The organism is Ectopseudomonas toyotomiensis (genome assembly GCF_017167985.1).
Lineage (GTDB): Bacteria > Pseudomonadota > Gammaproteobacteria > Pseudomonadales > Pseudomonadaceae > Aquipseudomonas > Aquipseudomonas toyotomiensis.
On record NZ_CP070505.1, the window covers coordinates 1,918,776 to 2,148,017 of the forward strand.

Sequence of the window (229,242 nt, forward strand, 5' to 3'; positions counted from 1 at the left end):
AGCGCCCCGCCATCGCCAGTGGCGAGCAAGGCCAGGCTCTGCCATTGCGCCCGATACTGGCGCAGCGGGCGCCCCTGCAGCGCGGCCTGCAGATTGGCGCTGAGTACCGGCGCCTGACGCACTGCGAAACGCCCGCTGCGGCGCATGCCGTCGAGGCTGGCGCTGTCGCCGACAGCGAAGATCTGCGCATGGGACTCGCACTGCAGGGTCGGACGAATGGCGATGAATCCGGCTGCGTCGCTGGCCAGTTGGCTCGCCGTCAGCCACGGCCAGGGCCGTGCACCGCTGGCCAGCAGCAGGCGCCGTCCGCGCCATACCGGTTCGTCACCACTGAGCAGCCAGTCATCCTCGATACGGCCGATCGGGCAATGCTCACGCACCTGCACGCCGCGCTGACGCAGATGCCCCAGTGCGCGCAGCCGCAGCCCCGGCCCCAGTCCGTCGAGCAGGGTTCCGCCGCAGAACAGCGCCAGCGCCGGTACCTTGCCGGCCAGCGCCAGGGCCAGTTCCACACCACCGGCCCCACCACCGAGAATCGCCATGCGCCGTGGCTCGGCCTGCCATTGCTGCCAGCCTTCGAGCATCCGTTCGATGGGCCTGGCAGCCAGCACCTGCATGCCATCGCCCTGCTGCGGTGGAATGGCCATGCCGGCACCGACGTTGAGCGACAGCCACTCACTCTGCAGGCTACGGCCATCCGCAAGTTGCATGATGCGGGCATCGGCATCGAGCGACGCGATCTCGCCCTCGATCAGCTCGACCTTGGCCGCTCGGCATAGCGGCTGCAACTCCACACGGCAGTCTGCCGGGCTGAAACGGCCGCTGATCAGCCCCGGTAGCATGCCGGCGTACCAGGCTTCCGGGCCAGGGCTGAGCAAGCCGATGCGGCCTGGCGGACGCTCCACCAGCGCCCAGCGGCGCAACACGCCAAGGTGGGCATGGCCGGCCCCGGCCAGAATCAGATCGTACTGGGTCATGCGTTGTTGAATCCGTCGCGGTATTGGCTCGGCGTCTGGCCGGTCCAGCGTTTGAAGGCTCGGCCAAAGCTGCTGCTGTCGCTGAAGCCGAGCAGATAGGCAATTTCGCTGATCGAACAGCGCGGGTCGCGCATATGCCGCAACGCCAGGGCGTGGCGCGTCTCGCCGAGCAGCGCCTCGTAGCTGGTGCCCTCCTCGGCCAGGTGGCGCTGCAGGCTGCGCAGGCTCAGGTGCAGAGCCTGGGCGATACGCTCGGCGGAGGGCTCGCCATCAGGCAGTTGAGCCTCCAGGCAACTGCGCACCCGCTCGCTGCAACTGGCTGCCTGAAGTTGCTCCAGGCTGCGTCTGAGCACCGTCTCGTTGTGTTCGGCCAGCTCCGGATTGCCGTCGTCCAGCCGTTGTTCGAACGCGGCGCGGGGAAAGCGCAGCAGGCTTTCCTCGGCATCGAACTGCAGTGGTGCGCGAAATACCGCCTGCCAGGGGGCCGGGTCGGTTGGCTGCGGGCGCTGCAATTGCACCAGCAGCGGCGAGAACTCCCGGTTCAGGCGATTGCGACAGCTGCGCACGTAGATCGCGGCAAAGGCGTCCAGCGCCTCGGGCGCGGGCGCTGGGCTGCCTGGCGGTACGCGAAAACGAAATTCGTAGACGTCTTCCAGCTCGCGCAACTCCAGCTGCAGCGCATCGCTGACCACCCGGTGGTAACGCACGATGCGCTCGAACATCTCACGCAGGCTGCTGCTGGCGATCAGCGCATAGCCCAGGGCATGGAAGGTGGTCGGGCTGACGAACTGCGAAGTCTTCAGGCCCAGCGCCGGGTCACCACTGGCGGCCACCGCCAACTGCCACAGGCGCGTGGTAACCGACAGCGGGCAGCGCGCGTTGGGGTCGTCGAACACTGCCGGGTCGAGCCCCGCCTCACGGCACAGCGCAGCGCTGTCCAGGCCGAGGGCATCGAGCTGCTTGCGCAGGGCGCGGGTCCAGCTGGCCAGGGTGGTGGGTTCGGCGGTCATGCAGATTGGCGTATCCGGTAGGCAGGTTGGCGTGCACGGTCGTGCGCTCTGACGACCGTCACGGCACAGTGAAGTCACAACCCCATAACAAGAGGATGTCGGCATGTCGCCCTCTCCCGCAAGCCTTAATGACCAGCAACGCGCCGCTTATATCCGTGAACAGGTGATGGCCCACGGCAACGCCCTGCGCCAACGCTACCCGATCCTGCGACATCAGGACGCGCTCGGCGCCGGTATTCTCGCTTTCGCACTGCTCGGCATGCTCGGCTCGGCGGTGTTGTACATCGGCGGCTACCTGGCCTGGTGGGCGTGCCTGCTGCTCAATGCCTTCTTCGCCTCGCTGACTCACGAGCTGGAGCACGACCTGATCCACTCGATGTACTTCCGCAAGTGGCCGCTGCCGCACAACCTGATGCTGGCGCTGGTCTGGCTGGCACGACCGAGCACCATCAACCCCTGGGTACGCCGCCATCTGCATCTCAATCATCACAAGGTGTCCGGTAGCGAAGCCGACATGGAAGAGCGCGCCATCACCAACGGCGAGCCCTGGGGCATCGCGCGCCTGCTGATGGTCGGCGACAACATGATGAGTTCGTTGATTCGCTGGCTGCGGGCGAAGAACCCAGAACACCGCCGGCTGATCCTTACCCGCACGCTGAAGGTCTACGCGCCGCTGGGGCTGCTCAACTGGGCGACCTGGTACCTGTTCCTCGGTTTCCATCTGCTGGATTGGGCCAGTGCTGCGCTCGGTGCTCCGATCGCCTGGTCGGCCGGCACCCTGAACGTGATGGAGGTGGTGAACGTCGCCGTGGTGGTGCTGGTCGGGCCCAACGTGCTGCGTACCTTCTGTCTGCACTTCGTCAGCTCCAACATGCACTACTACGGTGATGTCGAACCAGGCAACGTGATCCAGCAGACCCAGGTGCTCAACCCCTGGTGGCTGTGGCCGCTGCAGGCGTTCTGCTTCAACTTCGGCAGCAGTCATGCGATCCACCATTTCGTGGTCAAGGAGCCGTTCTATATCCGCCAACTGACCGTGCCTTTCGCCCACCGGGTGATGCGCGAGATGGGCGTTCGCTTCAACGACTTCGGTACCTTCGCCCGGGCAAATCGTTGGACGCGCCGTCATAAGACGGGCGAGGAGCGCGCGCAGACTGCCTGAGCATGGCTGAAGGGGCCGCAGCCATTCGTCGTCGCGCGACCCGACGGATGAGACTCGCAGCGCAATCATCGCGCCAGTAGTCGGCTAGAATTGCCCTGCGCCCGACCGCTCCTCAGACCCGACAGCGTCCATCGGACTTCGGCGCCCTCGTAGTTGCCATGAGGCGCCCAGGATGCTTCGACCGCTTCGCTCACTGATATTGCTGCTTTGCCTGGCCTGCGTCGTGCCGGCCTGGGCGGCCAGTGCGCTGCCGTTACTCAAGCTCAGCGCTGCCGATCTGGCCGCGCCGGTGAGCATCGAGCACAGCCTGCTGTTGGAAGATCCGAGCGGCCAACTGAGCGCCAGCGAGGTACTGCAGCGCATCACGCAAGAGGGCCGCCAGGTTCAGGGGACCGCCCGCATCGGCTATACACGCAGCGCCTGGTGGCTCGCCGTGCAATTGCAGACACCGCCAGCCGAACGCCTGCAACTGATCATCGGCCAGACCTTCCTCGATGATCTGGAGGTCTGGCTGTTCGATGGCGAGCAGTCGCTCGGCCCACTGTACAGCGGCGCAAAACGTCCATTCGCCGAACGTGGCGAGCCCTATCCACAGTTTCTGCTCAACCTGCCACGCCTGGACGATGGCCCGCACAGCCTGCTGCTGCGCGTGCAGAGTCATTCGGCGATCAACCTGCCGCTGCAGGTGGTCGGCGCCGAACAGGGCCAACAACTGATCGCCTACAGCTGGCTACAGAGCGGCCTGCTGATCGGCGCCCTACTCGCCCTGGCACTGTTCTATCTGGTCAAGTTCAGCACCCTGCGCGAAGCGCAACTGGCCTACTTCAGCCTCACCTCGTTGTGCGTGGCGCTGTATAACACCAGCCTGTACAACATTGCCGGCCTGCTCTGGCCGCAGTGGACCCTGCTGCCCAAATTGCTGATCAATCTACCCACCGCCGGGATGATGATCTTCAGCTCGCTGTTCATCGCCAGCGCCCTGGGCCTGAAACTTGGACGTCTGCGCTGGCTGCGCGATACCCTGTTCGCGGCCACCCTGCTGGTCAGCATCGGCGGCGTCTTCGTCGACCATCCCCACGCCTACCAGACCCTCAACCTGCTGACGCTGGCCACCGGGCTGTATCAGTTGCTGCTGATGATCCTCGGTGTCTACCAGCGCCGCCCCTACGCCCCCGGATACATGCTGTGCTGGAGCGCCGCACTGGTGCTGATGTTGCTGGTGCCGCTGAGCCGCGCCGGACTGATTCCGCTGCCCGCCGGTTTCTATGCGCTTTACGCCTACCTGCCGGCACTGAGCATGCTGCTGTTCGGCGCCCTGCTCGACAAGCAGCTGGAGCGTGTGCGCCGCGTGCTGCTGAGCAGCCAGGCGCAGGCCATCGACAACCTGGAGCAGTACCAGGCGCTGTTTCGCCACAGCGGCGAGGGTATCTTCCGCTGTGACCACGACGGCAGGCTGCTGGAAGCCAACCCAAGCCTGGCACGCCTGCTCGGCAGCGATACACCGGCCGTGCAGTTGGTCGGATTGCCGCTACAGCGACTGCTCGGTGAAACCCAGTGGCGCGAGCTGCTGCAGCAACTCGACACCGAGGCCGGCACGGTCGCCTGCGAATGCCAGTTGTACGACCTGAAACAGCGTCCACTGTGGGTCTACCTGTCGTTGCATCTGCGCCCTCAGCGAGACCGCATCGAAGGCATAGTGGTCGATCTCAGCGAACGCCGCGCGCTCGAGGAGCGCCTGCAACAGCTGGCCGCGCATGACGCGCTGACCGGTCTGCTCAACCGCCGCGAACTGGAAAGGCTGCTCTCGGAAACCCTGGGCGGCAACACCAAGCGCCGCTTCAGCCATCTGCTGCACCTGAGCCTGGACCGCTTCAAGCAGGTCAACGACCTCTGTGGCCACTCCGCCGGTGACCAGTTGCTCAGGCAACTGGCAACCCAGCTCGCGCACCAGTTGCCGCGCCATGCCGAGCTGGCCCGCGTCGGCGGTGACGAGTTCGCCGTGCTGCTGCGCGAAGTCGATGACGAGGCCGCCCTCAAGCAGGCCGAGGCCTTGCGCCGGGCGGTCGAACAGTTCGTCTTCACCTGGCAGGGGCGCCCCTTCCGTCTCCACACCAGCATCGGCCTGCTCGCCCTCGGCTCTGGCGTGCGCGACTGGGAGACCGCACTGACCTGGGCCAGCAGCGCCAGCCAGTTAGCCAAGCACCAGGGCCGCAACCGCGTGTGTCAGTTCAACCCGGAAGATGGCGCGCTGCTCGAACATCAACGCCAGTTGCAGTGGATCACCCGCCTGCGTGAAGCCTGCGAACGCGGTCATTTCGAGCTGTTCTACCAACCGGTACAAGCGCTGCAGAGTGCCACTGCCGGCCTGCACTACGAAGTCCTGCTGCGCTACCGCGATCCGCAGAGTGGCGAGTGGATCAGCCCGGCGCAATTTCTCGATGCAGCGGCGCGTTATGACTTTCTCGGCGCCATCGACCGCTGGGTCGTCCAGCACCTGTGTGCCTGGCTGGCGGCCAACCCAAGGCACCTGGCACAACTGGCTCAGGTCAACGTCAACCTCAGCGCCAGCTCCCTGCTCGATTGCGATTTCCACCGCTTGCTGCAGGACGAACTGCAGCGCCACGACCTGCCGCCCGGGAAATTCTGCATCGAAGTGACGGAAATGGTCGCGCTGGGCGAGCTGGGTGTCTCCGCCCAGTGGATCGAGGAGTTGCGCAGCAAGGGACTGAAAGTCGCCCTGGATGATTTCGGCAGCGGCTTCGCCTCCTACGCTTATCTGCGTCACCTGCCGCTGGACATCCTCAAGATCGACGGCAGCTTTATCAGCGGCATCGAGAACGACCCGATCAACCAGGCCATGGTCGGCTCGATGCGCCAGATCGCCGGGCAACTGGGCCTGCTCACCGTCGCCGAATTCGTCGAGACCCAGGCCAGCCTGGACTGCCTGCGCCGCCTGGGCATCGACTATGCCCAGGGCTACTTCGTTGGCCGCCCGCAGCCCTTGCGGCAACTGGCCGACGACGCGCGTCGCCACGACACTCAGGAAGCCTGATAGAGCGCCACCGGTACGCGCTCGAGCAGCGCCGGGTCCAGGCGCAACATGCGCACGCAGCGCGCTTCGACCAGGCTGGCTGGCAGCTCGTTGTTCGGCAGGGCCAGCAACAGACCGGTGAGGTTGAGCACCAGCGCCTCACGCGAGAACACGCCGCTGCCCAGGCCATAGAGCGCTGCGATCAGCTCTCGCAGGCCGAACGGCAATCGCCAGCGGATACGCAGGGCCGAACCGAAGCTCGCCGAGCGGCGCAGCATCGCATCGTCGATCTGCTCATTGCTCAGTTCACCACCCGCTTCCTGCCAGTCCTGCAGGCTGCGCAGCAGGGCCAGTTCACCCAGATTGTGCAGCAACCCGGCGGTATAGCAGAGCTCGGCGTCCAGCTTCAGCTCGAGCGCCAGCCAGCGCGCCAGCTCGGCGCTGCGCCGCGCCTGCTGCCAGGCTCGCGTGGCCAGCTCGGCCAGACGCGGGTCGCGCAACTGGGCATTGCGCTGCAGGGCCAGGCCCAGCACCAGATTCAGCGTACGCGCCACACCCAGGCGATGCAGCGCCTGCGTCAGAGTATGACAAGGCACGCCCTGATGCTGCGCAGCGGTACTGGCGGCGGCAATCAGCAGCGCGGTGATCTGCGGATCGCTACCGAACACCGCCTCCAGCTCGCCCAGGTCCTGCTCGCCGGCCTGCAGCCCCTGAGTCACGGCATTACGTACATCGCTGAGCAGCGGCGCGCCCTGCCCCTCTTCGCGCACCGTATCGAGATAGTCACGCAGCTCACTGAGCAACAGCGGCTGACGCACCGCCACCGCGGCCGCAGGCGCGGGCAACAATGTGCGCAGACGCTGACGCAGACTCTCGGCATTGAAGGGCTTGGCCAGATAGGCACTGGGCGCCAGCGGCCGCGCGGCGCGCACGCTGCTGGCATCCAGGCGACCGCTGATGAGCACGAACGGCAGCGCCGGTGTACGCGGGTGACGGCGCAACTGGCGCAGCAGCTCCAGGCCGTCGAGCCCCGGCAGCTCGCCATCGGCGATCACCAGATCGGGCAAGCGCCGCTTGCAGCGCGCCAGAGCCGCCTGACCATCGCTGACCTGCAGCACACGGGCATCGCCACACACGTCGAGCACCAGTTGCTGCAACAGGTTGGACGTCCAGGGATCCGCCTCGGCAATCAGGACTTCCACACAATGAGCTGAAGCGGTCATGCGAGCCTCTGGGCGAATGACGAACGGAGGATGCCCGAACCCCATGTACCCACATCCACCAAAAAGCTGATGGATGAGTCAGTTCCACGGCAACGGCGCAGTCTAAACCGAGGTGTTGTGTGACGTAAGTCGCAGGTGAGCGAGTTGCGCAAAAAAATGCGCGACCAATAGCCGCGCCAACCGACCCGTGCAAATGAGCTGCGCAGGCGCGAGTCCGAGGGGAAAACACGGGCAAAAAAAAGCCCGCCGATTAGGGCGGGCTTCTTTGCCAGGCAGCCGATCAATTACTTGATCTTGGCTTCCTTGTACATCACGTGCTTGCGTACGACCGGATCGAATTTCTTGATTTCGATCTTGTCGGGGGTGGTGCGCTTGTTCTTGTCGGTGGTGTAGAAATGGCCGGTACCGGCGCTGGACACCAAACGGATCAGTTCACGCATGACTCTCTCCTTAAACCTTTTCGCCGCGAGCGCGCAGCTCAGCCAGCACTACGTCGATGCCACGCTTGTCGATGACGCGCATGCCTTTGGCAGATACGCGCAGACGCACGAAGCGCTTCTCGGACTCGACCCAGAAGCGATGGTGCTGCAGGTTCGGCAGGAAACGACGACGGGTTTTGTTGTTTGCGTGGGAAATGTTGTTCCCGGTTACCGGACCCTTACCGGTAACTTGACAGACTCTCGACATGCCTCAGCCCTCTAAAACCACATGCCCAACCCGGCATGGGTTGGCCGCTTAAACTCAATGTCTTGGCGCTCGGCGCCGCGTTTCTCGAGGGTCTTACCGGGCGCACTGGATAGCGCAAGAACCGGGCCCCTAGAAAAGAGCGCTGCTTTATACCAGAAAGCCCTGAGGGCAACAAGGAAAACCGCAGGATAAAACCCAACCCCGAGCCAGCAGACCCGCCGGGGGCCGGCCCGTTGGGGCCTGATCAAGATTTGACCGCTCGTCGCCTCGGTCGGGTATTCAGTGCATGGCAAATCGACTAGGGTTGCAAGCTTGCCGTTCACGCCAGGAATGAGGACTTCACCATGCGCCTGTTGCTCGCTGCTCTACTGTGCACCCCGATCCTGGCCCAGGCCGCCACCCTCAGCGTGTGCACCGAAGCCAGCCCGGAGGGTTTCGACGTGGTGCAGTACAACTCGCTGACCACCACCAATGCCTCGGCCGACATGCTGATGAACCGCCTGGTGGAGTTCGACGCCGAGCAGGGCAAACTGCTGCCGAGCCTGGCGCGCAACTGGTCGATCTCCGCCGATGGCCTGGTCTACGACTTCACCCTGCGCGACGACGTGCAATTTCACCACAGCGCCGACTTCACGCCCAGCCGCACTCTCGATGCCCAGGACGTGCTCTTCAGTTTCCAGCGCATGCTCGACGAGCAGCACCCCTGGCACAAGGTTGCCGCCAGTGGTTACCCACACGCCCAGTCGATGCAGTGGCCAAGCCTGATCGCCAAGATCGAGGCGCCGGATGCGCATAGCGTACGCATCACCCTGAACCGCCGTGATGCGACCTTCCTCGCCACCCTGAGCATGGGCTTCGCCTCGATCTATTCCGCCGAATACGCCGACCAGCTGATGGCTGCCGGCAACCCGCAGAAGCTCAACAGCGCGCCCATCGGCAGCGGCCCGTTCGTCTTCGAGCGTTTCCAGAAGGATGCCGCCGTGCGCTACCGCGCCAACCCGGAGTATTTCGCCGGCAAGCCGGGCGTGGACCGGGTGATCTTCGCCATCACCCCAGACAGCAACGTGCGCCTGCAGAAGCTGCGCCGCGGCGAATGCCAGATCGCCCTGTCGCCGAAACCGCAGGACGTACAGGCCATCGCCGGCGACACCAAGCTGAAAAGCGCACAGACCGCCGCCTTCATGACCGCCTTCGTCGGCATCAACAGCCAGCATCCACCACTGGACAAACCGCAAGTGCGCCAGGCGATCAACCTGGCCTTCGACAAGGCCAGCTACGTCAAGGCCGTGTTCGAGGGCAGCGCCGAGCCGGCCAATGGCCCGTACCCGCCGAACACCTGGAGCTACGCCAGCGAACTGCCCGGCTATGCGCATGATCCGGCCAAGGCCCGCGCCCTGCTGACCGAGGCTGGTCTGGCAGGGGGTTTCAAGACCACCATCTGGACCCGCCCCAGCGGCAGCCTGCTCAATCCCAACCCCAGCCTCGGCGCGCAGCTGCTGCAGGCGGATCTGGCCAAGGTGGGCATCGACGCCGAAATTCGCGTGATCGAATGGGGCGAGCTGATCCGCCGCGCCAAAGCCGGCGAGCACGACCTGCTGTTCATGGGCTGGGCTGGCGACAACGGCGACCCGGATAACTTCCTCACCCCGCAATTCGCCTGCGCCTCGGTGCAGTCAGGGCTGAACTTCGCCCGCTACTGCGACGAAACGCTGGACAAGCTGATCGCGGACGGCAAGGCCAGCAGCGACCAGAATCAGCGCAGCCGCCTTTATCACCAGGCGCAGCAGATCATTCAGGAGCAGGCGCTGTGGCTGCCGCTGGCCCACCCGACCGCCTTCGCGTTGCTCAGCAGCAAGGTCGAGGGTTATAAGGTCAGTCCGTTCGGTCGGCAGAATTTTGCCTCGGTGCAGATCGCACCATAAGGCGCCATCGTGGTGGGCTGAAGCCCACCCTACACCCGAACCAGCTACATCCAGCCCAGCTCGGCCATCGACAGCGGTTCACCATCGCCAACGATGAAATGGTCGAGCACGCGCACCTCGACCAGCGCCAGAGCATCCTTGAGCCGCTGGGTCAGTACGCGGTCGGCCTGGCTGGGTTCCGACACGCCTGATGGGTGGTTATGGGTAAGGATGACGGCGGCGGCATTGTTGGCCAGCGCTCGCTTGACCACCTGCCGCGGATAGACGCTGGCGCTGTCGATGCTGCCGCGAAACAGCACCTCGAAGGCCAGCACACGGTGCTTGGCATCGAGAAACAGGCAGCCGAACACCTCATGCGGTTCGTGGCGCAGCTGCGCCTTGAGGTAATCGCGCACCGCCTGCGGGCTTTCCAGCGCCGAATCGCGGCGCAGCCGCTCGGCCAGATGCCGTCTGGCCATCTCCAGCACGGCCTGCAGCTGTGCGTACTTGGCCGGGCCCAGGCCCAGGTGCTGGCTGAAGTCGGGCAGATCAGCCTCCAGCAGCGCACGCAGGCTGCCGAACTCGGCGAGCAGCCGGCGCGCCAGATCTACCGCACTGCAACCGGCCACGCCGGTGCGCAGGAAGATTGCCAGTAATTCGGCGTCGGTCAGCGCGGCAGCGCCTTGCGCCAGGAGTTTTTCCCGCGGACGCTCCGCCGCGGGCCAGTCGCGAATGCTCATAGGGCACCTCCATGTCGAGCCAGGCGCCCGCTGTTCCGCTGCGGACGCTGTGCTATCGTAGCCCATCTTTTTACACGCGGCCGGCCTGGGGAGGCGTTGGTCACGTGGCGCACATCCACCGGTTTATAAAAGGCAGGCCTATGCAGCGGCTGTATCGCAAACGCATCATCGTCGGCGTGGGGGGCGGTATTGCTGCCTACAAGAGCGCCGAACTGGTTCGCCGACTCAAGGATCAAGGCGCCGAAGTCCGCGTGGTAATGACCCAGGGCGGACGCGAGTTCATCACCCCGCTGACCCTGCAGGCCCTCTCCGGCCACCCCGTGCATCTCGACCTGCTCGACCCGGCCGCCGAAGCGGCGATGGGCCATATCGAGCTGGCGCGCTGGGCCGACCTGATCCTGATCGCCCCGGCCACAGCCGACCTGATCGCGCGACTGGCCCAGGGCGTGGCCAACGACCTGCTGACCACTCTGGTCCTGGCTACCGATGCGCCGATTGCTCTGGCTCCGGCGATGAACCAGGCCATGTGGCGCGACGCAGCCACCCAGGCCAACCTCGAATTGCTGCAAAATCGCGGCATGCGCCTGTTCGGCCCGGCATCCGGCAGCCAGGCCTGTGGCGATGTCGGCCTCGGTCGCATGCTCGAACCCAATGATCTGGCCCAGCTGGCCGCCGACTGCTTCCAGCGCCAGGCGCTCGATGGCCTGCATATCCTGATCACCGCTGGCCCGACTCAGGAAAACATCGACCCGGTGCGCTACATCACCAACCACAGCTCCGGCAAGATGGGCTTCGCCCTGGCCGAGGCCGCCGCCGAAGCCGGCGCGCGCGTGACCCTGGTCAGCGGCCCGGTGCATCTGCCGACGCCGGACCGGGTCAGCCGCATCGACGTGGTCAGCGCCCGCGACATGCTTGCCGCTTGCGAAGCGGCGATGCCCTGCGACGTGCTGATCGCCGCCGCCGCGGTGGCTGACTACCGCCCGGAAGTGGTAGCCCAGCACAAATTGAAGAAAGACCCCAGCAGTGGCGAAGGGATGCTCCTGCAAATGGTGCGCAACCCGGATATCCTCGCCACCATCGCCGGCCGCGAGGATCGCCCGTTCAGCGTGGGCTTCGCCGCCGAGACCGAGAACCTGCTCGAATACGCCTCGCGCAAGCTGCGCGACAAGAATCTCGACCTGATCGTCGCCAATGATGTGGCCAACCCCAGCATCGGCTTCAATAGTGAAGAGAACGCCATCACCGTGATCGACCGTGGACTGCAGCAAACCAGTTTCGCCCAGACCAGCAAGGGCAAGATCGCCCGCCAGTTGATCACCCTTATCGCCGAACGACTGAACAAGAACTGACCATGCACGCTCTGCAAGCCAAGATCCTCGATCCCCGCCTCGGCCAGGAATTCCCGCTGCCGCAATACGCCACACCCGGTTCCGCCGGCCTCGACCTGCGCGCCATGCTCAAGGAGCAGATCGTCCTCGAGCCAGGCCAGACCGTGCTGATCCCCACCGGCCTGTCGATCTACATTGGCGACCCTGGCCTGGCCGCGATGATCCTGCCGCGCTCGGGCCTGGGCCACAAACACGGCATCGTCCTCGGCAACCTGGTCGGCCTGATCGACTCGGACTACCAGGGCGAACTGATGGTGTCGTGCTGGAACCGTGGTCAGACGCCTTTCACCATCGCCATCGGCGAGCGTATCGCGCAGTTGGTGCTGGTGCCTGTGGTGCAGGCCCACTTCGAGCTGGTCGAGCAGTTCGACGAGACCCAACGTGGCGCCGGCGGCTTCGGCCACTCCGGTAGCCACTGATTCATACCCCACAGGACGACCCGCCGAGGAGCACCTACGTGAAACTCTTCAAGCGTACCGCCAAGGAAGCCGACACGGCTGCCAGCCTGGTGCCGAGCAAGCCCAAGAGCAAGACGGCGAACCCCTCACTGGGCCCCCTGCTACCCGGTCTGCTGGCCGCCGTGATCGGCGGGGCCGCAGGCGCCGCGCTGCTGTGGTTTGCCGACAACAGCAGCAGCCAGGCACGCCAGGCAGAGCTGGTACAGGCCATTGGCAGCAACCAGGCCGCTGCCGTGCAACAGGCGCTCAAGCAATTGCAGGCCGACAGCCTCGCCGCGGCGCGCAACCCGGAGTTATTGCAAGCACTGCAAAGCGGCGACAACCTGCGGGTCAGCGAAGTCGAACGGCGCCTGGGCTACTGGGATGGCGTCATCGATGCCCATCTCAACCGCCGCGGCGAAGCGGTACAGAACACCTCTCGCGCCGCACCGATGAACTTCGCCGGCCTGGATATGCTGCGCCGTACTGAAAGCGGCCAGCAACCCGCTACCGAAGCCTATCGCGTGGGTGAGCGCTGGCTGGCCTATAGCGCCGTGGCCCTGCGCCTGAGTGAGAATCAGCCGGCCCAGGGTACGCTGCTGCTGGCCTTCGACCTGCAGCGGCTACTCGCAGCTATGCCGGCGCTCCCGCCCGAGTATGGGCAGGTGCAGCTGGTGCAGCAGTTCGCCAACACACCAGCGCAGGTGCTGCTACAGCGCGGCCAGGCAGGCGACGCAGCCGCCGCGCAGACCTTCGCCACCGGCAATCCGTACTGGAAGATCAGCTTCACCCCCGGCCCCGGCCTGGCTCAAGGCAGCATTTCTCCAGCGATGCTCGGTCTCGCGTTCCTGCTTGCACTGGGCGGTGCCCTGATCGGCATGGTTCTGGTGCAGGGCGCGCTGCAGCGGCGCGTCAATCTCGACGCCCAGCAACTCGGGCAAATGCTCAAAGAACTCTCCGCCGGTAAGAACGTCAAAGCCTTCAGCCTCAGCCTGCCGGTGCTCGATGCGCTGGCCCAGAGCCTGGCACGATTGCCGCGCCGCAGTAGCGCTGAAGGCAGCAGTACCCCCGTTAAAGGAACAGCCGCGGCACCTGCCGCTCAGCCGGCAGCCAAGCCAGCCGAGCTGGTCGACCCGCTGTTTCAGGACACCGATATCCTCGATATCGACATTCTCGATGAAGACCAGGATCTCCTGGGACTGGAGCAGAGCCCCGCAATGAGCACTAGCCAAAGCGCCCCGAAACTTCCCGCCGACATTTTCCGCGCCTACGACATCCGTGGCGTGGTGGGCGATACCCTGACCGCCGAATATGCCTACTGGATTGGCCGCGCCATCGGCTCGCAGAGCCTGGCCCAGGGCGAGCCCAAGGTCATCGTTGGCCGCGACGGCCGCCTCTCCGGCCCGGAACTGCTGCAGCAACTGGTACAGGGCCTGCTCGACTGCGGCTGCGAAGTGACCGATATCGGCATGGTGCCGACCCCGGTGGTGTACTTCGCTGCCAACGTGCTGGAAGGCCGCTCGGCCGTGATGCTCACCGGCAGCCACAATCCGCCGGACTACAACGGCTTCAAGATCATCATCGCCGGCGACACCCTGGCCAACGAACAGATCCTCGCGCTGAAGACGCGCCTGGACAACAACGACCTGGCCATAGGCGTCGGCAGCGTGCAGCAGGTCGACGTGCTGCAGCGCTACTTCAAGACCATTCGTGACGACATCGCCCTGGCCAAGCCACTGCGCGTGGTGGTCGACTGCGGCAATGGCGCCGCTGGCGTGATCGCCCCGCAACTGATCGAAGCTCTGGGCTGCAGCGTGATTCCGCTGTTCTGCGAAGTGGACGGCACCTTCCCCAACCACCACCCGGATCCGGGCAAACCGGAGAACCTGGTCGACCTGATCGCCCGCGTCAAAGCGGAAAACGCCGACCTGGGCCTGGCCTTCGATGGCGACGGTGACCGCGTCGGCGTGGTGACCAACACCGGCAACATCGTCTACCCCGACCGCCTACTGATGCTGTTCGCCAAGGACGTGGTCTCGCGCAACCCCGGCGCCGACATCATCTTCGACGTCAAATGCACCCGTCGCCTGACCCCGCTGATCAGCGGCTACGGCGGTCGCCCGGTGATGTGGAAGACCGGCCATTCGCTGATCAAGAAGAAAATGAAGGAAACCGGTGCCCTGCTGGCCGGCGAGATGAGCGGTCATATCTTCTTCAAGGAGCGCTGGTACGGTTTCGACGACGGCATCTACAGCGCTGCCCGTCTGCTGGAAATCCTCAGCCTGGAAAAACGCAACGCCGAGCAGGTGTTCAGCGCCTTCCCCAGCGACATTTCCACGCCGGAAATCAACATCAAGGTCACCGAGCAGACCAAGTTCGGCATGATCGAACGCCTGCAGCGTGAAGGCCAGTGGGGCGAGGCGAACATCACCAGCATCGACGGTGTACGCGTCGATTATCCCAAGGGCTGGGGCCTGATCCGTGCGTCCAACACCACACCGGTGCTGGTACTGCGCTTCGAGGCCGACACCCAGGAAGAGCTGGAGCGTATCCAGGATGTGTTCCGCGCCCAACTGCTCAAGGTCGCCCCCGACCTGCAACTGCCCTTTTGACCGATTTGTTCCAGGAGCCCCTGCATGACCCTCGAGCGTGACGCCGCTGCCCAGGTTGCCAAGGTACTGTCCGAAGCCCTGCCCTACATTCGCCGCTTCGTCGGCAAGACCCTGGTGATCAAGTACGGCGGCAACGCCATGGAAAGCGAGGAGCTCAAGCAGGGCTTCGCCCGCGACATCGTGCTGATGAAGGCGGTCGGCATCAACCCGGTGGTGGTGCACGGCGGCGGCCCGCAGATCGGTGATTTGCTCAAGCGCCTGTCCATCGAGAGCCACTTCATCGACGGTATGCGTGTCACTGACACCGCCACCATGGACGTGGTGGAAATGGTGCTCGGTGGCCAGGTCAACAAGAGCATCGTCAACCTGATCAACCAGCATGGCGGCAGCGCCATCGGCCTGACCGGTAAAGATGCCGGCCTGATCCGCGCCAGGAAGCTCACGGTCAGCCGCCAGACCCCTGAGATGACCCAGCCGGAAATCATCGACATCGGTCATGTCGGCGAGGTCACCGGGGTCAACACCGACCTGCTCAACATGCTGGTCAAGGGCGACTTCATCCCGGTCATCGCGCCCATCGGCGTCGGTCCGGGCGGCGAGTCCTACAACATCAACGCCGACCTGGTCGCTGGCAAGGTGGCTGAGGCGCTGAAGGCCGAGAAACTGATGCTGCTGACCAACATCGCCGGCCTGATGAACAAGCAGGGTGAGGTGCTCACCGGCCTCACTACCGAGCAGGTCAACGATCTTATTGCCGACGGCACCATCTACGGCGGCATGCTGCCGAAGATCAAATGCGCCCTGGAAGCGGTGCAGGGTGGCGTGACCAGTTCGCACATCATCGATGGCCGTGTACCCAATGCTGTGCTGTTGGAGATCTTCACCGATATCGGCAACGGCACCATGATCAGCAACCGCAAACGCCCTTAGACAGCGGCCGCCACGCGGCCTTCTGATGACCCTCTCCCGCTTGCGGGGCGATGAGGCGCGCTTTTGGAAGCACTGCTTCCTGCGCCGATGAGCGCCTGATCGCTGGCGATCAGGCCGGGGCGCGGAGCGGGGTGCCCGCAGGGCGGGAGAGGGCAAGATTCCACACGCCCTCTTCAGATAAACGAGTACAAACCAAAGCCTGGTGCCCCTAGGGTAGGCCCGGCAAGCGCAGGGCAATCCGTAGTTGGTACGTACCCCGGTACCGACCATCGAGTAACCTTATCGCAAGCCATCCGCACACCGACTCGAACTTGCCGCAACCCTCCTCAACATGCACGCTCACCAGCCCCCCTGATCAGGAACGCCCATGAGCAGCCTTCCCGAACTCAGCCAGTTCAGTTTCTTCCATGCGTTGCGCGTGCGCTGGGCCGAAGTCGATCCGCAAAGCATCGTCTTCAATGGCCACTACCTGACCTACGCCGACGTTGCCATCACCGAATACTTTCGCGCGCTGGGCGTCGCCTATCCGGGTGACTTGGCACAGGACGGTGGCGACTTTTTCGCCATCCGCACCTTGCTCGAATACCGCGCCCCGGCGCGCTTCGACGATCAACTGCAGATTGGCGTGCGCAGCGCGCGTCTGGGCCGATCCAGCCTGACCTTTGCGCTCGGCATCTGGCGCGACGGCGAGCTACTGACCAGCGGCGAAATCGTCTATGTTCACGCCGACGGTGCGACACGCAGCAGCGCCCCGCTGCCGCAGTGGCTCAGGGAAAAGATCGAGAGTTTCGAGAACACTCAGCCGCAAGGCTGAATGACTGAGCCCTAAGGCTTTTTCTGCGGCTCGCCGAACAGCTCGGCCAGGCGCGCGCGATCAGCGGCAAAACCGGCCTCGGCCTGAGTGCGGGCTTCCTTGTAACGCGCGATATCACGCTGCAGGCGCTGCTGCTCTTCCTTGAGGTTGTTGATCTGCGCCAGCAAATGTTCCGGCACCTGGCGCCCGGCACGCTCATGGTCGGCGGCCTGGCTCTGCAGGTTGGCCTGCTGAGTACGCACCGACTGCAGATTGCCACGCGCGACGCTGGTGACGCTGTCGAGCTCGGCCAGCTTGCGCTCACGGGCACGGTCGACATCGTCAAGATTGGTGTACAGACGCAGCAACTGGGCATCGCTGCTGGCACGCGCCTTGTCCGCCTGCATACGGGCAAACTCTTCGGGCGTAGGGGCTGGCGGGATCACCCGTAGCACGCGCCCCTGATCATTGAGCACCTCGTACCCCTTGCCGATGAACTCGGGCGGCACGCCCTGGCGGCTGAGCACTGTCACGCCCTTGTCGTCGACATAACGATAGAGCTCGGCAGCCACCCCCGACAACGGCAGTAGCAGGCTACAAAGCAGCGTACAGCGGGTCAGGAGCGGTGCAGGCATAGGACGACCTTGTGCTAGGGCTAGATTCCGTACTCGGCGCGATAGGCCTCGACAGCCGGCAGATATTGCTTCAGTTCAGCATCCCCTGCCAGATATTCCAGTACCTGTTCGAGTGACACGATGCTCACTACGGGCATGCCGAAGTCGCGCTCGACTTCCTGAATGGCGGAAAGCTCGCCTTGACCACGCTCCTGACGGTTCAGCGCGATCAAGGTGCCGGCAGCCTGAGCGCCCTGGCCCTGGATGATCTGCATGACCTCGCGGATTGCGGTGCCGGCAGTGATCACGTCATCGACGATCAGCACACGGCCCTTGAGCGGCGCGCCGACCAGGGTGCCGCCCTCGCCATGGTCCTTGGCTTCCTTGCGGTTGAAGCACCAGGGCAGATCGCGCTGATGATGCTCGGCCAGCGCCACGGCAGTGGTCGCAGCCAACGGAATGCCCTTGTAGGCCGGGCCGAACAGCACGTCGAAGTCGATCCCGCTATCGACGATGGCCGCCGCGTAGAAACGCCCCAGTTGAGCCAGCGCCAGACCACTGTCGAACAGGCCGGCATTGAAGAAATAAGGGCTGGTACGCCCGGACTTGAGGGTGAACTGACCGAAACGCAGAACACCGCGTTCGATGGCAAAGCGAATGAAATCGCGCTGGTACGCTTGCATGAAAAGTCCCGGACGGCACGGATTTAGCTAAATGAGGTGAGCTCGGGTATCATACACGCACGTGTTTTTGGGGGCCATTTATGCGGATCATCAGTGTGAACGTGAATGGTATTCAGGCTGCGGCCGAGCGAGGTCTGCTCAGCTGGCTGCAAGCCCAGAATGCCGACGTGATCTGCCTGCAAGACACCCGTGCCTCCGCCTTTGAAATGGACGACCAAGCCTTCCAACTGGATGGTTATTTCCTCTATGCATGCGACGGTGAAGTGCCCAGCCAAGGTGGCGTGGCGCTCTACTCGCGATTGCAACCCAAGGCGGTGATCAGCGGCCTCGGCTTCGAGATGGCCGATCGCTACGGGCGCTACCTGCAGGCCGATTTCGACAAGGTAAGTATCGCCACCCTGCTGCTGCCAAGCGGGCGGGACGGTGACGAGAGCTTGAATCAGAAATTCAAGTTCATGGACGACTTCACCCATTATCTGGACAAGCAACGCCGCAAGCGTCGCGAGTACATCTACTGCGGCTCGCTGCATGTAGCGCACCAGAAGCTGGACGTGAAGAACTGGCGTGACTGCCAGCAATCACCAGGTTTCCTGGCGCCCGAGCGCGCCTGGATGGACGAGGTGGTTGGCAATATGGGTTATGTCGATGCCCTGCGCGAAGTCAGCCGCGAAGGTGACCAGTTCAGTTGGTGGCCGGATAACGAGCAAGCGGAAATGCTCAACCTGGGCTACCGCTTCGACTACCAGCTGCTCACTCCGGGCATGCGCCGTAGTGTGCGCAGCGCACGCCTGCCACGTCAGCCGCGCTTCTCCCAGCATGCGCCGCTGATCGTCGATTACGACTGGATTCTCAGCATCTGATCGACAGGCAACAGGTATGAAAAAGCCGGCTGATCGCCGGCTTTTTGTTGCATGCAGGTTTACTTCACCAAACGCCAACTGAAGGGGTAACGATAGGGTTGCCCTTCGTTGGCCTTGATACCCGCGATGATGGTCAACACCAGCGCCGCCAGGCCCAACAGCATCAGCAGCGGGAAGCCGATCACCACCACCATCAGAATGAAACAGACCACTGCGGCCAATGCCACGCTGATCTGGAAGTTCAGCGCTTCCTTGCCCTGCGCATCGACGAAGGGGTCGAGGTCTTTCTTGATCTGCCAGATGATCAGCGGGCCAAGCAGATTGCCGAAGGGGAACACCAGGCCGAGAAACGCGGCGAAGTGACAGAACATGGCCCACTGACGCGCCTCCTGACTGGGCGTCGGAAGCGGGTTTTGCATATCGTCATTCATCCTGGTGCTCCTTGCTCGTTACGGGTTTCAGTCGACCAGAGCGGCCTTCTGCAGTTCAAAGATCTCGTTCATGCCTTTCTGCGCCAGTGCCAGCATGGCGTTGAACTCATCGGGCTGGAACGGCGCGCCCTCGGCCGTACCCTGCACTTCGATGAAGCCACCGGCATTGGTCATCACCACGTTGAGGTCGGTCTCGGCGGCGGAGTCTTCCAGGTAGTCCAGATCCAGCACCGGCTCGCCTTGGTAGATGCCGACCGACACCGCTGCGATCATCTGCTTGAGCGGCTCGCCCTTGAGCGAACCACGCTTCTTCAGCACTTTCAGGGCATCGATCAGCGCCACCATGGCGCCAGTGATGGAGGCGGTGCGGGTGCCACCGTCAGCCTGGATCACGTCGCAATCGACGTACAGGGTGTTCTCGCCCAGCTTGGTCATGTCCAGTGCTGCACGCAGCGAACGGCCGATCAGGCGCTGGATTTCCAGGGTACGCCCGCCCTGCTTGCCGCGGCTGGCCTCACGCTGGTTACGCTCGCCGGTGGCGCGCGGCAGCATGCCGTATTCGGCAGTCAGCCAGCCCTGGCCCTGCCCCTTGAGGAAGCGCGGCACGCCGGATTCGACGCTGACGGTGCAAATCACCTTGGTATCGCCGAACTCCACGAGCACCGAGCCCTCGGCGTGCTTGGTGTAGTTGCGGGTGATGCGAATCGAGCGCAACTGATCGGCGGCGCGGCCACTGGGACGTTTCATCGAGCGATACCTACTTCATTAAGTGAAAACAGTGCGCATTATAGGGGCGCCCGAGCAAGGCGACACGCCGAATTGGCGCCAGCAGATGGCAGGCCTGATCGCCTGCACATGAAATGGGTAGGCGCCGTGAGCTACAATCCTGCGTTTTTCGAGCCGACTTCCACGAGGTATCCCATGGTTCACAGCATGACGGCCTTTGCCCGCAACGAGCAGGCAACCGCTCACGGCACACTGAGCTGGGAGCTGCGCTCGGTCAACCACCGCTATCTCGAGCCGCACCTGCGCCTGCCGGAAGCCTTCCGCGACCTCGAAGGCGCGGTACGCGAAGCGCTGCGCCAGGGGCTGTCACGCGGCAAGGTGGAGTGCACCCTGCGCTTCGCCGAAGAAAGTGCCGGCAAGCCGCTGCAGGTCGACGCCGACCGCGCCCGCCAACTGATTGCCGCTGCCGAACAGGTCGCCGCACTGATCCAGCAACCGGCCCCGCTCAACCCGCTGGAAGTGCTGGCCTGGCCCGGCGTGCTGGTGGCCGACTCGGCCGATCCGCAAGCGCTCAACGCCGCCGCGCTGAAGCTGTTCGACCAGGCACTGGGTGAACTCAAGGCCGGCCGTGCCCGCGAAGGCGCCGAGCTGGCCAAGCTGCTCAACGAGCGCCTCGACAGCATCCTCGACGAAGTCGCCGCCCTGCGCGAGCTGGTGCCGCAGATGCTCGCCGGGCAGCGCGCCAAGATCGAAACCCGCTTCGCCGAGATGCAGGCCGAGCTCGACCCGCAACGCCTGGAGCAGGAGCTGGTACTGCTGGCGCAGAAGAGCGACGTGGCCGAGGAGCTGGATCGCCTCAGTACCCATGTCAGCGAAGTGCGTCGCGTGCTCAAGGCCGGCGGCGCTGCCGGGCGGCGTCTGGATTTTTTGATGCAGGAGCTCAACCGCGAGGCCAATACCCTCGGCTCCAAGGCCTTCGATCCGCGCAGCACGCAGGCTGCGGTCAATCTGAAGGTGCTCATCGAACAGATGCGCGAGCAAGTGCAGAACATCGAGTAAAAACTACTGCGCTAGGCTATGCCGCGTTGAAATCAGGTTCGAAATGCTCATTTACAGTCGTAAACTCCGCTTTCTCACCTGATTTCGCCTTGCCTAGCCGTCGCTCGCTACGCTTTTAAAATTCCGCAAGATTTCTCAGGACGTTTTTCATGGCCACCACGACCGGCACCCTCTACATCGTTTCCGCACCCTCCGGCGCCGGCAAGACCAGCCTGGTCAAGGCCCTGATCGACAGCGAGGCGCAGATTCGCGTCTCGGTCTCGCATACCACCCGCGCCATGCGTCCAGGTGAGGTGGACGGGGTCAACTACCACTTCGTCGACCATGCGCACTTCAACGCCATGCTCGAACGCAGTGAGTTCCTCGAACATGCCCAGGTCTTCGACAATCTCTACGGCACCTCGCAGAAGTGGGTCGAGCAGACCCTGGCCGAAGGCTTCGACCTGATTCTGGAGATCGACTGGCAGGGTGCACAGCAGGTGCGCAAGTTGATGCCGCAGGCCAAATCCATCTTCATCCTGCCGCCGACTCAGGAAGCTTTGCGTCACCGCCTGACCAACCGCGGCCAGGACAGCGGCGAGATCATCGAACGGCGCATGCGCGAGGCCGTCAGCGAGATGAGCCACTACGTCGAATACGACTACCTGGTGATCAACGACGACTTCAACCACGCCCTGAGCGACCTGAAAGCCATCTTCCGCAGCAACCAGCTGTCGCAAACACAACAGCAGCAGCGCCATGCCGGGCTGCTCAGCGAACTGCTGGCGTAAAACAGCGCTTCCATTGTCGCTGGTGATTTTTTAGACTATTCAGTCCGCTCGCCCGCTCGGGCCAAGCTTATCCGCACAAGTTACGAGGAACACCATGGCTCGCGTTACCGTCGAAGATTGCCTGGACAACGTTGATAACCGCTTCGAACTGGTCATGCTCGCGACCAAGCGTTCGCGCCAGCTGGCCACCGGCGGCAAAGAGCCGAAAGTGGCTTGGGAAAACGACAAGCCCACCGTAGTGGCCCTGCGCGAAATCGCTGCCGGCCTGGTGGACTACGAAGTGATCGCCCAGGAAGACATCGTCGAAGAAGAACCACTGTTCGCTGCCTTCGAGGAAGAGGCAAACGAGCCTCTGTAAGTCGATGATGCCGGGTCGAAGTCGCGCGGCGTGTAGCCAAGCCAGCCCTGAGGGGAATACCCCATGGCTGGCATAGACGCTCTCGCCGACCGACTTTCGGCCTATCTCGGCCATGACCAGGTCAACCTGGTGCGCCGAGCCTACTTCTACGCCGAACAGGCGCACGATGGCCAACGCCGCCGCAGTGGCGAAGCCTACGTGACCCATCCGCTGGCCGTGGCCAGCATCCTCGCCGATATGCACATGGATCATCAGAGCCTGATGGCCGCCATGCTGCACGACGTGATCGAAGACACCGGCATCGCCAAGGAAGCGCTCAACGCGCAGTTCGGCGAAACCGTGGCCGAACTGGTCGACGGGGTCAGCAAGCTGACCCAGATGAACTTCGAGACCAAGGCCGAGGCGCAGGCCGAGAACTTCCAGAAGATGGCCATGGCCATGGCCCGCGACATCCGCGTGATTCTGGTCAAGCTCGCCGACCGCCTGCACAACATGCGCACCCTCGATGCCATGCCGCACGAGAAGAGCCGGCGCATCGCCAAGGAAACCCTGGAAATCTACGCACCCATCGCCAACCGGCTGGGCATGCACAACATGCGCGTGGAGTTCGAAGACCTGGGCTTCAAGGCCATGCATCCGATGCGCTCCGAGCGCATCCGCGCCGCCGTGCGCCGCGCTCGGGGCAACCGCAAGGAAATCGTCGCCAAGATCGAGGAATCGATCCAGATGTGCCTGCAGCGCGAAGGCATGGAAGGCGAGGTGATCGGCCGCGAGAAGCACCTCTACAGCATCTACCAGAAGATGCGCGGCAAGCGTAAGGCGTTCAACGAGATCATGGACGTCTACGCCTTCCGCATCATCGTCGACAAGGTCGACACCTGCTACCGCGTGCTCGGCGCCGTGCATAACCTGTACAAGCCGCTGCCCGGCCGCTTCAAGGATTACATCGCGATCCCCAAGGCCAACGGCTACCAGTCGCTGCACACCACGCTGTTCGGCATGCACGGCGTGCCCATCGAGATCCAGATCCGCACCCGCGAAATGGAAGAGATGGCCAACAACGGCATCGCCGCGCACTGGCTGTACAAGTCCAACGAAGACGAAGCGCCCAAGGGCAACCACGCTCGCGCGCGTCAGTGGGTCAAGGGTGTACTGGAACTGCAGCAACGCGCCGGCAACTCGCTGGAATTCATCGAGAGCGTGAAGATCGACCTGTTCCCCGACGAGGTCTACGTGTTCACGCCCAAGGGCCGCATCATGGAGCTGCCGAAGGGCTCCACCGCGGTCGACTTCGCCTACGCGGTACACACCGACGTCGGCAACACCTGCATCGCCTGCCGCATCAATCGGCGCCTGGCGCCGCTGTCGCAGGCACTGGAAAGTGGCTCGACGGTAGAAATCGTCACCGCGCCGGGCGCCCGGCCGAATCCGGCCTGGCTCAACTTCGTGGTCACCGGCAAGGCGCGCACGCATATCCGCCACGCCCTCAAGCAGCAGCGCCGCTCGGAATCCATCAGCCTCGGCGAACGCCTGCTGAACAAGGTGCTGGCCAGCTTCGATACGCACCTGGAAAAGATCGCACCCGAGCGCGTACAGGCGGTACTCGGCGAATACCGCCAGGAAGTCATCGAGGACCTGCTCGAAGACATCGGCCTGGGCAACCGCATGGCTTACGTCGTGGCCCGCCGCCTGCTGGCCGAGAGTGGCGACGAAACCCTGCCGAGCAGCGAAGGGCCGCTGGCGATCCGCGGCACTGAGGGCCTGGTGATGAGCTACGCCAAGTGCTGCACGCCGATCCCGGGCGATCCCATCGTCGGCTATCTGTCCGCTGGCAAGGGCATGGTGGTGCACATGGAAAGCTGCCGGAACATCGTCGACATCCGCCACAATCCGGAAAAATGCATCCAGCTCAACTGGGCCAAGGATGTCACCGGCGAATTCAACGTCGAACTGCGCGTCGAGCTGGAACACCAGCGCGGCCTGATCGCTCTGCTGGCCAGCAGCGTCAATGCCGCCGATGGAAACATCGAGAAGATCAGCATGGACGAACGCGACGGCCGTATCAGCGTGGTGCAGTTGGTGGTCAGCGTGCATGACCGCGTGCACCTGGCCCGCGTGATCAAGAAACTGCGCGCGCTCAAGGGCGTGATGCGTATCACCCGAGTACGCGCCTGACACAATTCCCCTGTTTCCAGTCTGTAGGCTGGGTGCCTCGACCCAGCCAGTTCTCACAAGGAGCGATTCATGAGCAAGACCGTCATCACCAGCGACAAGGCCCCCGCCGCCATCGGCACCTACTCCCAGGCGATCAAGGCGGGCAACACCGTCTACATGTCCGGCCAGATTCCGCTGGACCCGGTGAGCATGGAGCTGGTCGAGGGCTTCGAAGCACAGACCGTGCAGGTCTTCGAGAACCTCAAGGCCGTCGCCGAAGCCGCCGGCGGCTCGTTCAAGGACATCGTCAAGCTGAACATCTTCCTCACCGACCTGTCGCACTTCGCCAAGGTCAACGAGGTCATGGGCCGCTACTTCGAGCAGCCCTACCCGGCGCGCGCTGCCATCGGCGTCGCTGCCCTGCCGCGCGGCGCGCAGGTGGAAATGGACGCTATTCTGGTCATCGAGTAAGTCGTTCGAGCGGGGCAGCAGGCCCCGCTCGCCCTTCCCCGGCATGGAGATCGCCATGCGTCTGCTTCCTCTGCTGTTACTGGCTGCCCTACTCGGCGGCTGCGCCAGCACACCGAACAACGACCCGAGCGGTACCTGGATCAACCAGGCAGCCATCGATGCCGCCCGCGAGAGCGGTCGCCTGCGCGAAGCCCTGCTCGCCTATGGGCCCAACCTCGAATGGCATATCGATCCTGAACGTCAGCAGGCCAGCTACAGCAACGGCTTCGAACTGGCCGAAGGCAGGCTGCAGGGTGCTGGAGAGGGGCGTTGGCAGGTCACCTTCTACGGTGATTACAACGAGCAGCTCGCCATACAGAACGGCGAACTGCTGCAGATCGCCAGCGAATACTGGCCCGAGCAGCACTTCGCCCGCGTCAACAGCTCCAGCGAACCCAAGCCACTGGGCAGCAGCTTCGAGCAGGCGCTATATCGCGACTACCTGGGCGGCGACTGGCTGATCGAGGAAGGTCTGGGCCAGGGCGGCCTGGTGCGCTTCAACAGCGACGGGCAGGTACAAGGCCTGCCCGGCGCCGAACGCTTCGCCCTGTGCCTGGCAGGCGACTGCGCGGCCATGAGCGGCGAACATGACAGTCTCTGGCTGCAAGCCGGTGATCAGGGTAGCCCCTGGTTGTTCGTGCATGAAGGCAATCAGTTGCGCATCTTCGAAGCGCAGAACCGCGCCCAGTTCGACGAGATGCCCGAGTACCAGCCCGGCCCGCAGCGCTGGCTGCTCAAGCGCCGCTGATCAGCAGGCGCCGCCTCCGGGCAGGAGCGGCGCCACGCTATAGAGCCCCCAGCAACAGCCAGCCTCCCAGCGCCAGCAACAGGCCACCGCAACCGCGATCCAGCCAGCGCACGCGCCGCGGCAACCAACTGCGCCAACGCGCCTGATCGAGCAGGCGCACCAGCGCCAGATCCCAAAACAGCACCACCAGGGTCATCCATAGCATCGCCAGGCCCAGCCCCCATGCCGGCATTGCCGACTCGCGCAAGACCCCGAATAGCCCGGCATAGAACAGCGGTAATTTGGGGTTGAGGCTGCTGGCCAGAAGGCCCTGACGCATGCCCTTCCACACCCCGCCGAGCCTCAGCTGATCACCCTGCGGCAGGACCAGATCTCGCCGCGAGGCCAGCGCCTGCAGGCCGATCCAGGCGAAATACAGCCCGCCGACGACCTGCAAGCAGCGCCACAGCCAACTGCCCTCGGCGGGTAACAACGCCATGGCAAAGAGCACCAGCAGCATGCTCAGCAGGTTGGCCAGCGCAATGCCGCAGGCGCAACCGTCGGCCTGGCGCCGGCCCTTGGCCAGAGCGGTGCGAATCAACAGAAAGAAGTCCGGCCCAGGCGACAGCAAGGCCGCGAAATGAGTACCGGCCACCAGTAGAAACAACGCGAACATGGAACCTCCGTTTGGCGGAGGCAGTGTCGGCAACTGGCGGTGTCGATGTATTGGAAAAAACTCAGAGGAGCCCAGCGTATGCCATGTCACCCACCTTTCCATGTCCTAACCGGCGGCCCCGGTAGCGGCAAAAGTAGTTTGCTGGCAGCCCTGGCCCAGAAGGGCCAAAACGTCGTCGAGGAAGCCGGTCGGGAGATCATTCGTGATCAGCAAGCCATCGCCGGCCTGGGCCTGCCCTGGCACAACCCGAGGCTGTTCGCCGAACTGATGCTGGCGTGGGAGCTCAGGGCTCACCGCCAGGCGCTGACGAGGAAAGGGCCGGTGTTCTTTGACCGCAGCCTGGTCGATATCATCGGCTACCTGCGCCTGAACGACCTGCCGGTCGGCGAGCATCTGCTACAGGCGGTGCGCCAATTGCGTTACCAGAGGCAGGTCTTCCTGCTGCCGCACTGGCCGCAGATCTACCGCAACGACCACGAGCGCCGCCAGGATGCGGCCGAGGCCGAACGGACCTGCGCGGTGATGCGCGAAGTCTATGTAGAAGCCGGTTATCGACTGATCGAGGTACCGCGAATGAGCCTGGCGCAGCGCCGCGACTTCGTGCTGCAGTGCAGTGGCCTCAACCCGTCGCCAGCGTACGAAAACGCCCCGGAGTGACCCCGGTGAAACGGCGAAACACCCCATTGAAATGCGCCTGGTCATAAAAGCCCAGGTCCAGTGCGACATCGGCCAGGGCCTGGCCTTGCAACAACCTACGCTTGGCCTCACGCACTCGGCGCTGCAGCAGATAGGTATGCGGCGGCACGCCATAGGCACGGCGGAAGGCTTCGATCAGGTGGCGTGGGTGACGCTGCACCAGTGCGGCCAGCTGCTCCAGACTGACGGCCTCGGCGTAGTGCGCTTCCAGGTAATCACGCAGGTACGCCGTCACCCCGCTGTCACGAAATGCCGGTCGCGCCTCGCGCAAGCCGCCGTGGCGGACAAAGACCAGCTCCAACAGCGCCAGCAGTTCGCTCTCCAGCACCAGCGCATCGCCCCGCTCGAACTCGCCGGCCAGCCGTGCCAGGCCTGTCGAGACCTGGCCGTCGTCATCCGGGTTGAGCGTGCCGAAGCCATTGGGCAGGCGCTTGCGCCCGAGCAGCGCCGGCAGCCGCGACTCCTCGACATAGAGCATGCGATAAACCACACGCGCCGATTCGGCGTGCCCGGTATGCGGCTCTTCGGGGTTCATCAGCGACAGGGTGCCGGCAGGCAGCGCATAGCGCTGACCTCGGCACTGGTAGCCTCCGACACCCTGCACGATAGCGCCGATGGCAAAGGCATCGTGACTGTGACGGCCAAAGGCCTGTCCGGAGAAGTCGGCGTGAAACAGCTCGACGCCCGGCAGCCAGGGCTTGGCCAGCAAGCTGTTGGCGTCCATTTCAGCGCTCGGCGAGGATCGCCGCATAGCCCTCGCGGTAGCTCGGATACTGCGGCGCCCAACCCAGCGCACGAGCGCGGGCATTGCGGCAACGCTTGCTGCCGGCTCGGCGCACGCGCTGCTCGTCGCTCCAATGGCTGACGCCTAGTTGCTCACGCAGCCAACCCACTACTTCGTGCAGCGGCGCCGGCTCGTCGTCGACACCCAGGTAGCAATCGGCCAAGGGCACACCGGCGGCATCCGCCTGCAACAGCGTGGCGAACAGGCCGGCTGCATCCTCGACATGAATGCGATTGCCATACAACGGCGGCGTTTCGCTGACCCGATAGCCGCCGCGCACCTGGCTCAGCAACCATTCGCGACCAGGGCCGTAAAGGCCTGTCAGACGCACCGTGGTCGCCGGCAACCCGCTGTCGAGCGCGACACGTTCGGCCTCGCGCATGATCACCGCAGAAAAACTCTGGGCCTCAGCCACAGAGTCCTCGTCGATCCACTCGCCTTCCTGCTGCCCGTACACGCCGCTGCTGGAGGCGAACAGGATACGTCGAGGTCGCTGACCATGTTGCGCCAGCCAGTCCAGCACGCGGCGCAGCCCCTCGATATAGGCGGCGCGATAGCCGGCCTCGTCATGCTCGGTAGCTGCTGCGCAGTACACCAGGTAATCCAGTTGCCCCTGCGGCCAATCCGCCGGACAGGCATCGGCATGCAGATCGCCGGCCAGCGGCTCGATCGCGGCAGGCAGTGCAGCCACGTTGCGGCGCATGCCGATCACGCGCCAGCCTTGTGCGGCCATCCGCAGGCCAAGGCGGGTACCGACGTCTCCACACCCGGCAATCAGCAGGCTGTTGCATTCGGACATGCTTTTCTCCATGACATTTATGCAAAGGCGCAGTTTAGCCCGGTTGGTTCATCTGTTTGCAAAGGCTATGCTTGTCGGCAATTTAATGGATAAACACTATGACCCTCACCGAACTGCGGTACATCGTCACCCTCGCCCAGGAACAACACTTCGGCCGCGCCGCCGAGCGTTGCCACGTCAGCCAGCCGACCCTGTCGGTGGGCGTGAAGAAGTTGGAGGACGAGCTCGGCGTACTGATCTTCGAGCGCAGCAAGAGCGCCGTGCGCCTGACCCCGGTCGGTGAGGGCATCGTCACCCAGGCACAGAAGGTGCTGGAGCAGGCCCAGGGCATTCGCGAACTGGCCCAGGCCGGCAAGAACCAGCTGACCGCCCCACTGAAGATTGGCGCCATCTACACCGTCGGCCCCTATCTGTTCCCGCACCTGATTCCGCAGTTGCACCGGGTCGCCCCGGACATGCCGCTGTACATCGAGGAAAACTTCACCCATATCCTGCGCGACAAGCTGCGCACCGGCGAGCTGGACGCCATCATCATCGCCCTGCCGTTCCAGGAGGCCGATGTGCTGACCAAGCCGCTTTACGACGAGCCGTTCTACGCCCTGCTGCCGGCCGGCCACCCTTGGGCGGCGCTGGACACCATCGACACCAAACTGCTCAACGACAAGAGCCTGCTGCTGCTCGGCGAGGGCCATTGTTTCCGTGATCAGGTGCTGGAAGCCTGCCCGACCCTGCGCAAGGGCGGTGACGATCACGGCAAGCACACCACGGTGGAATCCAGCTCGCTGGAAACCATCCGCCATATGGTCGCCTCCGGCCTCGGCGTGTCGATCCTGCCGTTCTCGGCAGTGGACAGCCACCACTATGCGCCCGGCGTGATCGAAGTGCGTCCGCTCAGCGCGCCGGTGCCGTTCCGTACCGTGGCCATCGCCTGGCGCGCCAGCTTCCCGCGGCCCAACGCCATCGAAGTGCTGGCCGACTCGATCCGCCTCTGCTCGGTCGCCCGCAGCCCGCAGACCAAGGCAGTCTGAGGCCAGAGGTGAGCGAGCTGGCAGCGGTTTCCGTCACTGCGCTCAAAGGCGTAGGCGCCGCCCTGGCCGAGAAACTGGCCAAGGTCGGCCTGGAAAACCTGCAGGACGTGCTGTTCCACCTGCCGCTGCGCTACCAGGATCGCACCCGCATCACCCCAATTGGCGCGCTGCGCCCAGGGCAGGATGCGGTGGTCGAGGGCATCGTCGCCGGTGCCGACGTGGTCATGGGCCGGCGGCGCAGCCTGCTGGTACGCCTGCAGGACGGCAGCGGCACGCTGAGCCTGCGCTTCTTCCACTTCAGCCAGGCGCAGAAGGAAGGGCTCAAACGCGGCACCGCTCTGCGCTGCTACGGTGAAGTACGCCCCGGCGCCACCGGCCTGGAGATCTACCATCCGGAATACCGCGCGCAGAGCGGCGACGAGCCGGCCCCGGTGGAGCAGAGCCTGACACCCATCTACCCGACCACCGAAGGCCTCACCCAGCAGCGCCTGCGCCAGCTCAGCCAGCAGGCCCTGGCGCGCCTGGGCCCACGCAGTCTGCCGGACTGGCTGCCCGATGAGCTGGCCCGCGACTATCGCCTGGCGCCGCTGGACGAGGCCATCCGTTACCTGCATCGGCCGCCGCCGGACGCCGATGTCGAAGAGCTCGCCGAGGGCCGCCACTGGGCTCAGCATCGCCTGGCCTTCGAGGAACTGCTGACTCATCAGCTATCTCTGCAGCGCCTGCGCGAACAGGTGCGTGCGCAACAGGCGCCAGCCCTGCCGCCTGCGCAGAAGCTGCCGCAACAGTACCTCGCCAACCTCGGCTTTGCCCCAACCGGCGCGCAGCAGCGCGTCGGTGCCGAGATCGCCTACGACCTGGCGCAGAGCGAGCCCATGCTGCGCCTGGTGCAGGGTGATGTCGGCGCCGGCAAGACGGTGGTCGCCGCGCTGGCCGCCCTGCAGGCACTGGAGGCCGGTTATCAGGTGGCACTGATGGCGCCGACCGAGATCCTCGCCGAGCAGCACTTTCTCAACTTCAGCAAATGGCTGGCACCGCTTGGTCTGGACGTCGCCTGGCTGGCCGGCAAGCTCAAGGGCAAGGCCCGCGCAGCAGCCCTGGAACAGATCGCCGACGGCTGCCCGATGGTGGTCGGCACCCACGCCCTGTTCCAGGACGAAGTGAAGTTCAAGCGCCTGGCCCTGGTGATCATCGACGAACAGCACCGCTTCGGCGTGCAGCAGCGCCTGGCCCTGCGCCAGAAGGGCATCGACGGGCGCCTCTGTCCGCATCAGTTGATCATGACCGCTACCCCTATCCCGCGCACCCTGGCGATGAGTGCCTATGCCGATCTGGACACCTCGATCCTCGACGAACTGCCGCCAGGGCGCACGCCGGTCAACACCCTGGTGATCGCCGACAGCCGCCGCGATGAGGTGGTCGAACGCGTACGCAATGCCTGCCAGCAGGGGCGCCAGGCCTACTGGGTGTGCACCCTGATCGAAGAATCCGAAGAGCTCACCTGCCAGGCCGCGGAAACCAGCTTCGAGGAGCTGTCTGCGGCCCTCGGCGAGCTGCGCGTCGGGCTGATCCACGGGCGCATGAAACCGGCCGAAAAAGCCGCGGTGATGGATGAGTTCAAGCAAGGCAAGCTGCAGCTGCTGGTGGCCACCACGGTAATCGAGGTCGGCGTCGACGTACCCAATGCCAGCCTGATGATCATTGAAAATCCCGAACGCCTGGGCCTGGCCCAGCTACACCAGCTGCGCGGCCGGGTCGGCCGTGGCAGCGCCGCCAGTCATTGCGTGCTGCTCTACCATGCGCCATTGTCGCAACTCGGGCGCGAGCGCCTGGCAATCATGCGCGAGACCACCGACGGTTTCGTCATCGCCGAGAAGGACCTCGAACTCAGGGGGCCGGGGGAAATGCTCGGCACCCGGCAGACCGGTCTGCTGCAATTCAAGGTCGCCGACCTGATGCGCGATGCCGACCTCCTGCCCGCCGTGCGCGACGCGGCGCAGGCACTATTGGAACATTGGCCACAACATGTGGCTCCATTGTTGGAACGCTGGTTGCGTCACGGCCAGCAATACGGTCAAGTGTGAACCTGTTCACAGGACAGCCGTCGCCACGAACCTTTGCGCAAATCCTCGCTGGTTATACTCCGGGGCACATGCGCCAACGCTGGATATCGATATGACTGAAGCAGCCCTCGCCGCCAACGCCACTGCACAAGCGCCCGCCGTGATCGTGCAACTGCTGGAGAAACTCGCCGTGCCCTATCAGGTACGCGCGGAGCGCCCGGGTCAGCCAAGCGAGGCGCGCCTGCAGGCCGTGCTGGTGGACGATGCCATCGGCGCCCTGCTGGTACTCTATCCGCGTAGCCACATGCTCGATCTGTCGCGCCTGGCCGAACTGACTGGGCGCCAGCTCACCGCGGTCAAGCCGGAACGCCTGGAGCGCATGCTCGGCAAGCACAATCTGGCCGCACTGCCCGGTTTGCCGCCGCTGACCAGTTCGCCCTGCCTCTACGAAGAACGCCTGCTGCAGGTGCCCAGTCTGCTGATCGAGTCCGGCCAGCCTGGTGTGTTGCTGGAGATCCCCACCGAAGCCTTCAAGGCGCTGCTGAGCAAGGCCAGCGCGGCGCGTTTCGGTGAGCCGGTCAGCGCGATCAAACCGAACCTCGATCGCCCCCATGACGACCGCGCGGAAATCACCCAAGCCGTGCAGGCCTTTACCGCACGCCGCATCCAGCAGCGTCTGGAAGAAACCATCGAGATTCCGCCGCTGCCGGAAACCGCACAGAAGATCATCAAGCTGCGCGTTGACCCTAATGCCACGGTGGACGACATCACCGGCGTGGTCGAAACCGATCCCGCGCTGGCGGCCCAGGTAGTCAGCTGGGCCGCCTCGCCCTACTACGCCGCGCCCGGCAAGATCCGCTCGGTGGAAGATGCCATCGTCCGCGTGCTGGGCTTCGACCTGGTGATCAACCTGGCTCTCGGCCTGGCGCTGGGCAAGACTCTGAGCCTGCCCAAGGATCAGCCGCAGCACGCCACCCCTTACTGGCAGCAAGCGATCTATACCGCTGCAGTGATCGAGGGCCTGACCCGCGCCATGCCGCGCGCACAGCGCCCGGAAGCCGGCCTGACCTACCTGGCCGGCCTGCTGCACAACTTCGGTTATCTGGTCCTGGCGCACGTGTTCCCACCGCACTTCTCGTTGATCTGCCGTCACCTGGAGGTCAACCCGCACCTGCCTGCCGGGCATATCGAGCAGCACCTGCTGGGCATTACCCGCGAGCAGATCGGTGCCTGGCTGATGCGCCACTGGGATATGCCGGAAGAGCTGTCCAGCGCTCTGCGCTTTCAGCACGATCCGTCCTACGCCGGCGACAGCGCGGCCTTCCCCAATCTGGTGTGCCTGGCGGTCAGCCTGCTGCGCAACCGGGGTATCGGTGCCGGGCCGCAGAACGAGATTCCTGATGAGCTGTTCGACGCCCTGGGGCTGACCCGGGAAAAAGCCGAGGACGCAGTGAACAAGGTGCTCAGCGCCGAAGTGGCTTTACGCGAACTGGCGGCGCAGTTCCAGCAGCCGCACTGACAGACACCCCCGATGCCCATGCAGCCAGGCATCGGGCGTAGGGCGTAGGGCGTACTCGGCTTTGGCTGCTCGCTTCGCCTCGAGTGAGCGGCGCTCCGGGCCACCCTACGGCTTGCGCAGTTGCTCGCGACGTTCAGAGAATAGCTGCGGCACCACTTCCAGGCTGATGGCAAGCAGCTGGCTGACGCTGGGATGCTCGTAGAGTGCCGCATACTCGGCGAGCTGATCGCTGGGCATCTGCCGGTAGGCATAGAACATGAAGCTTTCCACTGCCAGCTCGCTGGATTGGCGAATGGCGTTCGCTTGCGTCTGCGTCTGCGCCTGCAGTTCGGCTTCGCTGAGGTTCTCGCCCCGCGCCCTTAGCGCCAGCAATGCCTGGGTCTTGCCGACTTCGTAACGTAGCAGGCTGGCCAGTTCAGTGGTACGCGCGGCAGCGTCGAGACGCTTGACCAACTCCAGACGCGCGCCTCGTGGCGGCTGCTCCTGCAGGCGCTGGCGGTATTCAGCCAAGCCTTCGGGTTGCTCACCGACGGCGCGCTCGGCAGCGGTGAAACGCTGCGCCAACGGGCTGTCGAGACGCTCACGGGCCTGCTCGCCCTGCGCCGCATCGAAGCGGGCAGCGACGCGCTGGGCCAGGTCCAGACAAAAGGCCTCGCCAGCGAAGAGCTGAGCGAGGCGCTTCTGTTCGGTTTCATCCTGGCCACGCTGCACCAACGGCGCACTCTGTTCGCACAGCAGATGGATACCGGCGAGCTCGAACAACGGTAACAAGGCCTTGGCAGACGCTGGCTCGGCCCGTGCGGTGGTGGCGGCCAGCAATAGCAGGGGTAACAGGAAAAGACGCATGGTCGGGCTTTCCACAGGGACGTGCCTGGCAGCCTAACCAAAGCGCGGCGTCGCGGCCAGCCGCGACACGCATCGGTGCCGATTAGGCGGCCTTTTTCGGCGCCTCGGTCTTCTTCTTCGGCATCAGGTACTTGGTCAGGCCCTGAAACCACATGACAAGCGCCGGGTTGCCCTGGATCTGGATGTCCTTGTTCTGGATGCCCTGCATGAAGGCCAGCTGCTTGTTCTTCGCGGTCATGGTTTCAAAGCCGTAGGCGGCATCCTTGAAGCCAATGGCGAAGGCCGGATCCGTGGCGGTGCCGCGCTTGCTGGTCACGCGCTGACCGGCCACCGTGAAGTGGCGTGCGACCTTGCCGTCCAGCGTGTGCAGTTGGAAGACCATATCGCGACCTTCGAGCTGCTGGCGGAACGCCGGGTTTTCACGACTGGCCTTGGCCATCAGGCGGCCCAGCATCCACAGGAGAAAACGGAATTTCATGCACAAGGCCTCGTGATCGAAGATGATGGCCGCGCATTGTAGTGGTTTTCTTGCAGGACTACAGCCTGTCTAAAGCATGGCTGTATCAGCGAATGTCGCAGCATGGCTGCGCAGGGGGAACCCGGAGCCGAACGGCTCCGGGTAACGGGCTCAGTTGACCGCGTCTTTCAGGGACTTGCCCGGTTTGAAGGCGACGGTGTTGCTGGCCTTGATCTTCACCGGCTGACCGGTTTGCGGATTCTTACCAGTACGGGCGCCACGGTGGCGTTGGACGAAAGTACCGAAGCCAACCAGGGTCACACTGTCCTTGCGGTTCAGTGCACCGGTGATTTCTTCCAGTACGGCGTTGAGTACACGATTGGCCTGATCCTTGGTCAGATCAGCCTTTTCGGCGATGGCGGCGGCGAGTTCCGGTTTACGCATAAATGCCTCTTTGACGGTTTTTTGTTGTTGTGTCCGTGCTGTCCTTCCAGAACAGCGCCCAAGGCGCCGCAACAGCTCTGCGCTGCGGCAGACCTTTGGGAGAATGGCATGCCGCATCGCGCTGCGCCAGTCTCGCCCGCCACTTTAACCAGGCAATTTCGTGGCGTATCCGACAGAACGGCAGGCAATCACGCCAGCAGCGCCGGTAGCTCCTTGTTCAGTGCCAGTTTCTCCTGCACGGCGGCGCCGGTCAGCACATAACCGAGCAGTGCTCCGGAAGCATCGCGGCAGAGCGCCTTGATGTCGCTGCCGCTGCCTTCGACCGTCCATTCGCCCTGGCTGCCACGCGGTGGCGGCGAGACCACCAGCGGGCATACAGGCGTCTTTACGGTCACCGGCATCGGCCCATAGCTGACCGCCGTCGGCTCACCAGCCAGGGTCTTGGCCAGCGCCCGGGCACAGGCCATCAGCGGCATGACGTAGAGCAGGTTGAGGCCGTCGACCTCGGCGCAGTCGCCCAGGGCGTAGATATTGGCGTGCGAGGTGCGCAACTGGCGGTCGACCATCACCCCACGGTTGATGTCGAGACCGGCTGCCGCAGCGAGCGCGGTGCGCGGACGCAGGCCGACTGCGGAGACCACCGCGTCGCACGCAATCAGGCGGCCATCGGACAGCGTCGCCTGCAGCGCATCGCCTTGGCGGTCGAGACTGGCCAGCACCGGGCCGAGATGAAAACGTACACCCAGACCTTCCAGGCCGGCTTGTACGGCAGAGGCCGCTGCCGGATGCAGCAGGCCCGGCATCACCTGCTCACAGGGCGCCAGCAGTTCTACCTCATAGCCGCCAGCACTGAGGTCGTTGGCAAACTCGCAACCAATCAGCCCGGCGCCGAGGATCAATACCCGACGCTTGCCAGCCACGGCGCTGCGAAAACGCGCGTAGTCTTCCAGGTCATTGATCGGGAACACCGCGTCCTGGGCATCGCCTTCCACCGGCACACGAATCGGCTCGGCGCCCCAGGCCAGCACCAGGTCGCGGTATGGCACGGCTTCCTCACCGATCCACAAGCGTTTGTGGCCGGGGTCGATTCCGGTGATACGGGTATGGGTGCGAATTTCCGCGTTGAGCTGCTCGGCCATGGCGCCGGCTTCGGCCATGGCCAGGCCGTCGGCATCCTTGTTCTTGCCAAAGCCAGTGGACAGCATCGGCTTGGAATAGGAGCGCCCGTCGTCAGCAGTGATCAGCAGCAGAGGCGTCTGGGTGTCGAGCTTGCGCCACTCCTTGGCCAGGTTGTAGCCGGCCAGGCCGGTGCCGACGATGACGACTGGTGCACTCATGCGCTCTTTCCTCACAATAAAAACGACGCGACGACCCACCGGCCGCCTCCCGAGATAGCGGGATCACACCCTACTGGATCGGGCAAGCGCTGGCCAGATGAGGTTCAGTCATCCATTCGCTGGTTGGGGAAAGAGGCAACGCGCGAATCAAAGCAGACCGCCTGGCATGCAGGCGGCCTGGGAGGCGCTTAGAACGCCAGGCCTACGCGCAGGCCGACTTGCTCCTGCTTTAGCTTGCTGCGCTCGGCGATGGCGCTGTTGCTGTCGAGCTCATAGCGGGTCTGGGTGTAGTACAGGCTGGTGCTGATCGGCAGGTTGTTGATGCCCTTGTTCCATAGCATGGTCAGCTCGCCGTACGGATTGACCTTGTCCTTGAGGTCCACGGAGTCGCTATCGCCATCGACCTTCAGGCGCGCTTCGGAATTGATGGAATAGCGCGCACCCACTTCCAGGCGCAGGGTGTAGTCCGGCGTCAGGTAGTTGTAGCCGAGGCCGGCCTTGGCGAAGGGCGACTTGCTGGTCAGCTTGACGTTGCTGTCGAGCGGGCCGACGTCGTCCTGTTCGATGCGACCCCAGTCGTAACCACCACCGACGATCACGTCGACATAGTTGTTGGTGCTCAACGCGGCGCGCAGGCCGAGGTCGATATCGGCACGCGCGGACTTGTATTCCACATCGTCCTTGTCACGGTATTGGCCTTCGATCCCCGCTTGGTAGATGAAGCCTTCCTGCCCGGTCAGCTTGTTACCGAAGTGGTAGAACAGGCCGCCTTGGTTGAGGCGCTCCTTGTCGCTTTCATCGTCCACGGTGAGCTTGTACTGGTTGTGCGAAGCGATGACACCGAAGGTCGAGATGGGGTCGGTGACCGAGTCTGCATAGGCCTGCGAGGCGCCCGCCAGGCACAGGGCGAGTGTTGCTTTGGGGGTTATGCTGGACAGCTGCATGACGATTTCCTTGGCAATGAGTGGATAACGCCGCTCACCGGGAGGTGGGACGCAAGTACCTAGACTGTCGATGCAGGGAGTGATTCGGCAAACCTGATGAACGGTCGCGAAACTGAACAGGCCCTGAACGGGCCTGGATTTGGCGAGAAAAACCTGACCGAATGGACAGTCTGTATTGGCTGTTTTTGCAGAAAGGGGCGCCCAGTGAATTCAGTCCAGCTTGACCACTTTGGCCAGGACCACCTTGGGCCCCTTCATCTTCTTGACGATGATGCGCAGGCCATCGGTTTCCAGCACCTCCTCTTCGTCAGGCATGCGCTTGAGGGTCTCGTAGATCAACCCGGCCAACGTTTCGGCCTCGATATGGTCGAGGTCGACACCGAGCAGGCGCTCGACCTTGGCCAGCGGCGTGTCGCCGCGCACCAGCAGCTTGCCCGGCTGGTAGGCGAGGATGCCGCGCTCGGCCTTGCGGTGTTCGTCCTGAATATCGCCGACCAGTGCTTCGAGCACGTCCTCCATGGTCAGGTAGCCGATCACCTTGCCGTCGGCCTCTTCGACCAAGGCGAAGTGCGCGCCGCCCTGACGGAACTGCTCGAGCAGCTGCGACAGCGGCATGTGCCGGCTGACGCGCTCCAGCGGGTGCATCAGATCCGCCAACTTGAGCGCTGACGGCAGCATCTCCAGCAGCGACAGGTGCAGCAGCAGGTCCTTGATGTGCAGCACGCCGACGAACTCGCCCTTGCTCTCGTCGAAGATTGGGTAGCGGCTGTACTTGTGCCGGCGGAAGGTGGTGAACACCTGATCCAGGCTGGCGTTGAGCTCCAGGAAAACCAGGTCCTCGCGAGAGTTGGCCCAGTCCACCACCTCCAGCTCACCCAGCTCGACAGCCGAAGCCAGCACCCGCAGGTCCTGGTCGTTGTCGCTGGTGGCACGGCTGGAATGCAGGATCAGCTTGAGCTCTTCGCGGCTGTAGTGATGCTCGTGGTGCGGCCCCGGCTCGCCCTGTCCGGCGATGCGCAGGATGGCGTTGGCACTGGCGTTGAGCACGAAGATCGCCGGGTACATCAGCCAGTAGAAGGCGTACAGCGGCGCTGCCGTCCACAGTGACAACAGTTCCGGCTTACGAATCGCCCAGGACTTGGGCGCCAGCTCGCCGATGACGATGTGCAGGTAGGAAATGATCGAGAACGCAGTGAAGAAGGCGATACCGTGAATCAGCTTGGGTGACTCCACACCAACCGCCACCAGCAGCGGCGTCAGCAGCTCGGCGAAGGCCGGCTCACCGACCCAGCCAAGCCCCAGCGAGGCCAGGGTGATGCCCAGTTGGCAGGCCGAGAGGTAGGCGTCCATCTGGTTGTGTACGGTGCGCAGGATGTGCCCGCGCCAGCCGTGGGCCTCGGCCAGGGCATCGACCTTGGTCGCGCGCAGACGCACGATGGCGAACTCCGCGGCGACGAAGAAGCCGTTGAGCAGAACCAGGAACAGGGCGAACAGCATGAGGCCGAAATCGGCAAAGTAGGCAGAAGCGGGGAGACTCGTGGAGGGGTCCATGAAGGTTCGGATTGGCCAAAGATCGCTAGAGGTTGGAGCTTCATCGCGGCGAATGCAAGCACTCAGCGCGCGCGCTGCACCACCTGTGCCGGGGCGAAATGGCAGGTGAAGGTGCTGCCCTTGCCAGGAACGCTGCTGATCTCCAGATTGCCACGGTGACGCAGCAGCACATGCTTGACGATAGCCAGTCCCAACCCGGTGCCACCGGTATTGCTGGCACGGCTCGAATCGACCCGGTAGAAGCGCTCGGTCAGGCGCGGCAAGTGCTTGGCCTCGATGCCCATACCGGTATCGCTAACCGACAGGTGTGCGCCCTTCTCGTCAGACCACCAACGAATACGGATGTCGCCTCCGGCCGGGGTGTACTTCACGGCGTTGAACACCAGGTTGGAGAAAGCGCTGCGCAGCTCGGCCTCACTGCCCTTGAGCTTCAGATGCGGATCGGCCTCCAGGCTGATGCGATGCTGTTGCTCACCAGACAATGCCTGGGCATCGTTCTTGATCGACAGCAGCATCAGGTCGGCCGCCACGGGCTGATTGTCCGACGGGTAATCGGTGGCTTCCAGCTTGGCCAACAGGAGCAGATCGTTGAGCAGGGTCTGCATGCGCGCCCCCTGTTGCTGCATCTGCTGCAATGCGCGCAGCCAGCGCGGATTGACCGCCTCGACGTTGTCCAGAAGCGTCTCCAGATAGCCAGCGATCACCGTCAACGGCGTACGCAGCTCGTGGGAGACGTTGGCGACGAAATCCTTGCGCATCTGCTCCAGCTGATACAGACGGGTAACGTCACGTACCAGCAACAGGTGCTCGCGATTGCCGTAGCGGGTGATATGGAACTGCAAGCGGCGGCGATCATTGATCGGCGAAGGAATCTCCAGGGCATCGGCATAGTTGCCACGCTCGAAGTAGTCCTTGAAACGCGGGTCGCGCACCAGGTTGGCCAATTGCTGGCCGCTGTCCTGCGGCGTCTTCAGGCCCAGCAGGGTCTCGGCTGCGCGGTTCCACCATTCCAGATTACCCTGGCTGTCGAGCATCACCACGGCATCCTTGAGGGCGGCAGTGGACTCCTGCACACGGTCGATCACCGCCTGCAAGCGGCCACGCGCCTTCTGGTTGCGGCGTTGCAAGTGGTAGATGCTGTCGAACACCTCGCCCCACAGGCCGTAGCCATCCGGCGGTGGCTCGTCGGGTTTGTGCTCGCGCAGCCATTTGTGCAGGCGCAGCAGCTGGCTGAGGGTCCAGCCCAGATGAATGGCCAGCCCCACGGCCAGCACCCAGGCATATTCACCGGTGATGAAACCGAGCAGCAGGCAGGCGCCAACCAGCAGCAACAGGCGGCGCACCACGGCGCCACGCCAGTCTTGATTCACGATGGAGCGCATCCTTGTCAGAAGAACGTGGGCGCAGAAACACCGCGCTAGCGATCAACCCTTGGTGGAGAAACGATACCCAGTCCCGCGCACGGTTTGTACCAGGTTTTCGTAAACATCACCGAGCGCCTTGCGCAGACGGCGGATGTGCACGTCGACGGTACGCTCCTCGACGTAGACGTTGCCGCCCCAGACCTGGTCGAGCAGTTGGCCGCGGGTGTAGGCACGCTCCTGGTGAGTCATGAAGAACTGCAGCAGGCGATATTCGGTCGGGCCCATCTCGGCCGGCTTGCCATCGATGGTCACACGATGACTGATGGGATCGAGCAACAGCCCGCCGACCTCGATCGGCGCCTCGCTGTCGCTGGGCCCGGCACGACGCAGCACGGCCTTGAGGCGGGCCACCAGCTCACGCGGCGAGAAGGGCTTGGTGATGTAGTCGTCGGCGCCGACTTCCAGGCCCTGGATCTTGTTGTCCTCTTCACCCTTGGCGGTGAGCATGATGATCGGGATATCGCTGGTCAGCTCGTCGCGCTTGAGGCGCCGGGCCAGTTCGATGCCGCTGGTGCCGGGCAGCATCCAGTCGAGCAGGATCAGATCGGGTTTGCGGTCGACGATCACGGCGTGGGCCTGCTGGGTGTTTTCCGCCTCCAGGCACTCGTAACCGGCCATCTCCAGGGCCACCGCAATCATCTCGCGGATCGGTGCTTCGTCATCGACGATCAGGATGTTCTTGCCAACCATGGTCCTGCCTCGGTTCGTTCAACTGTCTGCGCGCATTAGATAACGGAATTATTGCAGCGATATGACAGATGCGCGGCAGCACTTAACCTAAGGCGTAATCCAGCACGATCCCGACGAAGATTGCCAACCCCGCCCAGTGGTTGTGCAGGAAGGCGTTGAAGCACACCAATGGCTCGCGACGACGGGTAACGTGGAACTCCCAGGCGAAGCAGGCGGCGGCCACCAGCAGACCGAGGTGGAAGCACAGGCCCAGCTCGAAACGTGCGCCAGCCAGCAGCAGACAGAGCAGTGCCAGCCCCTGCAGGATGGCAATGATCAGCCGGTCGGCATCGCCGAACAGAATGGCGGTGGACCTGACTCCGATCTTCAGATCGTCCTCACGGTCAGCCATGGCGTAGTAGGTGTCGTAGGCCACGGTCCACAGCAGGTTGGCGATGTACAGCAGCCAGGCCTCAGGCGGCAGGCTGCCGGTCTCGGCGGTGAAGGCCATCGGCATGCCCCAGGAGAAGGCCGCGCCGAGCACCACCTGCGGGTAGAAGGTGTAGCGCTTCATGAAGGGGTAGCAGGCAGCCAGGGCCAGGCCACCGAACGACAACCAGATGGTGGTGGCATTGGTGAACAGCACCAGCACGAAACTCAGCGCCACCAGCACGGCGAACAGCACCAGCGCCTCGCGCGGCTTGATCTTGCCGCTGGCCAGCGGACGCGCCCTGGTGCGGCTGACGTGACCGTCGAAGTTGCGGTCGGCGTAGTCGTTGATCACGCAACCGGCGGCGCGCATCAGGATCACGCCAGCGACGAAGATGAACAGGTTCTTCGCGCTCGGCACGCCTTCGGCTGCCACCCACAGCGCCCACAAGGTCGGCCACAACAGCAGATAGATGCCGATGGGCTTGTCCAGGCGCATCAGCTGAATGAAGTCCCAGGCGCGCGAGTGCAGGCGGGTGGTCGATTGCAGCAGGCGGGTGTACATCAAAGCGTCTCCGTGCAGGTTGCGCGGATTATACGAGGGTTGGTGGCGTAGGGTGGATCGGGGCGCGTAGTCGACGCTTTTTTCATCCACCGCCACAGACGCGCGGATCGCTGATGGTGCCTACGCCTCGACACCTGCCGCTTGCCAGAACGCCGGCAGAAACACCTCGGCGACCAATACACCCAGCGCTCCACGGCTGAAGCACGAGCGCCGCGCCCACAGGCGCTCTTCGCGCACCTCTTGCGGCAGCCAGGCCGCCGGATAGCGGCAGGCCTGCAACTCGCCGCGATCGAAGGCCCGGTCACTGAACAGCAGCTCACCCAGCGAGCGACTGCCCAGCTCGGCCAGATTCAGCCCCGAGCCCTCCAGCGCACTGCGCGCAGCAACGCTACGGGCGAATACCCAGGGTTGACCGTGCCCCCGCAGGTACACCTCACGCACCCAACCCTGGCTGCCGTCGGCCACGCCAAGCAGCGCACACTCGTCAACGCGCAGGCGCTGCCAGCCTTCCTGCAACGGCATTACCGAGAAACCGTCAGCGGACAACGCAGTCAAGCGCCGGGTCAGCGAATCCTCGTTGAACAGCCAGTCGCGCACACCGGCAGAAGGCTGCGGATGCAGCTGGGCATTGGTCAGCCAGCGCGGCGGATGGGCGAGAGCGGCGTGAGGCACGGAAGGAAATCACCACGGATCGAAAGCGCGCGAGTCTAGCACGGCGTGGCAGGCGCTTTGAGACCGGGACATGAGCTGCAGGGACGTAGGGTGGGCCGGGCGGCGGTCCGCTTCAGCCCACCAACAACAACCAGCGCAGGCGAAGTCACTCAATACGGCTGCGGCGCGTACAACTGCGCCGAGCCCGGCTCGCCGAGCAGCTGTTCGAGAATCTCGTGGTGCATGGCCAGCAGCTTGCCGTTGCGCTCGTTGAGGCGCTTGCACTGGCCGGCCAGTTGGCCGAGCTGCTCCCAGGTGTGGACGAGGTGATTGCGCTGGGCCTGCGGATAACGCGCCAGCAGCTTCTGCATCGCGCTATGACCGCTGCCCAGCGCAAAGGCCGCCAGTACCTTGCTGCGGCGTTCGGCTCGGGCCTTGGCCTGATCGACCAGCGGCAGGATCTGCTCGTTGAGCAGATCGATCTGCTGACTGTCGCGCTTGAGCAACTGCTGATACAGCTCCTGCATCAGCCCGCGCAGGACCAGATAGTCGGCGCAGTCCTGCTCCAGATCCTGCTCGACGACCAGCAGCAGCTGTTGCTCACGCGCGGTGGTCACGCATCGCTACCGCTGTGATAGGTCAGCATGCTGCCGGCCAGCGCGGCCGGATCGCTGCTCAGTTCGCCGCGGGCCAGTGCCGCCTTGAGCTGGGCAACCTTGTCCAGGTCGACTTCGGGGAGGCTGCGCAAGGCGTCTTGCAGCTGCTCCAGACTCGGCTCCTGGCTGACACTCGCACGAGCATTGCCGCTCGACTGCGCACGGGCGCTCTGTACCTGTGCCGGAGCGTCGCTGGCCGGGTTAAGGCTGGGCTTGAGATGCCTGCTGATTTCCATGATTCGAATCCAACTCGCGTGGTGTTATGGCCTAAGAGCGACCGGGCGCGGCAAGAACTTAAACGCGTCGTGCAAAATTAACCGACCTGGGCTCGCCACCAGGCCTGCGCGGCCAGGCCATCCTGGATCTTCTGCTCCTGACGGGCAAGCAGATCCTGCCACTCGCCCATCTTGCCCTCGAGAAACTGGGTGATGACCTTCTCGCTGCGCATCGCCGCCAGCAGCTCGCCCTGAATGCGCGCCAGGTTCTCCTCGGCCAGCGCCAGCTCGCGGCGCTGCAGTTCGACCATCTTGTACAGCGTCGCCTTGTAGCGCTGCTGGTTGTCGCGCTGCAGCGGCGTGGTCATCGGTACGCTGAAACCGCACAAGCGGCTGAGCCCGGTGATGTTGTTGCGATAACGCTGACACAGGTTCTGCTGATAGCTGACCCGCCCGAGCATCTGCTGCACACGGTTGCCACGCAGGCTGGCCAGACGGCCGAGCACTTCCAGCTGTTCTTTCATTTGATGATGCTCTGCAAGGTGGCGATGCTGGCGCCGAGCTCGGCGCCGCTGCCGACCTCCTGACGCAGGAAGCGTTCGAGGCTGGGCGCCAGCTGCACGGCGCGGTCGGTCTTGGCGTCCATGCCCGGCGTGTAGCCGCCGAGCGGGATCAGCTCCTTGATCTTCTCGAAGGTGCTGTAGAACTCCTTGAACTGCCGCCCGGCCGCCAGATGCGCAGCCTCGCCGACCTGGCTCATGCAGCGGCTGACCGACGCGGAAATGTCGATGGCCGGATAGTGGCCGACGTCGGCCAGGCGCCTTGAGAGCACGATATGGCCGTCGAGAATCGCCCGCGCGCAGTCGACGATCGGGTCCTGATGGTCGTCGCCCTCGGCCAGCACAGTGTAGATGGCACTCAGGCTGCCGCTGCCGCTCTCGCCGTTGCCGGCGCTTTCCACCAACTCCGGCAGCATGCCGAATACCGACGGCGGATAGCCTTTGGTCGCCGGCGGTTCACCGAGGGCCAGGGCGATCTCGCGCTGAGCCATGGCATAGCGGGTCAGCGAGTCGACCAGCAACAGCACGTCCTGGCCCTGATCGCGAAAATAGGCGGCGATGCTGTGGCACAGCTCGGTGGCCTTCAGGCGCATCAGTGGTGATTCGTTGGCCGGTGCCACGACCACTACGGCCTTGCGCAGCCCTTCTTCGCCGAGGGAATGCAGGATGAATTCCTGCACCTCACGGCCGCGCTCACCGATCAGCCCGACCACCACCACATCGGCCTTGGTCTGCCGGGTGATCATCCCCAGCAGCACGCTCTTGCCCACCCCCGAGCCGGCGAACAGGCCAACGCGCTGGCCCTTGCCGAGGGTCAGCAGACCATTGATGGCGCGCACTCCAACATCCAGTGCGGCCTCCACCGGGCGACGGCGGAGCGGGTTGACCCTGGGCAGCTCGACCGGCAACGGGTCGCGCCCGCTGAGCTTGCCGCGCTCGTCCAGCGGCTCGCCGAGTCCGTTGACCACGCGCCCTAACCAGGACTCATCGATCTGCAGCAGCGCTTCGTCCTTGGCCGGGAACACCCGCGAGCCGGCGGCCAGGCCGACCGGCTTCTTGAACGGCATCAGGTAGGTGATATCGCGGTTGAAGCCGACCACCTGGGCATCCAGCAGGCTGCCGTCGGCCTGCTCGACGCGGCAGCGCTGGCCGGTGCTGCGCTGGCAGCCGAGGCTCTCCAGCAGCATGCCGGAGACCCGCACCAGACGCCCGGCCACCTTGGCCAGTTGCACGCCATCGAGCGAGCGCAGCGCTTCGTCGAGCTTGTAATCCAGCATGCGCGGTCAGGCCTCGGTCAGATGCAGGTGTTCGGCCAGGGTGTCGATGCAGGCATCCAGACGCTGCTGGCAACCCACGTCAGCCTCGGCCTGCGGCGTGACCACGCGGCACTCGCCCAGTGCCAGGCGCTCGTCGGCCACCAGCTTCCAGTTCGCCGCGCGCTCCGGCGCCAGCGCCTTGATCCGCGCGTATTCTTCGGGGCTGAGCAATACCTGCACGTCCTCGGGCTCACCCGGCATGCTGGTCAGGGCCTCCTCGACCAGTGCCAGCAACTGCGTCGGATGCAACGTCAGCTCGCAGCGGATGACTTGCTGCGAGACCTTCTTCACCAGCTCGAGCAGTTCCTGACGGCGCTTGTGCTCCAGCTCGCCGAGGTACTGCTCGACCTTCTCGCTGATCTGTTGCAGCGGCTGAGCGGCCAGTTCGAATTCGCGACGGCCTTCACTGCGCCCCTGCTCGCGCCCGAGCTTCACGCCCTCGTCGCGGCCCTGCTCGAAGCCGGCCTGACGCCCGGCCTCCTCGCCCTGCTGCAGGCCGTCCTGGTAACCCTTTTCGATGCCCTGCTGAAAGCCATCGGCCATGGCCCGCTGCAGGCCGGCGGCATCGCCGCTCCAGTCCACGGCTGGCTGGCTGCTGCGCGGGGGGAAGCGATAGGCGCGCCACGGGCGGGCGTCGCCGCTGATCACCTTGACCGTCATCTCATTCCACCGTCTGTTCGCGGAACAGCTGCACCTGCAGCTCGCCGCTGGCCGACATTTCGCGGACCACGGCCATGATGTCCTTGCGCACCTGCTCGACGCGGCTCAACGGCACCGGGCCCTGGCGGCGGTTGATCGACTCCATCTGCTGCGCCTGGCGCTTGGGCATGGCACCGGTGATGGCACGCACCAGTTCGGGCTCGGCACCCTTGAGGGCGACCACCCACTCTTCCAGCGGCACGGCTTCGAGCAGCGCCTGCAGCACGTCCTGGTTCTGCCGCGAGAGGATGAAGAAGTCGTACATTTCATCCTCGATGCGCTCGACCAACTGATCGTCATGGGCGCGCAACAGTTCGAACATCTGCCCGCGATCACCCTTGAAGCGGTTCATGATGTCCGCCGCCTGCTTGACCCCGCGCACCTGCGAGCCCTGCGTGCTGAGCACTGCCAGGCTGCGCTCGATCAGCTGCTCCAGCTCGGCGATGACATCGCTGTTGACCTCGTTGAGGTTGGCGATGCGATACAGCAGCTCGTCCTGGCGCTCCTTGGGCATGCATTCGAGCACTTCGCTGGCCATGCCCGGCGGCAGGAAGGCGAGGAACACCGCCTGCATCTGCGCGTGCTCCTTGGCGATCAACGCGGCGAACTGCTTGGGGTCGAGCCACTCCATCTTGGCCATCTTGGCGCGGATCTCCTCGCCGTAGATGCTGTCGAGTAGCGAACGGGTGATTTCGCTGCCCAGCGCCTTGCTGAGCATGCCGTCGAGGTAGCCACGCGAGGCGCCCTTGATGCTGCTCTGCTCCTTGTAGTCCTCGAAGAAGCGGCCGATGACATCGGAAACCATCGGTTGCTTGACGTTGGACAGCCGCGCCATCGCCTGGCTGATGCTGACGATTTCCTCGCGCGAGAAGTGCTTGAGCACCCCGGCAGAAATCTCGTCACCCATGCTCAGCATGAGAATGGCGGCCTGCTCGGACGTACTCAGCGAGCGCTTCTGCACGCGCAGGCGCATTTCCTTGGCGGTGGAACCACCGCGGCCGTCAGGCTGGGTTGAGGTCTCGTTCATTACGCCCTATCCACTGTTTGATGACTTCCGAGACACGCTCGGGATCGTTCTTGGCCAGCATCTGCAAGTGTTCGATCTGTAGCTCCAGACCCGAGCCGGGCGCCGGCAGGCGAATCTCCGACAGGGGGCTGAGTTCGCCGAGCACGGTAGCGCCCGGCGCATCGTCGCCAACACGCGCCAGCAGGCGCTCCGCCGCGCGTTCGGCGTGCAGCGCCAGCTGGTCGTCGCCCTCGACCGCCACAGGCATACCAGGCTGGCTGCGCTGGCTCAGGCTGCGTACCGCAGGGCGCACCACCATCAGCAACAGCAGCAGGCTGATCAGGGCGAACACGCCGAGCTTGGCCAGATCATGCACCTTGGCGTTTTCCCACCAGGGCAGCAGCTCGTCTCCGGCACTGCCGATACCGGCATCGGTGAAAGGGAAGACGCTCAGCGTCAGCAGATCACCGCGCGCCTGATTGAAGCCCACCGCGCTCTTGACCATGGCCGTAAGCTCCTCGCGCGCCTCGGGCGTCCAGCCACCCTCTGGCGCCACAGCGGCATTGAGCACCACGGCGATGCTCTGCTGACGCAGGCTGAAGGGCGCATGTTTGACGTGCGTGACGCTCTGGTCGTAATCCAGCTGGCGGTTGGACTCCTTGCGCAGCGAGGTCGCCGCCTGGTTGGCAGGCTCCGCCGGAGCACCCGCCTGCGCCTGATCGGCAGGCGGCTCCGGCGCGGGTTGCGGCGGACGATTGGCCAGCGAGCCGGGAACGCCGAGGGCCAGTTGGTCGAGCACGCTCTCGTCGCGCAGCACTTCATTGCGCAGGCGCGGCGTCTCGCCGTAGGACTGGAAGGTCTCTTCCTTCTGACTGAAGTCGATATCGGCAGACACGCTGATACGGTAGTTACCGCCGCCGAGTACCGGCGCCAGCACCGCCTCGGCATTGGCCACGGCCTTGCTCTGGTAGTCGTCGACCACCTGCCAGTTCTGCACCGGGCCGCCCAGCGTGTCGATACCGCGCGACAGCAGTGCGCCGTACTGGTCGACGACCTGGACATTGCCGGCATCGAGCTGCGGCACGCTGCCCGCCACCAGATTGACGATGGCGCTGACCTGCTCCGGCGCCAGCTTGTAGCCAGGCGCCAGCTGCAGCATCACCGAGGCCTTGCCCGGCTCGCGCTTGCCGACCACGAAGGAGCTGCTCTCCTGCAGCGCCAGGTGCACACGGGCACCCTCCACGCCCTTGAGCGCCATCACCGTACGCGCCAACTCCCCCTCCAGGCTGCGCTTGAGGCGCACATCCTGGACGAACTGGCTGGTGCCCAGCGGCTCGTCCTTGTCGAACAGCTCGTAGCCGGCCGGCACCTTCACCTGCACGCCCTTGGCCGCCAGCAACATCCGCGCGCGGCCAAGCTGATCCTCGCGTACCAGCACCTGACCGCTCTGCGGATGCAGGCGGTAGCTGATCGCGTCACCGTCGAGCACCTGCATCACCTCGGCGGCCGGATAGGCCTCGCCACTGCCATACAGTGGACGGAACGAGCCCTGGTCGCGCCAGAGGTAGAACACCACACCAACCGCCAGCAAGGCGGCGATCAGCGCGAGGCCGATCAGGGTCATGCGTGGATCGAGTTTCAGCCCGTGTTCAGGCAGCTTGCTTCTTATGGTCTGCAGCACGCGTCAGTCCCCGATCCGCTTACAGCGGCATCTTCATGATGTCGTCGAAAGCGCTGGATAGCTTGTTGCGCACCTGCATCAGCGCGCTGAACGAAACACTGGCCTTCTGGCTCTCGATCATCGCCCCCACCAGGTCATCGCTCTGCCCGCTGTCCACGGCTGCCATCAGCTCGCCGGAACGGTGCTGCTGCGCGTCCACCGCACGCACCGCATTGTCGAAAGCCGCAGCAAACCCGGGCTCGCCAGGCTGTACGGCAAAGGCTTGCGCCGGCTTGATCGGCATCGCTTCGCTGAGGTTCTTCAGCTGCTCCATACGGCCCAGCAGGTCCTGCTGCACCTGGCTAATCGAATTCATCCTTTGCTTCTCCTAGACGGGAATCTGAACGCCCTGTTCGCGCATGGCGTTGAGGCGATAGCGCAGTGCGCGCGGGGTCATGCCAAGGCTTTCGGCGGCCTTGGTCTTGTGCCCGCCGAAACGGCGGATGGTGTCGATCACATGTTGGTACTCGGCCCACTTGCCGCTCGCGCGCAAGGCTGCCTTGCCGCCTTCGAGCGCCTGTGGCTGCAGACGTGGCGCCTGTTCTGCCGCGCTGCTCACAGGGACGCTCAGGCCCAGGTCCTGAGCCTGGATATACAGGCCATTGCGCAGAATCAACGCGCGCTGCAGGCAGTTCTCCAGCTCGCGCACGTTGCCCGGCCAGTCATGCGCCAGCAGGGCGCGGCAGGCATCTTCGGTGAGCAGTTCGTGACGCGCGTCCTGCGGCGCGTACTGGCGAATGAAGCGACGCGCCAAGGCCAGCACGTCCTCCTTGCGCTCACGCAGCGGGCTGATATGCAGCGGCAGTACATCGAGACGGAACATCAGGTCGGCGCGGAAACGGCCCTCGGCCACTTCCTGCTGCAGATCGCGGTTGGTGGCGGCGATGATGCGCACGTCCAAGGCAATTTCACGGCGCCCGCCCAGACGCTCGACGCGCTGCTCCTGCAGCACACGCAACAGCTTGGCCTGCAGGCCCAGCGGCAGTTCACCGATCTCGTCGAGCAACAGCGTGCCGCCATTGGCCAGTTCGAACTTGCCCGGCTGAGCGCTAACTGCGCCGGTGAAGGCGCCCTTCTCATGGCCGAAGAGAATGGATTCGAGCATCTGTTCGGGGATCGCCGCGCAGTTCACGGCGATGAAGGGTGCATCGTCCTGCGCGGAAAAGCGGTGGATGTAGCGGGCCATCAGCTCCTTGCCGGTGCCGGTCTCACCGGTGATCAGAATGGGCGCGCGGGTCATGGCCACACGCTGAGCCATGGCCAGCAAACGGCGACCTGCCTGCGAGCAGGAAACGAAGCCTTCCTCGCCGGAGCTGGCCGATTCCTGACGACGCAGCAGCGCACTGAGCTGGGCTTCGCTGAAAGGTGCCAGGAGGTAGTCGACGCACCCCAGCTCTAGAAGTGCTGCGGCCTTCTCCTGGTCGGCATATTCCACCACCGGCACTACACCGACACGACCAACCTGACGCAGGATGGCGCCTACCTGTGCATAAAGAGTGTTGCCCGCCAGGCTGCTGACGAACACCAGCACCAGGCTGGCACTTTCCAGTGCCCGCGGGTCCAGCTCGAGACAGCTGGCGAAGCGGCGTACCTGAAAACCCTGGCGCAGCAGACCACCGGTCAACAGGCGCTCGCTGGCCGCATCGGCCTGACCGATCACCACTATATGTTGCTGCCCCAGCTGTTCATTGAACAACTCGTCGCAGGCGTAACTTACCGTTTGAGTTGAATGCTTCAAGGTAAATCACCCGATGTCTTTCATGAGCCCGGCGGCGGCATTCGACCCCGTGTACAAAACTGCCAAGCAGATGACAGATTTTTTTCACGTGGCCCCTTAATCTTTCGAAACTTTCCGTCGCTTGTATTGGTCAACTTCGGCAGCACTTGGCGGCGTGACTTATATACGCGCAACGGATCACGGCGCGAACGTTAACAAGCGCACAGAAATTCGCCGAATTACTTGTTGTTATTTCCTATCAATGCTGGCAAGCCGCTATCAAAGACAGCATTTGATATCTATTGATTTAATTTCTCGCCCTCCCTCAGCCTAGACTCCTCCTCGTCATCACGGACCTGCGCGCTTTTCCCGGATGAATTCGACGCCATGGCCAAGGCACCGCTGCCAACGCCCGCCGGCATATCAAAACGTCCTCTGCACGCCCATCGAATGCACTCGATGGTGCACACGCAGTTACAACCAGGAATACAGCCCACAACATGACCGGGATTAAAAAAGTCCTTCATGGCGTGCCCGCCGACAGTCTGACCCGGTTGAAACCGCAGAAACTTGGCCGGCATTACCACAAGATTCCCCACTATATTCGCGAGCTCTCCAGCAAGTACCCGCGAATTATCAGTGACTACTTTCTGCGTAACTATCGGATCAATCTTGAACTGCTGCGAGTCGATGTTCACGAGCACGTGAATAAAGATGCCGAGTGCCTCTATCGCTCGACGCTGGGCAAGGTCGGTTTCGCCATGGACCGCGCCCTGCTGACCGAAGCACTGGAGTGTTACTACGGCGGCACTTGCCTGCCCAACCATGAAGCGCCGCCAGTGAGTACCTCGGAGCAGCGCATGCGTACGCGTCTGGGTCTGGACGTGACCCAGTTGTTCGCCCGCTCGATTCTCGCCGGCCAGACCTTCGGCAAGCTCGAGCCTTACGACAACACCTATGAAGAAGCGGCCTGGGAGTACGTGGCAGAGTTCCACTTCACCAGTCATATCACCGGCAGCCAGGCATCGATCTTCATCTATCTGGATACGCAGCTGGTCGATGAGCTGACCAGCCGCCTGGCAACACCTGTCCCCATGACCCAGAGCGGTAACTCGCTCAACCAGATTCGCCAGTTGCCGGTGCGTCTGGACTGCGTGGTGGCCAGCCTGCAGATGCCCCTGTCGCAAGTGCTTGCCCTGCGCCCCGGCGACATCCTGCCGATGCGCCTGCTGGAGCGCTGCGATGTACAGATCAACCAGCAGAAGCTGTTTCGCGGTGCCATCTTCGAAGACGACGGCTCCTTGTTCCTGACTTCTCTTGAGAGCGTGAAGACCCCATGAGCAGCCCCATTTCCGATAACGATTTCGATAGCCTGATCAATGACGCCGGCCTCAATCTCGATGAGGCCGTCAGCGACTCCGTCCCTGAGCAAGCGCCTGCCAGCCTGCCGCAGCAGGACCTGAGCTTCTTCGGCAAGATCCCGGTCAACGTCACCCTGGAAGTCGCCTCCACCGAGATCACCCTCAAGGAGCTGATGGACGTCGACGCCGGCAGCGTGATCGCCCTCGACAAGCTGGCCGGCGAGCCGCTGGACGTGAAGGTCAACGGCGCGCTGTTCGCCAAGGCCGAAGTGGTGGTGATGAACGGCAACTACGGCCTGCGCATTGTCGAGCTGTCCGGTAGCGGCCTCAGCGGGCTGGGCGTGTGATGCTGCGCCGTCTGCTGCAATCCGGCCTGCTGCTGGCGGCGCTGTGCTGCCCGTTGCTGGCCCAGGCGGCCGGCGGCGATATCACCCTGTTCAACTTCAACGACACCGAAGATGGCCAGACCCTGAGCGTCAAGCTACAGATCCTGCTGATCATGACGCTGCTGGGCTTTCTCCCGGCCATGCTGATGATGATGACCTGTTTCACCCGCTTCATCATCGTCCTGGCCATCCTGCGCCAGGCCATCGGCCTGCAGCAGAGCCCACCGAACCCGGTGCTGGTCGGCATCGCCCTGTGCCTCACCCTGCTGGTGATGCGCCCGGTGTGGCAGGAGATGTATACCGAGGCCTACGTGCCCTTCGAGGCCGACCAGATCAGCCTCGAACAGGGTCTGGGCGAAGGCAAGCGCATCATCAGCCAGTTCATGCTGGCGCAGACCAGCAAGAACTCGTTGGAAACCCTGGTCGCCCTGGCCGGCGAGGAAATGCCCGAAGACCTGGCTCAACTGGACTTCTCCCTGCTGCTGCCAGCCTTCGTCCTTAGCGAGCTGAAGACCGCCTTTCAGCTCGGCTTCATGATCTTCGTGCCCTTTCTGGTGATCGACCTGGTGGTGGCCAGCGTGCTGATGGCGATGGGCATGATGATGCTCTCGCCGATGATGATCTCGCTGCCGTTCAAGCTGATGATCTTCGTTCTGGTCGATGGCTGGACGCTGCTGGTCGGCACCCTTACCACCAGTATTCAGCCCTATTAGCGAGGCTTCGCGATGCTCACGCCCGAACACGCCGCCGAGCTGGTGGCTCACGCGGTCTATATCACTGGCATCATCGTCTGCGTGCTGGTGGTGCCGAGCCTGCTCGGCGGCCTGCTGGTGAGCATTTTCCAGGCTGCCACGCAGATCAACGAACAGATGCTCAGCTTCCTCCCGCGCCTGCTGATCACCCTGGCCATGCTGCTGTTCGCCGGCCACTGGATCCTGCGCACGCTGGGGGATCTGTTCATCGAAACCTTCAAGCAGGCCGGGCATCTGGTGGGCTGAAGCATGTCCGAACCCGTGCTGCATGCCAGCCAGTATCTGACCAGCCTGCAGGCTTACTGGTGGCCCTTCTGCCGCATCGTTGCCCTGCTCAGCATGGCGCCGCTGTTCAACCACAAGGCAGTCTCGGTACGCGTGCGCATCCTCCTCGCCCTGGCCTTGACCATCGCTCTTGGCGCAGCGCTGCCGGACATGCCCGAAATTGACCCACTGTCACTGAAGGGGCTGTTGACCGCACTGGAGCAGATCGCTTTCGGCGTGCTGCTGGGTCTGACCCTGCAACTGGTGTTCACCATCTTCATGCTGGTCGGTGAAGTGGTGTCGACGCAGATGGGCATGAGCATGGCGCGCTACAACGACCCGGTAAACGGCGTGTCGTCGTCTTCGATCATCTACCAGTTGTACTTCATCCTGCTGGTGCTGCTGTTCTTCGCCATCGACGGCCACCTGGTCACTGTCAGCGTGCTGTACCAGAGTTTCCTGTTCTGGCCGGTAGGCAGCGGCCTGCATTACCTGGGCGCACAAAGCTTCGTGCAGGCCTTCGCCTGGGTGCTGGCAGCAGCCGTGCTGGTCACCTTGCCCCTGGTGTTCTGCCTGACCCTGGTGCAGTTCTGCTTCGGCCTGCTCAACCGCATTTCGCCGGCCATGAACCTGTTCTCCCTGGGCTTTCCCATCAGCATTCTGATGGGCCTGCTGTGCATCTATCTGACCCTGCCCAACCTGCCCGACAGCTACCTGCACCTGACCCGCGAGTTGCTCAACGGCATCGGCGTGATTCTGCGCGAGGGCGGCGATGTCTGAGCAGAACAGCGGCCAGGAGAAAACGGAAGAAGCCTCCGCGCACAAACTGAAGAAGAGCAAGGATGATGGCCAGGTCGCGCGCTCCAAGGACCTGTCGACCACCATCTCGCTGATCGCCACCCTGTTCATCCTCAAGTTCAGCGCCGGGCTTTTTCTGGAAGGGCTCAGCGACAGCTTCCGCCTGTCCTATATCCAGTTCGGCCACAGCGAGATCGGCCTGGATGATCTCGACACCCTGCTTGGCTACAACATGCTGGTGTTCATCAAGCTGCTGTCTCCCCTGCTGCTCACCTCCGTGCTGGTGGTGGCGCTGTCGCTGGTGCCGGGCGGCTGGGTGTTTTCCGCGAAAAACTTTGCGCCGAAATTCAGCAAGCTCAATCCCATCACCGGCCTCGGCAGGATTTTCTCGGCGCAGAACTGGAGCGAACTGCTCAAGTCGATCCTCAAGGTTCTGGTGCTGCTCGGTGTCGGCTACGTTCTGGTGCGCGCGGCCCTCCCGGACCTGATCGCCCTGCAGCGCAGCAGTGTGCTCGAGGCGATCTCGGCGGCGCTGGACCTGACCTTCAACCTGACCCTGTGCCTGATGCTGATCTTCGTGGTGTTCTCCTTCATCGACATCCCGCTGCAGCGCTACTTCTTCCTCAAGAAGATGCGCATGACCAAGCAGGAGCGCAAGGAGGAGCACAAGAACCAGGAGGGCCGCCCCGAGGTCAAGGCGCGTATCAAGCAGCTGCAACGGCAGATGCTGCAAAGGCAGATCAGCAAGGTAATCAAGAACGCCGACGTGATCATCGTCAACCCGACGCACTATGCCGTGGCGCTGAAGTACGACACCAAGAAGGCCGCCGCGCCCTTCGTGCTGGCCAAGGGCGTCGACGAGACTGCCCTGTACATGCGTCAGATGGCCAAGAAGCACGAACTCGAGGTGGTGGAAATTCCGCCACTGGCACGCGCCATCTACTTCACCACCCAGATCAACCAGCAGATCCCGGCCCCGCTGTATACCGCCGTGGCCCATGTGCTGACCTACATCCTGCAGCTCAAGGCCTGGCGCCAGGGCCGTAGAAGCAAGCCAGAACTGGCGAGCAACCTCCCGATTCCCGACAGCTTGGCCAACAGGGGCTGATTCATGAACCTACTGCAGCAACTCGCGCCCACCTTCCGCAGCGGCCGCATCGGTATTCCGGTGCTGATCCTGTCGATCCTGGCCATGGTCATTCTGCCGCTGCCACCGGTGCTGCTCGATGCCCTGTTCACCTTCAACATCGCCATGGCCATCTTGGTGCTGCTGGTCAGCGTGTCGTCGAAGAGCCCGCTGGATTTTTCCCTGTTTCCCACGGTCATCCTGATCACCACCCTGCTGCGCCTGTGCCTGAACGTCGCCTCCACGCGTGTGGTACTGCTTGAGGGCCATACCGGTACCGGCGCGGCGGGCAAGGTCATCGAGTCGTTCGGCGAGGTGGTGATCGGCGGCAACTTCATCGTCGGCCTGGTGGTGTTCGTGATCCTGATGATCATCAACTTCATCGTCATCACCAAGGGCGGCGAGCGTATCTCCGAGGTCACTGCGCGCTTCACCCTCGATGCATTGCCGGGCAAGCAGATGGCCATCGATGCCGACCTCAATGCCGGCCTGATCGAGCAGCACGAAGCCAAGCGTCGCCGCGCCGAAGTGGCCAAGGAAGCGGACTTCTACGGGGCCATGGACGGCGCCTCGAAGTTCGTCCGTGGCGATGCCATCGCCGGCATTCTGATCCTCCTGATCAACCTGTTCGGCGGCTTCGCCATCGGCCTGTTCGTCTACGACCTGGGTGCAGGCCAGGCTTTCCAGCAGTATGCCCTGCTGACCATCGGTGATGGCCTGGTGGCGCAGATTCCGGCACTGCTGCTGTCCACTGCAGCAGCGATCATCGTCACGCGGATCAACGAATCCTCGGACATCACCCAGCAGGTGAACCGTCAGTTGCTGGCCCAGCCGGCACTGCTCTATACCGTGGCCGGTATTCTGCTCACCCTGGCGCTGGTGCCAGGCATGCCGCACCTGGCGTTCATCAGCTTCGCCGCCCTGGTGGCGTTCATCGCCTGGATGGTCTCGCGCAACGGCCCACCCACTGAAGCCGCCAGCCTCGAACAGGTCGAGGCATTGGGCAAGGCGATGGAACAGGAACGTGCGCAGAACATGGCGTGGGAGGACATCCCGCTGGTCGAGCGTCTGTCCGTGTCGCTGGGCTACAAATTGGTCGGTCTGGTCAACGAAGCCGCCGGCGCACCTCTGACCCAGCGCGTGCGCGGCGTACGTCAGACCCTGTCGGAAAGCCTGGGCTTCCTGCTGCCAGAAGTGCATATCCGCGACAGCCTGCGCTTGAAAGCCTCGCAGTACAGCATCCAGATCAATGGCGAGAAGATCGACAGCGCCGAGCTGCATGCCGATCGCATGATGGCTATCCCCTCACCGGAGCTCTATGGCGAGATCGACGGCATTCTCGGTGTCGACCCGGCCTACCGCATGCAGGTGGTGTGGATCCATCCAGAAGACAAGGCGCGTGCGCTGAATCTCGGCTACCAGGTGATCGACTGTGCCAGCGTCATCGCCACGCACCTGAACAAGGTCATCCGTGAGCATCTACCCGATGTGTTCAAGCACGACGATGTCGATCATCTGATGCAGCGTCTGCAGGTGCAGGCGCCGAAGCTGGCCGAGAGCCTGAAGAGTCAGCTCAGCTACACCCAGCAACACCGCGTCTACCGCCAGCTGTTGCAGGAGCAGGTGCCACTCAAGGATATCGTCACCATCGCCACGACGCTGCTGGAAGCCAGCGAATCGACCAAGGACCCGGTACTGCTGGCCTCGGACGTGCGCTATGCACTGCGCCGCAGCATCGTCGGCATGATCGCCGGCGAGCGCCAGGAGCTGTCGGTGTTCATTCTCGAAAATGCGCTGGAAAACACCTTGCTCAATGCCTTGGCCATCGCCCAGCAGGCCGGCCCGGTGAGCCTGGACAACATCCCGGTAGAACCCAGCCTGCTCAATCAGCTGCAGAACACCATGCCGGTGGTGAAGGAGAAACTGCGCAAGGACGGCCATCCACCGATCCTTACCGTGATGCCGCAGCTACGCCCGCTGCTGGCGCGCTACGCCCGGGTATTCAGCCCCGGCCTGCATGTACTGTCGCAGAACGAGATCCCGGACCGAGTTGGCGTCAATATCCTCGGCACTCTGGGCTGATTGGCCAAGGTTTCAACACGCAGGTGGATGCGTGCTTCGCATCCACCACGCCTACCCTGAAAGAAGACAGTCACGCCAGAACGATCGCCTTCATCACCTCGCCATACTCCCACCTAAGCCTTTTCCTTGCGCAGCTTGCGCATGCCTTCGATCAGCCGGACGTACTCGGCCGCCTCCTCCTGCAAGGCCAGCCCGGCTTCGAAGAAGCCCGTGCGGGTATTCTCCTGCGACCACTGGCAGATCATGTTCACATCCACCTGACGCATCTCTCCCTCACGATCACGCATGCGCACACGCAGCTTCAGCTCACTTCCGGGCTCCACCGGCGTATCGCTCAGCAGTTTCATCCCGCACTCGGAAACATCGCCCGCATAGCCGATCAGCGTGTCGCTTTCTCGATCACTGATCTTGATGCGGAAGGTGGAGCGGAAGGTGATACGACTCGATTGACGCATAGGAGAATGCCTTAGTGCTCGCCACGTCTGGTTGGATCGCAAGGATCAGGAGTTATCAATCGAGATCATTCAGAAGGAAGTCGCGTATTGATAGCCTGTGATTCATCAGAACAAGACGACCATAGCGAGCAGATACTTAAATCCGAGGCGAGTGCTGATGACCTGTAGGAGCGAGCTCTGCTCGCGAAGCGTCAGCGGCTCAACCGTAGCTGTGACCGCGTCCTTGTCGGTGCGCGCAGCGCACCCTACGCGAGCGTTGTTTTCCAGCCCCAAAGAAGAAACCCCAGACCGCTTTCGCGATCTGGGGTTTCGTATAGGAGCTTGACGATGACCTACTCTCACATGGTGAAGCACCACACTACCATCGGCGATGCGTCGTTTCACTACTGAGTTCGGGATGGGATCAGGTGGTTCCAACGCTCTATGGTCGTCAAGCAATTCGGTTGGGATCTCGCGGTGAGGCGCTATCCCTTGGATACGTGATAGAGGCTTGTAGCTCTCGCAAATTTTCGGCTTTCTGTCGACTTCACCATCGACACCCTCTGCACGAGAGCAGATTGTTTGGGTGTTATATGGTCAAGCCTCACGGGCAATTAGTATGGGTTAGCTCAACGCCTCACAGCGCTTACACACCCCACCTATCAACGTCGTAGTCTTCGACGGCCCTTCAGGGAGCTCAAGGCTCCAGTGAGATCTCATCTTGAGGCAAGTTTCCCGCTTAGATGCTTTCAGCGGTTATCTTTTCCGAACATAGCTACCCGGCAATGCCACTGGCGTGACAACCGGAACACCAGAGGTTCGTCCAACCCGGTCCTCTCGTACTAAGGTCAGCCCCTCTCAAATCTCAAACGTCCACGGCAGATAGGGACCGAACTGTCTCACGACGTTCTAAACCCAGCTCGCGTACCACTTTAAATGGCGAACAGCCATACCCTTGGGACCGGCTTCAGCCCCAGGATGTGATGAGCCGACATCGAGGTGCCAAACACCGCCGTCGATATGAACTCTTGGGCGGTATCAGCCTGTTATCCCCGGAGTACCTTTTATCCGTTGAGCGATGGCCCTTCCATACAGAACCACCGGATCACTAAGACCTACTTTCGTACCTGCTCGACGTGTCTGTCTCGCAGTCAAGCGCGCTTTTGCCTTTATACTCTACGACCGATTTCCGACCGGTCTGAGCGCACCTTCGTACTCCTCCGTTACTCTTTGGGAGGAGACCGCCCCAGTCAAACTACCCACCATACACTGTCCTCGATCCGGATAACGGACCAGAGTTAGAACCTCAAGGTTGCCAGGGTGGTATTTCAAGGATGGCTCCATGAGAACTGGCGTCCCCACTTCAAAGCCTCCCACCTATCCTACACAAGCAAGCTCAAAGTCCAGTGCAAAGCTATAGTAAAGGTTCACGGGGTCTTTCCGTCTAGCCGCGGATACACTGCATCTTCACAGCGATTTCAATTTCACTGAGTCTCGGGTGGAGACAGCGCCGCCATCGTTACGCCATTCGTGCAGGTCGGAACTTACCCGACAAGGAATTTCGCTACCTTAGGACCGTTATAGTTACGGCCGCCGTTTACCGGGGCTTCGATCAAGAGCTTCGCTTGCGCTAACCCCATCAATTAACCTTCCGGCACCGGGCAGGCGTCACACCCTATACGTCCACTTTCGTGTTTGCAGAGTGCTGTGTTTTTAATAAACAGTCGCAGCGGCCTGGTATCTTCGACCGGCATGGGCTTACGTAGTAAATACTTCACCCTCACCGGCGCACCTTCTCCCGAAGTTACGGTGCCATTTTGCCTAGTTCCTTCACCCGAGTTCTCTCAAGCGCCTTGGTATTCTCTACCTAACCACCTGTGTCGGTTTGGGGTACGGTTCCTAGTTACCTGAAGCTTAGAAGCTTTTCCTGGAAGCATGGCATCAACCACTTCGCATTCTAAAAGAACGCTCGTCATCAGCTCTCGGCCTTGACCCCCCGGATTTACCTAAGGAATCAGCCTACCACCTTAAACACGGACAACCAACGCCGTGCTGGCCTAGCCTTCTCCGTCCCTCCATCGCAGTAACTAGAAGTACGGGAATATTAACCCGTTTCCCATCGACTACGCATTTCTGCCTCGCCTTAGGGGCCGACTAACCCTGCGTCGATTAACGTTGCGCAGGAAACCTTGGTCTTTCGGCGTGCGAGTTTTTCACTCGCATTGTCGTTACTCATGTCAGCATTCGCACTTCTGATACCTCCAGCAAGCTTCTCAACTCACCTTCACAGGCTTACAGAACGCTCCTCTACCGCTCATCCAAAGGATGAACCCGTAGCTTCGGTGTATGGTTTGAGCCCCGTTACATCTTCCGCGCAGGCCGACTCGACTAGTGAGCTATTACGCTTTCTTTAAAGGATGGCTGCTTCTAAGCCAACCTCCTAGCTGTCTAAGCCTTCCCACATCGTTTCCCACTTAACCATAACTTTGGGACCTTAGCTGACGGTCTGGGTTGTTTCCCTTTTCACGACGGACGTTAGCACCCGCCGTGTGTCTCCCGTGCTGACACTTGCTGGTATTCGGAGTTTGCATCGGTTTGGTAAGTCGGGATGACCCCCTAGCCGAAACAGTGCTCTACCCCCAGCAGTGATACACGAGGCGCTACCTAAATAGCTTTCGAGGAGAACCAGCTATCTCCGAGCTTGATTAGCCTTTCACTCCGATCCACAGGTCATCCGCTAACTTTTCAACGGTAGTCGGTTCGGTCCTCCAGTCAGTGTTACCTAACCTTCAACCTGCCCATGGATAGATCGCCCGGTTTCGGGTCTATACCCAGCGACTAAAGCGCCCTATTAAGACTCGCTTTCGCTACGCCTCCCCTATTCGGTTAAGCTCGCCACTGAATATAAGTCGCTGACCCATTATACAAAAGGTACGCAGTCACCCAACAAAGTGGGCTCCCACTGCTTGTACGCATACGGTTTCAGGTTCTATTTCACTCCCCTCTCCGGGGTTCTTTTCGCCTTTCCCTCACGGTACTGGTTCACTATCGGTCAGTCAGTAGTATTTAGCCTTGGAGGATGGTCCCCCCATGTTCAGACAAGGTTTCTCGTGCCCCGTCCTACTCGATTTCATTGATAAGAGCGTTTCGTGTACGGGGCTATCACCCACTACGGCGGCACTTTCCAGAGCCTTCCACTACACTCAAATCAACTTAAGGGCTAGTCCCCGTTCGCTCGCCACTACTTAGGGAATCTCGGTTGATTTCTTTTCCTCAGGGTACTTAGATGTTTCAGTTCCCCTGGTTCGCCTCTTGCACCTATGGATTCAGTACAAGATACCCGGCTTATGCCGGGTGGGTTCCCCCATTCAGAGATCTCTGGATCACAGTCTGTTTGCCGACTCCCCAAAGCTTTTCGCAGGCTACCACGTCTTTCATCGCCTCTGACTGCCAAGGCATCCACCGTATGCGCTTCTTCACTTGACCATATAACCCCAAGCAATCTGGTTACTGTCTCAATCGTGAAGACGACATTCGCCGAAAATTTGCGTCTTGAGAACTACAAATTTTACCTTGACCAGATCAATTGCCAGTGAAAGCAATTAATCAGTCACTTCTATCACATATCCAAATTTTTAAAGAACGATATTCGTACCGGTCAAAAGACCAGAAATCAGCACTCACCAGGTCTACCCTGAAGCGCTCATTTCTGAACTCTCTAACACTCACCGCAACACGAGAGAGTGGTGGAGCCAAGCGGGATCGAACCGCTGACCTCCTGCGTGCAAGGCAGGCGCTCTCCCAGCTGAGCTATGGCCCCGTATTCTTCTGCACCAAGCAATTGGTAGGTCTGGGCAGATTTGAACTGCCGACCTCACCCTTATCAGGGGTGCGCTCTAACCAACTGAGCTACAGACCTATAACAGGGTCGCGTTACAGCATCGTCTTCGACTATGAATCAAGCAATTCGTGTGGATACTTATGAAGAAGCTGATGTCTTCGATTAAGGAGGTGATCCAGCCGCAGGTTCCCCTACGGCTACCTTGTTACGACTTCACCCCAGTCATGAATCACTCCGTGGTAACCGTCCCCCCGAAGGTTAGACTAGCTACTTCTGGAGCAACCCACTCCCATGGTGTGACGGGCGGTGTGTACAAGGCCCGGGAACGTATTCACCGTGACATTCTGATTCACGATTACTAGCGATTCCGACTTCACGCAGTCGAGTTGCAGACTGCGATCCGGACTACGATCGGTTTTATGGGATTAGCTCCACCTCGCGGCTTGGCAACCCTTTGTACCGACCATTGTAGCACGTGTGTAGCCCTGGCCGTAAGGGCCATGATGACTTGACGTCATCCCCACCTTCCTCCGGTTTGTCACCGGCAGTCTCCTTAGAGTGCCCACCATAACGTGCTGGTAACTAAGGACAAGGGTTGCGCTCGTTACGGGACTTAACCCAACATCTCACGACACGAGCTGACGACAGCCATGCAGCACCTGTGTCTGAGTTCCCGAAGGCACCAATCCATCTCTGGAAAGTTCTCAGCATGTCAAGGCCAGGTAAGGTTCTTCGCGTTGCTTCGAATTAAACCACATGCTCCACCGCTTGTGCGGGCCCCCGTCAATTCATTTGAGTTTTAACCTTGCGGCCGTACTCCCCAGGCGGTCAACTTAATGCGTTAGCTGCGCCACTAAGTTCTCAAGGAACCCAACGGCTAGTTGACATCGTTTACGGCGTGGACTACCAGGGTATCTAATCCTGTTTGCTCCCCACGCTTTCGCACCTCAGTGTCAGTATCAGTCCAGGTGGTCGCCTTCGCCACTGGTGTTCCTTCCTATATCTACGCATTTCACCGCTACACAGGAAATTCCACCACCCTCTACCGTACTCTAGCTCGCCAGTTTTGGATGCAGTTCCCAGGTTGAGCCCGGGGCTTTCACATCCAACTTAACGAACCACCTACGCGCGCTTTACGCCCAGTAATTCCGATTAACGCTTGCACCCTTCGTATTACCGCGGCTGCTGGCACGAAGTTAGCCGGTGCTTATTCTGTCGGTAACGTCAAAACACTAACGTATTAGGTTAATGCCCTTCCTCCCAACTTAAAGTGCTTTACAATCCGAAGACCTTCTTCACACACGCGGCATGGCTGGATCAGGCTTTCGCCCATTGTCCAATATTCCCCACTGCTGCCTCCCGTAGGAGTCTGGACCGTGTCTCAGTTCCAGTGTGACTGATCATCCTCTCAGACCAGTTACGGATCGTCGCCTTGGTGAGCCATTACCTCACCAACTAGCTAATCCGACCTAGGCTCATCTGATAGCGCAAGGCCCGAAGGTCCCCTGCTTTCTCCCGTAGGACGTATGCGGTATTAGCGTTCCTTTCGGAACGTTATCCCCCACTACCAGGCAGATTCCTAGGCATTACTCACCCGTCCGCCGCTAAATCAGGGAGCAAGCTCCCGTCATCCGCTCGACTTGCATGTGTTAGGCCTGCCGCCAGCGTTCAATCTGAGCCATGATCAAACTCTTCAGTTCAATACTGCTTGGGTTTTGAGAAACCCCTAAACTTGGCTCAGCAATCGCAAAACTTTCAAATTAATGAAAGGTAACTCTCGAATTAACGAGTGTTGCTTTGTGATGCTGATAATCAGTTGACTATCAGTCTTACCTCACAAGCACCCACACGAATTGCTTGATTCAGTTGTTAAAGAACAGTTGGTTAAGCCTTTCGTCTCAACCGAGGCGCGCATTCTACAGCAGCCTCTCTACCTGTCAAGCTGTTTTTCGATTTTGTTTCCGGAGAAACTTCTTTCTACTCAACCACTTGCGCCTTCGATCAGAACTTCTTCTCTCCAGCGGGAGGCGCATTCTACAGCGTTCAAAACCGCTGTCAACCACCTCTTTCAAACCGCTTTCGATCCATTCGACCGAACCACCAACAGAACTAAACCATCGCCCTGTCGACCGGCGCGCATTCTACACGCCAGATCCAGCTTTGCAAGCCCTTCACTCAACTTAACTTATTGATTAACAAGCAGTTTTTGAAGCGCTTCATCGCTGAAGTGGCGCGCATTCTACATGAGCACGACGAGCTGTAAACCCCTGACATGCAAATAATTGCGTAAATCGAATCACCTACCCTCCCATCTATATACAGAGGCTCAGATCACCCCTGCCTCGCGCAACTCGGCAATCTGCGTTTCACTCATGCCCAGCAACTTCTGCAGCAGGGCATCGGTGTGCTGGCCCAGCAGTGGCGGAGCCGAACGATAGGCCACTGGCGTCGCAGACAGGCGCAGCGGACTGGCGACCTGCGGCGTACTGCTACCCAGGGCATTAGGCAGGTCGAGACGCAAACCTCGCGCCTGTACCTGAGGGTCGGCGAACACCTGCTGCAGATCGTTGATCGGCCCACAGGGCACGCCGGCCTTTTCCAGCAGCTCGATCCACTGCGCAGTGGTCTTGAATACCGTGGCCTGACGCAACAGCGGTATCAGCTCGGCACGATGGGCAACCCGGGCCTTGTTAGTGACAAAGCGCGGATCATCGGCAAGGTTCGCAATACCCGCCACTTCGCAGAACTTACGGAACTGCCCATCGTTACCCACCGCAAGGATGAAGTTGCCATCGGCACTGGGGAAATCCTGGTAGGGCACGATATTGGGATGGGCATTGCCCAGGCGCTTGGGTGATACACCTGTCGCCAGGTAGTTCATGGCCTGATTGGCCAGGCAGGCGACCTGCACATCGAGCAAGGCCACATCGATATGCTGACCCACACCGGATTGCTCACGCTGATTCAGCGCGGCCAGCACGCCCACACTCGCGTAGAGGCCAGTGAGGATGTCGGTCAGGGCCACGCCGACCTTCATCGGGCCGGCACCTTCTTCACCTTCTGGGCGCCCCGTCAGACTCATCAGACCACCGAGGCCCTGGATCATGAAGTCATAGCCGGCACGCTTGGCATAGGGGCCGCTCTGACCAAAGCCGGTGATGGAGCAGTAGACCAGACGCGGGTTGATCGCCCTCAGCGACGCGTAATCAAGGCCATAAGCCGCCAGGCCGCCTACCTTGAAATTCTCCAGCAGCACATCGCACTGCGCGACCAACTCACGCACCAGACGCTGGCCTTCGGGCTGGGTGAAATCCAGGGTCAGCGACTGCTTGTTGCGGTTGGCGCTCTGGAAGTAGGCCGCCTCACGCGAATCATTACCCTCAGCATCCTTTATATAAGGAGGCCCCCAATGCCGGGTGTCGTCACCGGAACCTGGACGCTCGACCTTGATCACCTCTGCGCCAAGGTCACCGAATATTTGTCCAGCCCAAGGACCAGCCAGCACGCGGGATAGATCAAGCACGCGGATGTGGGACAGAGCACCGGACATAAGCTTCTCCTTAGGGTGCGCCACGCGCACCATGGATCAATGAGAGGCGCGAGCCTTCAGAAGAACGCCTGAATGCCGGTCTGCGCGCGACCGAGGATCAGCGCATGCACGTCATGGGTGCCCTCGTAGGTATTGACCACTTCAAGGTTGACCAGGTGACGAGCAATGCCGAATTCGTCGCTAATGCCGTTACCGCCGAGCATGTCGCGCGCCATGCGGGCGATATCCAGCGCCTTGCCGCAGCTGTTGCGCTTCATGATCGAGGTGATTTCCACCGCTGCCGTGCCTTCGTCCTTCATTCGTCCGAGGCGCAGGCAGCCTTGTAGAGCCAAGGTGATCTCGGTCTGCATGTCGGCCAGCTTCTTCTGGATCAGCTGATTAGCCGCCAGCGGCCGGCCGAACTGGTGGCGATCGAGCACGTACTGGCGCGCGGTGTGCCAGCAGAACTCGGCGGCACCCAGGGCACCCCAGCTGATGCCGTAACGGGCGGAGTTCAGGCAGGTGAACGGGCCGCGCAGGCCGCGTACATCGGGGAAGGCGTTCTCTTCGGGACAGAACACGTTGTCCATGACGATCTCGCCGGTGATCGAGGCGCGCAGACCGACCTTGCCGTGGATGGCCGGAGCAGACAAACCTTCCCAGCCTTTCTCCAGAACGAAGCCGCGAATCTCGCCAGCATCGTCCTTGGCCCAGACCACGAAGACATCGGCGATCGGACTGTTGGTGATCCACATCTTGCTACCGGTCAGGCGGTAGCCGCCGTCGACCTTCTTGGCACGCGTGGCCATGGAGCCGGGATCGGAGCCGTGGTTCGGCTCGGTCAGGCCGAAGCAACCGATATACTCGCCGCTTGCCAGCTTGGGCAGATACTTCTGCTTGGTCGCTTCATTACCGAACTCGTTGATCGGCACCATCACCAGCGAGGACTGCACGCTCATCATCGAGCGGTAGCCGGAGTCGATACGCTCCACTTCACGCGCAATCAGACCGTAGCACACATAGTTCAGACCGCTGCCACCGTAGGCTTCAGGAATGGTCGCACCGAGCAGGCCGGTTTCGCCCATTTCGCGGAAGATCTTCGGATCGGTCTGCTCATGACGGAAGGCTTCCAGCACCCGGGGCGCCAGCTTGTCGTCAGCGAACTGCTGGGCGCTGTCACGCACCATGCGCTCTTCTTCGGTCAGTTGCTGATCGAGCAGCAGTGGGTCGATCCAGTTGAAGCTTGCCTTGGCCATTGCGAGAAACCTCGAAGCGGGGAAGTGAGCGGGCGGCCCAGCCGCCCCTGAATGGCTTTGATCCTAGGCCGACCTCGAGCAGAGGACAAACGCAGAATTTGCACAGACCTGTGCTTTTTTCTCACTCCGAGATAGCTTATTCATCTAAATCTATTGCTTACGAGTGAGGCTTTTGCATACATGCGTCGCAAGATACCCAGCACCGCTGCCTTGGTCGCCTTCGAATCCGCCGCTCGCCACCAAAGCTTCACCAAGGCCGCCGACGAGCTGAACCTGACGCAGAGCGCGATCTGCAGGCAAATCGGCGGGCTGGAGAGCTTTCTCAATGTCGAACTGTTTCGCCGCTCCCGGCGCGGCGTGGTGCTGACCGAAGCGGGCGTTGCCTACAGCCGCAAGGTGTCAGCGCAGCTCGATGCAGTGGAGCGCGACACCCTGGCACTGATGGGCAACCAGGGCACCACCAGCATAGAACTGGCAGTGGTACCGACCTTTGGCACGCAGTGGCTTCTGCCGCGTTTACGTGCCTTTCAGCAGCTGCACCCGGAGGTGACGGTGCACCTGACCAACCGTACCCGCCCCTTCCTGTTCGCCGACACTCACTTCGATGCCGCCATCTATTTCGGTGACGCCGAATGGTCAGGCACCGAAGCACATTTCCTGATGCATGAGCACCTGCTGCCGGTGTGCAGCCCGGCGCTGCTGGGCGATGCCCCAGTCGACGCCGAACGCATCGCCAACTTGCCGCTGCTGCAGCAGACCACACGCCCCTATGCCTGGCGGCAATGGTTCGCCGCCCAAGGCATGAATGTGGCCCGCGACATGACAGGCCCGCGACTTGAACTGTTTTCCATGCTGGCGCAGGCCGCTCAACATGAAATGGGCATCGCTCTGATCCCACCCTTTCTGATCCAGCGCGAACTGAAAGAGGGCAGCCTGGTGATTGCCCTCGACCGCGCCGTACCAAACAACGACCGCGCCTATTATCTGATGGTGCCGGAACGCAAGGCCGAGTCAGCGGCACTGAAGGCCTTTCGAGACTGGCTCCTGGAGCAGGCCGATGCCTACCGAGGCGCATGATCATCGCCGGAGCAAGATTGCTTTTAGCCCGCAGCGCGTAGCTACGCCCATAGACAGAACCCGTAGCTAGCAAGCGGTCACACTACATATGCCTTCCCAGAAAAAGTGCACAACAGCCACTGCTTTCGGGCTATAGCACTATTCTGAACGCGTTGTTCGTTACTCTCCACACTCCTCCCGATTCGACCAGCGGTCATCCAGCGCGTGACTGCCTATACTGCCCTGCAAGCTGCGCAGAATCTGCTGTCAGCCCGAATCTACGCGGCCTGCACACAGTATAAAAATCCCTCATAGACCCATTACTTGTAGTAATGCATTTTTTTTACTCCATAACTTCTTGTAAGGGTTTGCGTTCGATTGCACAATCGCCGCGCTCGCCACCTTCCGGCGGGTTATGTGCTGATCCCCAATCGCCGGCGCGCCAGCGCAGTGCTCCGGTTCACAAAAAAGATCACGCAGGAGATTAGAAGTGCACATCGGTGTTCCTCTCGAAACCCATGCCGGGGAGACGCGGGTTGCCGCGACCCCAGAGACCATCAAGAAGCTGGTCGGCCAAGGTCATCAGGTGACCGTCCAGGCCGGCGCCGGCATCAGCGCCAGCATTCCAGACAGCGCTTATGAAGCTGCTGGCGCGACCATTGGCAATGACTCTGCCGCGTTTGGCGCAGACCTCGTGCTCAAGGTGGTCGCACCGACCGACGCCGAGCTCGCTCATATGAGAGCCGGAGCCGTGTTGGTTGGCATGCTCAACCCGTTCTGCAACGAGACCATCGCGCGCATGAATGCTCGCGGCGTCACTGCCTTCGCCTTGGAGGCCGCACCGCGCACCTCCCGCGCGCAAAGCCTGGACGTACTGAGCTCGCAGGCCAATATCGCCGGCTACAAGGCCGTGCTGCTGGCAGCCCATCACTATCCACGCTTCATGCCGATGCTGATGACTGCTGCCGGTACCGTTAAGGCCGCGCGTATTTTGATTCTCGGTGCCGGTGTTGCCGGTCTGCAGGCCATCGCCACGGCCAAGCGCCTGGGCGCGGTGATCGAGGCCTCCGACGTGCGCCCTGCAGTCAAAGAGCAGATCGAGTCTCTCGGCGCCAAGTTCGTCGACGTGCCTTTCGAGACCGACGAAGAGCGTGAATGCGCCCAAGGCGTGGGCGGCTATGCCCGACCGATGCCGCAGTCCTGGATGGAACGTCAGGCCAAGGCCGTGCACGAGCGCGCCAAGCAGGCCGATATCGTCATCACCACTGCGCTGATTCCGGGCCGTAAGGCACCGACCTTGCTGCACGAAGCCACCGTCACCGAGATGAAGCCTGGCTCCGTAGTGATCGACCTTGCAGCTGCGCAAGGCGGCAACTGCCCACTGACCGAAGCCGACAAGGTAGTGGTCAAGCACGGCGTGACCCTGGTCGGCCACACCAATCTGGCCGCACTGGTACCGGCGGATGCCTCCGCCCTGTACGCACGCAACCTGCTGGACTTCCTCAAGCTGGTGATCGACAAGGAAGGCCAGTTCCAGCTCAACCTCGAAGACGACATCGTCGCGGCCTGCCTGATGTGCAATGCCGGCGAAGTCGTGCGCAAGAACGGCTAAGGAGTAGGGACATGGATCTGATTTCCGACGGCATCTACAACCTGATCATCTTCGTGCTGGCCATCTATATCGGCTACCACGTGGTGTGGAACGTCACCCCGGCCCTGCATACCCCGCTGATGGCCGTGACCAACGCCATCTCGGCGATCGTGATCGTCGGCGCCATGCTGGCTGCCGCGCTTACCGTCACTCCGCTGGGCAAGACCATGGGCACTCTGGCCGTGGCCCTCGCTGCGGTCAACGTGTTCGGCGGCTTCCTGGTAACCCGGCGCATGCTGGAAATGTTCAAGAAGAAGGCGCCGAAAGCGCAGGCGGAGAAGCACTGACCATGAGCATGAACCTGATCACTGTTCTCTACCTCGTCGCCTCGGTGTGCTTCATCCAGGCGCTCAAGGGCCTGTCGCACCCGACTTCGTCACGACGCGGCAATGTCTTCGGCATGGTCGGCATGGGCATTGCCATCGTCACCACGGTCGGCCTGATCCACAAGCTGGGCAGCGAACTGGCCCTACAGGGCCTGGGCTTCGTCATCGCCGGCCTGCTGGTCGGCGGCAGCATCGGCACGGTCATGGCCAAGCGCGTGGAAATGACCAAGATGCCTGAGCTGGTCGCCTTCATGCACAGCATGATCGGTCTGGCAGCGGTATGTATCGCCATTGCCGCGGTGGCCGAACCGCAGTCTCTGGGCATCGTCGCCGGCATGACCGACCCGATCCCGGCCGGCAATCGCTTGGAACTGTTCCTCGGTGCAGCCATCGGCGCCATCACCTTCTCCGGGTCGGTGATCGCCTTCGGCAAACTGTCGGGCAAGTACAAGTTCCGCCTGTTCCAGGGCGCGCCGGTGGTCTTCAAAGGCCAGCACCTGCTCAACCTGGCCGTCGGGCTGGCCATTCTTGGCCTGGGCCTGGTCTACACCTTCACCGGCGACATCACCTCGTTCGCTATCCTGGTGGCGCTGGCGTTCGTCATCGGCGTGCTGATCATCATCCCTATCGGCGGCGCCGACATGCCGGTGGTGGTGTCGATGCTCAACAGCTACTCGGGCTGGGCGGCGGCCGGTATCGGCTTCTCGCTGAACAACTCGATGCTGATCGTCGCCGGCTCCCTGGTCGGCTCTTCGGGCGCCATCCTCTCGTACATCATGTGCAAGGCGATGAACCGTTCGTTCTTCAACGTCATCCTCGGTGGCTTCGGCGCCGATGCAGATGCCGGTGCAGCCAGCGGCAGCCAGGAGCAACGCAGCGTGAAGTCGGGATCAAGCGACGACGCCGCCTTCCTGCTGACCAACGCCGACACCGTGGTCATCGTGCCCGGTTACGGTCTGGCCGTGGCGCGTGCCCAGCATGCACTGATGGAGCTGGCCGAGAAGCTGACCCACCGCGGCGTGACCGTGAAGTACGCGATCCACCCGGTTGCCGGGCGTATGCCTGGCCACATGAACGTGCTGCTGGCCGAGGCCGAGGTACCGTACGAGCAGGTGTTCGAGATGGAGGACATCAACTCCGAGTTCGGCCAGACCGACGTGGTGCTGGTGCTCGGCGCCAACGACGTGGTCAACCCAGCGGCGAAGAACGATCCGAAGTCGCCAATCGCCGGCATGCCGATCCTCGAGGCCTACAAGGCCAAGACTGTGATCGTCAACAAGCGCTCGATGGCCAGCGGCTACGCCGGCCTGGACAACGAACTGTTCTACATGGACAAGACCATGATGGTCTTCGGCGACGCCAAGAAGGTGATCGAGGACATGGTCAAGGCCGTGGAATAAGCCCTGCCCGATCAGACAGGAAACCCGGCCATGTGCCGGGTTTCCCGTTTATGGGGCTGGCAAAAAGCTGATTTTCAGGTCAGCCATCACAGCAAATCAATTTCAAACTGTACCGTTTGAAAGACCAATATTTTTGGGTTGCACCTAGTGAAAGATCTCGCTCTATTTGGTTGCACCCAGTCTTTTCACTTATGGCCAGTACAGTTATATCGATTCCTGACCGAACAGTTACAAAGCAACCTATCTAATAGGACAACAATTTCATCCAGCTGTGACTACTGAGCCACCACTGCGCTCGGGATAATTTGCCCATCGAAAGCAAACACCAGCGCCGCCACAAGCGGAAGGATGACCACCATGGAACGTACCCTCAGTTCCGCCCTGCTTCAAACTCACAGCGTTGCCAGCGACAAATCGGCCTGGCTGCTCCGCGTTATCGCCACCCTCAGCCTGTGGCAGCGCCGCATCGTCAGCCGCCGTCAACTGGCTCGACTGGATGCCCGCCTGCTCGCTGACGCCGGCATTAGCGAAAATCAGCGTTACGTCGAACTGCAGAAGCCGTTCTGGCGTTAACACCCCGCTTTGCTCCATCCCAATCTGGGATCTTCTGAGAGCTCCACCGTCTCTGCTGCGGTGGGGCTTTCGTTTTATCTGCAACAGTCATCGCCCGAGCGAGCAGTACAGTTGCCATAAAACCGCCACTGCCCCCGCACAATTCCCCCCGGTTGTATCTGCTCGCCCAAGAGCGCTTGCGAGAACATGAGCTGCCACCCTTGTCTCTCGACAGGAGAACGCCATGGACCGCACTCACGAACCACTCTCGCAACTTGCACACGGCAAGTCCCTGCAATGGCTCAGCCTCTACTCGACACTGCGTCATTGGCAACGCAACCGTCGTACTCGTCGGCAGCTTGCTTTGCTCAATGAGCAACAACTGGCTGACGCCGGCATCAGCACAGCTCAGCGTGAGCAGGAACTGGCCAAGCCCTTCTGGCGCTGAGCCAGTAATGGAGCTGGGAATGCCATTGGGCTAAGCTGCGGATGCGGGCAGAACAGCGCCCCGCCCTACCGGAGTTACCCCATATGCACCTGAAGAAATCCCTGATTGCAGCGCTCCTTTCATTAGGGCTGGCAGGCACCGCCTGCGCCAGCAGCCTGGTCGCGACGACCGATACCCTGGGAGGCGCCCTGGCCGGCACGGCCGAGGGCACCTCGGACGCGACCAGCTCGTTGCGCGACATGAAACAGCTGCGCGCGGCCCGCGATGACGCCGCCAGTTTCGTCGCCAGCGCTGGCGCTATCCGCAGCGTACGACTCGAAGCGGCCCTGGCGCACATTCGCCGTCATGACGCCGCGCTGGCGACGGCGGATGACCTGGCCCTGGCTCAGGCCATCCTCAGCCTGTGAAAACTTTGCACACGTCTATCGATAAGCTCGCTGCTGACCGACGCCGCATGGCCCCGTAAACTTCACCTACCTGCCTGGTCGCGGGGAACCGCGCCGGCCTGTCCACGTCAAATCGTCCGTTCTGCAGTTCTCGGAGCTTCTTATCATGCGTCGTTCATTCGTCATCGCCGTCGCCGCCTGCGCCCTGTTCAGCGGTATCGCTCAGGCGCAAACCGTGGTCGCCACCAGCAACATCGTGGTGCGCGCCCTGGATCGCAGCATCAACTTCACGTCCGACACCACCACCTCGCTGCGTGATATGAAAGCCGTGGTGCAGGCCCGTGACGATGCCGCCAGCTTCGTCGCCAGTGCCGGTGAGATTCGCGGTGCGCAACTGGAAGCTGCGCTGCAGGCCATCCGCCAGCAGTTGCCGCAAGCGCAGGCTGCCAGCGATCTGCAACTGGCCGAAGCCATTCTCGCTCTGTGACCCACCTCGCCGCCTGGTGCTGCGGTGCGCTGCTGGCACTGGCCGCAGGCTTCGCCCATGCGCAGCTGCGTCTGACGCTGGACGACAGCGCTCTAGGCGCAACCGAACGCCAGGCGAGCCAGGCCCTGTTGGACGAGGCGATGGCCGCATTGCCCCCGCGCTTCGTCCAGCAACTGGACCGAGAAGTGAGGGTCAGCTGGCGTACCGGACTGCCCTCGGAGATCTACGGCCAGGTCGGTCGCTTCAGCGGCATCGAGCTTAACGCCGAGCTACTGCCGAAGCTGGTCGATGGCTCGGCGGCAGAAAATCGCACCGGTCGCCCGCACGGCACCCAGCGCCAGGAACTGCTGGCCACCCTGCTGCATGAACTGACCCACCTCTACGACCGCGCCCGCCTCTGGTCTGCGGCCGAGCGCCGCCACATCAGCCAATGCCGACAGCGCGTCAGCTCCATGGGCCCGGTTGGGCTGCCGGAGGATTGTCGTGGCCAGACCGAGCGCCGCTTCACCCTCAGCGACGACCCGCGCCTGCTCGATCTGGCTGGCTGGCCGCAACGTGTCGGCCAGCGAGGCGCGCGCGATCTGGACAACGGCCAGGTCGCACGCAGCCCGGACAGCTACGAGCTGACCAATGCGCTGGAGTTCGTCGCGGTCAACCTCGAATACTTTCTGCTCGACCCCAGCTATGCCTGCCGCCGCCCTTCGCTGGCGCGCTATTTCCGTGAGCACTTCGACTGGACGCCGCCCAGCGAGAACTGCAGCAACGACTATCCCTACCTCAATGCCGGGCGCGACTTCGCCTTGCAGCCACTGAGGCGGCTTGATCCTGAGCGCGTGTATGAAGTCGACTACCTGCTCGCTGAAGCCAACGATGCCTGGATGAGCCGCTGGGGTCACAGCATGCTGCGCCTGGTGGTCTGCGCACCGGGCCGGCCGCGTGGCCCGGACTGCCGCCTGGATCTCGACCACCACCTGGTGCTGTCCTACCGCGCCTTCGTCGGCGACCTGCAACTGTCGAGCTGGGATGGCCTGACCGGCGTCTACCCCTCGCGCCTGTTCGTGCTGCCGCTGGAGCAGGTGATTGATGAATACACTAAGGTCGAGCTGCGCAGCCTGGCCTCGGTACCGCTGCGCCTGTCGCGCGACGAGGTCGAACAACTGGTGGTCCGCGCTGCCGAACAGCACTGGAGCTATGACGGTGACTACTACTTCGTCTCCAACAACTGTGCGGTGGAAACCCTCAAGCTGCTACGCAGCGGTACCGGAAATCCGCGCCTGCATGCCCTCGACAGCATCCTGCCCAACGGCCTGCTGGAACTGATGGATGCACGCGGGCTGGCCGACACCACAGTGCTCGACGATCCGCGCGAGGCGCTGCGCCTGGGCTATCGCTTCGACTCCTTCCGCGAGCGTTACCAAGCCATGTTCCGCGTCCTGCGCGAACGCCTGCCGATTACTCAAGACAGCGTTGAAACCTGGCTGGAACAACCTGCCGAAACGCGACGCAACTGGTTCGCCAAAGCCGACCTGCGCGCCAGCGCCGCCCTCTTGCTGCTGGAGCAAGCCGCGCTGCGCAGGCAGTTGCTGCTGGCTCAGGACGAACTCAAGCGCCGCTACCTGACCGGCCGCGCCGCCGGTGATCCGAGCCTGAACAAGGCCGGTGCCGCGCTTGAACAGATCCTGGCCAACAGCGGCTTCCTCAGCCGTCCGGCCGAACTGCTCGAAGGCGGTTACGGCTTGCCGCAACAGAAGGAGTGGGAGCGCCTCGAAATCAGCAGCCGCGAGCGTCAGCAGCAACTGCGCCAGCTCAGCGACGAGCTCGATGGCGAAGTGCGCAACCTGCTGCAACCCGAGCGCCTGGCTGAACTGGAGGCCAACGAGGCCAACCTGGTGGCATTGGGCGAACACCTGCGCGCCCTGCACAAGGCCAGTGGCGGGCTGGAGCTGCCCTAGTTTCCAGAGCCGGGGTAGCCCGGATGCAATCCGGGGCGATGGCCACTGTATCGATCAGCTCCGAAGCAGCCTTGCGTAGGAGCCCCGCCTTGAGGCGACGCTTTTCGAGCCTGCCGCGCCACGATTCGCGGCGGGGCGCCGCTCCTACACAGTCGCACCCAGCTTCCCGGTTTGCATCCGGCTACGAATCGAGGCCCATGGGAATGATCTCTTCGTTTTCTTCCGGCAATTGCGGATCGACCGTCAACCAGGGCAGGCGGCTGCCTGCCCAGATATGCCGATCCGCCGGGGCTTGCTCCGGCGCGTCCAGCGTGGCCACGGTTACATCCAGCGTATCCGGGCTGAGCGAAGTGAACAGCGCCAGATGTGCACCGCAGTCCGCACAGAAATAGCGTGTACAGCTGGCTGATGAGGCGAAAGCCTTCGGCGTACCGCGCAGCCAGTGAAATGCCTGGCGCGGCACCGTGACCCAGGTGGTGAGGATGCCGCCACTGCTGCGCCGACAGATCGAGCAATGGCAGTGCGCGATGTCCGTCAGCGGCGCATCGATCCGATAGCGCAGTGCTCCACACTGGCAGCCGCCCTGATGTTCGACCTTCATCCTGCCTCCGCCTTGCATTGCCCCGCGCCGCTGACCAAGATAGGCGCTTACCACCACCGGGGGTTCCCGTGATAGACCTGTTGCTGGCCTTGTGGCCGCTGTTCGCCATGATAGTCGCCGGCTACTGGCTGCGCCTGCGCGAGTTCCCCAGCGAGGCTTTCTGGCCAGGTGCCGAGCGCCTTAATTACTTCATTCTGTTCCCTGCCCTGCTGTTCTCCAGCCTGGCCCGAGCGCCGCTGAACAATCCGGCGTTGCCGCGCCTGGCGCTGGCCGTGCTGCTCGGCCTGGGCATCGCCTGGCTGGCGCTGCTGCTGGTACGGCGCCTGCGCGGCTGGCCCGCTGGACGTTTTGGCGCCTTCACTCAGGGCATCCTGCGCTTCAACACCTACCTGGGCCTGGCCGCGGTCGGCAGCCTGTTCGGTCAGGAAGGCCTGACCCTCGCCGCGCTGATGCTGGCCCTGATGGTGCCGACGGTGAACGTGCTGTCGGTGTGGTCGCTGACCGCCGAACGTGGCGTCAGCGCGCGCAGCCTGCTGCTGCCGATCATCAAGAATCCGCTGATCCTCGCCTGCGTCGGCGGCGCGTTGTTCAACCTCACGGGCATCGGCTTGCCGGGCGGCACGGATCGCCTGCTCAGCCTGCTCGCCGCCGCCAGCCTGCCGCTGGGCCTGCTCTGCGTTGGCGCGGCGCTCAAGCCGGAACAGCTGGGCGGGGAAATTCCCGCATTGGGCTGGAACAGTGCGCTGCGTCTGCTGGCGATGCCGCTGCTGGCCTGGGGCGTGGCCTGGGTGCTGGCCCTGCCGGCCATGGAGAGCGCGGTGCTGGTGCTGTTCTTCGCCCTGCCCACGGCGCCCACCGCCTATGTACTGACCCGCCAGCTCGGCGGCGACAGCCAGCTGATGGCCGGCATCATCACCCTGCAGACGCTGCTGGCGGCCGGCAGCCTGGTGGCGATCATGATGTTGCTGGCCTGATTGGCCAGCACGGACGCTACTCCACGTAGCTCTCGATCAGCCGCTGATATTCGCCGCGTGCCTTGAGCGCCTCGAGCCCACGATTGAAACGCTCGATCAACTCGGTAGCACGCGGGTGCTGCCGCGAGACGATGAAGTGCAGCGTACTGCTCTGAAACGGCACTCGTGACCGGTGAAACTGCGCCAGATCAGCGCCAGCGCTCTGCAAAGCACTGTCCCCCAGGTTACGGTCGGCAATGAACAGGTCGTCACGCTCGAGCAGCAGCAGCCGTGCGCATTCCTGCAGACCCAGTGGAGAATGACGGCGCAGTACGCCCTGCTCGACCATTTGCTGGATCGCCACCGGCGGCTGCCAGCCCAACGGATAGCAGAGCCGCCGGCCGATCATGGCAGGCAGATCATCGAGTTCGATGTGATCACCGGCCCGGCTGAAGATGTATTGTTCCGCCACATAAATGGGCGCCGAGTAGAGAAACTCCGCCTCGCGCTCGGCAGAACGGACGTAGGGAAAGGTGGCGTCGTACTCAACGCGCTTGGCTTTCAGGTAACCGCGGTTCCAGGGTAGCCAGTCGAGCGTGATTGCCGAACCCTGTTCAGCCAGCGCCGCCCGCACCACCTGGGTGAGCATGCCCTGACCAGGCAATGCCTTGCCGGTGAATGGCGCATAGTCATCGCCCGTAGCCAGGTGCAGCACCTCGGCTCGCACCGAGACGCACAACAGCAGACTCAGCAGAGCCGCCCCCCATAATCCCACCATCGATCTCCAGTCACTGGCGCGCAATCGCCTTGCTGCCCTGATCATTGACTCTTGCTCTCACAAGCACGGCTGTCCAGTGCAACCAGGCTATAGGGCGACAATTCATGCTGTTCTCTTGATACGAAGCAACGGGCTGGGCAGGACGCCGTCTATTCTTGTCGCAACACGAACGAGATGCGGCAAGCCGATGAATGACACCAACGCAAACGATCAGCCTGACGTTTTCCCCTATCTGCAGCTGATCCACCAGCACGGCGGCTCGGACCTGTTCTTCAGCGTCGGCGCACCGCCGCACATGAAAGTGGAAGGACACAGCCAGCCGGTGGGCCAGCGCGTCATGAAGGCCGGCGAGGTGCAACAGCTGGCCTATCAACTGATGACGCAGAAGCAGGTTGCCGAGTTCGAGCGCGATCTGGAGATGAATCTGGCGGTCAGCCTGCAGGGCGCCGGACGTTATCGGGTCAACCTCTACTACCAGCGCGGCGAAGTGGCCATGGTGGTGCGCCTGATCAAGAGCCAGATTCCCAGCTTCGAGGCGCTCGGCCTGCCAAAAATGCTGGAAAAGCTGGCCATGCAGGATCGCGGGCTGATCCTGGTCACCGGCGCAGCCGGTTCGGGCAAGTCCACCACCCTGGCGGCGATGCTGGATTTCCGCAATCGCCACAAGAGCGGGCATATCGTCTGCATCGAAGACCCCATTGAATTTCTCCACAGCCACCAGCGCTCGATCATCGACCAGCGTGAAGTCGGCCTCGATACCCACAGTTTCGATGACGCCCTGCGCAACGTGCTGCGCGAGGCACCGGACGTGATCATGCTCGGTGAGATCCGCGACGCCGCGACCATGCAGCACGCGCTGCATTACGCCGAAACCGGCCATCTGTGCGTGGCCACGCTGCATGCCACCAGCAGCAGCCACGCCATCGAGCGTATCGCCCGCTTCTTTCCCGACGACGCCCGCAAGCAGGTGCTGGCCGACGTGGCGCACAACCTGCTCGCGGTGATCGGCCAGCGCCTGGTACCGGGCATCGCGCAAAAACGCGTGGTGGCGGTGGAGCTGATGCTGGGCACGCCCTATATCCGCGACCTGATCCAGCGCGACGAACTGGACGAGCTGCGCGAGGCCATCGCACGAGCCGCCGAGCAGGGTCTGCAAACCTTCGACCAGCACCTGTTCGCCCTGCTCGAAGCCGGCCGTATCAGTCTGACCGAAGCGCTCAAGTTCGCCGACTCGCGGACCGATCTCAGCCTCAAGTTCAAACTCGAGCGCGGTTTCTCCGCCGACGACGCCGAACTCAAGGTGCTGCGCGACGGTTGACTGGCTTTATCAGCGATTTCGGCCGATGCTCATCTATACAGGCCGAAACCATAATTCCTCATCGGCCGTCTTTCAGGGGGGCCGATTCATGCTGACCCTGCTGCATTTGCTGTCAGCCATTGCCCTGTTGGTCTGGGGCACACACATCGTACGTACCGGCATCCTGCGCGTGTTCGGCTCGCAGTTGCGCAAGGTGCTCAGCCACAACATCGGCCGCCGACCGCTGGCGTTTGTCGCCGGCATCGGCGTCACGGCGCTGGTGCAGAGCAGCAACGCCACGGCCTTGCTGGTCACCTCCTTCGTTGCCCAGGGCTTGATGGCGTTGGCGCCGGGCCTGGCGATCATGCTCGGCGCCGACGTCGGCACGGCGCTGATGGCACGCGTGCTGACGCTCAACCTCAGTTGGCTCAGCCCGCTGCTCATCTTTCTCGGGGTGATCTTCTTTCTCTCGCGGCGGCAGACCCGAGCAGGACAACTCGGCCGCGTGGCCATCGGCCTCGGGCTGATGCTGCTGGCGTTGGAGTTGATCGTTGCCGCCGCCACGCCAATCACCGAGGCGCGTGGCATTCGCGTGCTGTTCGCGTCATTGACTGGCGATCTGCTGCTCGACGCGCTGGTCGGTGCGTTGTTCGCCCTGCTCACCTATTCCAGCCTGGCCGCCGTGCTGCTCACCGCAACCCTGGCCGGTGCCGGGCTGATCAGCCTGCCGGTGGCCATCGGCCTGGTGATCGGTGCCAACATCGGCAGCGGTCTGCTGGCCTTTCTCACCAGCAGCCTGCAGAACCCTGCCGGGCGGCGTGTGGCGCTGGGCAGCCTGATCTACAAGCTGATCGGACTGTTGCTGGTGCTGCCGGTGCTGCAGCCATTGGCCGACTGGCTGGACAGCCTGAATTGGCGCCCGGCGGAGCTGGTGATCTTTTTCCACCTGCTCTACAACAGCCTGCGCGCCGTGCTGATGTTGCCCAGCGTCGGGCTGATGGCGCGCTTCTGCAACTGGTTGCTACCGGACCGTGCCGATGACAGCGGCATCGCCCTCCCACGCCACCTCGACCCGACGGCGCTGACCACACCGAGTCTGGCGTTGGCCAACGCCGTGCGCGAAACCCTGCGCGTGGGCGACAAGATCGAGGCCATGCTCGGCCACCTGCTGCCAGTGCTGGAGCAGAACCAGCCGGCGTTGAACAAGGCGCTGCGCAGCCTCAATGACGATGTCGCCAGCCTGTGCCGGGCAGTCAAGCTGTACCTGGCACAGGTTCCACGCGAAGCGATGAGTGAGCATGAAAGTAGGCGCTGGGCGGAAACGCTCGAGCTGGTGGTGAACCTGGAGCAGGCTGGCGAGTTGATCGAGCGCATGCTCGGCAAGATCCAGAACGAGAAGACTGCGCAGCGCCGAGCCTTCTCCGAGAAGGGGCTGGAGGAGCTGACCAGCCTGCATGGGCAATTGACAGCCAACCTGCGCCTGGGCCTTAACGTGTTCCTCAGCGCCGATCACGCCAGCGCCAGCCAGCTGCTGCGCGAGAAGCGCCGCTTCCGGGCGCAGGAGCGGCGCCTGGCGCACGCGCATATCGGCCGGCTGCAGCGCCAGGTGCCACAGAGCATCGAGACCAGCTCCCTGCATCTGGAACTGATCGCCGACATGAAGCGCCTCAACTCGCTGTTCTGCTCCAGCGCCTATGTGGTGCTGGAGGGCCAGGAGACCGGCGCGCTCAGGCTCGAGGGCGGCGAGTGATTCAGTCGGCGCCGCTCACTCGCTCGGGCGCGGCCGGCTCCACACCGCGCCAGGCATACCAGGCGAAGAACAGCGCCATCAGTAGATAGCCGTGGACGAAGTCCGGCGCGGCGTACCAGGCCAGTTTCGGTGCGTGCATCAGACCAACGAAGGCCATGCCGGCCGCCACCAAGGCGAAGACAGTGGCCTGGCGGAACTGACGATCGATCACCGCCACGCACATGGCACCGAGCAGGATGGCGCTGAACATGGCACCCTGCCCCAGCGCGCCGATGGCACTGGAAATGCCCTCGACCACCTCCGGCGCGCCCCGATTGAAACGGGTCATCAGGTAGTTGGCGAAATACGGCAGCATCGCCAACGCCACTGCCGGGTAGTAACGGGCGTGGTTGCTGTTGAACGCGGTGGCGATCATCGACATGCCGACGAACACCAGGATCGGCGCCACCACCGCCACCGGAATCAACGCGGCGATAAAGGCGATCAGGCCGAACATGGTCGCAAGAATGTACACCGCACCGTTGAGCAGGCTGTAACCGCGCCCGGCACCCATCCACTTCGAGCCCACGGTGGCGATGTACACGGTGGTCGGGAACACACCGCCGAACAGCGCGCCGAGCGAGGTGCCAAGACCGTCCACGGCCTGGCACTCGCGCACGCTGTAGCTGTCACCGGCGGCGCTCATGGCCTCGACGTTGTTCATGGTCTCGATGGCGTTGTACAGGGTGATCGGCAGGATCACCGTCATCAGCGCCAGCATGCTGGTGAACAGCAGGCCCAGGCCCTCGTACCAGGCCAGATTGGGCAACAGCGGGTAGAAACCCAGGTGGGTGAAGGCATCACTGAACTTGCCGCTATCGGCGGCGCCGATCAGGTAGGCCAGCGCCGTGCCCACGACGATGGCGAACAGCGAAGCCGGCAGGCGAAACGGCATGCTTACCCGCGCCACCAGGCCGACGATGGTGATGGCCAGCACCAGCAGACCGATCACCGGGATTTCCAGGGTCTTGAACAGCATCTCGCCAGCAATGAAGGTCAGTGCCACACCGGCCACCGCGCCGAGCATGGCGGCGCGCGACAGGCGGCGCTGCACCCAGCCACCGATCAGGCTGATGGCGGCCTCGATCAGACCACTGATGAAACACGCGGCCACCGCCACCTTCCACGCCAGCTCGGCGTCGCCGGTAAGGTTCTTTGCCGGCAGCAGCACGCCGAACAGGAAGACGAACATCACCGGCGTGCTGATGCCGTAGGACAGCGCGGTGACATCGGCGCGGTTCTCCTTGCGCGCCAGGCGCGCGGCGCTCCAGGCGTAGTAGAAGTTGCCGGCCATCACCGCCACCGCCGCCCCCGGCAGCACTTGGCCGAACACGATTTCGGCAGGGAAACCCATGCCCAGCATGCTGATGGCGATGATCACGAAATTGGCGATGTTGTTCTGGAACAGGGCGAAGAAGGCGTCGGTATCTTCCTTCTTGTACCAGGGGTAATGCACGCGCGGCTTCGACATGCTGGCTGCGTCCTTGTTGTCTGAGTGGTCAGGCCGGCGAGTCTAGCAATCCGCCGCGAGGGCATAAACGAACAAGGCAGCCGAAGCTGCCTTGTTGTCAGTTGCCAGGCCAGGTTATGCGGTCTGCGCGACCTGACGGCGGCGCTGCAGCAGCACGATCAAGCCGAACAGCAGGAAGCCCGGAATCCACATCAACTCCTTCATCCAGCGGTCGGTCGGTGCCCGCACGCTGAGAATCTGCTGGTCGAACTCGAGACCGGCATCGGCGGCCATGCTGCCGAAGGTGACGCTATCCACCAGCACCTTGTCACCCTCCTCATAGAGGTTCAGGCCGAGCTTCTGCAGACGCTCCTCACCCGAGGCACCATCGGGTACCGGCAGCAGCAGGGTGAACTCGCGCGGATCGCCCACGGCATTTTCCCCGAGTACCTGCAGGCGCAGCGAGCTGCCGTCTTCCACGCCATCGAGCGCCTGCGCCAGCTCGGCCGGCGGCACCTCCTGGTAGGGATCGTGCAGCATGTCCATCCAGAAGCCGGGGCGGAACAGGGTGAAGGCCACCAGCAACAGCAATGCGCTCTCGTACAGGCGACTGCGCACCAGGAAGAAGCCCTGAGTACCGGCGGCGAAGATCAGCATGGCAATGGTCGCCACGATGAAAATGATCACCCCATGCCAGAAATCGACGTCGATCAGCAGCAGGTCGGTGTTGAAGATGAACAGGAACGGCAACGCGGCGGTGCGCAGGCTGTAGAAGAATGCCACCAGGCCGGTCTTGATCGGGTCACCCTTGGACACCGCCGCCGCCGCGAACGAAGCCAGCCCCACCGGCGGCGTCACGTCGGCCATGATGCCGAAGTAGAAGACGAACAGGTGCACCGCGATCAGCGGCACGATCAGACCATTCTGCTGCCCCAGCGCCACCACCACCGGCGCCAGCAGACTGGACACCACGATGTAGTTGGCCGTGGTCGGCAGGCCCATGCCGAGGATCAGGCTGAACACCGCCACCAGCACCAGCATCAGCAGCAGGTTGCCCATCGACAGCAACTCGACCAGGTCGGCCAGCACCAGGCCAACGCCGGTCTGCGACACCGCACCGACAATGATGCCGGCTGCCGCCGTGGCGATACCGATACCGATCATGTTGCGTGCACCGGCGATCAGGCCTTCACGCAGATCGACCACGCCATCGATGAAGGTGCCGTGCTCGTGGCTGCCGTCGCGGCGCATCCAGCTCAGCAGCGGACGCTGGGTGAGCAGGATGATGATCAGCATCACGCTGCCCCAGAAAGCCGACAGGCCGGGAGACAGGCGCTCGATCATCAGGCACCAGACCAGTACCACCACCGGCAGCAGGAAGTGCAGGCCGGACAGCAGAACGGCGCGGGTCTGTGGCAGTTCTTCCAGCGGTGCGTTGGGGTCTTCCGGCGGCAGTACTGGCACGCTGGCGGCGACTTTCAGCAGCGCCAGATAAACCACCGCGAGCAGAACGCCAATCACTGGCAGGGCGTATTCGCCCAGGGCCGGCTTGAGCCAGCCGAGACCGTAATAAACCGCCAGCGAAAGACCGCTGATCAGCGCCGCACCGAAGGCGAAGCCGGTCAGGCGGCGCAGCCAGGGCTTGGGCTGATGGCCACCGATGGGCTGCAGGCCAAGCTTGAGCGATTCGAGATGAACGATATACAGCAGCGCGATGTAGGAAATCGCGGCAGGCAGGAAAGCGTGCTTGATGATCTCGACATAGGGCATGCCGATGTACTCGACCATCAGGAAGGCTGCTGCGCCCATCACCGGCGGCATGATCTGGCCATTGACCGAGGAGGCCACTTCCACCGCGCCGGCCTTCTCCGAGGAAAACCCGGTGCGCTTCATCATCGGGATGGTGAAGGTGCCGGTGGTGACCACGTTGGCGATCGACGAACCGGAGATCATCCCGGTCAGACCGGAAGCCAGCACCGCCGCCTTGGCCGGGCCGCCGCGGAAGTGGCCGAGCAGGCTGAATGCCAACTGGATGAAGTAATGCCCGGCACCGGCGCGCTCGAGCAGAGCGCCGAACAAGACGAAGAGGAAGACGAAGCTGGTGGACACGCCCAGGGCGATACCGAACACCCCTTCGGTGGTGATCCACTGGTGGTTGGCCAGCGCGTTGAAGCTGACCCCACGGTGCGCCAATATCCCCGGCATATAGGGGCCGGCCAGGCTGTAGATGAGAAACACCAGGGCGATGATTGCCAGGGGTGGGCCGAGCGCGCGGCGCGTGGCTTCCAGCAGCAGGGGAATACCGATGCAGGCGGTAACCAGGTCGCCCGTGGTCAGGCTGCCGGGGCGCATCGCCAACTGCTGATAGAAAATGAACAGATAAGCAGCACTGGCCGCGGCAACCAGGCCTAGCGCGATATCCATCAGCGGTACGCGATCACGCGGCGAGCGCTTGAACGCCGGGTAGGCGAGAAACGCCAGCAGCAAGGCGAACGCCAGGTGGATGGCGCGGGTCTGGGTATCGTTGAGTACGCCGACGCCGAAGATAAACGGCAGTGGCGAGGCGATCCACAACTGGAACAGCGACCAGAGCAAGGCAAGGCCAGTGATCACCTGGGCCATCGGGCCAACGGGCGTGCGCGCGCCGACATCCTGGGCGATCAGTTCCTCGGTGGATAGTTTCTTTTCGGCCATAGGGTAGTACACCTACGTTGTCATTCTGATAAAAACGGCGAGCCCCTCGTTGACGGAGGGGCTCGGTTTTTGACCCTTTGAAAGGGTCTCTGAGCACGCAGTTTACCTATACCAGCTCAACTGCGCCCGCTATCGAAGAGTTTAGAGCCCAGCCTGAGACTCTCCACCCCGGCTAGAGCCAGCCTTTTTCCTTGTAGAAACGTAGTGCCCCGTCATGCATCGGAGCCGTTAGCCCCGCCTTGATCATGTCCTCAGCCTGCAGGTCGGCAAACGCCGGATGCAGGCGTTTGAAGCGCTCCAGGTTATCGAATACCGACTTGACGAGCTGGTAGACGACCTCGGGATCCGTCTTGGCCGAAGTAGCCAGCACCGCTTTACCGCCGATGGACGGGACGGGCTGCTCCACACCAGGATAGACACCCGCCGGGATGTCCGCCTTGGTGAAGTAGCTGGCCTGCGCCAGGAGCTTGTCGATATCAGGGCCGCTGACCGGGATCAGGCGGGTTTCGACGGTAGCCATGGCCTCCTGGATCGCACCACTTGGATGACCGACCACATAGGTGATGGCATCCAGGTTGTTGTCCCCCAACGCGGCTGCCATCTCGGCAGGCTTGAGTTCAGCGGCCAGGGAGAAGTCGGACTTGCTCCAGCCGTTGGCCTGGATCACTTCATCGAACGTATCGCGACTACCAGAGCCCGGCACGCCGATATTCACGCGCTTGCCCTTGAGGTCGGCGAAGGTCTCGATACCGCTGTCTGCGCGGGCGACTACGGTGAGGATCTCGCTCTGCAGGGAGAAGACCACGCGCAGATCTTTGACAGCGCCATCCCGGTCGAAAGGCGGTTGACCCGAGAGCGCCTTGTTCTGGTGATCGGACTGAATGAACCCGAAGTCATAGTCGCCGCTCTTGATCGAGGCAATGTTGCTGACGCTGCCAGCAGAAGACGGCGCGTTGCACTTGATGCCGTGCTCGGCACCACTGCGATTGAGGAACCGACAGATCGACTGTCCGGCCGTGTAATAAACGCCCGTCTGCCCACCGGTGCCAATGGTCACGTAGCGCTCCTGAGCGACCAGGGGACTGCTCAGCAAGGTGCTGCCCATGACACATGCCAGGAAACCCATGATTCGATGCTGCTGCATATCAACGTCCTCGTGTTGTTGTTTTTTCGAACGGTGGATGGGCTGTCATCACCAGCGCCATCGGTACAACCATTGCGGCCGTCAAGCCGCCTTACGCACTGCAATGACCATGATCTCGACCAGAACATCGGCAGAAGCCAGGCGTGCCTCGACCGTGGCCCGGGCAGGCGCGCAGCCGGCTGGCAGCCAATCACTCCAGACCGCGTTCATGGCGGCAAAATCCTTCTCGATGTCTTTCAGCCAGATCTGCGCGCTGAGCATGTGACTCCGATCAGATCCCGCCTCGATAAGCAGCGCGTCGATCTTTTCCAGCACCTGGGCGGTCTGCCCAGCTACATCCTGGCTGCGGTCGCTCGGCACCTGGCCAGAGAGAAAAACCAGATCGGAGAAGATCGTCGCGCCAGAAAGGCGGTCGTTGGTCTGAATACGCTGCACGGACATGGCAAACTCCTAATGTTGTGAGTGTTCGGGTGTGCTCAGGATGCCAACTGCATACCATCGAGAGCGATCGCTGGTTGTTGCTGGCCTATCAGTTGCGTCAGCACCTCGGCGCTGCCGCACGCCAGGGTGAAGCCCAAGCTGCCATGGCCGACGTTCAGCCAGAGATTGCCGATGCCGCTAGCCCCCAACAGTGGCGTGCCCTCTGGCGTCGCCGGGCGCATTCCCGCCCAGGTCTCGGCAGCCGCGTAATCGCCCGCGCGAGGAAAGCTGGCCTGGGCAAGCTGCCTCAACTCGGCCAGCCGATCAGGATCTGGCGTGGCATCCCAACTGCCGATATCGACCATTGCAGCAACCCGCAAGCGCTCGCCCAATCGGGCGTAGACCACCTTGTGGTCGTAATCGGTGACGTTGGTCTCCGGGCCCGCTGCACGCTCGGCCAGCGGCAAGGTGAGGCTATAGCCCTTGAGCGGGTATATCGGCAGTCGCAACCCCAGCGGGCGGAGCAAGGCCACACTACCGACACCTGCAGCGACCACCACATGATCGACCTCCAGCTCCCCGTCATGCAGCGCCACGGCCCTCACCCTGCCGTGCTCAAGAGGTATTGCAGTGACCCGCCGCCCGGCATGCAGGCGGAACGAAGGGCTGCTGCGCAGCTTGCGCAGCAGCTGTCGGCAAAACTGATGACAATCACCGACCTCGTCGCCGGCCGCGAAGACGCCGCCCTGGAATCGTCCGGCCAACCCCTCGAGAGCGGGCTCCAGCTCAAGGCATTGATCAGCATCGAGCAGGCGTTGATGCGCCGACTCACCGACTGCGCTGCGCGCCTTGTTCCAGCTCGCAGCGTTGCGGTAGATCACCAGCTTGCCATTGGCGCGCCAGGAGAAATCATCCAGCGCCTCATGCTCACGCCAGCCCTGCAACACCGACTGGCTGTACAAGGCCAGGCGCAGCAGATGCGCGCCATTGCGCTGGTTCACCGAGCGACGGCAAGCCAGCAGAAAGCGCAAACACCATTGCCACTGGTGCGGGCTCAGGCTGGGGCGAAAACGCAGCGGGGCATTCCCCTGCAGCATCCACGACAGCGCCTGCAGCGGCACACCGGCATCGGCCAACGGTGAGACATAGCGATAACTGAGCTGACCACCGTTGGCGAAACTGGTCTCCAGCGCCACTTCCTCACGCTGCTCGATCAGATCCACCCGATACCCTTGACGGAGCAGCGCGTAGGCCGTGCTCAGCCCTATCACCCCACCACCGATAACCGCGACCCGCATGATCCATCCCCCGCATCTGAATGAGGTCAGGGTATGGAGGGCCGAAACGAGCGGCCAATGAAAAGATGGCGGCAGCCCATAACCCTAGGTTATGTTCCCTCGACCACGCGGGAACACGGATTGCTCATGCGCCTACGCCACGTCGAACTGTTTCAGGCAGTCCTGCAGACCGGGAGTCTCACGGCAGCGGCAGAGCTGCTGCACATCTCCCAGCCGGCTGCCAGCAAGATTCTTCAGCATGCCGAACAACAGCTGGGGTTTGCCCTGTTCAGCCGTGTACGCGGCAAGCTGCTGCCTACCGCCGAAGCGCGAATACTGCAGCAACAGACCGAACGCCTCGCTGCCGAGCTGCAGGATCTGCGGCGACTGTCCGATAGCCTGCGCCGCGGCGAGGAACGGGCGCTGCGCCTGATCTGCACACCCACCCTGGCGCAGACCCTGCTGCCTGAAGTGGTATGCGGCTGGCGCGCCGAATTTCCGCACACCCGATGCGACCTCGCGACCCAGCACACCGGCGAAATCATCCAGGCCCTGTTGCTGCGCGAGGCCGATCTGGGCCTGACGCTGCAGCGTGTAGAGCACCCTGACCTGCACACTGAAGTGCTGACACAGGGAAGGATGATGGCCATCGCCCCACCGGGTTGGTGGAGTGACCAGGAATGCGCGACGCCCATGCGCCTGCAGAACATGGCGGGGCTGAGCCTGATCGGTCTGGACACACGAGATGCATTGGGCGGTCTGCTGCGCGGGCACATCCAGGAGCTGGACCCGCCTGCCCGTATCGACATTTCGGTCCAGACCTACCAACTGGCCCGCATGCTGGTGGCCGCCGGGCAGGGGCTGGCGCTGGTCGACCCGTTCACGGCCCTGTCAGGCAATCTCGGAGAGGTTCAGGCCCGCCCGCTGGATCCCGTGATTCCCGTGCCCCTTTACCTGTTGCGGCGCTTCGACGAGACCCCCTCGGCCACTCAGCAGGCGCTGCTGAAACGTCTTCAGAGGCTGGCCATCGACCTGCTCGATGAGCAGGACTGAGGCAAATCCGGGACAAAAGAAAACCGCGGCCAGGGCCGCGGTTTCGTCTAGCGCCGGGGTGCTGACTTACAGCCAGCCGCGCTCTTTGTAGTAACGCTCGGCGCCTTCGTGCAGCGGGGCAGTCAGACCGACCTTGATCATGTCCTCTTCCTTCAGGTCAGCGAAGGCCGGGTGCAGACGCTTGAAGCGATCGATATTGTCGAACACCGACTTGACCAGCTGGTAGACCACTTCCGGGTCGGCCTTGGCGCTGGTGGACAGCACGGCCTTACCGCCGATGGACGGGGTCGGCTGGTCGTTGCCCTTGTACAGACCGCCAGGGATGTCGGCCTTGGTGTAGTAGGTCTTCTCGGCCAGCAGCTTGTCGATCTCGGCGCCGGTCACCGGAACCAGAACGGCGTCGGTGGTGGTGGTGGCTTCCTGGATCGCGCCATTGGGATGACCGACGAAGTAGGTCATGGCATCGATGTTGTTGTCGCCCAGAGCGCTGGCCTGTTCGGCCGGCTTCAGCTCGGCAGCCAGAGCGAAGGCAGAGCGATCCCAGCCTTTGACAGCCATGATCTCTTCCAGGGTGTCACGCTGACCGGAACCCGGGTTGCCGACGTTGACGCGCTTGCCCTTGAGGTCATCGAAGCTGGCGATGTTGGCGCTACGACGGGCGAGGACGGTGAACACTTCGCTCTGCAGCGAGAACACCGCACGAATATCGCTCATCGCACCTTCGGCTTCGAACGGCGCAGCGCCGTTGAGGGCCTTGAACTGGTGGTCGGACTGCATGATGCCGAAGTTGAATTCGCCGCTACGAATGCCATTCACGTTGGCCACACCACCGCCGCTGGCGGGCGCGTTGCACTTGATGCCGTGCTCAGCCGAGCCACGGTTGAGGAAGCGGCAGATGGACTGACCGGCCACGTAATAGACGCCGGTCTGGCCGCCGGTGCCGATGGTGACGAATTTCTCTTCGGCCTGTGCCATGCCACTCAGGGCAGTACCCGCGAGCGCGGCGGACAGGACCCATGCCAAGGATTTGCCTTTCATGGGATATCTCCTTTTTCTGTTGTTTTGAGCGAGCGTGCCTTGTGAGCGACGTCCGGGTGGGAAGTCTAACCGCTTGCGACGAATATGCACGTCTTGTTGACCAACCGGTCGTAACTCATTGTGTGGGGCGCAGGCTATCGTCCAACCCCGGCATTGGGCAGAATCGGCCAATGTCGAACATCCTTCACGAATCATCGCAGGCCTCGGTCAGCGCCAGTCTGACCCAGGCTGTACTGCATGCAGCCAGTCGCCTCGGCCTCGACCGTCAGGCGCTGCTCAGCGTCTGTAACCTGACTGACCAGCAACTGACTGACCCCGACGCACGCATTCCCTTCAGCGTCCAGCAAACCCTCTGGCACGAGCTGGACTCACGCCTGCAGCACCCGGAACCCGGCCTGCTGCTCGGGCGCAACCTCACCCCTGGCCCATTCAGCGTGCTCAGCTATCTGCTGCAGAGCAGCGCCACCCTGGGCGATGCGCTGAGCGCCGCGCTACGCTATCAGCGCCTCGGTGGCGAGGGCGGCGAACTGCATATCGAGACGCGCGACGACAGCCTGTTGCTGCTGTACCGCCCATTGCATCCGCAGCATCCGGCAACCCGCATCCGTGTACTGGCGATGATGGCCTGCTGGGTGCAGATGACCAGGCCGCTGCTCGACGACTTCCGCCTGCTCGGCGCGCAATTTCGTCATGCTGCACCAGCCGACCTTACACCCTATCAGGACGTGTTCGCCTGCCCACTGCAGTTCGCCAGCGACGACTACGCGATTGCCCTGCCCCGGACCCTGAGTCAGGCGCCCCTGATCCAGGCCAACCCGCCGTTGCAGCAACTGCTGCGCCAGCATGCCGAAACCCTGCTCGCCCGCCTGCCCAGTGCCAGCCTCAGCGCGCGGGTTATCGGCCTGCTCGGCGAGCAACTGGCGCACGGCGAGCCCGACCGCGCCGAGCTGGCCCGCGCATTGAACCTGAGCGAACGCACCCTGCAGCGCAGGCTGGCCGAAGAGGGCTGCAGCTATCAGCACCTGTTGGCCGACACGCGCCGCCAGCTGGCCGAACAACACCTGCGCGACGGACGCCTGCCAGCGGCGGAAATCGCCCTGCTGCTGGGCTACTCCGAACCCAGCGTATTCTTCCGCGCGTTTCGCCAGTGGACCGGCCTGACCCCTGGCGAATACCGCGCCCAGCACGGCGCAGGCTGAGGCACAGGCTCGCTCGCCAACACGGCGGTCCTAGGCAGCATGCGCCACGCTCATCACCGGGCGTCCCGCGGCGCAAACCAGCCACGACGGCATCAGCGCATCACCCGTATCGATGATGACTATGCCTGTGCCCGGCGTGCGCTACCTGGACCCGAGGGGTTAGAGTGGCCGGCCATGCAACGAGGAGAATTCCCCAATGAGCCGACTGGCCTCCATCAAGCTCTCCACCCTCGACCTGGCGCCAATTCGCGACGATGGCGATGCCGCTCAAGCCCTGCATAATTCGCTGGCGCTGGCCCGACATGTCGAGAGCCTCGGCTTCGAGAGATTCTGGGTGGCCGAGCACCACAACATGGACGGCATCGCCAGCTCCGCCACCTCTGTGCTGATCGGCTATCTGGCCGCCGGCACCTCGAAAATCCGCCTGGGCGCTGGCGGCGTGATGCTGCCCAACCATGCGCCGCTGGTGATCGCCGAACAGTTCGGCACCCTCGCCACGCTCTATCCCGGGCGGATCGAGCTGGGCCTGGGCCGCGCGCCCGGCGCTGATCAGTACACCGCACACGCCCTGCGCCGTAGCCGCGATGGCAGCGCCGACGACTTCCCCAATGACGTCGAAGAACTGCAGGCCTACCTCGGCCCACGCCAGGAAGGGCAACGGGTGATCGCCATGCCCGGGGCGGGCACCAATGTGCCGATCTGGCTGCTCGGCTCCAGCCTGTTCAGCGCCCAGCTGGCCGGCATGAAGGGCCTGCCTTACGCCTTCGCCTCGCACTTCGCACCGCGCTACATGCACGAGGCGATCCGCATCTACCGCAACCACTTCCGCCCCTCGGCGGTGCTGGACAAGCCTTATGTGATGCTTGGCGTACCGCTGCTGGCAGCCGACAGCGACGAGCAGGCGCAATACCTGGCCACCTCCGCGTTCCAGCGCATCCTTGCGCTGATCCGCGGCCAGAGCCTGGTGCAACGCAAGCCGGTGTCAAGCATGGACGGCCTGTGGCTGCCGCACGAGCGTCAGGCCGTGGGTGAGTTCTTCGGCCTGGCCGCCATCGGCGGGCCACAGACCGTGCGTCAGCGCCTGGAACAATTGCTGGAGCAAACCGAAGCAGACGAGCTGATCTTCACCTGCGACATGTACGACTTCGCCGACCGCCTGCACGCCTTCGACATCCTCGCCGAGCTGCAACACGGCTAGCAGGCCGTTGAAAACGTAGGCGACGACTGCATGGATGCAGGAGGTAGAGCGAAGCAGGAAGCCCGAGCCGAGGCAGCCAGTGCAATGCCGATGGCGGCCCCGCAAAAGCAGGCGAAAAACGACCTGGGTCGCGCTCGACTTTACGAGCTGTAAATGAGCATCTGATTCGCTTCGCTCACCCCTTCGGGGCCGCGCTGAAGCGCGTTCAGCCTTCGGCTGTGAGCCTGCTTTTAACGCCGCAATGGCAACGCAGGTAGTTTTTCAACAGCCTGCTAAGTGCGAACTTGTACGCGTTACCGCCCTCTGAATCAGAACAGGCCGCCAGATCGGTGGCCCCGTTCATACGATGGGAGACGCATATGAAGAAGACAGCTTCGGCCCACTGGCAAGGTGGTATCAAGGACGGCAAAGGCACCATCTCTACCGAAAGTGGCGTCCTCAAGGACTCGCCCTACGGTTTCAACACCCGCTTCGAGGACAAGCCCGGGACCAACCCCGAAGAGCTGATCGGCGCCGCTCATGCGGGCTGCTTCTCCATGGCGCTTTCCAAGGAGCTAGGCGACGCTGGCATGACCGCCGAGAGCATCGACACCAAGGCGCAAGTGACCCTGGAAAAGGTGGAGGGCGGCTTCGAGATCAGCACGGTGCATCTGACGCTACGCGCGAAGATCCCGGGCGCCGAACGCGCCGCCTTCGAGAAAGCCGTGGAAGCTGCCAAGACCGGCTGCCCGGTATCCAAGGTACTCAACGCCACGATCACCCTGGAAGGCATACTCGAAGCCTGACCTTGCAACCGCGGCGCGCCCATTGATCAGCGGGTGCGCCGTGCGCATCAGCCCTGGCCTAGATGGCCGTCCCGCAACGCAGCACTTCGCCACGCGCCAGCACATTACGCTGCTCGTCATACAGCCAGGCCTGCGCCTTCATCAGTTGTTGGCGCGCCTCGATTCGATAGCGCTGACCGGCTGCGAAGTCGTCGTAGCGCAGGCGAATCTCGCAGGTCATGCGCAATGGCTCACTCTGCATGCCTATCGACCCACCGCTACGCACCTCGAACTGGAAGCGTGTTTCCAGCTCATGCTGGCCGGGCGTCACCTGAAAGTAGCGGCCATCCGGCCAGCGCTTGCCGTCCAGGCGGTCGGCCATCAGCAGGGTATCGGCGGTGGAATACAACTCGACCCAGGCCTGCTGCGGGTCGGGCTTGGGCAGGGGTGAAGCACAGGCCCCGAGCATCATCAGGGCGGGGGCGAGAAACAGGGCGCGCATGGCGACCTCCACGATAGGGTTCAGACACCAGCCTACATCGGGAGGCGGGCAAAACCGAGGCGAAACGGGCCTATTCACACGCACGGGGCTGGAGACAAGCAACGCGATCAGCTAGCGTGACGGCATGCCTAACGCCTCTCCTAAAGACCTGCTGCGCCGCTGCGCGGTTCCCCTGCTCGCCCTGCTGCTGGGCGGCTGCTCGACCCTCGACTATTACGCCCATCTCGGTCAGGGCCAATGGCAACTGTTGCAGGCACGCCAGCCAGTCGAACGGCTGCTCGACGACTCGGCCACCGACCCCGATCTGGCCAGGCGCCTGAAACTGAGCCAGCAGGCGCGGGACTTCGCCAGCGCCAGCCTGCAGTTGCCAGAGAACCGCAGCTATCGCCTCTACGCCGACCTGGAGCGCCCCTTCGTGGTGTGGAATGTCTTCGCCACGCCAGAGTTCTCCCTCGACCCCGAGCTGCACTGCTTCCCCATCGCCGGTTGCGTCGCCTACCGCGGCTACTACCAGCAGGGCCGTGCCCGTGGTGCTGCGGCACTGCTGCGCCAGCAGGGCCTGGACACCTACATCGGCGGTGTCGAGGCCTACTCCACCCTGGGCTGGTTCGATGACCCGCTGCTCAACACCATGCTGCGCTGGAGCGACGAGCGTTTCATCGCGGTGATCTTCCACGAGCTGGCGCACCAGCAGTACTACCTGCCGGGCGACACGGCCTTCAACGAGTCGTTCGCCACCTTTGTCGAACGCGAGGGGCTGCGTCAGTGGCACGCGGCCCGTGGTGAAACGCCGCCGGCCAGCGACGACCGCCAGCGCCAGCAGTTCATCGAGCTGGTGCTGGCCAGCCGTGAACGCCTACAACAGCTCTACGCCAGCGACCTGCCGGAGTCAGACATGCGCGCCGCCAAACATGCCGAGTTCGAGCGCCTGCGTCGCGACTACCGCGCCTTGCGCCAACGCGAATGGCGTGGCCAGGGGCGTTATGACGCCTGGATCGAAAGCCCGCTGAACAACGCCAAGCTGCTGCCCTTCGGCCTCTACGACCAATGGGTGCCGGCTTTCGCGGCACTGCTCACGCGCGAGGGCAGGGATTGGCGCGCGTTCTACGCCGCCGTGGCCGCGCTCGGCCGGCTGCCGGAAGCAGACCGTCGGGCCGCGTTGGAAGGCCTGATGCAAACCAACTAGAACTGCAGGGCAAATTGCCAGTCCAACCTACTCAGGTTTCGCCCAACACCGGAGGTACAAGCGATGCAACGACTGATTCCCGCCCTGGCCCTTATGCTACTTGCTAGCGGTGCGCTGGCCGCGCCCAAGCCCTGCGAAGAACTCAAGCAGGAAATCGAAGTGAAGATTCAGGCCAATAACGTGCCCAGCTACACCCTGGAAATCGTGCCAAACGACGAAGTTCAGGATCAGAGCATGGTCGTCGGCAGCTGCGACGGTGGCACCAAGAAGATCGTCTATCAGCGTAACGGCTGATCTATCTACAGCTGCTTGTAGGAGCGAGCTCTGCTCGCGAATCTTTCGCAAGCGAGCCCGCTCCTATGCCATCAGCAGCCGAACGCCCGGTGCATCTGCTCCAGCGTCTCGAAATGAAAGTCCGGCGTCTCGCCGAGCAACTCCTCACGACTACCGAAGCCATAACCGACCGCCACCGCCTGCAACCCGTTGCTGCGTGCGCCGATCAGGTCATGCTTGCGGTCGCCGATCATCAGCGCCGAGTCGGGCGCCAGTCGTTCCGAGTCCAGCAGATGCGCCAACAGTTCCACCTTGTTGGTGCGGGTGCCATCCAGCTCGCTGCCGTAGATGCGTTTGAAGTAGCGGTCGAAGCCGAAGTGCCGGGCAATTTCCTCGGCGAACACCGTCGGTTTGCTGGTCGCGATATACAGCGTCCGCCCCTGCGCCACCAACCCTTGCAGTAGTGCATCGACCCCATCGAACAGGCGGTTCTCGTACAGCCCGGTGACCTTGAAGCGCTCGCGGTAATGATTCACCGCCTGCCAGCCGGTGGCCTCGTCCAGCGCGTAGGTCGCCATGAAGCACTGCAACAGGGGCGGGCCGATGAAGTGCTCCAGCGCGGCCAGGTCTGGTTCATCAATACCCAGCTTGGCCAGGGCGTACTGCACCGAACGGGTAATGCCCTCACGCGGGTCGGTCAGGGTGCCGTCGAGGTCGAAGAGGATGGTGGAGTGATGCATGGCGGGGCCTGTTCAGGATCGGAACGGTGGCCAAGGATACAAGATTCCCTCGACCGGATAGGCAGATCCAGACTCACTCATCCAGCGCGCGAAACATCACATGGCAATCCACCAACCCATGCTGGGCGTGGCGGTATGCCTTGGGCAAGGTGCCGACGATGGCGAAACCGTGCTTCTGCCATAGCGCCACGGCCACCGTATTGGTCGCCACCACACTATTGAATTGCATGGCGCTGAAACCCAGCTCGCGCGCCACCTGCAGCGAATGGGCGCAGAGCCGGCTGGCCACACCCTTACCCCGTGCGGCAGGAGCGGTCATATAGCCGCAGTTGCACACATGATCACCGGGACCCGCGGCGTTGGCCTTGATGTAGTAGGTGCCGAGGATCTGCCCACCTTCTTCGGCGACGAAGGTGGCGCGCGGCAGTTCGACCCAGGTTTTCCAGGCCGTTTCACGATCCATATTCGGGTCGAAGGCGTAGGTTTCCTGCGCCTGCACCACGTCACGGATGATCGGCCAGACCTGGTCGAAGTCCGCCGCCTCGATGGGGCGGATGATCAGTTCGCCACTCACTGGTCGTAACCCTCGGCCAGATGCTGATCCTTGAGCTTCACGTAGTTGCCGGCGGTATAGCTGAAGAAGTTGCGTTCCTTGTCGGTCAGCGGGCGCACCTGTTTCACCGGGCTGCCGACGTACAGGTAGCCGCTTTCCAGGCGTTTGCCCGGCGGCACCAGGGAGCCTGCGCCGATGATCACTTCGTCCTCGACCACCGCGCCGTCCATGACGATGCTGCCCATGCCGACCAGAATCCGGTTACCCAGGGTGCAGCCGTGCAGGGTGACCTTGTGCCCGACTGTCACTTCGTCACCGATGATCAGCGGGTAGCCATCAGGGTTGAACGGCCCGGCGTGGGTGATGTGCAGCACGCTGCCGTCCTGCACGCTGGTGCGCGCGCCGATGCGGATGCGGTGCATGTCACCGCGAATCACAGTCATCGGCCAGACCGAGCTGTCCTCGCCCAGTTCGACGTCGCCGATGACCACGGCAGAAGCGTCGACGAATACGCGCACGCCCAGTTGTGGAACGTGCTGCTGGTATTTGCGAATCGCCACGATAGAAGCTCCTGAGCTGCGGGAAAGCTTGATTCTAATTAAGATGGCCCCCATGTCGGTTGCTATCGCGCCAGAATTATTGCCGCTCTGCGCCGCAACCCCACATTCATTCGCCACAGGTGCCTCGTCGTGACCGCGAACAATCCCCTGCTGCAAGACTTCGACCTGCCACCCTATTCGCAGATCAAACCGGAACACGTCGAGCCCGCCGTCGACCAGATCCTGGCAGACAGCCGCGCTGCCATCGCCAAACTGCTCGAACAACAGCAGGCCAATCCGAGCTGGGACGGCCTGGTGCTGGCGCTGGACGAACTGGGCGCGCGCCTGGGCCGCGCCTGGAGCCCGGTGAGCCACCTCAACGCCGTGTGCAACAGCCCCGAGCTGCGCGCCGCCTACGAGGCCTGCCTGCCCAAGCTGTCCGAGTACTGGACCGAAATGGGCCAGAACAAACCGCTATTCCAGGCCTACGAGGCGCTGGCCAAGAGCCCGGCTGCGGCCGATTTCGACGTGGCGCAGAAGACCATTCTCGAACACGCCCTGCGTGATTTCCGCCTGTCCGGCATCGATCTGCCGGCCGAGCAACAGAAGCGCTATGGCGAGATCCAGATGCGCCTGTCCGAGCTGACCAGCAAGTTCTCCAACCAGTTGCTCGACGCCACCCAGGCCTGGACCAAGCAGGTCACCGATGAAACCCTGCTGAGCGGCCTGACCGACTCGGCCAAGGCGCAGATGAAGCAGGCCGCCGAAGCCAAGGGTCTGGACGGCTGGCTGATCACCCTGGAATTCCCCAGCTACTACGCAGTGATGACCTACGCCGACGACCGCGCTCTGCGCGAAGAGGTCTACGCCGCCTACTGCACCCGCGCCTCCGACCAGGGGCCGAACGCCGGGCAGAACGACAACGGCCCGCTGATGAGCGAGATTCTCGACCTGCGCCAGGAGCTGGCGCGCCTGCTCGGTTTCGCCAATTACAGCGAGCTGAGCCTGGCCAGCAAGATGGCCGAGAACACCGGCCAGGTGCTGAGCTTTCTGCGCGATCTGGCCGTACGCAGCAAACCCTTCGCCGAGCAGGATCTGGCCGAACTGAAAGCTTTCGCCGTCGAACAGGGCCTGGATGATCTGCAAAGCTGGGACGTCGGCTACTACAGCGAGCGCCTGCGCCAGCAGCGCTACAGCATCTCCCAGGAAGAAGTACGCGCCTGGTTCCCGGTGGACAAGGTGCTCAGCGGCCTGTTCGCCATCGTGCAGAAGCTCTACGGCATCGAGATTCGCGAGCTGAAGGACTTCGACACCTGGCACCCGGACGTACGCCTGTTCGAGATTCAGGAGAACGGCCAGCACGTCGGGCGCTTCTTCTTCGACCTCTACGCCCGCGCCAACAAGCGCGGCGGCGCCTGGATGGACGGCGCGCGTGACAAGCGCCGCGACGCCAATGGCAAACTGATCGCCCCGGTGGCCAACCTGGTGTGCAACTTCACCCCGCCGGTCGGCGGCAAGCCGGCGCTGCTGACCCACGATGAAGTCACCACCCTGTTCCACGAATTCGGCCACGGCCTGCATCACCTGCTGACCCGCGTCGAGCACGCCGGTGCCTCTGGCATCAACGGCGTGGCCTGGGACGCAGTCGAGCTGCCGAGCCAGTTCATGGAGAACTGGTGCTGGGAGCCGGAAGGCCTGGCGCTGATCTCCGGCCATTTCGAGACCGGCGAGGCGCTGCCACAGGCCATGCTGGACAAGATGCTGGCGGCGAAGAACTTCCAGTCCGGGCTGATGATGGTGCGCCAGCTGGAGTTCTCCCTGTTCGACTTCGAGCTGCACGCCAGCCACGGCGACGGCCGCAGCGTGCTGGACGTGCTCGAAGGCGTGCGCGCCGAGGTCTCGGTGCTGCGTCCGCCGGCCTACAACCGCTTCGCCAACGGCTTCGCGCACATCTTCGCCGGCGGCTATGCGGCCGGTTACTACAGCTACAAGTGGGCCGAAGTGCTCAGCGCCGATGCCTTCTCCAAGTTCGAGGAAGAAGGGGTGTTCAACGCCGATACCGGCCGTGCCTTCCGCGAAGCGATCCTCGCCCGCGGCGGCTCGCAGGAACCCATGGTGCTGTTCGTCGACTTCCGCGGCCGCGAGCCGAGCATCGACGCCCTGCTGCGCCACCTCGGCCTGAGCCAGGAGGCCGCATGAGCGATGCGCCTGTGAACAGCACCCCAAAGCGCTTTATCGCCGGGGCCGTGTGCCCGGCGTGCAGCGAAACCGACAGCATCAAGATGTGGAACGTCGACGGCGTACCACACCGCGAATGCGTCAAGTGCGGCTACGCTGACACCCTCGACGCACGCGGTAATTCGGTGCCCAAGGAGATCCCCACACGGGTCAATGTCAGCGGCCTCAAGCCCAAGGCGGCCGACCCCAAGGTGCAGGCTGTGCAGTTCTTCCCCAATCCGAAGCTGAAGAAGCCGAGCGAGTGATTCGTAGGGAGGGTTAGCGGCGCGGACCGTCGATCTCGCAAGCGCCGGTAAAGGTGGCGCGCGCGGATGGCCGCGCCCCGCGTAACCCGCCAGGCGATGGATCGTGTTGCGCCGATGATGCAGGCGAGCTGCACCCACCTCGACCTTACTCGCGGAAAAACTCCCCTGGTGTTGCGCCGAACTGGCGACGAAAGGCGGCGATAAAGGCCGATAGCGAGTCATAGCCGCAGGCCAGCGCCACGTCGGTGACGCGCTCGCCCTGCTCCAGCGGACTCAGCGCATCGAGCAGGCGCTGTCGCTGGCGCCAGACGCGAAAACTCAGACCCGTCTCACGCAGGAACAGCCGGCTCAGGGTCTTTTCCGAAACCCCCAGGCGCTCGCCCCATTCGGCCAGGCCAAGCTGGCGCAGCGTCGCATCCTCCAGCCCCTGACACACCTCGCGCAGCCGCGCGTCTTGCGGCAGCGGCAACATCAACGCCACCTCTGGCGCAGCACGCAGTTCGTCCAGCAACACTGCCGCCAATCTACCCGGCGCGCCCTGCTCGTCGTATTCGGCCGGCAATGCACTGAAACCGCGAATCAGCTCGCGCAGCAGCGGGCTGACCGCCAGCACCCGGCACTCGGCCGGCCCCCAGGGCACCACGCTGCCGTCGATGTACAGGCTGCGCATCTCGGTGCGTGGAGAGCTGAAGACCTGATGTTCAACACCCGCCGGCACCCACACCGCGCGCTGCGGCGGGGCGACGAAGCGAGCCCCAGCGGTCTGCACCTCGAGCACCCCGGCGATGGCGTAGGACAGCTGCACCCAGGGGTGGGTATGACGGAACGTCAGCGCACGGTTGGTCAGCGACTCGACCCGGCCATAGAGCGGCCGAGGCAGGCTGGGCAACTCGGGCAGGCTGCGATGCAGGGTAGCGGGATGTCTGTTTGACGACACTTGCTGGCTCTTTAGCGTTAGCCGGAAATTTTCAGCGACGATAGTCTGGCCCCCTCCTGTATCGCAAGTCCGAGATTCGCCATGTTCCTGCGCCGCCTGCTGCCCGACAATTTCACCCTGACGCTGCTCGCCGTTGTGCTCGCCGCCACGCTGCTGCCCGCCAGCGGCAAGGCCGCGACGATCTTCGAGTGGATCACCAACCTGGCCATCGCCCTGCTGTTCTTCATGCACGGCGCCAAGCTGTCGCGGCAGGCGATTCTTGCCGGTGCCGGGCACTGGCGTCTGCACCTGCTGGTGTTCGCCTGCACCTTCATCCTCTTTCCGCTGCTCGGCCTGGCGCTCAGACCAGCGCTTGAGCCGCTGCTGGGCAAAGAGCTGTACCTGGGCATGCTCTACCTGTGCGCCCTGCCGGCCACGGTGCAGTCGGCCATCGCCTTCACCTCGCTGGCGCGCGGCAACATCCCGGCGGCGATCTGCAGCGCGGCGGCCTCCAGCCTGCTCGGTATCTTCGTCACCCCACTGCTGGTGGCCTTGCTGATGGGCGTGCAGGGCGACAACGGTTCGACCCTCGATGCCATCGGCAAAATCAGTCTGCAGTTGCTGCTGCCCTTCGTTCTCGGCCAGATCGCTCAGCGCTGGATCGGCGGTTGGGTCAACCAGAACAAGAGCTGGCTGAAATACGTCGATCAGAGTTCGATCCTGCTGGTGGTTTACATCGCCTTCAGCGCCGCCGTGATCGGCGGCCTGTGGCAGCAGGTACCGCTGACCACCCTGCTGCTGGTGATTGCCGCCTGCTGCGTGTTGTTGGCACTGGCCCTGGTGCTGACCCACCTGCTGGGCAAATGGTTGGGCTTCAGCCTGGAAGACCGCATCACCATCCTCTTCTGCGGCTCGAAGAAAAGCCTGGCCACCGGCGTGCCGATGGCCCAGGTGCTATTCGCCGGTAGCGCCATCGGCGTACTGATCCTGCCGCTGATGCTGTTCCACCAGATCCAGCTGATGGTCTGCGCGGTGCTGGCGCAGCGTTATGCCAAGCGCGAGGAAGCGCCGCAGATCGCGACCGTTTGATCGACGCCGCGACAGAAGGGACTTGCTCGGGCCTTAAATAACTGTATTTTTATACAGCATATTTTGGAGTCCGAGCATGTCCATCAGCCTGCCGCCACGTGGCCGTGGTACCGCCAGCAATCCGCACAACCGTTATGCGCCGACCCGTTCGGAGCAGGAAGACGACGGCTGGTATCAGGACGAGACCCCGCCAAGTCGCGCTACCGAAGTGCGCAAGGAGCAGGCGAAGACGGCGATCACCCGCAACAACTCACCGGACGTCGGCTTCGACCGCTCGGTGAACCCCTACCGTGGCTGCGAGCACGGCTGCATCTACTGCTTCGCCCGGCCGACTCACGCTTACTGGGATATGTCGCCGGGCATCGACTTCGAAACCCGCCTGATCGCCAAGACCAACCTGGCCGAACGCCTCGAAGAGCAACTGCAGAAGCCCGGCTACGTGCCGCAACCGATCGCCCTGGGCATCAACACCGACGCCTACCAGCCCATCGAGCGCGAACAGCGCCTGACCCGCCAGGCCCTGGAAATCCTGCTGCGCTACAAGCACCCGCTGCACATCATCACCAAGGGTTCGCTGATCCTGCGTGACCTCGATCTGCTCAGCGAGCTGGCCAGACACAACCTGGTCAGCGTGGCCTTCAGCCTGACCACCCTGGATGACAACCTGAAACGCATCATGGAGCCGCGCACCGCCGCCCCAGCGGCGCGCCTGCGCGCCATGCGCACCTTGCACGAGGCTGGCGTGCCGGTCAGCGCCATCTGCGCACCGATGATTCCGCAGATCAACGACATGGAGCTGGAAGCACTGCTCGAAGCCGCCCGTGATGCCGGCGCCCGCTCGGCCGGCTACGTGCTGCTGCGCCTGCCGCTGGAGATCGCCGGGTTGTTCGAGGAATGGCTGCAGGTGCACTTTCCGGATCGCGCCGCCCATGTGATGAGCTTGATTCGCCAGAGCCGTGGCGGCAAGAATTACGACAGCCGCTTCGGTAGCCGCATGCGTGGTGAGGGCCAGTTTGCCGATCTGCTGGAGCAGCGTTTTCGCCTGGCACGGCGCAAGCTCGGCCTGGATCGGCGCGGCAGCGTGGTGCTGGACTGTTCGCAGTTCTGCCCGCCGGGTGCGCAATTGAGCCTGCTCTGACTTGGCAGCCCGCCTCGATATGTTAAAACGTGGTGACTCGAGGTATTGACCGACGACGACCATGACCCGCACATCCCGCGTAGCCGACCCGTCCTACGAACTGATGGATGACCATGAAGGCCATTCGCTGATCTACCGCCAGCACGGCTTTCCCTCGCCGCTGGTGCGCTGGCACTTCCATAAGGAATACGAGCTGCACCTGATCGTCGCCAGCTCCGGCAAGGTATTCATCGGCGACTACATCGGTAATTTCTCCCCCTATACCCTGTTCCTCACCGGCCCAGGCCTGCCGCACAACTGGATCAGCCAGGTCGAGGAAGGCGAGGTGGTGGAAACCCGCGACATGCTGGTCAACTTCACCGATGAAGTGCTGGAGAGCGGTACTGCGGTGTTCGCCGAGTTGAAGACCCTGCAACCCTTGCTGGCCCGTGCGCAGTTCGGCATCGAGTTCCGCGACCCGCAGTTGATACGCGAAGCCGGCGTACTGATGGGCAAGATCGCCAACAGCCGCGGCATTACCCGCCTGGGGTACTTCTTCATCCTCATGGAGCTGCTCGCCGGCAGCGAGGATTACCAGTTGCTCTCGGCCGTGACCTCTTCGGAGCTGGGCGACGAGCAGCATGTCGAGCGCATCAACCGGGCGGTGGACTACATCTTCCAGCACTACGCCCAGGGCATCAGCCAGGAGGAAGTCGCCGAGCACCTGGGCATGACCACCACCTACTTTTCGCGCTTCTTCAAGCAAGCCACCGGGCGTGGCTTCGTCGAATTCGTCAATCGCCTGCGAGTGAGCAAATCCTGCGAACTGCTGAGCAATAGCGACAAACCAGTGACCGACGTGTGCTTCGAGTCCGGCTTCAGCAACATTTCCAACTTCAACCGCCGTTTCCAGCAACTCAAGGGCATGACCCCCTCCGGTTATCGCAAGCTGGCGGTGCAACGCCTGACCGAGCAAAACCTGTACTGAATCGGTAGTCCTCTCCTGCTCCGACCTCCTCTACACCCCTCATGCCAGGCAGTTACACCCCTTACCGTGGTGGTTTCTCACTGCCCCAGCAGTGCAAAAAAGTATCGATCACTGTGCACTCAAGGATTTGTTCGTGCAGGCCTGCGGGGGTGTAATCCGGGCCGAGCCAAACAAAAACAATAACGTTCTTCCGTAGCCGCACCGGCGCGGGAGAGGAGTTCACAAGCATGAACAACTCGATCAAAGCCCTCCTTGCAGCCTCTTGCCTGTCCCTCACTCTGGTCGCCCAGGGCGCCGAGACCCTGACCATCGCCACGGTCAACAACAGCGACATGATCCGCATGCAGCGGCTGGCCAAGACCTTCGAAGAACAGAATCCTGACATCCGCCTGAAGTGGGTGGTGCTCGAGGAGAACGTGCTGCGCCAGCGCCTGACCACCGATATCGCCACCCAGGGTGGCCAGTTCGACGTGCTCACCATCGGCATGTACGAAGCGGCGCTGTGGGGCGAGAAAGGCTGGCTGGAGCCGATGACCGAACTGCCGGCCGACTACGACCTCGACGACGTCTTCCCCTCGGTGCGCGAAGGCCTGTCCGCCAAGGGCACGCTGTACGCCCTGCCGTTCTATGCCGAAGCCTCGATCACCTATTACCGCAAGGACCTGTTCGAGCAGGCCGGCCTGGTAATGCCCGAGCAACCGACCTGGGAGCAGATGGCCGAATTCGCCGGCAAGCTGCACCAGCCGGACAAGGGCCAGTACGGCCTGTGCCTGCGCGGCAAGGCCGGCTGGGGCGAGAACATGGCGCTGATCACCACCCTGGCCAACGCCTACGGCGCGCGCTGGTTCAATGAGCAGTGGCAGCCGGAATTCACCGGCAGCGAGTGGAAGAACGCGCTCAATTTCTACGTCGACAACATGAAGAAGTACGGCCCGCCCGGCGCCTCCAGCAACGGCTTCAACGAGAACCTGGCGCTGTTCAACAGCGGCAAGTGCGCGTTGTGGGTCGATGCCAGCGTTGCCGGTTCCTTCGTTACCGACACCTCGCAGAGCAAGGTCGCCGATGCCGTCGGCTTCACCTTCGCGCCGACCCAGGTCACCGACAAGGGCGCCTCCTGGCTGTATTCCTGGGCGCTGGCGATTCCTACCAGTTCCAAATCCAAGGACGCCGCCAAGACCTTCAGCGCCTGGGCCACCTCCAAAGCCTATGCCGAACTGGTCGCCGAGAAGGATGGCGTGGCCAACGTACCGCCAGGCACCCGCGCCTCGACCTACAGTGATGCCTACATGCAGGCCGCGCCGTTCGCCAAGGTCACCCTGGACTCGCTGAAAAAGGCCGACCCGGCCAACCCCAGCGCCAAACCGGTGCCCTACGTGGGTATCCAGCTGGTGACCATCCCCGAGTTCCAGGCCATCGGCACCAGCGTCGGCAAGCTGTTCACCGCCGCGCTGACCGGGCAGATGCAACCGGAGCAGGCCCTGCAGGCCGCACAGCAGAGCACCGAGCGAGAAATGAAGCGCGCCGGGTATCCGAAGTAGCCATCTTGCGGTCCCGTAGGGTGGGCTTTAGCCCACCACGAACTCACGGTGAACCGGTGGGCTGAAGCCAACCCTACGGGCTAAAGCGGAACGCCGCCCGGCCCACCCTACCGGCCGCCACTCGTGTTACGCCCCCCCATTCCGCCCTCGGAGGCATGATGAATTCTCCGGCCATCGATACCCCCGACACGCAGGCCAGCACGCCGGTGGCGCGCAAGCCCCGGCGCCTGGCGCCCGGCTGGTTTCTGGTCAGCCCTTCGGTCGCCCTGCTGCTGATCTGGATGATCGTGCCGCTGGGCATGACCGTCTATTTCTCGCTGATCCGCTACAACCTGCTCTACCCCGGCGAGAACGATTTCGTCGGCCTGGAGAACTTCGAGTACTTCGTCACCGACGCCGCTTTCCTCTCCGGCGCCGGCAATACCGTATTGCTGGTGGGCAGCGTGCTGCTGATCAGCGTGGTGTTCGGCGTACTGATCTCGGCGCTGCTGGAGGCCAGCGAGTTCTTCGGTCGCGGCATCGTACGGGTGCTGCTGATCTCGCCATTCTTCATCATGCCCACGGTCAGCGCGCTGCTGTGGAAGAACCTGATCTTCCATCCGGTATCGGGGATTCTCGCCGCCGTGTGGCAGTTCTTCGGCGCCCAGCCGGTGGACTGGCTGGCGCACCACCCGCTGTTCTCGATCATCATGATCGTGTCCTGGCAGTGGCTGCCGTTCGCCATTCTCATCCTGATGACCGCCATGCAGTCGCTGGATCAGGAGCAGAAGGAAGCCGCGCGCCTCGACGGCGCCGGCCCCATCGCCATCTTCTGGCACCTGACCCTGCCGCACCTGGCCCGGCCGATTGCGGTGGTGGTGATGATCGAGACCATCTTCCTGCTCTCGGTATTCGCCGAGATCTACACCACCACCAGCGGCGGCCCCGGCTACGAGTCGACCAACCTCGCCTACCTGATCTACACCCAGGCCCTGCTGCAGTTCGACGTCGGCATGGCTTCGGCCGGTGGGCTGATCGCGGTGGTGATCGCCAACATCGCCGCCATCGTGCTGATCCGCATGATCGGCAAGAACCTGACCGACAAGCAGTGAGGGCCCTGAGATGCTGACGCTGAAACAATCCCGTCGCCTGCAGAGCCTGATCATCGGTGCCCTGGCTTGGGCGATCGCCGCGGTGATCTTCTTCCCGATCTTCTGGATGGTGCTGACCAGCCTGAAGACCGAGATCGACGCCTTCGCCACGCCGCCGCAGTTCATCTTTACGCCGACGCTGGAGAACTACCTGCACATCAACGAGCGCAGCGACTACTTCGCCTTCGCCTGGAACTCGGTGCTGATCTCCCTCTCGGCGACGCTGCTGTGCATGCTCCTGGCCGTGCCGGCCGCCTACTCCATGGCCTTCTTCGAAACCCGCCACACCAAGCGCACGCTGCTGTGGATGCTGTCGACCAAGATGCTGCCACCGGTCGGCGTGCTGGTGCCGATCTACCTGCTGGCCAAGCAGTTCGGCCTGCTCGATTCACGCCTGGCGCTGATCATCATCTACACCCTGATCAACCTGCCGATCATCGTGTGGATGGTTTACACCTACTTCAAGGACATCCCCGTGGACATCCTCGAAGCGGCGCGCCTGGATGGCGCCACCACCTGGCAGGAGATCGTCCGCGTACTGCTGCCGATCGCTCGCGGCGGCCTGGCCTCGACCATGCTGCTGTCGCTGATCCTGTGCTGGAACGAGGCGTTCTGGTCGCTCAACCTGACCAGCTCCGCCGCCGCTCCGCTGACCGCCCTGGTCGCCTCCTACTCCAGCCCCGAGGGCCTGTTCTGGGCCAAGCTCTCCGCCGTTTCGACCTTGGCCTGCGCACCCATCCTGATCTTCGGCTGGATCAGCCAAAAACAACTTGTACGCGGCCTATCCTTCGGCGCGGTGAAATAACGGGAGACCTTCCACATGGCTGATCTGAAGATCCGCAACCTGCAAAAAGGCTTCGACGGCACGGCGATCATTCAGGGCGTCGATCTGGACATCCGCGACCGCGAGTTCGTGGTATTCGTCGGCCCCTCGGGCTGTGGCAAGTCCACCCTGCTGCGGCTGATCGCCGGGCTAGAGGAGGTCAGCAGCGGCCATATCGAACTCGATGGCCAGGACATCACCGACACTGCGCCGGCCAAACGCGACCTGGCCATGGTGTTCCAGACCTACGCGCTGTACCCGCACATGACCGTGCGCAAGAACCTGTCCTTCGCCCTCGACCTGGCCCGAGTGGGCAAGCAGGAGATAGAAGCCAAGGTCGCCAACGCCGCGCGCATCCTGCAACTCGAGGCGCTGCTAGAACGCAAGCCCAAGCAGCTATCCGGTGGCCAGCGCCAGCGCGTGGCCATCGGCCGCGCCATCGTGCGCAACCCGAAGATCTTCCTGTTCGACGAGCCGTTGTCCAACCTCGACGCCGCCCTGCGCGTGCAGACCCGCCTGGAGCTGGCGCGGCTGCACAAGGACCTGCAGGCCACCATGATCTACGTGACCCACGATCAGGTCGAAGCCATGACCCTGGCCGATAAAGTGGTGGTGCTAAATGGCGGCCGCGTCGAGCAGGTCGGCTCGCCGCTGGAGCTGTACCACCACCCGGCCAACCTGTTCGTCGCCGGCTTTCTCGGCACGCCGAAGATGGGCTTTTTGCGCGGCACCCTGAGCAGAGTCGCGGCTGACAGCTGCGACCTGCAGCTGGAATGTGGCACGCACCTGACGCTGCCGCAGTCCGCCGCCGGCCTCAGCGTCGGCAGCACGGTGACCCTGGGCGTACGCCCGGAACACCTCAACGTGGTCAGCACCGGCGCGGGCCGCATGCAGGTGACCGCCGACGTCAGCGAGCGCCTGGGCAGCGACACCTTCTGCCATGTGCGCTGCGCCTCGGGCGAGATGCTCACGGTGCGCGTACGCGGCGACTTCGCGCCGCGTTATGGCGAAGCCCTGACCCTGGATTTCGACACGGCGCACTGCCACCTCTTCGACGCCGATGGCCAAGCCGTCGCCAAACCACTGCAGCAGGCCGCCTGACGCCGCTCCACCACGGGATGTTCCAGATGAAACTCAATCGCCAGCAGCTTTCCCGGCTTGGCGGCGCCGTCGCGCTGCCAAGCTACACCCCAGAGATGATCCGCACCGGCATCGCCCATTTTGGCGTCGGCGGTTTTCACCGCGCCCACCAAGCGGTCTACACCGACGCCCTGATGAACCAGGGCCTGGCACTGGACTGGGGTATCTGCGGGGTCGGCGTGCGCAGTGAAGACCGCGCGATGCGCGATGCCCTGGCCAGCCAGGATTACCTCTACACCCTGGTCGAACTGGGCGACGAACCGGACCTGCCGGTGCGGGTGATCGGCGCGATCACCGACATGCTGCTGGCCGAGGAGTCGCCACAGGCGCTGATCGACAAATTGGCCGACCCGGCGATTCGTATCGTCTCGCTGACCATCACCGAGGGTGGCTACTGCATCGACGACAGCAGCGGAGAATTCCTCGCCGAGCTCCCGGCCATACAGCACGACCTGCGTCACCCCGAGTCACCGCAGAGCGTGTTCGGCTTTCTCTGCGCGGCCCTGGCCAAACGTCGCGCCGCCGGCATTCCGGCCTTCACCCTGATGTCCTGCGATAACCTGCCGCACAACGGCGACGTCACGCGCAAGGCACTGCTGGCCTTCGCCCACCTGGCCGACCATGAGCTGGCGACCTGGATCGACCATCACGTGAGCTTTCCCAATGCCATGGTCGACCGCATCACGCCGATGACCAGCGCCGCCCATCGCCAGCAACTGGCCGAGCAGCACGGCGTCGACGACGCCTGGCCGGTTGTCTGCGAGCCCTTCGTGCAATGGGTGCTGGAGGACAAGTTCGTCAGCGGCCGCCCGGCCTGGGAAGAGGTCGGCGTGCAGTTCACCGACGATGTCACGCCCTATGAGGAGATGAAGATCAAGCTGCTCAATGGCAGCCACCTAGCGCTGACCTACCTGGGCTTTCTCAAGGGCTATCGCTTCGTCCACGAGACCCTGAACGACCCGTTGCTGCGCCGCTACGTGCGCGCCTTCATGGATCTGGACGTGACCCCGCAACTGGCGCCAGTGCCGGGCATCGACCTGAGCACCTACAAGGACACACTGATCGAACGCTTCTCCAACCAGGCCATCGCCGACCAGCTCGAACGCGTCTGCTCGGACGGCTCGTCGAAGTTTCCCAAGTTCATCGTGCCGACGATCAACCGCCTGATCGAGGACGGCCGGCCGCTGGAGCGCGTGGCGCTGGTGGTCGCGGCCTGGGCGCTTTACCTCAAGGGCGTCGACGAGAACGGCACGCGCTATCGCATCCCCGATCCACGCGCCGAGTTCTGTCAGGCGCTGGTGGCCGATGACGACAAGGTGCGCGAGCGGGTACTGGGCGTCGAGGCGATCTTCGGCGCGGCGGTCCCGCAGTCAGAAGCCTTCATCGCAGCCTTCGAGCTCTGTTACGACAGCCTGCGCAAGCTCGGCGTGACCCGTACCCTGCAGACCCTGCTGGGCGACTGAGCCATGTACCTCGGTATCGACTGCGGCACCCAGGGCACCAAGGCGCTGGTGCTGGACGCTGATAGCGGCCAAGTGCTCGGCGCCGGAAGCGCCAGCCATACCCTGCAGAGCGGCGCCAATGGCCGCCGCGAACAGCAGCCGCAGCAGTGGCTGGACGCCTTCGCGCAGGCGACCCGGCAGGCGCTTGCAGCTGCGGGCATAAGCGGCGAGCGGATTCTCGGTATCGGAGTCTCAGGCCAGCAGCACGGCCTGGTGCTGCTCGACGAACAGGGCGCGGTGCTGCGCCCGGCCAAACTCTGGTGCGACACCGAGTCGACCCCGGAGAACCAGCGCCTGCTCGATCATCTCGGTGGCGAGGCCGGCTCGCTGCAGCGCCTGGGGCTGGCCATCGCACCCGGCTACACGGTATCCAAACTGCTCTGGACCAAGGAGCAACACCCCGATGTATTCGCCCGCATCGCGCATGTCCTGCTGCCGCACGACTACCTCAACTACTGGCTTACCGGCCGTGCCTGCAGCGAGTATGGCGACGCCTCCGGCACGGGTTATTTCAACGTGCGCACGCGCTGCTGGGACCGCGAGCTGCTGAACTTCATCGACTCCAGCGGACGCCTGCAGCGCGCGCTGCCAGAGCTGACCGATTCGGATCAGCCAGTGGGCCGCCTGCGCCCGCAGATCGCCCAGCAGCTGGGCCTGAACCCGGATGCCGTGGTAGTCAGCGGCGGTGGCGACAACATGATGGGCGCCATCGGCACCGGCAATATCCGCCCCGGCGCGATCACCATGAGCCTGGGCACCTCCGGCACCCTCTACGCCTATAGCGATCACGCGATGATCAGCCCGCAAGCGCAGGTGGCGACCTTCTGCTCGTCATCCGGCGGCTGGCTACCGCTGATCTGCACCATGAACCTGACCAGCGCCACCGGGCTGATCCAGCAATTGCTGGAGCTGGACATCCAGACCTTCGGCGAGCTGGTCGAGCAATCGCCCATCGGTGCCGAAGGCCTGCTCATGCTGCCGTTCTTCAATGGCGAACGGGTGCCGGCGCTGCCCAGCTCGCGCGCCAGCCTGCTGGGCATGGACAGCGACAACCTGACCCGCGCCAACCTGTGCCGGGCGGTGGTCGAGGGCACCAGTTTCGGCCTGCGCTACGGCCTCGACCTGCTGCGCGCCAGCGGTCTGCAGAGCCAGACCATCCGCCTGATCGGCGGTGCGGCGAAGAGCCCGGTGTGGCGCCAGGTGATCGCCGACATCATGGGCACGCCACTGGTCTGCCCGCAGCACACCGAAGCCGCCGCGCTGGGCGCCGCGATCCAGGCCGCCTGGTGCCTGACGCCCGCAGCGGATCGCCAGGCGCAACTGGCCGAACTGTGCGAGCGCTGCGTGCATCTGGATGCCAGCACCCAGACGCAGCCAGACCCGGCGCGCACGGCGCGGTACGAAGCGGTCTATCAACGCTACCGCGAGCAGGTCAGCCTGCTGGCCGAGAGCACACCGGCGTGAGCACGCCACGGCTGTAGCAGGCCGTTGAAAAACGTAGGCGAGGCTGGCTGGCCTAGGCAAAAACAGCCGAAAAAGCGCAGTTTACGAGTTGCAAATGAGCATTTTGACTGGGCTCGCACGCGAGGCTGTTTTTAACAACGTCCAGGCAACGCAGGTAGTTTTTCAACAGCCTGCTAGAGGGAGACACATATGTATTTGGTCTGTGGCGAAGCACTGTTCGACGTGTTCATCCAGAGCGACGGTGGGCGTGGCAATGAGCTGGCCTTCAAGGCCATCGCCGGTGGCTCGCCGTTCAACGTGGCGCTAGGCCTGCGCCGTATGGGCGCCGACTCGGCGCTGTTCACCGGGATCTCCTCGGACAGCCTCGGCCAGCGCCTGCGCCAGGTGCTGCGCGACGAAGGCGTAAGCGATGCCTACCTCATCGCCAGCGATGCGCCGACCACCCTGGCGATGGTCGGCCTGGACGCTGCCGGCTCGCCGCAGTACTCCTTCCGTGGCGAAGGCTGTGCCGACCGCCAACTGCTCGCCGAGCACCTGCCGACCCTGGATGCAGGGGTGCGCGGCCTGCACGTCGGTTCCTTCTCTTTGGTGGTGGAGCCGGTGGCCGAGACGCTGCTGCAGCTGGTGCAACGCGAACACCGGCAGCGCCTGATCAGCCTCGACCCCAACGTGCGTCTCGGTCCGGCGCCGGATATCGCCCACTGGCGCGAGCGCGTCGAGACCTTCGCCGGCTACGCGCACCTGATCAAGGTCAGCGAAGAGGATCTGCAGCTGTTGTACCCCGAGCGCGACCCGCAGCAGGTCGCATCGAGCTGGCTCAACCAGCGCTGCCAACTGGTGTTTCTCACCCATGGCAGCAAAGGCGCCAGCGTCCATTGCCGCCACGGGCACTGGTCGGCCCCGGCAGTGGAGGTGCACACGCGCGACACCGTTGGCGCTGGCGATACCTTCCAGGCCGCGCTGCTCAGTTACCTGGCACGGCACGATCTCGACAGCCCCGAGGCGCTGGCGAACCTGAACCGCTATCAGATCAACGACATGCTGCGCCTGGCCATCGAGGCTGCCGCACTGACCTGCGCCCGGGTCGGCCCCGACCTGCCCTATCTGCACGAGCTGGAGCGACAGAGCGCGCGCTGACCAGGCCCCCCTCGCAGCACCACCTGGCAGCGACACGCGCTCCCTGTGCGCCGAGGCGAATTGCCCGAAACCGCCGGTTGTCGCTCAGCTCGCTGGAGGCGACACTTGGCGTGTGACTCGCACGGCGCAATGACTGTCGTTCTAGCAGCGTATTTTCAGATAACCCAGAGGTTCAGGGCATGCCTTACAAACATCAGGTGATTCCGCTTCAGGCCCACGAGGGCAACGAAACCGCCGAGCAGGCGCTGCACAGCATCGTCGATGGCTTCAAGCGCTTTCGCAACGAGGTCTTCCCGCAGCAGGAAGAACTGTTCAAGAAGCTCGCCACCGCCCAGAACCCACGCGCCATGTTCATCACCTGCGCCGACTCACGCGTGGTGCCAGAGCTGATCACCCAGAGCTCGCCCGGCGACCTGTTCGTCAACCGCAACGTCGGTAACGTGGTGCCGGCCTACGGGCAGATGATGGGCGGCGTCTCCACTGCAATCGAGTACGCGGTGATGGCCCTGGGCGTGCAACACATCGTCATCTGCGGCCACTCCGACTGCGGCGCGATGAAAGCGGTGCTCAATCCGGCCTCGCTGGAAACCATGCCCACGGTAAAAGCCTGGCTGCGTCATGCCGAGGTAGCGCGCAGCGTGGTGGCAGAGAACTGCAACTGCAGCGACGACAAGGAAGCCCTGGCCGTGCTGACCGAAGAGAACGTGGTGGCGCAGCTCAACCACCTGTGCACCCATCCGTCGGTGGCAGCCAAACTGGCGCGCGGCCAGTTGTTCATCCATGGCTGGGTGTATGACATCGAGACCAGCCAGATCAAGGCCTACGACGCCGAGCTGGGCAGCTTCCTGCCGCTCGACGGCGACAAGATTCCAATGGCGACGCCACGCGCACGTTTCCCACAGAGCTGATACGCAGGCTCGCGGCTAAAGCCCCTCCCACAAAACGCGCCGTGACCGTGGGAGGGGCTTTAGCCGCGATGCTCCTCCCAGAGCTCCACAGCCCAGGCGGCTCCGCCCCCTGATGCGCCTTAGAACTTCTCCCCGCGCAACACTTCCACCTGCGCCAGGTAGCAGACCATGGCGAAGTGGTCGTAGTAGCGCACCTGCAAATGCTCGGCGATGCGCTCGGCCAATTCGCGGTTGCAGATGATTTCCAGGCGGATATTGCCTTCGGTGTCCCAGCCGGCGCTGCGCACGCCACGGTGTCCACGGCCACGGGCGTCGGAAATGGTCCAGCCGGGTGCACCGAGCGCTTCCAGATCGGCCAGCAGACGCTTCTCCAGCGCCGACTCGCAGATCACGGTGAGCAGAGTGCGGCTATGTGCGTTCATCTCAGAACCCCCAGGCGATCAGTCGTTCGGCCAGCGCCAGGTACAGCGGAATGCCGATCAGGATATTGAATGGGAAGGTGATGCCCAGCGAGGCGGTCAGCGACAGCGACGGGTTGGCCTCGGGCAAGGCCAGGCGCATCGCCGCCGGTACCGCGATATAGGACGCCGAGGCCGCAAGCGTGGCAAGCATCGCCGTGCCGCCCAGGCTCAGGCCCATGAAGCGGGCCAGCAGGGCGCCGATCAGCGCACCGAGCAGCGGCATCAGCAGGGCGAAGGCCGCCAGGCGCACACCGAACTGCTTCAGCGCACCGAGCTGGCCGGAGGCGATCAGGCCCATCTCCAGCAGGAAGAACGCCAGCACCGGCTTGAACATGCTGGTGTACAGCGGCTCCAGCGGCTTGATCGCCTCCTTGCCGGCGATAGCGCCGATCACCAGGCCGCCGAGCAGCAGCATGATGCTTTTGCCGAGGAAGATCTCGCGGCCCAGTTCGCCCCAGTGGGTCTCGCGCGAAATGCCCTTGGCCAGGACGATACCGACCAGGATCGCCGGAATCTCCAGGATGGCCACGAACAGCGGCATATAGCTCTCGAACTCGACGCCCTTGGCCAGCATGTAGGCCACCACCACGGCGAAGGTACCGGCGCTGACCGAACCGTAGTGCGCCGCCACCGCGGCGGCGTTGACGCGGTCGAAGCGCAGGCCGCGCAGCAGCACGAATGCCAGGATCGGCAGCAGCACCCCCAGTGCCAGCACCAATGCCGACTGACCGAGCAGCTGCAGACTGGCCTGCTGCGCCAGTTCCACCCCGCCGTGCAGACCGATGGCCAGCAGGAGGATGATCGACAGCGTCTCGTACAGCGCCGCCGGCAGCTTCAGCTCACTCTTGAGCAGGCCCGCGACCAAGCCGAAGACGAAGAACAGCACCACCGGATCCAGACCCACTTGGACTTACCTCCATCTGTTGCGTTAGCACGCGGTATACGGAACGCTCAGATTGACGCGCGATTCCATGGTTTAGCCACTGCTGCACGAGCGAAGGGAAAGGGCCATGCCCCGGCACAAGGCGGTGCTGATCGCCCTGCTTTGCCTCGCCGAGGAGGCGAAGCGCCGGGGCATGACCGGAAAGCTTGGCCGGCACACCAGGCTTGCCCCCCGCAGGGGAGTCGCAAAAACGCCGTTAGCGTTTTGCGCGAGGCCACCGAAAGGGTGACGCACATGGATGTGCCGTGCAAAAAAAGGGAGCCTTGCGGCCCCGGGACAAACCTGCGCCGTGGCGCTGAATAAAAAAGGAGCCCGGGTTACGCCCCGTCAAACTTGCCCATCCAACAGGCCGGGCTCCATAGAGGTTAACCTTCGATTTCCACCAGTACTTCGCCCGGATTGACGCGGTCGCCCTTGGCCACGTGAACGGCCTTGACGGTGCCGGCAATCGGCGCCTGCACTTCAGTTTCCATCTTCATCGCTTCGGTGATCAGCACCGCTTGACCGGCCTTGACGCTGTCACCTTCCTTGACCAGCACATCGACGATATTGCCTGGCATGGTGGTGGACACGTCGCCCGGCGCGCCGGCCTGCTTGCGTTTGCCAGCGGCGCCTGCGACGTATTCATTGAGCGCCTCGAACACCACTTCTTCCGGCATGCCGTCGATGGACAGGTAGAAGTGGCGCTTGCCGTCGCCCTTGACGCCGACACCGGTGATGTCCACGCGGTAGCTTTCGCCGTGCACGTCGACCACGAACTCGGTCGGCACGCCTTCGCCACCTACCGGCGCGGTCTTGCCCTGGCCGTTCGGCATGGGCAGCAGCTCTTCCGGCTTGAGGGTGCCTGCGGCGCGCTCTTCGAGGAATTTGCGCCCGATATCGGGGAACATGGCGAAGGTCAGCACGTCCTCTTCGGATTTGGCCAGGCTGCCGATTTCTTCACGCAGGCGCGCCAACTCGGGCTTGAGCAGGTCAGCCGGGCGCACGTCGATGACTTCCTCGCTGCCGATGGCCTGCTTGCGCAGTTGTTCGTCGACCTTGCCCGGCGCCTTGCCGTAGCGGCCTTGCAGGTACAGCTTCACTTCATTGGTGATGGTCTTGTAGCGCTCGCCGGCCAGCACGTTGAAGAACGCCTGGGTGCCGACGATCTGCGAGGTCGGCGTCACCAGCGGCGGGAAACCGAGGTCGGCACGCACGCGCGGAATCTCTTCCAGCACTTCGTTCATGCGGTTCAGCGCGCCCTGTTCCTTGAGCTGGTTGGCCAGGTTGGAAATCATCCCGCCCGGCACCTGGTTGACCTGCACGCGGGTATCCACGCCGGTGAACTCGCTCTCGAACTGGTGGTACTTCTTGCGCACGGCATGGAAGTACATGCCAATTTCCTGGATCAGTTCCAGATCCAGGCCTGTGTCGAATTCGCTGCCCTTGAGCGCGGCGACCATCGACTCGGTGCCCGGATGGCTGGTGCCCCAGGCCAGGCTGGAGATGGCGGTGTCGATATGGTCGGCACCGGCTTCGATGGCCTTGAGCTGGCACATCGAACCCAGACCTGCCGTGTCGTGGCTGTGGATGAATACCGGCAGATCGACTTCGCTCTTCAGTGCCTTGACCAGCGCGAAGGTGGCGTAAGGCGTGAGCAGGCCAGCCATGTCCTTGATGGCGACGGAGTCGATACCCATCGCCTGCATGGCCTTGGCCTGGGCAACGAACGCCTCGGTGGTGTGCACCGGGCTGGTGGTGTAGGCGATGGTGCCCTGGGCGTGCTTGCCGGCAGCCTTCACTGCCTCGATGGCCACACGGAGGTTACGCACATCGTTCATCGCATCGAAGATGCGGAACACGTCGATGCCGTTGACCGCCGCCTTGGCGACGAAGGCCTTGACCACATCATCGCTGTAGTGGCGGTAGCCGAGCAGGTTCTGCCCGCGCAGGAGCATCTGCAGGCGGGTGTTGGGCAGCGCCGCCTTGAGCTGGCGCAGGCGCTCCCAGGGGTCTTCCTTGAGAAAGCGCACGCAGGCGTCGAAGGTGGCGCCACCCCAGACTTCCAGCGACCAGTAGCCGACGCGGTCGAGCTTGTCGCAGATCGGCAGCATGTCCTCGGTGCGCATGCGCGTGGCCAGCAGCGACTGGTGGGCATCGCGCAGGACGGTATCGGTAACAGTGATCTTCTTGCTCATGATGTCCCCTACAGGCCCGCGTGGGCGGCGATGGCGGTGGCGATGGCGATGGCCAGGTGCGACGGGTTGCGCTTGATCGAGTACTGGGTCAGTTCCGGGTGGCTTTCGACGAAGCTGGTATTGAACTGGCCGCTACGGAATTCCGGGTTACGCAGGATTTCCTGGTAATAGGGCGCGGTGGTGCGCACGCCCTGCACGCGCATGTCGTCCAGCGCGCGCAGGCCACGGTCCATCGCCTCTTCCCAGGTCAGCGCCCAGACGATCAGCTTCAGGCACATCGAGTCGTAATAGGGCGGAATGGTGTAACCGGTGTAGATCGCCGTGTCGGTACGCACGCCGGGCCCGCCGGGCGCGTAGTAGCGGGTGATCTTGCCGAACGAGGGCAGGAAGTTGTTCTTCGGGTCCTCGGCGTTGATACGGAACTGCAGGGCATAACCGCGGTGGATGATGTCTTCCTGCTTGACCGACAACGGCAGGCCGCTGGCGATGCGGATCTGCTCACGAACGACGTCGATGCCGGTGATTTCCTCGGTGATGGTGTGCTCCACCTGCACCCGGGTGTTCATCTCCATGAAGTACACCTCGCCTTCAGCGAGCAGAAACTCCACGGTACCGGCGTTCTCGTATCCCACGGCCTGCGCGGCGCGCACGGCCAGATCGCCGATATAGGCGCGCTGCTCGGGGGTGAGCTGCGGACTGGGGGCAATTTCGATCAGCTTCTGGTTGCGGCGCTGGATCGAGCAATCGCGCTCGTACAGGTGCACGGTATTGCCGAAGCTGTCGGCGAGAATCTGCGCCTCGATGTGCTTCGGGTTGACGATGCATTTTTCCAGGAACACTTCGGCGCTACCGAAGGCCTTGGTCGCCTCGGAAATGACCCGCGGGTAAGCCTGCTCCAGCTCCTCGCGGCTGTTGCAGCGGCGAATGCCACGGCCGCCACCACCGGAAGTGGCCTTGAGCATCACCGGGTAACCGATGCGCTCGGCTTCGCGCAGGGCCTCGGCCAGGTCGGCAACGTTGCCTTCGGTGCCAGGGGTGCAGGGCACGCCAGCGGCCATCATGCTGCGGCGGGCTTCGGTCTTGTCGCCCATGCGGCGGATGACTTCCGCACTTGGGCCTATGAACTTGATCCCGCGTTCGGCGCAGATCTCTGCAAGTTCGGCATTTTCGGACAGAAAACCGTAGCCGGGGTGGAGGGCGTCGCAACCGGTTTCCACTGCCAGATTGACCAGCTTGCGCGGGTTCAGATAGCCGGCCAGCGGATCTTCGCCAATGCTGTGCGCTTCATCGGCACGCTTGACGTGCAGGGCATGACGGTCCGCATCGGAGTAGATCGCCACCGAGCGGATGCCCATCTCGGCGCAGGCCCGCACGATGCGGACGGCAATCTCACCACGGTTGGCGATCAGTATTTTTCTTATCACGATCCAATCCTCAGCGCAGAGCTGCAAGGGCCGCCGCAACAGTTGGTTGCAAACGTGGTGAAACCCTATCCGGCTATACGAATTAACAAAAATGAATAATTATTTGATCGTGCATAAGTAATTACTTATGCATTGACCGAACGAGGACGAAACCGTGCGTAAAACCCTGCTGCGCATGACCTTGCGCCAGCTCCAGGTGTTCCGTGCCGTGTGCGAGCACGGCTCCTACAGCCGCGCGGCCGAAGAAATGGCGCTGACCCAGCCTGCCGTGAGCCTGCAGATTCGTCAGTTGGAGGAGCTGGTGGGCCAGCCGCTGTTCGAGTACGTTGGCAAGAAGCTCTACCTGACCGAAGCCGCCGAGGCACTCAAACGCGCCAGCAGCGATATCTTCGGTCGCCTGGAGAGCCTGGACATGCAGCTGTCCGACCTGCAGGGCTCACTGCAGGGGCAGCTCAACCTGTGCGTGGAATCCAGCGCGAAGTACTTCATACCGCACTTGTTCGCCGAATTTCGCCGCCAATATCCGGAAGTCAGCCTGAACCTCACGGTGGTCAATCACGCCTTGGTGGTGCGCCGCCTGACCCAGAGCCGCGACGACCTGATGATCATGAGCCAGGTGCCGCAGGACCTGGCGCTGGACTTCATGCCCTTTCTCGAGAATCCGATCATCGCCGTGGCGCCGCCGGATCACCCTCTGTGCGAGGCGGACAGCCTGCAACTGCAGGACCTGACCACCTATCCCCTGCTGATCCGCGAAAGCGGCTCAGGCACTCGGCGCGCTTGCGAAGAGTACTGCCACCAGAAACGTGCGCACTTCCCCAACACCCTGGAGATCGGCTCGCTGGAGTCGCAGCGCGAGGCAGTGCTCGCCGACCTCGGTATTGCCTTGCTACCACGTCATGCCGTGCGCCTGGAGCTGCAACACGGCCTGCTGCGCGAGCTGCCGGTGGCCGAGCTGCCACTGCAGCGCAGCTGGTGCGTGGTGAATATCCGCGGCCGGCGCCTGTCGCCGGTGGCACAGGCCTTTGTCGACTTCATCCGCACCGAGCGCGCGCAAATCGTCAAACTGGCCGAGCGCTTCCAGCCCAGCCACGCAGGATCGGGCAAGAATCTCGCAGGATCGGCCTAACCCTTCTTCACTTAGATACGGGACATTGCCACCTTGGGATCGCCTCACCAAAACCTGCCTGGGAGAAACCTATGCTGTCGGGAATCAGCGCCCTGCTCGATGCCGTCCGCACGCTCGAACGCGATAACGGCCAGGCCGTGCTCGCCACCGTGGTCAAGGTCGAAGGCTCGGCCTACCGCCGCCCCGGCGCACGCATGCTGATCCCGCTCTACGGCGGCACTGTGGGCACCATCAGCGGTGGCTGTCTGGAATCCGAAGTGGCGAAGAAGGCCTGGTGGCTGACCGATGGCGGCGAAGCGGTGATCCGTCGTTACAGCACCGCCACGCATGACGACGATGATGACCAGGACGCCGCGCTGACCTTCGGCCTCGGCTGCAACGGCACCGTGCACGTGCTGCTCGAGCGCCACAGCGCGGAAAAGCCGCTGGCGGTGCTCGAGCTGCTGCGCCAGGTACGCGAAAGCGGCCAGGCCGGGGCGGTCGCCACGGTGATCGGCAGCTATCGCAACGCCCGCGTGCGCGTGGGTGAGCGCCTGTTCCTGCATCCATCGCTGACCGACAGCGGCCGCCTGCTTGACCCGGCACTCGACGCCGAAGTGCATGCCGATCTGCAGCGAACCCTGACCGATGGCCACTCCTCACTGCGCAGCTACCGCGATACGCGCGGCGAGATCGAGGTGTTCTGCGAATACCTGGCGCCGCAGCGGCGCTTGGTGATCTTCGGTGCAGGCCATGACGCACAACCGCTGACGCATATGGCCAAGCTGCTGGACTGGCACGTCACCGTGGTCGATGGCCGCGCGCATTTCGCCCGCGCCGAACGCTTTCCCGACGCAGACACGGTGCTGCAGGTCGATGCACGTCCACCCTATGACCTGCGCGCGCTCACCGACGGCGCCATGGTGGCAATCATGAGCCACAGCTACAGCCAGGATCGCCATTGGCTGGGCAGCGTGCTGCAGGGTACGCCGGCCTATATCGGCCAACTGGGGCCACGTGATCGCACCGAGCGCCTGCTGGACGAGATCCGCCAACACAGCCCGCACTTGCCGGCGCTGGAGCGCCTGCACTACCCCATCGGCCTGGACATCGGCGGCGACACGCCGGAAAGCGTGGCCACGGCGATTCTCGCCGAGATGACCGCCGCCATTAACTTCCGTGCAGGCGGCATGCTCAAGCATCGCCAGGCGGCGATCCACACGCCAACGCCGCTGGACTGCAGCGAGATCGAGCCGGCGACCAGGCTAAGTGCGTCCTGATCCCCGGATTGCATCGAGGCCACAGACTCGTAGGGTGGGCCGGGCGGCGATCCGCTTCAGCCCACTACGGCTGTTGGGCTAAAGCCAACCCTACGGCTTCTTGCCCGCCACATCCGTAGGAGCGGCTTCAGCCGCGATCATCTGGCTCGCCGCTAAAGCGGCTCCTACACAGAGCGATACCGCGAGTGGCCTCAGATCTACCCCTGGCGCAATTCTGTGGCAGGGGCTTTGGCCGCGAACGCCCCCAGCTGCCCCATAAACGCAAACGCCCGGGATCACCCCGGGCGTTCGTGTTTCCAGTATCGGACGTCAGGCCTTGATCTGCGCCGGGAACGGCAGCTTGCGCAGGCGCACGCCGGTCGCTGCAAACAGCGCGTTGGCAAGAGCTGGCGCCAGTGGCGGCACGCCCGGCTCACCGACGCCGGTCGGATTCGCCGCGGACGGTACGATATGCACCTCGACCTTGGGCATCTCGTTCATGCGCAGCACCTGGAAGTCGTGAAAGTTCGATTGCTCGACCCGCCCTTCCTTCAGGGTGATCGCACTGTGCCGAGCAGCCGCCAGGGCGAAGCCGATGCCCCCTTCCATCTGCGCTTTGATCACATCCGGGTTGATGGCGATGCCACAGTCCACGGCGCACACCACGCGATCCAGGCGATAACTGCCATCGGCCTTCACCGTGACTTCGGCGACCTGCGCCACGAACGAGCCGAACGACTCATGCACGGCAATGCCACGCCCGCGCTTCTCGCCCTCGGCGCCCGCCTCCAGCGGCTTGTCCCAGCCAGCCTGCTTGGCGGCCAGCTCCAGCGCACCGCGGTGACGCGGATGACTGTCCAGCAACGCATGACGGAAGGCGTAAGGGTCCTGCCCTGCAGCGACGGCGGCCTCATCGATCATGGTTTCGGCGACGTAACCGGTGTGGGTATGACCGACCGAACGCCACCACAGGACCGGCACCTTGATATTGGTCGGCGTGCTCAGCTCCACCTGCAGGTTGGGCACCGCGTAGGACAGGTTGGAAATCCCCTCCACCGAGGTGTGGTCGATCCCGTCCTTGACCAGGAACGGCTCCATCGAGGTACCGGCAATGATCGACTGACCGACGATACGGTTGTGCCAGGCCTGCAGCTTGCCGGCCTCATCCAGGCCGATGCGCACGCGGTGCAGGTACAGCGGCCGGAAATAACCGCCACGGGTATCGTCCTCGCGCGTCCAGACCATCTTCACCGGCGCATCCACGCCCTTGTCACGCGCAGCCTTGGTGATCGCCACCGCCTCCAGCAGGTAGTCCGACACCGAACCGGCGCGACGACCAAAGCTGCCGCCGGCATACAGCTGGGTCAGCGAAACCTGCTCGGGCGTCAGGCCCAGATAACTGCTGATGATGGCCTGGTCGACAGTCTGGAACTGCTCGCCGTTCCAGATTTCGCAGCGGTCGCTGGAGAGTTTCACTAGGCAGTTCATCGGCTCCATCGCCGCGTGCGCCAGATAAGGAAACTCGTACTCGGCCTCGACGGTTTTAGCCGCCTGGGCCAGCGCCGCATCAGCGTCGCCCTTGTTCGCTGCCGGTAGACCCGGCTTGCCCGCGCTCTCGCGGTACTGCGCGAGAATTTCCTCGCTGCCCAGAGTGAAGGCCTGGCTCTCGTCCCATTCGATCACCAGCGCATCACGCCCCTGGCGCGCCGCCCAGGTGTTCTTCGCCAACACGGCGACACCGGAGCGACCGTGGGGCAGATCGCGAAACTCCACCACCTCGACCACATCGCGCACGGCCTTGGCCTTGCTGCTGTCGATCGAGCGCGGCACACCGCCGAAACGCGGCGGGTAAGCAACCATGGCCACCAGCATGCCGGGCAGCTTGAAGTCCTGGGTGAAGATAGCGCTGCCATCGGTCTTGCCCGGGCTGTCCTTGCGGCGCAGCTCGCGTTTGCCGATCAGCTTGAAGTCCTTGGGGTCCTTGAGTTGCACCTGCTCCGGCACCGGCAGTGACGCCGCCGCCTCGACCAGCTCACCGAAGCCGGCGCTGCGGCCTGAGCCGGCGTGACTGACCACACCCTGGCTGACGCTGATTTCACCGGCCGGCACGCCCCAGCGCTGTGCGGCCGCAGCCACCAGCATGGCCTTGGCGGTCGCGCCGGCGTTGCGCATCTGCTCCCAGGAGTTGGCCATGGCAGTGCTGCCGCCCGTACCCTGCATCGGGCCGAAGGCGAGGTTGTTGTAGCGTTTCACATCGGCGGGCGCGCCTTCGACGCGCACCTTGTCCCAGTCGGCATCCAGCTCTTCGGCGAGCAAGGTGGCCAGGCCAGTGTAGCTGCCCTGGCCCATTTCCAGGTGTTTGGCCAGCACGGTCACCGTGCCGTCGAGGTCGATACGGACGAAGGCGTTCGGTTCCAGCGGGCCACCTGCCGCCAGCGCATCCATGCCGCGCATCAGCGGCGCGAAGAAGATGCCCAGCGCCAAGCCACCGGCGCCCTTGAGCAGGGTGCGACGGCTGACATTGAGGATGCCGCGAGTGGCGCTATCGGGGGTTTCGATCTTGCCCATGTCTATGCGCCTCCTCAGGCCAGTTTGTCGGCAGCTTCGTGAATGGCGGCGCGAATCCGCACATAGGTGGCGCAGCGGCAGATGTTGCTGCTCATGGCCGCGTCGATATCGGCATCGCTCGGCGCCTTGTTGCTGCTCAGCAGCGCCGTCGCCGCCATGATCTGCCCGGACTGGCAGTAGCCGCACTGCACCACGTCGAGCTGGCGCCAGGCGTCCTGAACCACCTTGCCCACGGCGTCTTCGCCGACCGCCTCGATGGTGCTGATGCGCTTGCCAACCACTGCCGATACCGGGGTGACGCAGGAGCGGGTCGGCTGGCCTTCGACGTTCACCGTGCAGGCGCCGCACAGGGCCATGCCACAGCCGTACTTGGTGCCAGTGAGATTGGCGACGTCGCGCAATGCCCAGAGCAGCGGCATGTCGTCGGCCACGTCCAGCTCATGGTCCTTGCCATTGAGATTCAGGGTAATCATGGTCTGCCCACCTTGTTCTGATGGTGTCTGATGGTTCCGGCATGGCGTGCCGGTGGTCACGGTCAACCCCGCACACAGGGGGCCAGATCATCACTGTAGTGGGCACAAAACCTGCTGTCGCCGCCGATCAGTGAGAACGGCAGAACCGGGCAATAAGTTCGTAGAATCGGGCAAGCTCACTGCCCTGCCCGCAGGCAGGGCAACAATAAAGTCAGGCGGCGCGGCGCGAATCAGGTTCTGCGTGCTGGAGGTAGCTGGCGGAGACCAGCTCAGGGAAGTCGGCAAGCTCGCGTTGCAGCTGGCACTGCTCGGCGTAGTGTTCGATGGCCCGGCGATAAGCCATGCGGCGCTGGTCTTGCAGTTTGCGCCGGGTCTTGGCATCAGGTTGGTCGTGCAGTTGCGCGTCATCGAAGATACGAGGCATCTCGGTTCTCCCGGAACGAGGACTGGAGTACCCAGCTTCGCCCGGGGAGATGACGCTTTGACGGCGTGAAGATGAACAGGCGATGAACCCGTTATCTCAATCCTCGGTGTTACGCAGCGACTTCGGCGACAGGCGCAGACTGCGCAGGCTGCGCTTGACGCTCTTGAGGTGGTTGACCAGGCTCGGCCCGCGCGCCATGGCCACGCCCATGGCCAGGACGTCGATCACCACCAGGTGGGCGATGCGCGAGGTCAGCGGGGTGTAGATCTCGGTGTCTTCCTGCACGTCGATGGCCAGATTGACGGTCGACAGCTCCGCCAGCGGCGTCTGGCTCGGGCACAGGGTGATCAGGCTGGCGCCGGACTCGCGCACCAGGTTGGCAGTGATCAGCAGGTCCTTGGAACGGCCGGACTGGGAGATGCACACCGCCACGTCGCCCGGCTGCAGGGTTACCGCACTCATCGCCTGCATGTGCGGGTCGGAATAAGCGGCCGCGTTGAGCAGCAGGCGGAAGAATTTGTGCTGGGCATCGGCCGCCACCGCACCGGATGCGCCGAAGCCATAGAACTCCACGCGCTGCGCCTTGGAGCAGGCAGCGATGGCGCGCTGCAGCGCCTCGGGGTCGAGCTTCTCGCGCACTTCCATCAGCGTATGCAGGGTGGTGTCGAAGATCTTCAGGCTGAAGTCGGCGACCGAGTCGTCCTCGTGAATCGCGAACTGACCGAAGCTGGCCCCGGCAGCAAGGCTCTGCGCCAACTTCAGCTTGAGGTCCTGGAAGCCGCTGCAACCGATGGCACGACAGAAACGCACGATGGTCGGCTCGCTGATGCCAACACTATGCGCCAGCTCGGCCATGGAGCTGTGCATCACCGATGCAGGATCGAGCAAGACGTGATCGGCCACCTTGAGCTCGGACTTGCGCAGCAGGTGACGCGACTGGGCGATGTGTTGCAACAGATTCACTGAGATAGGCTCTATGCAGAAAAGGGTCTACCGCGGCACTCGGCGGGTCATAGCTCGGTTATGATCGGCGGCCGGCGGTTGTAGTGACCTTGTAGTTATACTACATAGCTCGCACCCGCGCACAGCCAAGCGGCTGCCAATTCGCTGAACGAACTTTCCGGCAGAGGGGCGCACTCGATCTTTTCACTGCCTCTTTGCTGCAAACGCAGGTAGCTTGCAACGGCCTGCCACAACGAGTCGGAGTCTTCCCTTGAGCATCCCCTGCGACATGCTGGTCTTCGGTGGTACGGGCGATCTGGCCCTGCACAAATTGCTGCCAGCGCTCTATCACCTGCACCGCGAAGGACGCCTGCACGCCGATGTGCGCATCCTCGCCCTGGCCCGCAGCAGCCACACCCGCGAGGCCTACCAGGCCCTGGCCGAGCGTCACTGCCGCGCTCAGGTGGCGCGCGCCGATTTCGCCAACGAGACCTGGGCCAGCTTCGCCGCGCGCCTCGACTACTTCGCCATGGACGCTGCGCAGAGCGCCGATTTCGGCCGCCTGGCCAAACGCCTGGGGCGTGATGACGAGCGCGTACGGGTCTACTACCTGGCCACCGCACCGACTCTGTTCGAAGCCATCGCAGCGCACCTGGCCAACGCCGGCCTGGCTGGTCCTGCAGCGCGCATCGTGCTGGAAAAACCCATCGGCCACTCGCTGGAATCAGCCCGCGCGATCAACGCCGCCATCGGCGCCGTGTTCGACGAGGCACGGGTGTTTCGCATCGACCATTATCTGGGCAAGGAAACCGTGCAGAACCTCATGGCGCTGCGCTTCGCCAACGCCTTGTTCGAGCCGGTGTGGCGCGCCGGGCATATCGACCACGTACAGATCAGCGTCTGCGAAACCCTTGGCGTGGAAAACCGCGGCGGCTACTACGACCAGGCCGGCGCCATGCGCGACATGATCCAGAACCACCTGCTACAGCTGCTGTGCCTGGTGGCCATGGAAGCACCAGTGCGCTTCGACGCCGAGGCGGTGCGCAACGAGAAGGTCAAGATCCTCGAAGCGCTGAAACCCATCTCCGGGCTCGACGTGCAGGACAAGACCGTGCGCGGCCAGTACACCGCCGGCAAGATCGGCGGCCACGACGTGCCCGCTTACTACTTCGAGAAGAACGTCGACAACGACAGCGACACCGAAACCTTCGTCGCCGTGCAGGTAGAGATCGACAATTGGCGCTGGGCAGGCGTGCCCTTCTACCTGCGTACCGGCAAGCGCCTGGCGAAGAAAACCTCGGAAATCCTCATCCAGTTCAAGCCGGTGCCGCATCGTCTGTTCCATGAGGGCGAAGCCAACCAGTTACTGATCCGCCTGCAGCCGGAAGAGCGCATCAGCCTGCAACTGATGGCCAAGAACCCCGGCAAGGGCATGCACCTCAAACCCGTGGAGCTGGACCTCAACCTGGCCAATGCCTTCAACCAGCAGCGCCGCTGGGATGCCTACGAGCGCCTGCTGCTCGACGTGATCGAAGGCGACTCGACGCTGTTCATGCGCCGCGATGAAGTGGAGGCGGCGTGGCAATGGGTCGACCCCATCCTGCAGGGCTGGCACCAGCACTACCAGAGCCCGCGCCCCTACCCGGCCGGCAGCGACGGGCCGGAGCAACTGCAGCACTTGCTGGAGCGTCACGGCCGGCACTGGGCATAAAGGCGTAGCCCGGATGCAATCCGGGCTACTGGCTTCAGGCTTGCCGCTTGAGGCTGCCTTTGTGCAGCAACACCACCCCCAATACCAGCACGCCCAGCACGCCGGCGCCGACGAACAAGCCCTCATAGCCCAATGCCTTGGCCAGCACCCCGCTACTGGCGCCGACGAAGCCGGACAGCAGCACCTGTGCCGACGCCTGCAGGGTGAAGTCGGCGCCTTCGTGTTCGGGGCGGCACATGCGCATCATGGCGGCGAACAGGGCGACGGTGGACATGCCGTCGGCCACCTGCTCGAACAGAGTCACGGCGTAGACCAGCCCGACACTGCCGCCCTGCCCCACCAGCAGGGCCAGGGCGGCGATGCCGATGGCCTGCAGGGCGCCGAACAGGATCAACGCACGCAGCACACCGATGCGCGCGTAGAGCAGGCCGCCGAGCAAGGCACCGCCGATGCCGGCCAGGCTGCTGATCAGGGTCAGTTGGCCGAGCGCTGCGGTGCTCCAACCTTGATCCACCAGCATCGGCTTGATCATCGGCGAGCCGAGCGAGTCGCCCAATTTGAAGGTCAGCACCACCGCCAGCCACAGCAGCATGCCGGGCTGCGCCAGCAGGCCGCGATAGTGGTTCAGCAACAAGCGTGGGCCAAGGGCGGTTTCGGCCAGGGCGGGCTGGAAGGGCAGGGCGCGGCGCTCGGGGAACAGCCAAATCGGCACGGTCATCAGCAGGATCAGGCCAGCCAGCAGGCCAAGCGCCAGGTTCCAGCCCAGCGGGTCGATCACCAGCAGCAGGCCACTGCCACTGATGATCATGCCGACCTTGTAGCCACCCACTTGCAGGCTGTTGCCCAGACCGCGCCAGCGCTCGGGTAGCAAGCGCACGGTAAGGCCATCGGTGGCGATGTCCTGAGTCGAGGCCAGCAGATTGATCAGCAGCAGCAAGCCGAGCAGCAACCACAGGCCGGAGCCAAACAGCGTCTGCGGGGCGAGCAGCGCCAGTGCCGCGACACAAGCGATGACGCCGCTTTGTAGCGGCAGTATCCAGCCACGGTGGTGGCCCAGTCGGGGCGAGGCCAGGCGGTCGATCCAGGGCGCCCACAAGACTTTAAGTAGCCAGGGCAGCGCCAGCAGCTTGAGCAGGCCGATCAGGGCCAGGTCGACGCCATGCTGGCGCAGCAGCACCGGCAGCGAGTGGGCGATCAGCCCGGAAGGAAGACCCTGCGCGCAGTAAAGCGAGGCCAGCAGCACCAGCGTGGCGTTGGACGGACGAGGTGCAGTTGGCGACATGGCGAGCGCTCGCGGCAAAAGCGCAAGCCTAGTGGTTTGCGCCTGCAAGCGGCAACGTGAGGATGGTTACAGTTCGTAGGGTGCGCCGTGCGCACCGGGGATGAAGGTCAGGTAGGTGCACGCGGTACGCTCGGCAGGCTACGCGAGGAAGGCCGCGGTGCGCACGGCGCACCCTACAAGCTATCCAGGCACTCGCTCAGCCCGTTTGCCAGCTTTTCCAGCAATTGCTCGTAACCGGTGGCATTCACCGGCAAGGTACCGCCCAGCGCGTCCAGTTCCGCCAGCTTGACCGGCAAACCGGCGCTGAGTGTTTCGGCCAGGCGCGGGCGCAGCGGCGGCTCGCTGAACACGCAGCTCGGACCGGTCTGTTGCAGCGTCTTGCGCATGGCAGCGACATGGCGCGCACCGGGCTGTACTTCGGTCAGTACGCTGAACACGCCGGCGTGCTTGAGGCCATAGGCGGCCTCGAAATAGTCGAATGCTTCGTGGAAGACGAAATACGGCTTGCCCTGCAAAGCGGCCAGTTGCGGGCGAATGCGGCCATCGAGCGCATCCAGGCGCGCCTCGAAGGCTTGCAGATTGGCGGCGTAACGAGCGGCATTGGCGGCATCCAGCTTGGCCAGGTCTGCCGCCATGCGCGCGGCGATCACCTTGGCGTTGTCCGCTGCCAGCCAAAGATGCGCATCCAGACTGCCCGGACGATGATCGTGGTCATGGCCAAGGTCATCGCTGGAATGCTCGTGGCCATGATCATGCTCGTCGTGCTCGTGCTCGTGCTCGTCATGACTATGGCTATCGCCGAAGTGGCGCAGGGTCATGCCGGGCAGATCCTGCACCGCCACCTGGGGCTTGTCGCGGCTGCCCAGCACCCGTGGCAGGAAGGCTTCCATATCCGGTCCGATCCAGTACAGCAGGCCGGCATCGCGCACCCGGCGCACGTCTGACGGACGCAACGCGTAATGGTGCGGCGAGGCACCTGGAGGCAGCAGCACGTCAGGCGAGCCGATGCCGTCCTGCACCGCCGCGGCGATCAGTTGCAGCGGTTTGATACTGGTCAGCACACGCACCTCGGCCTGGGCACTGGCGACGAAAAGCAGGGTAAAGAGACAGAAAAGACGCAACACGGGGCATACTCGGATGGAATTGAACGGGTAATATAATAACGTCTCTTACCAGCGCCGTCCTTGCCCATGACCGACACACCCCTGGCTGCACGCCCTCACGACCACTCCCGCTGCGTCAGCCATGCCCTGGCCGAGGCTGAGGCCATCTGCGCGCGCCAAGGCCTGCGCCTGACCGCCCTGCGCAAACGCGTGCTGGAGCTGGTCTGGGCCAGCCACAAGCCGCTCGGCGCCTACGACATTCTCGGCGTATTGAGCGACGAAGACGGTCGCCGCGCCGCACCACCGACGGTTTACCGCGCGCTGGATTTCCTGCTGGAAAACGGCCTGGTACACCGCATCGCCTCGCTCAACGCCTTCGTCGGTTGCAGCCACCCTGAGCATGCGCATCAGGGCCAGTTTCTGATCTGCCGCGCGTGCCATGCGGCGACCGAACTGGAGCAACCGGCGATCAGTCAGGCCATCGTCGACAGTGCCGCCGGCGTCGGTTTCGTCGTCGAAAGCCAGACCGTGGAAGTGGTTGGCCTGTGCGCAGGCTGCAAGGGCACGGCATGAGCGACGCGCTGATCCGTCTCGATGGGGTTGCTGTCAGCTTCAACGGCCAGCCTGTGCTGGACGACGTGCAGCTGAGCGTACAGCCCGGCGAAATCGTCACCCTGATCGGGCCCAATGGTGCGGGCAAGACCACTCTGGTGCGCGTGGTGCTCGGCCTGCTCCAGCCTGAGCGTGGCAACGTGCGCCGGGCGCCACGCCTGCGCATCGGCTACATGCCGCAAAAACTCCACGTCGACGCCACTCTGCCGCTGTCTGTGCTGCGTTTCCTGCGCCTGGTGCCGGGCGTGGATCGCAAGCGCGCGCTGGCGGCACTGGCCGAGGTCGGTGCCGAGCAGGTGATCGACAGCCCGTTGCAGAGCATTTCCGGTGGCGAGATGCAGCGCGTGCTGCTGGCTCGTGCCCTGCTGCGCGAGCCGCAACTGCTGGTGCTCGACGAGCCGGTGCAGGGCGTCGACGTCGCCGGCCAGGCCGAGCTGTACCGGCTGATCTCGCGACTGCGCGAGCGCCATGGCTGCGGCGTGCTGATGGTCTCGCACGATCTGCATCTGGTGATGAGCGCCACCGATCAGGTGGTCTGTCTCAACCGCCATGTCTGCTGCTCCGGCCACCCGGAACAGGTCAGCTTTGATCCGGCCTTCATCGAACTGTTCGGCCAGGACGCCAAGAGCCTGGCCGTCTACCACCATCATCATGACCACGCTCACGACCTGCATGGCGGCGTGGTTGAGCCAGGCCTGACCATCCACGGGCCGGCTCACGTTCACGGCCCTGGTTGCAAACACTGATGCCCGATTTCCTGCTCAACGCTCTGCTCGCCGGCCTGACCCTGGCCCTGGTGGCCGGCCCGCTCGGCTCCTTCGTGGTGTGGCGGCGCATGGCCTATTTTGGCGACACCCTGTCCCATGCTGCCCTGCTTGGCGTGGCATTGGGGCTGATGCTGGACGTCAGCCCGGCCCTGACGGTGACCGTCGGCTGCGTGCTGCTCGCCGTGCTGCTGGTGACCCTGCAGCAGCGCCAGCCGCTGGCCTCCGACACCCTGCTGGGCATCCTCGCCCACAGCACCCTGTCGCTGGGCCTAGTGGCGCTGAGTTTCATGCATGACGTGCGCATCGACCTGATGAGCTACCTGTTCGGCGACCTGCTCGCCGTCAGCCCCACCGACCTGGCCTGGATCATCGGCGGCAGTGCGCTGGTGTTGGCGCTGCTGGCCTGGCTGTGGCGGCCGCTGCTGGCGATCACCGTGCATGAGGAACTGGCGCGGGTCGAAGGCCTGCCGGTGGCGGCGATTCGCCTGGCCCTGATGCTGCTGATTGCCGTAGTGATCGCCGTGGCGATGAAGATCGTCGGCGTATTGCTGATCACCTCGCTGCTGATCATCCCCGCCGCCGCTGCCCAGCGCCACGCGCGTACACCGGAGCAGATGGCCGTCGGCGCCAGCCTGCTCGGCCTGCTGGCGGTGTGCTGCGGCCTGGCGCTGTCCTGGTATCAGGACACACCGGCCGGGCCGTCCATCGTGGTCAGTGCCGCTGCGTTGTTCCTGGCCAGTTTCGCATTACCCAAGCGCAGCGGTTGACGGCGCATCGCGCGTAGCCCGGATGCAATCCGGGACAGCTGCGCCAGGTTGTTCCCGGATTGTATCCGGGCTACGGCTCATCTTTGTAACCTCCCCCCAGCCCTTTCCCATGAATGGGCAAGGGCCCCGAACAGCGTGAAATCGAGGCCGTAAACCGGTATGATTGCGCGTTTTTTGCACAATTCGAGACGCGTAGTTATGAAGTCGTTCGCTTTTCGTGGTCTTCCGCTTTTTCTGGTTCTACTTCTGGCCGGTTGCCAGAGCAGCCAGCAGCACAGTCTCCCGCCGGTCGACGATCTGGTCGTTGCCTTCCGTCAGCTCGACCTGAGCCTGGCCGAAGAACGCCTCGACGATGCGCGCAGCCAGCTCAGCACGCTGCAGCAACGCGCCAGCCGCGACACGCGCCTGGAGCAGTACCAGCGCCAACTGGCTGAAGCCTATATGGAGCAGGGCCGCGAAGCGCTGCAGCAGGGCGATCTGGATCGCGCCGCGCAGGCACTGGGTCAGGCCCGCAGCCTGATGCCACAGGCGCCGGCCCTGAGTCACGATCTCAACCAGGCCATCGACAGCGCCCGTACGGCACGCCTGGCGGCTGCCGAGCAACAGGCACGCGATGCAGCCGCCAAACTCGATGCCGAGCGCCAGGAGCAACTGCGCCAGCAGCGCCAGGCCAGTGAGCGCCAGGCAGCGGCCAAGGCAGCAACCGCTCAGGTAGCCGCAAGCCAGCCAGCACCAGTGGTCGACAGCAAGCCCACAGCGCGCCTGATCGATCCGAACGCCGCCACCAGCAGCGTGGCCATGCCTATGCTGGACAACCAGGACAACGAAAACCTGCGCCGCCTGCTCGACAGCGTGGCGGCGGATGTCGTGACCTTTCGCTGCGCCGTGCGCATCGAAGTACGCGAAGCCAAGGATTATCCCTGGGTCGCGGCGCTGCTCTCGGCACGCATCAAGAAGCTCGACCCGAGCTTTCGTCCGCAGTTGAGCCAGAAGATCGCTCCGCAACAGGTGCCACGCCTGCTGTTGAGCCCAAAGCGCAGCTGATATCTGTTACTTATCGATAATGCCATTTTGTAATAACCATAGGCCAACAAAGATTTTCTCGGCCTAAACACCGCCGGGTAAACTAGCGCCCTTTTGCGCCCCACCCGGCGCCCGATGGCCGGCCCCTTCCACGTTGAGGCCCGCCCTTGAACACACCCAAAAGGTCGTTCGCGTGATCCAGTTTCAATCCGTCCACAAAGCCTACCGCGTCGCCGGTCGCGAGATTCCGGCGCTGCAGCCCACCACGCTGCAGGTCGGCAGCGGCCAGGTTTTCGGCATCATCGGCCACTCCGGCGCCGGCAAGAGCACCCTGCTGCGCCTGATCAACCGTTTGGAGGAACCCTCGGGCGGTCGCATCGAGATCGACGGCGTCGACGTCACCGCCCTCGATGCCACCGGCCTGCGCCGCTTCCGCCAGCAGGTCGGGATGATCTTCCAGCACTTCAACCTGCTGTCGTCGAAGACCGTGGCCGACAACATCGCGATGCCGCTGCGCCTGGCCGGCGAGCTGAGCCGCGCCGAGATCGACGCCCGCGTCGCCGAACTGCTGGCCCGCGTCGGCCTGCAGGATCACGCCAACAAATATCCCGCGCAGCTCTCCGGCGGGCAGAAGCAGCGCGTCGGCATCGCCCGTGCGCTGAGCACCCGGCCGAAGATCCTGTTGTGCGACGAGGCCACCAGTGCCCTCGACCCGCAGACCACCACCGCCGTGTTGCAACTGCTGGCCGAGATCAACCGTGAACTGGGCCTGACCATCGTGCTGATCACCCATGAGATGGACGTGATCCGCCGCGTCTGCGACCGCGTGGCGGTGATGGATGCTGGTGTCATTGTCGAGGAAGGCCCGGTGGCCGAGGTGTTCCTGCACCCGCAGCACCCGACCACGCGGCGCTTCGTGCAGGAGTCCGAGCATGTCGACGAGGCCGAGCAACGCGATGACTTTGCCCATGTCGAAGGCCGCATCCTGCGCCTGACCTTCCAGGGCGAGGCCACCTACGCGCCGCTGCTGGGCACCGTGGCCCGCGAGACCGGGGTCGACTACAGCATCCTCGCCGGGCGCATCGACCGCATCAAGGACACCCCCTACGGCCAGCTCACCCTGGCCCTGACCGGTGGCGACATCGACGCCGCGCTGGCGCGCTTCGAAGCCGCCGACGTGCATCTGGAGGTACTGCGCTGATGCTCGAACAACTGCTACCCAACGTGTTCTGGCCGGAAATCTGGCAGGCCAGCCTCGACACTCTGAACATGCTGCTCGGTTCGATGCTGTTCACCGTGCTGCTCGGCCTGCCGCTCGGTGTGCTGCTGTTTCTCACCGGCCCGCGCCAGCTGTTCGAACAGAAGGCGCTGTACGGCGCGCTGTCGCTGGTGGTGAACATCCTGCGCTCGGTGCCCTTCGTCATCCTCTTGATCCTGATGATCCCCTTCACTGAGCTGCTGGTCGGCACCTCGCTGGGCGTGGCCGGCGCCATCCCGCCGCTGGTGGTGGGTGCCACGCCGTTCTTCGCGCGCCTGGTGGAAACCGCCCTGCGCGAGGTGGAGCGCGGCATCATCGAAGCGACCCAGGCGATGGGCGCCACTACCTGGCAGATCATCACCCGCGCACTGCTGCCCGAGGCGCTGCCCGGCCTGCTCGCGGCCACCACCGTCACGGCGATTACCCTGGTGTCCTACACCGCCATGAGCGGCCTGATCGGCGGCGGCGGCCTCGGCGACCTGGCCGTGCGCTACGGCTACCAGCGCTACCAGCCGGACGTGATGGCCGTGACCGTGATCCTGCTGCTGATTCTGGTGCAGGCGCTGCAGATGGTCGGTGATCGCCTGGTCGTACATTTTTCTCGCAAGTAATGATGAAAAGCGGCGACTCGCCACCCGCGAGACCCGCGCCACCTTCCCAAAAGGAACCTTGAAATGAAGAAACTGCTGACTGCCATCGCCGCTTGTGCGGCCTTCTCGGCCCAGGCCGAAACCCTCAACGTCGCCGCCACCCCGGTGCCGCACGCCGAGATTCTCGAGTTCGTCAAACCAGCCCTGGCCAAAGAAGGCGTGGAGCTGAAGGTGCGCGTGTTCACCGACTACGTGCAGCCCAACCTGCAAGTGCAGCAGAAGAACCTCGACGCCAACTTCTTCCAGCATCAACCGTACCTGGACGAGTTCAATGCCAGCCGCAAGACCGACCTGGTCAGCGTCGCCGGCGTACACGTCGAGCCCTTCGGCGCCTACTCCAGCAAGATCAAGAACCTCAGCGAACTGCCGCAAGGCGCCACCGTGGCCATCCCCAACGACGCCACCAACGGCGGCCGCGCCCTGCTGCTGCTACAGAAAGCAGGCGTGATCAAACTCAAGCCGGAAGCCGGCATCCTCGCCACACCGAAGGACATCGCCGAGAATCCGAAGGCGATCAAGGTGCGTGAACTGGAAGCGGCCACCCTGCCGCGCGTGCTGAGCCAGGTCGACCTCGCCCTGATCAACACCAACTACGCCCTGGAAGCCAAGCTGAACCCGACCCAGGACGCCCTGGCCATCGAAGGCAGCGACTCGCCGTATGTGAACATTCTGGTGACCCGCGCTGACAACAAGGACAGCGACGCCGTGCAGAAGCTGGTCAAGGCCCTGCACAGCGCCGAGGTGAAGCAGTTCATCGAAGAGAAGTACAAAGGCGCCGTCGTCCCGGCGTTCTGATCGCCGCTGACCGCCCTCGCTGTACCCGATGCCGCGCCGCTGCAAAGCCGCGCGGCATTTTTATGTGTGGCATGTAGTGGCCAACCCTCGGTGATCCGTAAGGTGCGCCGTGCGCACTAGGGGCAACCTGGCCACCGTCCCGGATTGCATCCGGGCTACGATCATCCGAAATCGTCGGTGCGCGCGGCGCACCCTACTCGGCTTTGGGTTTTTCTGGCCGAGTCCAGATGAACAGCGCGCCGCAACTCATGCCAGCAGCGGCGAACAGCACGGAAGGCAGGTGATCGACCGTCAGCAGCAGGATGCTCAGCGCTACCAGCATGCTCAGACTAGCCAGCCACTTGGTGCGTCGGGCGATCAGGCCGCCGTTCTTCCAGTCTCGCAGCAGCGGGCCGAACATCCGATGATTCTCCAGCCAGGCGGCCAGGCGCGGCGAACTGCGCGACGCCGCCCAGGCCGCCAGCAGGACGAACTCGGTGGTGGGCAGGCCCGGCAATATGACCCCGAGCATGGCCATGCCGATGCTCAGGTAGGCCAACAGCAACCATAGCCAACGCTGCCAGGCCGAACGTGCCAGCGTGATTTCAGGCAAAGCAGCGTTCCAGGTGTACGGTGAAACGCTCGAAGGCCGCGATGGCCTCTGCCTCGGCCAGACGCTCCTGCTCGGCATCTAGTTCGACACTGTCGAGCACGGCGGTAAACGCTTTCCAACCCTGTGCGCGGCCACCTTCCGGCTCGGCCAGGTGGCGCGCACCAAAGGTTTCACTGAGGCCCAGCGCCGGCATGCGTTTGAGCAGGAAGGCGGCGCCCAGCTTGGAACCTTCGGAAACGAACAACCAGGCCAGCGCCTCGCCGATGCCCATGGCCTTGTTGCGGATGCTGTCATCGCCCTCAGGCAGCGCGCGCTGTAGATCGGCCAGGTCCAGCACGGCCTGCTGGACGCGGCAGCGCTGCGGCAGATCAGGCACCAGCTTGATCAACTCCGGGTCGTTATAGAGTTTTTCCAAGTCACGCTGGAACAGATACTGGGCGGCCACGAAATGGGAAAATCGCTCAGGGCTAGCGAAAGGATCATGGCTCTTGACCAGGTTGTCGAGGTGACTGTGCGGCTCGTGGGTGATCTGGTTCAGGCGCTGCGAACGCAGCGGATGGGACAGTTGCGAAGAGGCGGTCATGGAAAGCTCGCTGATGACTGGCATGAAGTAAGGCAGCCCGTCCCCTGCACCGCTCGATGAAGCGCGCAGGACGTTCGACTGCCACTGTCTTTTAAAGACGAACGAACCTGCCAAGCTCCGTAAAAATAAAGCGAAACACGGGAATATGGCGCTGCAGACGGGCTTCCTTCATGCGCTCGCTAGCCGACCTTATTAAAAGTGATTATTATTCGCGAAGTAGTCGGCGAACCAGGCTTGCCAGTGACCATCCCCAATCTAGACAGCGTATTCATCAGCCAGCGCACCCCGCTGTTGCGCACGCTGGTGAAGATCGTCAAGAACGCCAGCATCGCCGAGGAGCTGGTGCAGGAAACCTACCTGCGGGTCGCCCGTAGCCTGCGCGACAAACCGGTCGATCACCTCGAACCCTTTCTCTTCCAGACGGGTCGCAATCTGGCGCTCGACCACTTGCGCCGCGAGCGCATGCAGTCGCGCACCATGCTCGACGACGTGCCGGACGAAATCATGCAGGCTGTTCCCGCTCCGGGTTCATCCAGCGAAGACAGTCTGCACGCCGAACGCCTGCTGCAACGACTGGGCAACGCACTGGAGCAGTTGAGCGAACGCCAGCAACGCATCTTCATCCTCAGCCGTCTGCATGGTCAGGGCTACGCGGAGATCGCTGCAGAGCTCGGTGTATCGACCAGCACGGTGCAGAAAGAACTGAAACTGATCATGACCCTGTGCATGACACTGATCGAGCGCCTCGCGCCTCCGACATGAGCGACTATCGCTCCCCCGCACCTTCGGCCAGAATATTGCCCCCCGGTTTCGAGAGCAGCCCGATGCACCAGCAGCAGGGAACCCCCACCGACAGCGACGAATCGCTGAGCCAGGCGCTGGACTGGCTGCTTCTGCTGGAAGATGCGGACGATGATTGCCGGGCGCGATTCGCCGAGTGGCTGGCCGCCTCCCCTGCCAATGCCGAGGCATTCGGGCGCGTGCAGCAGTGCTGGCAATCGCCCACACTGGTCAGCGCAGCCGCGCGCCTGCAGCAGCGCAGGCAACCGACACCGAAGCGCTCGCGGCGTATCGCCAGAACGCTGGCGATCGCCGCCTCGCTGCTGCTGGTGGTCGGCATCACCCTGCAAAGCGATCTGCTGCTGCGCCTGCGCGCCGATCATGTCACGGCCGTTGGCCAGCGCCAGAGTCTGGATCTGGCCGATGGCTCGCACGTACTGCTCAACACCGGCAGTGCATTCTCCAGCCAGATCGACGCGAATCAGCGCGTCACTCAACTGCTCAGAGGCGAAGCTTACTTCGATGTCGCCAAGGACAGCAGTCGTCCATTTCAGGTGACCGCAGGCCCCGTTCTGATATCGGTACGCGGCACCGCATTCTCCGTGCGCTATCTCGACGATGCCGCCGAAGTCAGCGTCGAACGCGGCGAGATCGAGGTGCATGCTCGTGGCAACGACACACGTATCTACCTGGCAAGCGGCGACAGCATCCGCATCGGCCCGGACGGTGTCGGCAAGCGCATCCATGGCGCCGCAGCCAGCCAACTCGCGTGGGTTCACGGACGCCTGATCTTCGATGACAGCCCTTTGCACGAAGTGCTGGCTGAACTGCGCCGTTACTACCCCGGCTGGATCATCAACCGCAACGCCGAGCTGAATGATCTACGTATCACCGGCAACTATCGCCTGAGCGACCCCGCCGACATCATGCGCTCGCTGGCGCAGGTGACCTCGGCGCAGCTTCAAGAGTACCCATCGCTGCTGATTCTCAACTGAGAAAAAGAATTTTTACGCTCAACGAGGGCCTCGTTCGTCCCGTCAGAACAATGCAAACAATTCGCATTAACTGACCTTCCGACGACACCCGCAGAGAGCACAACGATGCCCCTTCACACCAGGCGCCCGCATTTCCCGCGACTGTCCACCGCCAGCCTGTCGCTGCTGGCACTCTCCATCGCCTGCGCCAGCCTGCCGCTGGCCCATGCTGCCGAGCTAGCGCCGGCGGCACAGCAGCAGAGCCAGGGCGGTTACAGCTTCGCCATCGAGCGTCAGCCACTGGTCTCGGCACTGAACGCGTTCAGCGACGTCACGGGATGGCAGATAGGCCTGCCGGCACAATTGGCCGACGGCATCGACTCACCGGGAACCAGCGGCCGCCAATCGCCGGAACTGGCCCTGGCGCGCCTGCTCGAAGGCACCGGCCTGAGCTACCGCAGCGTTGGGGAACGCAGCGTGGTACTGGTCAAGAATCCTGCGCAATCGCTCGCACTGCAGCCGACGACGGTCACCGCTACACGTCACGAGCAAAGCGTGAATGACGTTCCCGTATCGGTAAGCGTGCTCGGTCGTGAGCAACTCGACCAGCAGAACGTCAATAGCATCAAGGATCTGGTGCGTAACGAGCCGGGCGTCTCCGTCGGTGGCGCCGGACAGCGTGCCGGCATCACTGGCTACAACATCCGTGGTATCGATGGTGACCGCGTGCTGACGCAGGTCGATGGCGTCGAGGTACCGGCCAGCTTCTTCAACGGCCCCTACGCCCAGACCCATCGCAACTATGTCGATCCAGAAATCGTCAAACGCGTGGAAATCCTTCGCGGCCCGGCCTCAGCCCTATATGGCAGCAGTGCCATTGGCGGCGCAGTAAGCTATTTCACCCTCGATGCCGACGACATCATCAAAGACGGCAAGGATGCAGGCGCACGCCTGAAAACCGGTTACAGCTCGGCCGACGACAGCTGGCTGACCTCGGCCACCGTTGCCGGTCGCCATGAACAGTTCGACGCCCTGCTGCATCTGTCCCAGCGCAACGGCCACGAAACCGAGTCCTACGGCAGCACTGGCGGCACCGGCCTGGGTCGCACCGAGGCCAACCCCGAAGACGTACGCACCACCAACCTGCTGGCCAAGCTCGGCTGGAACTACAACGACAGTGATCGCCTGCAACTGACCTACGAGAAGTACAAGAGCGACCGCGACACCAATCAGCTCAGCGCTGTAGGCGGGCCGTTCAACGCCGGTAGCGGCTTCAACTACTACGAATCGCGCGAGGGCAACGACACCATTACCCGCGAGCGCTTCGGCCTGGAGCACAGCCTGGTTGTGGACAGTTTGCTGGCTGACAAACTGAAGTGGAGCCTGAACTACCAGGTGGCGAAAACCGACCAGAGCACAGCTGAGCACTACGTACCGAAAAGCTTCATGACCGGAGCAGCCACCCGTAACGTCATGCGCTACCGCGACACCACGTACAAAGATCGCCAATGGGTCTTCGATATGCAGCTCGACAAGGCCTTCAGCCTCGGCCAGACCGACCACCTGCTGACCTATGGCACCACCCTCAAGCGCGAAGAAGTCACCGGGCTGCGTACTGGCCAAGGCATCTGCCTGCAGGTGCTGAGCGCCAGTTGCACCAGCGTCGGCGCCATCAGTACCAACGCCTCTGATACCCTGACGCCACAGAGCGACTTCCCCGATCCGACCATCAAGACCTACAGCCTCTTCGCTCAGGACGAAATCCGCTGGGGCCAGTGGACCTTCCTGCCCGGCCTGCGCTACGACTACACCCGCATGAGGCCGGAGCTGACAGACGAGTTTCTCGCCACGGTCACCAGCAGCGGCGTGACCGACTACAGCGACGACGAAAAAACCTGGCACCGCGTCTCGCCGAAGCTCGGCATCACCTATGCCTTCGACGATCATTACACCTGGTTCGGCCAGTATGCCGAGGGTTTCCGCACCCCTACGGCCAAGGCACTGTACGGGCGTTTCGAGAACGTCGCCGGCGGCTACATCGTCGAGCCTAATCCGAACCTGGAACCAGAGAAGAGTCGCGGCGTGGAGACAGGCTTGCGCGGCCAGTTCGAGGGCGGCAGTTTCGACATAGCGGTGTTCTACAACCGCTACCGCAACTTCATCGACGAAAACGCCATCACCGCCAACAGCAACGCACTGGCCTTTCAATCGCAGAACATCAGCCATGCCAGCATTCGCGGTGTGGAGGTCAAGGGCCGCTTGAACCTGGACAGCTTCGGTGCTCTTCCAGGTCTCTACACGCAAGGTTCGATTGCCTACGCCCGTGGTCGTAACGACGACACTGGCGAAGCACTCAACAGTGTCAACCCGCTGACCGGCGTATTCGGCCTGGGCTACGAGCAGGAGCGCTTCGGTGGTCTGCTGAACTGGACCCTGGTCAAGCGCAAGACACGTATCGACGACAGCAGCTTCAACAGACCGGACGGCAGCAGCAGCCAGTTCGCCAGCCCCGGTTTCGGTATCCTCGACCTTACTGGCTACTACAAGGTGACCGACGACCTTACCCTCAACGCCGGCCTGTATAACCTGACCGACAAGAAGTATTGGCTGTGGGATGACGTGCGTGGCTACGACGCCGTTGGCGAAGCAGGTGTGACCAGCCCCGCCAACCTCGACCGCCTGACCCAGCCGGGCCGCAACTTTTCGATCAATCTGGTCTGGGATATCTGAGCCTGCAGCCGGAAGTGACCGCAACCGTCACTTCCGGCGCAGACAGCAGCGCGCCGCCCTTATCCAGGCGCCTCTCTCAACTCAAGACAGTTCAACAAGCAATCCAATGCCGGCTGTCGCTGCGCACGGCGCACCAGGGCGACCAGCTCACGATGGAAGGTCAGCTCGCCCAGCTCGATCACCCGCAGGCGCGTCGGTCTTTGCAGCCACAGGCCCGCACGCGGTACCAGGGCCACGCCCATGCCGTTTTCCACCAGACGCACGATGGCTTCCAGTTCATCCAGCTCCAGCGCCTCGCGCACGTCCAGGCGTTGCTCACGCAGAAAGCGGGTCACCTGGCGCCCGCCGAACGAAGCGCGGTCGTAGCGCACGAAAGGCTGCTCGGCGAGCAGGCGCAATGGGTCGTCTCCATCCACGTCCAGCGGTGCGACAAGCACGAAGGGCTCGCGCGCCAGCGGTACTTCCAGCAACTCCTTGGGTAAGGCAAACGGCGGCTTGATCAACAACGCCAGATCCAGCTCACCCGCATCCAGCTGGCTGAACAGCTGCAAGGACACACCCGGCACCAGCTTCAGTTCGACCCGCGGTGCCAGTTGCCGAAAGCGTGGCAGCGCCTCGGCCAGCAGGCCGGTCTGCAGGGTGGCGATGGCGCCGACGCGCAGCTCGCCCTGCCACTGATCGGCGGCCGGCGGCAGCGCCATCTGCGCGTACAGCGCGAGCATCTGCTCGGCCAGTGGCAGGGCGTGGCGGCCGGCGGCATTGAGCACGGCGGCGCGACCACTGCGGTCGAACAGGCGCACGCCTAGGTGCTGCTCGAGTACGCGCATCTGCGCACTGACCGCCGACTGGGTCAGCCCCACCTGCTGGCCAGCGGCAGCGAAGGTGCCCAGGCGAGCGACGGTGATGAAGGTTTTCAGTTCACGCAGCATCGGCGTCTCTAATGATCAAAATTATTTGAGCTTGCTAGCAAGAATATTCGCTTTCCCACAATTTCGCTGTTGATAGGCTGGATCGAAAACTCGACAGAGGTATTGCGTGATGGCCCTTGCTCCCTTTCACTTGGCGATTCCCGTCTACGACCTGGCTGCCGCGCGGCATTTCTATGGCGAGGTGTTCGGCTGTGCCGAGGGTCGCAGCAGCGAGCACTGGGTAGACTTCGATTTCTTCGGCCACCAGTTGGTGATTCATGAGGCGCCGAAGATGGCCTACCAGGAAGCGGCCGCGAGCAACCCGGTGGACGGCCATGACGTGCCGGTGCCGCATTTCGGCGTGGTGCTCGGCTGGGCCGACTGGGAGGCGTTGGCCAAGCGCCTGCGCAGCCGCGAGACGACGTTCGTCATCGAGCCCTACGTACGCTTCAAGGGCCAGGTCGGCGAGCAGGCCACCATGTTCCTCCTCGATCCTTGCGGCAATGCCCTCGAGTTCAAGGCGTTCAAGGACATCGGCCAGCTGTTCGCCAAGTAAGCGCGCGCTGCCCGGGTAGCGAGCAAGCGCCGCTCAATCCAATGGGTTGGCGATCTGCGCGCGCAGCAGTTCGGCGAAGGCGCTGGCCTCCACCGGGCGGCTGATCAGATAACCCTGAATCTCGTCGCAGTTCTGGCTCTTGAGAAAGTCCATCTGCGCCTGGGTTTCCACACCTTCAGCCACCACCTTCAGCTCCAGGCTGTGGGCCATGGCGATGATCGCGCGGGTGATCGCCGCGTCCTCGCCACCGGGCGAGAGATCACGGATGAAGGTCTGGTCGATCTTCACGTAATGCACCGGGAAACGCTTGAGGTAGCTGAGCGAGGAATAGCCGGTGCCGAAATCGTCGATAGCCAGTTTGACCCCCAGTTCACGCAACTGACGGAAGGTGACGATGACACTGTCGACGTTATCCAGCAGTTGGCTTTCGGTCAGCTCCAGCTCCAGGTACTGAGGCGCCAGGCCGGTTTCTTCCAGCACCTGGCGCACCAGGCTGGTGAGGTTGCCCTGGCGCAACTGGTGCACCGAGATGTTCACCGACACTCGTATCTGCGCCAGCCCTTCCTGCTGCCACTGGCGCGCCTGACGGCAGGCCTGACGCAGCACGAACTCACCAATCGGCGCGATCAACCCGGTCTCTTCGGCCAGGCCGATGAACTCGCCAGGCGCCACCATGCCTTGCTGCGGATGGCGCCAGCGCACCAGCGCCTCGGCGGCGTTGAGCTGGTCGTCGGCGAGGTTCAGCTTGGGCTGGTAGAACACTTCCAGTTGGCCTTCGTCGATGGCCTTGCGCAGCTGGTTCTCCAGTTGCAGGCGCTCCAGGGTGCAAGCCTGCAGGTTGTCGGTGAAGAATTGGAAAGTGTTGCCACCCAGGTGCTTGGCATGTTGCACGGCCATGTTGGCCTGGCTGATCAGCGCACTGATCTCGCGGGCGTAGTCCGGCAGCAGGCTGATACCCAGCGAGGCGCTGATCACCAGCTCGTGGCCGCCGACGGTCATCGGCACACGCAACTTGGCCAGCAGCCGACTGGCCACCCGCGCCAGACTGGAGAGGCTGCCGTAGGCGTCGAGGATGATGGCGAACTCGTCGCCCGAGAGCCGTGCGATGCAGTCGGCCTCCGGTACGGCCTGGGTCAGGCGACGACTCATCTGGCGTAGCAACTGGTCCGCCACCTCATGGCCGAGGCTGTCGTTGAGCAGCTTGAAACGGTCCAGGTCGATATGCACCAGGGCGATGCTGCGCCCGCTCTGGCGGGCGCGCTGGCTGGCATCGTGCAGACGCTCCTTGAACAGGCTGCGGTTGGCCAGGCCGGTCAGGTCGTCGTAGTGCGACAGATAGCGCAGGCGCTCCTCGGCCTCGCGCCGCGCACTGAGATCGGCGAAGAAACCGACGATATGACTGGGCCGACCCGTTGCATCGCGCACCAGGTTGAGCTGCAGCCATTGCGGGTAGAGCTCGCCGCTCTTGCGTGTCTCGATCAGCTCGCCCTGCCAGGTGCCGCTGCTGTCCAGCTCCTGGCGGATCATCTGGTATTGCCGGCGCATCTCGCGGCTGCCGATCAGGCTGGTCACCGTGCGCCCGACCACCTCTTCGCGGCTGTAACCGGTCACCGCGCTGAACGCGCGGTTTACTGCCAGCACGCGGTAGTCGGGGTCGAGAATGAAGATGCCTTCACTGGCGGCTTCGAACACCGTCGCCGCCAGGCGCTGCTGTTGCTCCTGCTGACGCCGCGCGCTGACATCGCGCCGCGTGCCGAGCATGCGCCGTACACGGCCGCTGGCATCGCGCTCGACCGCACGACCACGGTCCTCGACCCAGACCCAGTGACCATCGACATGGCGCACGCGGTATTCGATCTGATAATCCTCGCTGCGCCCCTTGAGATGCCGGACCAGCGCCCGGCGCAGCCCCGGCAGGTCATCCGGGTGCAGGCGCGGGGTCAGGTCACGCAGCATCACCTGCACCTGGCCCGGTTCCAGACCGAACAGCTCGCGCAGGTGCGAGTGGTGCACCTGATCACTTTCCAGATCCCAGTCCCACAGCCCCAGCTCGCTGGCCTCCAACGCCAGGGCCAGGCGCGCCTGGCTCTTGCCCAGGGCATGGGTCGCTTCGTCCAGCTCCAGGGTACGTTCGGCCACGCGCATTTCCAACTCGCCATGGGCGCCGCGCAATTCGCGCTCGGCACGACGACGCTGCTCCACCTCACGCGCCAGTTCTTCATTGAGCCCTTCGGCACGCTGCTTGGCGTGCTCCAGGTTGCTGATCAGCGCCAGGTTGTGAAACCGCTGCAGCAAGCTGCGCTGCACCAGGCGATTGACCTGCCATGCCACCACCAGCAGGGCGAGCAACAGCATTACGCTGAGCAGCCCCCAGCCACGTTGCAGGCCGCTGCCGGAGAGCAGCAGGAAGCCGGCCGACGGCAGCAGGCAGGGCAAGGCGAAGGTGAGGAAGGCTGACAGACTGACGGCATAAGCCACGCTGGCCGAAAGAATCGCTGCGGCAATCAGGCCATAGACCAGGGCCTGCTGGTAGAACACATCGGTGGGCACCAGCACGATCACGGCGAAGGCGAGGGTCAACCCGGACGCACCAGCACCAAAAAGGAAGATGCGTCGCCAGTAGGGCTCGGCCTGGCGACTCGGCAGCGCCTCGTTGAAGGCATTCACCTGGGTCAGGCGCAACAGCGCCAGCAGCACTACCCAGCCCAGCCAGGCAGCCAGCATCGGTGCGCTCTGCTGACTCCACAGCAACAGGCTGCAGGCCAGGCCGACCAGCAGCATGAGCAACGTGGGCAGGCGCGACCCCTGGAACAACAGGCGGGTACGCTCGACGGCAATATCCGTGGCGAACTGACGTTCAGCCTGATGCGGGTCCAGCGTCACCTCTTGAACTACGGCGCTAGTCGTGGCGGTCATAGGCGATTTTCTTGTAATGGTTGCCTAAGGGTATTGGACGCTTTTTGCGACGCCCCCAACCCTGACGTCGCGGGAGAATACCCGAGACAGACGCTGTGCCCAACAACGATGTGGGCAATTTCACAGCCTGACGCCCATCTTTTGGCGGGCACCGGCAGAGCGTGATGGCCTTTGGCCGCCTGAGCACGCCCATCTACGCCCTGACCTGCCAGTCGTCGGTTGCGTCAGGCTCGTTTCACCGCGCCTGGCTGACGGTTTGCCCTCCCCTGTCCGGCCCCCTAGAATGCCGCGATGCAAAATGACCTCGATCACAGACTCACTACCCTCAATCCCGCCCAGCACCACGCGGTCACCACGCCGCCTGGTCATCAGCTGGTGCTGGCCGGCGCCGGCTCGGGCAAGACCCGTGTGCTGGTGCACCGCATTGCCTTCCTGATCCAGCGCCTGGACGTGTCGCCGCACAGTATCCTGTCGGTGACCTTCACCAACAAGGCAGCCGCCGAGATGCGCCACCGCATCGAAGACGTGCTGGGCCACGCCCCTGCCGGCATGTGGGTCGGTACCTTCCACGGCCTGGCTCACCGCCTGCTGCGTGCGCACTGGAAAGAAGCCGGACTGGCCGAGAACTTCCAGATTCTCGACTCTGACGATCAGCAACGCCTGATCAAGCGGGTAATCCGCGACCTCGGCCTCGATGAACAACGCTGGCCGGCCAAACAGGCGCAGTGGTTCATCAACGGGCAGAAGGATGAGGGCATCCGCCCGCAAGGCATCCAGGCCAGCGGCGACCTGTTCCTGGCCACCATGCGCGGCATTTATGAAGCCTACGAGGCGGCCTGCGCACGCACCGGCGTCATCGACTTCGCCGAGCTGCTGCTGCGTGCCCTCGATCTGTGGCGCGACAACGCCGGGCTGCTGGAGCACTACCAGCGCCGCTTCCGCCATATCCTGGTCGACGAGTTCCAGGACACCAACGCCGTGCAGTACGCCTGGTTGCGCTTTCTCGCCAAAGGCGGCGAGAGCCTGATGGTGGTGGGTGACGACGATCAGTCGATCTACGGCTGGCGCGGCGCGAAGATCGAGAACATCCAGCAGTTCGACAGCGACTTCGCCGATGCCGAGATCATCCGTCTGGAGCAGAACTATCGCTCCACGGCGAACATCCTCAATGCCGCCAACGCGCTGATCGCCAACAACCAGGGCCGCCTAGGGAAGGAGCTGCGCACCGACGTCGGCGATGGCGAGCCGCTGGCTCTGTATGCCGCCTTCAACGAGCACGACGAAGCGCGCTACGTGGTGGAAACCATCGAGGACGCCCTGCGCAAGGACGGCCTCAAACGCAGCGAGATCGCCATTCTCTATCGCTCCAACGCCCAGTCGCGGGTGCTGGAAGAGGCGTTGCTGCGCGAGAAGATCCCCTATCGCATCTACGGCGGTCAACGCTTCTTCGAGCGCGCCGAAATCAAGAACGCCATGGCCTACCTGCGCCTGCTCGACGGGCGCGGCAACGATGCGGCGCTGGAGCGCATCATCAACGTGCCGGCGCGTGGCATCGGCGAGAAGACCATCGAGACCATCCGCGAATACGCCCGCGCCCATGACGTGCATATGTGGGAGGCGATTCGCCTGATGCTGACGGTCAAGGCGCTGCCCGCTCGTGCCTCGGGTGCCCTGGCCGGCTTCATCGAACTGATCGACAGCCTGGCCGAGCAGGTCCTGGCCATGCCGTTGCACCAGATGACCCAAGTGGTCATCGAAAAGAGCGGCCTGCTCGCCTATCACGAGGCGGAAAAAGGCGAGAAGGGCCAGGCCCGGGTGGAAAACCTGGAGGAGCTGGTCAGCGCCGCACGCGCCTTCGAGAACGATGAAGACGACGAGCTGACCCCGCTGCAGGCCTTCCTCACCCATGCCTCGCTGGAGGCCGGGGACACTCAGGCCGCCGAGAACGAAGACAGCATTCAACTGATGACCCTGCACAGTGCCAAGGGCCTGGAATTCCCCCTGGTGTTCCTGGTGGGCATGGAAGAGGGGCTGTTCCCGCACAAGATGAGCCTGGAGGAACCGGGCCGATTGGAAGAAGAACGCCGCCTGGCCTATGTCGGCATTACCCGTGCCATGCAGAAGCTGGTGATCAGCTACGCCGAAACACGGCGTCTCTACGGTAGCGAGACCTATAACAAGGTGTCGCGCTTTGTCCGCGAAATCCCCGCACCGCTGATTCAGGAAGTACGCCTGTCCAACAGCGTCAGCCGCCCGATGAGCACCAGCTCGATGGGTGGCGGTAGCCTGTTCGCCGGCAGTGCCATACCGCAAACGCCCTTCAACCTGGGCCAGCGCGTACGTCACAGCCTGTTCGGCGAGGGCACCATCCTCAATTTCGAGGGTTCTGGTGCCCAGGCGCGGGTTCAAGTGAATTTCGAAAACGAAGGCAGTAAATGGCTGATGCTGGCGTACGCCAAGCTTGAAGCCTATTAGCACACCGTATCTGGAGATAATCGATGAATCGCCGCAATCTGTTCGGCGCCGCTGTGGCACTGATCGCCGCCATCGGCCTGGTTGGTTGTAAAGAAGAAAAGGCTGCCAGCGAGCAAGCCGCTGCCAAGCCAGCAGCAACCGTCCACTGGAAGATGGTCACTTCGTGGCCGAAAAACTTCCCGGGCCTGGGCACCGCCGCCGAGCGCCTGGCCGAACGCATCAACGCCATGAGCGCCGGACGCCTGACCGTCAAGGTCTACGCTGCCGGTGAGCTGGTGCCGGCGCTGGAAGTGTTCGATGCCGTCTCGCGCGGCACCGCCGAGATGGGTCACGGCACGCCGTATTATTGGAAAGGCAAGGTGCCGGCTGCGCAGTTCTTCAGCAGCGTGCCGTTCGGCCTGTCCACCCTGGAAATGAACGCCTGGCTGAGCAAGGGCGGCGGCCAAGCACTGTGGGACGAAACCTACGCACCGTTCGGCGTGAAGCCACTGTCGGCCGGCAACACCACCATGCAGATGGGTGGCTGGTTCAACAAGGAAATCAACAGTCTGGGCGACATCAAGGGCCTGAAGATCCGCATGCCGGGCCTCGGCGGCGAAGTCTGGAGCAAGCTCGGCGCGATCACCGTCAACCTGCCGGGCGGCGAGATCTTCACCTCCCTGCAGACCGGCGCCATCGATGCCACCGACTGGGTCGGCCCGTACAACGACCTGGCCTTCGGTCTGCACAAGGCAGCCAAGTACTACTACTTCCCAGGCTGGCAGGAGCCGCAGGCCGTGGTCGAATCCATGGTCAACCAGAAGGCCTTCGACGCGCTGCCGGCCGACCTGCAGGCCATCGTCGTCGAAGCCGCGCGCGCCGCGACCCTGGATATGATGGACGACTACGTGTTCAACAACGCCAAGGCGCTGCAAAGCCTGAAGAGCGAGGGCGTGCAGTTCAAGCGTCTGCCGGACGAGGTGCTGCAAGCCATGCGTGAGCAATCCAACGTAGTGCTCGAGTCTTTGGCTGCCGAGAACGACCTCAACGGCCGCATCTGGGCCTCGCAGAAAGCCTTCCTCGAAGAGGCCAGCGCCATGCAGGCGCTGACCGAGAAAGAGCTGTACAACTGGCGTTGAGCCAACTGAACGGGGCTGAAAAGCCCCGTTTTTCTTAGGGATTCTGCCCATGCACCTTCGCTCTCTGCTCCTCCTACCCCTGCTCGCCCTCGGCCTGATCGGCTGCAAGGACGACTCCGCACCGGCCGACCAGGCCGCAGCTCCCGCCCAGACCTTCCACTGGAAGATGGTCACCACCTGGCCGAAGAACGCACCCGGCACCGGCACCGCAGCCGAGCGCCTGGCCGAGCGCGTCAACACCATGAGCGCCGGGCGCCTGACCATCAAGGTCTATGCCGCTGGCGAGTTGGTGCCGGCACTGGAGGTGTTCGACGCGGTGTCTCGCGGTACGGCGGAACTCGGCCATGGCACACCCTATTACTGGAAGGGCAAGGTACCGGCCGCGCAGTTCTTCGGCGCAGTACCCTTCGGCCTGTCCACCCTGGAAATGAATGCCTGGCTGAACAAGGGCGGCGGCCAGGCACTGTGGGACGAAGCCTATGCGCCGTTCGGCCTCAAGCCGCTGACGGCGGGCAACAGCACCATGCAGATGGGCGGCTGGTTCAACAAGGAAATCAACAGCCTGGCTGACATCAAAGGCCTGAAGATCCGTATGCCGGGCCTCGGCGGCGAAGTCTGGAACCGCCTGGGTGCGACCACCGTGGTGATGCCGGGTGGCGAAATCTTCACCGCCCTGCAGACCGGCGCCATCGACGCCACCGACTGGGTCAGCCCCTACAACGACCTGGCCTTCGGCCTGCAGAAGGCCGCCAGGTATTACTACTACCCGGGCTGGCAGGAGCCGCAGTCGGTGCTCGAGCTGCTGATCAACCAGAAGGCCTTCGATGAACTGCCGGCCGACCTGCAGGCCATCGTCACCGAAGCGGCGCGCGCAGCGACCCAGGACATGATGGACGACTACGTCTACCACAACGCCCTGGCGCTGGACGAGCTGAAGAAGAGCGGCACGCTGCTCAAGCGCTTCCCCGACGAGGTGCTGCAGGCCATGCAAAACGAGAGCGAACAAGTGCTTGGCGAGCTGGCCGCGCAGAGCGAGCTCAACGGCCGCATCTGGGCCTCCATGCAGGCCTTCCAGGCGCTGGCCACCTCGATGCAGGCGCTGTCGGAAAAAGAGCTGTACGACTGGCGCTGAGCACGTCGATTGGCGACGGCGGTGCGCATGGCGCACCCTACCCGTGTCAGCCTCACAACGCAGACGCCACGTAGGGTGCGCCGCGCGCACCGGCCGCTGAAGGCTCCGTTTGTCGTTCAAGACGCCAGCTCACGCGCCGGCAGCCATACTTCAGGGATGAAGAAAAAGCCGACCGCCCCCGCCCACATCCTCGATACCGCCCTGCAACTGGCCGACGTCTGCGGCTGGGAGCGCCTGCACCTGTTCGACGTCGCCGCCGCGCTCGACATTGGCCTGGACGATATTGCCCGTCACTACCGCGACAAGGACGACCTGGTGGAAGCCTGGTTCGACCGCGCCGACCTGGCCATGCTCGGCCACGCCAGAAATCCCGATCTGCAGGGTCTGAACGCCGAACAACGTCTGGAAAGCTGCCTGCTGGCCTGGCTCGACAGCCTGGCAGCCCATCGCGCGGTGACCGGGCAGATGCTGCTGTACAAGCTCGAACCCGGACATATCCACCTGCAGGTGCTCGGCCTGATGCGCATCAGCCGCACCGTGCAGTGGTGGCGCGAAACCGCTGGCCGGCAAAGTCTGCACCTGCGCCGCATCGCCGAGGAAACCCTGCTCACCGGCGCCTACCTGCGCAGCTTCGTACACTGGCTGCGCCATCCAGAAGAAGATGTAGCAACCTTCCGCGCCTTTCTCCGTGGCCAACTGCGCTGCGGCCCCCTGCCCCTGCTACTGCAACGCCCGTAGGGCATGCCATGCGCAACAGGGGCCGCTTCGCTAGCAAGCCGGGCGCGCACGGCACCGTCTAGCGCAGGCAAAAGCCGGAAACATTCTGTCACTGGTCATGCGCCCCCGTGGCGGGCAAGATGCCGACCAAGCTTTTCCACAAGAGAGAAAACCGTGATGCAGCGTTTCCTCAGTATCGCCATGGTGCTGTGCCTGGCACTGACCTTCAGCTTCGAAGCCCACGCCAAGCGTTTTGGCGGTGGCAAATCCTTCGGCTCCGCGCCCAGCCACCAGACCCGCCAGGCCACGCCGCCGGCACAGTCGGCTGCCCAGGCACCCGGTCGCCAACAGCCTGCGGCTGCCGCCAGCGGCGCTTCGCGCTGGCTCGGCCCGCTGGCCGGTCTGGCCGCCGGTGGCCTGCTGGCCTCGATGTTCATGGGTGATGGTTTCGAAGGCCTGCAGATCATGGACATGCTGATCTTCGGCCTGATCGCCTTCCTGCTGTTCCGTTTCCTCGCCGCCCGTCGCGCTCGCCAACAGCCACAAATGGCTGCTGCCGGTGCGCCGTACCAGCGTGAAATGCCGAACGCCGACAACGCGCCAGCCGCTGGCAGCAATATCTTCGGCGGTCGTCTGGCTTCGGCCGCTCCGGTGATCAACGCCCCGGCCTGGTTCAACGAGCAGAGCTTCATTGCCGCCGGTCGTGAGCACTTCATGAACCTGCAGCAGCACTGGGACGCCGACGAGATGGACAAGATCGCCGAGTTCGTCACCCCGCAACTGCTGGAGTTCCTCAAGCGCGAACGCGCCGAGCTGGGTGACGGCTTCCAGTCCACCTACATCGAAGACCTCGAGGTGCAGCTCGATGGCGTCGACGACAACGCCGAGAAAACCATCGCCACCCTGACCTTCAGCGGTGTGTCGAAGACCTCGCGCTTCGACCAGGGCGAGCCGTTCAGCGAAAGCTGGCGCCTGGAGCGTGCTCAGGGCGACAACCAGCCCTGGCTGATCGCTGGCATCCGCCAGAACTGATCGCTACGACGCACAAAAAACCCGGGCTTGCCCGGGTTTTTTATTTCGGCATTTGCCGGTTATCGCGGCTGAAGCCGCTCCTACAGCCCATCACGACAGATCCGTAGCCGCCCGGCGCATACCGATATGCGGGATGTCGTCCTCCAGATACACCTCGGTCACGGCCACGAAGCCATAACGCCCGTAATAGCCCTGCAGATGCGCCTGTGCCGACAAATAGACCGGCACACCCGGCCAACGCTGACGACACTCGACCAGCGCCTGCTCCATCAGCCGGTGACCCAGGCCTGTGCCACGCGCCCGCTCGGCGATCACCACCCGACCGATCACCACCTCGCCTGCCATACGCTGTGGGTCGAGCAGGCGCAGATAACCCACCAGCCCCGACTCGTCACGCGCCAGCAAGTGGCAGGTATCGCCGATCAGGTCCTGGCCATCGGTTTCCAGATAGGGACAGTTCTGCTCCACCACGAACACCTGGGTGCGCAGCGCCAGCAGTTCATAGAGGGTGGCGGTATCGAGTTCGCTGTGGTGCAGGCAGTGCCAGGCAAGAGATGACATCAAAGGGCTCCGCAAAAGCGCCAGTATGCCGTGACGTCGACATGTTTTCATTCTGCCGGCCAGCTACTGTATAAAGCCGATCCCCCCTGATGAGGAGCCGACGCCGTGGAAGAAGTCATCGAACAGCTGCGCGAACTCAACGAGCCGGTCCCGGTACCGCTGGAGCTGCCGGAAGAAGAGACCCTGGTGGAGATTCAGGAGCAGATCCTCATCCACCTGCCCTTCGAGCTGCGCGAATACCTGCTCAAGGTCAGTGATGTGGTCTACGGCCGCCTGGAGCCGGTGACCGCCAGCGATCCGCAATCGCACACCTACCTGCCGGAAGTCGCCGCCGAAGCCTGGAGCCTCGGCCTGCCACGCGATCTGGTGCCGCTGTGCCAGGACGGCCGCGACTACTACGCCGTGGACGTGGAAGGTCAGGTCTGGCTGTGGGATGGCGACGAAGGCGACCTGACCGACGAAAGCTGGGACTCGGTCTGGCACTGGTGCCGCGACGTCTGGCTGGAGAGCTGACGGCAATGCCTTGTCGCCGCCAAAGCGCCTCCCACCATCTGTGCCCGAGACTCGGCACCGTGGGAGGGGCTTTAGCCACGACCCTCAGGGAAATCGGCACACCACTCACACCTCGCCCTGCTCCAGCGCCAGCAGGTTGAGCAGGAACCGCGCGAAATACAGCAGATCCTGCTCCATGGCCTGACGTGCGCCCTTGGCGTCGCCGGCCTCGATGGCGGCGAAGGCGTCTTCATGAAAGTCGTTGAGCCGTAGCGACAGGTCGGCGCCGGTAAAAAGCCGGTTGAAGAAGGGGCCGATCTGCAGCCATAGCGACTCGATCGAACGCATCAGCACCGGGTTGCCGCAGGCGCCGTACAAGTGCAGGTGAAACTGGCTGTTGGCGTTGAGGTAGTCCTGCACCTGTCGCGTCTCGATGGCCACATCCATGCGTTGCACGCAGTCCCGCAGCAGGGCCAGATCGTCGCGGGTCAGGCTCGGCGTGGCCAACTCCACTGCCAGGCCTTCCAGCGCCAGACGCACCTGAAAGATGTTTTCGTAGCGTTCGCGGGTCATCGACGGGACCCGCACCGAGCGCTGCTGCTCGCCCTCCAGCACACCCTCGGCCACCAGCCGCTGCAGGGCCGCGCGAACCGGCATCGGGCTGGTGCCCCATTGTGCCGCGAGGTCACGGATCTTCAGCCGCTGGCCAGGTTGAAAGCGCCCCGCCAGCAGGCCCGAGCGGATGTTCTGATACAGCTGTTCCTGCAGATTGTCAGCCATGCGCTACCTCCCTCGGTGGCGCCGGCAGTTGAGCAAGGGTCAGGCTACAGTCACGCATGAAAGGCTCCGGTGGAAAATGTGGCGAGTCTACGTCAGGAACTGATTTTGTGTGAAAAATAGCTCACCACGAAGTATTTTGTGATCACAAATACGCAATTAATGCTGAAAATCCTGACCACGATCAAACCATTTACTATTTTGTGATCACAAAATATCATGCCTGCAGCGTCCAATCGAGGTAAGACCCATGACCACCGCCAGTGGCATCAGCCCAATCGCCGTTGATCGTTTCGTCGCTGCCGAGCGCGAACTGTTCCTGTCCCGCAATCCGAAGTCCGTGGCGCTGGCCGAACGCGCCCGTCACTCGCTGTACGGCGGCGTACCGATGCACTGGATGGCCGATTGGTCGACGCCGGTGCCGCTGTTCGTCGAACGCGCCAAGGGCGCACGTTTCTTCGACGTGGACGGTCATGAGTACATCGACTTCTGCCTGGGCGACACCGGCACCATGTTCGGCCACTCCCCCGACCCGGTCGCTCGCGCCCTCGCCGAGCAGGCGAACAACGGCCTGACCACCATGCTGCCCGGCGAAGACGCCGTGGTCTGCGGCGAGCTGCTGGCCCAGCGCTTCGGCCTGCCCTACTGGCAGGTGACCGCCACCGCCACCGACTCCAACCGCTACGTGCTGCGCTGGGCGCGCGCCATCACTCAGCGCAAGACCCTGCTGGTGTTCGACGGCTGCTACCACGGCACCGTCGACGACGTGATGGTGCGCGAGCGCGATGGCCAGACCGTGCACCGCTCCGGTCTGGTCGGCCAGGCCTACGACCTGACCGAGCACAGCCGCGCCATTCCCTTCAACGACGTCGAAGCGCTGGAAGCCGCATTGGCCCAGGGCGACATCTGCGCCCTGCTCTGCGAGCCGGCGATGACCAACATCGGCATGGTCCTGCCCGATCCAGGCTTCATGCAGAAGTGCCGCGAGCTGACGCGCCAGTACGGCAGCCTGCTGATCATCGACGAAACCCATACCATCTCCACCGACGTCGGCGGCTGCACGCGGTTGTGGGGCCTCGACCCGGACTTCTTCGTGGTCGGCAAACCCATCGCCGGTGGCGTGCCCTGCGGCATCTTCGGTTGCAGCGCAGCGATGGCCGAAGCCATGACTAAAGCCCGTCAGCGCGCCAGTGAAGAAAGCCACGGTCACGGCCACAGCGGCATGGGCACCACCCTGTCGGCCAACGCTCTGGCCATGCACTGCATGCGTGCCAACCTGGAACAGGTGATGACCCAGGCGGCCTACGACCACATGCTGCCGCTGGCGGCGCGCTTGGCCGAGGGCTTCCGCCAGTTGATCGGCAAGCACGACCTGAACTGGTCGGTGACCGAGCTGGGCGCACGCTGTGAATTCCAGTTCTGCGCCACCCCGCCGCGCACCGGTGCCGAGGCCGAAGCGGCGTTCCATGACCAGCTGCAGATGGCCCTGCACCTGTACCTGATCAACCGCGGCATCCTGATTACCCCGTTTCACAACATGACCCTGTGCTGCCCGAGCACCACCGAGGCTGATGTGGACAAATTGATCGCCATGCTCGATGCGGCCCTCACCGAGCTGCTGGCCATCCCCGGTGCCCGTGAGTGATACCCGTGGGAGGGGCTTCAGCCGCGATTGTCGCCGCTGAAGCCCCTCCCACAGGATGCACTGCGCCCCACGACCTTCTGCGAGAACCACCATGCAATTCGCCAATCCCGAGGAAGCCCGCGATTTCCTCGCCAAGCACCCCGAGGTGCGCAGCATCGAGCTGATGCTGATCGACGCCAATGGCATCCCGCGCGGCAAGCTGCTGCATCGCGACGAGCTGCTGGCCATGTACGAGAACGGCCGGCCACTGCCCAGCTCCATCCTCTCGCTGACCATTCAGGGCGAGGACGTCGAGGAGAGCGGCCTGGTCTGGGAAGTGGCCGACGCCGACTGCTGGACCTATCCCCTGCCCGGCTCGCTGTGCCTGCAACCCTGGCGCGCAGTACCCACCGGCCAGGTGCAGGTGAGCATGCACCCGACCCAAGGCCTGCCCGCCACGCCGGGCGACCCACGCCATGTGCTGGCCCGTACCATCGACGCGCTCAAGGCCGACGGCTATCACCCGGTGATGGCGGTGGAGCTGGAGTTCTACCTGCTGGACAAGACCCGCGACGCCAATGGCCGGCCGCAGCCCGCCGTGCAGATGAATGGCGTACGCCCGCAGGCGCCGCAGGTCTACGGCGTGTACGAGCTGGAGCAGATGCAGCCGTTTCTCGACGATCTCTACGCCGCCTGCGAAGCCCAGGGCCTGCCGGTGCGCACGGCGATTTCCGAATACGCCCCCGGCCAGCTCGAGCTGACCCTGGAACACCGCTTCGACGCCCTGCAGGCGGTGGACGAAGGCGTGCGCTACAAGCGTCTGGTCAAGGGCGTGGCGAACAAGCACGGGCTGCAGGCCTGCTTCATGGCCAAGCCGTTCGGCGACCAGGCCGGTAGCGGCCTGCATATGCACGTGTCGCTGGCCGACGCCGACGGCAACAACCTGATGGCCTCGGAAGACCCAGAGGGCACGCCGCTGCTGCGTCACGCCATTGGCGGCATGATGGCCACGCTCGACGACGCCCTGGCGATCTTCTGCCCCAACGCCAACTCCTTCCGCCGCTTCCAGGCCAACAGCTATGCGCCGCTGGCCAAGAGCTGGGGCGTGAACAACCGCACCGTATCCTTCCGCGTGCCGGGCGGGCCGGCCAACAGTCGCCACGTCGAGCACCGCATCTGCGGCGCCGACGCCAACCCCTACCTGGCAGCGGCGGCGATTCTCGCCGGCATCCACAAGGGCATCCGCGAGCAGATCGAGCCGGGCGCGGCCATCGTTGGCAACGGCTACGAGCAGGCCCGCGAAACCCTGCCCACCGACTGGCTTACCGCGCTGCGCAACCTGGAAGGTTCGAGCTGGGCACGCGAAGCGCTGGGCGAGGGTTTCCTCAAGGTGTTCCTGGCGATCAAATGGGCCGAGTACCGCCAATTCATGGGGGAAGTGGGTGAGCAGGATTGGCGCTGGTACCTGAGTCACGCCTGAGTCGGACAGGTGGATGAAAAAGCGTCATCCACCCTACGCTCAGCTCACAGCAGCAGGCAGCGCGCGCCGTCATCCTCCAGCATGGGACCGGCAAAACACAGCCGGCCCTGCTCATCGAGCTGTGCTGGCTGCCCCGGATAGTAGGGGTTATCGAAGGCGCGCAGCTGCTCGGTACTTGGCGTACCTTGAGGCAGTTGGGACAGCCCCTGCAGCAGGCGACGATAGGCTTCAAGGTCCTGTAGTCGTACCGCATAACGACGATAGTCAGGCGCCCCAATTTCAAGCAACACGTTACCCATTGGGTTGCGCCAGCTGCGTTGCCATTGGGCTGCGGGCAACTGCCGCAGCTCCCCGACAAACAATTCAGGCGGGCGCCGCGACAGCTCGGCTATCGGCTGATAGAACGTCAAGCTGGCATTGGTGCTCATCTGTGGGCGCAGGCCCCACCGCAGCATCAGCCACTCGCCCAAGCTGTTCTCCGCCTTGGGCAGCGCCTCGAAAAGTAACGCCATCCCCTGAAACTCATGCTGCAGCGGCATCAGTAGGCTGCGCTCGGCGTCATCGAAGGCAGGCACACTGCTCGGCGCCGGCATCACCCCCTCACGATAGAGCACGGCCTGCCAGCGCATGTTGCGCTCGACCATACGCGCCAGAATCATCTTCGCGATCAGCGTATCAGCACGGCGCAATTGCCCTCGCAGCAGGTGCAGCTCCTCATCGAGACGCGCCCGAACCTGCTCACCTTCCCCCTCCTGAGCCGCCTTGAGCAGTTGCAGAGTCAGCAGCTGCTGGCCACTCACGAGGTAACGGTGCGGCGGCAACGGGGCAATGATGCTGGCCTCCAGAAGATTGCGGTAGTCATCGAGCTGGAGAAACTGCCAGTAGCGCTCGCGCAGAAGACGCTGCTCATCCGTCTCGACCCAGCCAGACACCCCACTCAGCAGCGTGGTCAGACAGCCATCTTTCTCTATCGCACAGACCAATGGTCCCTGCGGTAAAGCCAACGTGGCAACCACCGGCTCTGCAAAGCCCTCATCCATCGGGCCGTGGTTGCTGCGCCAGGCACGATAGGCCTTTAGCCGCTCGACACCCAGTGCCTCTGGCGACTGCTCAAGGTCAGCATCCAGTCCATTGAGAAACACATAGGCCCGACTCTGCCCCTCATCGACCTGAGCCTGTTCCAGCCAGGTTTGAGCGTCGGCACTCAGCGGTTCATCCCGCATCCAGGCATAGCCGACAGCGACCAGCAGCACTGGCAGGCCCAAGAGCAGCGCGACGATCCCTCTGCGCATCATCGACTCACTTTGATGTAACGACCACCGACACTGATACCCATGCCGCCATAGTCCTGACAACCCTCGGCGAACACTTCCTGCACGCGCAGCTCGATGCCCTCACGCAGCAGTTGCACCGCACAGCCGCTGTCCAGGCTAGCATCCTCCAGGCGCATCTGCACGCCGTCGCCGACCAGCTTGCCATCCAGCTCGCCGATGGCGGCTGGACCATATTCCTCGACCCGCGCACCGGCACGCACGGGCGAGAAACTGGCGTGATAGCCGCCATTGCCGTCCTCGCTGATCAGCAGCTCGCTCCACACCGCCTGGCCGCCGTAGCGCAGGTAGCGGCCGACGGGGCTGGCGCTCAGCGCTGGATAATTAAGTGTCTCGGCCACCTTGCGCAGGTACAGGCGGGTCGAGGAGCCGCTGAGATTGTTGTCCAGCGCCACGCCCAGCCAGGCACGCGCCATGCCCGCATCGCCAGCGCGCAGATTGGCGAGGATGAGATTGTTCAGCGCCAGCTCCAACTGTGCCGTGTCACCCTCCTCGACGCGTCGTAACTGACGTTCGAACGCTTCGATGGCCTGCTCAAAGCGGCCGTCCTGATAGGCGGCGCTGCCGACCTGGTTGCACTGCACCGCTGTGGCGCATTCTTCGGTCGCCTGCACGACACCAGCGAGCCCCAGCAGCAGCGGCAGGAGCAATAATTTCGAGCGAATCAGCATGGATGGCATCCTTGCAGTAGTGAGTGTGTATCTTGCATCCCCAGAGCCAGCAGGCCTTACTCTCATAAGCCCCACACGTACTCGGAGCAACGATGGAAGCCGGAACCGCGCAACTGACGATGACCGTACTGATGACCCCGGATATGGCCAATTTCTCCGGAAATGTCCACGGGGGCACCCTGCTCAAGTACCTCGACGAGGTCGCCTACGCCTGCGCCAGTCGCTATGCCGGTTGCTATGTGGTGACCCTGTCGGTGGACCAGGTGATGTTCCGCGAACCGGTGCATGTCGGTGAGCTGGTCACCTTCCTCGCCTCGGTCAACCACACCGGCCGCACCTCGATGGAGATCGGCATCAAGGTCATCACCGAGAACATCCGTGAGCGCTCGGTGCGCCACACCAACAGTTGCTTCTTCACCATGGTCGCGGTCGATGCCAATGGCCGCCCGGCGCCGATCCCTGAACTGCAGCCGGACACCGCCGATGGCCTGCGCCGACAGCGCCAGGCCAAGCAGCGCCGGCAGATTCGCGACGAGTTGCAACAGCGCTACCAGGCGTTGAGCGACGAAAAGAACCAGGCATAGGGTCGTAACGGGCGGGCCATCGCCTCCTCAATCGTGACCGATATAGAACAGCAGCTCGCGGCGCTGCGGATGATCCTTGAGCCAGGTACGAATCTCGTCGGCGCGAGCGATGGCTTCCTCGCCTGCGATGCGGCTGAAGCGCTCGCGTCGAGCCTGCTCGCTGGCCTGCTGACGCACCTGGCGCTGCCAGGCGTCGGTGAAGATCGCCGGCATGCGCTGGCTCAGCTCCAGGGCCTTGAGCAATTGCCATTCGCCGCTGTCCAGCCAGGCTTCGTCGCAAGTACCGCACAGGTCGAGACGGTTGGCGCGGGTGCCGCTGATCTGAAATTTGCTCATCAGCTTGGCGCACTTGGGGCAACTCAGGGCATGACTGGTTTCGCCCACTTCGGCCTCGGCGGCCAGCTCGGTTGACGTCTCGTATACTGGCTGGCGCTCGGCCCAGTCGCGGTAGTGCAGCAGGCTGACCAGCGTGCCTTGGCACTGTGCACAGCCATGGCCGAGCAGGCCATCTTCGAGTTTTGCTGGTTGCAGGCGAGTCGTACGGCAAGCGGGGCAATGCATGGTGACGTCCTTTTCATCTGAAGAGAGCGAACGCTAATGCAGAGCCGACGCATGGGCAAGCCACTGTGCTGAGAAGCACGTGGCAGATAAGCTAAGCTCTGTCTCCCGAAGCCGGAGTCGCCATGATCAACCTGTTCGATGTCTTCCTGCTGATGCTGTTCGCTGCCGTCTGCGCCTGGCTGTGGCGCGGCCATGGTATTCGCGAGCGTGCACTGGCGTTCGCCAAGCAACATTGCGCCAAGCTTGACGTGGAGTTGCTCGACGGTGCCGTGGCGCTGCGCCGCCTGGCCATCCAGCGCGACAGCAAGGGCCACCGGCGCCTGGCGCGACTCTATGACTTCGAGTTCACCGTCACTGGCGAGCAGCGCCTGCGCGGGCATATCAGCATGTTCGGCCCGCACCTCGGCCGCATCGAACTGGAGCCCCATCCGATACTGGAGCCGCAACCCGAGCCGGTTGCGGTGCAGCAGCCAGGCAACGTCATCCGCCTGGAAGACTGGCGGCGCAAGGCGCAGTAGAGCAGCGTGCGGCCTCAACCGCAGGAGCCGGCTTGCCGGCGCCTACATGATGTAGAAACCTATCAACTGCGCTGCAGTAGAAAGTCGGCCACGCGCTCGGCGCTGTCTGCCGGTTGCTCCTGCATGAAACAGTGCCCACCCGGCACCACCTGACTGCGCACATGGGGGTTGCTCGCGCACCAGCGCGCCACGGACTTGGCAACGAAGGGATAGGTACGCGAGCCGTGAATCACTTCGGTCGGCGTCGTCACCTTGGCCAGCGAAGGCCACAGGCGCCGCGGATAGGAGCCGAAGATATCGGCCTCACGACTGGGTCGGCACTTGAGCTCGACACCGCCCTCGACATCCTTCAGTGCATGCTCGATATAGGCGTCGAACGCTGCCTCGTCCCAACCACGGAACATGCCACGGCCATGCAGTGCGGCATGCGCGCTGGCACGATCCGGCCATTGCCGGCGGCGCTTCTGCGCCTTTTTCGCCATACCGGTGCGCTGCGCCAGACCGACCACATCGGACAGCGCCATCACCCCGATCATCGCTGGGCTGAACAGCACCGGATCGAGCAGCACAACACGGCGGAACAGCTCGGGATGGCGCGCCAGAATCAAGCTGGTAAGCACGCCGCCAAAGCTGTGGCCAAGGGCGAAGCGCGGTACTTCACCGAACGACCCACGCAGGGCAGCAAAGGCTTCCACCGCCAGCTCGGCGCTGCGGTTCCAGCCGTGAAAGCGGCCGCCATGGTCGCTGTCACCATGGCCCTGCACATCGCTCAGCCAGAGGTCGAAGTCCTCGGCCAGCAGCGCCAGCAGCGGCGTGTAGACACGCCCGCAATAGCCATTGCCGTGCAGGAAATGCAGTAGCGGCTTGCCCGACGGCGGCGTGTGCCAGCCGCGCAGGGTGAAGCCGGCAGAGGTGTCATGAGACCAGGACAGCAGTTGCATTGAGGTTATCCACAGCGACGAAAGCGCGGCGAGTTTATCAGTCTGTCGCAGGGATTCGGCAGGTGGCGAAGGAGGCAGTCAGCACGTCGACGTTCTGTGCCTGATCGAAGATCAACTCCAGCCGCGAATCCTTGCGCCATTCACTTGCGCCCCAGGCCTCTGGCGCTTGCTCCCGCAAGGCATTCAACGATTGCCAGCCTTCTGCGCCGTGCAGCACGGCCTTGGCTCTGCGCCAACCCAGCTTCTGAAGCCAGCGGCTGACCTGCTCGAGGTCGAAGCATTGGCTCGGGTGCCAGCGCCAGCCAATGCTCCAGCCCTCGACCTGATCCTGCACCAGGCAGATCGGCTCGGCGGCATTGCGCCAGATCTGCGCCAGGCCAGGTGCAGCTGCGGGTAACTCGGCGCTCACCTCGATGGGCGAGGCCTGCGCCGCCAGTCCCGGCAACAGGGCCAGGTCGAGCCGACCCTGCGCGGTCCAGTGCAGCGGCATGGATGGAAGATCGGTAGCAATCCGCGCTCGCGCCTCGGCGTCCAAGCCTTCGCTCTTGTTCAACAGCAGCAAGCCGGTCTCATCCAGCGCCTGACGCTGCACGTCCGGCAGCGGCTGACCGCTAGCCAGCGCGGCAGCATCCAGCACCATCAGTGCCGGTTGCACGGCCAACACACCGAGCCAGGGCGGCTGACGCAATTGCGCCAGCAACTGCGCCGGATGCCCCAGGCCGGACGGCTCGATCAACAGACGGTCGGGCCTGGCCTTGCGCAGCAGGCGCCCGAGGCCAACCTGAAACGGCGCGCCATTGATGCAGCACAGGCAACCACCTGCCACTTCGGCCATGGCAATGCCGTCGTCGCCTTGCTCGAGCAAGGCGGCGTCCAGGCCTATCTGGCCGAATTCGTTGATCAGCACCGCCCAGCGCTCGCCCGCCGGTTTCTGCGCCAGCAGGTGACGGATCAACGTGGTCTTGCCAGCACCGAGCGGGCCGGCAATGAGGTGGGTAGGGATTTGACTGAGCATGAAGGTATGTTCGGTGGTTCGCCAGACAAGTGCCAGCACAGACTGCAAAGAAACGGCATGTTAGATTCGCCGGCAGTTTTTCGGGAGTCGAAACGATGCGTGCATGGCTGTTGCTGTTTTCCCTGCTGCCGGGCCTGGCCCTGGCCGAAGCCTGCGTGGTGCATAGTCAGGCCGAGCGTCTGGATGTGAAGGTCTGCCAGGAGAACCGCAACATCCCCGCCACGCTGTTTCGTGAGGGCTTCTGCCAGCCGCAGTTGCAAGGCCAGACGGTCGAGGTGGAGTTCGTCGAGCAGTGCCCCAAGGGTGCCCACGGCGTCTGCCAGAACGCGCGCGCCGGTAGTGGTATGTACCTGCAGGACATCCACTACTACGGCGTGGCCAGCGACGCGTTGTACCTGGAGCCGGCCTGCACCAGCCAGTATCAGGGCACGTGGATCAAACCCTGAACGCTCGCCCAGCGAGAAAACAGGCCACTGCTGACATCAAAGCGTCATCCAAAGAGCGCCTAATGGCTGCGGGTACCTCACGTAACCCTCATGTCGAGTCACGCGTCGACATGATCTCTTGGTGCTTAAGGCCGGGGCAGTCGCTCCGGCCTATTTTTTAGTGGTTCCCCGCTATCCGTAGGGGCGCTGTGCGCACCAGCAAACGCCTCGGTGTTCACGGTGCGCACAGCGCACCCTACGCAACTGCGGTTTCGCGCGACTCAGGCCAACCAGTCCAAGGTCAACAGCAAGCGTCGCTGCCCGGCAGGCGGTCGCGGCGAACGGTGAATCAACCCACGCCCCTCGTTACCCTGCCACTTCTCGCCCTTGGCCAGCGCTACATGGCCGGCGTCGAGACGCTGGATCAACGCCTCGTCCTGCGGCTCTTCATCCGGCTGACCGAGCTTGCTGCGCGGCATCACGCCCTCCTCCAGCCAGTCGCTGCCGACACCGGCATAGCTGGTGATCAGCCGCACCGGCACATGGTCGACGTGAAAACGCGGGCACATGGCCTTGTCCAGCGCACGCAGGCGCAGGCCGATGCGCTCGGCATCGAGCAGACAGGCGTAGGCCCGCACCAGCCAGGCCACGTCGGCGAGAAAGGCCGCCTGGCCCGGCAGATCGGCGTACTGCGCCACCAGACCATCGAGGTTCGGCTCGCTGTCCGCGCGCGGCAGCTCCAGGGTCATGGACTGCGCCAGCGGTTCACCTTGCGCCAGTAGCGCGTCGGCGAAGTCGGCGATCTGCGCCGGCAGGCGGCGCTGCCAGACGGCCAGATTGACGCCGTCATGCAGCACCTCGCTGAGCACCTGAATATCCCCGCCCAGCACCTGCCGGGACACTTTCGGCAGCTGCAGGGCGAACATCAGGCGGCCTCCTGCTGCCAGGCCCCGAAGGGGTCAGCGAGCAGGCGCCAGGCTTCCGGGCCACCGGCCATTTCCTCGTCGCTGAGCAGGCAGGCGTCCAGCTCGGCGGTCAGCCGCGCGAAGTCGATGTTCTGGCCAATGAATACCAGTTCCTGACGGCAGTCGCCGACCTCGGCGCTCCAGTGCTTCATGATCGTCTGCAGACCTTCCTCGTCCTGCGGCCAGTGCTGCTTAGGCACGAAGCGCCACCAGCGTCCGGCCAGGCCGTAGCGCATCAGCCCGCCGGCCTGCGACCAGCTGCCGGCCTCTTGGTATTTGCTGGCCAGCCAGAAAAAGCCCTTGGAGCGCAGCAGACGACCGTTGCGCCATTCCTGAGAGAGGAAATCGAAGAAGCGCTGCGGATGGAACGGCCGGCGCGCGCGGTAAGCGCTGGAGGCGATGCCGTATTCCTCGGTTTCCGGTACGTGTTCGCCGCGCAGTTCCTTGAGCCAGCCCGGTGCCTGCGAGGCGCGGTCGAAGTCGAAGCGGCCGGTGTCGAGGATCTTGTCCAGGGCGATCTGCCCCATGCTCATGGCCTGGATGTCGGCGTGGGTGTTGAGCCCGCGCAGGATGGCCATCAACTCCTCGCGCTCGGCCTGGCTGATCAGGTCGATCTTGCTGATGAGGATCACGTCGGCGAACTCCACCTGCTCGATCAGCAGGTCGGTGATCGAGCGTTCGTCCTCCTCGCCCAAGGTTTCGCCCCGGCTGGCCAGGCTGTCAGCCTCATGGAAATCGCGCAGGAAGTTCACCCCGTCGACCACCGTGACCATGGTGTCCAGCCGCGCCAGGTCGGACAGGCTGCGCCCCTGCTCGTCGCGGAAGGTGAAGGTCTCGGCCACCGGCAGCGGCTCGCTGATGCCGGTGGATTCGATCAGCAGATAGTCGAAGCGGCCTTCGCTGGCCAGGCGGCTGACCTCGTCGAGCAGGTCTTCGCGCAGGGTGCAGCAGATGCAGCCGTTGCTCATTTCAACCAGCTTCTCTTCGGCACGGTTGAGGCTGACGTCCTGCTGGACGGTGGCACCGTCGATGTTGATTTCGCTCATGTCGTTGACGATCACCGCGACCTTGCGGCCTTCGCGATTCTTCAGCACATGGTTGAGCAGGGTGCTCTTGCCGGCGCCGAGAAAGCCGGACAGCACGGTAACGGGTAGACGCTGATTCATGGGGGTGTTCCTCGTTCAGTCACGGTCACGCTGATGTTTTTCGCGCTGCTCCTGCCGCTCCTTGGCTTCGATGCACAGGGTCGCGGTGGGGCGCAGCAGCAAGCGCTTCAGGCCGATGGGTTCGCCGGTCTCGGCGCACCAGCCGTATTCGCCACGCGCCAGGCGTTCGAGCGCCTGGTCGATCTTGTCCAGCAGCTTCTTTTCCCGCTCCAGCAGGCGCAGCTGCCACTGGCGCTGCTCCTCGGCGGCACCGATATCGGCAACGTCGCTGCTGATATCGGGCTGACGCAGCTCGGTGAATTCCTCGTCGATGCGCGCCTGCAACTCGGCACGCTGGGTCATCAGCAGCTCGCGGAAGAACTGCTGTTGGGCATCGTTCATGTAGTCATTGGCTGGCTGGGCCAGCAGTTCGGCTTCGGTGGTCGCGGTCAGGGTCATGGCAAATCGGCTAGCTTGTTTTAATTGTTATAACATAACATTTATTTCTGAAAGCAACCCACGGATTTGCGATGAACGAACAGCCTCTGCCGGATATTGCCGCCCAAGCCACCCACCATGAGCTGCCGCTGGACTGTGTCGGCATGGCCGGCATCGCCCTGCCCATTCGTCTGGCGGACGCCGCCGTGACTGCCAGCGTCGATATCGGCGTGAGCCTCGACGATGCCGGCGCGCGCGGCATCCACATGTCGCGCCTGTACCTGGCGGCGCAGCGCCTGGTGCATCAGCCATTGAACGTGCCGGCGGTGTTGCAGGTGCTGGACGACTGCCTGAGCAGTCACCAGGAGCTGTCCGACAGCGCCACCCTGACTCTGCGCGGCGAAGTGCCGCTCAAGCGTCCGGCGCTGGTCAGCCCGCTGCACGGCTGGAAGACCTACCCCTTCGAACTGCGCGCCCGGCAGGATGGCCGGGGCGTGAACATCGAGCTGCAGGTCGAGGTCAGCTACTCGTCCACCTGCCCTTGCTCGGCAGCGCTGGCACGGCAGCTGATCCAGCAACGCTTCGCCTGGGACTTTCCCGACCAGCAGGTGGATTACTCCAGCGTGCTCGACTGGCTCGGCTCGACCCAGGGCATCCTCGCCACCCCGCACAGCCAGCGCAGCACGGCGACCCTGCAACTGCGCCTGGCGCCAGGCTGCGTCGACCTGCCCGTGCTGGCACTGATCGACAGTGCCGAACACGCCCTCGGCACACCGGTACAAACGGCTGTAAAACGCGCCGACGAACAGGCCTTCGCCCTTGCCAACGGACAGAACCTGATGTTCTGCGAAGACGCCGCACGCCGTTTGCACCGCGCCCTGCGCCAGTTGCCGCAGGCCAGCGCCTTCCGCCTCAAGGTCGTCCACGCGGAAAGCCTGCACGCCCACGACGCAGTGGCCGAAAGTAGCTGGAACTGGAACTGAGCCATGACGGCCCTTGGGCGAGCGGGTTGAGCGCCTGAGCAAGAGGCGCGCATGTCCGGCCAGGAGGATGGCAACGGCTGAGGTTCATCGGGCAGAAGCGTTCATCGCGCTGACCGACCCGATGGCGCTTACCAACCCCCTCCACCACCGCCGCCGCCACCTCCACCCGAGGAGCCGCCACCGGACGAACCACCGCCGCCCGAAGAACTGCTCGATGGTGGCGACGAAGCCAGGGCCGTGGCGCTGGCGAGGCCGGCGGCCAGCGCGCCACTGAGGGCCTGCGGCGAGCTGTAGCTGCTGCGGCTGTGGTACCAGCTCGGTTGATAGTCGCGCTGCGCCGGGTCGATCAGGCCGCTGGCCAGGGCCTCGCTGAAGCGCGCGCTCCATTTGTCTTCCACGCACAGGGCCATGGCGAAGGGCAGATAGCGCTCGTACAGCGCGATGCTCATCGCCGGGGCGTCGCCCGCCAGGGCCAGGGCGTCACGCTCGGCCAGTTGCAGGTAATCGCGATAGCCTTCCAGCGCATCGAGCAGTCGCCGCCCTTCCAGGGTCGGCGCGGGCAAAAGGTAATAGAACACCAGCACCAGCACGACATAGGCGACGACCAGCAGCAACGCCGGCACCGACACCGCCGCCGCAATCATCATCAGCCCCACGGGCACCGGCCAGCCGAACATCAGCGCCACCAGGTACAGCCCCATCTGCTTGCCAAAGCTGGGCTGGTGGCGGGCCATGTTGAACACGACCAGTGCCGGCACACCAAAGCCCAGGCTGAACACCAGCCCGGCCAGACCTGTGCCCCACTCATCTCCACCCTGGCCACTCAAGAGCACGGTGGCGGCGCAAGCCAATGCGGCCCACACCAACCCCCAGGCCCAGATGCCGCGGTTGTTGGCGAACCAGGCCTTGCCCTGCTCGCCCAACTGGCTGCTCAGCCCGGCTACCGCGTCCGCCAGGCGTGGCTCGTACTTGGTGCCGATGATCAACGCAATGCCGCCCTTGTGGGCCGGAAACAGGCGCTTGTACAGGTCACGATCCAGCTCGCTCATGTCGCCGCCCGCGCCCTGATCGCGGGACAGGCTGAAACCACCACCGTGCGGTTTGTCCTCGATATGCAGGTGCTTGCGAATGGCCATGTCGGTGAGCCATACGCTGAACGCCCGTGCCTCCCCGAAGGCACCGCGCAACCCGCGATGCCAGAGGTAGCCCGCCTGCACCGCACTCATGCCCTGCGGCCCCTCGAACAGCGGGATGATCACGCCCTTCTGCGGATCGCGGCCGACGCGCTTCCAGGCGCGCAGGTAGAACAGCAGCAGACCGATCAGCAACACGCCGCCGATGCCAACGCCCAGGTTGTCCAGCACTGCGCGGCTGGCCTTCTGCAGCAGGCCAGGCCGTGGCACCAGTCCGGCCTGCCAGTCCACGGCCACAGTCAGACCGTGATAGGCCGGCAGCGTCTCGGTGGTGGCCAGGCGCAGGTAGTCATTATGCCGTTCGAGTACCTGGAAGTCCTGGCCCTGATCGCCCTGTGCACCGGTATAAGCAGCCAGCTGACCGATGCGCGCCCCCGCCGGCAGGCGCACTTCGACCGACGCCTGGCGGATGGGGAACATCCAGCCATTGCCGGTGACGTTCCAGTACAGCTCGTCCGTGTCGGCGTGATGCAGCAGCGCACGCCCGACCCGATAGCGCAGCTCGTAGCGATAGCGCCCCGGCTCCAGCAGGATGTTCGGCGAGCCCAGGTAGAAGCGCACCCAGGCGCCATTGCGCTCGCTGCGCACCGATTCAGGCAGGCCGTCGCGGGCCACGCCCAGCAGGGTGATCGGGCTGCTTTGCTCCAGCCCCATCGGCAACGTGTAACTGACCGGCAGATCGCGATAGATGCCGCGGCGAATGTCTCGGCCTTCGGCACGCACGTTGATGCGCTCGGTCACCAGCAGGTTGCCGTCGGCTTCGACCTGCAGGCTCACGGCAAAGTCCTCGATGGCCTCCTGCGCCAGCGTCAAGCCGGGCAGCAGAACAAACAACAGCAACAGACCACGCAACCATCCTTGCATGCTCAGAACTCCATCTTTGGTGATTGACCGTGACGCAGATCATCCATCGTGAAGTACTCGGCAGGGGCAAAGGAAAACAGGCGTGCTACCAGGTTGCTCGGCACCGACTCGACCAGCACGTTCAGCTCGCGCACTGCGCCATTGTAGTAACGCCGGGCCATCTGGATATGGTCCTCGACCTCGCTGATAGTGCCCTGCAACTCACGAAACTGGCTGTCGGCCTTGAGCTCGGGGTAGGCCTCGACCAGGGCGAAGAGCTGGCGCAGTTGGCTGCCCAGTTTCGCCTCCACCGGCGCACGCTGGCCCAGCGGCGAGTCAGCCAGTTGCACCGCGCGCATGCGCTGCTGAACCAGCGCCTGCAGTGTGCTCTGCTCGTAGCTCATGTACTGCCGCACGCATTCCACCAGCGCTGGAATCAGGCTGGCGCGGCGCTTGAGCTGCACATCGATGCCGCTGGCTGCTTCGGCCACGCGGTGGCGGTTGAACACCAGCCGGTTGTAGTAGAAAACCGTGGCGCCACCGAGCACCAGTAACGCACACACCAGCCACCCAAATCCCGAAACCTGCATAGCCCCTCCCTGGTTGCTCCGCCAAGGCGATCTGCGACCTATCAGCTCAGGGAGCCGATCAACCGAAGAAGAAGTCGTCCTGGTACAGTTCGCTCACCCCCAGCAGGCGGATTTCGAAGGCATTGCTCACCCCAGCATCGACAGATCCATAGAGCGTACCGGCATCGAAACGCAGCTGATGACTACCGGCAGAGCCCGCATCGAATGAGCGGCCGACGAAGCTGAAGCTTTGCACTCCATCGCCCTGCAACTGAATCTTGTCGCCATCCAGACGACGAAAGTCAGTAATCAGCGCATCCACCCCGTCACTCAGCCCCAGCCAGCTCAAGTCGAAACGGAAAGTATCAGCGCCTCGACCACCGGTCAGGGTATCGAAGCCACCCATCCCGACCAGCACATCGCTGCCATCGCCGCCGTTGAGGGTGTTGTTGCCCTGGTTGCCGATTAATAGGTTGTTGCTGGCATTGCCGGTGAGGTTGAGGGCAATGCTTCCCGTAGCGCGGGCATCGAGGTTCTCTAGATTAGTGGCCAGGGTAATAGTGGCGGCCTTCGGCAGCAGCGTACCACCCCGCAGGATGAGGGTATCGATACCTTCGTTGGCGTTCTCAACGATGCGATCCTGCAGCGCATTGCTGGCCGTGAGGTCGACGATATAGGTGTCATCGCCCTTGCCACCACGCAGCGTGTCCACGCCGGCACCGCCATCAAGCACGTTGTTGCCGTCGTTACCGGTGATGACGTTAGCCAATCCATTACCGGTGCCGTTGAGAGCATCGCTGCCCAGCAGGCTTAGATTCTCAAGATTGTCGCCCAGGGTGTAGCTCACGTAGGCCTGCACCAGGTCAATGCCGCCATTGGCTTCCTCAATCACCGTGTCGCCGGCGCCGGCGATATAGGTGTCGTTGCCGCCCAACCCACGTAGCTCGTTGGCTGCGCTGCTCTGCGAGCCATCCAGAACGTTAGCCAGGCCGTTGCCCGTGCCGCTGATGGCTTGGTCGCCCGTCAATACCAGGTTTTCCAGGCCGTTACCGAGGGTGTAGGCGATGCTCGCGCGCGCAGTGTCGATACCGGCGCTGTCGATGATCACATCGCCCGCATCATCAACGATGTAGGTGTCATTGCCGGCACCACCGTTCATCACGTCAGCACCCAGGCCACCGTCGAGTACGTTGTTCGCAGCGTTGCCAAGCAGAGTATTGCTCAGCGCGTTGCCAGTCAGGTTGAACACCACTTTATTGGTGAGCGTGGCGTTCTCGACATGATCACCCAGGGTGTAAGTGCCGCCCGCCGTGGCTATGGCCACCTGCACCAGATCGATGCCTTCATCAGCCTGCTCGGTTACCACGTCACCGACGTTGTCGACCACATAGGTATCGTTACCAGCACCACCGATCAGTGTGTCGGCACCGGCGCCACCGTTGAGCACATTATTCGCCGCGTTGCCGGTGAGGACGTTGTTCAGGGTATTGCCAGTCAAGTTCAGGCGGGTGCTTCCAGTCGCACTGGCATCAAGGTTCTCGACGTTATTGGCCAGGGCGATGGCGGCCACCGTGGCCAACGCCGCGTTGCCGCCACGCAGCTGGACGGTGTCGTTGCCCTCGTTGAGGTTTTCGAGGAGCTTGTCTTCGAGGGTGTTCTTCGTGGTCAGGTCGATGATGTATATGTCATCGCCCTTGCCACCGCGCAGCGTATCCACGCCGGTACCGCCATCGAGCACGTTGCTGCCGTCGTTGCCGGTGATGACGTTGGCCAGGATGTTACCGGTTGCTGTGAGGTGATCGCTGCCCAGCAGGGTCAGATTCTCCAAGTTGTCACTCAGGGCGTAGCTCACGAAAGCCTTTACCAGGTCGATGCCGCCCTTAGGATCGTTCTCGATCACGCTGTCACCGGCTCCAACGATATAGGTGTCGTTGCCACCCAGGCCCGAGAGGATATTCGCTGCGCTGTTCTGCGAGCCGTCCAGAACGTTGGCTAGACTGTTGCCTGTTGCGGAGATGGCCTCATTGCCCGTCAGCACCAAGTTTTCCAGGCCATTGCCGAGGGTGTAGGCGATGCTTGCCCGCACGGTGTCGATACCGGCGCTGTCGATGATCACATCGCCCGCATCATCAACGATGTAGGTGTCATTGCCGGCGCCACCGTTCATCACGTCAGTACCCAGGCCACCGTCGAGCAGGTTGTTCGCGGCATTGCCGATCAGGATATTGTCCAACTCATTGCCGGTGAGATTGAAGGCCACCTTGTTGGTCAGCGTGGCGTTCTCGACATTCTCGCCCAGGGTGTAGGTGCCTCCGGCGGTGGCGACGGCGACCTGGACCAGGTCGGTTCCTTCAGCGGCTAGCTCGACTACCACGTCGCTCAGGTTATCGACCACATAGGTGTCGCTACCGGCCCCGCCGATCAGAATGTCGGTCCCCGCACCGCCATCGAGCCGGTTGTCTGCCGCGTTGCCAGTGAGGACGTTGTTCAGCGTGTTACCGGTCAGGTTCAGGCGGGTGCTTCCAGTCGCACTGGCGTCGAGATTCTCAACGTTATTGGCCAGGGCGATGGTCGCCAGGGTGGTCAGCGCTGCATTGCCGCCACGCAATTGGAGGGTATCGCTGCCCTCGTTGAGGTTTTCGAGAATCTTATCTTCCAGAGCGTTGCGTACGGTCAAGTCGACGATATAGGCATCGTCGCCCTTGCCGCCCCGCAGCGTATCCACGCCAGCACCGCCATCGAGGACATTGTTGCCCTCGTTGCCGATGATGAGGTTGGCCTGGCCGTTGCCCGTGCCACCGAGATGATCACTGCCCAGCAGTGTGAGATTCTCCAGCCCGCTGCCAAGGACATAGGAAGCACTCGCTCTCACGCTGTCGACGCCAGCACTATCGATGATCACGTCGCCGCTATCGTCGACGATGTAGGTATCGTTGCCGGCACCGCCATCCATAGTGTCGACACCGGCGCCACCGTCGAGCACGTTATTCGCGGCGTTGCCGATCAGGACATTAGCTAGCTCATTGCCGGTGAGATTGAAGGCCACATTGTTGGCCAGTGTGGCGTTCTCGACATGCTCACCCAGGGTATAGGTACCGCCGGCCGTGGCGATAGCAACCTGAACCAGGTCAGTGCCTTCATCGGCTAGCTCGACTACCACATCGCTCAGGTTATCGACCACATAGGTGTCCCTACCGGCCCCGCCGATCAGAATGTCGGTCCCCGCACCGCCATCGAGCCGGTTGTCTGCCGCGTTGCCTACCAAGCGGTTATTTAGTGCATTACCGCTAAGGTTAACGCGCAACTGGCCGGTGGCGCTGGCATCGAGCGCTTCCAAATTAGCCATGAGCGCGATCATGGCCGGGCTGGCGAGGTCTGCGTTGCCCCCCCGCAGCATAAGCGTATCCATGCCCTCACCAGCGTTTTCGAGTATCTGGTCTTCGAGTAGATTGTCCGTCGTCAGATCGACGATATAGGTATCGTCGCCCTTACCGCCACGCAGCGTGTCCACGCCGGCGCCGCCATCAAGCACGTTGTTGCCGTCGTTGCCTAGCAGCGTGTTGGCCAGGGCATTGCCGGTTGCAGTGAGGTGGTCGCTGCCCAGCAGACTCAGGTTCTCAAGGTTGTCGCCCAGGTTGTAGCTCACGAAGGCCTGCACCAGGTCGATGCCGTCATTAACTTGCTCGATCACCATATCGCCGAAGCCGACGATATAAGTGTCGTTACCACCCAGGCCCCGCAGTTCGTTGGCAGCGCTGTTCTGCGAACCATCCAGGACGTTGGCCAGTCCGTTGCCAGTACCGGAGATGGCCTGATTGCCTGTCAACAGCAGGTTCTCCAGCCCGCTACCTAGGACGTAAGAGGCGCTAGCCCGCACACTGTCGACGCCGGAACTGTCGATGATCACATCACCGCTGTTGTCGACGATGTAGGTATCGTCCCCAGCACCGCCATTCATGGTGTCAGCACCAGCACCGCCGTCGAGCAAGTTATTCGCGGCGTTGCCGATCAGGACATTAGCTAGCTCATTGCCGGTGAGATTGAAGGCCACATTGTTGGCCAGTGTGGCGTTCTCGACATGCTCACCCAGGGTATAGGTACCGCCGGCCGTGGCGATAGCAACCTGAACCAGGTCAGTGCCTTCATCGGCTAGCTCGGCTACCACATCGCCCAGGTTATCGACCACATAGGTGTCGCTACCGGCCCCACCGATCAGGGTGTCGGCGCCGGCGCCGCCGTCGAGGACATTGTTCGCGGCATTGCCGATAATGCGATTGGCTGAAGCATTGCCATTCAACACAAGGGCGACGTTGCTCGTCTGGCTGGCATCCACCTCTTCAACGTTGCTCGACAAGGTGAAACGCTCACCAAAGAATCCTGTGCTACTGCCACGCAGGATGATCCTGTCGTAACCCTCTCCCGAATATTCGATCACTCTGTCGTAAAACTCTCTATCGCCCGGCATATCGACGTAGTAGGTGTCGTTGCCGGCGCCACCGCGCAAAGTGTCCTCGCCTTTTCCACCATCAAGCACGTTATCGGCACTGTTACCGATGAGGGTGTCGTCGTGATCGCTACCGATGGCGTTCTCGATCACGGCGCCATAGGCAATGGTCAGGAAGTCATTGCTCCAACGCCCCTTGGCATAGTTGTAGATGTCTTGGCCAATGGAGCTGAACTCACCGCTATTGAGGTTGATGACCACGCCATCGAGCTGGTTGCTGGCATCGATCGTGTCATTGCCGCCAGCGTCCCAGATGGTCTCGAAAATCTTCGCACTGGCATCCCAACGATAGACGTTGTCCCCCGTCTGCCAGCTATCGTTGCTACCGTACAGATACTGAATGGCGGAAATATCGAAAAGCATCGGTCCAGTGGGCTGGAAGTCATAGCGGTCGTTGTAGCTCATGACCGTGTAACGGACATCGTCGTAGGAACCGCGCAACACCTGGTTGCTGATGCCACTCGCCTCGAACGGATGCTTGAGCCCCAGCGCATGCCCGATCTCGTGCACGAACGTCAGGTAGTCATAGCTCCCCGGCGAAGGTGCGAACTCATTGGTAGCACGCCCGATCCATACGTCCCCGGCTATCGGGCTGGCGCCAGGCAGGAAGGCGAGCGCCGCCGTATCACCATCGATCAGTTCATAACCACCAAATCGCAGATCGCCCACATTGCCACTGATGGTGTCGTTCAACTCGGTAAAGGTCAGGTTGGCGACCGAACTCCACTTCGCCAATGCGTTGCGCACGGCATCCTGCTGATTGACGGTCAGGTTATAGACGAAGTCCCGGTAACTGACACCGCCCAGATCCGTGAGGAGGTCGTCATAATCGTTTGAGTAAAGGGAGGTGCCCCTGACGGCGAAACTGTAGGAAAGCGTTGCCGAATAGCCCAGCCCCTCGCCCCACTTGGTTCCATAGAGAAGCGTGTTGATCGTCGTAGAACTACTGAGGCGGATATTCGAAAACGGGGTGATCTGCTGATAAGTTGGCACGGTATTACGTCCCTGTGAAATCCATGAAAACATGGTGCCCGCTAGAATTGTCAGGCCAGCCATCGTGTCAGGCATCCGCCGATGCCATAGGGCTGCATGCATAAGGGCAATGAGCCACCAGCGGCCGCTAGTCTACCGATAACCCATGACGATGAAATACCGAGAGCACGACGAAACAGACTTTCCGTCGAATGGCATTCAGACACGATGGTCTTGCGTCAACGGACTCAGGCGTTATGGTGGAGAGCCATTCGCCATGACCCACAGCCCGCATGCAGATCGAACTGATCGAGATCCGCGACCACCTGAATCGCTATGCCCCCTTCGACAACCTGCCGGAACAAACTCTCGACGAGATCGCCCGCCAGGTGCAAGTGGGCTACTTCAAGGCCGGTAGCGAAATCCTCGCCGTCGGTGCGCCGATCCACGAGCTGCATTACGTGCGCAGCGGCGCGGTGGAAATCCACCGGCGTGGCGGCGAACTGCACAACCGCCTCACCGAGGGCGACATCTTCGGCCAGGCCGGCCTGCTGCGCGGCAACAAGGTACGCCTGGGTGCCACCGCGATCGAAGACAGCCTGATCTACTTCATCCCCGGCGCGCTGTTCCATCAGCTCTGCGAGCAGTTCGACAGCTTCGCCGACTTCGTCGAAGCCGAAGGCCAGTCGCGTCTGAAATCCGCCCTGGAAGACAGCCACGGCAAGGCCAGCGAGCTGATGAAGATCAAGGTGCGCAAGCTGATCTCGCGCAGTGCGATCAGCGTGCCGCTGGATACGCCGATCCAGCAGGTAGCGCAGGTGATGACCGAACACAGCGTATCCTCGGTGATCGTCGTCGACCCCGGCACACGCTGGCCCGACCCGAGTCAGGTGGACGTGGCCGAGCAGCAGACCCAGGTGATGGCCGGCATTCTCACCGACCGCGACCTGCGCACCCGCGTGGTCGCCGCCGGCCTGCCCAGCGATACCCCTGTCAGCCAGATCATGACGCCCAACCCCATCACCCTGCAGGCCGACGACTCGGTGTTCGAGGCCATGCTGTGCATGCTGCGCAACAACATCCACCATCTGCCGGTGCTGCATCGCCGCCGCCCAGTTGGCGTGGTAGCGCTGGCCGACATCATCCGCTACGAGTCACGCAGCAGCCTGTATCTGGTCAACGGCATCTTCAACAAGACCTCGGTGGACGGGCTCAAGAGCCTGCTGCCGGACCTGCGCGCCACCTTCGTACGAATGGTCGCCGACGACGCCAGCGCGCACATGGTCGGCAGCGCCATGAGCGGTATCGGCCGCGCCTTCGGCCAGCGCCTGCTGGAGCTGGCCGAACAGAAGCTCGGTCCGCCCCCGGTGCCCTACTGCTTCATGGCTGCCGGCTCCATGGCCCGCGACGAGCAACTGCTGCTCACCGACCAGGACAACGCCCTGGTGCTCGACGACCGCTTCGATGCGGACGAACACGACGCCTACTTCGCCGAATTGGCGCAGTTCGTCAGCGATGGCCTGGCCGCCTGCGGCTACAGCTACTGCAAGGGCGGCATCATGGCCACCAATCCCAGATGGCGGCAGCCGCTGAAGGTGTGGCGGCAGTACTTCAGCGAGTGGATCGAGCGGCCCAACCCGGAAACCCTGCTCAACGCCAGCATCTTCTTCGACCTCGACGGCCTCTACGGCGAAACCGAGCTGGTGGAAAACCTCAAGGACCTGCTGGCACAGAAGGCCAGCGCCAGTCCCGCTTTCCTCGCCGCGCTGGCACGTAATGCGCTCAACCGCACGCCGCCGCTGGGCTTCTTCCGCACCTTTGTGATGGAAACCGACGGCCGCCACCGCAACATCATCAACCTCAAGGGCCGCGGTACTGCGCCGCTTACCGACCTGATCCGCGTACACGCCCTGGCTTGTGGTTCCAAGGCACAGAACTCGCTGGATCGCCTCGACGCCATCGCCGCCACCAAACTGTTGCCCAAGGAAGCGCTGGAGCACCTGCGCTACGCCTTCGAGTTCCTCAGCCTGGTGCGCGTGCGCCACCAGGCCCGTGAAGTAGAGGCCGGCAACGCGCCAAGCAACTACATCGAGCCGGAACAGTTCAGCGCCAGCGAACGCCAGCACCTCAAGGAAGCCTTCCAGGTGATCAGCAACGCGCAGAAATTCCTGCGCTTTCGCTACCCGGCGCAACCGGCGAGCCGTCCACGATGAGTGAGCGCGCGGCCCAGGACTGGCCGCAACTGTTCGCCAGCCTCGCCGACAGCAGCCGCGACCCGCGCCTGCTCGCCTACTACGGCGCCGGCTGCGTCGCGGCCGATACGCCGCTGCAGGATGTCCCGCTGGTGGCACTGGACGTGGAAACCACCGGCCTCGACCCGCGTGAGCACGCCATCGTCAGCCTTGGCCTGGTACCGCTGAGCCTGCAACGCATACGCTGCAGCGAGGCGCGCTATTGGGTGGTCAAGCCCACCAGCGAGTTGAACGCCGAATCGGTCACCTTCCACCACATCACCCACAGCGACATCCGCCACGCCCCACGCCTGGCCAGTGTGCTCGACGAACTGCTCGAAGCCCTGGCCGGCAAGGTGGTGGTGGCGCACTACCGTAATATCGAGCGCAGCTTCCTCGACCAGGCCGTGCGCCAGCACCTGGGCGAAGGGCTGATCTTCCCCATCATCGATACCATGGAACTGGAAGCCCGCCTGCATCCCAAACGCACTGTGAGCTGGTGGGATCGCCTGCGCGGTCGTGAGCCCACCTCCATCCGCCTGGCCGAGAGCCGCCTGCGCTATAGCCTTCCGCTCTACTCCGCACACCATGCGCTGACCGACGCGCTGGCCTGTGGAGAACTGCTGCAAGCGCAGGTGGCGAGGCACTACCCGGCGCATACGCCGATCAGCGCTCTCTGGACCTGAACCCCAGCCACCCGCGCGACGTGCGGGTACTCTCGAATCAAGACAACACAAGCACACGCCCATGAATCGCCGCAAGAAGATCAAACAACTGCTCGAAGCTCACGCCATGAAGGCCAATGCCAAGCTCGCACCCAAAAGCAACAAACCCAAGTACGTCAGCAAAGCTGACAGGGCGAAGTTGGAGGCTGAAGCGGCTCAAGAGCCTGTCACTCCCGCTGAGTAGAAGTCGGCAAACGGACAGTTTGATGGTACCCACGCAGAGCGTGGGTACCATCAAAAGCACCCTCTCCCCCCAGCCCCTCGGCGTGGGCATCCTGCGTTGCTCTATCTCCTGCATCCATGCAGTCGTCTCCCATGAATGGGAGAGGCGAGCAAAAGCCTTGCGGCTAAAGCGGACTGCCGCCCAGCCCCTCCTATAGGGGCCAGTGGCGTTAGCCGAGGACCTTGTCGGCGGTGTACACCGCCTCGTCGAGAAAGACATTGACCGCCGGATGATCGCGCTCGCCCTTGCGGTAGGCTAGGAACACGCCGCGCTGGATATCCGGCAGCAGCGGGACGGCGGTGACGCCGGGCAGCGGGCGTACCAGGCGCAGGCCGGAGACGATGGAGATGGAGTTGCCCGAGGCGACCATGGCCGCGACCATCTCGAAGCCCGCGCAGTGGGCGTTGATACGCGGCGCATAGCCCGAGCGGCGGCACAGGTTGGTGATGAATTCGCCGAACGAGCTGCCGGTGGAGTCCAGCGCCCAGGCTTCGTCGCGCAGCTCGGCGATGGTCAGGCTGTCGCGCCTGGCCAGTGCATGGTCGATGGGCAGCAGCACGTGCAGTTGATCCTGGGTCAGGGGAATCAGTGCGTAGTTCTCGCGGTTCTCGTCGGGCTGCACGGCTAGGTCGTCGATCACCGCCACGTCGATCTGCCAGGCGCCGAGGGCGCTGAGGCTTTCCTGCGGTTCCAGTTCCAGCACCACCACGTTCAAGCGCGGGTAGGCGCTGCGCAGCGCACGCACGGTTTCCGCGATCACCGCCACGGCAATCGAAGGAAAGGCGGCCACACGCAGCTCACCGGCGATTTCGCCGCGCAGCAGCGCCAGCTCCGAGCGCGCTTCGTCGAGCACCATGAGAATGCGTTCGGCATGCGCAACCAGGCGCTCGCCGGCCGGCGTCAGTACCACGCCGCGACCGCGCCGTTCGATCAGCGCCATATCCGCCTCACGCTCAAGCTGGGCAACCTGCTGCGAAACCGCCGAGGGCGTCAGGTGCAGTGACTCGGCAGCCGCCGCCATGGTGCGGCAGCGGGCCAGTTCACGCAGGGTGCGCAGGCGGGTGATGTCCATGGCGCGATCTCAATAGTTAAGGGTCGCTAACGAATAGGTTAAAAATAAATCAGTATACATAATGATATGGCCGGCCTTAGATAGAGATATCCACACGCGCTGAACCGGGCGCGTGGTTCACCCACATTGAGGCATCGCTGAAAACCCGGTTTTCAGGCGTGCCCACAGAAGAAGAATCTCGCCATGGCTATCAGCGTTTTCGACCTGTTCAAAGTCGGTATCGGCCCCTCCAGTTCCCACACCGTCGGCCCGATGCGGGCGGCCGCGCTGTTCACCCACGCCCTGGAAAACCACGGCCACATGCCGCAGGTGAACCGTGTCGCCGCCGAGCTGTATGGCTCGCTGGGCGCCACCGGCAAGGGCCACGGCAGTGACAAGGCGGTGCTGCTCGGCCTCAGCGGCTACGAGCCGGACACAGTCGACGTGGACCAGGTGCCGGGCTACATCGAGACCATCCGCCGCGACAAGCGCATCGTCCTGGCCGGCAAGCACGCCGTCGCCTTCGACGAGAAGGCCGACCTGAAGATGTTCCGCAAGGCGCTGCCGCTGCATGCCAATGGCCTGCGCTTCGCCGCCTTCGACGCCGCCGGGATTCAGGTGCACGAGGCCACCTACTACTCGGTGGGCGGCGGTTTCGTGGTCAGCGAGGCGATCCTCGCCGACGGCTCCAAGCACAAGGTCATCGCCCCGGATGCCACCAGCCTGCCGCTGCCGTTCAGCAGTGGTGCCGACCTGCTGCGCCTGGCGCGCGAGAACGGCATCGGCATCGCCGAGGTGATGCGCCGCAACGAACGCCACTGGCGCAGCGACGAAGAGACCGATGCCGGCCTGCTGGAAATCTGGAAGGTGATGCAGGCCTGCGTCGACCGTGGCTGCCGCACCGAGGGCATCCTGCCGGGCGGCTTCAAGGTGCGCCGCCGTGCCGCAATCCTGGCGCGCAAGCTGGGCGGTTTCCAGCGCAGCTACCTGGAAGACCCGCTGCGCATGCTCGACTGGGTCAACCTCTGGGCCCTGGCGGTGAACGAGGAGAACGCCGCCGGTGGTCGCGTGGTCACCGCGCCAACCAACGGCGCCGCCGGCATCATCCCGGCAGTGCTGCACTACTACGCCAACGCCATTTCCGGCGCCAGCGAGCGCGGCATCATCGATTTCCTGCTGACCGCCGGCGCCATCGGCATCCTGTACAAGGAAAACGCCTCGATCAGCGGCGCAGAAGTCGGCTGCCAGGGTGAAGTCGGCGTGGCCTGTTCGATGGCGGCCGGCGCGCTGTGCGCGGTACTTGGCGGCACCCCGGAGCAGGTCGAGAACGCCGCAGAAATCGGCATGGAGCACCACCTCGGCTTGACCTGCGACCCGGTCGGCGGCCTGGTGCAGATTCCCTGCATCGAGCGCAACGCCATCGCCTCGGTGAAGGCCATCAATGCCGCGCGCATGGCGCTGTACGGCGACGGCTCGCACTACGTCAGCCTGGACAAGGTGATCAAGACCATGCGCGAGACCGGCGCAGACATGCTGACCAAGTACAAGGAAACCGCCCGTGGCGGCCTGGCGGTGAATATCATCGAGTGCTGATGCACGACCGCCAGATACGAAAACGCCGCGGACCCTGACAGGTTCGCGGCGTTTTCATTTATGGCCGGAACGACCCGCGCCCGTCCATGGGAGAGGGCCGTTCGTCGCTTAACGCGGCTCGCTCATCAGGCCTTTGACGATGGAAATACAGCCCACCAGCAACACGATGGTGAACGGCAGGCCCGTCGACACGGCCATGGCCTGCAGCGCAACCAGACCGCCACCGAGCAGCAGGGCGATGGCGATCACGCCCTCGATGCTGGCCCAGAACACGCGCTGCGGTACCGGCGCGTTGACCTTGCCGCCCGCGGTGATGGTGTCGATCACCAGCGAGCCGGAGTCCGACGAGGTGATGAAGAACACCACCACCAGCACGATGCCGATGAACGAGGTGATACCGGTCAGCGGCATTTCACCGAGCATGCTGAACAGCTTCAGCTCGAGGCCGGCTTCCTGCGCGCCAGTGAAACCATCGACCAGCAACTGGTTGATCGCGGTGCCACCAAAGGCGGTCATCCACAGCACCGAGACCAGCGACGGCACCAGCAGCACGGCAACGAGGAATTCACGCACGCTGCGACCACGGCTGACGCGGGCGATGAACATGCCCACGAACGGCGACCAGCTGATCCACCAGGCCCAGTAGAAGGCGGTCCAGCCCTGGCTGAAGTTGGCGTCTTCACGGCCGACCGGGTTGGACAACGCCGGCAGGTACTGCAGGTAGGCGCCGAGGTTCTTGAAGAAGTCGGTGAAGATCACCAGGGTCGGCCCGGCGATGATGATGAACAGCAGCAGGGCCATGGCCAGGCCCATGTTGATCTCCGACAGGCGCTTGACCCCCTTGTCGAGGCCGGCAACCACCGAGGCCAGGGCAATCAGGGTGATGGCGACGATCAGCAGTACCTTGGTGGTGTCCGTGGCCGGGATGCCGAACAGGTACTCCACACCCGCAGCCGCCTGCTCCGCGCCCAAACCCAGCGAAGTGACCAGACCGAACAGGGTGGCGAACACCGCGAGAATGTCGACGATATGCCCTGGCCAGCCCCAGACGCGCTCGCCGAGGATCGGGTAGAAGATCGAGCGGATCGACAGCGGCAGGCCCTTGTTGAACGAGAACAGCGCCAGCGCCAGCGCGACAATGGCGTATATCGCCCAGGGATGCAGGCCCCAGTGGAAGATGGTCGCGGCCATGCCCAGGCGCACGGCTTCTTCGGCGTTGCCGGCGGCGCCACCAAGCGGTGCCCAGTCGGTGCGCACACCGTCCTCACCGACGGTGATGCCGCCCATCGCCGAGCTGTAGTGCGACATGGGTTCGGACACACCGTAGAACATCAGACCGATACCCATACCGGCAGCAAACAGCATGGAGAACCAGCCCATGTAGGTGTAATCGGGAGTCGCGTCCTTGCCGCCGATACGCACCTTCCCCAGTGGCGAAAGGATCAGACCTATACAGAGGATGACGAAGATGTTGGCGGCGCCGATGAAGAACCAGGCCATGTGGTGGGTGAGCCAGTCGCGCAGCCCGCTGAACAGCGGCTCGATCTGGTTCTGTAGGGCCAGGGCGAGGATCACGAAAATCACCGCGACGATCGCGGAGATGGTGAAAACCTTGCCATGAATGTCGAGGGCGAAGACGAACTGCCCTTTGATGTTGTCCTGACCGATGACGTAATCGGTGTCGATCAGGTTGGCTTCACCGGTCGGTGCCGGGATGCCTTCGTGGGTTTCCGCTGCGGATGGCGGGGTCGTGTCATGCGAAGGGACGTTTCCCATACGAGGCGTACTCCTTGATGTGTTTTGGGCTCGCTAAGCCGAACGTGAACAGGACGGATGCCCTCCTCCAATTAAAGACGACCTGCAAACGGGTCGAACCGGAAAGGGTAACACATGAATTCCGCTCACTCAGACTCACAGACACATGAGAGTCCTGAATAATTCCTCGAAAGGTGGCAATTTGCCCGACACTGCCATTCGCCAGATAGCCATGGCAGGATGCTCGCGAACGCTGCATAACCCCCGTGGTCAGCTGCACACAGCCTGTGCAAAGGAAGACCCTGCATGCCTGCGGATTTCGGCATTCCCCATCTGTTCGCCTACCTGATCGCCACCATTCACGCCCTTGGCGTATTGGCCGCGATCCACGCCGTGCTGACCGTGCGCACCGCCCAAGGCGCGCTGGCCTGGGGTCTGTCGCTGTTCTTCATGCCCTACCTGACGCTGCTGCCGTACCTGGTGTTCGGCCGCAGCCGCTTCGATGCCTACGTCAAGGCGCGGCGCCAGGCCGACAAGGAAATGCACCACGCCATGGCCGAACAGGACTGGCGCCCCTGGGTCGAGGAAGCCAAGGCGGCGCACCTGTCGCCGGCCTACGACCGACTGCGCGCGCTGCCGCGCCTGTCGCATCTGCCCGGCCTGATCGGCAACCGCGTCGAACTGCTGATCGACGGCGAAGCCACCTTCGCCGCCATCTTCGCAGCCCTGGCCAGCGCCCAGCAGGTGATTCTGCTGCAATTCTTCATCATCCGCGATGACCGCCTCGGCCGGCGCCTGCAAGACGTACTGCTGGAGCGCGCCGCCGCAGGCGTACAGGTGCATGTGCTGTATGACGGCGTCGGCAGCCATTCGTTGTCCGCCGCCTTCATTGATCGCCTGCGCCGCGGCGGCGTGCAGATACACGCCTTCCCCACACGCTCCGGGCTGTTCAATCGCTTTCAGCTGAATTTCCGCAACCACCGCAAGATCGTCGTGGTCGACGGCGAGATCGGCTTTCTCGGCGGGCTCAACGTCGGCATCGAATACCTTGGGCAGAAACCGCCGCTGGCGCCCTGGCGCGATACTCACGTCGAAGTGCGCGGCCCCGTGGTGGCCAGCCTGCAGGAAGCCTTCGCCGAAGACTGGTACTGGGCCTGCCAGAAGCTGCCGCCGCTGCTGATGCCGAGCAAGCAGGATGAACCCGGCCTGCTCTGCCAGGTGATCGCCAGTGGCCCGGCCGATCCGCAGGAAACCTGCTCGCTGCTGTTCGTCGAAGCGATTCATGCAGCGCGCGAGCGGGTGTGGCTGAGCAGCCCCTACTTCGTGCCCGACGAGGCGCTGTTCGCCGCACTGCGCCTGGCGGTGATGCGCGGCGTGGACGTGCGCCTGCTGCTGCCGTCACGCCCCGATCACCGCATTGTCTATGCCGCCTCCAGCCTGTATGCCTTCGAGGCGCTGCGCGCCGGCGTGCGCATCTTCCGTTACCAACCGGGGTTCCTGCACCAGAAGGCGCTGCTGATCGACCACGATGTCAGCATGCTGGGCAGCGCCAACCTGGACAACCGCTCCTTCCGCCTGAATTTCGAGGCCAGCCTGCTGACCTTCGACGAGGGCTTCAACGCCCTGGTAGCGAACATGCTGGAGGAAGACTTCAGCCTCTCACGCGAGCTGGTCAACGCCGACCGGCGCAACCTGCACCGCCTGCAGCAACTGGGCATGCGCGTAGCGCGGCTGATCTCGCCGATTCTCTGAGCCGCGGCTATGGTTAGGGTGCCAACCGCTGTTAGCTGTCAGCGAGAACCTGCACGCCATGACCAAGTGCTCTGCCCTGCTGCTCTGCCTGTTCGTCCTGCCCGCTCTGGCGCAGGAGGAGATTCACGTCGGTGTCGAACTGCAGCCCTATCAGCCTTACTCGGATGTGGAGAACGGCGAATACCGTGGCTATGCGCGCGATCTGCTGGACGCCTTCGCCGCCGAGCATGGCTATCGCTTCGTCTACATGCCGCTGCCGGTCAGGCGCCTGCTCGGTGACTTTCTGTCCGGCCGGGTCGACCTCAAGTTCCCCGATCACCCGCAATGGAACGCCGACCAGAAGGCCGGCCATGACATTCACTACAGCGCCCCGGCAGCGCCCTATGTAGATGGCATCCTGGTCAAGCCGCAGCACCTCGGTCAGGGCCAGCAACGTATCGAACTGCTCGGCACGCAGAACGGCTTCACGCCCTGGCCCTATCTGCCGGACATCCGCGCCGGGCACATACGCCTGATCCAGGCCAACCAGATCGACTCGTTGCTGCGCATGGCAAGCAGTGACCGCGTCGACGCCGTCTACCTCAACCCCAGGGTAGTGGCTCACCAACTCAGGCAGATGCGCATGGCAGCCGACAGCCTGGTGTTCGACCCGCAACTGCCGCACGTGGAAGATCACTACTACCTGTCGAGCATCCACCATCCGCAACTGATCGAGGCGTTCAACCGTTTTCTCGAAGAACAGGCCGAGCTGGTGGGGGAAATTCGCCGTCGCCACGGGCTGTGAGTCGGCCGGTGGCGTGGCGGCGGCTCAGTACTTCCAGCTGACGCTCACGCTGGCATTACGCGGGGCGCCGTAGTAGGCCTGAGTCCAGTACAGGCTGCTCAGATACTTCTCGTCAGTGAGGTTGTTGAGGTTGGCCGACACGCTCCAGTTCGGGTCGATATCGTAGCTGGCCATCAGGTCGACCACGGCGTAGGCATCCTGCTCGGCAATACCGTTGTGAGTGTCGTCCTGCCAACGCACAGCAGCGCCAACCTTGAGTTTGTCCATCGCTGGAACACGATAGGTGGCAGCGGTCTTGACCATGTGCTTGGGCGAGTAGGTGACCCCGTGCGAGCCATCGGCATTGGTGATGTCGACGAAGGTGTAGCCCGCATTCAGCTCCAGCCCCTGAATGGGCTGGCCGGAAATCTCGATCTCGTAGCCTTCGCTGGTCAGCCCCTCGACCGCGCGGTAATAGGCGCGGCCACCGATGGTGCCCGCCTGTTGGGCGAAGTTGTCCTGCTCGGTGCGGAATACGGCCAGCGCCACGTTGACCTTATCGTCGAACAGCTCGCCCTTGATGCCCACCTCGTAGTTCACACCCTCTACCGGCGCCAGGCGCGAGCCTGCAGCATTGGTTTTGGTCTGCGGATCGAAGATCTCGGTATAGCTGGCATAGACCGAATACTGATCGGTGATGTCGTAGACCACGCCCGCGTAGGGCACCACCTTGCCGCTGTTCTTCGAGTTTTTCTCTACACCGTAGTTGGTACCGTTACTTTTCACGTCGACGACACGGGTACCGGTGATCAAGCTCAAGTTATCGGTCAGGCTCCAACGCGCGGCACCGTACATGCTCGTCATGCGGTCGGTGAAGTCACTGCCATTGGTGGGCAGATCATTCAGCGGCCTGCCAATGTCGCCATTCCACTCCTCCAGTGGCGGCAGAGCTGTACCTCTCGTGGAGTCATAGTAGGAAATATCGCTCAATTCCGAACGCGACCAGCTGGCGCCCAAGGCGGCCTCATGCTGGCGGCCAGCCAGGTTGAATGGTCCACTGGCCTGCACATCGACGATCAGCTGCTTGTTCTCGTCCTTATACTCGGACGGATAGCTGAACAGGCCGAGGCCGGTATTCCGATCCGGCGTACCGTACATGTAGAACAACGAGCCATCGCCCTTCTTTTCCACTCGCGTCAGTACGGTCTTGGCTTGCCAACCGTTGTCGAAGGTGTGCGCCAGCTCGGCAAAGGTGCGGTTTTCCTTGACGTCCCAATAGGCCCAATCGGAGGACGTGCTGGTCGAACGGGAATAGTCGGTCTTCGAACCATCGCTGTAGTTCAGCGGCAAAGCCCCCCACATCGGTGAGTTGGCATCGCTGGTCTGTAGGGTATGACCGAGGGTGAAGACGGTGCGGTTGTCCAGGTCGAACTCCAGTACGCCATGGAACACGTTCTTCTCACGCGAGTAACGGTCGAGGTAGGAGTTCTTGTTTTCGTTGGCGTACACCACGCGCCCACGCACTGTGCCGGCATCGTTGAGCGCGCCGGATACGTCGGTATCGATACGTCGCTTGTCCCAGGAGCCGGCGGTCAGGTCCACGCGCGCCTGCGGCACGGCGGTCGGTCGCTTGCGCACGAAGTTGACCGTTGCCGACGGGTTGCCGGTGCCGGAAATCAGGCCGTTGGCACCGCGGATCACTTCCACGCGCTCGTACATCGAGGTGTCCAGATCGCCCTCGACGTTGCCGTAGACGAAGGGCACGGAGATGCCGTCGTACTGGAAGTTGGTGATGTCGAAGCCGCGGGCGGTGTAGTAGGTGCGATCCGTTTCGACTTCCTGTACCTGCACGCCCGGCACGGCCTTGAGCGCATCGTTGACACTGGTGAGCTTGAAGTCGCGCAGCTGGGCGCCGCTCAGGGTGGAAATCGACTGCGGCGTCTGCCGCGGAGTCAGGTCGAGCTTGGTCGCAGCGCTGCTGGGGGTGGATTTGTAGCTATCGACCTCGGCCACCGTACTGCTGCTGCCAACCACGGTCTGGGCATCGAGCTCGATCTGCTCCTGCTCGGCCAGGGCTTGATTGAAACTGCAGGCGGCCGCAACCGCCACGGCCAGGTGGGTTTTTCTGCTGAACAAGGGACGATCTCCTGATGCGCTGTCGATAGCCGCAGATAGTCCCTTCGCAGCCGAGTGCCTCCCTGGCAGGCATTTGCCAATCGCAAATGCAAACAATTAGCGACAAAATTCTCGCAGCAGGCATCCCCTTAGTCAATACGAATAATTTACATCTACAGCTGCATTTATTTGCTTTTGAGGATGCCGCAATCCGCCCCGACCCAACGTGCTCGACTTTCCATGCTGCTCGGCTGGCCGTTGTAGGTGCCTTTGACCTGGGTGGTGAATTCCTTGTCGCTGACGAAACGCGTCTCCCCTTCACCCTGAGCATCCGGGCAGTTGAAGCGGAATTTCCATAGCGTCGCGCTGCGTTCGAGAATCTCGTTGCTGCAGCCGGAGTCAGGGTCGTGCAGGGGGATTTCCTGAGCCTTGATCTGCTCGGCGGTGAGGCACATCTGCACGCCACCGGCACCGAGTTTGATGCCCTGCTCGGCCATCATGTTCTCCATCATCTGCCGCTGTTCGGCCGGCAGGTTCTGCATCTGCGCCAGCATTTCCTCCATGCCGGGCATGGCCTGGCCACCCACCTGCATGTTGTGCGAGCTGACTTCCCAGACACCGGGCTTAAGATCCAGGGCGCTGGCCATGACGGGCGACAGGCAGAGAGCAAGCGGGAGGGCGAAGCGAAACAGAGGGCGCATGGCAGGTCTCCTGGGCAGGTGGTTAGCCAAGCCTAGCAGGCCCTAGATGAACAAAACCCCCACAGGCTCGCGCCGCATGGGGGTTTCCTTCTTTTGATCCGGCACTTGTGGCGCCGGAAGCCTGAGTCCGCTCTGGCGAACCTAGCCCGCGTCAGCCGCAGGGGAGCTCAGCTCACAGCTCCAGAGTTCCAACGCCGGCTGGCTCGCTTGTGGCGGGCCGAGCCAATCGCTCATCGGGCGACAACGCTGGTTGAAACACAGTTGGTAATCCCCGGCTTCAGGCGTACGCCCGACTCGCAGGGGTTGCAAAGGCGGTAGCTGACGCTGGTAGTGCCAGCTGCCATTGCGCAGTTCGGCGCCGTCGGGAATTTCCATTCCGGCGCCGGAACCCTTGACCCGCGCCTCGCCGAGGACCAGGCCCTCGGCGGTGACACGGTAATCCTCTTCCCAGCGCACCTTCTCGATGGTGTGGGTCCAGGCCAGGGTGAAGGACGACGTGGGCAACTCTGCCCATACCGCGCCGGCCAACCCCAGGCAGAGGCCGATCACGCCGTCGCCGCCTCGGCACGACGAGCGCGCCACAGGTGCTGAGCGATGAAGATGGCACTGAGGGCAAAGCCGATTTCGTCACTGATCGGGGTGGCGAGAATCAGGCTGGCACCAGCGGCCAGGCCCAGGATGCGCTCCCACCAGGTCAGCTTGGCCTGCAGGAAGCCGGTGAACACCACACCCCAGATACCGATGGCCAGTGCCGCCTTGAACAGCACGTAGAAAGTCGCCAGCAGGCTGTCGCCCTGCAACATCAGCGCTGGCGAGTAGACCGCCATGAACGGCACGACGAAGCCAGCGATGGCGATACGCACTGCCCAGAAGCTGATCTTCAGACCACGCTCCTTGGCAATCGGCGCGGCGGCGAAGCAGGCCAGCGCCACCGGAGGCGTGAGGTCGGCCATGATGCCGAAGTAGAAGACGAACATGTGCGAGACGATCAGCGGCACGCCCAGTTCCAGCAGGGCCGGCGCGGCAATCGAGCTGGTGATGATGTAGTTGGGGATGGTCGGGATACCCATGCCCAGCACCAGGCAGGTGAGCATGGTCAGCACCAGCGACAGGAACAGGTTGTCCTGGCCGATGGCGAGGATGTAGCCGGCGAAGGTGGAGGCCACCCCGGTCAGCGACACCACGCCGATGATCACCCCGACCAGGGCGCAGGCGATGCCCACCGGCACCGCATGGCGCGCGCCCTCGACCAGCGCGTGCAGGCACAGGGTCAGGGTGTCGCGGCCGCCCTTGACGAACCAGCAGACCGCTACCAGCGCCGCGATGACGCCGAACACCACGCCGATACCAAGCTGGAAGAAGCCGGCGCAGAGCACGCCCAGGGCGATCCAGAAGGCGAAGCGCATGACCTTGGACGAGACCCGCAGGATGATCGCTGAGCCGAGGATGACCATGGCGGTCAACGCCAGGCCAACGGTGCCGGAGAACAGCGGGGTACGCCCGGAGAACAGCAGGTAGATGAGGATGAACAACGGGATCAGCAGAAACCAGCGTTCACGCACGGCCTTCCACGGGTTCGGGCATTCTTCCTTGGGCAGGCCGCGCAGGTTGGCGCGTTTGGCCTCCAGGTGGACCATCCAGAACACCGAACCGAAGTACAGCAACGCCGGGATCAGTGCGGCCTTGGCCACTTCGAAGAAGGGTACGTTGATGGTCTCGGCCATGATGAAGGCCACGGCGCCCATGATTGGCGGCATGATCTGGCTGCCCATCGACGAGGTGGCCTCGACCCCGCCGGCGAAAGCCGGGCGATAACCGAAGCGCTTCATCAGCGGAATGGTGAACTGGCCGGTGGTGACCACGTTGGCCACGCCGGAACCGGTGATGGTGCCCATCAGCGCCGAGGACACCACCGACACCTTGGCCGGGCCGCCGACCTTGTGGCCGAACAGGCCCATGGCGAAATCGGTGAACAGCTTGATCATCCCGGCCTGCTCGAGGAAGGCGCCAAACAGGATGAACAGGAAGATGTAGGTAGCCGACACGTAGGTCGGCGTGCCGTACAGGCCCTCGGTACCGAAGGCCAGCTGGTTGACGATCTGGTCGAAGCCGTAGCCGCGATGCATCAGGTCGCCCGGCAGGTACTGGCCGAGCATGCCATAGGCAAGAAACAGCGCGCAGATGATCGGCAGGGCGATGCCCATGACCCGGCGCGCGGCCTCGAACACCAGCACGATGAGGGTTATGCCGATGATCATGTCGCTGGTGGTCATGTCACCGGAACGCAGGATCAGGTCCGCCTCGAAATACCACTGGTAGACCGCCGTGGCCATACCGGCCAGGCCGAGCAGCCAGGCCAGCGGCTGCCAGGGGCGCTTGGCGCCGAAAGCCGGGATGCTGATGAACACCACCAGCAACAGGAAGCCGACGTGCACCGCACGCAGCACCTGGGTAGATACCGGGTGGAAAGCCGCGGTGACGATCTGGAAGATGGAAAACAGCAGCGCGACGGCGAACAACGCCTTCGGCCAGTCGGACGGGCTGGCGCCCATACCCTGATTCTGCTCACTCATGGAGTGCAAACCTCATGACTACTTCGATACGGGACAGAGTCGCCAACAAAACCTACCGTCCATGAACGCCGGTTTTATTCGCGATTCTGTGAAGACCGGACCGCGGCGCAAGCGCCACGGTCCGAGCCGTCATTACAGCGCGCCGGCTTCCTTGTAGAAGCGCTCGGCACCCGGGTGCAGCGGGATCGGCAGGTTCTGGGTGGCGGTCTCCAGCTTGATGTCCTGAGCGGCGGAGTGAGCGGTGCCCAGGCGGCCGAGGTTGTCGAACATCAGTTTGGTCATCTGGTAGGCCACTTCGTCGGACACGCCTTCGTGAGTGACCAGGATGTTGGTGATGGCAACGGTGGGCACGTCAGCGTCCTGACCGTCGTAGGTGCCAGCCGGGATGGTGGCTGCCTCGTAGGCGGCGTTGTCGATCTTCGCGGTCACTTCGGCCGGGATGGCGACGAAGCTGATCTTCATGGTCGAAGCCAGGTCACGAATGGCGGCCATACCCAGACCGGAGGACTGCAGGGTGGCGTCCAGCTGACGGTTCTTGATCAGCTCGACCGACTCGGCGTAGGGCAGGAACTCGACCTTGCCCATGTCCTTGTAGGTCAGGCCAGCGGCTTCGAAGATGGCGCGAGCGTTGAGCTCGGTGCCGGACTTCGGCGCGCCGACGGAGATGCGCTTGCCCTTGAGGTCTTCCAGGGTCTTGATGCCGGATTCGGCGTTGGCGACGATCTGGATGTAGTTCGGGTAGGTACCGGCGATAGCGCGGATTTTCTTCAGCGGCGCCTTGAAGCCAGCGTCTTCGACGCCGTTCCAGGCATCGGCCACCGAGTCACCGAGGGCGAAGGCCAGCTCACCGCGACCGGCTTCGAGCAGGTTGAGGTTTTCCACCGACGCCTTGGTCGCCTGGACCGAGGTCTTGGAGCCCTCGATGCCGTTGCTGTAGAGCTGCGAAAGAGCCACGCCAATCGGGTAGTAGACACCGCTGGTACCGCCGGTGAGCACGTTGATGAAAGTCGGGGCAGCGAGCACTGCGGTGCTGGCAGTGATGGCCGCGGCAGCGGCGAACAGGCTGAGTTTCTTGGTCAGTCGCATGGAAGTATCTCCGTCGTTGTTATTGGCTGTATGCAGAGTTTCACTCTAGACGACGCCACGCAGGCGGCGTCGACGTTGCGCGATCAGCAGCGCAGGGTGCAACGTTGGACAAGAGCCGCGGCGGGCGCGGTAGGAAGGCGGCCCATGCACGGCAGCGAGTGCGGCATGGCGCGAGGGGCATGGCAGTTCATGGGCTGACCTCTTGTCGTTGTTATGGTCGCCACGTCGGCAAGATGCTGCGCGGCTGTAACTGTCATAGCAGATGCCGTGCCAGGGCCTGAAAAGCCCGAGATAGAGGGGTTACATCTAAAGACCGATGGGTCATTGAGCGGGAAATCGCCTACATCTGTGACAGGGTCGGCAAAATTCCGCTTATCGCGTCACGCGCTCAGTAGGAGCCACGCCCCGCGGCGAATGGCGGCCATCGCGCAATACCAAGCTCATACCCAAAAGCTTCGCCCGGGGCGGAGCCCCACAGGTGAAGGCGATCAGACTTGCTTACCCGTAGGGTGCGCCGTGCGCACCGAGAGTACCGCGGTCCAAAAATTTGCTGCGCACGACCTAAGCGGCCCTGCGACGCCCTACTCTTCGCCCCCCGGCAGGTAATCACCGCGCGCCAGGCCATGGCGCTGCATCTTCTCGTTGAGAGTGCGGCGCGGCAACTGCAGCATTTCCATCACTGCGGTGATGTTGCCCTGGCATTGCAGCAAGGCGTTGTGCAGGCACTGCGCCTCGAAGGCCTCCATCTGCTGCGCCAGCGCCTGACCGGCGAAACGCTCGGCTGGCGGCGGGCTGGAAAGCCCCAGGGCATGGCGCTCGGCGGCGTTGATCAGCTCACGGACGTTGCCCGGCCAGTCATGGCCGAGCAACCGAGCCAGTTCGCTCGGCGCCAGTGGCGGCGCTTCGCGCCCATGACGCAGCGCCGCCTCATGGGCGAAATGTTCGAACAGCAGCGGAATGTCCTCGCGGCGCTCGCGCAGCGGCGGAATATGCAGGGTAGCGACGTTCAGGCGGTACACCAGGTCCTCGCGGAAACGCCCGGCCTTGACCTCGTCGAGCAGATCCGGCTTGGCCGCGCTGATCACTCGCAGGTCGACCTGGATGCTCTTGTTCGAGCCGAGGCGTTCCAGGGTCTTTTCCTGCAGCACGCGCAGCAGTTTGACCTGTTGCGCCAGCGGCAGACTCTCCACCTCGTCGAGGAACAGGGTACCGCCATCGGCATGCTCGATACGGCCGATGCGCCGTGCCTGGGCGCCAGTGAAGGCGCCGCTCTCGTGACCGAACAGCTCGCTTTCGAAGATGGTCTCGGGAATCGCCGCACAGTTCAGCGCGGCGAAGGCCTTGCTAGCCCGTGGGCTGAAATCGTGCAGGCTGCGCGCCACGCGCTCCTTGCCGCTGCCGGTCTCGCCGCGGATCAGCACATTGACCGAGGTGCCGGCCAGTTCGAGGATCTGCCGCCGCAGGTTTTCCATCGGCCGCGAAATGCCGATCAGTTGGCTCTCGATACGGCCCTTGTCGGCCACCTGCCGACGCAGTTGGCGGTTCTCGCAAACCAGCCGGCGCTTGTCCAACGCACGGCGCACGCTGTCGAGCAGACGCTCGGGGGTGAAGGGTTTCTCGATGAAGTCATAGGCCCCCTGACGCAGTGCCTGCACCGCCATGGGTACATCGCCATGACCGGTGACCAGGATCACCGGCAGGTCGGTGTCCACCTGCAGCAGCTTATCCAGCAATTGCAGGCCATCGCTGCCGGGCATACGCACATCGCTGACGACGATGCCGGGGAAGTCGCGGTCGACCAGAGCCAAGGCTTCGGCCGCACTGGCGCAGGTACGCACCTCGAAACCGGACAGTTCCAGCCACTGCTGCACCGCCTCGCGAATCGCCGCTTCGTCGTCGACCACTATGACCTGAGCGCTCATGGTACCTCCTCTTGAGAACGGCCGCAGTGTAGGGTGGGTTAGCGCCGCGAACCACTCCCTTCAACACACCTCCGCCAGTGCTGCGACGCGTAACCCACCGGACGATCGTCCCGCGAGACACCAATGGTGGGTTACGGCGCGGCATAAAGTTGCGAAGTCATCGTGATATCGGTGACACGCCTAACCCACCCTAGACTGCGACGAGCGCCAGTTTCTGGCGAAACCCGGTGCGCGCGGCGCACCCTACGGCCGGCCGCGCAGTTCGTAGGGTGCGCCATGCGCACCAGCCGCGACACCACTGTGAAGGGAGCTACGGCGCAGCCGGCAGCCTCAGGGTAAACACCGCGCCCAGCTCACCGTTATGCGCCTCCAACGTGCCGCCGAGATCGCGCACGATACCGTAGGACACCGCCAGCCCGAGCCCCAAACCCTGCCCCACCGGCTTTGTGGTGAAGAAGGGTTCGAATACGCGACCGAGGGTTTCCTCGGCGATGCCGCCGCCACTGTCCTCGACGCTGAGCAGGCAGCCATCGTCTTCACGGGCGATGCGCACCAGCAGGATGCGTGATTCGCTCTCGGCCATGGCGTCGAGGGCGTTGTGCAGCAGGTTGAGGATCACCTGTTCGATGCGGATGGCATCGCCAAGCACTTCGGCCTCGTCGTCGATCTGCGTGCGCAGCTCCACCTGCTCGCTGCGCATGCGCGGTGCCAACAGCTGCAGGGCCTGCTCCAGCACATCACCGAGGCACAGGCGCTCGCTGAGGCCGGCCGGGGTCTTGCGGGCAAAGGTCTTGAGGTGGCCGGTCAGCGCCGCCATGCGCTGCAGCAGACCATCGATGCGCTGCAGACCGTCGCGCACCGCTTCCGGCCGACCACTGTCGAGCAGCAGGCGCAGACTGCCGAGCTGCATCTGCAGGGCGGTCAGCGGCTGGTTGATCTCGTGCGCCAGCGCCGCCGACATCTGCCCCAGCGCGGCCATCTTGGCGGCATGCACCAGGCCGTCCTGGGCTTCGCGCAGCTCGGCGGTGCGCAGCGCCACCTCGCGCTCCAGGCGCTCGCGGATGCCGGCCTGCAGACGCTGGTTCTTGCGGCGCTGGGCGAGGAACAACAGCAGGAAGGCGAAGGTCATCCACACCCCGGCAGCAGCCAGGCGATAGCTGCGCACGCTATCCGCCAGACCGACCGGCTCGCTGAGCAGATGCAGGGTCCAGCCCTCTTCGGGCATGTGCAGACGCTGCCAGAGATAGTCGCGATTACCGTCGGGGCCATCGACGCGCGCCCAGTCAGCATCGTCGTCGATATGCCGATGCACCTGATGCGCCAGCGGCTGCAGCGCCTGCTCGGCGTAGCGGCGCACCTCCACCAGTTCGGCGCGCGCCTGTTCGTCGAGTGGCTGCAAGGCGCGAAAGCGCCAGATCGGCTTGTTGCTGAGGATCACCACCTGATAGCTGTCGGCGACCAGCAGCACGCCGGGCTGACCGACCCATTCGCGCTGCAGGTCTTCCAGCTCCAGCTTGACCACCAGTACGCCGAGCAGCTCGCCCTGGGCATCGCGCACCACGTGGGAGAGGAAATAGCCGGGAATACCGGTGGTCACGCCCACCGCGAAATAGCGTGCACCGCCATCGCGCAGGGCGTTCTGGAAATAGGGACGGAAGGCGTAGTTGTTGCCGACAAAACTGCTCCAGTCGCGCCAGTTGCTGGCCACCAGAGTTTCGCCCTGGGCATCGAGCAGGTACAGCACGGTGGAGCCGGCGGCCGCGTTGAGCCGCTCCAGGCGCTGGTTCAGCGCCAGGCGTAGCTGACGATCATGCGGCGCGCGCAGCAGGCTGCGGATATCGCTGTCCAGCGCCAGCACTTCCGGTACCGAGCTGAAGCGCTCGACCAGGGTGCGAATCGACTGGGCATAGAGCTGCAACTGCCCGCGCGCCTCGACGCTACGCTCGTCCCAGGCGCGCTGCTCGGCATGCCGTCCACCGAGCCAGAGGCTCAGCAGCAGACCGGCGAGAATCGCCAGAACGGTGAACAGTACGCGGTAACGATGCTGTTGCGGCAAGGGCATGGGCGGCTCGCGGGATCAGTACGAGCCGCATGTTACTCCATCACGAATACAGGTCGGCACGGGTCCACGGCAGATCATGAGCGCCGTCATCGCGCGGCTTTACCGCCAGGATCTGATGCAGGTTCATCCAGCCATGCTGGAAGCCGTACGCGCAGCCGGCCAGGTATAGGCGCCAGATACGCAGGGACTTTTCCGGTACCCACTGCGCGGCCTTCTGCAACTGCCGCTCCAGGCCCTGACTCCACAGCTGCAAGGTGCGTGCGTAGTGCAGGCGCAAGCTCTCGACATCGACGATCTCCAGCCCGGCCTCGCTGATTGCCTTGCTGATGGTCACCAGGTGCGGCAGCTCACCCTGCGGGAACACGTAGCGGTCGATGAACTCACCGGCGCCACGACCGACCGGACGGCCGTCGGTGAAGCGCGAGGTGATGCCATGGTTCATCACCAGGCCGCCGGCCTTGACTGCGCCGAACAGACGCTGGCAGTACAGCGGCAGGTTGGCGTGGCCAACGTGCTCGAACATGCCGACGCTGACCACCTTGTCGAAGCGGCCGTCCTGCGGCAGGTCACGGTAATCCAGCAGCTCCAGGGTCACGCGCCCTTCCAGGCCCTCCTCGGCCACGCGCTGCAGGCCCAGCTCCAGTTGCGCCTGGCTGAGGGTGATACCGTAGACCTCGACGTCGAACTCGCGCGCGGCAAAACGCGCCAGGCCGCCCCAGCCGCAGCCGACATCGAGCAGCTTGTCACCCGGCTGCAGGCGCAGCTTGCGACACAGGTGGCGCAGCTTGGCCTGCTGGGCCTGGTTCAGGTCTTCCTGACCGGTTTCGAAGTAGGCGCAGGAGTAGACCATGTCGCGGTCCAGCCACAGGCGGTAGAACTCGTTGGACAGGTCGTAGTGATAGCTGATGGCCTCGGCGTCGCTGCGTTTGTCGTGGGCGACGTAATGCTCAGTTGGTGTGGACTCATCCCCGAGTAGAGCCGTACTCAGGGCATCGCCAACCTCGATGGCCTCTTCGATGGGGCCTTCCAGATCCACCCGTCCCTCGACATAGGCAGCGCCCAGGGCATCCAGGCTGGGATGAGCCAGTTGCGTGACCAGGCTGGGGTCCTTCACCACCAGCGTCACCCTGGGTTTGGGCCCAAGGTCGATCTGCTTGCCGTCCCACAGTTTCAGGCGCAGCGGCAGTCGTAGATCACGAAGTGCGGTGGGCAGTTGCGCGAGCATGGGCATTCCTCCTGGCCAGGAGTCTGTGTTACAGAGACTAGCTTAGATGACCTTTGCGCCCTTGCAGCAGTTCGATCCTGGCGACTAGCGGCGCCTGAGCAGGGCCACGAAGAACGCTCCGCCGATGGCGGCGGTGACGATGCCGATGGGCAGATCCTGCGGTGCCAGCCAGGTGCGCGCGGCGACATCGACCCAGACCAGGAACAGCGCCCCCAGCAGCGCCGCCACCGGCAGCACGCGACGGTGCTCGGCACCGACCAGAAAGCGCGCCACGTGCGGCAGCATCAGCCCGACGAAACCGATGGCGCCGGACAGCGATACCAGCACCCCGGTGAGCAAGGACGCCACCACGAACACCAGTAGGCGCACCCGCCGTGGCTCCAGGCCCAGGCTCACCGCGCTCTGCTCGCCGGCCATCAGCGCATTCAGCGCGCGACCCAGGCCGAGCAGCACCGCCAGCGCCAGCAGCAGGCACAGCGCCGGCAGCCAGAGCAGTTCCCAGCGCGCCAGGCCGAGGCCACCGAGCATCCAGAACAACACCGAGCTGGCCGCATGGGGGTTGCCCAGGTACAGCAACAGGTTGCTCGCCGCCATCATCACGAAGGATACCGCCACGCCGGCCAGCAGCAGGCGCTCGCTGTGCAGCCGACCACCGCGGCTGGCAATCGCCAACACCAGCAGCATGCTCGCCATGGCGCCGACGAAGGCCGCCAGCGGCAGGCTGAGCATCCCGGCGAACTCGCCCAGGTAAAGCACCACGAGTACCGCACCGAAGGCTGCGCCAGAGCTGACGCCGAGCAGGTGCGGGTCGGCCAGCGGGTTGCGCGTTACCGCCTGCAGCGCCGTACCCACCAGGGCCAACCCGGCGCCGACCAGCGCACCGAGCAGCACCCGTGGCGCGCGCAGCTGCCAGACGATGCTGTCCTGGCCGGCGCTCACCGCCACTGCGGGCTCGATGCCGAACAGCTGCCGAGCGAGGATTGCCAGCACGCGCTCCAACGGCACCTGAGCCGCACCGAAGACCAGCGACAGCGCACAGGACAGCGCCAGCAATACCGCCAGGCCGAGCAGCAGCAAGCGAAAACGCGTCACTGCGCGAAGGCCTCGGGATGCAGCGCGGCAGCCAGGGTTTCGATGGCGGCGACGTTGTCCAGGCTCGGCGTGACGGCGAGATAGGAGAGCACCACGAAGCGCTGCTGGCGAATCGCCGTGACGCCCTGCAGCGCCGGGTGCTGCAGGAGAAAGTCGCGCTTCTGCGCCGCCGTACGTTCGCCATAATCGACGATCAGGATCAGCTCCGGGTCCTGCTCGACCACGGCTTCCCAGCCCACCTGCATCCAGTTGGCCGCTACGCCGTCCATCACGTTGCGCCCACCGGCCGCGGCGATCAGCGACTGCGGCATGCCCAAACGGCCAGCACTGAAGGGCAGGTCCTCGCCGCTGTCGTAGACGAACACCCGCGGTCGCGTCGGTTGCTCACCGAGCTGCGCACTTACCGCTGCCACCCGCGCCTGCATGCCCTGCACCAGGGTCTCGGCACGTTCCTCGACGGCGAAGATGCGACCGAGATTGCGCAGGTCGGTATAGACATCGTCCAGACTGGCAACGCGCTTGGGCATAACGTGCGCACAGGACTCGCTCAGCTCGTACACCGGGATGCCGAAGCGCGCCAGGCTGGCCGGGGTGACCTCGCCGCCGATGCGCATGCCGTAGTTCCAGCCGGCGAAGAAGAAGTCGGCGTCGGCATCGAGCAGATTCTCCAGCGACGGATAGCGCGCGGCCAGTTCGGGTAGCCCATCGAGCTGCGCCTGCATGGCCGGCTCGACGGTCTTCCAGCCGCTGATGCCGCTGTAGCCGACCATGCGCTGCGTCAGGCCAAGATCCAGGAGCATGGCGGTCAGGGTGATGTCGTGGCTGACCGCACGCTGCGGCGGTCGCTCGATGGTGAGTTGGCGATCGCAGCTGGTGACGGTGACGGCCCAGGCGGGGCTGATCAGCGCCAGCAGGATCGCACCGACCAGTGTAGGAGCGAGCTTTGCTCGCGAAGCTTTTGCCTTTTTCCACGATTCGCGAGCAGAGCTCGCTCCTACAGGTTCAGCCGTGCATGAACGCTTCATCAAACAATCCAGGTAATGCGCGGATGACCCGCCAGTGGATGGGTATCGACCAACGCCTGCAGGCCGAACACCTGCTGCAGCAGCTCGGCGGTCAGCACTTCGGCGGGCGTACCGATGGCCACCAGACGGCCCTGGTCGAGCACACAGAGGCGGTCGCAGAAGGCCGCCGCCAGGTTGAGGTCATGGAAGCTGGCCAGCGTCGCCAGGCCCAGCGCCTTGATCTGGCCCAGCAGTTCGAGCTGGTAGCGCGGATCGAGGTGGTTGGTCGGCTCGTCGAGGATCAGCACTTGCGGTTGCTGCACCAGGGCACGGGCGAGCAGAGCGCGCTGCTTCTCGCCACCCGAGAGGCAGGCGAAGGGCTGCTGCGCCAGACCGCTCAAACCGACACGGGCCAGCGCCTCATCCACCAGGCGCCGATCCTCGGCGTCGTCGCCATCGAACAGGCCCTTGTGCGGCGTACGGCCCATGGCCGCCACCTCGTGCACGCGCAGGCCGAAGTCCTGCGGAAATTCCTGCAGCACCACGGCCACGCGCTGCGCGCTCCAGCGCGGCGGGCGCTGCCACAGCGCCTCGCCGTCCAGCTTGACCTGGCCGACGCTGGGCCGCTGGAAGCGATAGGCGCAGCGCAGCAGGCTGGTCTTGCCGCAGCCATTGGGGCCGATCAGCCCCAGCAGCTCGCCGTCGCCGACTTCCAGGTCGATGCCCTCGAGCAGCGGACGCTGGCCGTCGGGCGACCAGGCCAGCGCCTGGATACGCAAACGTGGAGTCATCAGAAGCTGTAATCCGCGGTGACGAAGAACGAACGTGGCGCCCCCAGGTACCACTGCTCACCATCGCTGCTGGCGCTGGTGGCGTACTGGCGGTCGAACAGGTTGTTCAGTTCCAGACCCAGGCGCACATCCGGCAACGCCTGCCAGGCGATGTTGGCGTCGACCACGGTGTAGCCAGGCACCTTGGCGGTGTTGGCCGTATCGGCATAACGCGCATCGACATAACGCGCGCCGATGCCGGCATCCACACCGCCACCAAGCGCCTTGTTCAGCCACAGGTTGGCGGTGCGCTTGGGCACGTTGGTCGGGCGATTGCCGCTGCGGTCGCCACCACCTTCGATGAAGTCGTCGTACTCGGCACGCACGAAGGCGGCGTTGGCCGACACCTGCCAGCCCCGACCCAGCGCCAATTCCAGGGTGGCCTCCAGACCATCGGAAGATTGCTGGCCGATCTGCACCGTGGGCGAGGTCGGGGTTTCGCGGCTGAGCAGCTTCTTCTTGACGATATGGTAGGCGGCCAGCGTCCACTCGCCCTGACCATTCCAGAACATCTGCTTGAGGCCGATTTCGCTCTGCCTGGCTTCGCTAAGGTCGAACTGCTGCTGAGTCGGGTTGAGGGTCAGCAGGTTGCTCACCCCCTCGGTGCTGGTGGCGTACTGACCGTACAGCGACAGCTCGGGGGTCAGGGCGAAGACCAGCCCGGCGCGCCAATTGTCGCCACTCAGGCTGCGGTCGGCGCTGCTGCCATCGATCAGGTTGTCGCGCTGAATATGCAGCTGATCACGGCGCACACCGGTGACCAGCGACAGGCGCTCGGTCAGCTGGGTGCGGTTCTCGGCGAACAGCGAGAACTGCCGCGCCAGGTTGCGCTCGCGCGGGCCGTAGCCGAGCGGATCGGTGCTCTGGTACTGCCCGCCGCCGGAGCCGGCCAGCGGCACGCTGTCGCTGAAACTGCTGGCGAAATCGTGCTGGCGGGCGAAGTGGATGCGGTTGTAATCCACCCCGACTACCGTGCGGCTATCGAGGCCGAACAGGGTGTGATCCAGGGTGAAGGTCTGGCGGTCGCCGACCTGTTCCTGGGTGTGCTTGATCTCGTAGAACTCGCCACGCTCGACCCTGTCGCCCGGCTGCCAGCGATAGGCCTCGGCATTGCGCCAGTAGCGCTGAGTCTTGATGTAGTAGAGCTGGTTGCTGGCGCTGAGCACGTCGTTGATGCGCCAGTCGCTCACCAGGCGGGTGATCTGGTCGTTGTAGCGAATGTCGGCATTGGCGACGTTGTAGTTACGTTCGCGGATGCTCTCGCGGTACTTGCCAGCCACCAGCGGCGTGCCGAGATAGCGCTCGGGGCTCTGATCGCCATGATCGTGGGACAGGGTGAAGCTCAGATCATCATTGGCGTCCCAGCGCAGGGCGGCGCTGAGCGCCAGGCTATCCGAATCACCCCGGTCGACCCAGCCATTGCTGGCCTGCTGATTGATGTTGAAGCGGTAGCTCAGTTCGTCACTCAGCGAACCGCCGCTGTCCAGGGCGGCCTGGCGGCGGTCATCGCTGCCATAGCCGAGGCGCAGCTGGTTGCGGATCTCGCCGGCGAAGGGCTTCTTCGGCACCACATTGATCACCGCACCGGTGGCTCCCTCGCCGTAGAGCACCGAGGCCGGGCCGCGCAGCACGTCGATACGTGCCACCGACCAGGTGTCCACCGGGAAGGTCATGGTGCCGGCGCCGACGTACTGGCGGGTGCCATCGTACAGCTGCATGGTCGCCGAATGGCCGGTGAAGCCGCGCGCCGACAGCGCGGTGCCGCCATTGCCGGGCGAGCCGGTGCTGCTGATACCCGCCGTGCGGGTCACGGCGTCCTGCACCGTGAGGTTGTTGCGCCCACGTACCTCGGCGCCGCTCAGGCTGCTGTTGCTGGCCGGCGTTTGCAGGGCCGACAGCTCCAGGCGGGAGCCGGACGCGGTGGGCGTATGCAGATCGCTCTCGCCTTCCTCGGCAGCGTGCGCCTGGACGGTGACGTCAGGGAGATCGACAGGAGATTCGCTGGCCATGGCCACATCGCCGACCAGCAGCGCGAATGGCAGGGAGCAGAGGCGTAGAAGGTGCTGCACGTGAGTGATTCCGGATATTCCAGGAGAGTCGTCAGGACGCTCCAGGCTCCGGGTGTGCGAGTTGAAGGCGGTCAGCCTTGACGCTTCGCAGTCGGTGCCTGAGGCAATAATGTTATTGTTATAACATAACATTATCGTTTTTCGCAGGTAGCCAGAAACGGGCTCACGCCCTTCGTTCAGGCATGCAGAAGAGAGGTTCTTGTAGCGGAAATGGCGCGCCATATTGCTTCCATCGCAAAGAGAAAAGGCACGGCAATCCGATGGAAATGCGCAACAGCAGACAGGGGCACGGCGGCGCCCTACTGGAGTCAACGCCCGCCCACCGCGGGTTGCCAGACACAAACGACTCCAGGCCGGTCTCCGGGCTTGCGAGGGTCATGAACGCATCGCCTTCCCATGCGCGTGGCGCACAGTGGCGTATCGATGCGGTCGCTCGCTTACCGTTGCGGGGGCAGCGTCGGACTTCAACCGACTTCCCGTTTCACCTCACGCGCGGCGGCGTGAGACACCTGAAGCGGGGCGGATATGACCACCCACACCCGCTCAAGTCAAGGCGCGGTGGCAATTGCGGGAGGCGCTTTAGCGGCGATTGCTCGTAGCTTGAATTGGCCGCAGGCGTAATCCGAGTTGCTAATTGTTGCCCTGCTCATCGATACGCAAATCCGGCAACGCCCTGCCCGCCACCAGACGCTCGTCGACCAGGCGAATCACCGCCGCCTCGTCCTTGATGCCATACCACTCACCCTGTGGATAAAGACTCGCGGTCGGCCCCAGATCGCAGGGGAACTGGCACTGGCTGCGGGTGATATGCACACCGCCCTCGCACTCAAGCTTGCCGGCGGCCTTGAGCCGCTGGCGCAGGGTTTTCCACAGGCCCAGCGCGCCCTTGCGCGTGCAGCGCGGGCCGTTGCACAGCAGCAGGCGCTGCGCATGCGGCGGGATCTGCGACCAGGCGTGATGTGCCGGCACCGGCGGCACGTCGCTGCAGGGAATATGTGCCTCGCGGCTTTCGAGCAACGCGCCGAGGCCATCGAGCCAGGTGTCCTCCAGCGCCGTGCAGACCACGAACACTCCTGCCCCGTCGCTCCGCTCGGCGATACGTTCGCGCAGCCAGTCGCGGTGCGCGGCATCGGCGCGCGGCTCCAGATCGACCACCAGCAGTGGTCGCGGCGCCTCATCGATGGCCTGCCAGAAGCCGTCCTGTTCGCTGTCATGCAGATGCGCCTCGCCAAGCAGCATTTCGATGCGCTGTTGCAGACGCTCGGCCGAGGCACCACGACCCAGGCCGGGGCCGATAAACAGAACGCGGGCGTAGGGGGCTTGGCTCATGACGGTCTCCAGAACGGGCCGGCAGTCTAGCAGCGCGTCGTGGTCCGGAGGCAATCCGGCGGGTAATAGAAGGCCCGGTGCGCGCGGCGCACCCTACGGAATCAGCGCAGGCGTAAGGCCGCCAGGCCGGCGTTGGCGGGTTTCACCCGCCCTACAGGGACAGCGCCTCGTAGAGAGCGTCCAACTCCGCGAACTCATGCGTTACCGCCGGCAACTGCGGGCGACGCAACAGCAAAACCGGCAATCCAAGCTCACGCGCGACCTGCAACTTCGGCTCGGTGGAGGCGCTGCCGCTGTTCTTGCTTACCAGCACGTCGCAGCGCAGGCGCGCGAACAGCGCGCGTTCCTCCTCCAGGGAGAACGGCCCGCGGGCACCGATGATCTCGGCGCGGGTTGGTGCCGGCTCGGCCTGCAGGCAGCGCACCGTCCAGTGCTGGTGCGCGGGAATCTCGTGCAAATGCGCCAGCGGCTCGCGCCCGGAGGTGAAGAATGGCCGCTCGAAAGGCGCCAGCGCACGGGTCAGTTCATCCCAGCCGTCCACCTCGCGCCAGTCGTCACCCGGGCCCGGTTGCCAGCCGGAGCGACGCAGGGCCCAGCAGGGCACGCCTACCATTTCGGCGGCGCGGGCGGCGTTATGGCTGATCTGCGCCGCATAGGGGTGGGTCAGATCCAGCAGCAGCTCGATGCCTTCGCGGTCGATAAAGTCTGCCAGGCCTTCGGCACCGCCAAAGCCGCCGACGCGCACGCGGCAGGCCAGGTCATCCGGCACCCGGCCGAGGCCAGCCAGGCTGTAGATAGTTTCCGGTCCCAGTCGACGCGCCAGGCGCAGCGCCTCGGTGGTGCCACCGAGCAGCAGGAGTCGCGCACTCACGGTTTGCGCACCGCCAGCAGGGTGATCGGCAGCGCCGCGCGCCAAGTGTCGAAGCCGCCCAGCGGCTGCGCCTGGGCCACGGTGAGCCGCAGCAGCTCGCCGCCCTGCTGCTCACGGAAGGCCACCAGCGCCGCCTCGCTCTGCAGGGTAACGGCATTGGCCAGCAGGCGCCCACCCGGCTTGAGCGCAGCCCAGCAATCATCCAGCACACCGGGCACGGTGACGCCGCCGCCGATAAAGATCGCATCCGGTGCCGGCAATCCGACCAGCGCCTCGGGTGCATGCCCGGCGACCAGCTGCAGACCGGGTACACCGAGGGCATCTCGGTTGTGGCGGATATGATCCTGACGGCCCTCGTTGGCCTCGATGGCGATGGCGCGGCAGGCCGGGTGTGCTCGCATCCACTCGATGCCGATGGAGCCACAACCAGCGCCGACATCCCACAGCAGCTCGCCAGGCAGCGGCGCCAGCCGCGCCAGGGTCACTGCGCGCACGTCACGCTTGGTCAGTTGGCCGTCGTGGCGGTAGGCCTCGTCCGACAGGCCGCAGGTGGGCGGCAGCAGCGTTGTCCCGGCGTCCGCCAGGCACTCCACCGCCAGCAGGTTGAGGTCGGCGCCGCGCGGCAAGTCCCAGCTCGCGGCCAGGCCTTCGATGCGGCGCTCATCCGGCCCGCCAAGGTGTTCCAGCAGGGTCAGGCGACTGGCGCCGAAACCGCGTACGCACAGAGCTGCGGCGACCTGCGCGGGGGTGTCACCATCGGCGCTCAACACCAGCAGGCGCATGCCGGGAAACAGTTTGCCATTGAGCATGGCCAGCGGCCGCCCGACCAAGGAGACCACTTCCATCTCCTGCAGCGGCCAGCCCAGACGCGCCGCCGCCAGCGACACCGAGGATGGCGCCGGCAGTACCTGCAGTTCATCGGCCGGCAGCTGCCGCGCCAGGCTGGCGCCGACGCCGTAGAACATCGGGTCGCCACTGGCCAGCACACACACGGCCTCGCCACGCCGCGCCAGCAGCGGTTGCAAGTCGAAGGGGCTCGGCCAGGTTTCCCGCTTGCCGCTGATGCACGGCGGCAGCAGCGCCAGCTGGCGCGGCGCGCCGACAATAAGGGTGGCCGCCAGCAGAGCACGGCGCGCGGCCTTGCCCAGGCCGGGGTAGCCGTCTTCGCCGATGCCGACCAGGGTCAACCAGGGTTTCATCCAATGTCCTCGCACAGGCCCGACGGAGCGCCTGTCCGCGTTCCGGGCAAAGCGGGCATAATACAACCTTCGTCGGTGCCCCATGAGTCGATGCGACTCGGTAAAGGGCCTAAGGAAACTCTGAAATAGTCGTCATTCCCGCGCAGGCGGGAATCCAGAATCTCAGTAGTAACTGGGCTCCCGCCTTCGCGGGAGTGACGGTAAATGGCCATTTCAGAAATTCCCTAAGAGGGAACACGGTAAAGCCGTGGCTGCCCCCGCAACTGTAAACAGCGAGTCCAACGCAATCGGCCACTGGGTAACCGGGAAGGCGCGGCGGACGAAGACCTGTCAGCCAGGAGACCTGCCGACGAACGCTGGTCGCGAGTGCCAACATCGGGCGGGGTGTACCGATGCCATGGAGTCCCCTATGGGATTTCGCTGGTTCGGTCGCCGCGTCGTTATCCACAGGTGACCGCTTGCCCACATCCGTCCGTCCTTCCGCCTGCCCCGGCCTGCTACGCATCGTGCCTGCGCTGGATGGCGGCATCTGCCGGGTCAAACTGCCCGGCGGCGTGCTGCGCAGTGCCCAGGCGCGAGCGATTGCCGAAGCAGCGCGGCAGCATGCCAGCGGCGTGCTGGAGCTGACCAACCGCAGCAATCTGCAGATTCGTGGCGTACTGCCCGGCCAGGAAAGCACACTGGTCGACGCCCTGCTCGGCGCCGGCCTCGGCCCGCGCGTGGCCAGCGCCGACGACGTGCGCAACCTGCTGCTCAGCCCCGCTGCAGGCCTCGACCCGCAGGCGCGGATGGACGTGCGCCCTTTGGCCAGTCAGTTGCTCGACTTGCTGCAGGACACCCCGGCGCTGCACGCGCTGTCACCCAAGTTCGCCCTGCAACTGGACGGCGGCGAAGCCCTGGCCGTGCGCGAACACCCCCATGACCTGTGGCTGGCCGCCGAAGACGAACAGCACCTGCTGCTGGGCCTGGCCGGCTGCCCCGTAGACGCGCCGCTGGCGCGAGTCGAGGCGACCCAGGCAGTCGAGTTGGTGCGTCAGCTTCTACTGCTGTTCCTCGAACTGGCCACGCCCGAGCAGTCACGCATGCGCCAATTACTGGCAAAGAACCCGGCCAGCGAGCTGTTGCAACGCCTGCAGACGCGTCTGGATTTTCCCCTGCGGCCGGCACCGGCCAGTTGGCAGCCTGCCGCGACGATCAAACGCACACCGGCTGGGCTTTATCCACAGGCACAGAATGGCCTGCGAATGGTGGTAGCCGGCGCCCGACTCGGCCGCCTGCACGCCGAACAACTGCTGGCGTTGGCCGAGCTGAGCGAGCACCACGGCGATGGCGAGCTGCGCCTGACGCCTTGGCAAGGCGTGCTGCTGGGCAACGTGCCCGAGGCAAAGGCCGCTGAGCTGCTGACGGCGCTGAACGATCTGGGCCTGCTAATTCACGCCGACGAGCCGCTGCTTGGCCTGGTCGCCTGCACCGGCTCGGCAGCCTGCGCGCGCGGCCTGGCCGACAGCAAGCACCACGCCCTGCACCTGGCGGAGCTGCTGCGCGAAAGCGGCGTCCGCCCACAAGTGCATCTCAGCGCCTGCCCGCGCAGCTGCGCCAGCGCACGCGTGCAGCCCTACACCCTGCTGGCCAGTACGCCCGATCACTACCAGCTCTACCAACGCATGCCCGAGGCGCCCGGTTTCGGTCGTCTGCTGGCGCCAGCCATGACCATCGACGAGGCCGGCGCCTGGTTCGCCCGCCAACACCCCGCAGGAACACCCGATGCTTGATTACATCCGCGACGGCCAGGAAATCTACCGCCGCTCCTTCGCCACCATTCGCGCCGAGGCCAACCTCTATGGCATCCCCGCCGATATGGAAAAACTCGCCGTTCGGGTAATCCACGCCTGCGGCATGGTCGACGTGGTGGAAGACCTGCGCTTCTCCCCCGGTGCCGGCGCGGCCGGTCGTGCGGCGCTGCTGGCTGGCGCGCCGATTCTCTGCGATGCGCGCATGGTCGCCGAGGGCATCACCCGCCCGCGCCTACCGGCGAACAACGAGGTGATCTGCACCCTGCACGATTCCGGCGTACCGGAGTTGGCCCGCGAAGCCGGCAACACCCGCTCGGCGGTGGCTCTGGAGTACTGGCGCGAATATCTCGAAGGCAGCGTGGTGGTGATCGGCAACGCGCCGACCGCGCTGTTCTACCTGCTGGAGATGCTCGACGCCGGCGCGCCGAAGCCGGCACTGATCATCGGCATGCCGGTCGGCTTTATCGGCGCGGCGGAATCCAAGGATGCCCTGGCAGCAGACAGCCGTGGCGTGCCCTACGTGATCGTGCGGGGCCGCCGTGGCGGCAGCGCCATGGCGGTAGCGGCGGTCAACGCCCTCGCCTCGGAGGTGGAATGATGGCCGGTCGTCTGCTCGGCCTCGGCGTCGGCCCCGGCGATCCTGAGCTGCTTACCCTCAAGGCCCTACGCCTGCTCAAATGCGCGCCGGTGGTGGCGTACTTCGTGGCCAAGGCCAAACATAATGCCGGCCACGGCGGCAATGCCTTCGGCATCATCGAGGCCCATCTGGACGCCACCCAACAGCGGCTGCCGCTGGTCTACCCGGTGACCACCGAAAAGCTCGCGCCGCCGCTAAGTTACGAGGATGTGATCGCCGATTTCTACGACACCTGCGCGCAGCAGATCGCCCAATTGCTGGACGCGGGCCAGGACGTGGCGGTGATCTGCGAGGGTGACCCGTTCTTCTACGGCTCATACATGTACCTGCACGACCGCCTGGCCGACCGCTACAAGGTGGAGGTGGTGCCCGGCGTCTGCTCCATGCTCGGCTGCGCCTCGGTGCTTGGCACCCCGCTGGTGTACCGCAATCAGAGCTTGAGCGTGCTTTCCGGCGTGCTACCGGAAGACGAGCTGGAACAGCGCCTGCGCGACGCCGAAGCCGCCGTGGTGATGAAGCTCGGGCGCAACTTCGACAAGGTGCGCCGCGTGCTGCGCAAGCTCGGCCTGGATGGCCGCGCCCACTACGTCGAACGCGCCACCATGGCCAGCCAGAAGATCGTGCCGCTGGACGAGGTGGAGCCGATGGATTCGCCGTATTTCTCGATGATTCTGGTGCCCGGCCAGAAATGGCGCGGGTGAAGCGCCTGAAGCCCCTCTCCCCAACCCTCTCCCATAAATGGGAGAGGGAGCAGTCCGTGTACGAACGAAGCAATTCATTTACCTCAACACACAGGACTCAGCTCGTAGCCCGGATGCAATCCGGGAAACCCATTCCCCGGATTGCATCCGGGCTACAGGATATGCCGCATGAACATCGTCATCCTCGGCGCCAGCGCACTGGCCACTGCACAACGCCTCAAGGCGCTTTATCCACAGGCGGTGATCCATGGCCTGCGCGGGCGCGCCGATGGCGTCGAGCGCCACTACGACGAGTTCGGCGAGCACCTGCGCAGCCTCTATCGTGCCGGCCAACCCCTGCTGGCGCTGTGCGCTGCCGGTATCGTCATCCGTAGCCTGGCCGCGCTGCTGGCGGAAAAGGGCGCCGAGCCGCCGGTGCTGGCCCTGGCCGAGGACGGCAGCGCCGTGGTGCCGCTGCTCGGCGGCCTGGCTGGGGTCAACCGCCTGGCCCGCGAGATCGCCGTGCACCTGGGTGTAACGCCGGCCATCACCACCAGCGGAGAACTGCGCTTCGGCACCTGCCTGCTGGAGCCGCCCGCCGGTTACGCCCTGGCTGACCTGCAGCAGGGCAAGCGTTTCGTCAGCGATCTGCTCGGCGGCGAGACGGTACGCATCGAAGGCCAGGCACCCTGGCTGGAAACCGCGCAACTGCCTGTGGATAACGCCGCCAGCCGGGTTATCCACATCACCGCACAGGCGCGCCCGGCGCAACCGGACGAACTGTTGATCCACCCGCGCGTCGCCGCTGCGCTGATAGAACGTCCGGATGCCGAGTTGCCGGCACGTCTGCAGCAGGCGCTGGGCGATGCCAAGCTGGCGCCGCAGGCACTGGCCTGCCTGTTGGCCGACAAAGGCTGGATGGCCAATGCCGAGCTGCACGCCGCAGCGAACAAACTGAAACTGCCGCTGCGTTTTATCCACAGCGACTCCCAGCTACCCGCCGAATGCCACCGAGGCGAGGGCCTGAGCCTGCTTTTGGCCGAGCAGCCCATCGATATCGACCGCCTAGGCCAGCGCCGTGGCCGCCTCAGCGTGGTCGGCCTCGGCCCCGGCGCAGCCGAGCATATGACCCCCGCCGTGCGCCGCGCCCTCAACGAGGCCGAAGATCTGCTCGGCTACGACACTTACGTGAAGATGGCCGGCCCACTGCGAGCCGATCAGTGCCTGCACCCCAGCGACAACCGCGAGGAATTGCAGCGCGCCGCCCACGCCTTCGAACTGGCCGCCAGCGGCCGCCGCGTGGTGATGATCTCCTCCGGCGACCCCGGCGTATTCGCCATGGCCGCCGCCGTGATGGAGGCGCTGGAAAGCCCGCAAAGCGAGACCTGGCAAGGTGTCGAACTGGAAGTGCTGCCGGGCGTCTCCGCCGCCCTGGCCACCGCCGCCAAGGCCGGCGCGCCGCTGGGCCATGACTTCTGCCTGATCTCCCTGTCCGACAACCTCAAGCCCTGGGCAGTGATCGAAAAGCGCCTGCAACACGCCGCCGCCGCCGACCTGGCCATGGCCTTCTACAACCCGATCTCCAAGTCGCGCCCCTGGCAGCTTGGCCGCGCCCTGGAGCTGCTGCGCCAGCACCGCGAACCGCAGACCCTGGTGGTGCTCGGCCGCGATATCGGTCGCCCCGCCGAAGCCCTGCGCAACCTCACCCTAGGCGAGCTGACCCCGGAGATGGTCGATATGCGCACCCTGGTGATCATCGGCTCCAGCCAGACCCGCCGCTTCCCCCGTGCCGATGGCGGCGAGTGGGTCTATACGCCGCGCTGGTATCCCGATCTGTAGGAGCCCGCTTGCGGACGATGCAGCTCCGCCGGAAACATCGATCGCCGGCAAGCCGGCTCTTACGAAAGGCGCGTGCACAAACCTTCTAGTCCTGTTCGCCGAACGCGGTAAGCTCAAGCGTTCACAGCACAAGCGGGCAGCAGGCGATGAACGCGCAATCATGGGTCGACCTCAAGCAGGATGCCGATACCGGCATCGAGGTGATCCGTGCGCATTTCGAGGGCCACGCCTACGACCCGCACTGGCACGACAGCTACCTGATCGGTTTCACCGAGCAGGGCGTGCAGCAGTTCCATTGCCGACGTGCGCTGTTCAGCAGCGTGCCGGGACAGACCTTCTTCCTCGAGCCCGGCGATATCCACGACGGCCATGCGCCGACACCGGGCGGCTTCACCTACTCCACCCTCTATCTCGAGCCGGCCTGGCTGGAGCGCGCGCTGCCGGCGCTGTTCGAGCAGGCACCTGCCGACTGCCTGCCCGGCGTGCCGCGCACCCAACCGGACGACCCCGGCCTGCTGCCCTGTATCGCCAATGCCCTGCAGGCGTTGAACGACAATGAGCCGCGCATGGTGCGCGACGCCGCGCTGGATGCGCTGCTGGAGCGCATCTCACGCAGTCTTTATTGGCGCCAGCGCCTGCCGGGCAATCCGCAGATTCCCCGCGTGGCCCTGCGTGCCCGCGACTACCTGCACGCACACTTTCACCAGAACGTCGGCCTCGACGAACTGGCGCGAGTCTGCGGCGTCGACCGCTTCCGCCTCAGCCGTGCGTTCAATGCGGCCTTCGGCATCGCTCCGCATGGTTACCTGATCCAGCTGCGTCTGGTGCGCGCACGCCGGTTGCTGGCCCTCGGCACGGCACCGGCGGATGTCGCCAGCGACCTGGGCTTCGCCGACCAGAGTCACCTGGGCCGCTGGTTCCGCCGCGCCAACGGCCTTACCCCGGGCGCCTACCGCAGCCTCTGCACAAAGCTTCAAGACCACTGAAGCAGCCAGCCGGACAATCGCGCCATACCCGATATGGAGCGATGCCCGATGCCCTTCACTGCTCAACGAGCGCGGCCATGAACCAGTGGCTGCCCTTCATCCTTTTCGCCTCGGTGGCCTCGATCACCCCCGGCCCGACCAACCTGCTGATCCTCGGCAGCGCGGCTCGCTTCGGCCTATCCATCGCCCTGGCCATCGCCTTGGGCGCCAGCCTCGCTGCCAGTCTGATGCTGCTGGTGGTCGGCCTGGGCCTCGGCGAGCTGCTGGCCAGAGCGCCGCTGTTGCAGACGGCGATGACCTGGGCCGGCGCGGCCTGGATCAGCTGGATGGCCTGCAAGCTCATGCGCGCCGAGGCAGCCGGCCTGGACCAACGCAGCGTCGACCGGCGCCAGGGCTTCGCCCAGGGCGCCGGCCTGCAACTGATCAACCCCAAGACCTGGCTAATGACCGTCTCGGTCACGGCGATCTTTCTCGACGGCCAGGCCTCGTTCGGCGCGGTAGCGAGCTACGCGACGCTATTCCTGCTGGTGTCCACGCCCTGCCTGCTGGCCTGGGGCCTGCTCGGCATCGGCAGTGCACACTTGTTGCGGCAACCGACCAGGCTGCTGTTGTTCAACCGCTGCATGGCCGCGCTGCTGCTGGCTTCGGTTTGGCTGCCGCTGCTAGTGCGTTGATCGGTCGAGTGTTCAACAGCCCACTAGACTGAACGCTCGATCGCCTGTTCCAGCAAGCCGAGCCCGAGGTCGATCTCCTGCTCGCTGACCGTCAGCGGCGGGGCGATACGGAACACCCCACCCATGCCCGGCAGTTGCACGATGTTCATGCTCAGACCCAGGTTCATGCATTCGCGGGTGATCTTAGTGCCGAGGCCATCGGCAGGCTCCTTGGTTGCCCGGTCCTTGACCACTTCCATCCCCAGCAGCAAGCCACGGCCACGCACGTCACCGATGCATTCGAAGCGCTCCTGCAAACGCAGCAGGCCATTGCGCAGGCGCTCGCCCATGAGGTTGGCTCGCGCCACCAGACCATCACGCTCGACCACCTCGAGCACCTTCAGGCCTACCGCAGCAGGCAGCGGATCGGAGACGTGAGTGGTGTAGAACAGGTAGCCCAACTCATGGGCACGCTCCTCGATTGCCGCTGAAGTCAGCACTGCTGCCAACGGCAGGCCGGCGCCCAGGGTCTTGGACAGGGTGAGAATGTCCGGCGTAACGCCTTCACGCTCGCAGGCGAACATCAACCCGGTACGGCCGACGCCGGTCTGCGCCTCGTCGAGGATCAGCAGCATGCTGCGCTCCTCGCACTTGCGCTTGAGCGCCGCCATATAGCCCGGCGGTAGCTCGATGATGCCGCCGGAACTGAGGATCGGCTCGGCGATGAAAGCCGCCAGGTTACCGCTGGACTGGCGGTCGATCAGGTCGAAGTTGTAATCCAGTTCGGCCAGGTAGTCGTACTCGCCATGACGCTCGAAACGCGGGCGGTAGGGGAATGGCGCAGGGATGGCGAACGAGCCAACCGCTGCCGGCCCGACGCCGCGTCGTCCGGCGCTGTAAGTGGCGGACGCGGCGCCACCGGTCATGCCGTGCCAGGACTGGGCAAAGCCGACGATCTCATACTTGCCGGTGACCAGCTTGGCCATGCGAATCGCCGCCTCGTTGGACTCCGCGCCGGTGCTCAGCAGCAGCGCACGATCCAGCCCGGCGGGGGTGATCTCCGCCAGTTTGCTGGCCAAATCGACCACAGGGCGCGACAGCATGCCGCTGAACAGATGATCGAGTCGACCGGCGTATTCAGCGATTACCGCCGCCACTTCGGGATGACTGTGGCCGAGCACAGCACTCATCTGTCCGGAGGTGAAGTCGAGGATGGCGCGATCATCGGCGTCGTAGACGAAGCACCCCTGGGCGCGCTCGATGATCATCGGCTCGAAGGTGCCGCCGTAGCGGATCAGGTGATTGCGTGCGTTGCGCCAGAAGGCCGGATCATCGTTGCGGGACATGGGCACTCTCCAAAAAGGGCATGAAGGCAGTGCTTGCAGTCTAGGCATCCGGCCTGATTTCATGGAAACGAATAGTTCTTATACAAGATAGAAGCGAGACGAATAACTTGAGCCTGTCCCTCGACATCGATCTGCTGCGTTCCTTCGTCGCTATCTCCGAGGCGCGCTCCCTCAGCCGCGCGGCCAACCGCGTCGGGCGTACGCAGTCAGCGCTAAGCCAGCAGCTCAAGCGCCTGGAAGAAATCGTCGAACAACCGCTATTCCAACGCACCGGCCGCGGCGTACTGCTCACCGCTCATGGCGAGCGCCTGCTGGCACATGCACAGCGCATTCTGCGCCTGCACGACGAAGCCATGGCCGATCTGTCCGCCAAGGGGCTGTCCGGCACCATCCGCTTCGGCTGTCCGGACGACTATGCCGCCGTATTCCTGCCCTATCTGCTGCGCCAGTTCGCCAGCCAGCACCCCAACGTACTGGTCGAGGTGATCTGCGCGCCAACACCACGCCTGCTGCAGCAATGGGACAAGCATGCACTGGATCTGGCACTGATCTCCCTGCCGGACGGCGCACCAGACGAGAGCATCATCCGCCGCGAACCACTGGTATGGGTTGGCTGTCCCGGCACCGAAACCGCAGATTTCGACCCGCTGCCCTTGGCGCTGTCGAGCCCCGATACACTGGATCACCTGGCCGCCCGTGCCAGCCTCGACCGCGCCGGCCGCGGTTATCGCATCGCCTACGCCAGCGACAGCCTGGCCGGCCTGACCGCATTGGTGCGCTCAGGCCAGGCCATCGCCGTAATTACACGTACCGCCGTGCCGCCTGACCTGTGCATTCTCGACACCACAGCAACACTGCCGACGCTGCCGAGCGTCGGCATCAGCCTGAAGTTGGGCCACAGCACACCATTGAGCGAAGCTTTCGCCGAACACACCCGACGCAGCCTGCCATTGCTTTAGCATCGGACATCGATCGACGACTCACTCAGTACTTTCAGACCAGCCAGGCCTGGCAATCCGCCACCTTCACCGTGGTTGAGCTCCTCAGCGAGCGCTGGACCACCGCGTCAGGGATAGGCCCCTCTCACTCGGGGCGGTGGCATACCACGCAAAGCTTGTTGCCATCGAGGTCGCGAAAATAGGCACCGTAGTAATCCGGGTGATAGTGCACGCGCAGGCCTGGAGCGCCCTCGCAACGCCCACCCTGAGCGAGCGCCAGCCGGTGAGCCTGATCGACCTGTGCACGGCTCTGCGCCAGCAGCGCCACCATCTGCCCGTTGCCGGAGTGGTGCGCTGCGCCATCGTAAGGTGTGCTGATCAGCAACAGAGGCCGGGGCTCCGGGCTCGACTGCCAGACCGCCCAAGGCTTTTCCGCATCGAGTAAACGCAACTCGACACCCAGCAGATCCATCAGCGGCTGGTAAAACCTCAGGGCGCGTGGAAAATCGCTCACGCCGATGCAGATATGGGAAAACATACTGCCCCCTCTCCTTTGAACGAAACGGCGCCTGCATCCTGGCCTAGTGCAGCCCGGTATCGCAAGTGCCTGGAAAGGGGCCAACCTGCCGCAGACGCGGCAGGCGCGGATCAGAATTCCTGCACGGTCGGGCGCAGGACGATCTCGTTGATGTCGACGTCGGCCGGCTGTTCGATGGCGTAGGCGATGGCGCGCGCCACCGACTCTGCCGGAATCGCCTGCTTGTAGAAGTCGACGACGAAGTCGCGGCTCTGCTGATGGGCGCTGCCGAACTTCAGCTCCGAATCCACCGCGCCCGGCTCGATGGTGGTGGTGCGGATGCTGCCGCCCACTTCATGGCGCAGGCCTTCGGAGATGGCCCGCACGGCAAACTTGGTGCCGCTGTAGACGGTGCCGCCCGGGCTGAACACCTTGATCCCGGCCACCGAGGCGATGTTGATGAAATGCCCGGCGTTCTGCTGCTGGAACACCGGCAGCGCCGCGGCGATGCCGTACAGCACGCCCTTGATGTTGATGTCGATCATGCGCTCCCACTCCTCGACACGCACGTCGCTCATCGGCGCGATGGCCATCAGCCCGGCGTTGTTGACCAGCACATCGACGCGGCCGAAGGTGTCCAGCGCCCCCTGGATCAGCGCTTTCACCTCATCGGCACGGGTCACGTCGGTCTGGTAGGCCACGGCCTCGCCGCCAGCGGCGACCAGCTCGCTGACCAGTTGCTCGAGACGCTCCTTGCGCCGTGCGGCCAGCACCACCTTGGCGCCCAACTTGCTCAAATGACGGGCGGTCGCTTCGCCCAGGCCGCTGCTGGCGCCGGTGATGACCACGACCTTGCCGGAAATGTTGTTGCTCATGGTGATGCCCTCTCGATTCGTTGGAGTGTCCGGCGTCGCTCGCTGGACATGGGCTCACGTTAGAGGCGATTTAAGTTTCAATGAATGGAAGAGTTTGGATTAGGCTATTCCACATTCTGGAATACAGAGGCGCCCCGACATGCTCAACCGCATGGAGATGATCCGCATCTTCTGCAGCGCGGCCGACTGCAGCAATTTCCGCGAGGCAGCGACTCGCCTGGGGGTTTCTCCGCAGACGGTGACCCGCGCGATCAAGGCGCTGGAGGAAGAACTCGGCGAGATTCTTTTTCACCGCAACACCCGCCAGGTGCATATCACCGCTTTCGGCGAGGCCTATGCGGTGCGCGCCCGGCAGATGCTGGAGGATTTTGACGCGCTGTTTCGTGGCCACCGCGCCGAGGGCGAATCGGCCATCGCCGGGCGCATCGGCATCACCGCACCACAAGCCATCGGCAAGCGCTTTCTGGTGGCGTTCCTGCAACCCTTGCTCAAGCAGCACCCGCAACTGGTGCTGAACCTGCGCCTGGAGGACGAGATTACCGACGCGGTGGAAGCGCAGATCGACATCGGCATCCGCGTCGGCTTCCTGCGTGACAGCCGCTACGTCGCCCGCGCCCTGGCACCGGTGCCGTTGCAGGTGGTGGCCACGCCGCAACTGATCAAAGCCACCGGCAAGCCGCACACCCTCGACGAGCTGCAGCAGCGGCCGCTGTCGGTGCTGATCGACCGCAAGAACGGCCGCCCCTGGCCGTGGACCTTCGCCCATGGCCCCAGCCTGCATCCGCCCACGCCAGCGCTGGTGTGTGACGACCCCGAAGCCGAGCTGGAGGCCGTGCTCGCCGGCCTGGCCTACGGCCAGTTACCCGCCTACCTGGCGCAGCCCTATCTGCAGAGCGGCCACCTGCAGGCGGTGCTGACGGAGCAGGCGCCCGATCCCTGGCAGCTGTTCATCTACCGCCCACAGCAGGGCCCGGTGCCCCCAAGGGTGCGCCTGGTGTTCGATCACCTGCGCGCCTGCTTCTGCGATCCGGCGCAGTTTCCCCAGGGCTGAGGTCGCTCACGGCAACGCCACTGTCGCCTGCGAAGCGCCCGCCCCGGCTATCGCTCCGTAACCTGCCTGAAGCCGTCTAAATCAGGGATCAGGAGCGTCGCATGAATGCTATCAACACGGGCCAGCAGGTCAGCCCGGCCACCTTGCACAAGGTGATCGCCGCCTCGGCCATCGGCAACTTCGTCGAGTGGTTCGACTTCGCCGTCTACGGTTTTCTCGCCGTGACCATCGCCTCGCTGTTCTTCCCACCGGGCAATCCGACCCTGGCGCTGCTGCAGACCTTCGCCGTGTTTGCCGTGTCGTTCGCCCTTCGCCCGCTCGGTGGCATCGTCTTCGGCATTCTCGGCGACCGCATCGGACGCAAGCGCGTGCTGTCGATCACCGTGCTGCTGATGGCCGGCGCCACCACGCTGATCGGCCTGCTGCCAACCTACGCCAGCATCGGCCTGTTCGCCCCGCTGCTGCTGGCGCTGGCGCGTTGCCTGCAGGGTTTCTCCGCCGGTGGCGAGTATGCCGGCGCCTGCGCCTTCGTCATGGAACACGCGCCCACCGAACAGAAGGCCCGTTATGGCAGCTTCGTGCCGGTCTCGACCTTCATGGCGTTCGCCTGCGCAGCCGGGTTGGTATTCGGCATGGGCTTCTGGCTGGACGAAGCGCAGATGCAGGCCTGGGGCTGGCGCGTGCCCTTCCTGATCGCCGCACCGCTGGGCCTGGTCGGCCTGTACATGCGCCTGCGTCTGGACGAGTCACCGGCCTTCCAGGCCCTGGCCGCGCAACCTCATCCGGAACATTCGCCGCTGCGCGAAACCCTGCGCGAGCACGGCGGCACCGTGCTCTGCCTGTCGGCGTTCATCTCCGCCACGGCGCTGTCGTTCTACATGTTCACCACCTACCTGACCACCTACATGCAGGTGGTCGGTGGCGCAGCACGGCCGGTGGCATTGCTGGCCAGCCTGATCGCGCTGTTCTTCGCCGCCCTGCTGTGCCCTTTCGTTGGTCGCTATTCGGATCGCGTTGGCCGCCGCCGCACCATCCTGACTGCCGGGGTGGCGCTGATCGTCGCGGTGTATCCGGCCTTTGCCCTGGCCGCCTCGGGCACCCTGCTGGCTTCAGCTCTGGGCGCCATGCTGCTGGCAGTGGGTGCGGTGATCTGCGGCGTGGTAACCGCCGTGCTGCTGTCCGAGCAGTTCCCCACCCGGGTGCGTTACACCGCCTCGGCGTTCACCTACAACCTGGCCTACACCATCTTCGGCGGTACCGCGCCATTGATCGCCACCTGGCTGATCGAGGCAACCGGTAATCGCATGTCGCCGGCCTACTATCTGATCGTCATCGCCCTGCTGGCCCTGGCGGGTGGCCTGGCACTGCCCGAGTCGTCAAGGCGGCCGCTGAACTATCAACCGGCCTGAGGCCTCGCCGAGTCTCGGCTGCGGCACACAGGTCGCAGCCTACCTCCTACCACCCCGGCTGGCGCTGGCCGTCATCGATGGCCACATAACGAAGGACTCAGTTGCGCAAAGTGGACCAGTAAAAATCCACAAAAATGGATCTATGTGGCTAGACCACTGGTGCGTACATTCGTCCTCACCGGGCCGCAGTGGTACTGCCAGTTGCAGAGGGGCATCGGTTTCTTCTCAACTCGCATATGGATGAAAACCATGAGCAAGCGCCTCGATTACTTCGCACTCTCCCCCAAGGCCTCCGGCAAGTACGCCGAATTCTCCACACTGCTGACCCGCAGCCCGTTCCTCGCACCGCTGGCTCATCTGGTCATGCTGCGTGCCTCGCAGATCAATGGCTGCGCCTTCTGCGTCGACATGCACGTCAAGGAAGCGAAGATCCATGGCGAGCGCGAGCTGCGCCTGCACCATGTCGCCGTCTGGCGCGAATCGCCGCTGTTCTCCGCGCAGGAGCGCGCCGCGCTGGAGTGGACGGAAGCCCTGACCCAGCTGTCGCCGCATGGCGTGTCCGACGCTATCTACGCCAGCGTGCGCGAGCAGTTCTCCGAGCAGGAACTGTCGGACCTGAGCTTCCTGGTGGTCGCCATCAATGGCTGGAATCGCCTGAGCGTGGCCTTCCGTAACGTGCCGGGCTCCGCCGACAAGCAGTTCGGCCTGGACAAGGCCGACCTGGCCTGAAGCCCGATCTCAGAGAGGTTACGCCCATGTCTGCAGCTATCCGCGTGCTGCGCCTGATCAGCAGCCCGCGTGGCGCTGAATCAGAAAGCCTGCGCCTGTCTCACCTGGTGCTCGACGGCCTCGCTGGCCAGCACTCACTGCAGGTGCAGGACGTCGACCTCAACGATCTGCAACATGTCGACCGCGATTATGCCATGGCTCTGGCGTCTCCCTCTGACGCTGACCAGGCAGAGCCCGGCAGTACCCTGCAGCGCTCCGCCGAGCTGATCCGTCAGCTCGACGAAGCGGATGTGTTGCTGATCGCCACCCCCATGCACAACTACACCGTGCCCTCGACACTCAAGGCCTGGGTCGATCACATCGTGCGGATTCGCATGACATTCAACGGCACACCGCAAGGCAAGGTTGGCCTGCTACGTGACCGCCCGGTGTACGTGGCGCTGGCCTCAGGCGGACTGATCAGCGGCGAGCAGGCGCGGCAGCCAGACTTCCTGCGCCCCTACCTGCAGGCGGCCCTGGCCACGGTGGGCCTCAGGAACATGCACTTCTTCTGTGTGGAGGGTACCGCCAGAGGTGAGCAGGCCCTGCTGGAGGCCCGCGCCATGGCGCAGTCAAAGGTAGCCGCGTTTTTCTCTGCCGAGTGAAACGGCTGACAACATGTCAGGCGTCTGAGCGAAGGATTCTGTAGGGTTGCGGACGATGGTGACGAATAGCCTGCGTCATCCATCAGACAGACTCGTAGCCCGCTCAATGGAACCTTCGCATGTTGCCCCAGCCGCTATACGCTCGACCGGCCCGCCTGGCCCTGCTGACCTTCAACTGCCTGGCAGCGCCAATCGCCCTGGCTCAGCAGCCTATGCAGTTGGACGCCATGCAAGTCAGCGGCGCACCGCTGAGCGAAATCGAGGCCGCGCAGGAAGAGCTGAAACAGGTCCCCGGCGCCACCAACCTGGTGGACATGGACAAGGTCGAGCAGGGCCGCGTGGCCGGCGTCGCCGACGTGCTGGCCTACCAGCCCGGCGTCTACGCGCAGTCCCCCGGCAACGAAGGGGTGAAGATCAGCCTACGTGGCTCGGGCATCAACCGAGGCCCCGGCTCGCACGCCTCCGGCACCCATATCATGCTCGACGGCCTGCCGCTGACCGGCTCCGGCGGCACGCCCTACGAACTGCTGGAGCCCCTGTGGATAAGTCGCGCCGAGGTGCTGCGTGGCGCCAATGGCTTCGACCGCGGCTCGCTGGCCCTCGGCGGCGCCATCGACTACATCACCCACACCGGCTACACCGCGCCCAAGCTGCAACTGCGCTATGAAACCGGCAGCCATGGCTACCAGAAACGCAACATCGCCTCCGGTCAGGTGCTGGGCGATTTCGACTACTACCTCGCCCTCACCGACAGCCGCACCGACGGCTATCAGGATCACTCATCGGGCAAGGGCAAAGGCATCGCCGCCAACTTCGGCTACCGCCTCAACGAGAATCTGGAGACGCGCTTCTACCTGCGCTACCGCGAAACCGAGCACGAAACGCCCGGCCGCCTGACCAAGGCCCAGCTCAAGGACGACCCGCGCCAGGCCGCTGCGGCCAATCGCAGCATCGACGCCCACCGTGACCAGCCCGGCAGCACCTGGCTGGCCAACAAGACCACCTGGCGCATCGACGACGACTCCACCCTGATCGCCGGCCTGGCCTACCACCACTACCCCATGGATATCACCGAGACCGCCTATCGCGGCGGCGCCTACCGTATCCGCGTGGACTACAGCGATATCAGCGGCACCCTGAACTACACGCGCCGGCATACCCTGTTCGGCCTCAATAGCAGCACCACCATCGGCTGGCGCAGCACCACCAACCTGCCGAGCAGCAAAGCGAAAGAGACCGCGGCGTTGCCGATCAACGTCAACGGCACACCCTATCCGGCCGGCACACTGATGCGCGACTACGAGCACCTGGGTTCGGACAACGTGCTGCACTTCAGCAACGACACGGAGCTGACCCCCGATCTGTGGCTGACCAGCGGCCTGGCGCTGATCTACACCCGCCGTGAAGCCGAAGTGACCTGGCCGGCCACCGACGACAGGCTCAGCGAACACACATGGGACTACGCCCCGCGCATCGGCCTGCGCTACCAGCTCAATCCTGATGTGCAGTTATTCGGCAATATCAGCCGCTCGGTGGAACCGCCACATGCCTGGTCGATGCTCTGGGGCTCGCCGCTACGCTTCTCCAGCACCACCACGCAGCCCTATGCCGCGCGCCAGCGCGCTGCCATCAGCCTGGACAACCAGACCGCCACCACCTTCGAGGTCGGCGGCCGCGGCGAGTCCGCACTGGGCCAGTGGGAGCTGACCTACTACTACTCACAGGTGCGCCATGAACTGCTCACCGTCGAGATCGAGCCCAACGTATTCGCCGAATCCAACGCCAGCCCCACCGTGCACCAGGGCATCGAAGCCGGCCTGACCACCCCGCTGTGGCAAGGTGGCGCCGCCGGCGCCCTGAGCCTGCGCCAGGCCTACACCTTCAGCGACTTCCACTACCGCGACGACGACACCTTCGGCGACAACCGCCTGCCCGGCCTGCCGCGTCACTACTACCAGGCCGAGCTGCGCTACGACCACCCGAGCGGTTTCTACGCAGGCCTCAACACCCAGTACGCCTCCAAGGTGGCGGTGGACTACGCCAACTCCTACTACGCCGATGCCTACGCCACCCTCGGCGCCACCCTCGGCTACGCCTCGCCGAAAGACGACTGGCAAGCCTGGCTCGACCTGCGCAACCTGACCGACAAGCGCTATGCCGCCACCGTGACACCGGGCTATGACGACAACGGCGCGGACGTCGCGCGCTCCACACCCGGAGAAGGGTTTGGGGTGTATACGGGGGTTTCCTGGAGTTGGCTCTGATGGCGCAGACGTACACCACGTACTACCTGGAGATGACCTCGCTGGATCAACTGAAGGCCAAGCCTCAGCGCAGCGACCTGCAGATCGTCGAGTGTGAAGAACCCCAACCGGCACTCAATCGCTTTCTCTACCAACTGGTCGGCTCGACCTGGGAATGGGGTGATCTGGACGACTGGAGCGACGCACAGTGGCGCGCCATGGTGGAAAACGAAGCACACCGTACCTGGGTCGCCTATCACCGTGGTGCCATCGCCGGTTACTACGAGCTGTTCCGTCCTGACGGTCGCAGCACGGAGATCCGCTACTTCGGCCTGGCTCCGCAGTTTCTCGACCGCGGCTTCGGTGGCCCACTGCTCAGCCATGCCATTCACTCGGCCTGGCAGTGGCCGGGGACTGAGCGCGTTTGGGTGCACACCTGCACCTTCGATCATCCGGCGGCCCTGGCCAACTATCAGGCGCGTGGTATGCGGGTTTATCAGGAAGAAGTCTGCGATATATCCAGCTAAAGAAGACTTTTACCCAGCTTCCAATACTGCTGCATCATCGGGGGGGTGATCGCCCAGCACGTAGGGTGGACAGCGCTCTTCCTGTCCACCGCCCCTCACATTACGCCCCCGCCACACCCTCTTTGCGCAGCAGATAGCTGTCCATGATCCACCCATTGCGCTCGCGCGCCTCGGCGCGGGTGGTGACGATGCGTTCAGCCACTTCGTCCAGCGGGCCGGCGATCAGGATTTCATCGGCAGTACCGACGTAGGCGCCCCAGTAGATATGCAGGCCCTGGCCGACGAAACGGCGGTAGGTGTCCTTGGCGTCGAGCATCACCGCCACGCTGTCTACGCCCTGCGGCCAGCCTTCGGCGAGCAGGCGGCCGGTGGTGATTTCCACGGCGCGGCCGATGCTGTTGAGCGGGATGCGGTGGCGGGCGGTGAGCGCCTGCAGGCTGGTGATGCCGGGGATCACGTCATAGGTGAAGTCGCTACGGCGCGCAGCGATGGCTTCGATGATGCGGATGCTGCTGTCGTACAGCGACGGGTCGCCCCAGACCATAAAGGCCGCCGTCTCGCCATCGGCCATCTGCTCGTCGATCAACTGCTCGAACACCGCCTGCTTGTCGCGGTTGAGTTCGTCGACGCTGGCGCGGTAGTCCGCTACCTCGCGCTCGCGCTCCGGTTGCAGGCCTTCGGCGAAGCGCGGCGTGTGGCCGTCGAGGAAGCGTGCGCAGATCTCGCGGCGCAGGGCGTTGAGCTTGTGCTTGGCCGGGCCCTTGTCCATCAGGAAGATCACGTCGCTGCGGCGCAGCGCCTTGATCGCCTGGTAGGTGATGTAGTCCGGGTCGCCGGCACCGATGCCGACCAACAGCAGGGTTTTCATGGGGTTCTCCAGGTGCGCCCCGGCACGCCGGGTGCCAGGTCGTCGATATGGTGGTAGTCAGCCTCAAGCGCCTGTGCCAACTGGCGGGCGCGGCCCAGGCGGATGGGCGCGCGCTCGGTATCGAGCAGCAGGGTCGGGCATGGCAGCGGCGCCAGTTCTGGCAGATCACGCAGGCGGCCATCGGTCAGGATCAGCAGGCGCTGGCGTTCTTGCGGCTTCGCGCGCTGGCGACACAGCAACCAGTCGCCGGCCTGCTGCAGCGCATCGAGCAGCGGTGTGCCGCCTCCTGCACCGAGTGCCTGCAGCCAGCGATGCAGCTCGGCGCTGGCCTTGCGCCCCTGCCATAGCCACTGCGCTTCGCGGCCACCGGCCTGCAAAACCGCCAGCCGCGCGCGCTGGCGATAGGCGCTGTCGAACAGCTCGGCGAGCACGCCCTTGGCCAGGCTCAGGGCGCCATGGCGGCGGGTGGAGGCAGAGGCATCGACCAGCACCAGCCACAGCTCGTCGGCTTGCTGGCTGCGCGGGCGCAACACCAGTTGTTCACGGCGTTGCGGCCGACCCTGACGCAGAGTCGCTGGCCAATCGATTCGCCCGCCCGCGCTGACACGCGCCGCGCCATGCATGCCGCCGCCGAGTCGTCCGGGCCGGTTGCGGGCATCCGCGCCTGTGGCTGCGCGCGGGCGGATGCTCAGGGCTTTTTTGGCCAGCGCGGTGGCACCCGCCGTTCACCCATGGCCTGCGGCTGCGCCGGCAACTCGCCCCACTGACCTTCACCTTGGCGCTGCTCGGATGCCTGCTGCGGCGCGTGGCCCTGCTCGGGCGGCATGCTGGCTGGCGGTTGCGGCTGGCGACGGCGATGACGCAGAACGAAGTCCTCCACCGCATAGATATCCACAGGCTCGATACCTGCCGCACCGCGCCAGGCAGCATGGGCGCGGGCGGCACGCAGCCAGACAAGATCGGCGCGCAGGCCATCGACTCCAGCGGCGAAGCAGCGCTGGCTGATCTCGCCGAGGGCGGCGTCATCCAGCGGAATATCTGCCAGGCGCTGGCGGGCATTGCGGCAGCGCTCGGCGAGGGCATCTTGCTCGCCCTGCCAGCGTTGCAGGAAGGCAGCAGGGTCGGCATCGAAGACCAACCGGCGACGCACTATCTCGGCGCGTTCGGCCGGCTGCGGCTGGCTATCGAGGGCCAGGTTGAGGCCGAAGCGGTCGAGCAATTGCGGGCGCAGTTCGCCTTCCTCGGCGTTCATGGTGCCTATCAACACGAAGCGTGCGGCATGCCGATGAGAGATGCCGTCACGTTCGACGTGGTTGACCCCGCTGGCGGCGGCATCGAGCAGCAGGTCGACCAGATGATCGGGCAGCAGGTTGACCTCATCGACATAGAGCACGCCACCATCGGCACGGGCCAGCAGGCCAGGGGAAAACTGCGCCCGGCCTTCGCCCAGCGCCGCGTCCAGATCCAGGGTGCCGACGATACGCTCCTCGCTGGCGCCCAGCGGCAGGGTGACGAAGCGCCCACCGTCCAGCAAATCGGCCAGGCCACGGGCCAGAGTCGACTTGGCCATCCCGCGCGGGCCTTCGATCAGCACGCCGCCGATGGCCGGATCGATGGCTGCCAGGCACAGCGCCAGCTTCAGCGAATCGGCGCCGACCACGGCGGCGAGGGGGAAGTGATGTTCGGTCATGACTGTAATCCGTGGAGTTGGACGTAGCCCGGATGAAATCCGGGGCCTTTGGTCGCGCACTTCCCGGATTGCATCCGGGCTACCGGCTGCATGCCCCCGTAGGGTGGGTTAGCGGCGCAGAACGCCGGCCTTGTATCTGCAGAAAAACGTGGCGCGCCGCGTAACCCACCAAGCGATGCTCCGTGTGACGCCGATGGTGGGTTACGCCGCACCCACTTCAGCGAGTTGGCCGGCAAGCACGACAGGCGGCTAACCCACCCTACAAGCTCGGCGTTGCCAGGTGAACCCTCTCCCCCGGCCCCTCTCCCATAAATGGGAGAGGGGAGAAAAAATGCTCGCATCAGCTTTCCTCGCTATCGAGCAGCAGGTTTTCCAGCGCTTCGCGGTACTCGCCGGGATTCTCCCACAGGCCACGTTGCTGGGCTTCCAGCAGACGTTCGAGGATGTCATTGAGAGCGCCGGGGTTGTGTTGCTGGATGAAGTCGCGGGTGTCCTTGTCCAGTAAATACGCATCGGTGAGCAGCGCATATTGGTGGTCGTCGACCAGCTCGCTGGTGGCGTCGAAGGCGAACAGGTAGTCGATGGTCGCGGCCAGTTCGAAGGCGCCCTTGTAGCCGTGGCGCTTCATGCCTTCGATCCATTTGGGGTTGGCGGCGCGGGCGCGCACGACACGATTGAGCTCTTCCTTGAGGCTGCGAATGCGCGGCGTGTCCGGCTGGCTGTTGTCGCCAAAGTAGCTGGCCACCTTGAGCCCGCGCAGGGTTTCCACCGCCGCCAGCATGCCGCCCTGGAACTGGTAGTAATCGTTGGAATCGAGGATGTCGTGCTCGCGGTTATCCTGGTTATGCAGCACCGCCTGCATCTGCTCCAGGCGCTCGACGAAGCGCTGCCGCGCGGGCGCACCCTCGGCGCCACTGCCGTAGGCGTAGCCGCCCCAGTTCAGGTAGACCTCGGCCAGGTCCGCACGGCTCTGCCACAGGCGCTCCTCGATGGCGTTCTGCACCCCGGCGCCATAGGCGCCCGGCTTGGCGCCGAACACCCGCCAGCCGGCCTGGCGCCGTGCTTCAGCTTCATCCAGGCCGCCGTCCTTGAGCGCCAGCGATTCGCGCCAGACCCGCGCCGACAGCGGGTTCATGTCTTCCGGCTCGTCCAGTTCGATCACCGCCTGCACGGCCTCGTCGAACAGGCGAATCAGGTTGCTGAAGGCATCGCGGAAGAAGCCCGATACGCGTAGGGTGACGTCCACCCGTGGCCGACCGAGCTGCTCCAGCGATAATACTTCAAAGCGCTCGACGCGCTGGCTACCCGGCTGCCACACCGGGCGCACACCCATCAGCGCCAGGGCCTGGGCGATATCGTCGCCACCGGTGCGCATGGTTGCCGTGCCCCAAACCGACAGGCCGAGCTGACGTAGATGGTCGCCCTCGTCCTGCAGATGACGCTCCAGCAGGCGATCCGCCGCCTGCACGCCCAGACGCCAGGCGGTCGGCGTGGGCAGATGACGCACGTCGACGGTGAAGAAGTTGCGCCCGGTAGGCAGCACGTCGAGGCGCCCGCGACTTGGCGCGCCGCTCGGCCCGGCAGGCACGAAACGCCCTTCCAGCGCCGCCAGCAGGCCACCCATCTCGGCCGCGCCACAGGCATCGAGCAAAGGTGCGATATGCCCGGCCAGGCCATCGAGAATCAGCGCCACCTCGGCGCCGAAGGTGTCAGTGCGCTCACCCGTCAGACGCTGCTCGATAAGCCTCAGCGCCAGTAGCTCCAGGCGCTCACGGGTATCACCTACGGTACGCCAGAGGCTGTTATCCACAGCCTGCAACGCCTGTGGACGCACCCCCTCCCAAGGCGGGCCCATATCGCTATCGAGCGGATCGAGGTTCAGCTCCAAGCCACGGGCCAGCGCGCGCAGCAGGCTGGCATTGGCACCCTGGCCATCGCCACGGGGGATGCGCAGCAACGCCAGCAGGGTATCGCGACGCAGTTGCCCAACCGGCGACTCACCGAACACATGCAGACCATCGCGGATCTGCGACTCCTTGAGGTCGCACAGGTAGGCGTCGAGCTGCGGCAGCCAACTGTCATCGTCATCATTGAGATGCAGGCCCAGCTCGCGGTCGAGGCTGGCCTCGCGCACCTTGGCCAGGATCTCGCCGCGCAGCTCCACGGCGCGGCGCAAGTCGAGCTGACTGGCCTCGAAATATTCGTCGGCCAGGCGCTCCAGATCGCGCAGCGGGCCGTAGCTCTCGGCACGGGTCAGCGGCGGCATCAGGTGGTCGATGATCACCGCCTGGGTGCGGCGCTTCGCCTGCGCCCCCTCGCCTGGGTCGTTGACGATAAAGGGATAGATATTCGGCAGCGGGCCGATCAGCGCCTGCGGCCAGCAACCCTCGGAGAGGCCGACGCTCTTGCCCGGCAGCCACTCCAGATTGCCGTGCTTGCCAACATGGATCAGCGCATCAGCGGCGAAGGCCGTGCGCAGCCAGGCGTAGAAGGCGATATAACCGTGCGGCGGCACCAGATCAGGGTCGTGGTACACCGCTGCCGAGTCGAGCTGGTAGCCGCGTGCCGGCTGGATGCCGACGAAGGTCAGGCCGAAGCGCAGGCCAGCAACCATCATCCGCCCACTGCGAAACATCGGATCGTCCTGCGGCTCGCCCCAGCGCTCGCGAACCGCTTGCTGATTCGCAGGCGGTAGGCTGTGGAAAAAAGCCAGGTAGTCGTCCAGCGCCAGGCTCTGCGCGCAGGGCCTTGTGTCGAGGCCATCGAGGTCGTTGGTGACGCTACCAAGCAGGCTGTGGACAATTGCGGTACCGCTGTCCGGCAGGTTATCCACTGGATAGCCATGGGCCTGCAGGGCGCGGAGGATATTCAGCGCGGCAGCCGGTGTATCCAGGCCGACGCCGTTGCCGATGCGGCCATCGCGGGTCGGGTAGTTGGCCAGGATCAGGCCGATTCGCTTCTGATCGTTGCTTTTGATCGCCAACTGGCACCAGTTCATCGCCAGTTCCGCGACATAAGCCATACCCGGTTCATGCGCCTGGTAGCACACCACATCGCTCTGGCTACGCTCGCTGCGCCAGGCCAGACCTTTGAAGCTGATGGCGGTACCGATCAGCCGGCCATCCAGCTCGGGCAGCACCACATGCATGGCCAGGTCGCGCGAGCCAAGGCCCTGGGCGCTGGCCTGCCATTGCTCCTGGTTGTCCAACGAGCAGATGGCCTGCAGCACCGGAATGTCGCGGCGAAACACCCGCGCCTGCGGCGCCTCGGGGTTGGACAGGGCGAAGCCGGTGGTGTTGATGATCAGCGCGGCGCTGGTTTCGTCCAGCCAGCTCTGTACCTGATCCAGGCAGGCAGATTCCTTGAGGCTGGCCACGGCAATGGGCAGCGGGTTGAGCCCCTGCACGATAAGGTGCTGGCAAAAGGTATCGACGAAAGCGGTGTTCGCCGATTGCACATGGTTGCGGTAAAACAGCAGCGCCACCACGGGCGTATCCGGCTGCCACCGCGCCTGCCAGTCAGCCAGCGTGGCCGGGCTGTGCTGCGGGTGATAGAGGCCGACGCGCGGTAGCGGCTGCGGCTCCTGCCAAGTGTCGTCACGCCCCAGCCAGCGGTTACCGATGCAACGGAACAACTGGCGGGCATTGTCCAAACCGCCCTGGCGCAGGTACTGCCAGAGGCGCTGGCTATCTTCTTCGCCGACGTTGCCGAGCGCATTCAGCTCCGGGTCGGGTTTATCGTCGCCCGGCACCATGATCACCGTGGCGCCGCGCGCGCCCAGCTCCACCAGGCGCTCGACGCCATAGCGCCAGTAGCTCACCCCGCCGTGCACCGAGATCAGGATGACCTTGGCGTGCTGCAACACCTGTTCGACGTAGTAGTCCACCGAGGCGTTGTTGCTCAGCTGCGCCGGGCTGGCCAGGCGCAGGCTGGGGTAGTCGTCCGGCAATTGCCGAGCGGCCTCGGCCAGCAGGGAAAGGTGCGAATCACCCGTGCACAGGATCACCAGCTCGGCAGGCGTCTGGCCAAGGTCGGCGATGCTGTCGGCCGGCAGTTGGGCGCCGGGCTGGGTGCGCAATAGGTGCATGTTCGTTCCGTGGGAGGGGCTTTAACCGCGACTGGTGGTAGCGCCGTAGGGTGGACTCAGTTATCCGGCGGACTGTTCGCTTCGCTCCTGAGTCCGCCCTACGATCGAGTACGCCCTACGCTCCGTATCAGGCCAGCGACGCTTTCAGCTCGGCCTCGATGGCCGCGCGGTCAAGCTGCTGGCCGATCACCACCAGCCGACTCAGGCGCGGCTCGTCGGCCTGCCAGGCGCGGTCGAAGTGGCGGTCGAAGCGCTGGCCCACGCCCTGCACCAGCAGGCGCATCGGTTTGCCAGGGATCGCCGCGAAGCCTTTCACGCGCAGGATGCCGTACTTGGCCACCGCCTCCTTCAGTGCGGCCAGCAAACGCGCCTCCTCGGCCTCCGGTAGTTCCACGTGGAACGAGTCGAATTCCTCGTGATCGTGGTCTTCGTCTTCATCGTCGTGATGAGTGCGGCGGCTGTCGATATGCAGCTCGGTTTCACTGTTCAGGCCGAGCAGCACGTCCAGCGGCAGCTCGCCGCCGTGCGCCTCGATCACCTTGACTGCCGGCGGTAGCTCTTCGGCCACCTCGGCGCGCACGGCAGCCAGCGCCTCGGCGTCGAGCAAATCGGCCTTGTTGAGGATCACTAGGTCGGCGCTGGCCAACTGGTCGGCGAACAGTTCATGCAGCGGCGATTCGTGGTCGAGGTTGGGGTCGAGCTTGCGCTGCTCGTCCACCTGATCGGGGAAGGCGGCGAAGGTGCCGGCGATCACCGCCGGGCTGTCGACGACGGTGATCACCGCGTCGACCGTACAAGCGTTGCGGATTTCCGGCCAGTTGAAGGCCTGCACCAAAGGCTTGGGCAAAGCCAGGCCACTGGTCTCGATGAGGATATGGTCGAGATCGCCGCGGCGCGCCACCAGCTCGCGCATCACCGGGAAGAACTCTTCCTGCACGGTGCAGCACAGGCAGCCGTTGGCCAGCTCGAAGACGCGGCCATTGGCTTCTTCCTCACTGCAGCCGATGGAGCACTGCTTGAGGATCTCGCCATCGATGCCCAGCTCGCCGAACTCGTTGACGATCACCGCGATACGGCGGCCGCCGGCATTGGCCAGCAGGTGGCGCAGCAGAGTGGTTTTGCCGGCACCGAGAAAACCGGTGACGATGGTGACAGGCAGTTTGGCGAGGGTTTTCATGGATGGCCCCGTGGCGTCGGTAAGTTCGGCGGACGGGTACGCGCAGGCGGACACGCAGGAGCGTGCTGGCCGCGTCGGATCACCCCGTCCGAGCATATGGCTGGTCATTCGAGGCAGGTCTCCTGGCTCACGGTCTGCGCGTTGCGCGTCCTTCACCTTCCCGCTGTTGAGCAGTGGCGTATCGAAGGGTTTAAAACCGTTTACAGTTGCGGGGGCAGCCAGGGCATCGACCCTGTTCCCTCTTAGCTCCCCGGCGGTTTGCCGGGAAGAACCTCGAAAGCGAGAAGGCTACGCAGGCCGCGGCGGCCGGTCAATCGCGGTTGACCGCTGGCAGGTGCCATGATGAGCTACATCACCCTCCGACACGAATACCGCTCATGACCGCCAGCCACCTCGATCACCCCGCTGCCCCCCCTAAGGTGGTTGCCGGCCTGGGTTGCCGGCGCGGTTGTGCACAGGACGAGCTGTTCACCCTGCTGACCCACAGCCTGGCCCAGCATGAGTTGACTGTGGATAACCTCGTTGGACTGGCCAGCATCGCCCACAAGCTCGACGAACCGGGGCTGCGTGAACTGGCCATGCACGTGAATCTGCAGCTGACATTCTTCACCCCAGAAGCGCTCACGCTCCACCAGCCAGAGAAAGCCGGCAGTCCCCTCATCCGATCCATAACCGGCAGCCCCGCTGTGACGGGACCCTGCGCCCTTGCCCTGGCCTCACGATTGGGCAAGGCAGCCCGCCTGCTGGGCGATAAAACCCGCACGGCCAACGCCACTTGCGCGTTGGCCACCTTCGATAGAGAACCCGCAGCATGACCGTCTACTTTATCGGCGCCGGCCCCGGCGACCCCGAGCTGATCACCGTCAAGGGCCAGCGCCTGATCTGTTCGTGCCCGGTGATCCTCTACGCCGGCTCGCTGGTACCCGGAGCGGTGCTACAAGGCCATAGCGCCGAGCAAGTGGTGAACACCGCCGAGCTGAACCTGGGCGAGATCATCGAGCTGTTGCGCCAGGCCCATGAGCGTGGCCTGGACGTAGCCCGGGTGCATTCCGGTGACCCTTCGCTGTATGGCGCCATCGGCGAGCAGATTCGCGAGTTGCGTGCCCTGGGCATTCCCTTCGAGATCATTCCCGGCGTCACTGCCACTGCCGCCTGCGCGGCGCTGCTGGAAAGCGAGCTGACGCTGCCGGGTATCGCCCAGACGGT

The 229,242-nt window shown here is 63.9% G+C and carries 204 protein-coding genes, 2 tRNA genes, 3 rRNA genes and 3 riboswitches (2 of these 212 running past the window's edge); of the genes, 104 read left to right on the plus strand and 105 right to left on the minus strand.

The annotated features are described in order from the left end of the window. Both JWV26_RS08840 and JWV26_RS08845 read right to left on the minus strand, forming a co-directional pair. Positions 1–977: the 5' portion of an FAD-dependent oxidoreductase gene (locus JWV26_RS08840; RefSeq protein WP_072426185.1), read on the minus strand. It extends 100 nt beyond the left edge of the window; only the first 977 of its 1,077 coding nucleotides appear in the window; it begins with the start codon at positions 975–977; its stop codon lies off the left edge, out of view. Next, positions 974–1,987, minus strand: coding sequence for an AraC family transcriptional regulator (locus tag JWV26_RS08845; RefSeq protein WP_206418852.1), 1,014 nt, complete (start codon positions 1,985–1,987; stop codon positions 974–976). Before JWV26_RS08845 ends, JWV26_RS08840 begins: the two co-directional genes overlap by 4 nt. Before the next feature lie 103 nt (positions 1,988–2,090). Here JWV26_RS08845 and JWV26_RS08850 point away from each other — a divergent pair, with 103 nt between their 5' ends. Continuing rightward, complete coding sequence (locus JWV26_RS08850) at positions 2,091–3,149, plus strand: fatty acid desaturase (protein ID WP_206418853.1); 1,059 nt, start codon at positions 2,091–2,093, stop codon at positions 3,147–3,149. 172 nt (positions 3,150–3,321) lie between these two features. Beyond that, complete coding sequence (locus JWV26_RS08855; RefSeq protein WP_206418854.1) at positions 3,322–6,201, plus strand: EAL domain-containing protein; 2,880 nt, start codon at positions 3,322–3,324, stop codon at positions 6,199–6,201. Here the strand turns inward: JWV26_RS08855 and JWV26_RS08860 are convergent. The 3 genes from JWV26_RS08860 to rpmB all read right to left on the minus strand — a co-directional run bounded on the left by JWV26_RS08860 (position 6,189) and on the right by rpmB (position 8,090). Continuing rightward, complete coding sequence (locus JWV26_RS08860) at positions 6,189–7,403, minus strand: HDOD domain-containing protein (protein ID WP_206418855.1); 1,215 nt, start codon at positions 7,401–7,403, stop codon at positions 6,189–6,191. The genes JWV26_RS08855 and JWV26_RS08860 overlap by 13 nt on opposite strands. Positions 7,404–7,687: 284 nt before the next feature. After that, on the minus strand, positions 7,688–7,843 hold the full coding sequence (gene rpmG, locus JWV26_RS08865; protein WP_003464575.1) for a 50S ribosomal protein L33: 156 nt from the start codon (positions 7,841–7,843) through the stop codon (positions 7,688–7,690). 10 nt (positions 7,844–7,853) lie between these two features. Continuing rightward, positions 7,854–8,090 (minus strand): 50S ribosomal protein L28, encoded by a 237-nt coding sequence (rpmB, locus tag JWV26_RS08870; RefSeq protein ID WP_003242523.1) that lies wholly within the window; start codon positions 8,088–8,090, stop codon positions 7,854–7,856. Between the two features lie 344 nt (positions 8,091–8,434). Here rpmB and JWV26_RS08875 point away from each other — a divergent pair, with 344 nt between their 5' ends. Next, the gene (locus JWV26_RS08875) at positions 8,435–10,012 is read left to right on the plus strand and encodes an ABC transporter substrate-binding protein (RefSeq protein WP_206418856.1); all 1,578 of its coding nucleotides are present in this window, start codon (positions 8,435–8,437) and stop codon (positions 10,010–10,012) included. Between the two features lie 44 nt (positions 10,013–10,056). On the opposite strand, the gene radC is transcribed toward JWV26_RS08875, so the two are convergent. After that, positions 10,057–10,731 (minus strand): RadC family protein, encoded by a 675-nt coding sequence (radC, locus tag JWV26_RS08880; protein WP_017676055.1) that lies wholly within the window; start codon positions 10,729–10,731, stop codon positions 10,057–10,059. Between the two features lie 140 nt (positions 10,732–10,871). On the opposite strand from radC, the gene coaBC reads away from it, so the two are divergent. From coaBC to JWV26_RS08905, 5 genes are all read left to right on the plus strand, one after another. Next, positions 10,872–12,080: a bifunctional phosphopantothenoylcysteine decarboxylase/phosphopantothenate--cysteine ligase CoaBC gene (coaBC, locus tag JWV26_RS08885; protein WP_072426179.1), complete on the plus strand. Its 1,209-nt coding sequence runs from the start codon at positions 10,872–10,874 to the stop codon at positions 12,078–12,080. A gap of 2 nt (positions 12,081–12,082) precedes the next feature. Further along, positions 12,083–12,538, plus strand: a complete 456-nt coding sequence (dut, locus tag JWV26_RS08890) for a dUTP diphosphatase (RefSeq protein ID WP_017676057.1) — start codon at positions 12,083–12,085, stop codon at positions 12,536–12,538. Between the two features lie 1,235 nt (positions 12,539–13,773). After that, entirely contained in the window at positions 13,774–15,168 is a 1,395-nt protein-coding gene (gene algC, locus JWV26_RS08895; protein ID WP_206419190.1) for a phosphomannomutase/phosphoglucomutase, read from the plus strand. 24 nt (positions 15,169–15,192) lie between these two features. After that, positions 15,193–16,098 (plus strand): acetylglutamate kinase, encoded by a 906-nt coding sequence (gene argB, locus JWV26_RS08900; RefSeq protein ID WP_059392869.1) that lies wholly within the window; start codon positions 15,193–15,195, stop codon positions 16,096–16,098. Positions 16,099–16,465: 367 nt separating this feature from the next. Next, positions 16,466–16,912 (plus strand): acyl-CoA thioesterase, encoded by a 447-nt coding sequence (locus JWV26_RS08905; protein ID WP_072426176.1) that lies wholly within the window; start codon positions 16,466–16,468, stop codon positions 16,910–16,912. Positions 16,913–16,923: 11 nt separating this feature from the next. Here JWV26_RS08905 and JWV26_RS08910 read toward each other — a convergent pair whose 3' ends face one another. Both JWV26_RS08910 and pyrE read right to left on the minus strand, forming a co-directional pair. Next, entirely contained in the window at positions 16,924–17,526 is a 603-nt protein-coding gene (locus JWV26_RS08910; protein WP_017676061.1) for a DUF4124 domain-containing protein, read from the minus strand. A gap of 20 nt (positions 17,527–17,546) precedes the next feature. After that, positions 17,547–18,188 carry an orotate phosphoribosyltransferase gene (pyrE, locus tag JWV26_RS08915; protein WP_013717752.1) on the minus strand — a complete coding sequence of 214 codons (642 nt, stop codon included), beginning with the start codon at positions 18,186–18,188 and terminating at the stop codon, positions 17,547–17,549. Between the two features lie 80 nt (positions 18,189–18,268). Here pyrE and JWV26_RS08920 point away from each other — a divergent pair, with 80 nt between their 5' ends. Next, positions 18,269–19,048 (plus strand): exodeoxyribonuclease III, encoded by a 780-nt coding sequence (locus JWV26_RS08920; RefSeq protein WP_017676062.1) that lies wholly within the window; start codon positions 18,269–18,271, stop codon positions 19,046–19,048. Positions 19,049–19,107: 59 nt separating this feature from the next. Here the strand turns inward: JWV26_RS08920 and JWV26_RS08925 are convergent, their stop codons facing one another. Then, positions 19,108–19,479 (minus strand): DUF4870 domain-containing protein, encoded by a 372-nt coding sequence (locus JWV26_RS08925; RefSeq protein ID WP_074918736.1) that lies wholly within the window; start codon positions 19,477–19,479, stop codon positions 19,108–19,110. A 27-nt stretch (positions 19,480–19,506) separates the two neighbouring features. Next, positions 19,507–20,226, minus strand: a complete 720-nt coding sequence (gene rph, locus JWV26_RS08930) for a ribonuclease PH (RefSeq protein WP_017676064.1) — start codon at positions 20,224–20,226, stop codon at positions 19,507–19,509. A gap of 174 nt (positions 20,227–20,400) precedes the next feature. On the opposite strand from rph, the gene JWV26_RS08935 reads away from it, so the two are divergent. From JWV26_RS08935 to JWV26_RS08960, 6 genes are all read left to right on the plus strand, one after another. Continuing rightward, positions 20,401–21,264, plus strand: a complete 864-nt coding sequence (locus tag JWV26_RS08935) for a YicC/YloC family endoribonuclease (protein WP_072426175.1) — start codon at positions 20,401–20,403, stop codon at positions 21,262–21,264. Between the two features lie 149 nt (positions 21,265–21,413). Then, positions 21,414–22,034, plus strand: a complete 621-nt coding sequence (gene gmk / locus JWV26_RS08940; RefSeq protein WP_206418857.1) for a guanylate kinase — start codon at positions 21,414–21,416, stop codon at positions 22,032–22,034. 94 nt (positions 22,035–22,128) lie between these two features. Next, entirely contained in the window at positions 22,129–22,392 is a 264-nt protein-coding gene (gene rpoZ / locus JWV26_RS08945) for a DNA-directed RNA polymerase subunit omega (RefSeq protein WP_036998775.1), read from the plus strand. Between the two features lie 63 nt (positions 22,393–22,455). After that, the gene (spoT, locus tag JWV26_RS08950) at positions 22,456–24,567 is read left to right on the plus strand and encodes a bifunctional GTP diphosphokinase/guanosine-3',5'-bis pyrophosphate 3'-pyrophosphohydrolase (RefSeq protein ID WP_013717759.1); all 2,112 of its coding nucleotides are present in this window, start codon (positions 22,456–22,458) and stop codon (positions 24,565–24,567) included. 69 nt (positions 24,568–24,636) lie between these two features. Then, positions 24,637–25,017 (plus strand): RidA family protein, encoded by a 381-nt coding sequence (locus tag JWV26_RS08955; protein WP_013717760.1) that lies wholly within the window; start codon positions 24,637–24,639, stop codon positions 25,015–25,017. A 55-nt stretch (positions 25,018–25,072) separates the two neighbouring features. Beyond that, a complete protein-coding gene (locus JWV26_RS08960; protein ID WP_196460324.1) occupies positions 25,073–25,804 on the plus strand; it encodes a hypothetical protein in 732 nt (243 codons plus the stop codon). Between the two features lie 37 nt (positions 25,805–25,841). Here JWV26_RS08960 and JWV26_RS08965 read toward each other — a convergent pair whose 3' ends face one another. Then, a complete protein-coding gene (locus JWV26_RS08965) occupies positions 25,842–26,459 on the minus strand; it encodes a LysE family translocator (RefSeq protein ID WP_206418858.1) in 618 nt (205 codons plus the stop codon). Between the two features lie 78 nt (positions 26,460–26,537). Here JWV26_RS08965 and JWV26_RS08970 point away from each other — a divergent pair, with 78 nt between their 5' ends. Beyond that, entirely contained in the window at positions 26,538–27,116 is a 579-nt protein-coding gene (locus JWV26_RS08970; protein WP_206418859.1) for an AAA family ATPase, read from the plus strand. Here JWV26_RS08970 and JWV26_RS08975 read toward each other — a convergent pair. Continuing rightward, entirely contained in the window at positions 27,079–27,879 is an 801-nt protein-coding gene (locus JWV26_RS08975) for a helix-turn-helix transcriptional regulator (protein ID WP_206418860.1), read from the minus strand. The two genes, JWV26_RS08970 and JWV26_RS08975, sit on opposite strands and share 38 nt — an antisense overlap. A 1-nt stretch (position 27,880) precedes the next feature. After that, entirely contained in the window at positions 27,881–28,738 is an 858-nt protein-coding gene (locus JWV26_RS08980; protein WP_206418861.1) for an NAD-dependent epimerase/dehydratase family protein, read from the minus strand. A gap of 98 nt (positions 28,739–28,836) precedes the next feature. Between JWV26_RS08980 and JWV26_RS08985 the strand changes: the two genes are divergently transcribed. The 3 genes from JWV26_RS08985 (at position 28,837) to JWV26_RS08995 (ending at position 33,348) form a co-directional block, all read left to right on the plus strand. Continuing rightward, positions 28,837–29,766, plus strand: a complete 930-nt coding sequence (locus JWV26_RS08985; RefSeq protein WP_003242562.1) for a hydrogen peroxide-inducible genes activator — start codon at positions 28,837–28,839, stop codon at positions 29,764–29,766. 8 nt (positions 29,767–29,774) lie between these two features. Next, a complete protein-coding gene (recG, locus tag JWV26_RS08990) occupies positions 29,775–31,850 on the plus strand; it encodes an ATP-dependent DNA helicase RecG (protein WP_206418862.1) in 2,076 nt (691 codons plus the stop codon). A 91-nt stretch (positions 31,851–31,941) separates the two neighbouring features. Beyond that, the gene (locus JWV26_RS08995; RefSeq protein ID WP_072426166.1) at positions 31,942–33,348 is read left to right on the plus strand and encodes an aminoacyl-tRNA deacylase and HDOD domain-containing protein; all 1,407 of its coding nucleotides are present in this window, start codon (positions 31,942–31,944) and stop codon (positions 33,346–33,348) included. A gap of 105 nt (positions 33,349–33,453) precedes the next feature. Here the strand turns inward: JWV26_RS08995 and JWV26_RS09000 are convergent, their stop codons facing one another. From JWV26_RS09000 to JWV26_RS09090, 19 genes are all read right to left on the minus strand, one after another. Continuing rightward, positions 33,454–34,194 (minus strand): hypothetical protein, encoded by a 741-nt coding sequence (locus JWV26_RS09000; RefSeq protein ID WP_175549349.1) that lies wholly within the window; start codon positions 34,192–34,194, stop codon positions 33,454–33,456. Between the two features lie 82 nt (positions 34,195–34,276). Further along, positions 34,277–34,672, minus strand: a complete 396-nt coding sequence (locus JWV26_RS09005) for a hypothetical protein (protein WP_003464625.1) — start codon at positions 34,670–34,672, stop codon at positions 34,277–34,279. Between the two features lie 150 nt (positions 34,673–34,822). Further along, complete coding sequence (locus JWV26_RS09010) at positions 34,823–35,095, minus strand: HU family DNA-binding protein (RefSeq protein WP_003242571.1); 273 nt, start codon at positions 35,093–35,095, stop codon at positions 34,823–34,825. A 188-nt stretch (positions 35,096–35,283) separates the two neighbouring features. Further along, complete coding sequence (locus tag JWV26_RS09015) at positions 35,284–36,432, minus strand: FAD-dependent oxidoreductase (protein WP_206418863.1); 1,149 nt, start codon at positions 36,430–36,432, stop codon at positions 35,284–35,286. A 188-nt stretch (positions 36,433–36,620) separates the two neighbouring features. Next, the gene (locus tag JWV26_RS09020; protein WP_072426162.1) at positions 36,621–37,376 is read right to left on the minus strand and encodes an outer membrane beta-barrel protein; all 756 of its coding nucleotides are present in this window, start codon (positions 37,374–37,376) and stop codon (positions 36,621–36,623) included. A 210-nt stretch (positions 37,377–37,586) separates the two neighbouring features. Continuing rightward, a complete protein-coding gene (locus JWV26_RS09025; protein ID WP_072426161.1) occupies positions 37,587–38,927 on the minus strand; it encodes a hemolysin family protein in 1,341 nt (446 codons plus the stop codon). 62 nt (positions 38,928–38,989) lie between these two features. Then, entirely contained in the window at positions 38,990–40,309 is a 1,320-nt protein-coding gene (gene phoR, locus JWV26_RS09030; RefSeq protein ID WP_072426160.1) for a phosphate regulon sensor histidine kinase PhoR, read from the minus strand. A gap of 42 nt (positions 40,310–40,351) precedes the next feature. Further along, complete coding sequence (phoB, locus tag JWV26_RS09035; RefSeq protein ID WP_072426159.1) at positions 40,352–41,041, minus strand: phosphate regulon transcriptional regulator PhoB; 690 nt, start codon at positions 41,039–41,041, stop codon at positions 40,352–40,354. A gap of 82 nt (positions 41,042–41,123) precedes the next feature. Continuing rightward, positions 41,124–42,014: a 4-hydroxybenzoate octaprenyltransferase gene (ubiA, locus tag JWV26_RS09040; protein ID WP_206418864.1), complete on the minus strand. Its 891-nt coding sequence runs from the start codon at positions 42,012–42,014 to the stop codon at positions 41,124–41,126. Between the two features lie 120 nt (positions 42,015–42,134). Continuing rightward, complete coding sequence (locus tag JWV26_RS09045; protein ID WP_206418865.1) at positions 42,135–42,686, minus strand: chorismate--pyruvate lyase family protein; 552 nt, start codon at positions 42,684–42,686, stop codon at positions 42,135–42,137. A gap of 149 nt (positions 42,687–42,835) precedes the next feature. Continuing rightward, positions 42,836–43,282 (minus strand): flagellar protein FlgN, encoded by a 447-nt coding sequence (gene flgN / locus JWV26_RS09050; protein WP_093051444.1) that lies wholly within the window; start codon positions 43,280–43,282, stop codon positions 42,836–42,838. Beyond that, positions 43,279–43,557, minus strand: a complete 279-nt coding sequence (gene flgM, locus JWV26_RS09055) for a flagellar biosynthesis anti-sigma factor FlgM (protein WP_021490727.1) — start codon at positions 43,555–43,557, stop codon at positions 43,279–43,281. Before flgM ends, flgN begins: the two co-directional genes overlap by 4 nt. Before the next feature lie 77 nt (positions 43,558–43,634). Next, entirely contained in the window at positions 43,635–44,060 is a 426-nt protein-coding gene (locus tag JWV26_RS09060) for a flagellar FliJ family protein (protein ID WP_017676086.1), read from the minus strand. Beyond that, positions 44,057–45,373, minus strand: a complete 1,317-nt coding sequence (fliI, locus tag JWV26_RS09065; protein WP_017676087.1) for a flagellar protein export ATPase FliI — start codon at positions 45,371–45,373, stop codon at positions 44,057–44,059. The genes JWV26_RS09060 and fliI overlap by 4 nt, the downstream gene beginning before the upstream one ends. Before the next feature lie 6 nt (positions 45,374–45,379). Beyond that, entirely contained in the window at positions 45,380–46,072 is a 693-nt protein-coding gene (gene fliH / locus JWV26_RS09070) for a flagellar assembly protein FliH (RefSeq protein ID WP_064495791.1), read from the minus strand. A 1-nt stretch (position 46,073) separates the two neighbouring features. Continuing rightward, entirely contained in the window at positions 46,074–47,138 is a 1,065-nt protein-coding gene (locus JWV26_RS09075) for a FliG C-terminal domain-containing protein (protein ID WP_021490730.1), read from the minus strand. Continuing rightward, the gene (fliF, locus tag JWV26_RS09080; protein ID WP_072426151.1) at positions 47,113–48,798 is read right to left on the minus strand and encodes a flagellar basal-body MS-ring/collar protein FliF; all 1,686 of its coding nucleotides are present in this window, start codon (positions 48,796–48,798) and stop codon (positions 47,113–47,115) included. Before fliF ends, JWV26_RS09075 begins: the two co-directional genes overlap by 26 nt. A gap of 19 nt (positions 48,799–48,817) precedes the next feature. Beyond that, positions 48,818–49,153 carry a flagellar hook-basal body complex protein FliE gene (fliE, locus tag JWV26_RS09085; protein ID WP_017676091.1) on the minus strand — a complete coding sequence of 112 codons (336 nt, stop codon included), beginning with the start codon at positions 49,151–49,153 and terminating at the stop codon, positions 48,818–48,820. A gap of 12 nt (positions 49,154–49,165) precedes the next feature. Then, a complete protein-coding gene (locus JWV26_RS09090) occupies positions 49,166–50,575 on the minus strand; it encodes a sigma-54 interaction domain-containing protein (protein ID WP_072426150.1) in 1,410 nt (469 codons plus the stop codon). A gap of 479 nt (positions 50,576–51,054) precedes the next feature. On the opposite strand from JWV26_RS09090, the gene JWV26_RS09095 reads away from it, so the two are divergent. From JWV26_RS09095 to flhA, 7 genes are read left to right on the plus strand one after another with little or no spacing between them, the layout of a single operon-like run. Then, positions 51,055–51,894 (plus strand): FliM/FliN family flagellar motor switch protein, encoded by an 840-nt coding sequence (locus JWV26_RS09095; RefSeq protein ID WP_079785216.1) that lies wholly within the window; start codon positions 51,055–51,057, stop codon positions 51,892–51,894. Then, complete coding sequence (fliN, locus tag JWV26_RS09100) at positions 51,891–52,262, plus strand: flagellar motor switch protein FliN (protein ID WP_021490734.1); 372 nt, start codon at positions 51,891–51,893, stop codon at positions 52,260–52,262. Before JWV26_RS09095 ends, fliN begins: the two co-directional genes overlap by 4 nt. Continuing rightward, positions 52,262–53,014, plus strand: a complete 753-nt coding sequence (gene fliP / locus JWV26_RS09105; RefSeq protein WP_206418866.1) for a flagellar type III secretion system pore protein FliP — start codon at positions 52,262–52,264, stop codon at positions 53,012–53,014. The genes fliN and fliP overlap by 1 nt, the downstream gene beginning before the upstream one ends. Before the next feature lie 12 nt (positions 53,015–53,026). Continuing rightward, positions 53,027–53,299 (plus strand): flagellar biosynthetic protein FliQ, encoded by a 273-nt coding sequence (locus JWV26_RS09110; protein ID WP_017676096.1) that lies wholly within the window; start codon positions 53,027–53,029, stop codon positions 53,297–53,299. Between the two features lie 3 nt (positions 53,300–53,302). After that, positions 53,303–54,097 (plus strand): flagellar biosynthetic protein FliR, encoded by a 795-nt coding sequence (gene fliR / locus JWV26_RS09115; RefSeq protein ID WP_206418867.1) that lies wholly within the window; start codon positions 53,303–53,305, stop codon positions 54,095–54,097. Next, the gene (gene flhB / locus JWV26_RS09120; protein WP_206418868.1) at positions 54,090–55,223 is read left to right on the plus strand and encodes a flagellar biosynthesis protein FlhB; all 1,134 of its coding nucleotides are present in this window, start codon (positions 54,090–54,092) and stop codon (positions 55,221–55,223) included. The genes fliR and flhB overlap by 8 nt, the downstream gene beginning before the upstream one ends. A gap of 3 nt (positions 55,224–55,226) precedes the next feature. Further along, positions 55,227–57,323, plus strand: a complete 2,097-nt coding sequence (flhA, locus tag JWV26_RS09125) for a flagellar biosynthesis protein FlhA (protein ID WP_206418869.1) — start codon at positions 55,227–55,229, stop codon at positions 57,321–57,323. A gap of 113 nt (positions 57,324–57,436) precedes the next feature. Here flhA and JWV26_RS09130 read toward each other — a convergent pair whose 3' ends face one another. The 8 genes from JWV26_RS09130 to JWV26_RS09165 form a co-directional block, all read right to left on the minus strand. After that, positions 57,437–57,778, minus strand: a complete 342-nt coding sequence (locus JWV26_RS09130; RefSeq protein ID WP_074918695.1) for a PilZ domain-containing protein — start codon at positions 57,776–57,778, stop codon at positions 57,437–57,439. Positions 57,779–58,097: 319 nt separating this feature from the next. Next, positions 58,098–58,213: ribosomal RNA gene (gene rrf, locus JWV26_RS09135) — 5S ribosomal RNA — on the minus strand. A 137-nt stretch (positions 58,214–58,350) separates the two neighbouring features. Further along, positions 58,351–61,243: ribosomal RNA gene (locus JWV26_RS09140) — 23S ribosomal RNA — on the minus strand. Between the two features lie 258 nt (positions 61,244–61,501). Next, positions 61,502–61,577: transfer RNA gene (locus JWV26_RS09145), tRNA-Ala, on the minus strand. A gap of 22 nt (positions 61,578–61,599) precedes the next feature. Beyond that, positions 61,600–61,676, minus strand: a tRNA-Ile gene (locus tag JWV26_RS09150). An 85-nt stretch (positions 61,677–61,761) separates the two neighbouring features. Further along, positions 61,762–63,298: ribosomal RNA gene (locus tag JWV26_RS09155) — 16S ribosomal RNA — on the minus strand. Together the 16S, 23S and 5S rRNA genes with 2 tRNA genes alongside form the textbook arrangement of a ribosomal RNA operon. 626 nt (positions 63,299–63,924) lie before the next feature. Continuing rightward, positions 63,925–65,148, minus strand: coding sequence for a CaiB/BaiF CoA transferase family protein (locus tag JWV26_RS09160; protein ID WP_206418870.1), 1,224 nt, complete (start codon positions 65,146–65,148; stop codon positions 63,925–63,927). Positions 65,149–65,204: 56 nt separating this feature from the next. Beyond that, positions 65,205–66,383 carry an acyl-CoA dehydrogenase gene (locus JWV26_RS09165; RefSeq protein WP_074919185.1) on the minus strand — a complete coding sequence of 393 codons (1,179 nt, stop codon included), beginning with the start codon at positions 66,381–66,383 and terminating at the stop codon, positions 65,205–65,207. A gap of 180 nt (positions 66,384–66,563) precedes the next feature. Here JWV26_RS09165 and JWV26_RS09170 point away from each other — a divergent pair, with 180 nt between their 5' ends. From JWV26_RS09170 to JWV26_RS09210, 9 genes are all read left to right on the plus strand, one after another. Continuing rightward, positions 66,564–67,460: a LysR family transcriptional regulator gene (locus JWV26_RS09170; protein WP_206418871.1), complete on the plus strand. Its 897-nt coding sequence runs from the start codon at positions 66,564–66,566 to the stop codon at positions 67,458–67,460. A 469-nt stretch (positions 67,461–67,929) separates the two neighbouring features. After that, positions 67,930–69,051: a Re/Si-specific NAD(P)(+) transhydrogenase subunit alpha gene (locus tag JWV26_RS09175; protein WP_072425294.1), complete on the plus strand. Its 1,122-nt coding sequence runs from the start codon at positions 67,930–67,932 to the stop codon at positions 69,049–69,051. A gap of 11 nt (positions 69,052–69,062) precedes the next feature. After that, the gene (locus tag JWV26_RS09180; RefSeq protein WP_072425293.1) at positions 69,063–69,377 is read left to right on the plus strand and encodes an NAD(P) transhydrogenase subunit alpha part 2; all 315 of its coding nucleotides are present in this window, start codon (positions 69,063–69,065) and stop codon (positions 69,375–69,377) included. Positions 69,378–69,379: 2 nt separating this feature from the next. Further along, complete coding sequence (locus JWV26_RS09185; protein WP_206418872.1) at positions 69,380–70,816, plus strand: NAD(P)(+) transhydrogenase (Re/Si-specific) subunit beta; 1,437 nt, start codon at positions 69,380–69,382, stop codon at positions 70,814–70,816. Positions 70,817–71,173: 357 nt separating this feature from the next. After that, positions 71,174–71,389, plus strand: coding sequence for a DUF1127 domain-containing protein (locus JWV26_RS09190; RefSeq protein ID WP_017676107.1), 216 nt, complete (start codon positions 71,174–71,176; stop codon positions 71,387–71,389). A 223-nt stretch (positions 71,390–71,612) separates the two neighbouring features. Continuing rightward, the gene (locus JWV26_RS09195) at positions 71,613–71,816 is read left to right on the plus strand and encodes a DUF1127 domain-containing protein (RefSeq protein ID WP_072425291.1); all 204 of its coding nucleotides are present in this window, start codon (positions 71,613–71,615) and stop codon (positions 71,814–71,816) included. A gap of 83 nt (positions 71,817–71,899) precedes the next feature. Beyond that, entirely contained in the window at positions 71,900–72,223 is a 324-nt protein-coding gene (locus JWV26_RS09200; protein ID WP_017676109.1) for a DUF2388 domain-containing protein, read from the plus strand. Positions 72,224–72,368: 145 nt separating this feature from the next. Next, positions 72,369–72,689, plus strand: coding sequence for a DUF2388 domain-containing protein (locus JWV26_RS09205; protein ID WP_074919188.1), 321 nt, complete (start codon positions 72,369–72,371; stop codon positions 72,687–72,689). After that, positions 72,686–74,641, plus strand: coding sequence for a DUF7844 domain-containing protein (locus JWV26_RS09210; RefSeq protein ID WP_206418873.1), 1,956 nt, complete (start codon positions 72,686–72,688; stop codon positions 74,639–74,641). The genes JWV26_RS09205 and JWV26_RS09210 overlap by 4 nt, the downstream gene beginning before the upstream one ends. Before the next feature lie 181 nt (positions 74,642–74,822). Here the strand turns inward: JWV26_RS09210 and JWV26_RS09215 are convergent, their stop codons facing one another. Beyond that, positions 74,823–75,242: a GFA family protein gene (locus JWV26_RS09215; RefSeq protein WP_074919190.1), complete on the minus strand. Its 420-nt coding sequence runs from the start codon at positions 75,240–75,242 to the stop codon at positions 74,823–74,825. A gap of 68 nt (positions 75,243–75,310) precedes the next feature. On the opposite strand from JWV26_RS09215, the gene JWV26_RS09220 reads away from it, so the two are divergent. Further along, positions 75,311–76,216, plus strand: coding sequence for an AEC family transporter (locus tag JWV26_RS09220; protein WP_074919191.1), 906 nt, complete (start codon positions 75,311–75,313; stop codon positions 76,214–76,216). Between the two features lie 16 nt (positions 76,217–76,232). On the opposite strand, the gene JWV26_RS09225 is transcribed toward JWV26_RS09220, so the two are convergent. Next, entirely contained in the window at positions 76,233–76,973 is a 741-nt protein-coding gene (locus JWV26_RS09225; protein ID WP_206418874.1) for a substrate-binding periplasmic protein, read from the minus strand. Positions 76,974–77,160: 187 nt separating this feature from the next. Here JWV26_RS09225 and JWV26_RS09230 point away from each other — a divergent pair, with 187 nt between their 5' ends. Together JWV26_RS09230 and JWV26_RS09235 are read left to right on the plus strand one after the other, a co-directional pair. Next, the gene (locus JWV26_RS09230; RefSeq protein ID WP_072425284.1) at positions 77,161–78,291 is read left to right on the plus strand and encodes a PilT/PilU family type 4a pilus ATPase; all 1,131 of its coding nucleotides are present in this window, start codon (positions 77,161–77,163) and stop codon (positions 78,289–78,291) included. Between the two features lie 88 nt (positions 78,292–78,379). Then, positions 78,380–80,020, plus strand: a complete 1,641-nt coding sequence (locus tag JWV26_RS09235) for a Na/Pi cotransporter family protein (protein ID WP_074919195.1) — start codon at positions 78,380–78,382, stop codon at positions 80,018–80,020. Position 80,021: 1 nt separating this feature from the next. Here the strand turns inward: JWV26_RS09235 and JWV26_RS09240 are convergent, their stop codons facing one another. The 5 genes from JWV26_RS09240 to JWV26_RS09260 form a co-directional block, all read right to left on the minus strand. Then, positions 80,022–81,530 carry an NCS2 family permease gene (locus JWV26_RS09240; RefSeq protein ID WP_206418875.1) on the minus strand — a complete coding sequence of 503 codons (1,509 nt, stop codon included), beginning with the start codon at positions 81,528–81,530 and terminating at the stop codon, positions 80,022–80,024. 114 nt (positions 81,531–81,644) lie between these two features. Continuing rightward, a complete protein-coding gene (locus JWV26_RS09245; RefSeq protein WP_206418876.1) occupies positions 81,645–84,203 on the minus strand; it encodes a TRAP transporter permease in 2,559 nt (852 codons plus the stop codon). Between the two features lie 172 nt (positions 84,204–84,375). Beyond that, positions 84,376–85,347 carry a TAXI family TRAP transporter solute-binding subunit gene (locus JWV26_RS09250; protein WP_206418877.1) on the minus strand — a complete coding sequence of 324 codons (972 nt, stop codon included), beginning with the start codon at positions 85,345–85,347 and terminating at the stop codon, positions 84,376–84,378. An 81-nt stretch (positions 85,348–85,428) separates the two neighbouring features. Further along, the gene (locus JWV26_RS09255) at positions 85,429–85,788 is read right to left on the minus strand and encodes a RidA family protein (protein ID WP_072425280.1); all 360 of its coding nucleotides are present in this window, start codon (positions 85,786–85,788) and stop codon (positions 85,429–85,431) included. Between the two features lie 35 nt (positions 85,789–85,823). Continuing rightward, on the minus strand, positions 85,824–87,065 hold the full coding sequence (locus tag JWV26_RS09260; RefSeq protein WP_074919201.1) for a D-amino acid dehydrogenase: 1,242 nt from the start codon (positions 87,063–87,065) through the stop codon (positions 85,824–85,826). 126 nt (positions 87,066–87,191) lie between these two features. On the opposite strand from JWV26_RS09260, the gene JWV26_RS09265 reads away from it, so the two are divergent. Continuing rightward, positions 87,192–88,097: a LysR family transcriptional regulator gene (locus tag JWV26_RS09265; protein WP_074919203.1), complete on the plus strand. Its 906-nt coding sequence runs from the start codon at positions 87,192–87,194 to the stop codon at positions 88,095–88,097. A 66-nt stretch (positions 88,098–88,163) separates the two neighbouring features. Here JWV26_RS09265 and JWV26_RS09270 read toward each other — a convergent pair whose 3' ends face one another. Next, positions 88,164–89,135: a TAXI family TRAP transporter solute-binding subunit gene (locus JWV26_RS09270; RefSeq protein ID WP_017676131.1), complete on the minus strand. Its 972-nt coding sequence runs from the start codon at positions 89,133–89,135 to the stop codon at positions 88,164–88,166. Between the two features lie 170 nt (positions 89,136–89,305). Between JWV26_RS09270 and JWV26_RS09275 the strand changes: the two genes are divergently transcribed. The 3 genes from JWV26_RS09275 to JWV26_RS09285 all read left to right on the plus strand — a co-directional run bounded on the left by JWV26_RS09275 (position 89,306) and on the right by JWV26_RS09285 (position 92,317). Then, the gene (locus JWV26_RS09275; RefSeq protein ID WP_074919205.1) at positions 89,306–90,334 is read left to right on the plus strand and encodes an AraC family transcriptional regulator; all 1,029 of its coding nucleotides are present in this window, start codon (positions 89,306–89,308) and stop codon (positions 90,332–90,334) included. Positions 90,335–90,530: 196 nt separating this feature from the next. Next, positions 90,531–91,532: an LLM class flavin-dependent oxidoreductase gene (locus JWV26_RS09280; RefSeq protein ID WP_074919207.1), complete on the plus strand. Its 1,002-nt coding sequence runs from the start codon at positions 90,531–90,533 to the stop codon at positions 91,530–91,532. Positions 91,533–91,891: 359 nt separating this feature from the next. After that, positions 91,892–92,317, plus strand: a complete 426-nt coding sequence (locus tag JWV26_RS09285; RefSeq protein ID WP_072425275.1) for an OsmC family protein — start codon at positions 91,892–91,894, stop codon at positions 92,315–92,317. A 58-nt stretch (positions 92,318–92,375) separates the two neighbouring features. Here JWV26_RS09285 and JWV26_RS09290 read toward each other — a convergent pair whose 3' ends face one another. After that, complete coding sequence (locus tag JWV26_RS09290) at positions 92,376–92,798, minus strand: PA0061/PA0062 family lipoprotein (RefSeq protein ID WP_045733452.1); 423 nt, start codon at positions 92,796–92,798, stop codon at positions 92,376–92,378. A gap of 124 nt (positions 92,799–92,922) precedes the next feature. Between JWV26_RS09290 and JWV26_RS09295 the strand changes: the two genes are divergently transcribed. Next, a complete protein-coding gene (locus JWV26_RS09295) occupies positions 92,923–93,984 on the plus strand; it encodes an aminopeptidase (protein ID WP_206418878.1) in 1,062 nt (353 codons plus the stop codon). 63 nt (positions 93,985–94,047) lie between these two features. Beyond that, the gene (locus tag JWV26_RS09300) at positions 94,048–94,278 is read left to right on the plus strand and encodes a DUF1161 domain-containing protein (protein ID WP_093053646.1); all 231 of its coding nucleotides are present in this window, start codon (positions 94,048–94,050) and stop codon (positions 94,276–94,278) included. Positions 94,279–94,349: 71 nt separating this feature from the next. On the opposite strand, the gene JWV26_RS09305 is transcribed toward JWV26_RS09300, so the two are convergent. From JWV26_RS09305 to JWV26_RS09315, 3 genes are all read right to left on the minus strand, one after another. Then, complete coding sequence (locus tag JWV26_RS09305; protein ID WP_079785198.1) at positions 94,350–94,997, minus strand: HAD family hydrolase; 648 nt, start codon at positions 94,995–94,997, stop codon at positions 94,350–94,352. A gap of 73 nt (positions 94,998–95,070) precedes the next feature. Continuing rightward, positions 95,071–95,571 carry a GNAT family N-acetyltransferase gene (locus tag JWV26_RS09310; protein WP_175488681.1) on the minus strand — a complete coding sequence of 167 codons (501 nt, stop codon included), beginning with the start codon at positions 95,569–95,571 and terminating at the stop codon, positions 95,071–95,073. Then, positions 95,568–96,110, minus strand: a complete 543-nt coding sequence (locus JWV26_RS09315) for a gamma carbonic anhydrase family protein (RefSeq protein ID WP_093053649.1) — start codon at positions 96,108–96,110, stop codon at positions 95,568–95,570. The genes JWV26_RS09310 and JWV26_RS09315 overlap by 4 nt, the downstream gene beginning before the upstream one ends. Positions 96,111–96,239: 129 nt before the next feature. Here JWV26_RS09315 and prlC point away from each other — a divergent pair, with 129 nt between their 5' ends. Beyond that, the gene (prlC, locus tag JWV26_RS09320; RefSeq protein WP_206418879.1) at positions 96,240–98,288 is read left to right on the plus strand and encodes an oligopeptidase A; all 2,049 of its coding nucleotides are present in this window, start codon (positions 96,240–96,242) and stop codon (positions 98,286–98,288) included. After that, complete coding sequence (locus JWV26_RS09325; protein WP_206418880.1) at positions 98,285–98,572, plus strand: YheV family putative zinc ribbon protein; 288 nt, start codon at positions 98,285–98,287, stop codon at positions 98,570–98,572. The genes prlC and JWV26_RS09325 overlap by 4 nt, the downstream gene beginning before the upstream one ends. Before the next feature lie 145 nt (positions 98,573–98,717). Here the strand turns inward: JWV26_RS09325 and JWV26_RS09330 are convergent, their stop codons facing one another. Next, positions 98,718–99,509 carry an AraC family transcriptional regulator gene (locus JWV26_RS09330; RefSeq protein ID WP_206418881.1) on the minus strand — a complete coding sequence of 264 codons (792 nt, stop codon included), beginning with the start codon at positions 99,507–99,509 and terminating at the stop codon, positions 98,718–98,720. 81 nt (positions 99,510–99,590) lie between these two features. Here JWV26_RS09330 and JWV26_RS09335 point away from each other — a divergent pair, with 81 nt between their 5' ends. The 11 genes from JWV26_RS09335 to JWV26_RS09385 all read left to right on the plus strand — a co-directional run bounded on the left by JWV26_RS09335 (position 99,591) and on the right by JWV26_RS09385 (position 112,324). Next, positions 99,591–100,577: a bile acid:sodium symporter family protein gene (locus tag JWV26_RS09335; RefSeq protein ID WP_206418882.1), complete on the plus strand. Its 987-nt coding sequence runs from the start codon at positions 99,591–99,593 to the stop codon at positions 100,575–100,577. Between the two features lie 76 nt (positions 100,578–100,653). Continuing rightward, positions 100,654–101,715: a PA0069 family radical SAM protein gene (locus JWV26_RS09340; RefSeq protein ID WP_093053660.1), complete on the plus strand. Its 1,062-nt coding sequence runs from the start codon at positions 100,654–100,656 to the stop codon at positions 101,713–101,715. 61 nt (positions 101,716–101,776) lie between these two features. Beyond that, complete coding sequence (locus JWV26_RS09345) at positions 101,777–102,682, plus strand: AraC family transcriptional regulator (RefSeq protein ID WP_206418883.1); 906 nt, start codon at positions 101,777–101,779, stop codon at positions 102,680–102,682. Positions 102,683–102,909: 227 nt separating this feature from the next. Beyond that, the gene (locus tag JWV26_RS09350; protein WP_206418884.1) at positions 102,910–104,220 is read left to right on the plus strand and encodes an ABC transporter substrate-binding protein; all 1,311 of its coding nucleotides are present in this window, start codon (positions 102,910–102,912) and stop codon (positions 104,218–104,220) included. Between the two features lie 158 nt (positions 104,221–104,378). Then, on the plus strand, positions 104,379–105,311 hold the full coding sequence (locus JWV26_RS09355; protein WP_206418885.1) for a carbohydrate ABC transporter permease: 933 nt from the start codon (positions 104,379–104,381) through the stop codon (positions 105,309–105,311). Between the two features lie 10 nt (positions 105,312–105,321). Further along, entirely contained in the window at positions 105,322–106,155 is an 834-nt protein-coding gene (locus JWV26_RS09360; RefSeq protein WP_017676150.1) for a carbohydrate ABC transporter permease, read from the plus strand. A 15-nt stretch (positions 106,156–106,170) separates the two neighbouring features. Beyond that, on the plus strand, positions 106,171–107,274 hold the full coding sequence (locus JWV26_RS09365) for an ABC transporter ATP-binding protein (RefSeq protein WP_206418886.1): 1,104 nt from the start codon (positions 106,171–106,173) through the stop codon (positions 107,272–107,274). 26 nt (positions 107,275–107,300) lie between these two features. Beyond that, a complete protein-coding gene (locus JWV26_RS09370) occupies positions 107,301–108,776 on the plus strand; it encodes a mannitol dehydrogenase family protein (protein WP_206418887.1) in 1,476 nt (491 codons plus the stop codon). A gap of 3 nt (positions 108,777–108,779) precedes the next feature. Beyond that, complete coding sequence (gene xylB / locus JWV26_RS09375) at positions 108,780–110,279, plus strand: xylulokinase (RefSeq protein ID WP_206418888.1); 1,500 nt, start codon at positions 108,780–108,782, stop codon at positions 110,277–110,279. Between the two features lie 189 nt (positions 110,280–110,468). After that, entirely contained in the window at positions 110,469–111,416 is a 948-nt protein-coding gene (locus JWV26_RS09380; protein ID WP_206418889.1) for a carbohydrate kinase family protein, read from the plus strand. A 179-nt stretch (positions 111,417–111,595) separates the two neighbouring features. Then, positions 111,596–112,324 carry a carbonic anhydrase gene (locus tag JWV26_RS09385; protein ID WP_003464702.1) on the plus strand — a complete coding sequence of 243 codons (729 nt, stop codon included), beginning with the start codon at positions 111,596–111,598 and terminating at the stop codon, positions 112,322–112,324. Positions 112,325–112,443: 119 nt separating this feature from the next. Here the strand turns inward: JWV26_RS09385 and JWV26_RS09390 are convergent, their stop codons facing one another. The 4 genes from JWV26_RS09390 to JWV26_RS09405 all read right to left on the minus strand — a co-directional run bounded on the left by JWV26_RS09390 (position 112,444) and on the right by JWV26_RS09405 (position 117,329). Further along, positions 112,444–112,746, minus strand: a complete 303-nt coding sequence (locus JWV26_RS09390; protein WP_072425261.1) for a P-II family nitrogen regulator — start codon at positions 112,744–112,746, stop codon at positions 112,444–112,446. A 1-nt stretch (position 112,747) separates the two neighbouring features. Next, the gene (locus JWV26_RS09395; RefSeq protein WP_074915756.1) at positions 112,748–113,689 is read right to left on the minus strand and encodes a sodium-dependent bicarbonate transport family permease; all 942 of its coding nucleotides are present in this window, start codon (positions 113,687–113,689) and stop codon (positions 112,748–112,750) included. A gap of 404 nt (positions 113,690–114,093) precedes the next feature. Beyond that, entirely contained in the window at positions 114,094–115,905 is a 1,812-nt protein-coding gene (gene oadA, locus JWV26_RS09400) for a sodium-extruding oxaloacetate decarboxylase subunit alpha (RefSeq protein WP_206418890.1), read from the minus strand. 8 nt (positions 115,906–115,913) lie between these two features. After that, entirely contained in the window at positions 115,914–117,329 is a 1,416-nt protein-coding gene (locus JWV26_RS09405; protein ID WP_072425310.1) for an acetyl-CoA carboxylase biotin carboxylase subunit, read from the minus strand. A 154-nt stretch (positions 117,330–117,483) separates the two neighbouring features. Here JWV26_RS09405 and JWV26_RS09410 point away from each other — a divergent pair, with 154 nt between their 5' ends. Beyond that, positions 117,484–118,458: a LysR family transcriptional regulator gene (locus JWV26_RS09410; protein WP_277426017.1), complete on the plus strand. Its 975-nt coding sequence runs from the start codon at positions 117,484–117,486 to the stop codon at positions 118,456–118,458. Between the two features lie 71 nt (positions 118,459–118,529). Then, on the plus strand, positions 118,530–119,717 hold the full coding sequence (locus tag JWV26_RS09415; protein WP_206418891.1) for an XdhC family protein: 1,188 nt from the start codon (positions 118,530–118,532) through the stop codon (positions 119,715–119,717). Positions 119,718–120,026: 309 nt separating this feature from the next. Here JWV26_RS09415 and JWV26_RS09420 read toward each other — a convergent pair whose 3' ends face one another. The 4 genes from JWV26_RS09420 to hexR all read right to left on the minus strand — a co-directional run bounded on the left by JWV26_RS09420 (position 120,027) and on the right by hexR (position 124,124). Beyond that, the gene (locus JWV26_RS09420) at positions 120,027–122,264 is read right to left on the minus strand and encodes a xanthine dehydrogenase family protein molybdopterin-binding subunit (RefSeq protein ID WP_206418892.1); all 2,238 of its coding nucleotides are present in this window, start codon (positions 122,262–122,264) and stop codon (positions 120,027–120,029) included. Between the two features lie 14 nt (positions 122,265–122,278). Continuing rightward, a complete protein-coding gene (locus JWV26_RS09425) occupies positions 122,279–122,737 on the minus strand; it encodes a (2Fe-2S)-binding protein (RefSeq protein ID WP_072425256.1) in 459 nt (152 codons plus the stop codon). A 211-nt stretch (positions 122,738–122,948) separates the two neighbouring features. Beyond that, positions 122,949–123,161, minus strand: a complete 213-nt coding sequence (locus JWV26_RS09430) for a PA3496 family putative envelope integrity protein (protein WP_045733480.1) — start codon at positions 123,159–123,161, stop codon at positions 122,949–122,951. A gap of 96 nt (positions 123,162–123,257) precedes the next feature. Continuing rightward, positions 123,258–124,124 carry a transcriptional regulator HexR gene (gene hexR / locus JWV26_RS09435; protein WP_017676165.1) on the minus strand — a complete coding sequence of 289 codons (867 nt, stop codon included), beginning with the start codon at positions 124,122–124,124 and terminating at the stop codon, positions 123,258–123,260. A 250-nt stretch (positions 124,125–124,374) separates the two neighbouring features. On the opposite strand from hexR, the gene zwf reads away from it, so the two are divergent. Beyond that, entirely contained in the window at positions 124,375–125,814 is a 1,440-nt protein-coding gene (zwf, locus tag JWV26_RS09440; protein ID WP_206418893.1) for a glucose-6-phosphate dehydrogenase, read from the plus strand. A gap of 34 nt (positions 125,815–125,848) precedes the next feature. Here the strand turns inward: zwf and JWV26_RS09445 are convergent, their stop codons facing one another. Both JWV26_RS09445 and znuA read right to left on the minus strand, forming a co-directional pair. Further along, positions 125,849–127,096 carry an MFS transporter gene (locus JWV26_RS09445; RefSeq protein WP_206418894.1) on the minus strand — a complete coding sequence of 416 codons (1,248 nt, stop codon included), beginning with the start codon at positions 127,094–127,096 and terminating at the stop codon, positions 125,849–125,851. Between the two features lie 173 nt (positions 127,097–127,269). After that, entirely contained in the window at positions 127,270–128,220 is a 951-nt protein-coding gene (gene znuA, locus JWV26_RS09450) for a zinc ABC transporter substrate-binding protein ZnuA (protein WP_206418895.1), read from the minus strand. Positions 128,221–128,286: 66 nt separating this feature from the next. On the opposite strand from znuA, the gene zur reads away from it, so the two are divergent. From zur to JWV26_RS09485, 7 genes are all read left to right on the plus strand, one after another. Continuing rightward, positions 128,287–128,772, plus strand: coding sequence for a zinc uptake transcriptional repressor Zur (gene zur / locus JWV26_RS09455; RefSeq protein ID WP_072425248.1), 486 nt, complete (start codon positions 128,287–128,289; stop codon positions 128,770–128,772). Then, positions 128,769–129,557: a zinc ABC transporter ATP-binding protein ZnuC gene (znuC, locus tag JWV26_RS09460; RefSeq protein ID WP_196457047.1), complete on the plus strand. Its 789-nt coding sequence runs from the start codon at positions 128,769–128,771 to the stop codon at positions 129,555–129,557. Before zur ends, znuC begins: the two co-directional genes overlap by 4 nt. Further along, a complete protein-coding gene (gene znuB / locus JWV26_RS09465; protein WP_206418896.1) occupies positions 129,557–130,345 on the plus strand; it encodes a zinc ABC transporter permease subunit ZnuB in 789 nt (262 codons plus the stop codon). The genes znuC and znuB overlap by 1 nt, the downstream gene beginning before the upstream one ends. 198 nt (positions 130,346–130,543) lie before the next feature. Continuing rightward, a complete protein-coding gene (locus JWV26_RS09470) occupies positions 130,544–131,389 on the plus strand; it encodes a PA5502 family lipoprotein (RefSeq protein ID WP_206418897.1) in 846 nt (281 codons plus the stop codon). Positions 131,390–131,561: 172 nt separating this feature from the next. Then, positions 131,562–132,569, plus strand: coding sequence for a methionine ABC transporter ATP-binding protein (locus tag JWV26_RS09475; RefSeq protein WP_072425246.1), 1,008 nt, complete (start codon positions 131,562–131,564; stop codon positions 132,567–132,569). Continuing rightward, entirely contained in the window at positions 132,569–133,237 is a 669-nt protein-coding gene (locus tag JWV26_RS09480) for a methionine ABC transporter permease (RefSeq protein ID WP_179529252.1), read from the plus strand. The genes JWV26_RS09475 and JWV26_RS09480 overlap by 1 nt, the downstream gene beginning before the upstream one ends. 63 nt (positions 133,238–133,300) lie before the next feature. Beyond that, positions 133,301–134,071, plus strand: a complete 771-nt coding sequence (locus JWV26_RS09485; protein WP_037005561.1) for a MetQ/NlpA family ABC transporter substrate-binding protein — start codon at positions 133,301–133,303, stop codon at positions 134,069–134,071. A 193-nt stretch (positions 134,072–134,264) separates the two neighbouring features. Here the strand turns inward: JWV26_RS09485 and JWV26_RS09490 are convergent, their stop codons facing one another. Together JWV26_RS09490 and JWV26_RS09495 are read right to left on the minus strand one after the other, a co-directional pair. Further along, complete coding sequence (locus JWV26_RS09490; protein WP_206418898.1) at positions 134,265–134,663, minus strand: YbaN family protein; 399 nt, start codon at positions 134,661–134,663, stop codon at positions 134,265–134,267. Continuing rightward, on the minus strand, positions 134,656–135,246 hold the full coding sequence (locus JWV26_RS09495) for a biliverdin-producing heme oxygenase (protein WP_206418899.1): 591 nt from the start codon (positions 135,244–135,246) through the stop codon (positions 134,656–134,658). The genes JWV26_RS09490 and JWV26_RS09495 overlap by 8 nt, the downstream gene beginning before the upstream one ends. A 240-nt stretch (positions 135,247–135,486) precedes the next feature. Between JWV26_RS09495 and JWV26_RS09500 the strand changes: the two genes are divergently transcribed. From JWV26_RS09500 to JWV26_RS09510, 3 genes are all read left to right on the plus strand, one after another. Beyond that, the gene (locus JWV26_RS09500; RefSeq protein ID WP_072425243.1) at positions 135,487–136,008 is read left to right on the plus strand and encodes an RNA polymerase sigma factor; all 522 of its coding nucleotides are present in this window, start codon (positions 135,487–135,489) and stop codon (positions 136,006–136,008) included. Between the two features lie 62 nt (positions 136,009–136,070). Then, a complete protein-coding gene (locus JWV26_RS09505) occupies positions 136,071–137,021 on the plus strand; it encodes a FecR family protein (protein ID WP_206418900.1) in 951 nt (316 codons plus the stop codon). Positions 137,022–137,126: 105 nt separating this feature from the next. Further along, complete coding sequence (locus JWV26_RS09510; RefSeq protein ID WP_241201285.1) at positions 137,127–139,730, plus strand: TonB-dependent receptor; 2,604 nt, start codon at positions 137,127–137,129, stop codon at positions 139,728–139,730. A gap of 59 nt (positions 139,731–139,789) precedes the next feature. On the opposite strand, the gene JWV26_RS09515 is transcribed toward JWV26_RS09510, so the two are convergent. Next, positions 139,790–140,659 carry a LysR family transcriptional regulator gene (locus tag JWV26_RS09515; protein WP_206418901.1) on the minus strand — a complete coding sequence of 290 codons (870 nt, stop codon included), beginning with the start codon at positions 140,657–140,659 and terminating at the stop codon, positions 139,790–139,792. Between the two features lie 109 nt (positions 140,660–140,768). Here JWV26_RS09515 and JWV26_RS09520 point away from each other — a divergent pair, with 109 nt between their 5' ends. Beyond that, on the plus strand, positions 140,769–141,194 hold the full coding sequence (locus tag JWV26_RS09520) for a VOC family protein (protein ID WP_206418902.1): 426 nt from the start codon (positions 140,769–140,771) through the stop codon (positions 141,192–141,194). Positions 141,195–141,227: 33 nt separating this feature from the next. Here the strand turns inward: JWV26_RS09520 and JWV26_RS09525 are convergent, their stop codons facing one another. Next, positions 141,228–144,110, minus strand: coding sequence for a GGDEF and EAL domain-containing protein (locus tag JWV26_RS09525; RefSeq protein WP_206418903.1), 2,883 nt, complete (start codon positions 144,108–144,110; stop codon positions 141,228–141,230). Between the two features lie 291 nt (positions 144,111–144,401). On the opposite strand from JWV26_RS09525, the gene uvrD reads away from it, so the two are divergent. The 5 genes from uvrD (at position 144,402) to JWV26_RS09550 (ending at position 150,584) form a co-directional block, all read left to right on the plus strand. Further along, on the plus strand, positions 144,402–146,585 hold the full coding sequence (gene uvrD, locus JWV26_RS09530; protein ID WP_206418904.1) for a DNA helicase II: 2,184 nt from the start codon (positions 144,402–144,404) through the stop codon (positions 146,583–146,585). Positions 146,586–146,608: 23 nt separating this feature from the next. After that, positions 146,609–147,703, plus strand: coding sequence for a TRAP transporter substrate-binding protein (locus JWV26_RS09535; protein WP_196457074.1), 1,095 nt, complete (start codon positions 146,609–146,611; stop codon positions 147,701–147,703). A 49-nt stretch (positions 147,704–147,752) separates the two neighbouring features. Next, the gene (locus JWV26_RS09540) at positions 147,753–148,835 is read left to right on the plus strand and encodes a TRAP transporter substrate-binding protein (RefSeq protein ID WP_206418905.1); all 1,083 of its coding nucleotides are present in this window, start codon (positions 147,753–147,755) and stop codon (positions 148,833–148,835) included. Between the two features lie 156 nt (positions 148,836–148,991). Beyond that, the gene (locus tag JWV26_RS09545; protein ID WP_196457078.1) at positions 148,992–149,573 is read left to right on the plus strand and encodes a TetR/AcrR family transcriptional regulator; all 582 of its coding nucleotides are present in this window, start codon (positions 148,992–148,994) and stop codon (positions 149,571–149,573) included. Positions 149,574–149,729: 156 nt separating this feature from the next. Next, on the plus strand, positions 149,730–150,584 hold the full coding sequence (locus JWV26_RS09550; protein WP_206419193.1) for a Tim44 domain-containing protein: 855 nt from the start codon (positions 149,730–149,732) through the stop codon (positions 150,582–150,584). Positions 150,585–150,674: 90 nt separating this feature from the next. Here the strand turns inward: JWV26_RS09550 and JWV26_RS09555 are convergent, their stop codons facing one another. Then, entirely contained in the window at positions 150,675–151,145 is a 471-nt protein-coding gene (locus JWV26_RS09555) for a GNAT family N-acetyltransferase (RefSeq protein WP_206418906.1), read from the minus strand. 105 nt (positions 151,146–151,250) lie between these two features. Here JWV26_RS09555 and JWV26_RS09560 point away from each other — a divergent pair, with 105 nt between their 5' ends. Further along, entirely contained in the window at positions 151,251–151,658 is a 408-nt protein-coding gene (locus JWV26_RS09560) for an SMI1/KNR4 family protein (protein WP_206418907.1), read from the plus strand. 105 nt (positions 151,659–151,763) lie between these two features. Here the strand turns inward: JWV26_RS09560 and JWV26_RS09565 are convergent, their stop codons facing one another. After that, complete coding sequence (locus JWV26_RS09565; RefSeq protein WP_072425227.1) at positions 151,764–152,417, minus strand: GntR family transcriptional regulator; 654 nt, start codon at positions 152,415–152,417, stop codon at positions 151,764–151,766. A 247-nt stretch (positions 152,418–152,664) separates the two neighbouring features. Here JWV26_RS09565 and JWV26_RS09570 point away from each other — a divergent pair, with 247 nt between their 5' ends. Both JWV26_RS09570 and JWV26_RS09575 read left to right on the plus strand, forming a co-directional pair. Beyond that, a complete protein-coding gene (locus tag JWV26_RS09570; RefSeq protein WP_206418908.1) occupies positions 152,665–154,059 on the plus strand; it encodes an aspartate aminotransferase family protein in 1,395 nt (464 codons plus the stop codon). Between the two features lie 91 nt (positions 154,060–154,150). Next, a complete protein-coding gene (locus JWV26_RS09575; RefSeq protein WP_206418909.1) occupies positions 154,151–155,518 on the plus strand; it encodes a glutamine synthetase family protein in 1,368 nt (455 codons plus the stop codon). Positions 155,519–155,562: 44 nt separating this feature from the next. Here the strand turns inward: JWV26_RS09575 and JWV26_RS09580 are convergent, their stop codons facing one another. Both JWV26_RS09580 and JWV26_RS09585 read right to left on the minus strand, forming a co-directional pair. Beyond that, a complete protein-coding gene (locus JWV26_RS09580) occupies positions 155,563–156,813 on the minus strand; it encodes a hypothetical protein (RefSeq protein WP_206418910.1) in 1,251 nt (416 codons plus the stop codon). Continuing rightward, entirely contained in the window at positions 156,810–157,520 is a 711-nt protein-coding gene (locus tag JWV26_RS09585; protein ID WP_206418911.1) for a tetratricopeptide repeat protein, read from the minus strand. The genes JWV26_RS09580 and JWV26_RS09585 overlap by 4 nt, the downstream gene beginning before the upstream one ends. 92 nt (positions 157,521–157,612) lie before the next feature. Here JWV26_RS09585 and JWV26_RS09590 point away from each other — a divergent pair, with 92 nt between their 5' ends. Continuing rightward, on the plus strand, positions 157,613–158,104 hold the full coding sequence (locus tag JWV26_RS09590) for an acyl-CoA thioesterase (RefSeq protein ID WP_017676198.1): 492 nt from the start codon (positions 157,613–157,615) through the stop codon (positions 158,102–158,104). Between the two features lie 27 nt (positions 158,105–158,131). On the opposite strand, the gene JWV26_RS09595 is transcribed toward JWV26_RS09590, so the two are convergent. Then, positions 158,132–158,665 (minus strand): TFIIB-type zinc ribbon-containing protein, encoded by a 534-nt coding sequence (locus JWV26_RS09595; RefSeq protein ID WP_206418912.1) that lies wholly within the window; start codon positions 158,663–158,665, stop codon positions 158,132–158,134. 122 nt (positions 158,666–158,787) lie between these two features. On the opposite strand from JWV26_RS09595, the gene JWV26_RS09600 reads away from it, so the two are divergent. After that, complete coding sequence (locus tag JWV26_RS09600) at positions 158,788–159,183, plus strand: DUF3301 domain-containing protein (protein WP_079785153.1); 396 nt, start codon at positions 158,788–158,790, stop codon at positions 159,181–159,183. Between the two features lie 62 nt (positions 159,184–159,245). Here the strand turns inward: JWV26_RS09600 and JWV26_RS09605 are convergent, their stop codons facing one another. Both JWV26_RS09605 and JWV26_RS09610 read right to left on the minus strand, forming a co-directional pair. Next, positions 159,246–160,124, minus strand: a complete 879-nt coding sequence (locus JWV26_RS09605) for an alpha/beta fold hydrolase (protein WP_206418913.1) — start codon at positions 160,122–160,124, stop codon at positions 159,246–159,248. 37 nt (positions 160,125–160,161) lie between these two features. Then, positions 160,162–161,139, minus strand: coding sequence for a CobW family GTP-binding protein (locus JWV26_RS09610; protein ID WP_206418914.1), 978 nt, complete (start codon positions 161,137–161,139; stop codon positions 160,162–160,164). A gap of 95 nt (positions 161,140–161,234) precedes the next feature. Here JWV26_RS09610 and JWV26_RS09615 point away from each other — a divergent pair, with 95 nt between their 5' ends. Further along, complete coding sequence (locus tag JWV26_RS09615; protein ID WP_017676203.1) at positions 161,235–161,585, plus strand: hypothetical protein; 351 nt, start codon at positions 161,235–161,237, stop codon at positions 161,583–161,585. A gap of 260 nt (positions 161,586–161,845) precedes the next feature. On the opposite strand, the gene JWV26_RS09620 is transcribed toward JWV26_RS09615, so the two are convergent. Genes JWV26_RS09620 through dksA form a run of 3 tightly spaced genes read right to left on the minus strand, consistent with a single transcriptional unit; the run spans position 161,846 to position 164,133 of the window. Further along, positions 161,846–162,490, minus strand: coding sequence for a DUF1826 domain-containing protein (locus JWV26_RS09620; RefSeq protein ID WP_079785149.1), 645 nt, complete (start codon positions 162,488–162,490; stop codon positions 161,846–161,848). Next, the gene (gene zigA / locus JWV26_RS09625; protein WP_206418915.1) at positions 162,490–163,695 is read right to left on the minus strand and encodes a zinc metallochaperone GTPase ZigA; all 1,206 of its coding nucleotides are present in this window, start codon (positions 163,693–163,695) and stop codon (positions 162,490–162,492) included. Before zigA ends, JWV26_RS09620 begins: the two co-directional genes overlap by 1 nt. Before the next feature lie 15 nt (positions 163,696–163,710). Then, positions 163,711–164,133: an RNA polymerase-binding protein DksA gene (gene dksA / locus JWV26_RS09630; protein ID WP_206418916.1), complete on the minus strand. Its 423-nt coding sequence runs from the start codon at positions 164,131–164,133 to the stop codon at positions 163,711–163,713. Between the two features lie 71 nt (positions 164,134–164,204). On the opposite strand from dksA, the gene folE2 reads away from it, so the two are divergent. Continuing rightward, complete coding sequence (folE2, locus tag JWV26_RS09635; RefSeq protein WP_206418917.1) at positions 164,205–165,095, plus strand: GTP cyclohydrolase FolE2; 891 nt, start codon at positions 164,205–164,207, stop codon at positions 165,093–165,095. A 128-nt stretch (positions 165,096–165,223) separates the two neighbouring features. Here folE2 and JWV26_RS09640 read toward each other — a convergent pair whose 3' ends face one another. The 3 genes from JWV26_RS09640 to JWV26_RS24505 all read right to left on the minus strand — a co-directional run bounded on the left by JWV26_RS09640 (position 165,224) and on the right by JWV26_RS24505 (position 173,299). After that, the gene (locus JWV26_RS09640) at positions 165,224–167,152 is read right to left on the minus strand and encodes a DUF2207 domain-containing protein (protein WP_206418918.1); all 1,929 of its coding nucleotides are present in this window, start codon (positions 167,150–167,152) and stop codon (positions 165,224–165,226) included. Between the two features lie 2 nt (positions 167,153–167,154). Then, positions 167,155–167,694, minus strand: coding sequence for a LemA family protein (locus JWV26_RS09645; RefSeq protein ID WP_241201286.1), 540 nt, complete (start codon positions 167,692–167,694; stop codon positions 167,155–167,157). Positions 167,695–167,779: 85 nt separating this feature from the next. Further along, the gene (locus tag JWV26_RS24505; protein ID WP_277426019.1) at positions 167,780–173,299 is read right to left on the minus strand and encodes a M10 family metallopeptidase; all 5,520 of its coding nucleotides are present in this window, start codon (positions 173,297–173,299) and stop codon (positions 167,780–167,782) included. 170 nt (positions 173,300–173,469) lie between these two features. Here JWV26_RS24505 and JWV26_RS09655 point away from each other — a divergent pair, with 170 nt between their 5' ends. The 3 genes from JWV26_RS09655 (at position 173,470) to JWV26_RS09665 (ending at position 176,316) form a co-directional block, all read left to right on the plus strand. Continuing rightward, entirely contained in the window at positions 173,470–175,389 is a 1,920-nt protein-coding gene (locus JWV26_RS09655) for a DUF294 nucleotidyltransferase-like domain-containing protein (RefSeq protein ID WP_206418920.1), read from the plus strand. Continuing rightward, a complete protein-coding gene (locus JWV26_RS09660; RefSeq protein WP_206418921.1) occupies positions 175,386–176,093 on the plus strand; it encodes a 3'-5' exonuclease in 708 nt (235 codons plus the stop codon). The genes JWV26_RS09655 and JWV26_RS09660 overlap by 4 nt, the downstream gene beginning before the upstream one ends. Before the next feature lie 61 nt (positions 176,094–176,154). Further along, positions 176,155–176,316, plus strand: a complete 162-nt coding sequence (locus JWV26_RS09665) for a DUF2986 domain-containing protein (RefSeq protein WP_206418922.1) — start codon at positions 176,155–176,157, stop codon at positions 176,314–176,316. A 208-nt stretch (positions 176,317–176,524) separates the two neighbouring features. Here JWV26_RS09665 and JWV26_RS09670 read toward each other — a convergent pair whose 3' ends face one another. After that, the gene (locus JWV26_RS09670; RefSeq protein ID WP_160018754.1) at positions 176,525–177,427 is read right to left on the minus strand and encodes a LysR family transcriptional regulator; all 903 of its coding nucleotides are present in this window, start codon (positions 177,425–177,427) and stop codon (positions 176,525–176,527) included. Positions 177,428–177,610: 183 nt separating this feature from the next. On the opposite strand from JWV26_RS09670, the gene JWV26_RS09675 reads away from it, so the two are divergent. After that, positions 177,611–178,999 (plus strand): L-serine ammonia-lyase, encoded by a 1,389-nt coding sequence (locus JWV26_RS09675; protein WP_093047794.1) that lies wholly within the window; start codon positions 177,611–177,613, stop codon positions 178,997–178,999. Between the two features lie 108 nt (positions 179,000–179,107). Here the strand turns inward: JWV26_RS09675 and JWV26_RS09680 are convergent, their stop codons facing one another. Further along, on the minus strand, positions 179,108–180,775 hold the full coding sequence (locus JWV26_RS09680) for a BCCT family transporter (RefSeq protein ID WP_072425209.1): 1,668 nt from the start codon (positions 180,773–180,775) through the stop codon (positions 179,108–179,110). A 285-nt stretch (positions 180,776–181,060) separates the two neighbouring features. On the opposite strand from JWV26_RS09680, the gene cls reads away from it, so the two are divergent. Both cls and JWV26_RS09690 read left to right on the plus strand, forming a co-directional pair. Next, positions 181,061–182,506, plus strand: coding sequence for a cardiolipin synthase (gene cls, locus JWV26_RS09685; RefSeq protein ID WP_074915661.1), 1,446 nt, complete (start codon positions 181,061–181,063; stop codon positions 182,504–182,506). Between the two features lie 58 nt (positions 182,507–182,564). Further along, on the plus strand, positions 182,565–183,290 hold the full coding sequence (locus JWV26_RS09690) for a substrate-binding periplasmic protein (protein WP_206418923.1): 726 nt from the start codon (positions 182,565–182,567) through the stop codon (positions 183,288–183,290). A 24-nt stretch (positions 183,291–183,314) separates the two neighbouring features. Here JWV26_RS09690 and JWV26_RS09695 read toward each other — a convergent pair whose 3' ends face one another. From JWV26_RS09695 to cbiE, 15 genes are all read right to left on the minus strand, one after another. Further along, positions 183,315–185,405 carry a TonB-dependent siderophore receptor gene (locus tag JWV26_RS09695; RefSeq protein ID WP_074915657.1) on the minus strand — a complete coding sequence of 697 codons (2,091 nt, stop codon included), beginning with the start codon at positions 185,403–185,405 and terminating at the stop codon, positions 183,315–183,317. A gap of 164 nt (positions 185,406–185,569) precedes the next feature. After that, positions 185,570–186,085: a DUF3617 domain-containing protein gene (locus JWV26_RS09700; protein ID WP_206418924.1), complete on the minus strand. Its 516-nt coding sequence runs from the start codon at positions 186,083–186,085 to the stop codon at positions 185,570–185,572. Between the two features lie 141 nt (positions 186,086–186,226). Beyond that, positions 186,227–186,634, minus strand: a complete 408-nt coding sequence (locus JWV26_RS09705; RefSeq protein WP_206418925.1) for a DUF1850 domain-containing protein — start codon at positions 186,632–186,634, stop codon at positions 186,227–186,229. Continuing rightward, positions 186,631–188,658: a TRAP transporter permease gene (locus tag JWV26_RS09710; protein WP_206418926.1), complete on the minus strand. Its 2,028-nt coding sequence runs from the start codon at positions 188,656–188,658 to the stop codon at positions 186,631–186,633. The genes JWV26_RS09705 and JWV26_RS09710 overlap by 4 nt, the downstream gene beginning before the upstream one ends. A gap of 132 nt (positions 188,659–188,790) precedes the next feature. After that, a complete protein-coding gene (locus JWV26_RS09715) occupies positions 188,791–189,744 on the minus strand; it encodes a TAXI family TRAP transporter solute-binding subunit (RefSeq protein ID WP_072425202.1) in 954 nt (317 codons plus the stop codon). Positions 189,745–190,325: 581 nt separating this feature from the next. Beyond that, positions 190,326–191,666, minus strand: a complete 1,341-nt coding sequence (locus JWV26_RS09720) for a sigma-54-dependent transcriptional regulator (protein ID WP_074915649.1) — start codon at positions 191,664–191,666, stop codon at positions 190,326–190,328. A 310-nt stretch (positions 191,667–191,976) separates the two neighbouring features. Then, the gene (locus tag JWV26_RS09725) at positions 191,977–193,728 is read right to left on the minus strand and encodes a sensor histidine kinase (protein ID WP_074915647.1); all 1,752 of its coding nucleotides are present in this window, start codon (positions 193,726–193,728) and stop codon (positions 191,977–191,979) included. Between the two features lie 40 nt (positions 193,729–193,768). After that, positions 193,769–194,953, minus strand: coding sequence for a C17 cyclopropane fatty acid synthase CfaB (cfaB, locus tag JWV26_RS09730; RefSeq protein WP_072425199.1), 1,185 nt, complete (start codon positions 194,951–194,953; stop codon positions 193,769–193,771). A gap of 84 nt (positions 194,954–195,037) precedes the next feature. Beyond that, positions 195,038–196,045, minus strand: a complete 1,008-nt coding sequence (locus tag JWV26_RS09735) for a FecCD family ABC transporter permease (protein WP_206418927.1) — start codon at positions 196,043–196,045, stop codon at positions 195,038–195,040. Beyond that, positions 196,042–197,070, minus strand: coding sequence for an ABC transporter substrate-binding protein (locus JWV26_RS09740; protein ID WP_241201287.1), 1,029 nt, complete (start codon positions 197,068–197,070; stop codon positions 196,042–196,044). The genes JWV26_RS09735 and JWV26_RS09740 overlap by 4 nt, the downstream gene beginning before the upstream one ends. After that, entirely contained in the window at positions 197,070–197,840 is a 771-nt protein-coding gene (locus JWV26_RS09745; RefSeq protein ID WP_206418928.1) for an ABC transporter ATP-binding protein, read from the minus strand. The genes JWV26_RS09740 and JWV26_RS09745 overlap by 1 nt, the downstream gene beginning before the upstream one ends. Further along, positions 197,840–199,948: a TonB-dependent receptor gene (locus JWV26_RS09750; protein WP_206418929.1), complete on the minus strand. Its 2,109-nt coding sequence runs from the start codon at positions 199,946–199,948 to the stop codon at positions 197,840–197,842. The genes JWV26_RS09745 and JWV26_RS09750 overlap by 1 nt, the downstream gene beginning before the upstream one ends. Positions 199,949–200,282: 334 nt before the next feature. Then, positions 200,283–200,476, minus strand: a riboswitch (cobalamin riboswitch). Positions 200,477–200,578: 102 nt separating this feature from the next. Next, positions 200,579–201,277 carry a (2Fe-2S) ferredoxin domain-containing protein gene (locus JWV26_RS09755; protein ID WP_206418930.1) on the minus strand — a complete coding sequence of 233 codons (699 nt, stop codon included), beginning with the start codon at positions 201,275–201,277 and terminating at the stop codon, positions 200,579–200,581. 151 nt (positions 201,278–201,428) lie between these two features. Further along, positions 201,429–202,148, minus strand: a complete 720-nt coding sequence (locus JWV26_RS09760; protein WP_206418931.1) for a cobalt-precorrin-6A reductase — start codon at positions 202,146–202,148, stop codon at positions 201,429–201,431. Beyond that, positions 202,145–203,347, minus strand: a complete 1,203-nt coding sequence (cbiE, locus tag JWV26_RS09765) for a precorrin-6y C5,15-methyltransferase (decarboxylating) subunit CbiE (protein ID WP_206418932.1) — start codon at positions 203,345–203,347, stop codon at positions 202,145–202,147. The genes JWV26_RS09760 and cbiE overlap by 4 nt, the downstream gene beginning before the upstream one ends. Before the next feature lie 181 nt (positions 203,348–203,528). After that, positions 203,529–203,712: riboswitch (cobalamin riboswitch) on the plus strand. A 93-nt stretch (positions 203,713–203,805) separates the two neighbouring features. On the opposite strand from cbiE, the gene cobG reads away from it, so the two are divergent. The 6 genes from cobG (at position 203,806) to JWV26_RS09795 (ending at position 209,956) form a co-directional block, all read left to right on the plus strand. After that, a complete protein-coding gene (gene cobG / locus JWV26_RS09770; protein ID WP_206418933.1) occupies positions 203,806–205,119 on the plus strand; it encodes a precorrin-3B synthase in 1,314 nt (437 codons plus the stop codon). After that, positions 205,112–205,738, plus strand: coding sequence for a precorrin-8X methylmutase (locus tag JWV26_RS09775; RefSeq protein ID WP_206418934.1), 627 nt, complete (start codon positions 205,112–205,114; stop codon positions 205,736–205,738). Before cobG ends, JWV26_RS09775 begins: the two co-directional genes overlap by 8 nt. Continuing rightward, positions 205,735–206,478 (plus strand): precorrin-2 C(20)-methyltransferase, encoded by a 744-nt coding sequence (locus JWV26_RS09780; protein ID WP_206418935.1) that lies wholly within the window; start codon positions 205,735–205,737, stop codon positions 206,476–206,478. Before JWV26_RS09775 ends, JWV26_RS09780 begins: the two co-directional genes overlap by 4 nt. A 168-nt stretch (positions 206,479–206,646) precedes the next feature. Then, on the plus strand, positions 206,647–208,296 hold the full coding sequence (gene cobJ / locus JWV26_RS09785; RefSeq protein WP_206418936.1) for a precorrin-3B C(17)-methyltransferase: 1,650 nt from the start codon (positions 206,647–206,649) through the stop codon (positions 208,294–208,296). Positions 208,297–208,442: 146 nt separating this feature from the next. Continuing rightward, on the plus strand, positions 208,443–209,282 hold the full coding sequence (locus JWV26_RS09790) for an AraC family transcriptional regulator (protein ID WP_206418937.1): 840 nt from the start codon (positions 208,443–208,445) through the stop codon (positions 209,280–209,282). 77 nt (positions 209,283–209,359) lie between these two features. After that, positions 209,360–209,956 (plus strand): LysE family translocator, encoded by a 597-nt coding sequence (locus JWV26_RS09795; protein ID WP_206418938.1) that lies wholly within the window; start codon positions 209,360–209,362, stop codon positions 209,954–209,956. A 23-nt stretch (positions 209,957–209,979) separates the two neighbouring features. Here JWV26_RS09795 and JWV26_RS09800 read toward each other — a convergent pair whose 3' ends face one another. Further along, complete coding sequence (locus JWV26_RS09800; protein ID WP_206418939.1) at positions 209,980–211,281, minus strand: aspartate aminotransferase family protein; 1,302 nt, start codon at positions 211,279–211,281, stop codon at positions 209,980–209,982. Between the two features lie 107 nt (positions 211,282–211,388). Here JWV26_RS09800 and JWV26_RS09805 point away from each other — a divergent pair, with 107 nt between their 5' ends. Continuing rightward, on the plus strand, positions 211,389–212,240 hold the full coding sequence (locus JWV26_RS09805; RefSeq protein ID WP_072425185.1) for a LysR family transcriptional regulator: 852 nt from the start codon (positions 211,389–211,391) through the stop codon (positions 212,238–212,240). A 124-nt stretch (positions 212,241–212,364) separates the two neighbouring features. On the opposite strand, the gene JWV26_RS09810 is transcribed toward JWV26_RS09805, so the two are convergent. Then, positions 212,365–212,757, minus strand: coding sequence for a VOC family protein (locus tag JWV26_RS09810; protein WP_074915613.1), 393 nt, complete (start codon positions 212,755–212,757; stop codon positions 212,365–212,367). A gap of 110 nt (positions 212,758–212,867) precedes the next feature. Continuing rightward, entirely contained in the window at positions 212,868–213,611 is a 744-nt protein-coding gene (locus tag JWV26_RS09815) for an SDR family oxidoreductase (RefSeq protein WP_072425183.1), read from the minus strand. A 139-nt stretch (positions 213,612–213,750) separates the two neighbouring features. Between JWV26_RS09815 and JWV26_RS09820 the strand changes: the two genes are divergently transcribed. The 6 genes from JWV26_RS09820 to JWV26_RS09845 all read left to right on the plus strand — a co-directional run bounded on the left by JWV26_RS09820 (position 213,751) and on the right by JWV26_RS09845 (position 220,214). Beyond that, entirely contained in the window at positions 213,751–214,662 is a 912-nt protein-coding gene (locus JWV26_RS09820) for a LysR family transcriptional regulator (RefSeq protein ID WP_093047835.1), read from the plus strand. A 101-nt stretch (positions 214,663–214,763) separates the two neighbouring features. Next, positions 214,764–216,071, plus strand: a complete 1,308-nt coding sequence (locus tag JWV26_RS09825; protein ID WP_093047837.1) for an MFS transporter — start codon at positions 214,764–214,766, stop codon at positions 216,069–216,071. 240 nt (positions 216,072–216,311) lie between these two features. Beyond that, complete coding sequence (locus JWV26_RS09830; RefSeq protein ID WP_083431595.1) at positions 216,312–216,800, plus strand: carboxymuconolactone decarboxylase family protein; 489 nt, start codon at positions 216,312–216,314, stop codon at positions 216,798–216,800. Positions 216,801–216,826: 26 nt separating this feature from the next. After that, positions 216,827–217,444 (plus strand): FMN-dependent NADH-azoreductase, encoded by a 618-nt coding sequence (locus JWV26_RS09835; RefSeq protein WP_206418940.1) that lies wholly within the window; start codon positions 216,827–216,829, stop codon positions 217,442–217,444. Between the two features lie 119 nt (positions 217,445–217,563). Then, positions 217,564–219,708 (plus strand): TonB-dependent receptor family protein, encoded by a 2,145-nt coding sequence (locus JWV26_RS09840; protein ID WP_206418941.1) that lies wholly within the window; start codon positions 217,564–217,566, stop codon positions 219,706–219,708. Continuing rightward, positions 219,708–220,214, plus strand: a complete 507-nt coding sequence (locus tag JWV26_RS09845; protein WP_072425178.1) for a GNAT family N-acetyltransferase — start codon at positions 219,708–219,710, stop codon at positions 220,212–220,214. The genes JWV26_RS09840 and JWV26_RS09845 overlap by 1 nt, the downstream gene beginning before the upstream one ends. Positions 220,215–220,314: 100 nt before the next feature. Here JWV26_RS09845 and cobF read toward each other — a convergent pair whose 3' ends face one another. The 5 genes from cobF to cobW form a co-directional block, all read right to left on the minus strand. Further along, the gene (cobF, locus tag JWV26_RS09850) at positions 220,315–221,082 is read right to left on the minus strand and encodes a precorrin-6A synthase (deacetylating) (RefSeq protein ID WP_072425177.1); all 768 of its coding nucleotides are present in this window, start codon (positions 221,080–221,082) and stop codon (positions 220,315–220,317) included. After that, complete coding sequence (locus JWV26_RS09855) at positions 221,079–221,705, minus strand: vWA domain-containing protein (protein ID WP_239690007.1); 627 nt, start codon at positions 221,703–221,705, stop codon at positions 221,079–221,081. Before JWV26_RS09855 ends, cobF begins: the two co-directional genes overlap by 4 nt. A 65-nt stretch (positions 221,706–221,770) precedes the next feature. Beyond that, positions 221,771–222,772 (minus strand): magnesium chelatase ATPase subunit I, encoded by a 1,002-nt coding sequence (locus JWV26_RS09860; protein WP_093047845.1) that lies wholly within the window; start codon positions 222,770–222,772, stop codon positions 221,771–221,773. Positions 222,773–223,112: 340 nt separating this feature from the next. Then, entirely contained in the window at positions 223,113–226,859 is a 3,747-nt protein-coding gene (cobN, locus tag JWV26_RS09865; RefSeq protein ID WP_206418942.1) for a cobaltochelatase subunit CobN, read from the minus strand. Positions 226,860–226,986: 127 nt separating this feature from the next. Next, positions 226,987–228,036: a cobalamin biosynthesis protein CobW gene (gene cobW / locus JWV26_RS09870; protein ID WP_206418943.1), complete on the minus strand. Its 1,050-nt coding sequence runs from the start codon at positions 228,034–228,036 to the stop codon at positions 226,987–226,989. A 95-nt stretch (positions 228,037–228,131) separates the two neighbouring features. After that, a riboswitch (cobalamin riboswitch) is annotated at positions 228,132–228,327 on the minus strand. Positions 228,328–228,413: 86 nt separating this feature from the next. Here cobW and JWV26_RS09875 point away from each other — a divergent pair. Further along, the gene (locus JWV26_RS09875; protein ID WP_206418944.1) at positions 228,414–228,851 is read left to right on the plus strand and encodes a cobalamin biosynthesis protein; all 438 of its coding nucleotides are present in this window, start codon (positions 228,414–228,416) and stop codon (positions 228,849–228,851) included. Further along, positions 228,848–229,242: the 5' portion of a precorrin-4 C(11)-methyltransferase gene (gene cobM / locus JWV26_RS09880; RefSeq protein WP_206418945.1), read on the plus strand. The gene runs 361 nt beyond the window's last position; 395 of the gene's 756 nt are visible here — the first part of the coding sequence; it begins with the start codon at positions 228,848–228,850; the stop codon falls past the right edge of the window. Before JWV26_RS09875 ends, cobM begins: the two co-directional genes overlap by 4 nt.

Bases quoted from the DNA above. Each gene is read 5' to 3' on its own strand.
- JWV26_RS08845 (WP_206418852.1), bottom strand. From the start codon at position 1,987: ATGACCGCCGAACCCACCACCCTGGCCAGCTGGACCCGCGCCCTGCGC.
- JWV26_RS08850 (WP_206418853.1), top strand. From the start codon at position 2,091: ATGTCGCCCTCTCCCGCAAGCCTTAATGACCAGCAACGCGCCGCTTAT.
- JWV26_RS08855 (WP_206418854.1), top strand. From the start codon at position 3,322: ATGCTTCGACCGCTTCGCTCACTGATATTGCTGCTTTGCCTGGCCTGC.
- JWV26_RS08860 (WP_206418855.1), bottom strand. From the start codon at position 7,403: ATGACCGCTTCAGCTCATTGTGTGGAAGTCCTGATTGCCGAGGCGGAT.
- rpmG (WP_003464575.1), bottom strand. From the start codon at position 7,843: ATGCGTGAACTGATCCGTTTGGTGTCCAGCGCCGGTACCGGCCATTTC.
- rpmB (WP_003242523.1), bottom strand. From the start codon at position 8,090: ATGTCGAGAGTCTGTCAAGTTACCGGTAAGGGTCCGGTAACCGGGAAC.
- JWV26_RS08875 (WP_206418856.1), top strand. From the start codon at position 8,435: ATGCGCCTGTTGCTCGCTGCTCTACTGTGCACCCCGATCCTGGCCCAG.
- radC (WP_017676055.1), bottom strand. From the start codon at position 10,731: ATGAGCATTCGCGACTGGCCCGCGGCGGAGCGTCCGCGGGAAAAACTC.
- coaBC (WP_072426179.1), top strand. From the start codon at position 10,872: ATGCAGCGGCTGTATCGCAAACGCATCATCGTCGGCGTGGGGGGCGGT.
- dut (WP_017676057.1), top strand. From the start codon at position 12,083: ATGCACGCTCTGCAAGCCAAGATCCTCGATCCCCGCCTCGGCCAGGAA.
- algC (WP_206419190.1), top strand. From the start codon at position 13,774: ATGAGCACTAGCCAAAGCGCCCCGAAACTTCCCGCCGACATTTTCCGC.
- argB (WP_059392869.1), top strand. From the start codon at position 15,193: ATGACCCTCGAGCGTGACGCCGCTGCCCAGGTTGCCAAGGTACTGTCC.
- JWV26_RS08905 (WP_072426176.1), top strand. From the start codon at position 16,466: ATGAGCAGCCTTCCCGAACTCAGCCAGTTCAGTTTCTTCCATGCGTTG.
- JWV26_RS08910 (WP_017676061.1), bottom strand. From the start codon at position 17,526: ATGCCTGCACCGCTCCTGACCCGCTGTACGCTGCTTTGTAGCCTGCTA.
- pyrE (WP_013717752.1), bottom strand. From the start codon at position 18,188: ATGCAAGCGTACCAGCGCGATTTCATTCGCTTTGCCATCGAACGCGGT.
- JWV26_RS08920 (WP_017676062.1), top strand. From the start codon at position 18,269: ATGCGGATCATCAGTGTGAACGTGAATGGTATTCAGGCTGCGGCCGAG.
- JWV26_RS08925 (WP_074918736.1), bottom strand. From the start codon at position 19,479: ATGAATGACGATATGCAAAACCCGCTTCCGACGCCCAGTCAGGAGGCG.
- rph (WP_017676064.1), bottom strand. From the start codon at position 20,226: ATGAAACGTCCCAGTGGCCGCGCCGCCGATCAGTTGCGCTCGATTCGC.
- JWV26_RS08935 (WP_072426175.1), top strand. From the start codon at position 20,401: ATGGTTCACAGCATGACGGCCTTTGCCCGCAACGAGCAGGCAACCGCT.
- gmk (WP_206418857.1), top strand. From the start codon at position 21,414: ATGGCCACCACGACCGGCACCCTCTACATCGTTTCCGCACCCTCCGGC.
- rpoZ (WP_036998775.1), top strand. From the start codon at position 22,129: ATGGCTCGCGTTACCGTCGAAGATTGCCTGGACAACGTTGATAACCGC.
- spoT (WP_013717759.1), top strand. From the start codon at position 22,456: ATGGCTGGCATAGACGCTCTCGCCGACCGACTTTCGGCCTATCTCGGC.
- JWV26_RS08955 (WP_013717760.1), top strand. From the start codon at position 24,637: ATGAGCAAGACCGTCATCACCAGCGACAAGGCCCCCGCCGCCATCGGC.
- JWV26_RS08960 (WP_196460324.1), top strand. From the start codon at position 25,073: ATGCGTCTGCTTCCTCTGCTGTTACTGGCTGCCCTACTCGGCGGCTGC.
- JWV26_RS08965 (WP_206418858.1), bottom strand. From the start codon at position 26,459: ATGTTCGCGTTGTTTCTACTGGTGGCCGGTACTCATTTCGCGGCCTTG.
- JWV26_RS08970 (WP_206418859.1), top strand. From the start codon at position 26,538: ATGCCATGTCACCCACCTTTCCATGTCCTAACCGGCGGCCCCGGTAGC.
- JWV26_RS08975 (WP_206418860.1), bottom strand. From the start codon at position 27,879: ATGGACGCCAACAGCTTGCTGGCCAAGCCCTGGCTGCCGGGCGTCGAG.
- JWV26_RS08980 (WP_206418861.1), bottom strand. From the start codon at position 28,738: ATGTCCGAATGCAACAGCCTGCTGATTGCCGGGTGTGGAGACGTCGGT.
- JWV26_RS08985 (WP_003242562.1), top strand. From the start codon at position 28,837: ATGACCCTCACCGAACTGCGGTACATCGTCACCCTCGCCCAGGAACAA.
- JWV26_RS08995 (WP_072426166.1), top strand. From the start codon at position 31,942: ATGACTGAAGCAGCCCTCGCCGCCAACGCCACTGCACAAGCGCCCGCC.
- JWV26_RS09000 (WP_175549349.1), bottom strand. From the start codon at position 34,194: ATGCGTCTTTTCCTGTTACCCCTGCTATTGCTGGCCGCCACCACCGCA.
- JWV26_RS09005 (WP_003464625.1), bottom strand. From the start codon at position 34,672: ATGAAATTCCGTTTTCTCCTGTGGATGCTGGGCCGCCTGATGGCCAAG.
- JWV26_RS09010 (WP_003242571.1), bottom strand. From the start codon at position 35,095: ATGCGTAAACCGGAACTCGCCGCCGCCATCGCCGAAAAGGCTGATCTG.
- JWV26_RS09015 (WP_206418863.1), bottom strand. From the start codon at position 36,432: ATGAGTGCACCAGTCGTCATCGTCGGCACCGGCCTGGCCGGCTACAAC.
- JWV26_RS09020 (WP_072426162.1), bottom strand. From the start codon at position 37,376: ATGCAGCTGTCCAGCATAACCCCCAAAGCAACACTCGCCCTGTGCCTG.
- JWV26_RS09025 (WP_072426161.1), bottom strand. From the start codon at position 38,927: ATGGACCCCTCCACGAGTCTCCCCGCTTCTGCCTACTTTGCCGATTTC.
- phoR (WP_072426160.1), bottom strand. From the start codon at position 40,309: ATGCGCTCCATCGTGAATCAAGACTGGCGTGGCGCCGTGGTGCGCCGC.
- phoB (WP_072426159.1), bottom strand. From the start codon at position 41,041: ATGGTTGGCAAGAACATCCTGATCGTCGATGACGAAGCACCGATCCGC.
- ubiA (WP_206418864.1), bottom strand. From the start codon at position 42,014: ATGTACACCCGCCTGCTGCAATCGACCACCCGCCTGCACTCGCGCGCC.
- flgM (WP_021490727.1), bottom strand. From the start codon at position 43,557: ATGGAAATCAGCAGGCATCTCAAGCCCAGCCTTAACCCGGCCAGCGAC.
- JWV26_RS09060 (WP_017676086.1), bottom strand. From the start codon at position 44,060: ATGAAAGAACAGCTGGAAGTGCTCGGCCGTCTGGCCAGCCTGCGTGGC.
- fliI (WP_017676087.1), bottom strand. From the start codon at position 45,373: ATGCTGGATTACAAGCTCGACGAAGCGCTGCGCTCGCTCGATGGCGTG.
- fliH (WP_064495791.1), bottom strand. From the start codon at position 46,072: ATGACGGTCAAGGTGATCAGCGGCGACGCCCGCCCGTGGCGCGCCTAT.
- JWV26_RS09075 (WP_021490730.1), bottom strand. From the start codon at position 47,138: ATGAACGAGACCTCAACCCAGCCTGACGGCCGCGGTGGTTCCACCGCC.
- fliE (WP_017676091.1), bottom strand. From the start codon at position 49,153: ATGAATTCGATTAGCCAGGTGCAGCAGGACCTGCTGGGCCGTATGGAG.
- JWV26_RS09095 (WP_079785216.1), top strand. From the start codon at position 51,055: ATGACCGGGATTAAAAAAGTCCTTCATGGCGTGCCCGCCGACAGTCTG.
- fliN (WP_021490734.1), top strand. From the start codon at position 51,891: ATGAGCAGCCCCATTTCCGATAACGATTTCGATAGCCTGATCAATGAC.
- fliP (WP_206418866.1), top strand. From the start codon at position 52,262: ATGCTGCGCCGTCTGCTGCAATCCGGCCTGCTGCTGGCGGCGCTGTGC.
- JWV26_RS09110 (WP_017676096.1), top strand. From the start codon at position 53,027: ATGCTCACGCCCGAACACGCCGCCGAGCTGGTGGCTCACGCGGTCTAT.
- fliR (WP_206418867.1), top strand. From the start codon at position 53,303: ATGTCCGAACCCGTGCTGCATGCCAGCCAGTATCTGACCAGCCTGCAG.
- flhB (WP_206418868.1), top strand. From the start codon at position 54,090: ATGTCTGAGCAGAACAGCGGCCAGGAGAAAACGGAAGAAGCCTCCGCG.
- flhA (WP_206418869.1), top strand. From the start codon at position 55,227: ATGAACCTACTGCAGCAACTCGCGCCCACCTTCCGCAGCGGCCGCATC.
- JWV26_RS09130 (WP_074918695.1), bottom strand. From the start codon at position 57,778: ATGCGTCAATCGAGTCGTATCACCTTCCGCTCCACCTTCCGCATCAAG.
- JWV26_RS09160 (WP_206418870.1), bottom strand. From the start codon at position 65,148: ATGTCCGGTGCTCTGTCCCACATCCGCGTGCTTGATCTATCCCGCGTG.
- JWV26_RS09165 (WP_074919185.1), bottom strand. From the start codon at position 66,383: ATGGCCAAGGCAAGCTTCAACTGGATCGACCCACTGCTGCTCGATCAG.
- JWV26_RS09170 (WP_206418871.1), top strand. From the start codon at position 66,564: ATGCGTCGCAAGATACCCAGCACCGCTGCCTTGGTCGCCTTCGAATCC.
- JWV26_RS09180 (WP_072425293.1), top strand. From the start codon at position 69,063: ATGGATCTGATTTCCGACGGCATCTACAACCTGATCATCTTCGTGCTG.
- JWV26_RS09185 (WP_206418872.1), top strand. From the start codon at position 69,380: ATGAGCATGAACCTGATCACTGTTCTCTACCTCGTCGCCTCGGTGTGC.
- JWV26_RS09190 (WP_017676107.1), top strand. From the start codon at position 71,174: ATGGAACGTACCCTCAGTTCCGCCCTGCTTCAAACTCACAGCGTTGCC.
- JWV26_RS09195 (WP_072425291.1), top strand. From the start codon at position 71,613: ATGGACCGCACTCACGAACCACTCTCGCAACTTGCACACGGCAAGTCC.
- JWV26_RS09200 (WP_017676109.1), top strand. From the start codon at position 71,900: ATGCACCTGAAGAAATCCCTGATTGCAGCGCTCCTTTCATTAGGGCTG.
- JWV26_RS09205 (WP_074919188.1), top strand. From the start codon at position 72,369: ATGCGTCGTTCATTCGTCATCGCCGTCGCCGCCTGCGCCCTGTTCAGC.
- JWV26_RS09215 (WP_074919190.1), bottom strand. From the start codon at position 75,242: ATGAAGGTCGAACATCAGGGCGGCTGCCAGTGTGGAGCACTGCGCTAT.
- JWV26_RS09225 (WP_206418874.1), bottom strand. From the start codon at position 76,973: ATGGTGGGATTATGGGGGGCGGCTCTGCTGAGTCTGCTGTTGTGCGTC.
- JWV26_RS09230 (WP_072425284.1), top strand. From the start codon at position 77,161: ATGAATGACACCAACGCAAACGATCAGCCTGACGTTTTCCCCTATCTG.
- JWV26_RS09235 (WP_074919195.1), top strand. From the start codon at position 78,380: ATGCTGACCCTGCTGCATTTGCTGTCAGCCATTGCCCTGTTGGTCTGG.
- JWV26_RS09240 (WP_206418875.1), bottom strand. From the start codon at position 81,530: ATGTCGAAGCCGCGCGTGCATTACCCCTGGTACAAGAAGGAAGATACC.
- JWV26_RS09245 (WP_206418876.1), bottom strand. From the start codon at position 84,203: ATGGCCGAAAAGAAACTATCCACCGAGGAACTGATCGCCCAGGATGTC.
- JWV26_RS09250 (WP_206418877.1), bottom strand. From the start codon at position 85,347: ATGCAGCAGCATCGAATCATGGGTTTCCTGGCATGTGTCATGGGCAGC.
- JWV26_RS09255 (WP_072425280.1), bottom strand. From the start codon at position 85,788: ATGTCCGTGCAGCGTATTCAGACCAACGACCGCCTTTCTGGCGCGACG.
- JWV26_RS09260 (WP_074919201.1), bottom strand. From the start codon at position 87,065: ATGCGGGTCGCGGTTATCGGTGGTGGGGTGATAGGGCTGAGCACGGCC.
- JWV26_RS09265 (WP_074919203.1), top strand. From the start codon at position 87,192: ATGCGCCTACGCCACGTCGAACTGTTTCAGGCAGTCCTGCAGACCGGG.
- JWV26_RS09270 (WP_017676131.1), bottom strand. From the start codon at position 89,135: ATGAAAGGCAAATCCTTGGCATGGGTCCTGTCCGCCGCGCTCGCGGGT.
- JWV26_RS09275 (WP_074919205.1), top strand. From the start codon at position 89,306: ATGTCGAACATCCTTCACGAATCATCGCAGGCCTCGGTCAGCGCCAGT.
- JWV26_RS09280 (WP_074919207.1), top strand. From the start codon at position 90,531: ATGAGCCGACTGGCCTCCATCAAGCTCTCCACCCTCGACCTGGCGCCA.
- JWV26_RS09285 (WP_072425275.1), top strand. From the start codon at position 91,892: ATGAAGAAGACAGCTTCGGCCCACTGGCAAGGTGGTATCAAGGACGGC.
- JWV26_RS09290 (WP_045733452.1), bottom strand. From the start codon at position 92,798: ATGCGCGCCCTGTTTCTCGCCCCCGCCCTGATGATGCTCGGGGCCTGT.
- JWV26_RS09295 (WP_206418878.1), top strand. From the start codon at position 92,923: ATGCCTAACGCCTCTCCTAAAGACCTGCTGCGCCGCTGCGCGGTTCCC.
- JWV26_RS09300 (WP_093053646.1), top strand. From the start codon at position 94,048: ATGCAACGACTGATTCCCGCCCTGGCCCTTATGCTACTTGCTAGCGGT.
- JWV26_RS09305 (WP_079785198.1), bottom strand. From the start codon at position 94,997: ATGCATCACTCCACCATCCTCTTCGACCTCGACGGCACCCTGACCGAC.
- JWV26_RS09325 (WP_206418880.1), top strand. From the start codon at position 98,285: ATGAGCGATGCGCCTGTGAACAGCACCCCAAAGCGCTTTATCGCCGGG.
- JWV26_RS09335 (WP_206418882.1), top strand. From the start codon at position 99,591: ATGTTCCTGCGCCGCCTGCTGCCCGACAATTTCACCCTGACGCTGCTC.
- JWV26_RS09340 (WP_093053660.1), top strand. From the start codon at position 100,654: ATGTCCATCAGCCTGCCGCCACGTGGCCGTGGTACCGCCAGCAATCCG.
- JWV26_RS09345 (WP_206418883.1), top strand. From the start codon at position 101,777: ATGACCCGCACATCCCGCGTAGCCGACCCGTCCTACGAACTGATGGAT.
- JWV26_RS09350 (WP_206418884.1), top strand. From the start codon at position 102,910: ATGAACAACTCGATCAAAGCCCTCCTTGCAGCCTCTTGCCTGTCCCTC.
- JWV26_RS09355 (WP_206418885.1), top strand. From the start codon at position 104,379: ATGAATTCTCCGGCCATCGATACCCCCGACACGCAGGCCAGCACGCCG.
- JWV26_RS09360 (WP_017676150.1), top strand. From the start codon at position 105,322: ATGCTGACGCTGAAACAATCCCGTCGCCTGCAGAGCCTGATCATCGGT.
- JWV26_RS09365 (WP_206418886.1), top strand. From the start codon at position 106,171: ATGGCTGATCTGAAGATCCGCAACCTGCAAAAAGGCTTCGACGGCACG.
- JWV26_RS09370 (WP_206418887.1), top strand. From the start codon at position 107,301: ATGAAACTCAATCGCCAGCAGCTTTCCCGGCTTGGCGGCGCCGTCGCG.
- xylB (WP_206418888.1), top strand. From the start codon at position 108,780: ATGTACCTCGGTATCGACTGCGGCACCCAGGGCACCAAGGCGCTGGTG.
- JWV26_RS09380 (WP_206418889.1), top strand. From the start codon at position 110,469: ATGTATTTGGTCTGTGGCGAAGCACTGTTCGACGTGTTCATCCAGAGC.
- JWV26_RS09385 (WP_003464702.1), top strand. From the start codon at position 111,596: ATGCCTTACAAACATCAGGTGATTCCGCTTCAGGCCCACGAGGGCAAC.
- JWV26_RS09390 (WP_072425261.1), bottom strand. From the start codon at position 112,746: ATGAACGCACATAGCCGCACTCTGCTCACCGTGATCTGCGAGTCGGCG.
- oadA (WP_206418890.1), bottom strand. From the start codon at position 115,905: ATGAGCAAGAAGATCACTGTTACCGATACCGTCCTGCGCGATGCCCAC.
- JWV26_RS09415 (WP_206418891.1), top strand. From the start codon at position 118,530: ATGCTGTCGGGAATCAGCGCCCTGCTCGATGCCGTCCGCACGCTCGAA.
- JWV26_RS09420 (WP_206418892.1), bottom strand. From the start codon at position 122,264: ATGGGCAAGATCGAAACCCCCGATAGCGCCACTCGCGGCATCCTCAAT.
- JWV26_RS09425 (WP_072425256.1), bottom strand. From the start codon at position 122,737: ATGATTACCCTGAATCTCAATGGCAAGGACCATGAGCTGGACGTGGCC.
- JWV26_RS09430 (WP_045733480.1), bottom strand. From the start codon at position 123,161: ATGCCTCGTATCTTCGATGACGCGCAACTGCACGACCAACCTGATGCC.
- JWV26_RS09445 (WP_206418894.1), bottom strand. From the start codon at position 127,096: ATGTCGCCAACTGCACCTCGTCCGTCCAACGCCACGCTGGTGCTGCTG.
- zur (WP_072425248.1), top strand. From the start codon at position 128,287: ATGACCGACACACCCCTGGCTGCACGCCCTCACGACCACTCCCGCTGC.
- znuC (WP_196457047.1), top strand. From the start codon at position 128,769: ATGAGCGACGCGCTGATCCGTCTCGATGGGGTTGCTGTCAGCTTCAAC.
- znuB (WP_206418896.1), top strand. From the start codon at position 129,557: ATGCCCGATTTCCTGCTCAACGCTCTGCTCGCCGGCCTGACCCTGGCC.
- JWV26_RS09470 (WP_206418897.1), top strand. From the start codon at position 130,544: ATGAAGTCGTTCGCTTTTCGTGGTCTTCCGCTTTTTCTGGTTCTACTT.
- JWV26_RS09480 (WP_179529252.1), top strand. From the start codon at position 132,569: ATGCTCGAACAACTGCTACCCAACGTGTTCTGGCCGGAAATCTGGCAG.
- JWV26_RS09485 (WP_037005561.1), top strand. From the start codon at position 133,301: ATGAAGAAACTGCTGACTGCCATCGCCGCTTGTGCGGCCTTCTCGGCC.
- JWV26_RS09495 (WP_206418899.1), bottom strand. From the start codon at position 135,246: ATGACCGCCTCTTCGCAACTGTCCCATCCGCTGCGTTCGCAGCGCCTG.
- JWV26_RS09505 (WP_206418900.1), top strand. From the start codon at position 136,071: ATGCACCAGCAGCAGGGAACCCCCACCGACAGCGACGAATCGCTGAGC.
- JWV26_RS09510 (WP_241201285.1), top strand. From the start codon at position 137,127: ATGCCCCTTCACACCAGGCGCCCGCATTTCCCGCGACTGTCCACCGCC.
- JWV26_RS09515 (WP_206418901.1), bottom strand. From the start codon at position 140,659: ATGCTGCGTGAACTGAAAACCTTCATCACCGTCGCTCGCCTGGGCACC.
- JWV26_RS09520 (WP_206418902.1), top strand. From the start codon at position 140,769: ATGGCCCTTGCTCCCTTTCACTTGGCGATTCCCGTCTACGACCTGGCT.
- JWV26_RS09525 (WP_206418903.1), bottom strand. From the start codon at position 144,110: ATGACCGCCACGACTAGCGCCGTAGTTCAAGAGGTGACGCTGGACCCG.
- uvrD (WP_206418904.1), top strand. From the start codon at position 144,402: ATGCAAAATGACCTCGATCACAGACTCACTACCCTCAATCCCGCCCAG.
- JWV26_RS09535 (WP_196457074.1), top strand. From the start codon at position 146,609: ATGAATCGCCGCAATCTGTTCGGCGCCGCTGTGGCACTGATCGCCGCC.
- JWV26_RS09540 (WP_206418905.1), top strand. From the start codon at position 147,753: ATGCACCTTCGCTCTCTGCTCCTCCTACCCCTGCTCGCCCTCGGCCTG.
- JWV26_RS09545 (WP_196457078.1), top strand. From the start codon at position 148,992: ATGAAGAAAAAGCCGACCGCCCCCGCCCACATCCTCGATACCGCCCTG.
- JWV26_RS09550 (WP_206419193.1), top strand. From the start codon at position 149,730: ATGCAGCGTTTCCTCAGTATCGCCATGGTGCTGTGCCTGGCACTGACC.
- JWV26_RS09555 (WP_206418906.1), bottom strand. From the start codon at position 151,145: ATGTCATCTCTTGCCTGGCACTGCCTGCACCACAGCGAACTCGATACC.
- JWV26_RS09565 (WP_072425227.1), bottom strand. From the start codon at position 152,417: ATGGCTGACAATCTGCAGGAACAGCTGTATCAGAACATCCGCTCGGGC.
- JWV26_RS09570 (WP_206418908.1), top strand. From the start codon at position 152,665: ATGACCACCGCCAGTGGCATCAGCCCAATCGCCGTTGATCGTTTCGTC.
- JWV26_RS09575 (WP_206418909.1), top strand. From the start codon at position 154,151: ATGCAATTCGCCAATCCCGAGGAAGCCCGCGATTTCCTCGCCAAGCAC.
- JWV26_RS09580 (WP_206418910.1), bottom strand. From the start codon at position 156,813: ATGATGCGCAGAGGGATCGTCGCGCTGCTCTTGGGCCTGCCAGTGCTG.
- JWV26_RS09585 (WP_206418911.1), bottom strand. From the start codon at position 157,520: ATGCTGATTCGCTCGAAATTATTGCTCCTGCCGCTGCTGCTGGGGCTC.
- JWV26_RS09590 (WP_017676198.1), top strand. From the start codon at position 157,613: ATGGAAGCCGGAACCGCGCAACTGACGATGACCGTACTGATGACCCCG.
- JWV26_RS09595 (WP_206418912.1), bottom strand. From the start codon at position 158,665: ATGCATTGCCCCGCTTGCCGTACGACTCGCCTGCAACCAGCAAAACTC.
- JWV26_RS09600 (WP_079785153.1), top strand. From the start codon at position 158,788: ATGATCAACCTGTTCGATGTCTTCCTGCTGATGCTGTTCGCTGCCGTC.
- JWV26_RS09605 (WP_206418913.1), bottom strand. From the start codon at position 160,124: ATGCAACTGCTGTCCTGGTCTCATGACACCTCTGCCGGCTTCACCCTG.
- JWV26_RS09610 (WP_206418914.1), bottom strand. From the start codon at position 161,139: ATGCTCAGTCAAATCCCTACCCACCTCATTGCCGGCCCGCTCGGTGCT.
- JWV26_RS09615 (WP_017676203.1), top strand. From the start codon at position 161,235: ATGCGTGCATGGCTGTTGCTGTTTTCCCTGCTGCCGGGCCTGGCCCTG.
- JWV26_RS09620 (WP_079785149.1), bottom strand. From the start codon at position 162,490: ATGTTCGCCCTGCAGCTGCCGAAAGTGTCCCGGCAGGTGCTGGGCGGG.
- zigA (WP_206418915.1), bottom strand. From the start codon at position 163,695: ATGAATCAGCGTCTACCCGTTACCGTGCTGTCCGGCTTTCTCGGCGCC.
- dksA (WP_206418916.1), bottom strand. From the start codon at position 164,133: ATGACCCTGACCGCGACCACCGAAGCCGAACTGCTGGCCCAGCCAGCC.
- folE2 (WP_206418917.1), top strand. From the start codon at position 164,205: ATGAACGAACAGCCTCTGCCGGATATTGCCGCCCAAGCCACCCACCAT.
- JWV26_RS09640 (WP_206418918.1), bottom strand. From the start codon at position 167,152: ATGCAAGGATGGTTGCGTGGTCTGTTGCTGTTGTTTGTTCTGCTGCCC.
- JWV26_RS24505 (WP_277426019.1), bottom strand. From the start codon at position 173,299: ATGCATGCAGCCCTATGGCATCGGCGGATGCCTGACACGATGGCTGGC.
- JWV26_RS09655 (WP_206418920.1), top strand. From the start codon at position 173,470: ATGCAGATCGAACTGATCGAGATCCGCGACCACCTGAATCGCTATGCC.
- JWV26_RS09660 (WP_206418921.1), top strand. From the start codon at position 175,386: ATGAGTGAGCGCGCGGCCCAGGACTGGCCGCAACTGTTCGCCAGCCTC.
- JWV26_RS09665 (WP_206418922.1), top strand. From the start codon at position 176,155: ATGAATCGCCGCAAGAAGATCAAACAACTGCTCGAAGCTCACGCCATG.
- JWV26_RS09670 (WP_160018754.1), bottom strand. From the start codon at position 177,427: ATGGACATCACCCGCCTGCGCACCCTGCGTGAACTGGCCCGCTGCCGC.
- JWV26_RS09675 (WP_093047794.1), top strand. From the start codon at position 177,611: ATGGCTATCAGCGTTTTCGACCTGTTCAAAGTCGGTATCGGCCCCTCC.
- JWV26_RS09680 (WP_072425209.1), bottom strand. From the start codon at position 180,775: ATGGGAAACGTCCCTTCGCATGACACGACCCCGCCATCCGCAGCGGAA.
- cls (WP_074915661.1), top strand. From the start codon at position 181,061: ATGCCTGCGGATTTCGGCATTCCCCATCTGTTCGCCTACCTGATCGCC.
- JWV26_RS09690 (WP_206418923.1), top strand. From the start codon at position 182,565: ATGACCAAGTGCTCTGCCCTGCTGCTCTGCCTGTTCGTCCTGCCCGCT.
- JWV26_RS09700 (WP_206418924.1), bottom strand. From the start codon at position 186,085: ATGCGCCCTCTGTTTCGCTTCGCCCTCCCGCTTGCTCTCTGCCTGTCG.
- JWV26_RS09710 (WP_206418926.1), bottom strand. From the start codon at position 188,658: ATGAGTGAGCAGAATCAGGGTATGGGCGCCAGCCCGTCCGACTGGCCG.
- JWV26_RS09715 (WP_072425202.1), bottom strand. From the start codon at position 189,744: ATGCGACTGACCAAGAAACTCAGCCTGTTCGCCGCTGCCGCGGCCATC.
- JWV26_RS09720 (WP_074915649.1), bottom strand. From the start codon at position 191,666: ATGAGCGCTCAGGTCATAGTGGTCGACGACGAAGCGGCGATTCGCGAG.
- JWV26_RS09725 (WP_074915647.1), bottom strand. From the start codon at position 193,728: ATGCCCTTGCCGCAACAGCATCGTTACCGCGTACTGTTCACCGTTCTG.
- cfaB (WP_072425199.1), bottom strand. From the start codon at position 194,953: ATGCTCGCGCAACTGCCCACCGCACTTCGTGATCTACGACTGCCGCTG.
- JWV26_RS09740 (WP_241201287.1), bottom strand. From the start codon at position 197,070: ATGAAGCGTTCATGCACGGCTGAACCTGTAGGAGCGAGCTCTGCTCGC.
- JWV26_RS09745 (WP_206418928.1), bottom strand. From the start codon at position 197,840: ATGACTCCACGTTTGCGTATCCAGGCGCTGGCCTGGTCGCCCGACGGC.
- JWV26_RS09755 (WP_206418930.1), bottom strand. From the start codon at position 201,277: ATGAGCCAAGCCCCCTACGCCCGCGTTCTGTTTATCGGCCCCGGCCTG.
- cbiE (WP_206418932.1), bottom strand. From the start codon at position 203,347: ATGAAACCCTGGTTGACCCTGGTCGGCATCGGCGAAGACGGCTACCCC.
- JWV26_RS09775 (WP_206418934.1), top strand. From the start codon at position 205,112: ATGCTTGATTACATCCGCGACGGCCAGGAAATCTACCGCCGCTCCTTC.
- JWV26_RS09780 (WP_206418935.1), top strand. From the start codon at position 205,735: ATGATGGCCGGTCGTCTGCTCGGCCTCGGCGTCGGCCCCGGCGATCCT.
- cobJ (WP_206418936.1), top strand. From the start codon at position 206,647: ATGAACATCGTCATCCTCGGCGCCAGCGCACTGGCCACTGCACAACGC.
- JWV26_RS09790 (WP_206418937.1), top strand. From the start codon at position 208,443: ATGAACGCGCAATCATGGGTCGACCTCAAGCAGGATGCCGATACCGGC.
- JWV26_RS09795 (WP_206418938.1), top strand. From the start codon at position 209,360: ATGAACCAGTGGCTGCCCTTCATCCTTTTCGCCTCGGTGGCCTCGATC.
- JWV26_RS09800 (WP_206418939.1), bottom strand. From the start codon at position 211,281: ATGTCCCGCAACGATGATCCGGCCTTCTGGCGCAACGCACGCAATCAC.
- JWV26_RS09810 (WP_074915613.1), bottom strand. From the start codon at position 212,757: ATGTTTTCCCATATCTGCATCGGCGTGAGCGATTTTCCACGCGCCCTG.
- JWV26_RS09815 (WP_072425183.1), bottom strand. From the start codon at position 213,611: ATGAGCAACAACATTTCCGGCAAGGTCGTGGTCATCACCGGCGCCAGC.
- JWV26_RS09820 (WP_093047835.1), top strand. From the start codon at position 213,751: ATGCTCAACCGCATGGAGATGATCCGCATCTTCTGCAGCGCGGCCGAC.
- JWV26_RS09825 (WP_093047837.1), top strand. From the start codon at position 214,764: ATGAATGCTATCAACACGGGCCAGCAGGTCAGCCCGGCCACCTTGCAC.
- JWV26_RS09830 (WP_083431595.1), top strand. From the start codon at position 216,312: ATGAAAACCATGAGCAAGCGCCTCGATTACTTCGCACTCTCCCCCAAG.
- JWV26_RS09835 (WP_206418940.1), top strand. From the start codon at position 216,827: ATGTCTGCAGCTATCCGCGTGCTGCGCCTGATCAGCAGCCCGCGTGGC.
- JWV26_RS09840 (WP_206418941.1), top strand. From the start codon at position 217,564: ATGTTGCCCCAGCCGCTATACGCTCGACCGGCCCGCCTGGCCCTGCTG.
- JWV26_RS09845 (WP_072425178.1), top strand. From the start codon at position 219,708: ATGGCGCAGACGTACACCACGTACTACCTGGAGATGACCTCGCTGGAT.
- cobF (WP_072425177.1), bottom strand. From the start codon at position 221,082: ATGAAAACCCTGCTGTTGGTCGGCATCGGTGCCGGCGACCCGGACTAC.
- JWV26_RS09855 (WP_239690007.1), bottom strand. From the start codon at position 221,705: ATGCATGGCGCGGCGCGTGTCAGCGCGGGCGGGCGAATCGATTGGCCA.
- JWV26_RS09860 (WP_093047845.1), bottom strand. From the start codon at position 222,772: ATGACCGAACATCACTTCCCCCTCGCCGCCGTGGTCGGCGCCGATTCG.
- cobN (WP_206418942.1), bottom strand. From the start codon at position 226,859: ATGCACCTATTGCGCACCCAGCCCGGCGCCCAACTGCCGGCCGACAGC.
- cobW (WP_206418943.1), bottom strand. From the start codon at position 228,036: ATGAAAACCCTCGCCAAACTGCCTGTCACCATCGTCACCGGTTTTCTC.
- JWV26_RS09875 (WP_206418944.1), top strand. From the start codon at position 228,414: ATGACCGCCAGCCACCTCGATCACCCCGCTGCCCCCCCTAAGGTGGTT.